Below are 230160 nucleotides of genomic sequence, written 5' to 3' on the forward strand. Positions count from 1 at the left end.
GTCAAAAAGAAGAAGCATGGCCGGGGTTCTCCGGCCTGGATTGTAACCTTTGCCGATCTGGCGACGCTGTTGCTGACCTTCTTTATCCTGCTGTTGTCCTTCGCGGAGATGGATGTCGAAAAGTACCGCGCCATGGCCAACTCCATGGCTGTGGCCTTCGGAAGCAACCAGGTGCTGTCTGATGGCGTGGGTGGGTCACCCCTGACCCTGATCGAGTCGGACACGGTGTCTCTGCCGCAACCCACCGATACCGCCGCCAGCGAACCGGAATTCATAGATGAGCGCGCCGAGGGCCAGGCGCCCACAAAGATACCGGGCGGTGTCATCGACCTGGCGAGCCGTCTGATCGATGAACTGGAAGCGGAGGTGGCCTCGGACGCATTGAATGTGACCTACGATGAAAACAAGGTGGTCATCCGTTTTTCTGAAGAAGCCACGTTTCGTTCCGGAGAGGCGTCCATCAAGCCAGAGATGATCCCCATTATCGAGCGGGTGGTGGATGTGTTGTCCGGTTGCAGCGGCGATGTGCTGGTAGCCGGTTACACCGACGACCGCCCCATCTCCAGCGGCCGTTATCGCTCCAACTGGGACCTGTCTGCGGCACGGGCGGTTTCCGTGGTCCATGAGCTGGTGCTGAACCGGCAGGTACCGGCGGAACGGGTCGTGGCTGCCGGCCGTGCTGAAACCAACCCCCTGGCGCCGAACGACAGTGCAGAGAACCGGGCGAAAAACCGGCGTGTAGAGATCGCCATCCGGGACCCGGAGTGCAGTGACAAGATCGATACCGGGCAATTGCCGGTGGAAATCATGCCCTAACCGTGCTTTATACTGTGCGGCCCCAAACGAACACATTTACCGATTCAATTTGTCGACACACAAAGGCCAGAGAGATTATGAGCGGACCAGACAAGCCGAAAGTTATTGGTGAGGAATGGAGTGATGAGCGGGTAAAGAGCTTTCTGGCGATTACTCCTTACGACAGCACCGTCAACGCTGACTTCAATGCCCTTATCAAAGCCTACCAGGCGATGATTGCTGAAGATTTCGAGCGCTTTGTCGGTTTCTTTGTGGAAGCGGGGCGGGATATCAATGCTGTGGATGAGAACGGCGAAACTTTTCTTGACCTGGTGTCGAAGCACCGTCGCAGCACCGCCTACGCAGAGATCGTCAAAAAGGCCGGAGGAAAAACAACAGCAGAGGCCGGGAACTGAGCCCGGCCCTGCTGCGTTGCCTTGCCGGTTACTGAACGTCCACCTCAATGGCCTTAGGTTCAGCCGGCTCGGCCTTGGTCAGCGTCAGGGACAAAATGCCATCCTTGAAATTGGCCCGGATGCTGTTTTCGTCCACATTTTCCGGCAGGGTAAACCGACGCAGGAAACTGCCATAGAAGCGCTCAATGCGGTGATGCTTCTTGTCGTCGGTCTCTTCCTCGTGCTTGCGTTCACCCTGAATGGTCAGCACGCCGTCCTGCACCGTGACTTTCACATCATCCTTGGACATACCCGGTAGTTCGGCCTCGATATTGAATGCCTCCGGGGTTTCCTTGATATCCACGGCCGGGGCCCAGTCGCTGCGGCTGAACAGGTCTTTGCCTTCCCGTTCTCCATTGCCGCGTGCCAGGCCAAACAACCGGTTATAACGGTTCATCAGGTCATCGAATTCGTTGACTGGATTCCAGCGGGTTATGTTAGCCATAGGAAACTCCTCCTACATAATTGAAATAACACGTTAATGTCAGCTTCAATCGCGGAACAGCTCCATACCGGCGGCGCCAGCCGGATGGTTATCCGTGAACGTCTGCTATTTCTGAATGTAGGATCACCTGTTCATTTTTCAACAGGTTCGGTGGCAGAAATTTCCACGGTATTGCCGGGCTCACCAAACTGTTGTTGAAGGAAGGGCCGGAAACGGGCCATGGCCGGGCCTTCCCGATCCCTGTCGGGTTGTGCTCCCCAACGGAACCCCGGCAGTCTGTCGTTGGCGACAAAGGGAGCCACCAGTTCCGGATCGGCACTGATGATGTGCACAATCACATCCCGGCTGGCCTTCTCGCCGGTGATTAACGGCGCGGGCTGATGGTCACCAATCAGCACCAGCAGAGTCTGGTTGTCGACATGCCGGATCGCGTACTCCGTGGCCACATTCAGGGCGTAATCGAGAGCACGGCCATAATGCTCACGCACCCGTTCCGGATTACGCCACAGACTGGCCGGTGCTTCGCCGCTGTCCTTCCATTGATTGAAGGTTTCACCGTCGCCGATGCTGTCCCAGTCTTTCAGAACCGGCAGCACCGGTACCCAGGGGGCATGGCTGCTGATCAGTGCAATTTCGGCAAACAGCGGCGTTTCTGCCCGGTCGCGAACGCTACGCTGGAACCAGGACCAGGTGTACTGGTCAGGCATGGTAACCCAGTTAAAGGCGGGGCCTCGGTAATCCATGGTGGAGGACTCGTAGATACGGTTGTAACCGAATGCCTGGCCTTCAGGCCAGGCTTCGGTAATTGCCGGCATCACAGCTACCGTCTCGTGGCCGGTGGTGTCCAGGTCGTCTATCAGTGTGGGGAAGTCGCTGGCCAGGAATATCTCGTAGTCCAGCTGGGTTTTGATCCATTGACCACTGAGCAGGGTGGTGTGTGCCAGCCAGGACTGGCCGCCCTGAACTGGCGAGCGCAGGCGGCCGGTTACGATGTGCAGGCCGTCCTCCTCCAGTGCTTCCTCCATCTGATCCAGGCGAAGGCTGATCAGTGGCCGGTAGCGGGGGTCGGTGAAGGCCGAAATACCGTAGGATTCGATAAAGCCGAGGATCACATCGGTATCCACCAATCCCGCCAGGGGTGTGGCTTGGGCGGCATCCGGAGTGTCTTCAAGGTGTTGTCGGAAAGCCAGCGTCGACTGGTGGGTATCTGCTGCCAGCTGAATCTGTGTAGCTGCCAGCCGGGAGGCGCTCAAACCCACAGTGGACTGGGGTAGCCACGATGCAGCTACTGCGATAGCACCTGCCGCCGCTACCAGCCGGCCTGCCCTGGCCGGAGTGTCGGCACCAAGCTGTGACAGCAGCCGGCCGACATAGCCACCGAGGCCGGCAAAGGCGACGGACAGTACCAGAATGACCAGTAGCGACAGACCAAGCCCCAGGTTGCTCTCCATCAGGTCAAACACCGAGCCAGCTGCGCCCAGCTCCAGATAGAGATTGAAAGGCCGCCCGATGCTCTGCCGTATCAGCACATCGCTCAGGGCAAAGAAAGCCAGTAGCGCATACAGCACACCAATGGCGCCAGCCAGTAGTTGCTTGCTTCTCCCGCCCGGCAACACCGCGAACAGTCCGGTCAGCAGCAGTGCATCAGCGGCAATCCACGGTATCCAGGGATAACGCGGTAGCAGCAGTGCCAGAAACAGCCCGTTGAGCAGTAGCGTGGTGACTATCAACCGTTTCATATCGACGCCTCTGCTCCTTGAGAGAACAACACAGGCAAATACGCTGGCACGGTCGGTTTCAGATTAAATGGCCGGATTAAACCTCGTTCAGGTATTCGTCTTTAAGCTTCACGTAGTTACTGGCGGTGTAGCGGAAAAAGGCTTTTTCTTCGTCCGACAGCGCCCGAGCCTGGCGGACGGGTGAGCCCACGTACAGAAACCCCGATTCCAGGGTTTTCCCCGGCGGCACCAGACAACCGGCGGCGACAATCACCTCATCTTCCACCACGGCTCCATCCATAATAATACAGCCCATGCCCACCAGCACCCGGCTACCGATGGTGCAGCCGTGTAGCAGTGCCTTGTGGCCAACTGTGACATCATCCCCGATCGTTAGCGGATAACCGCCCGGGTTAAAGTCACTGGCATGGGTTATGTGCAACACAGACCCATCCTGAATGCTGCAGCGGTCACCAATGCGGATTCTGTGCATATCACCGCGAACCACAGTCATCGGCCAGATGGAAACGTCATCACCCGTCTGCACGTCACCAATCACCACTGCACTTGGGTCTACCCATGTGCGCTCTCCAAATTGTGGCGTGTTACCCTTGTTTGTTCGTACATTCGACATTACATATACCTGTATAGCGTTTACCCGGAGGCTCGGGGCACCTGTGGGGAGGCCTTTCCAAAACTGTGCGGAGCCATGGATGGCGGAGCTCAAGCGCCACATGGATGTGCTTGAGCGTGTTTTGGAAAGGCCTCCCCACAGGTGCCTTACCCCGATGCCCGATTCTTGAAGCTACCTGACAAATTAATGGCTGAGAAGGCGACTTATGAATAACCCGTTACTGACCGACGACCTGTTGCCAAGGTTCGACCATGTTCGCACTGAACATATGGAGCCGGCAATCGACCAGATTCTCAGCGAAAATCGCATGAAAATCTCTCAAATAGCACAGCAGGACGATCCCACGTGGGAAACCCTGGCGCAACCCATGCAGGCAACCGAGGACCGGCTGGAGCGCGCCTGGTCGGTGATTTCCCATCTTAACGGTGTCATGAACAGTGACGAACTTCGTAAGGTCTACAAGACCTGTCTGGAAAAGCTCACCGAATACAGCACCGAGCTGAGCCAGAACGCCGAACTCTGCGACGCCTACAAGAAACTGGCGGCCAGCGACGAGTTCAAAGAACTGAGCGAAGCCCAGCGCAAGTCTGTGGAAAACACCCTGCGGGATTTCCATCTTGGTGGTGTCGACCTGCCGCCGGAACAGAAAAAGCAGTACGCGGATCTTTCCATGGAGATTTCGGAACTGTCCAACCGCTTCAGCGATAACGTTCTGGATGCCACCCAGCACTGGTTCAAGCACATCACCGATGTGGAAGAACTGGCCGGCGTTCCGGAAAGCGCGCTGGATGGCGCGAAACAGGCTGCGCAGCAGAAAGATCTCGACGGCTACGTGATCACCCTGGACTTCCCCAGCTTTTATCCGGTGATGACCTACTGTGACAACCGGGACCTTCGCCGCGAAGTCTACGAGGCTTTTGTGACCCGGGCTTCCGACATGGGGCCGGATGCCGGTACCTGGGACAATACCCCGGTGATGGCAGAAATTCTCAAACGCCGCCATGCCATGGCGAAGCTATTGGGGTTCAACAACTACGCCGAACGCTCCCTGGCCACCAAGATGGCCCGCAGTGTGGACGAGGTTCTGGAGTTTCTTAACCAGTTGGCAGCGAAATCGAAGCCCATCGCCGAGCGGGAGTTTGCGGAGCTGAAGGCGTTTGCCAAAGACACTCATGGCGTTGACGACCTGCAGGCCTGGGATATCGGCTACTACAGCGAAAAGCTGCGCCATGACCGCTACGATATCTCACCGGAAACCCTGCGCCCCTGGTTCCCCGTCGACAAGGTGGTGCCTGGGCTGTTTGCGGTTGCTGAAAAGCTGTTTGATATCCAGATTGAGGCCAGACCGGAAGTGGAAACCTGGCACCCGGACGCCACCGCGTACTGCATCAGCCGCCATGGCGAGCCGCTGGCCTGGTTCTACCTTGACCTGTTCGCCCGCCAGGGCAAACGAGGCGGCGCCTGGATGGCCGACTGCCGGGTACGCTGGCGCAACCTCCGTGGCCAGTTGCAGCTGCCGGTCGCCTTCCTGACCTGTAACTTCACGCCGCCGGTTAACGGCAAGCCGTCGCTGCTGACCCACGACGAAGTGACCACCATGTTCCACGAATTCGGCCATGGCCTGCACCATATGCTGACCCAGGTGGACGTGCTGGATGTGTCCGGTATCAACGGTGTGGCCTGGGACGCGGTGGAACTGCCCAGCCAGTTCCTGGAAAACTGGTGCTGGAACCCGGATTCCCTGGCTCTGATCGCTTCGCACCACGAAACCGGTGAACCGTTGCCTGAGGATCTGCTGCAGAAAATGCTGGCGGCCAAGAACTTCCAGTCCGGCATGGCTATGGTGAGGCAGCTGGAATTCTCGTTGTTCGACTTCCGCCTGCATGCGGAATTCACCGAGGAAGCACCCACCAACCCGCTGGACATGCACCGCAAGGTACGCAGCGAAATCGCGGTGGTGGAAGCACCAGAGTTCAACCGCTTCCCCAACAGCTTCTCCCATGTGTTTTCTGGCGGCTATGCCGCGGGCTATTACAGTTACAAGTGGGCGGAAGTACTGGCGGCTGATGCCTTCTCGCTGTTCGAGGAGCGCGGCATCTTCGACCCGGAGACCGGCAAGGCGTTCCTGGAGAATATCCTCGAGAAAGGTGGTTCCCAGGAACCCATGGAGCTGTTCAAGGCCTTCCGCGGTCGTGAGCCGCAAGTGGATGCGTTGCTGAAGCAGAATGGCATTACGGATGATGCTGCGTGAATTGAATGGGAGCCGAGTTGTCGGATTACGGCCTTTGGCCTAATCCGACCTACGAAAGGCTCGAGTTCACGGTAGGTCGGATTAGGCGAAGCCGTAATCCGACAATCAAAGTGTCACAGGCGGAGTAACCCCATGCCGACCCCAAAACGCTTCATCGCCGGCGCTGTCTGCCCCCGCTGTGCGGAGATGGACAAGATCATGATGTTCACCACCGACGACGATGACCAGGTCCGCGAATGCGTGGCCTGCGGCTTCACCGACGCGGTGTCCGACGCGCCTCCAGCTCCGGCCAATCCGGAGCTGGAAACCCGCGTCAACACCCGTAGTAACAAAGACGACCATACGGTCAAACAGGTGGTGTTTTTCAAGTCCGGGGAGGAGGACTGATACTTTTGGAGTTTGCCCTTCTTCGTAGCCTGCTGGTTTTGGGGGGCCTGGAGGGCGTCGTGGTGCTTTCTTCTGGGAAAAAGAACTCGCTGCGCTCAGACACCTTTTTCCCGGCAGAAAGCACCCCAACACCCTCCGGTTTAAACCACACGGGTATCGCTTGAAAGGACAATTACACTTTGTGTGTCCTTGGCGATAGCTTGGATGCTGATTCGTGAGGGGGCAGGGGGATTTTTACTCGCCAGAAATGGGTGTCTGAGCGCAGCGAGTTCCATTTCAAGAGAAAAAACTCCCCCTGCCCCCTCGCAGCCACCAGATCCAGGCAGGCTACGAAGAGCAGGCAAATCCCAGTCTTAAAGAACCATGGCCGCCACCCAGCCAAAGCCCAATAGGGGGAGGTTGTAGTGCAGGAACGTAGGCACCACCGTATCCCAGATGTGGTTGTGCTGGCCGTCGACGTTGAGGCCGGCGGTGGGGCCGAGGGTGGAATCGGACGCCGGGGAACCGGCGTCGCCGAGGGCGCCGGCTGTGCCTACCAGGGCCACGATGGCCAGGGGGGTGAAGCCCAGTTCCAGGGCCAGAGGCACATACAGGGCCGCGATGATGGGGATGGTGGAGAACGACGAACCGATGCCCATGGTGATCAGCAGGCCGACTACCAACATCAGCAATGCTGCCAGGGCCTTGTTGTCGCCTATGGTGGCAACGGATCCTTCCACCAGGGTGGCGATTTCGCCGGTTTCGCGCATCACTTCCGCAAAGCCTGAGGCGGCGATCATGATGAAGCCGATCATCGCCAGCATCTTCATGCCTTCGGTGAACAGGTCATCGGCCTCCTTCCATTTCACCACGCCGGACAGGTTGAACAGGACAAAGCCTGCCAGTGCCCCGAGAATCATCGAGCCCAGCCACAGCTGCACCACGAAGGCCGCCACAATGGCGACCACGGCCATGAGCAATGTCCCGCCGTTGTAGTTCACATCCACCCGTTCAGTGCGGGCGATGGCGTCCAGGTTGTAGTGCCGTTCGCCGCGGTAGCTGAAGAAGACCGCCACCAGCAAACCACAGAGCATGCCCAGGGCCGGCAGGGCCATGGCAGACATGACGTTGAGACCGGTGGCGTCGATGCCGTTCTCGCCTATGTTCGCCAGCAGGATTTCATTCAGATAGATGCCGCCAAAGCCCACGGGCAGGAACATGTAGGGAGTGATCAGGCCGAACGTCAGTACGCAGGCCACCAGGCGGCGGTCCATGTTCAGTTTTGCCATCACGTACAGCAACGGCGGTACCACCAGGGGGATGAAGGCGATGTGGATCGGCAGGATATTCTGGGACGACATGGCGATGGCCAGTAGCAGGCCGATAATCAGCAGCCGTATACCGCCAGCGGCCTTGCCGTCATCCTGCCGGCCCACCAGGGCCAGAGCCTTGTCGGCAAGGGCATGTGCAAGGCCGGATTTGCCGATGGCGACGGCGAAGGCACCCAGGGTGGCGTAGGACAGCGCGACGGTTGCCCCGCCTCCGAGGCCTTCGTTGAACGCGGCAATGGTGGCGTCCAGCGACAGGCCGCTGATCAGGCCTCCGGCAACGGCGCCTATGATCAGGGCAACGACAACGTGGATGCGGCACAAACTCAGGACGAGCATGATAGCTACCGCAGCAACAACGGCATTCATGGCAGACTCCGGGATTTCGGGAATGGCTTTCAGCGCCCTGAAGCAGGGGGCAGTTCAGGAAAGCGCGCTAATGTGCCGGAAACGGGTGCTGCAGTCAAAACCGTGATAACCGTTACTTGTCGCCCACGTAGGCAAATCGGGGAACCTGCTCGCCGGCCATTTCCACGGTTTCGCGGAACATCGTCAGCGGCCTTACCCACAGGCTGTAATCGCCGTAAAGGCAGCGGTAGACAACCATCTGCTCTTCAGTTTCGCTGTGGCGGGCAATACCGATGACTTCGTAATCCCGGCCCTTGTAGTGGCGGTATCGGCCAAGGCGGAGTTCCGGTTTCTTGTCGGTCATTGTCTTCTTCTCCACGCGTAGCAGGTGGCTACGTGTTTTTTGGCGCGGACTTACTCCCCGAATCCGTATAGACTGACACTGATAAAGCGCAGGGAGGCATCGTGACTGATTGCTGGCTTCGTCAGTCTAGTTGAGTTTTCTGGTTCCGGGTAAGACAGTCATTATGGGATTTCCTGTTGCCTGCCAATTCTGGCGATTAGCACTTCTGGCGCTACTGCTGACGCCTGTCTCGGCGCTTGCACAAAGTGCTGCCGTCGCCTGGGTTGAAGCTCCGGAAGCGGAGACGGATATCGAGGATATCCGGGCGTTACCCGAATCGCAATGGCAGCCAGCGGCCGCTGATGAAACCCTGAGTTTCGGCTTCAGTGACAGCAGTTTCTGGCTCCGGGTCGAGGTGCCGGCGGAACCGTTCAATCGCGTGCTGGAAATTGGCTATCCCCTGCTGGACGATGTCCGGGTCTACTGGTTTATTGGTGGCAACCTGGTGGAACGCTACGCCACCGGTGACCGCCGTGTGTTCAGTTCTCGCCCCATCTACCACCGCAATTTTGTCTTCCTGGTGCCCTCCAATACTGAGCCAGCCACAGCGTATGTGCGTGTTCGGAGTGAGGGGGCAGTGCAGATACCCGTGCAGGTCATTGCCTCGTCGGACTTCCTCGAGGTTGAGCAGCTGGACTTCGGCTGGCAGGCACTGTTTCTGGGCATCATGATTTCCATGGCCCTGTACAACCTGTTCATTTTCGTGATCGTCCGGCATCTGGCGTACTTGTGGTATGTGCTCACCGTTGTTGCCTCGGCCCTGGTGTTGCTCAACTTCAATGGTCTGGTGTTCCAGTGGCTGTGGCCGGACCTGCCGATCATTAACCGGTATTTTACGGTCCCGGCTATCTCCGCCAATATGTTCTTCGCTGCAATGTTCACGCTGAGCTTTCTGGCGGTGCGACGATACAGCCCCGGGGCGCACCGATTACTACAGCTGATTTTGCTGACGAGTATTGGCTGTTTTATCTATGGCCTGTTCGGCAGCTATCAGAGTACCGCAGCCCTCATCAGTGTGGTGGCAGCGGTCGTTACTCCGCTGACTTGGTTAACAGGCCTGGTTGTCTGGTACCGGGGGCAGGTGCTCGCTGGCTTCTATGTGGTTGCCTGGACGCCCCTGTTGCTGGGCCACCTGGTGATGGCTGTCAGCAAGATTGGCCTGATTCCGACCAATGCCCTGACCGAGACCGCACCGCAGATTGGTGTGGCGCTGGAGGTAATGCTGTTGTCGTTCGCCCTGGCTTATCGCATTAACCTGGAGCGACAGCGCCGGATTTGGGCCCAGGAACACACCCTGGAAATCCAGCGCAAGGCCAATCAGACGCTGGAAGCCCGGGTGCAGGCCCGAACGGAAGAACTGGAGCAGGCCAATGAACAGCTCAAGGCCGTTTCCATTACCGATGGCCTGACCCAGGTGGCCAATCGCCGTCGCTTCGACGAGAAACTGGAATCCGAGTGGAACCGTGCCTTGAGACAGGGGAGCCCCCTGAGCCTGGTGATGCTGGATATTGATTATTTCAAGCGGGTGAACGATAACCTTGGCCACCTCGCCGGAGACGATTGCCTGGTCAGTATTGCCCGCACCTGTGCCAGTGAAATCCACCGCTCAGGGGATTTACTGGCGCGCTATGGCGGTGAGGAATTCAGTGTGCTTCTGCCCGCCACTCCGGAAGCAGGGGCCATCAGTGTGGGAGAGCGTTTGCGGGTGGCAGTCGCAGAGACGCCGGTGCAGGTGGATGATCAGGCTGGCCCGGTAAACCTGTCAGTGAGTGTTGGTGTCGCGACAATCATCCCGGAGCCGGGGAGCCGCCCTTCAGACCTTATAGCCCGCGCCGACGAAGCCCTCTACGCGGCCAAGAACGCCGGTCGCAACCGCGTGATGGTATTCCGGGAGAGCGGCGCCGAGACGGTTCCCGGCTGTTAGCGTCAGTTCTTCAACTTGTAGCGACCCGGGCCGAGAAATATCACTGCAACGGCAATAAACAGGAAGAAGCCCTGCAGTTCCAGCGCCCAGCCGCCGTTGTTCCCCAGCGCCATCAGCTCGTGGCTGTGCACCAGGGCAATAGCCACGAGCATGTTGAAGACAATCAGCAATGCGCCAATGCGGGTCTGGTAACCAAGGATGACCATCAGTGGTGCCAGTAACTCTCCGACGAAAACGCCCCAGGCGAAAAATGCCGGTATACCGTGGCTGGCCAGTTGGCCTTCAATAAACCCCACCCCATGGAACAGCTTTGCGATGCCATGGAACAGCAGCAGCCCACCAAGGGTGAGTCGAACAATCAGTTTTCCGAGGTCTGCATTTTCCAGCAACGTCTGTATCCCTTCAGATAAGAATACGGATAAGCGGGCAAGCTTACCCCGTTTGCTGGCAGTCTCAAAGGTTACGGATCTGCGGGTAGAGCGGCACCAGTTTTTTGATCAGCCGGTTCTGGGCACCCGTGGCAATATTGTTCTGTTCCATGGCGAGAATCAGGTTCTCGGCAAGGGCGTTGAACTGGGTATCCGTTACATTCATGTCGGAATGGCTTTCTCGCATCTTCCTGCCGGAATAGGTGCAGGGTCCTCCGCTTAGCTCGCAGAGCTGGTCCGTCAGGTTGGTATGGAACTGCCGCACGTCAACGCCACGGAATTGCTCATTGATGCGGTCATCCTCAACGATCAGATAGAGCAGGTCTTCCACAATGTTGGCGATACCGGATCGCTCTCCGAGCTTTTGATACAGAGTCTCCGAGGGGTCGGTTGTTTCAGCCATTGACTGGCAGCCGGCAAGTGCCAGCATCGTAACCAGAGCTACGGCAATGGCGGAGTATCTCATGGGGTTCTCCCGGGCTGTCAGAAGCTGGCCTGTAGTGAAAGGTAGGCGCCACGCTGATCTTCCAGGGTGGCGACATCCCCCAGGTTGACGAAAGCGGCGGTGACCGACAACCGTCTGTCGGGTACCCAGGCGATGAACACGTCCCACCAGTCATCTTCGGTGGCAAAGCCCAGGTTGTCGGGCTTCTGGCGGTACTCGGTGCCCACAAGCCACTGTCGTGTGATAAACAGCCCGATGCTGCCCTCGAACACCGCCTCATAACTGTCGTTGCGGTCGCCGCCAAACCCAAGCAGCCCGCCCTGATTGGCTTTGGTGCCACGAAGAGTGGCGTTGACGAGTAAGTTGCGATCCATCACAGCTGCGAAGAAGAGTTTGCTGCCGGCGACATAGACATCAGTGCCGGTCTCGTCTTTAGCGCCAATGGCGTCGGGTACCGTAAACTCCCTGTTGCGCTTGTGCTGCAGGCCGGCAGACCATTGCCCCCAGGGGCTGAAGAGCGCGTCGCCAAGGAGCCTGACTTTGAGCCCAAGAACATCCTGTACCAGTTCGTCTCCCTCAAGGCCGAATCCCTCCTTAAGGGTGAACACCAGCCTGTCCAGGTCCAGCGTCTGGCGCGCCAGGGTGAGCTCGATCCGGTTTTTCCAGGTAACACCGGCACCGACCACGGAAAGGGTGTAATCGTCAGTTTCAGCACGGGACAGTGTCAGGGTACCGCCCACTTCCTCGTCACTGGCATAGCCGCCCAACAGGGCCCAGGGGGACAACCCGCCGCCGGCACTGCCCTCAACGGAAGTGACACCACCGGTAGCCCACAATCGGCTGCCGGTGTCTGCCTGCAGGTTTGCAGATACCACTATCATCAATATCCCTGCACTGAATACCCGGCCCACCCGAGTCATGGCAATGTCACTTCTGTGTATGTGAGTTCCTGCTGTCGATTCGACAACAACTGTTCCGTGGCTTGCAGATCGGTTGCCGCGACAGGCCGGCTCAGGAAAAAGCCCTGACCCAGTTCACAACCCCAGTCCCGTAGCAGGTTCCAGCTTTCGAGGTTCTCGATACCTTCCGCCACCACTCTCAATCCCAGGCCATGGGCCATATCGATGGTGGACTGCACGATCAGCTGGTCCTGGGGTTCGGTGTCAAGATGAAGGACAAAGGATTTGTCGATCTTCAGCTCTTGTACCGGCAACTTGCGCAACTGCGATAACGAAGAATAGCCGGTACCGAAATCATCCACCGACAGGGTTACGCCCAGTTGTCGCAGCCGCCGTAGGGTTGCCAGGGCGGCTTCTGGATCGTCCATCAGCGCGCTTTCGGTCACTTCCAGAGTGATTCTGGACATCGGCAGCTGCCACCGTGAGAAGGCTTCGGCCACATCGATGGGAAGATCCGGGCGGGTAAGGTCCAGGGTTGAAAGATTGATGGCAACGCCGACATCGAGGCCGGCGGCGTGCCACTCGCTGGCATCTTCTGCAACCCGGTGGAGGATGTGCCGGGTGAGCTCGTTGATCTGGCCCGACTTTTCGGCCAGGAGAATGAACTCTTCCGGAGAAATAAAGCCCAGCTCCGGGTGAATCCAGCGCACCAGCGCTTCGGCCTGATGAAAACTGGCGCAGGCCATTTCCAGCTTGGGCTGGTAGTTCATGTGAAGGCTGTTACCGGTTATGGCGGCGTGCAGGTCAGAAATGATCTGCAGTTCCCGCAGATGGGTTTCATCGTGGCCCGGCTGGTAATGGGTGACTGCCTGCCGGTTTTTCTGGGCCTGCTCGAAGGTCAGGTTCAGCCGTCTGCGGACCTGATCGGTGTTCATGGCATCCGCTGGCAGTTGAAGCGTCACCATGGTGCAACGGAGGGAAAACGGGGTGGTTTCGATCATGAGCGGTGATTCCACCGCCAGGCGAAGCCCGTTTGCCTGGGCTTCCAGTTCTTCCTCCGACTGCTCTGGCGTCATCATCAGGAATTCGCCACCCCCGGTCCTCGCCAGTGTGGACATGTCGGGGAGCTGGTCTGCAAGCCTCGCAGATACTGCCCGAAGTACCTTGTCTCCGAATTCCAGCCCGAGGGTGTCGTTTACGTCCGACAGGTCATTAATGCGAAGCCCAAGCAGGCTGCAGGGTCTGCCACTGGAGAATTGCTCACGCAATTGCGACAGGAAGGCATTGCGATTGGGAAGGCCGGTGATTTCATCGTGGCTGGCGGCATGGCGTATCTGGTCCTCGCGGTCCCGCAGCTTGCTCAGCATGTCGCCCAGCGCCTGTCGCAGCTGCGCCAGCTCACCACCAGCACGAATGGGCGGAGGTGATGGGGTGCGGCCGTCTCCGATTGCTCTGGCATAATCCGCCAGTTGCAGCACCGGTCGGCCCATGTTGCGGGCTATCATCAGCGCGATCAGAGCTGCCAGAACAAGAACGGTGCTGACCAGCAGGAGGATCTCCACAGCACGGCGGTAGTAATTCGCCAGACTGGCTTCGCGGTTGATCTGCAGCAGCAAGTGCAGGGCCGAGGGGCCGTTTTCAGTCAGATTGACGATACGGGTGAAATATTGGGTGCTCTCGAGGAAGCTGGCTTCGCTCCCGGCACCGGTTCTGAATTGCGCCTCGGTGCCACTGAGGCGACTGATAACGTCACTCAGCTCAGTACCCAGGCTGAAACCGGCAATCAGCCAGGCTCGAAGTCCCGGCGCTTCAACCGGGATGGCGATCAGCTCGACGCCTTCATCCTCGAAAACAGCCATACGGCTGGCATAGCCTGACTGCCGGGCTTCGGCCAGTAACTGGCCAGACGGGAATTGATCTGGCAGGGTGCCGGATTCTGCGAGCGTAGTACTGTCGTTGTCCAGTAGCACGGCGAACCTGGCGCCAACACGGCGGGCCTGATTGGCCAGAGCGCTGTCTGCAGTCGGTCGATCGCCACTGGCAACGGCTGAGCGAAAGCCGAAGTCGCGTACCACCACATCCAGCCGTGACAGAATCAGGCTGGTCCGGCGGTCCAGTACTTCATCTGCGACCCGTTCCCCCAGCCTCAATTGTTCCTTGGCACGGACCTTCTCATCCTCGAATAAATACAGCATCAGCAAACCACCGATGCTAAGGCTGACAACGGCAACCAGCGCAACCATGACGGTTACCAGGCGCCCGCGAAACCCTATTCGATGAGCAACAGCCATCAAAGCTCCCGGAACCGTTTCTGCAGGCCGTCCAGCCTGTCACCGCCGGCTGGCTCGGGTGATAGTTCAACGGCGAGCTCAAGGGGTTCCGGGTAAGGCTGGTTCACCGTAAAACGGGCCATGCGCGTGTTGTCGGTCATACGTGGATGCCAGACGCGCAGGCCTGATTCCGCGCTGCCGTCGGCGGATGCCGGCAGGTGCAGATCCAATAGGCCCTGGTCATCGGTGTAACCGGCGGGGGTTACGTCGGTAACCAGGAGGAAACCCTGCATGTTGTCATGGATGTTGCAGCCAATTTCCACCACGCCGGTCTGGTCGAAGGTGATGGGCTCTTCCGGTCGGCCAGCATAGAGCTCAAGATCGAATACCTTGGCAGGCGAGAAGGAATAGACGTGATGCTGGGTGTTGTCACGATTGGGGAAATCTACCTTTGAATTTCGTGCAATGACCAGGGTGTGTGGTTGAAATTCCCGGTTCTTCTGGATGATTTCCGCCTCAGTGGGCTGGTTTTCAGTACCACTGTCGAGAATCACAACAGCGTTCACCACTGGCTGCCCGGTGGTGCTGTCGGTCAGCACCAGTGTCAAGCCAGTGGGTTCGGCGCCCAGGCAAATGGGGCTGGTCAGCGCGATTATCAGGGTAATGATTGGTCTGTACATCGTTATGAGCCATCCGCGTCGTCGTCATATGCCCGCACCTAACGACAAGCGTATGTGGTTACGTACCAGCAGGTTTTCCCAGTAGTGTTTCATCCAGTCCCATGCAGCATTCCTTGTCTGTTCTACGAACGGATCCAGATTCAGTTCGTAATAATCCGGTGTGCCGGCAATCTGCAGGACAGTAACGGTGATTGACTGGTCCAGCTCATTGGCAAAGGGTTCGCCGATCAGTTGATGGGCAAGCAGGTTGGCCCGGGTTGCCTCTACATCCACCAGCTCGCTGGCCCGGGTGGAGCGGTTGTTTTCGTACATTTCCTCCATCAGGCGATGGCAGAGGTAGGCCCGTATGAGAAGGCCATCAAGGCCATCATAGCGGACAAGAAGAACAGATGGCTGGGTAAAATAACCGATCGCAGCGTTCACGAAGGGCGCGAACAAGTCGGCCTTGCCGGCTTCCTTTGCACAGGCCTCAACGCACTCGATCAGCCTCGGGGCCATTTCAATGTATTCGATGGCAAACTGAAACAGGCAGGTGGCAGGCTGATAGCCATCGATTGTGATTGTGGCAGGCAAACACGTCGCCCTCTCCCGCATCTGCTCGAGGAAGGTGCCGGAGCGGGCTTCCTGCCTGCGTGCCTGGTCAATGATGTCGAGAACAACCTTTGGTGTCATTTCAGGAGATGCCGGTCTCTGAACTGAATGGGGTCGCAAGGCGCCTCCCGTTATACGAATAGGGTCGTCAGGGGGCACGGGGAAGCGGCTGGCCACCGCAACATGCCTGCCTTTTCTCACAAGTGTAGACGAGTTTTTGCAGGCTGCTCTGGCATCCACATTAAAACCTGAACAGGATAGTCATTGAATATCGCTGGCGTTAGCTTATTGTTGCGAAAACCACCGATCGTGCCGCGAATGGCTGATAAAAAGCAGTCCCATGGTGACAGCACGAGCCAGCATCAGGCAGATCAGGGAGAACCAGAGCCCATGGTTGCCCCAGCCTGTGGTCAGCCACCATACCGGCAGAAACACCACTACAGCCGAAAACAGCATGGTGTTCTGCATGTCCCGGGTGCGGGTGGCACCAATAAAAACGCCGTCCAGCAGATAACCCCATACGGCGGCCAGTGGCAGCACCCACAGCCAAGGCAGGTAGAGCCAGGCGGTGGTACGTACTTCATCGATGCCTGTCAGCAGGCTTATCAGGTAGCGCCCGCCCAACACAAATGCCACCGTAAACAGTACCGAACCCCACAGTGACCAGCGAAAAGCCACCCTGAATACCTGGTGGAATTGCTGACGGCTGTTTTTGCCCACGGCCTCACCAATCAGCGCCTCGGCGGCATTGGCAAAGCCATCCAGGCCGTTGGAGATCACCAGCAGAAAAGTGATCAGGACGGCATTGGCGGCCAGTATGGTGTCGCCCTGCCTTGCTCCCTGCGCGGTAAAAAATGCCAGCACCAGCAGCAGGGCGATGGTTCGCACCATGATGTAACGGTTGACCTGCAGTATTCGGAGGTAGTCGTTCAGCTGGCCGAACAGGGCGCGGCTGAAACCCTGACCAGCCGGCATCCGCAGCAGCACCATGCGAAACCCGATGGCCGCTGCAGAGTATTCGGCCAGCACGGTGGCCATGGCAACGCCACGGCTGTTCCAGCCGAAGCCGGTGACGAACAGAATGTCCAGAACGATGTTGAGCCCGTTCGCCACAATCAGCATGACCATTGGCCCCTTGGGCAATTGAGTGCCGATAAGCCAGCCCACCAGGGTGTACTGGCACAGTACCGCCGGGGCGCTCCAGATACGAATGCTGGCATACTCTGCGGCAAGCGCTGCAACACGTTCACTGGGGTTCATCAGCTCAAGGCCGAGGCGGATCAGGGGCTGGTGGAGCAGGATCAGCAACAGGCCTATTCCGACAGCCAACAATACCGAGCGCAACAACAGTGCGATCTGCGCGAATTCATCCCGCTTGCCCCAGGCCTGGGCTGCAAGGCCGGTAGTGCCCATGCGCATGAAGCCGAAGGTCCAGTACAGAATGCTGAACAGGTTTGCGCCCACGGCAACAGCGCCCAGGTATTCCGGGCTCTCCAGGTGCCCCAGCACAGCGGTATCCACCAGCCCCAGAAGCGGCACCGTGAGGTTGGTGAGCATCAGGGGCCATGCCAGTGCCCAGAGCCGGCGATCCGTGGTGGTGAGTTTCGGGGACGATTCTACAGAAATGAAAAAAGTTCCTTCTTTAGTCGATTAATGGCCACTCGGACTTTCGCATTTTTTTGATCTGTGTCTATACTTGGTGCGTGAATTATCCATAGCAGACTTCCACTCTAGCCCGAACGGTGTGTGCGAGCACTGTCCGGAACAGAGGGATTGGACGCAAAATCCGACAAGAATAACACTCTGTGGAGACACAGTATTATGCGCGTGCACGCTAAGCGGGCAGGTGTCCTCTTGGGCGGACTTATGACGCCAGCGTTGTCCATGGCGGACTGGACGCTGAACATGAGTCCCGGGGTCACCGGTACCAGTAACGAGATTTTCAGCCTTCACATGACCATCCTGTGGATCTGCGTCGTCATCGGCGTTGTGGTCTTTGGTATCATGTTCTGGTCAATATTTGCCCACCGCAAATCTTCGGGTCGTAAACCGGCCAACTTCCACGAGAATACGCTGGTCGAGATTCTGTGGACGATCATCCCCCTGGTTATTCTCGTGGTGATGGCTATTCCCGCCACCGCGACGCTGGTCGACATGTACGACTCCAGCGAAGCCGATATTGATATCAAGGTCACCGGTTATCAGTGGCGCTGGAAATACGATTATATCGACGATGATTTCGGGTATTTTTCCAATATTTCCACCAGTGATGACGAGATTTACAACCGTACCGCCAAGTCAGAAAACTACTTGCTGGATGTCGATAACCCAATGGTGGTGCCGGTGGGCGCAAAGATTCGCCTGCTGCTCACAGCCAACGATGTTATCCACAGCTGGTGGGTGCCTGAGTTCGGCATCAAAAAGGATGCCATACCTGGTTTTGTTAACGAGGCCTGGACCAGAGTCGATGAGCCGGGTATTTACCGTGGTCAATGCACCGAGTTATGCGGCGTAAAACACGGTTTTATGCCGGTGGTGGTAAAGGCAGTTCCTCAGGAGGAATACGATGCCTGGGTGGCGGAGCAGAAGGAAGCCGCCCAGCGTGAGCGCGAACTCACCGAGAAAGACTGGACACTGGAAGAGCTGATGGAGCGTGGCGAGAAGGCCTACGCCAGTGCCTGTGCGTCCTGTCACCAGGCCGATGGCAGCGGTGCGCCACCAGCGTTCCCGGCGCTCAAAGGCAGCCAGATTGCCCTGGAAGATATGGATGCGCACCTGGATATTGTTGTTAACGGTGTTTCCGGTACCGCCATGCAGGCGTTTGGTGGCCAGCTGAGCGAAGTCGATCTTGCAGCGGTTATCACCTATGAGCGTAACGCCTGGGGTAACGATACCGGTGAGATGATTACGCCGAAAGAAGTATTCGAGTACAAGAATCAGGAATGATGAACCGGGCAGGCTATAACCAGGGTTGCAGCCTGCCCCGTCCAATTTCGCCAGACTAATGACATCACCAGCCAGAACAACACGGCGGTAACGGGGGTTTTTCATGAGTGCGGTTGCAGATACCCACGCCCAGGACGATCATCACCACGGCCCCGCGAAGGGCATTACACGGTGGCTGCTGACGACCAATCACAAGGATATCGGGTCCATGTACCTGATATTCAGTTTCACCATGTTCCTGCTTGGCGGGGCCATGGCCATGGTTATCAGGGCTGAGCTGTTCCAGCCGGGCCTGCAGATTGTTGAGCCGGAATTCTTCAACCAGATGACGACCATGCATGGTCTGATCATGGTGTTCGGTGCGGTCATGCCGGCCTTTGTTGGCCTTGCCAACTGGATGATCCCGCTGATGGTAGGCGCTCCAGACATGGCGCTGCCACGGATGAACAACTGGAGTTTCTGGCTGCTGCCTTGCGCCTTCCTGATTCTGGTATCCACCCTGTTCATGCAGGGCGGGGCTCCGAACTTTGGCTGGACCTTCTACGCGCCGCTGTCGACCACCTATGGCCCGCCAAGTACCACCTTCTTTATCTTTGCCGTTCACATCATGGGTGTGTCGTCGATCATGGGTGCCATCAACGTCATTGCCACCATCCTCAACATGCGGGCTCCGGGCATGACCCTGATGAAAATGCCCCTGTTCGTATGGACCTGGCTGATCACCGCTTTCCTGCTGATTGCGGTTATGCCGGTTCTGGCTGGCGTGGTTACCATGATGCTGATGGACATCAACTTTGGCACCAGCTTCTTTGATGCCTCCGGCGGCGGCGACCCGGTACTGTTCCAGCATGTGTTCTGGTTCTTCGGGCACCCCGAGGTGTACATCATGATCCTGCCGGCTTTCGGCGCGGTGTCCCACATTATCCCGGCGTTCTCCCGCAAACCACTGTTTGGCTATGCCTCTATGGTCTACGCGGTGGGCGCCATTGCCCTGCTGTCGTTCGTGGTCTGGGCACACCACATGTTTACCGTGGGTATCCCCATCGCCGGCCAGCTGTTCTTCATGTATGCCACCATGCTGATTGCGGTGCCTACCGGGGTGAAGGTATTCAACTGGGTGGCGACCATGTTCCGTGGCTCGCTGACGTTCGAGGCACCGATGCTGTTCGCGGTGGCCTTTGTCATCCTGTTCACCATCGGCGGTTTCTCCGGACTGATGCTGGCCATTGCGCCCGCGGATTTCCAGTACCACGATACCTACTTCGTGGTTGCCCACTTCCACTACGTACTGGTACCGGGTGCCATCTTCGGCATTTTTGCCTCGGCTTACTTCTGGCTGCCCAAATGGACAGGCCACATGTATGACGAAACCCTGGCAAAAACCCATTTCTGGCTGTCTTTCGTGGGCATGAACCTGGCCTTCTTCCCCATGCATTTCCTTGGCCTGGCGGGTATGCCGCGACGCATTCCGGACTACGCGCTGCAGTTTGCCGACTTCAATATGGTGTCCAGTATCGGTGCCTTCATGTTTGGGGCCACCCAGATCCTGTTCCTGGTGATCGTGGTCAAGTGTGTGAAGGGTGGCAAGAAGGCTGCTGCCAATCCCTGGGATGGAGCGGAAGGCCTTGAGTGGACTGTTCCCTCTCCGGCGCCTTACCACACCTTCTCCACCCCGCCGGAAGTGAAGTGAGCGGCCGGGAAAATAATAAACGATAACGGATAAGCCATCGGAGATTGTCATGGCGGAAAACCAGACGTACTACGTTCCTGAACAGAGCAAGTGGCCGATTGTGGCCACTGTGGGCCTGGGGGTTACCCTCTACGGAAGCGCCTCTATCATGGTGAACAGCAACCAGGGTGAAAGTACCACCGGTGCCTGGCTAACGTTCTTTGTGGGCGCCGCCATCATGGTCTATATGCTGTTCGGATGGTTCGGCGCTGTTATCAAGGAGAGCCGGTCAGGATTGTACAGCCCACAGATGGACCGCTCTTTCCGCTGGGGTATGAGCTGGTTCATTTTTTCGGAAGTGATGTTCTTCGCGGCCTTTTTCGGGGCTCTGTTCTATACCCGGGTCTTCGCCATACCCTGGCTTGGTGGTGAAGGTGATCGCGGCAGCTCCAACATGCTCTGGGAAGGTTTTCAGGCCACATGGCCGCTGATCAATACACCCAACCCCGAGGCCTATCCGCCGCCGGAAGGTACCATCGGGCCCTGGGGGCTGCCGCTGATCAACACCATTCTGCTGGTCACATCTTCCTTCACAGTCACGGTTGCCCACCATGCACTGAAGGAAGACAACCGCAAAAAGGTCAAGACCTGGCTCGCCGCCACCATTGCGCTGGCGCTGGTTTTCGTGTGTGTCCAAGGCTACGAATACGTTCACGCCTATCAGGACCTGGGTCTGACACTTCAGTCAGGCATCTATGGCAGTACGTTCTTCATGCTGACCGGTTTCCACGGCGCCCACGTGATACTGGGTACCCTGATGCTGGTGATCATGCTGGTACGCATACAGAAGGGTCACTTCACGGGAGACAATCACTTCGGGTTTGAAGCCACGTCCTGGTACTGGCACTTTGTGGACGTGGTCTGGCTCGGACTCTTCGTGTTTGTCTATGTGATCTGATTGTAGTGAACCGGTGAGATCAGGGGGTCGGATTCAGCGTCAGGCCCCCTTGCCATAACGAAATCAGAATGACGGCCAGCAGCATCACGCTCAGTGCGACCCGCAATGCCAGGGAATTCAGGACACGGTTCGTTTTCCCGCCATCCTTGATCAGGAAAAACAGCCCGCTGAACAGGCTCACCAGAACCGCCAACATCAGTACGACTATGAGAAACTTCAGCATGAAAAATCCTGTTTACGGGAATATTGGTCAAGAAACCACTATAGCAGAGCATGTCTGATCCGGCTGATCAATCCCGCCGGCAGTGGCATTTTGATTGGCGGCTTTTGCTGTTTTCGGGGCTGTTCCTGCCTCTGCTGATTGGCCTGGGTGTCTGGCAGCTGGAGCGGGCACAGGAGAAAAAGACACAACTGGCCCAGTGGCAACAGGAAGCTGGCAGCCTGAGTTGGGTGGAGCTTGAGGCTGCGGGTCTGGAGGCCGGTCAGCCGGTCACTATTTCCGGCCGCTACGGGGAGACTTCCTGGTTGCTGGATAATCGTACCCGCGATGGTGCACCCGGATACGAGGTGCTGACGCTATTCTTCCCCGAACAGGGGCGCTCGGTGGTGGTGAACCGGGGCTGGCTCCAGGCTCCCAGGAGGCGGGACGAGCTGCCGGAAATCAGCCGGCCAAACGGTGATGTCCGCCTGCAGGGTCGCTTGAGTGATTTCCCCGAGCCGCCAGTGCTGAAGGATGTGTCCCGGGAGAGTGATGAATGGCCACGGCGAACCCAGTCACTGTCCCATCAGCAGGCGCAAGAGGTCCAGGCAGATGTGGCTGGTCTTGTACTGAGGCTTTCGGGTCCCGAACAGCCCGGAGCCTACCGCGCAGACTGGGCTCCGGATATGATGGGGCCGCAGACGCATTACGGATACGCATTGCAATGGTTTTCACTGGCCGCGGCACTGGTTATATTGACGGTGGTAGCGAGTTATCGCAAAACAGGAGCCAACGACGACAATGACAACGGCTGAGAAGATGCACCAGAACGACCAGGAAGACGCGGTTTCCCCTGAAAAGGTCCGCCGCGGCAGACGAACAGCGCTGTTGCTGTTTGCCATTGGCTTTGGCCCGATGATTTTTGCAACGATCATGTACTATACCGGCTGGCTGAACCCGACCGGTCATAGCAATAATGGCGAACTGATCCAGCCACCCGCGCCCCTGGCCCAGATGCAACTGGAAGGTGCTAACGGCAAGCCCCTCGCAGACCGTTTCGGTCCCGAAGCGGTTGACCCGGAATGGATGATGGTGGTGGTGTCTGGCGATTGTGCCGCGGATTGCGAAGAGCTCCTGTACCGCGCCCGTCAGGTCAATATTGCCTTGGGCAAGAATGCCAACCGTGTCAATCGGGCCGCTTGGCTGGGCTCTGTTTCGGAAGACCTGGCCGCGCGTTGGGATGATGAGTACCGTTCCATGGAACGCCTGAGCATCTCCGGCAATGGCTCTCCCCAATGGCCGACTGGCATCAGCCCGGAGCAGGAACCCCGCATCTTGCTGGTGGACCCCTTCGGTAATGTCATCATGCACTATGGTAGTGAGCACACCGGCAAGGACATGCTGAAAGACCTCAAACATCTGTTGAAACTGTCGCAGATTGGTTAATGATGATTGCCGGGAGATCCAGCGTTGAACGATATCCGGAATAATACATCCCGCCATGCCCGCATACTGGCGCGCTTGGCTCTACTGGCGAGCTTGCTGGCGGTCGTGGTCATCATGCTGGGCGCCTGGACCCGGCTGGTAGATGCAGGCCTGGGATGCCCTGACTGGCCCGGCTGCTATGGATTTCTGACCGTACCCCAGGACGAAGCACGGATGGCCATCGCCAATGCCAGGTTCCCGGAAACGCCTGTCGATGTACAAAAAGGCTGGCCGGAGATGATTCACCGCTACGCCGCCGGTACTCTCGGGCTGGTCGTCTTTGGCCTGGCAGCGTTCGCTTTCCGCCATCGCAGGGAAGGGTTGCCCTACAGGTTGCCACTGTTTATCGCCTTGTTCATTGTTCTTCAGGGCGCATTTGGCATGTGGACGGTTACCCTGAAGCTCTGGCCCCAGGTGGTTGCGCTGCATCTGCTTGGCGGATTTACCACCCTCAGCATGCTCGCCCTGCTTACACTGCGGTTGCGTGGCAAACAGCAGCGGGCTGCCGCCGGGCTGGAGAAGGCAGGGCCTTCCGGGCGGAACCGCTTCCGGCCCTGGCTTTACGGCGGCCTTGTGTTGGTCGTAATGCAGATAGGCCTGGGTGCCTGGACAGCGGCCAATTATGCAGCAGTGGCCTGTACCGACCTGCCAACCTGCCAGGGCGAATGGTGGCCTGCCGACATGGATTTTGCTCACGGGTTTGATGTTACCCAGCACGTGGGACCGAATTACCTGGGAGGACAGCTGACAGCGGATGGGCGGGTTGCCATCCACGTCACCCACCGCCTGGGCGCAGTGATAGTACTTGCGTACTTCACGGTATTTCTGGCATTACTGTGGCGCAGAACGAGGCGGACCCCCATGGCGCCGCATGTTCAGCTGGTGGCGGTAGTACTGATGGCGCAAATTGCGCTCGGGTTGGCCAATATCGTATTCCATATTCCCTTGTCAGTGGCGGTGGCGCACAATGCCATGGGTGCGGGATTGCTGCTGAGCGTGATCAACCTGCTCTGGCGCTTTCACCAGCAGGAACTGCCGCAACCAGCGGACGTAACACATACAACAACAATTGAGCGAGAGGTGACGGCATGAGCGAGCGTGTTGAGGCACTGCCGGCGCAGAACACGACCAGCAGATCCGATTCTGCGAGCATTTCCTGGCGCGATTTTCTGGAGCTGACCAAGCCCACGGTAGTGGCGATGATGATCCTCACCTCGGTCATCGGCATGTTGCTGGCCACCCCGGGCGTGCCGGGCTGGGAAGTCCTGCTCTATGGCAACCTTGGTATCGCCCTGCTGGCGGGCGCCGCTGCCGTGGTCAACCACGTGGTTGACCAGAAGATCGACACCGTCATGGCCCGCACCCGCAAGCGGCCCGTTGCCACCGGAAAGATTTCCCCCGTTGATGCATTGATGTTTGCGACTGTGCTGGCGGCATCGGGCATGGTGGTTCTGGTATGGCAGGTAAATGCCCTCACGGCGTGGCTGACACTGGCCTCATTGGTCGGATACGCCGGCGTGTATACCCTTTTTCTAAAGCGCATGACGCCCCAGAACATCGTGATTGGTGGCCTGGCCGGCGCCATGCCCCCCTTGCTCGGATGGACAGCGGTTACCGGGCAGGTTGAAGGGCACGGACTGCTGCTCGTGCTGATTATTTTTGCCTGGACTCCGCCGCATTTCTGGGCCCTGGCCATTCATCGCAAGGAAGAATACGCCAAAGCGGGTATTCCAATGCTGCCGGTCACCCACGGCAACAAATACACCGAGCTGCATATTCTGCTTTATACCCTGATGCTGCTTGCGGTCAGCCTGCTGCCGTTTGTTACCGGCATGTCCGGGATGATCTACCTGGTAGGCGCCCTGGCCCTTGGCCTGCGCTTCCTGCAGTATGCAGTGCGCCTGCTCCGTGGCGATGATCGCCGGGTAGCATTGAACACGTTCAAATACTCCATCACCTACCTGATGGCCCTTTTCGTCGTGTTGCTGGTCGACCATTTTGTGTTTTTCTGATTACTGATCTGCCGGAGACTTCATGGACCGTTCGATTCGCCTGACGCTGATCATCCTGCTTTTGATTATCGTGTTGATCTTCGGGCTGGTGGTCGGACGACAGGTACTGTTAGTCGGGAATGACGAGCCCTCTCCCGCACCAGAACTGAGTGAGATCAACGCCTACGTGTACGACCAGGGCCGCGAGCTTGCCGACTTCCAGCTGGTCAACGAGCACGGCGAAACGGTCACCCGCGAAAGCCTGCGGGGACAATGGACCTTTGCCTTTGTGGGCTACACCAATTGCCCGGACATCTGCCCTGCCGCCATGGCCAACCTGCGCAGAACCGACAACCTGCTTCCGGATGACCTGCCACAACCGGAATTCCTGCTGATCACCGCAGACCCGGAACACGATACGCCGGAAAGGCTGCGGGAATACGTGCAATTCTTCGGCGATGACTTCCATGGTCTGACCGGTGATCTGGAAACCCTGAGGCAGCTGGCCAGAAGCCTCAATGCGGCCTTTACCCACCGGGAGGTGGACGGTGAACTGCTTGTAGACCACAGCGGCCACTTTGCCCTTATCAATCCGGAAGGTGAAATGACTGCCGTGCTACAACCCCCGCACAATCCGGAAGACCTGGTGAAGGCCTACCGTGAAATCTACGAGTGGGCCCGCGACAACCATCCACGGGCTTCACAGTCCTGATTCGTTACGCGGTTTCGCCTTGCTCAGGACTGATAGGTTAGGTGCAGGAGCGGGGTGGTGGGGTATTTTTCCTTGGGAATGGAACTCGCTTCGCTCAGACACCCATTCCTGGCGGAAAAATACCCCACCACCCCACGCCCCTACCCAACCCGACCAGTCCTGAAAAGAGCCAAAAAGCCCCACCAATGCTCCCAATAACCAAAATCATCCCGGACCTCCTGAAAACACTGGAATCCGAAACCACAGTGCTGCTTCAGGCCCCACCGGGTGCAGGCAAAACTACGAGGGTACCGCTCGCGCTGCTGGATACCCCGTGGCGGGACGGTCGCAAAATACTGATGCTTGAACCAAGAAGGTTGGCAGCCAGGTCCGCGGCCAGGTATATGGCCGGGCAGATGGGGGAGAAGCCGGGTCAGACGGTGGGTTATCGGACACGGCTGGATACGCGGGTGACCTCGGCGACCGTGATAGAGGTGGTCACTGAAGGGATTCTTACGCGTCTGATCCAGAACGATCCTGCATTGGAAGACTACGCCGTCGTGATTTTCGACGAATTTCATGAGCGTTCGCTGCAAGCGGACCTTGGCCTGGCGTTGGTGCGGGAGTCGCGGCAGGCGTTGCGAGAGGATCTGCGGGTGATTGTAATGTCGGCAACCCTGGATACTGCCCCTATCGCCCGCCTGCTGGGTGACGTACCGGTGCTGACCAGTGAGGGCCGGGCGTTTCCCGTGGATGTGGCCTACCGGCCGCTTCCACGTAACGGTCGGGTGGTGGATCAGGTGGTGTCGGTGATTCACGAGGCGCTGGCGGAACAAACCGGGTCGCTGTTGGTATTCCTGCCGGGCGCCGGGGAAATCCGGCGGGCGGAGCGACAGCTTGAGAGCCAGATGGGCAGCAACGTGATCGTGGCGCCGCTGTACGGCAACCTCAGGACCGACGAACAGGACCGGGCTATTGCCCCGGCGCCCGAGGGCTATCGCAAGGTGGTTCTGGCCACCGCCATTGCTGAATCCAGCCTGACCATCGAGGGGATTCGGGTGGTCGTCGACAGCGGCCAGCAACGCCGCGCAGTGTTCGATGCCAACAGTGGCATGACTCGGTTGGTGACGGGCTGGGTGTCCAAAGCCTCGGCGGAACAGCGCAAGGGGCGGGCGGGGCGGATTGAGCCTGGTGTGTGTTACCGGCTATGGAGCGAGTCCGCTCAGTTTGGTCTGGCGGAGTTTACCACGCCGGAAATACAGGAGGCGGACCTGGCCCCCCTGGTTCTGGAGTTGGCACAGTGGGGTGCCAGGTCTGCGGAGCAACTGGACTGGATTGATCGGCCACCTTCAGCACACTGGCAGCAGGCAGCGGAATTGCTGCAATGGCTGGACCTGCTGGATACCGACGGCGCCATCACCGGGCACGGCAAGGCCGCCCGGGATATGGGCGTGCATCCAAGGCTGGCACACATGATCCTTCGGGGCCGTGAAATTGATCTTGGTTTTCTTGCGGCTGAGCTGGCGGCATTGCTGGAAGAGCGGGACCTGGCCGGGCGGTCTGCGGGGGCGGACATGCAGGAGCGAGTCCGGATATTGCGGGGACAGGGGCCCCACCATGGCATTGATGCTGCCAGAGTGAAAGCCATTGCAAAGTCCGTATCGCGGCTGGCCGGCAATCTGGATCGGCCACGAGAGTTGCCTGCTGAGGACGAAGTGGGCCGTCTGCTCGCCCTGGCCTACCCGGACAGGGTTGCCCGTAAACGGCGCGGTGACGCTCCCCGTTACCAACTCAGCAACGGGCGTGGCGCCGTTCTGCGGGATCAGGATCCTCTTGCCCGACACCCGTGGCTGGCGACCGCCGAGCTTGATGGCAAGGCCAGGGAAGCGACGATCTATCTGGCGGCACCGGTTGATCCGGTGCTACTCGAACTGGACCTGGCCAACCATATCCATGAGCGAGAGGAAGCAGTCTGGGACGACAAGCGCGGAACGGTCATAGCCCGCCGCGTGAGAAAACTGGGGCAACTGGTACTGGAAGAAACCGCCTTGCCGGCCCCATCCCCGGAATTGGTGCAGCAGGGCCTGCTGGCGGCGGTGCGTAAAAAAGGACTCAAAAGCCTGCCCTGGACGCCAATTGCTGAACAGTGGCTTGCCCGGGTTTCCCTGCTGGCCCGTTGCTTTCCCGGTGACTGGCCAGACGTCAGCGAGCGCTGGCTGACAGATCATCTGGAAACCTGGCTCGGGCCCTTCCTGGCAGGAATGGATCGCTGGCGCGACCTGGAGAAGCTCAACCTGAACCAGGCACTTGCCAGCCTGCTGGACTACCGGCAACTACAGTCACTGGAAGAACTGGTACCAACCCGCCTGACGATTCCCAGTGGCCAGTCGGTGACACTGGATTACACGGTGGAAAACGGGCCGGTACTGGCCGCCAAGCTCCAGGCGCTGTTCGGCTGGACCAGAACCCCGACCGTCGCCGGCGGCCGGGTGCCAGTGGTTATCCACCTGCTCTCCCCGGCCCAGCGCCCCCTCGCCGTCACGGCGGACTTGGCCAGCTTCTGGTGCAACGCCTACCCGGAGGTGCGCAAGGACATGCGCGGGCGCTATCCCAAACACCCCTGGCCGGAAGACCCGTTCACTGCCGAGGCGAGCCAGGGAACGAAAAAACGCCCTGCTCGTTGATTCTGCCGGTAATCAGCGATTCCGGAATGGTTTCGAAATAGACATTCCGGGGCGTAATCCACTCACCCGCTGGGGCGAGCAATTCGCTGGTTGGCATTTCTTCCAGGGTGACTTGCTCGCTGGTCTGATCACTGTGTCTGAAGCTGTCCCCCAGCACCCAGAAAGGTTTGTTATGAGCACGGGCTGCCAGGGCAAGCAGGCGGGTTCCACTTTTATTGATGAAATGCCCATCCACAAGCCAGGTATCACAACCAGTGACCACCACATCCGCCTGGGGAACAAACAAGGCCATCTGGGCATCGGTAATCAGGGTGACCGGTACGCCCATGTCATTCAGCGACCGGGCGAGCTGATGTCCCTCGAAGCCGGGGCTGCTCTGGGTACAGATGACAGAAAAGGTGTGTTGCTCCCGTACCAGAAGGCGAAACAGCTGCAGCACCACCGAGCTGGCACTGTGGGTCATAATCACGGCATTGGCGGGAATTTTCTGGCGGGCATGCTGGGCTATGGCGGCACTGGCGTTTTCCAGCTCGTGGGTAACCCGGTTAACCGCCACCAGTGGCGTCTCCCCGCTTGCCAGTCGTGACTCCACCCTCGCCATGGCGTTGCCAATCACGATCATGCTGGGGCGGGCATTGCGAAGTTCTGTGAGTAACGTTGCCAGGTCGCTGGAAGCAGGCTCGGTCGCCTCCACATACGATTCCAGGCCCTTGAGTGTTTCCAGCGCCAGCGCTGTGGCTCCGGACTCGTAATCCTCCCGGATCCTGTTCAGTAGTTCGTTTGCTCTGTCATCAAAACCGGGCATCGCTGCTTTCCCTTGCCGTTAAGGTTCAAGGGTAGCAGCGAGAGTACCGGTTGTCCGCGAGGTTTACTCGATGACTGTGCGGCTGGTTTCCAGATAGCTTTCGCCATTGCTCGCAACGGCTTCAGTATCGGCGCTTTCGGAGGCAAGGTGTATTTCTTCCAGTGTTTCCGCCAGTCCGTCGAACTGCTCGTTGATCTTGCCGAGGGCGTTTTCCAGGGTATAGGTAAGCTGATGGATCTCGTTCATGGCCTCCGGAGTCAGTTCTCCTTCCAGTATCTTCTCGAGTTTTTCGTTGTACTCAGAAAAGTTCTCTACGGCTTCCTTCAGGTTGGCGGATTCTTTACCTTCATAGTGTTCAACCTCGCCAGCAAACGAAGTTACCGGAAACGTCAGGGCAGCACAGGTCAGCAGAGCCAGGGTCTGTTTTCTCATATCGTTTTCTCCTTGTCGATATCAATAATGATAATAGTTCGCGTTCAAGGTTAAGGTATGTTTGTTGTTCTGGCAATGATTTCTGTCAGTTTTGGCTTTGGCTTTGGCTTTGGCTTTGGCTTTGGCTTTGGCTTTGGCTTTAGCTTTGGCTTTGGCTTTGGTAAGACGGATGATTTTGGTGGGGATCGGGGTGGTGGGGGTATTTTTCCTTGGGAATGGAACTCGCTTCGCTCAGACACCCATTCCTGGCGGAAAAATACCCCCACCACCCCGCTCTTACTGAAAATGGTGATGTCGTTACGGAAAGCTTTGGTTGGGCTGTGGTTTGACTTCAAGTCTTTTTGGACGGACACAGTTTCAGGTGTAGAGATAACAGACTTCCAGGCAAAACCGGGCAAAACCTTGGTAAATCGCCACGACAACTGGCGTTAACTAAGGGTATGGGGGTGTTTTATTTTTCAATAAAGAAAATGGTGTCTGAGCGCAGCGAGTTCATTTTCATTTGAAAAATAAAACACCCCCATACCCCTCCTCCAACCCCAACAGTCCTACCAAGCAAATAACCATTGCACCCAACCAAAACCTGTATAAAATGCGACCAACTCAACCACGCACCCACCCACATGAAACTGGTTTCCTTCGACATATTCCGCACCCTGGGCTTCCCGGATACCAAAGTACTCAAGCCCGAACAGTTCCTGGCCCACAAGGAACTGCTTAAAAGCGCAGACTGGGTTCTGTTCCCGGAATACTGGCAGTTGAATGCCCTGGTTTATGGCTTGAAATGCCGGGTGTTTCCCAGCGTTGCCAGTTATCGGATTGGCCACGACAAGGTTGAGATGACCCGTGCCTTCCAGGTGGTGGCTCCGGAGCACACTCCATGGACATTGATAGAGGCCAACGGCCCTGAGGAACAACAGGTGGTGTGGGATGCCATGGTGCTGCCGTTTGTAGCCAAGTTACCGAAGGCGAGCATGGGCGAAGGGGTATGGCTGATCGAGAACCGGGCCGACTGGCAGCGTTACTGTGAGAGGACCAGTGTTTTATATGCTCAGGAATATTTGCCGATCGACCGGGATGTGCGGGTGGTGATTGTCGGGGACCGGGTGGTATCCGCTTACTGGCGGACCCAGGCGGATCAGGGGTTCTATAACAACGTGTCGCAGGGTGGACGTATTGATAACAGCCCGGTTCCGCCCGTGGTAACGAACCTGGCGCTGCGGCTGGCGAGAGAGCTGGGCGTGGACCATGCGGGTTTTGATATTGCGCTGGTGGAAGGTTACCCCTACGTGCTGGAGTTCAACCGGTTGTTCGGAAATAAAGGGCTGGGTCAGCCCGGTGACCTGAAGTCTGCCATTCTGGACTACCTGCAGCAACAGGCCGAGCCGGAAGACCCAGATGGACCCACCGGGCCTGCGCCGGTATGGCCGGTTGCGGTGTAATTCCGGATCAGATTCCCGTTTTTGCAGAGCGGCTGATACTTATGGGTAGATATGCTCATATCCGGGGTTCCGAAAAAGCCCGATGATCGCGTCATTACCGGGTGCCGCAGCGTCGCTGTGGTGCCCTTTTTTATGCCTGTTTACCCCGTGGAGGGAAACACTATCCATGACCGAGTCTGCCAACGCCATCATCGCTGATTACTACACCGCCGAGACCTTTGCCCGTATCAAGGCATTTGCCGATACAAAGGAAACGCCCTGCGTCGTTATCGATACCGCCACCATCGACCGTCAGTACGACGAACTGGTGGAAGGCTTTCCCTATGCCAACGTCTACTACGCGGTAAAGGCCAACCCGGCGCCGCAGGTTCTGACCATGTTGCGGGACAAGGGTGCGAGCTTTGATATTGCGTCTGTGTATGAACTCGAGAAGGTCATGGGTCTGGGTGTAACCGGCGATCGTATCAGTTACGGCAACACCATCAAGAAGGCCAGGGACATCCGCACTTTCTATGAGAAAGGCGTGCGCCTCTATGCCACCGACTCGGAAGCGGACCTGCGCAACATCGCCAAGGCAGCCCCCGGCTCCAATGTGTATGTACGCATTCTTACCGAAGGCACCCTGACTGCCGACTGGCCCCTGTCCCGCAAGTTCGGCTGCCAGACCGACATGGCCATGGACCTGCTGATCCTGGCCCGCGACCTGGGCTTGGTGCCTTACGGTGTTTCTTTCCACGTGGGTTCCCAGCAACGGGAAATTGGCGCGTGGGACGCAGCGCTGGGCAAGGTGAAGGTGATCTTCGAGCGCCTGAAGGAAGAAGACGGCATTGAGCTGAAGATGATCAACATGGGCGGCGGCTTTCCGGCCAACTACATCACCCGTACCAACGACCTGAAAACCTACGCCGAAGAGATCAAGCGGTTTCTTGACGAGGACTTTGGCGACGAGTTGCCCGAGATCATTATTGAGCCTGGTCGTTCACTGATCTCCAATGCCGGTGTTCTGGTGAGTGAAGTAGTGTTGATTTCACGGAAGTCCCGCACTGCCCTGCATCGCTGGGTATTCACCGATGTCGGTAAGTTTGGTGGCCTGATCGAAACGCTTGATGAATCCATCAAGTTTCCGATCTATACCGAGAAATCGGGTGAAGGCGAAGACTGTGTTATTGCGGGTCCGACATGCGACAGTGCCGACATCATGTACGAGCACCACAAATACCCGTTGCCGCTGAACCTGGCCATTGGCGACCGAATGTACTGGCTGTCCACGGGTGCCTACACCACAACCTACAGCGCAATAGAATTCAACGGTTTCCCCCCGTTAAAAGACTACTATATCTAAGCCATCGGTAAGGACGTGGGGTGGGGGTAAATTTTCCGCCAGAAATGGGTGTTTGAGCGAAGCGAGTTCCATTTCCAAGGAAAAATTACCCCCGCCCCGCGGCCAGGCAAAGCGCTGACCAATAGCACCAGATAAAGGGTCAACCCTCGGGTTGGCCCTTCTGTCGTTTGAGGTCCAGGGTAAAGGTCAAAGGAAGTACAAGCACGCAATAAGCGATGATAAAACCTATCGCATAGCGGGCGTCATCGCCCCAGTCAGCCAGTAGCCCGCCGATCATGGGGACCGAAAACGCCAGGGTGTAACCGACCAGGAAGTTTCCTGCAGACAATCTTCCGGTTTCTTTGGATTCCACCAGTACTGGCGGTAACGCCACCAACAAGATCAGCAGAATGCCCGCAGTTAAACTCATAAAGGTCGCACTGGCGATGGCCCACCAGCCGGCTAGCAGCAGCGTGCCAATGGTACCGATGATGCTGCAGCTAGCTGCTACTATGATGGGGAGTTTCCGGCCCACCCAGTATCTGGCCATTTTCAGCATTACCAGCGACGCGATCACCTGAGCGAAGTTGTACCAGAACAGGGCATCCGCCAGCATTTCAAAGTTGCCCTGCTGTTCCAGCAGGTTGCCCATATAAGCGTTCAAGCCGAAGAACAGGGAGCCGGACAAGCCCAGTAGCAGGCCGATTCTCAGGGTGAGAGGGTTTTTCCAGTCAGGCAGCCAGGAGGGTTTTCGTACCGGTCGGGCCATGTCTCGGCGCGGGAGGAACAGGGCTGCAGCTACCAGTAAACCGGGCAGTGACCAGGCCAGCAGGGTGGCTCGCCAGCTGTTATCCAGCAATGGCATCAATACCGGCAGGGTGATGCCGGCGCCGATGAACTCGCCCATCAGCATGCCGTTCATGTAGATGGCAGAGCCGATGGCCAGGTGGCGGGGCTCTAGCCATCGGGGCAACAATGCCGGCAGGGAGGGTTGCATCATGGCGACGCCGAGGCCCATAACGGCGCTGGCGAGCATGAGTGTGACGGTATCCGGGGAGAGGCCGCGGCCGGCAGAACCTATGACCATGATTACCATGGCCAGCGCCAGGGTGTTCCGTGGCCCTAGTCTGGCGATCGCAAGTGAGCCGGGCATGGAGCCGATCGCCAGCATCAGTATGGGCAGGGTGGTGAGTGCCCCGGTCAGGGCCTGGGACAGGCCGAGGTCGTCGCTGATAAACGGGGCCAGGGGCGGTGCCACCAGCACCGGTATGCGCAGGTAAACACCTGCAAGCCAAAGCAACACCGCCACCGGAAGCAGCTTTGCTGCCGGTGGCGGTGTTGTGATCTCTGAAGCGTCAGCCACTGAGGCCAGGCTTAAACGTCGCTGGTATCCAAAGTGTAAGCACCGTCTTCGTCATGGACTTCACGGCCGGTGACAGGTGGGTTGAAGGCGCAGATCAGGCGCATGTCTTCGGTACCACCGCGGAGGGTGTGGGGGTCGTTCTTGTCCAGTGCGTAAAGGGTTCCGTCAGAAATTTCGTGGGTTTCACCCGTCGCCTTGTCGAGGATGGTGCCGTTGCCAGCGACGCAATAGACCGCCTCCAGGTGATTCTTGTACCAGAGATTCAGTTCAGCCCCGGCAGGGATAATGGTCTCGTGGAATGAAAAGCCCATGCCATCCTTTTTGAGCAGCATGCGGCGGCTGGTCCAGCCCGGTCCGGTTACTTCGCGCTCGGTGCCGATGATGTCCTCAACTCGTACAATTTTCATACTTATCCCTCGTTATTTGATGGAGCAGTCCTACAGTATACACATCCCGGTTATGTTCGGTTCAACAGCCAATCGTCGTAGGCGCTCATGGCCTGCTCAATGGCAGCGGCCAAGGCAAACCGGGTTTTGTCATCCAGGGCTCCCTGTTTACGACAGCGTTCAAGGGCCCTATGAATGACCTGACGATTGACCCGGTCAAGATGCTCCAGCCAGTGGTTGTCCGCCGGTGCCAGGTCGAGCAGTTCGCGACCGGCGTGATTACGATGGCTGATATGCCACCAGTGATTTATTGCCCTTCCTAATACAACATAGCCGAACTGACTGTCCTGTACAGGACCAAAAACAGCGGTTCTGAGCCCGTTGGTCAGTACCCCGGTATTGAGCACCGGTAAAGTCAGGCGGTCGCCGTAAAAATAGCTGCCCGCAGCACCAATCAATCCACCGACCAGGGCACCGGCTCCCAATGAGTGGCCCAGGGTCAGTGCATCCACGCCGGCGCCGCCTACAGCACCGGCCCCGAATCCGGCCGTTGCCAGGTAACGGCGGTTGACGCCCCAGGCCTTGCGGCTGTCCTCGCTGAACAGGTCGTGTTCACTGTGCCATTCAAGTTCGGCTTCCTGGCGCTCTATACGGTGATGCTCGTAAAGCTTTTCGATGGCGATTCGCAGCTGTTGCTCCCGTTTTCGCTGGTTGTGATACCAGCTGGTTCGCAATTGTCGGGCCAGCTCCTCGTCGGACATTTCGCTGGTCTGGAGCGTGGTCAGCGTGCGTTTCTCCCGAAACGACATCATCTCTTCCAGAGTGCGTGCAATCTTCGCGGCCGCTTCGGTCCGACGTTGACGGCGCTGGGCAAGGAGAAAGTCCGTAGCCTGCTCCAGTGGTCGCTCCCAGTCGGGCTCGAGCTGGCCAAACGCTCGCAAGAGGCTGAGATGTTGTTCGAATGGAGCGCTAACCGCATCGAACTTGCGGACAACCTGGAAGAACTGGCCAAGCGCCTGTGCCCAGGTATCGCTGTAATCGTCTTCGCCAATACTGTTGATCAGCGCCAGGCTCGGTCGTCCGGTCCAGCGCAGGATGGTCATTTCAGCCTCATGTTGTGCGCTGTAGGGTACAGAGCCGTCCACCACGTAAATGATTCCTGCACCTTCGGTCAGGGGTGTCAGCAACTCACATTCATCGGTGAATCCGCCGTCGTCACGGTGCTGGATAATAAACGCCTTCACGGTTTCTGCCCGATCCGAGGCGGAAATGCTATGGGCTTCCAGCCATTCCAGCACCCGCCGGGGGCGCTGGAAACCCGGAGTATCTACCAGTGTATACAGGGTTTTGCCGTCCACGGTCAGGGGGTATTCCTGGCGCTGGCGGGTCGTCCCGGGTTCCAGGGCAATGGCGATGGCATCGTTCTGGGACAGGGTGGCCACAACGCTGGACTTTCCCTTGTTGGGATGGCCAACCACGGCGAATACGGGGGCGGTCATTGTCGGTGCTCATGCTGAAGTGCGCGGTGAATGCGGGCCTCCTGGGAGGCCAGGTCCGGAGTGCTGACAACGATATGGCTGTCTCCGCATCTGTCGGCAAACCGCAGCCACTGGCTCACCTGATGCTCCGGTGGGGGCTGATCCGGTTCCGCCGCCAGAGGCACCAGCGCAATGAGGGTCGTTGCCGGCCAGGCCTTGCGGGCTTCGCCCAGGAAATCCGCCAGTTCTCCGGTCGGCGGCTCCCAACTGCGGGTCACCACCAGGACAGCAGGGTTGGGGGTGGCCGCAAGAACCTGCCCGGCCTGCCGGATAATTCGATGGTCATCCTCAAGGGAAGCATTGCCCCCCGCTGCAAGAATGTCGCGGTAGCCGGCTGACAGGGCGTCCGGGAGTTCGGGTTCACCGGCACCTGCCCAGCGGATAAGAACCTGCCCGGCTGGCAGCGAATGCAGTTGCCCCGAGGTGTTGGTATCCGGCTGGTCACCGGCGTCATTGTGTCGGTTGCCGGTATCCAGTGCCGGGGTTTCCATGCGGTACTGCAGCGCGATCATGCCGGGGTGGCTGGCCAGTTCCCTGCGGGCCCGCAGGCCCGGATGGACTACCGCCAGTGCCAGTAGCACCAGCCTGGGCAGAATGACATAGGTGCTCCACACCATGGCAACGAAAGGCCACCAGCGCCCCCAGAGCGCGGGATCAGCGTTGCCCCTGTCGTTGCTGCGGAAGAAACGGGTAGCGTCCACCAGGTCCCTGTCGGGCACTGCGGCCGGCCAGAGGTTCTGCCAGGGCGTGGCCAGGGTCGCCAGCAGTCTGTAATAGCTGTCGGAGCCGGTGTCGAGGGTCGTACTCCAGCCAAAGGCGAGATCCTGAATCACCACAAGCACCAGCAGGGTGAGCAATCCGGCCAGACCAAACATCAGTCCGCCGGCGTGGGCAGCGCGGGCCATCAGCATGGGTTGCAACGGCCGCAACGCGCTGGAGGAGCCCGTCAACGAGAACTTTCGTAACAGCCAGCGCCAGGGCTGCCAGCCGGCGAAGGCCTGCACAGTGGTGATTGCGGCCAGCAGGCATTGGAGCAATACGAACGCGAGGATAACCGTGAGGTTGATTCTCTGGCCCCCGTCGTAGAACAACAGCCCCAGCATGGCCATAACGCCCGTGACCAGGCCCACAAGTGCAAAACCCGTAGTCAGGTGCCGCCACTGACGCAAAGGGTCGTCGGTGGGTAGTGGCGGGCGCAATCTGCGGATGTGCTGAAGCCACAGTTCCGGGCCCGGTGACAGACCCTTCTCACGGGATTCCAGGGCAAAACGGCGGTCCCGCCGGTGCAGGAAAGCCGCGCTTTGGTCGCGGTCTCGCTGAACCTGGTGGTCAAACTCCAATAATCGTCGAATCGCGCTGTCTGGCATTGATTATCCTGGTGAACTGGGCGGTGAGAACCATCCCGGAATGCTAGGATAAGGGTATCCCATAACCCGGTGCCAGACATACCATGACCAACCACCTCATGAACCTCCGTCATGTTCCCGACGACGAAGCGGACGAAATCCGTGAGCTGTTTGAAGCCCACGATATCCCCTATTACGAAACTCCGCCCAGCCGCTGGGGCATCAGCATGGGTGGTTTCTGGGTCCATGATAACGACGAGGCCCGGCGTGCCAGGAAACTGCTGGAAGACTATCAGAGAGAGCGTTTGCAGCATCAGCGCGAAGCATACCGGCGGGACCTGGCGGAAGGGCGAACCGGTGGATTCTGGTATCGGCTGCGCCAGAAGCCGGTCACCACAGTTGCGGCTTGCCTTGCCATTTTGATTATTCTGGCACTGACCGTGGCCCCGTTTGTGACACTTTGACCTTCGCTGTGTTCAGTTTGTGCCCTGGCTGACCGGCGGAGCCTTGACCGTGTGCCGCACCAGAAATTCCGTCGCTTTACCGACGGCATTACCTGCAGTCAGGAAACTGGTTATATGGCCTCGCAGATACATCAGGTAAAGCTCGGTCTCAACGCCATGGTCTGCCAGGCGGGCACGGAACTCCTTTGCCTGGCTGACAGGAACCAGCATGTCCTGGGCGCCATGGAACAGAAAGAACGGCGGGGCGCCGGTGGTGATGTGGGTGATTGGTGAAGCGGCCTGGTAGACGGCGGGCATGCTTTCCTGCTCGCCGCCAAGGAACTGGCGGATCAGTTTCCCGGAGCCGAAGGCCCGCAGGTCGCTCGGCAGACCACCGGCAACAACGGCCGCTGGTCTGGCATGCATGCCTCCGTGGGGCTGGTTTAACGGATGGCGGGATTCAGCGACGAGGGCCATCAGGCTGACCAAGTGGGCGCCGGAGGAAAACCCGAACGCACTGATGGCTTCCCGGTCCAGGTGGTAGGTGTCGGCCTTGTGGTCAAGCCAGTTCATGGCGACCTGCAAATCGTACAGCTGGGCGGGGAAGGTGTGTTCCGGGGCAAAGCGATAGTCAATGTTCATCACTGCAAAACCCCGGCTGGCAAGGCGCTCGGCAATCCACGCCATATCCGCCCGTGAGCGCCGCTCCCAGCCGCCGCCGTGAACCAGCAGTACGGTCGGCCGGAGTTGGCTGCTTTCAGGCAGGTAAAGGTCAGCCTGCAGGGCCTGGGGCCAGCCGGCAGGCGAGAAGGTGATGCCTGTCTCGGTGGTGAAGTCGGTTTCCGGCACTGGCACTGCCTGCTTCGGTGCGTTCTGGTGAGACGCGCAGGCACTCAGCAAAATACTGGCAAACAGGACCAGTAGGTGTGAAGGGATCATCAGTTTTCCGTCAGTTGTCTGATAACAGGAACAGATACGGCTGAAGCGCGCTGGCGGATGTCCTTCCGTGGTCAGACGCGGGAGGTGTCCGGAAAACAAGACGGCGTCCGGATATCACTACACCCTTCCCAATGTTGCACTGAGCGCAACCAAATCCTATCTCTCGCCTTTTTGCAGGCTTACGACTGTCCGGTTATCCGGAAACTCCCCCCCACGGATATTCGAAGTATTTTGATAATGTCTTAATTATCAAAGACCTGGTGTATTGGCACAGGATACGCATGGCCACAAAGGTGGTGCCTGGCTTCTCTCTTGTGCGCCCGGCTCCGATGTCTAACAAAAACAACAGGGAAAATTATGAAAACATTACTGCAATGCATATTAATCGGTGCGGTCGCGTTAATCGTGTCCGGCTTTAAAGAAGGCAACTCGCCTTTCAACCAACTTCCTGATTTCATTCAGGGCGATATACAGTCTAGTCAATATGATGGCACCACCAATGACCTGCTGACCGGTGGGCTCGGTGCCAGCGGCCTTGCCAGTGGAACGGCGCCGGTATTTGACGATCCGCTCAATCCCACTCCGGAGGAGCTGCGAACGCTGGCCATTTACAACAACTATCGCGCTCTCGTAGATACGGTCCCCGGTGGTGGTTATGGCGAGTTTTTCGGACCCCAGGTTGGTAATGGGGGTGAAGGTCTGGTTGCGGGAGAAGAGCACCTGGCGTACATGTCGGTCGAGGGCAGTGATGTACCCGTTACCGTCATGGTCCAGGTGCCGGACAGTTTCAACCCTCACCAGGCCTGCATGATTACGGCGCCGTCGTCGGGTTCCAGAGGTATCTACGGTGCCATTGGTACGGCCGGGGAATGGGGGCTGAAAAAAGGTTGTGCGGTGGTCTACACCGATAAGGGTACCGGTACCGGTTCCCACAACCTGGCCACCAATGCGGCCCAGCGTATTGATGGCACCCTGACCCGGGCCGATGAGCCGGTGCAGTTCCGGGCTGACCTGAGCGACCAGGAACGTGCTGATTTTAATGTTGCCTGGCCCGACCGCTTTGCCTATAAGCATGCCCATTCACAGGTCAATCCCGAAGCGGATTGGGGCCGTCATGTGCTCCAGTCCATCGAATTTGGCTTTTATGTGCTTAACGAGAAATTCGGACAGGAAACCGGTAATGGTCGCAAAGTGATCAAGGTGCGGCCGAAGAACACCCTGGTGATTGCATCCAGTGTGTCCAACGGCGGTGGCGCCTCCGTCCGGGCTGCAGAGCTGGACGATCGCGGGCTGATCGACGGTGTGGCGGTGTCGGAGCCCAACGTCAATCCTCAGGTGGACACCAGTTTCACCATTCGTCAGGGCAGCGGCCCCGAAATTACTGAACACAGTCGCAGCCTGCTGGATTACACCACAGCGCTGGCGGTGTATCAGGGCTGTGCCAATATCGCACCGGAAGTCCGCGATGTGGCGCCCCTGAACGCCGTATTCAACAACTTCACGGTTGCGGAGAACATCTGTAACTCCCTTGCCAACAAGGGACTGGTGACGGGCGCCACTACCGATGACCGTGCGACCGACGCGCTGCGCATCCTGGAGGAGGACCTGGGCATTCAGCCCGAGCAGAACCTGCTGGCACCCATCCATTTCGGACTGGCGGTGGCCCAGAGTATTTCGGTGACCTATGCCAACGCCTACGCTGAAGCGGGTGTGGCAGACAGGCTCTGTGACATCAGCCTGGCCGCTACCGATGCCACGGGAGCAGTGACGCCACTCAGTGGTGCCCGGGAGGCGGCCCTGTTCTCCGCGAGCAACGGGATTCCACCCAGCGCCGGGGTGAACCTGGTGTATGACAACGCCGAAGGCCAGCCCACTAACCTTGCAGCCAGTGCCTCGCCGAGTTCCAGTCAGCTGGATTATGGTCTGGATGCCTTGCTATGCCTGAGAAGTCTTGCGGTGGGAACCGATGTTACCTCCGGAGCGGCGCTTTCTGGCACTGCAGCGGAGATGGCAGACCGTATTGCCGATGGCATTGAACAGGTTCGCGCCTCCGGGAACCTGCAAGGCAAGCCGGCAGTCTTCGTCACTGGCCGTGCCGATGCCATCCTGCCGATCAACCACACGTCACGGCCCTATTTCGGCCTCAACCAGCGGGTTGAAGGTAGCGACAGTAACTTGCGGTACTACGAAATCCTCAATGCCCACCATCTGGATGTGCTCAACGGAATCCAGGTCCCGGGACTGGCGGACACCTATGTACCCCTGCATCACTACTACTTCCAGGCGCTGGACCTGGTGTGGGCGAACCTTACCGAAAAGCAGGCACTGCCACCCAGCCAGGTGGTCAGAACAGTGCCGCGAGGTAATATTGCGACACCCCTGTCCGAAGCCAACCTGACCCCGATCGCGGCAAATCCGGATGCCGGCGATCGCATCGTGTTCAGCGATGACCAGGTGCAGATCCCCGATTGACGCGCCTCATAGCCGGCCCATCCGAATTCCGGGCCGGCTCGTTTGCCCCCATACCGGGGGCGCCATATACTTCCGACACTGCACCCGGTTCGCCGGGTGTCATGGGTATTGCCATGAATAACTTCCAACCCGGTGGTACAGGGTACATGACAGAGCTGTTTACAGATAACAACAAGAGCGGCCTCACCAGGGACCTGATCGAGGCCCTGTTTCCCATGTTCGAGGAAGCCAGCGCCGGCGCCATTGCCGTTGACCACGAAAGCCGTATTACCTGGATCAACAGCAGCTACTCTCACCTGCTGGGGCTGGGCGATCCCAAGGCGGTCATAGGCAAACTGGTGCGTCAGGTGATTCCCCATACCCGGATGCCGGAGGTGGTGGAGTCCGGCAAACCTCTGCTGCTCGATATCATGGAACACAACCAGCAACAGCTGGTGGTTACCCGTTTGCCTTTTTACGACGACGAGGGACGGATCATGGGGGCAGTGGCGTTTGTTCTTTATGACGACCTGCAACCACTGACGCCGCTGGTAGCCAAGTACCGCCGTCTGCATCAGGACCTGGCGGCTGCCCGCAAGGCCCTGGCCAAAAAAACCCGTGGCACACGCTATAACCTCGCCGACTTTGTTGGTGCCAGCCCGGCAGCGCTGGAGGTCAAACGACGAGCGCGGCTGGCAGCCGGCCGCGACATGCCAGTGCTGCTGTTGGGTGAGACGGGCACTGGCAAGGAAGTGCTGGCTCAGGCAATTCATTCCGTCTCCATACGTGCCGAAAAGCCGTTTGTGGGGGTGAACGTTGCTGCCATTCCGGACAACCTCCTGGAGGCCGAGTTTTTCGGTGTTGCGCCCGGTGCTTACACGGGTGCCGATCGCCGTACCCGTGAGGGTAAGTTCCAGTTGGCTAACGGTGGCACGCTGTTCCTGGATGAAGTCGGGGATATGCCATTGCCGCTGCAGGCAAAGCTCCTGAGGGCGTTGCAGGAAGGTGAAATTGAGCCGCTTGGTTCCAACAAGGTGGCATCAGTGGATGTCCGTGTCATTGCAGCCACCAGCCGAAACCTGGAGGCAATGATCGCAGAGGGTGAATTCCGCTCGGACCTGTATTACCGGCTGAACGTGCTGGAAATACCCATACCGCCGCTTCGGGACCGATTGGCGGATCTGGGGGTGTTGTGTGAGGCCCTTTTGGGAGAGATCTGTGATGGTCTGGAGATAAGGGGCGAAATCACCGACGCGGGTGTGGCTGCCTTGGGAGGTTATGACTGGCCAGGCAACATACGCGAACTTCGCAATGTCCTGGAGCGGGCCCTGACCATGGGCGAGGATGGCGGTTTGCTGGATGCGGACGCCATTTTCAAGGTCTTGCCCCGCAGTGGTAACCGGTCGGCTTCTTCATTGGTGCCACAGCCAGTGCGCCCTCTTGCCAAAACCCTGGCCAATGCGGAGGCGCAGGCGATCGAAGAAGCCCTGGTCGCAAGCCGCGGCAATCGGACCCGCGCCGCCAAAATGCTGGGAATCTCGCGCTCAGTGCTCTATGAAAAACTGGCAAAAATGTCCTGAATTCGGGACAGCTGTCCTGACATCCGCACAAACCCCTACGACTGATGGCTACATTTGTCCTGAAATCCGGACAATGTGTAGTCTTTTTTTCTCTATCTAAATTTTTAACGTGCTGATAAATATAATAAAAAAATGGTTGGCATAGTGTCTGCTATATCCTGTTCGCAGGACGTCAGAACAACGCAGAAAACAAGACTGACGCTTTCGTTGGACCCGAAATATTTTATTTGTCCGTCTCGTTTCCTGCGATGTCTGACTACACTTGGATCAGGCCTGTCGGAATGTTCCCGTCCGGCCGAATACAACAACAATGTTAGGAGACTTGCCAATGAAACTCTTCAAGGCCCTTACCGGTATCGCCGGTGCGATCGCCCTTACTACAGCAGGATCGGCTTTCGCGGATGACCTGCGCTGGAAAATGCCGGTCGCCTTCGCGACCAACCTGCCCGGCCTGGGTTCCCCGGGTGCCTGGGTTGCCGAAAACCTCACCACCGCTTCCGATGGCAGCCTTCAGGTTCGCGTCTATGAGCCCGGCAAGCTGGTTCCGCCTTTCGATATCCTGCAGTCGGTTTCCGATGGCAAGGTTGAAGCAGGTTACACCTGGATCGGATACGACCAGGGCAAGGTACCTGCGATTCCCCTGTTTGCGGCTGTTCCCTTTGGCATGAAGCCCTGGGCCTACACAGCCTGGTATTACTATGGTGGCGGCCATGAGATGTTGCAGGAAGTCTATGCCAACAAGGGCTTCGACGTGCACGCTCAGCTGTGTGGCATTATCGGGCCAGAAACTGCGGGCTGGTATTCGCAACCAATTGAAACACTGGAAGACTACAGGGGTCTGAAGATTCGCTTTGCAGGTCTGGGCGGCAAGGTTCTGGAAGAACTGGGCGCCTCCGTGACCATGATGCCTGGTGGTGAGCTTTACCAGGCACTGGAGAAAGGCACCATTGATGCGACTGAATTTTCCATGCCCGCTATTGACCAGCTTCTCGGCTTTGATCAGGTGGTCAAGTACAACCTGTTCCCGGGCTGGCACCAGCAGTTTACCGCCCAGTACATGTTGATTAACAAGGACCAGTGGAACAAAACCACTGATGCACAGAAAGCGTTGGTTGAGGCTTCCTGTACCGCTGCAACCACCCTTGGCCTGGCCGAAGGTGAGTACAAGAACGGTAAGGTTCTGGCGGGCTTCCAGGAAAAGGGCGTCCAGGCTGATCAGATCCCCCGCGAGGTTTTGCAGCAGTTGAAAGAGGTTACTGACAAAGTAATGAAACAGGAATCTGCCAAAGATGCTGACTTCAAACGCGTCTATGAAAGCCAGAACGAGTTCCTGGAAACCTATAAAATATGGGACGAGCGTGCCTATGTTCCGACCGACCTCTAAGGTCCGGGGCTGATCCAGAGGCACCGGGCAGAGTTCCGGTGTTTTCTAACCAAGTCTGGATGGCCCTTCGGGGCCATCCTTTTTTCACTATCGGCTTTTTGAGCGAGGAACCGTTGTATGACGGTGTCAGATAAAGGCTCACCGCAGAGTAAGCGGGCATCGGTTTCCGACGCCCAGGAATTTCTTCATCATCACACCGAATTACCTACCACCCGGCTCAGTCAGGGTGTGGATGTTGTGATTTCCGGGATTGGCAAAACCGCCTCCTGGATGTGGCTGATTGTCACAGGTGTGATCATTTATGCCGTGGTTGGCCGCTATGCCTTTGGCCTTGGTTCGGTAACGCTGGAAGAAGTTCAGTGGCACCTGGCCGGCGCAGGCTGGTTGTTGGGGCTGTCGTACACGCTGGTGACTGATGGTCATGTAAGAGTGGACGTGATCCATGAACGCTTGTCCCTCAGGGGCCAGGCCTGGATCGAGCTTTTCGGTCTATTGCTTCTGTTGCTGCCCTTCCTGGGGCTGGCAGTCTACGAAATGGTTCCTTATGCCTTCAGTTCCTGGCAGCAGGGTGAAACCAGTCAGGCACCGGCAGGACTTCCTCACCGCTGGGTTCTGAAGGGGGTTCTGGCATTGTCGTTTATCTTGCTTATTGTGGCGGCGCTGTCCCGCTTGCTGAAGGTCACCGCACTGCTTTTCGGCTTTCCAAAGCCGATCCGGGTCGAATCCGAAAGTAACAAGAAAGAGGAAGCGTCCTGATGGAGCTTGAAACCCTGTTTGTAATCGGCATGTTCCTGACATTCGGGGCGCTGCTGATGACCGGCTATCCTGTCGCCTGGGTGCTTGGCGGCACCGCGGTAATCTGGACTGTAATTGGTGTAATTGCCGTCGATAACTTCGGCGCGAACCTCTGGTTCGATTACCCGTCTTCCATGGGGCTGGTTCCCGAGCGAATATGGGATGTCGTAAACAGCGAGACCCTTGTTGCTCTGCCCATGTTCATCTTCATGGGCATCATGCTTGATCAATCCGGCGTTGCCGAGAAACTGATGAATAGCATGGTAAAGCTCTTTGGTGCAGTCCGCGGTGGCTATGCTGTGACGGTGGTTGTCATTGGCGTATTGCTGGCAGCTACCACTGGTATCATCGGGGCGTCGGTGGTACTGCTGGGTATGCTCTCCTTGCCGGTAATGATGGAGAACAAGTACGACAAGGGTTTTGCCGTAGGCACTGCCTGTGCAACCGGTACCCTGGGAATCCTGATTCCGCCGTCCATCATGCTGGTGCTGATGGCAGACAGGCTGGCGGTTCCGGAGGCATCCGTGGGTGATCTGTTCATGGGGGCGTTCCTGCCCGGGCTGCTTCTGGGCGCCATGTACATCGCCTATGTAATGATCCGCCCCCTGCTTCAGCCACATATTGCGCCGGTGCCTGAAGGGACAGAGAAGGTTACCTGGAGTATTGTCTGGGAGGTGGCCAAGGCAGTCGTGCCCACGGCCGCGTTGATACTCGGTGTGCTTGGTTCCATTTTTGCCGGTATAGCCACGCCTACGGAGGCTTCCGGTGTTGGTGCCCTTGGCGCCCTGCTGCTGGCCTTGATGGCGGGCCGCCTGAACCTGAAAGTGCTGAACGCTTCGATGCAGCAGACCACCCGCACAGCGGCTTTCATTTTTGCCATTTTCCTCGGTGCAACGGCGTTCTCCGTGGTGCTGCGAGGTCTGGGTGGCGACCAGGTGATCGAAGACGCGCTGCTGGGGCTGCCGTTCGGGCCCTATGGCGTGGTACTGACCATTCTGTTTGCGGTATTCCTGCTGGGCTTCTTCCTTGACTGGGTTGAAATCACCCTCATTATCCTTCCGCTGGTGGCACCCGTTGTCCAATCCCTGGGTTTTGACCTGGTGTGGTTTACCATCCTCTTTGCCATGTGCCTGCAGACGTCGTTCCTGACGCCGCCGGTGGGATTTGCCCTGTTCTACATCAAGGGTGTCGCGCCGCCTGAAATCGACGTGATGGACATCTACAGGGGCGTCATACCCTTCATCATTATTCAGCTGATAGCCCTGGCCATCGTATTCCTGGTGCCCGAAATTGCGACCTGGCTGCCCGGCATAGCTTACGACTAAGGAGAGAACACTAATGCGTCTAGAAAACCGGATAGCTTTGATCACCGGAGCGGGGCGGGGCATCGGCCGTGCCATTGCCGAACATTATGGCCGTGAAGGCGCCCGGGTTGCTGTCGCCGATCTAACGCTGGAGAGCGCCGGCGACACCGTTGATGCCATCGAACGGGCTGGCGGCACTGCCATGGCCCTGGCTATGGATGTTACCGACGAGCACGCTGTCGACCGCGGTGTGGCCGCCATCGTGGAGAAGTGGGGTGGGCTTGATATTGCCTTGGCCAACGCTGGTGTCCAGCACATTGACCCGGTGCACAAACTGGCCTTTGCCGACTGGAGCAAGGTGATGAGTGTTCATCTTGACGGTGCGTTCCTGGTCACCCGTGCGGCACTGAAACAGATGTACGCCAGTGGCGGCGGTACCATGCTCTACATGGGGTCGGTCCACTCCCTGGAAGCTTCCCCGCTGAAGGCGCCGTACGTGGCGGCCAAGCACGGCATGCTGGGCCTGTGTCGGGCGGTGGCCAAAGAAGGAGCAGAGTACGGTGTTCGCAGCAACATCATCTGCCCGGGCTTTGTCCGCACCCCGCTGGTGGACAAACAGATCCCCGAACAGGCAAAAGAGCTGGGCATTTCCGAGGAAGAAGTGATCAGTAAGGTCATGCTGAAAAACACAGTGGATGGGCAGTTCACCACTCTGGAAGATGTATCCGAGCTGGCGGTGCATCTGGCGGCCTTCCCCTCGGCTGCCCTGACTGGCCAGTCCATCGTGGTCAGCCATGGCTGGCATATGCAGTGAACAACAGGAGAGACGGATGAGTAACACAGAACAATCACCGGTGGTCTGGTCTCCCTCGGACGACACACTGAAAAATTGCCAGATGGGCCGGTTCCAGGGCTGGCTGGAGCAACAGGGCTTCGGTCCGTTTGCCGATTACCACGCCCTGCATCAGTGGTCGATTGATAACCTGGAGACGTTCTGGCAGAAGGTCTGGGACTACTGCGGCCTGGTCTGTGAGACCCCGGCCGACAAGGTGCTGGGTAAGCGGGACATGCCAGGGGCGGAATGGTTCCCGGGCATGAAACTGAACTTTGCCGCTAACCAGCTACGACTGGCGGATGGCGAGCATGCTGATCGCGAAGCCGTGGTGGCCTACTGCGAAACCCGCCCGGTGCTGCGCCGCACCTACGCCCAGTTGAAAGCCGATACCGGTGCCCTGGAAGCCTTCCTGCGCAACAAGGGAATACAGCAGGGTGACCGGGTAGCCGGTGTTGTCACCAATGGCTACGAAGCCCTGGTAGGCATGCTGGCGGCCACCAGCCTTGGGGCTATATGGAGTTCCGCTTCCCCGGATTTCGGCGTTGGTGCGATTCTCGACCGTTTCGGACAGATCGAGCCGGCGGCGCTGATTGTGGTCAATGGCTACGGTTATGGCGGCAAGGTGTTCAAGCGCCAGGACGACTTTGCCGGCCTGATAGACGGCCTGCCCACCCTGCGCTGTGTGGTCAGCATCGAACAATTGCCAGGAGAGCCTGCCATTGCCGGCGACAAGGTCACCCACTGGAACGATGCCCTCGCTGAGGGACAGGGCCAGCCGCCTTCGTTTACGCCGCTGCCGCCGGATCATCCTGTGTATATCCTCTATTCTTCCGGCACCACCGGCAAGCCCAAGTGCATCGTTCATGGCAATGCCGGCCTGCTGGTGAACCACGCCAAGGAACTGATGCTCCACGGTGACGTGGGCCCGGAGGACCGCTTCCTCTACTTCACCACCTGTGGCTGGATGATGTGGAACTGGCAGGCTTCTGCCCTGCTGACCGGTGCTGCCGTGATCACCGTCGACGGTTCCCCCGGCTACCCGGACCTGAACTACTTGTGGCAGGTCGTCGCTGATGAGAAAGTCACCCACTATGGTACCAGCGCCCGCTTCATTGCTGGCTGCCGCAAGGCCGAACTGGCTCCGGCGAAAAGCCTGGATCTGGACGCCCTGCGAGTGGTCTTCTCTACCGGCTCACCCCTGTTGCCGGAAGATTACGACTGGGTCTACAGCGACGGTGCGCCGGATGTACTGCTGGGCTCCATCGCCGGTGGCACCGACATCTGCGGCTGTTTCGTGGGCTCCACACCCCTGCTGCCGGTTCGCCGTGGCGAAATCCAGTGCCGCTTTCTGGGCGTGGACGCCGTGGCCTACGGCGACGATGGCAAACCCGTCAGCTCAGGTCGTGGCGAGCTGGTGTGCCGCCAGCCGCTGCCGTCCATGCCCGTCAGCTTCTGGGATGACCCCGACGACGAGCGTTACAAAGACGCCTACTTCAACACTTTCCCGGGTGTCTGGGCCCATGGTGATTTCATCGAATTCACCGAACACGGAGGTGCCATCATCTACGGACGTTCCGACGCCACCCTTAACCCGGGTGGTGTAAGAATCGGCACCGCCGAAATCTACCGCCAGGTGGAAACCATCGCTGAGGTCAAAGATAGTCTGGTGGTAGGTCGTCAGATCGACGGTGACGTGGAAGTGGTGCTGTTGGTGGTGCCGGCAGATGGGCAAGCACTGACCGACGACCTCCGGAACAACCTCAAAATCCGCATCCGCCAGGGTGCCAGCCCCCGCCATGTGCCAAAGCACATTATCGAGGTGCCGGATATTCCCTACACGCGCAGTGGCAAGAAGGTTGAGCTGGCGGTTGCCCGGCTGATCAATGGCTCGGCCAAGGCAGACAATCGGGACGCCCTGGCCAACCCTGAGGCGCTGGACCAGATCCGCGACCGGTGTCGGGATGCCGGTTTGCTGGAGGGAGGCTCATGAACCACGGAATCATGGACGCGGGCGGCAGGCTCTGTAATGTTTTGACTCTGTAAGACCGCGATTGGTGGGTGACCAGCGAGACAGAGAGGTAATGGCATGATATCAGGACGATACGGCAAGGGATTTACCGCACTGATACTGGTACTGTTGCTGACGGGCTGCGCGCTGCCGGTGGTTGATCACGGCAGCCCGCTGCGGCGCCTGTCGCCGGACGAGGCCAGGGATACACGTGTTGGCCAGGCGGTGATGACCCTTGAGGCCGGCAGTTCCGGGAAAACTGGCGTATACACACTGACGGACCCGCTGGCAGCCTTCGCCGCACGGGTACTGCTGATATCCTCCGCGGAGCGTACCCTCGATCTCCAGTATTACATCTGGCAAGAGGACACCACCGGCATGCTCCTGCTGGGTCAAGTGCTGGATGCCGCCGAACGTGGCGTACGAGTGCGGATGCTGCTGGACGACAATGGCATTGGTGGTCTGGACCCGTTGCTGGCGGCCATGGCCACTCATCCCAATGTCCATATCCGCCTCTTCAACCCTTTCTCCGTCCGCAGCGCCAAGTGGCTGAACTTCTTCACCAGCTTCAGCCGCGTCAACCGCCGGATGCACAATAAGTCGCTGACGGCGGATAATATGCTCACCATTCTTGGTGGCCGTAATATCGGTGACGAGTACTTCGGCGCCACGCCTGGGGCCCTGTTTGTGGATCTGGACGTGCTGGCACTGGGGCCTGCCGTGGACAGCGTGTCTGAGCAGTTCGACCATTACTGGACCAGCCAATCCGCGTATCCGTTGTCCTCCCTGGTCGGTCCGGTGGGCACGCCTGAACGGTTGGACTTCCGCGCTCGAGTAAAGGCGGTCAGGAACAGTGACGAAGCGGAGGTCTATCTGGAGGCCGTGCGGCAGGAAAGGTTCCTTGACCAGTTACTGGATGGCGAGCTGGAGATTATCTGGTCCGAGGGGGTTCTGGTCAGCGACGACCCGGACAAGGTTCTGGGTAAGGTGACGGACGACCGGCTGCTGCTCGCAGAGGTTGGCGAGAATATGTGGCCGCCGGGGTACTCCCTGGACCTGGTGTCGCCCTATTTCGTGCCCACGGAAGCCGGCGTGGCCCTGTTCAGGCGTCTGGAAGAGCAGGGTATAGAGGTACGGATACTTACCAACTCCGCCGCTGCCACTGACGTCCTTGCCGTGCACAGTGGTTACGCCCGCCATCGGGAGGAACTGCTGGAGGCGGGAGTTGAACTGTATGAGATGAAGCCCGTGGGGCCGCGGCAGCGACGCCGTGGGTCAGGTCCGGGCAGCAGTCTCAGCAGCTCCTCAAGCTTGCACGCCAAGACGTTTGCCATGGACGGTGACCGGGTGTTTATCGGTTCCTTCAATTTTGATCCACGATCCCACCGACTGAATACCGAGATGGGGTTGATCCTGAACAGCCCGGAATTGGCGCAACGGCTGGCCAACGTGTTTGGCCCGGAGCTGACCCTACGCGCCTATCGGGTGGAGCTGGATGAGGACGGCGATCTGGTCTGGACGGACAGCACCGGAGAGGTGATGACCGACGAACCGGGCACCGATGCCCTGGACCGCGGTATGCTGTGGTTCTTTTCTGTGATGCCGATTGAAGGGCTTCTCTGATACCGCATGACCATTGGCGAACCTTGGCACGAGCAAAAGGACTGGGTGTGGCAAGGCGACTGATCCGCCTCCAGGTTAATGCCGTAAAGGTTTACGATACATCCACATTCTTGACTACAGTTTAAAAGTGGAGTCAGGCCGTGTGCATCGGCCTGGGCAGTCTCCGGAGCAATAACTCTGTTCTGATAAGGAGACCAAGGCGTGCCCACTGTAAACGTTAAGCCTTCCCCCCTGATGACATTGACGGCGCTGGTGGTTCCGGTTAGCCATGCCACCCCGATTCTGGCCGATCAGGCCAAGCAGTTGGCCAACCCTGTGGCCAATCTCGTATCGGTGCCGTTCCAGTTGAACCTTGGCGATAATACCGGTCCGCGCGGGCCAGTTTCGTACTGCTGTTTCCCCCAAGTAACGTCCGCTCAGGTCCTGGCGGGCGCCACTGCATTTCGGAAAGCAATCGATGGAACCAAACAACGTTGCCCCGTAATTGGGTGACGGCTAGATACCTCAAAAGGAGCTGAAAGACCATGAAACCGTTGAGATCGGCCCATCTGGCCGCCATGATATTTGCCGCAGCGTTTATGTTACCGATGGCCCAGGCACAGGAAAAGCCCAACGTCCTCGCCATCATGGTGGATGACGTGGCCCCGAATTCCCTGAGCGCCTATACCTTTGGCATGCAGTACCCCACTCCCAACATTGACCGCATCGCCAATGAGGGCGCGCTGTTTACCGACCACTACGCCCAGCCCAGCTGTACCGCCGGCCGGGCGGCTTTCCTGATGGGTCAACTGCCGATCCGCACCGGTCTTACCACAGTCGGCCAGCCGGGCAACCCCCTGGGCATCCGGGAAGAGGACCCAACCCTCGCGGAGGTCCTTAAGGCAGAGGGCTACATGACTGCCCAGTATGGCAAGAACCACCTGGGGGACCTGGACCGCCACCTGCCTACCCTGCACGGATTTGACGAGTTCTATGGCAACCTCTATCACCTCAATGTGTCCGAGGAACCGGAGCAGGCGGATTACCCGAAAAGTGAGGAGTTCCGCGAGAAGTTCTTTCCCCGGGGCGTCATAGAATCCTATGCCACGGAAGACGGCCAGGACGTGACCGACACCGGCCAACTGACCGTTGAGCGGATGAAGACTTTCGATGAGGAGATTCTGGGGCGCAGTATTGACTTCATGAAGCGGGCAGTGGAGTCGGATACGCCGTTCTTTATCTGGCACGCCACCAGCCGCATGCATGTGTACACCCACCTCAAGGAGGAAAGTCGCAACCTGGCGACTCCCATTTCCTCGGCGGAGGATGTCTTCGGTTCAGGGCTGATGGAGCATGATGGCCATGTCGGCCAGCTGCTGGATACCCTCGATGAGCTGGGCATTGCCGATAACACCATTGTGATCTATACCACCGACAACGGCCCGGAGCAGAGCAGCTGGCCGGATGCCGGCACCACCATGTTCCGGGGCGAGAAGATGACCACCTGGGAAGGAGGGGTGCGCGCGCCATTCTTGGTGCGCTGGCCGGAGAGGATTCCTGCGGGTCTGAAGCTCAATGGGATCTCCGCCCACGAAGATGTATTGCCCACCATTGCTGCCGCGGTCGGTCGGCCCAATATCAGTGAAGAGCTGAAGGACGAATTCAAGGTCAAGATTGATGGCGTGAACAATCTGGCCTACTGGACCGGCGAGGCGGAAACGTCCGCGCGCAACCATTTCTTCTACTACTATGAGTCGAACCTGACCGCCACCCGGGTCGGCCCCTGGAAAATCCACTTTGCCACCAAACCGGGGGGGCGCTATTACGAGGACCTGGTGTTCCACACCATGCCCAAGCTTTTCAACCTGCGTAAAGATCCGTTCGAAACCTACGACGGCGTTACCGGTTTCCACCAGATTATGCGCAAGAGCTGGGTGATCCAGCCCATGATCGCCTTGCTGACGGAGCACCTGAAAACCTTTGACGAATTTCCGCCTCGCCAGGAGGCGGCTTCGCTGAATATTAACGAGGCGATTGATCGGGCGCGAAAGTCCGTGCACGGCCAATAGGACCTATCATCGATAGCGACGCTTTCGGGGGCAGGGTGCAATGGTAATCCTGTCCCCTCCGCCCTCGCTAGGTCCAGAACGCAGCGACCCGCTCAAACATCCAGAAGGACGCCAGCGACCCGATGGCATAGGCCGACAGGCGAAGCCCCCAGGCCGGGAAGCGACCGGTGATCGAGGTGACGGTTTGCCACAGCAAAACCATGGCCCCGACAAACAGCAATTGGCCGGCCTCTACGCCGAGGTTGAACACCACCAGGGCGGTGGCGATGGCGCTCTGGGGCAGCCCGATCTCCCCCAGCGCCGCGGCAAACCCCAACCCGTGCAGCAGACCAAACGAGAAGGCGACGATCCAGGGCGCGCGGGCAGTGATGCCCGGCTTGCCCTGCTGGCCACGGATGATCTCGGTGGCCACGAACACGATGCTAAGGGCAATGCAGGCCTCCACCGGCGGCACGGGGATTCTGACCAGACCGACCGCAGCCAGGATCAGGGTAATGCTGTGGGCCACGGTAAAGGCGGTAATCGTGGCGACCAGCTTGCGCAGGTTCGGGATCAGCATCAGCAGGACCAGGACAAACAGCAGATGGTCCAGCCCGAACAGGATGTGCTCAACACCCAGCACGAAGTAGGTGATGGCGGTGTCCAGCCAGCTGGGTTTGGGGGTAATCCGGTGGTCCGTATCGCCGGGGGTGAACCGGTGGGTGCTGGCGGTGCCATCCTGGTATTCGATGCGCATCAGCGCCTCGGTGGTGGTCTTCTCCAGGCCATCAATGACGACGCGGGTGTTGGCCAGGTCATCGTTCGCTGAGACCCGCCACTGCTGGATGTGCGCACTGTTGACAAAGCCTCCGCGTCGCTCGGTTACCTCCTGTACAGAGTCATCGAACACGACGTTCAACGACAGTCTGGCATAGCTGCCCCGGGCGGGCACTTTCCAGAACACGTCGAACAGGCCGTCAGGGGTTTCCGTCAACTGGAGGTAGGCCGGGCGCAGATTGTCCGCCTGCACGGGGGTGACCAGCAGCGCCAACAGCAACAGCAGGCTGTATCGCAGGCTCATGAACTAGGCTCCCGGTCCTCCGGCCAGCGGACCACCACATCGTAGTCTTCCCGCAGGCGTTCGTGCACCTGACGGCGCAGGGTCTGGGTGTGCTCGTTACGCCAGTCCCGCTCTACCTCGGCCATCACATCTTCCAGTGCCGGGGTCCGTGCCGGCTGGAAGTCCCGGATCCGCACAAAATGTACGCCCAGGCCCGAGGTGACCGGGCCCTGCCAGTCACCGACCGGCAGATCAGCCAGCGAGCGGGTGAAGCCACCACCAAAGGTGCGGTCCAGCTCCCGGCCGGATACGGACTCGAAGTGTCGGGGAATCATGGCCGAATCACTTTCCACCGCCTCGTCCGCGGCGAGCTGGGCGGTGACCTCGTCAATCCGCTGGTCCAGTTGCTCCCGGGGCATGTCGTTACGAAGGTAAACCTGCTCCAGCGAGACCCTGGCCGGTTGCCGGTAGCGTTCAGTGTTGTCCGCCAGGTACTGGGCCAGCCGCTCCCGATCCGGGGAAACCCGGTCTGCGACATCATCGGTGTAGAACTCCATTTTTTGGCGCAGGCGTCGGCGGATCACCGTATCGTTCTTGTCGATGCCCATGGCCAGGGCCTGGCGATAGAGGATTTCCTCTACCACGAAGTCATTCACCAGTGCATCCAGTTCGTCCCTGGTGGGCGGTCGCTGCCAGGTCTGACGGAAATTGCCAGCCAGCTGCTCGATGCGTTCCGGGCTGACGACAATGCGGTCATCCGCGCTCATCTCACCCGGGTTCAGATAGAGGTAGAGAGCAAAGAAGGCGGCGCCGATGGTCAGGAAATGCAGCAGCGGTTCTTTCAGTAGCGATTTCATAGTGCCTGTCATGACTCCGGGGTGTACCAGATGGGTGAGGTGTAGGCTCTTTCCCGGGTCACCATCGGCACTTCCCCGGGCATTTCGATCTGGAAGCGTTTCGCTTCATAGGCGGTCCAGCGGGGCGTGGGGATTTCGATCACCCGGGCGTAGTAGAACGCCGGCTGGTCGGGGTTGAAATCCGGGTCCGTCCATACGGTCACCAGTTCCGGCGCGCCGATGCTGTTGGTCCAGCTGGCCTCTTCCACATTGACGGTGTTACCCACCGCGGGCAGGGTGCCGTCGTCGCCGATATCCCGATCACCGGCCCAGACCACATCGTGGACCACCTCGTGGGTGTTACCGTCCGCGTCCAGCCAGCCCTTGATGATCTGGATGCGATCCAGGTTGGCGCCGATGGGATCCCGCAGCGCCGCCACCAGGAAGGTGGGGGCGCCCTCACCATCGGATGGCTCCAGGTCCGCGCCCATGGGCACGCCCTTGTCGTAGCCAACCCAGCCTGGCTCCCGGGACTGGGCGTCTTCCTCGGTAAAGTTCCAGCCTCCGAAGAACCGCACGGTCATCCGGGGGCCGGTGCTGGCGTAGACTTCCCGGCGCTTCATGGCGTCCCAGATGGATTCGCGGGTATTTTCCTCGGCCCAGACGGCGGTATAACCGGCGGCGCTCATTTGCCAGCCCAGCACGGAACGGCCATCAAACGACAGGGTGACGTGCTCCCAGCGAGCGGCACTGGGTTCGACCCCGGAATGCTTGCCGAAGAAGTTGTCCTCCTCGGCGGTGCTCAGGCCGGTGTGGGTGTCGGTGCCGGAAACCAGGCCGAACTTGAACGGATTGGTGCCCAGTTCGCGCTCCAGTTTCAGCCCGTTCTTGAAGGCTTCCCGGGCGTATTCGTACTGGATCATGCCCGGTTCCTTGGGGGTCAGGTTGAGGTTGCCGGCATCCCAGGTTTCGAAGTCTGCAAATTCATCGGTCGGTGACAGGGTCGGGTGGGTTTCCCCGTCGCCCTTGATCTGGGTGACTTCGTACACGGGCTCCCACTTCATGCGGGCTTCGGCATACTGCCGGGTCAGCGGGTCGCCGCTATAGGTTTCCTCGGCATTGAACATCAGTCCATTGGACAGGTTGCCATTATGGGGAATGGCGAGTATCCGTCCTCCGGTGGTGTCCTCATAGTCCGCCATCCAGTTCCAGAGATCCTCAGGGTCCACGCTCTCGAAGGTGGTGTAGGGGGTCACCTGATCCGCCAGGGACTTGCCATCCCGGTAAACGAGGTTGCGGTGCATGTTGTTGCCAGGGCCGGGGTTGGGGGTCCACTCGTAGCCAATGAAGGCGGAGAACCGGCCGGGCTCGTTGTACTCCTCGACGATGGCCGTGTATTTCTCCCAGGTGCTCTGCAGGAATTCCTTGGACTGGGCCACCTCCGGCAGCTCACCGTTGCCCTGCATCTGGATGGCCTGCATGGCGGCGTCGGTAATCTGGTCAAGGTCGCCGCTGTTCATGGCTTCGTTCCAGCCCTTAAGCAGCTCGTCGTCCATCAGGTCTTCACGGCCGGAGCGCAGTTCGGCGGTAAAACCAAGGGAGTCAGAGTGGTCAGTCATCACGATCCAGTCCAGGGGCCGGGAGAGCCGGACCGGCACGCCGAAGGTGGACTCGACCTCTTCGCCGCGGGCAAACTGCAGGGCTTCTTCCGGTCCGACCGTGGCAATGAAGCCGGCATCAAACGACCATTCGGTATGCACATGCTGGTCGCCCCAGAGCGGTCGCATCGGGAAGGGGCGGCTGGCGTAGGGGGAATAGCTCCGGTCGCCTAGCCGTTCGGTGGCGCTAATGGCAGCCGGATCAATAGTGCCACCATCGCCGGAATGGGCGGTTTCCTGTGCGGCGGAGGTGGAGGCTGCAGTGGCCAGTATCAGGGTGGCGAGGGAGATGGGCGCAAAAGCAGCGGGAATGCCAATCGCGTGCAGGGAGTTCCTTTCCATGACGGGGCCTCGTGGGACTGTCTTGTGAAACCGTCGCCTGCAGGGCACGCAGACGCCCGGGTCTGGTATCAGCTGGGCTACAGCACAATAAAACAGCCGCTCTCTATTTTTTAGTACAGGATGAGGGGCAAGTAAAGGGCAACGGAAAGGGGAACGAGCGGCTGTCAGACAGCCGCTCCGACGCCACTCATAATCCGGGTGGTGCAAGAAGCGGCACCGCCGAAATCTACCGGCAGGTGGATATCATCGCTGAGGTCAAAGCCAGCCAATTCACCACGATTCCCCTCATGTCCGTTCATGCTCTGAAATTCTCAAAATGTCCGAAAGTTTCGTAAATTCCTTCCCTTTTCATTGTCCTGTAACGGGTTTTAGCGCATTTTTAGACGGTTCTTATACTAAGATCGTAACCAGAATTGGCAAAAAAATGGTATCTTAGTAGGCCTATCAAAAGTTCCCAATCAGTCATTGCTCAGGTCGGGCGTTCACAAGACACCTGACCCCGCCATGACCGTCCTGAACTCACCCATTAGCCTGAGGACGAAAATGACATCATCCAAAGCAAAGATCATTTACACCCTGACCGACGAGGCGCCAGCACTGGCGACCCGGTCGCTGCTACCGATTCTTGAAACCTACGCCAAGCCGGCGGGCATCGAATTTGAAACCAGTGATATTTCCCTGGCGGCGCGTATTCTGGCGTTGTTTCCAGATTACCTTGAGGAGGGCCAGCAGGTCCCCGACGACCTGAAAGCACTGGGTGATTACACCAAGGATCCGGAAGCCAACATCATCAAGCTTCCCAACATCAGCGCGTCCATTCCCCAGCTGCGGGCAGCCATCAACGAGCTCAATGAGCAGGGCTACAAGCTGCCCGAGTACAAGGAAAACCCGCAAACCGACGAAGAAAACGAAATCCACGCCCGTTATTCCAAAGTACTGGGCAGTGCCGTCAATCCAGTACTGCGGGAAGGCAACTCCGACCGTCGTGCTCCGACGGCCGTAAAAGCCTTTGCCCGCAAGCATCCCCACACCATGGGCGAGTGGAGCCCGGCGTCACGCACTCACGTGGCTCACATGCGTGGTGGCGACTTCTATTCCAACGAGCAGTCGCTGACTCTGGACAAGGCCACCAACGCCCGTATCGTGTTCGAAAATGCAAAGGGCGAGCAGACCGTACTGAAGAGCGAGCTGCCGCTGCAGGAAGGCGAAGTGCTGGATGGCATGTTCATGAGCTGCAAGGCTTTGCGCAAGTTCTTCGAAGACTGCATCGAGGATTGCGATAAAACCGGCGTAATGTTCTCCCTCCACGTCAAAGCGACCATGATGAAGATCTCCCACCCGATCGTGTTTGGTCACGCGGTGAAGATTTTCTACAAGGAGCTGTTCGACAAGTACGGAGAGCTGTTTGATGAGCTGGGCGTCAACCCCAACAACGGCTTGTCCAGCGTTACCGAGAAGATCAAACAGCTGCCGGAATCCAAGCAGGAGCAGATCCTCGAAGACCTGCACGCCTGCTATGAGCACCGCCCGGAAATTGCCATGGTGGACTCGGTGAAGGGTATCACCAACCTGCATGTGCCCAGTGACGTCATTGTAGACGCTTCCATGCCGGCAATGATCCGTAACTCTGGCAAGATGTGGGCGCGGGACAACAAGCTCAAGGACACCAAGGCGGTGATGCCGGAAAGCACCTACGCCACCATCTACCAGGAAGTGATCAACTTCTGTAAGACCCATGGCGCCTTTGATCCCACCACCATGGGCACCGTGCCGAACGTCGGCCTGATGGCCCAGAAGGCGGAGGAGTACGGCTCCCACGACAAGACCTTTGAAATCAAGGAAGACGGTGTTGTTCGCGTTGTCGCTGAAGATGGCACGGTACTGACCGAGCACAAGGTCGAGAAGGGCGATATCTGGCGCGCCTGCCAGACCAAGGACCTGCCGATCCGTGACTGGGTCAAGCTGGCGGTAAACCGCGCCCGTGCCACCGGCATGCCGGCCCTGTTCTGGCTGGACGATGAACGTCCTCACGATGCCGAGCTGATCAAGAAAGTGGAGATGTATCTCAAGGAGCATGACACCGAAGGTCTGGAAATTCTGATCAAGTCCCCGGTGCGTGCCATCCGCTGGACCATGGAGCGTCTGATCCGTGGCCTGGATACCATTTCTGTCACCGGCAACGTACTGAGGGACTATCTCACTGACCTGTTCCCGATTCTGGAGCTGGGTACCAGTGCCAAGATGCTCTCCATCGTACCGTTGCTTAACGGCGGTGGCCTGTATGAAACCGGCGCCGGCGGTTCGGCACCCAAGCACGTCCAGCAGCTGCTGCAGGAGAACCACCTGCGCTGGGATTCACTGGGTGAGTTCCTGGCAACCGCGGTTTCCCTGGAAGAGCTGGGCGAAAAGCAGGGCAACGAGCGTGCCCGCCTGCTTGGCCTGACTCTGGACAAGGCCACTGAGCGCCTGCTGGAAAACAACCAGTCGCCGTCACGCAACACCGGTGAGCTGGATAACCGCGGCAGCCACTTCCATCTGGCCCGTTACTGGGCAGAAGCGTTGTCGAAGCAGGATGACGACAAGGATCTGAAAGCCTTTTTTGAGAAGCTGTCAAAGCAACTTGAGGACAACAAGGACAAGATTCTGGAAGAAATGAGCGTGATCCAGGGTCACCCGGCAGACATCGGTGGTTATTATCACCCGCCTGCCGAAAAAGTCTGCAAGATCATGCAGCCAAGCGAGACCTTCAACAAGATCCTGGCCGATGCCCGGGCGTCTGTGAAGTAAACCAGAAGCAGGCAGGCGGGTCTGTTACCCGACTGCCTGAAAAAACCGGACAGCCTGCGAAGGCTCTCCGGTTTTTCTGGTTCCGGGGCCAGTGTTATTGCTTCGGGACGGTTCTTCCCAGTGCACCGGCAAAGGTCCGGAGATCTGCCAGTGGCAGCGCACGGGAGTACCAGAAGCCCTGATAGCCGCTGCACCCGAATTGCTGCAGTAATCTGAATTGTTCTTCGGTTTCCACCCCCTCAGCTACCACACTCATTCCCAACTCCCGGGCCATGGACAGGGTTCCGCGGGTGATCGCCGCATCACTGGCGTTGGAGGTAATGCCATTAACAAACGAACGGTCGATCTTGATCCTGTTAACCGGCATGTCACGCATGTAGCTGAGGCTTGAGAACCCGGTGCCGAAGTCGTCGATCGCCACTTCGATACCCATGTTCCGGATTTCCCGCAACTGTCTGATGACATCCTTGGGGTCCGTGAGAAACACGTTCTCGGTAATTTCAACACAGAGCTGTCCTGGTGCCAGCTGGTATTGATCATTAAGGCGAGCCAGCTGTTCAACCAGGTTGTGGCGATGAAACTGCAGCGGTGAAAGGTTGATGGAGATGCTTGGCACACCGATTTCAGCCAGTTCCGCTGCCCTGGCAAAGGCCTCCTGCATGACCCACTCACTGATGGGCAGGATCTGCCCCGTGCGCTCCGACAGAGCTATGTACTCCGCGGGCGAGATATAGCCGCGGTCAGGGTGATTCCAGCGAATCAGTGCCTCAACACCGACAATGGCAAGCTCGTTATTGAACAGCGGTTGGTAGAACAGCTCAAACTGGTTCGTGGCCAGTGCCTGCTGAAGTTGCTGGCGCAACGCGACTTCGTGTTGCACGCGACGATCGAGGGTCTTGTTGAACCATTGCCAGGTGTTACCGCCGAGCTTTTTGGCCTCGTACATCGCCATGTCGGATTGCTGTATCAACAGCATGGAGTTATCCAGCGTACCCTTTGCTGTCGCGATGCCTATGGCGGCAGACAGGGTGATCTCCACGTCCTCATTGAGAAAAGGCCTGGAGAACTGCTCCAGGACGACGTCGGCCACCCGGTTTATAGCCTGGCGTTCTTCCAGGGCGGGTACGAGAGCGACAAACTCATCACCACCAAACCGCACCAGAGTGGAATCAACTGGAAGAACGGCTTCCAGCCGCCTGGCAGTCTGGGCCAGTATCTCATCGCCAAAGGCATGGCCAAGGCTGTCGTTGATGGGTTTGAAGCCGTCCAGGTCGATGAACAGGGCATGGATGGCCAGTTGCCGGGCCCGGGCCCGGCGACAGATCCCTTGCAGGTGGGATTCCAGGTATATGCGGTTGGGGAGCCCGGTCAGGGAGTCATGGCTGGCCTGGAAAGTCAGAACCTCTTCCTGCCGTATGCGGTCGCTGATGTCGGTCTGGATGCCGATGAAGTGCGTCACCTCTTCGTCAGAGTCCCGCACCGGTGCGATGTAAAGGTCGTTCCAGAAGCTGCTGCCGTCTTTACGATAATTCAGCAATGAGGTATGGACTTCGCGCATGCCGGCAAGGCCTGCGCGAATACTGGCGACGGCAGTTTTGCTGGTATCACGTCCCTGGAGGAAACGGCAATTCGCACCAATTATGTCGGCGGCACGGTAGCCGGTCATCCGTTCAAAGGCCGGGTTCACATAAATAAGCGGGAACCCGGGCGCCCTGGCATCGGCAATGGTTACCCCGCTTGAGGATGCTTCCACGCTGCGCTCCAGAATGCGAAGGCGAGCCTCGGTCTGGCGTTCACGGGTCCGGTCTCTGGCCTGCCCGTGGACACCGGTAATCTGACCGTTCACGATGATGGGAATATTGAGTATGTCCAGCTGCAGAATCTCACCGCGCATATTCTCGATCCGGATCTCATAGCGCTGATGGTTGCCGGCCAGGGTTGCCTCGAAATAGCGGCGTGTGCGTTCCCTGTCTTCTGCCAGGATGATCGTTTCATAATGCTGGCAGAGAATATCCTCTTCCTTCGCCCCGATCAGGTCGCAACCCGCCTGGTTGATCTGCACGAACTCGCCTGCGGGATTCAGGGTGAAAACCGCATCGGGGTTATAGGTAAACAACGATCGGTAATGCTGCTCGTTGTATTCGTGCGAAGACGGATCGGGCAAGGTTTACCTCTCGGGTGGCTGTCGGCTAAAACGGACGGTTTTTCCTGCGCCCCTACACTAGGCCAGAAAATCACAAATAGCACCCCCACTGTGTTCCGCTTCGTTGCTCGATCGTAATCAATTGCAAATCGCTCTCGACGCTTCAGCGCTCAGTGACTAAGTTCAAGGCATACTGTCATATTTTATATTCCTTCGATGGATGCGCTATCGAGGGCACTGTTGGCTTTACGGAGGCAGGGTCTGAATGGACAAACTTAAAGGCCGCCATACGCCACTGCGCAGAGCCTTGTGGGTGGTGAGCCTCTATCTGCTGGCGGGATGGATATGGATAACCTTTTCCGACTACCTTGCCGAACAGTGGTTTCCGGATCCTGAGGCCCTGAGCCGTGTGCAGACCTACAAGGGAATCCTGTTTGTTCTGGCGACGGCACTGGTGTTGTTTCTGGCCTTGATGCGACAGCTCGGCAGCGACCGGACCATGTTGTCCCTTCATCACCACCAGCGCGAGGAAATACGAAACCTGAATCAGTTTCGTGAAAGTGTGATTGAGCGGGCGAATGTCTGGATTAACGTGCTCGACCCGATGGGGCGGGTCGTGCTCTGGAACAAGGCGGCCGAGGAAATAAGCGGTTATCGGCGGGATGAGGTTCTGGGCTCCGACGAAATCTGGCCATGGCTTTACCCGGACGACGATGAGCGCGCAAGAATTCGTGCCCGCGCTGAAGAAATTCTTCGGGATGAAGGCGAAGTGGTCGGTTACGAGACCCGTATCATCACCCGAGATGGCAGCCGGAGATTGATATCCTGGAATTCCCGCAGCCTCAGGAATGATGATGGCGAAATCGTCGGTTCTATTGCTATTGGCCAGGATATTACTGATATACGCGAGGCGGAAACCACCATTCGTCAGCGCGAACGGCAGTTATCGACGCTTATGGATAACCTGCCTGGTATGGCTTATCGCTGTCGATACGATGAGCACTGGACCATGCTGTTCGTGTCCAGCGGATGTCGCGAACTGACCGGCTACGAACCGGATGATCTGGTAAACAACAAGCGGGTCAGTTTTGCCGAGCTGATCTCTGATGACGGTGAAGAAAGCAACTTGAGGACGGTTGAGTCAGCCATCGGGAATGCCGAACCCTATTCCCTCGAGTACGCTATTGTTCGCAAAGACGGCCAGTGTATTTGGGTCTGGGAGCGGGGTAGAGCCGTCGAGGACAATGGCGACCTGGTGCTGGAAGGCATCATCCTCGACATTTCCGATCGCAAGGCGCTTGAGGTTGAGTTGTCCGAACTGGCCACCCGGGATCCACTGACCGGCCTGTTTAACCGTCGTGAAATGGCCCGGTTACTGGATGAAGAGATCGTCCGGGCCAAACGCTATGGCCGCGCCTTGTCGCTACTGTGGATCGATTTTGACCATTTCAAGCATATCAACGATGACTACGGCCATGCGGCCGGGGATTCGGTGCTGAAAGCGACCAGTGGATTATTGGCGGACAGCGTTCGCAGTGTCGACGTGATCGGTCGTTTCGGAGGAGAAGAGTTTGTTATTCTTTTGCCAGAGATGAATCGCTCCGAGGCAAGCGAAACCGCCGAACGCCTGCGCGGGCTGATCAGTGACACACCGCAACCCCTGGGTGACGGCAGAACGGTGCCGCTGACCATCAGTATCGGGGTGTCAGTGTTTCCGGACAATGGTGCCGATGCCAGTGCCCTTTGTGCCGCGGCCGACAAGGCGATGTATCAGGCCAAATCGAACGGACGCAACCAGGTGGTTCTGGCGCCACTGGTCGAACAAGCCCATAATTCGTGAATAACCACCGACAACAAAGGTCAAGTGATGAACCGAATTGCCCGCCGTGCCCTTCATACCTGTGCCGTCCCCGATGATCTGGCGTCTGTAACCTGTCGCGACGTGGATGGAGAAAGGCCGGAACGGGCGGGTGTGTCCCTGGAGGTTGTGGAAGATATCTGGCGCTGCGTGGAAAAACTTTACCGTACCGGTGTGCATCCCGGGCTACAGCTGTCGGTCAGACACCGGGGCGAGCACATTCTGCATCGAGCCATAGGCCATGCTACGGGCAATGGCCCCGGTGATGGACCTGGCGCCATAAAAGTACCCATGACCACTGATACCCCTATTTGCTATTTTTCCGCATCGAAGGCGGTTACCGCGTTGCTGATGCATATCCTGGCGGAGCAGGGACTGGTGAACCTGATGGACCCGGTGTCCTATTACTGCCCGGAGTTTGCCGCTGGCGGCAAGCGCACGATCACCGTTCACCAGATTCTTTCCCATCGTGGGGGTATACCGGCAATTCCGCGGGAAACACCCATTGATGTGCTCTGGGACAGGGATGAAATCTGGCGGTTATTGTGTGAAGCAAAACCGGTGGAGGTGGATGGCGCCAAGGTGGCCTACCATGCCATCACCGGTGGCTTTGTGTTGCAGCGGGTGCTGGAGAAAGTTACCGGCGACACCATAGAAGCGTTTATTGACCGTTACATTCGAAAGCCGATGGGCATGCGCTGGTTTACCTACGGCATTGCTCCGGAGCATGTCCCGGAACTGGCCAGCAATTACGCTACCGGGCCAACCCCGCGTTTTCCGGTGTCCTGGATAGTTAATCGTGCCCTCGGCGGTGATATCCGCACCGTGGAGCGAGTGGTGAATGATCCACGCTTCCAGGAGGCGGTAATTCCGGCCGGCAACCTGTGTGGAACGGCGGAAGAAATGGGCCGGTTTTTCCAGATGATGCTTAATGGTGGCGTCTGGAATGGCAAGCGCATTTGCAGTGAAATGACCGTCAGGCGTTCCATTCAGCAGTTTGGTTCATTGCAGATTGACCGCACCATGATGATTCCCATGCGCTTCAGCGCCGGCATGATGCTTGGTGGTAATCCCATGGGGCTATGGGGTCAGAACAGCCGTTATGCCTTTGGCCATGTCGGGCTGATCAACAAATTGTGCTGGGCGGATGCGGCGCGGGATATTTCCGTCAGCCTGCTCAATACCGGCATACCGATAGTCGGCCACCACATTCCCGCCCTTGCGCGCTTCATCTATACCGTGTGTGACCGTTTCCCTCTGATCCCCGAAAGCCAGCGGCCACTGGTTGCGGCCTGAGCGGCTTGCCCCCGGCGGGCCTTACATAGTGGCCAGCTGGGCCTCGAGTATACCCAGCACTGATGACAGGATGTCCCGGAAGTCTGTCAGTGTCTGGGTTCTCTGAATCACATCTTCCCGGTTTTCATCCAGCCGCTCCAGCTTCGGCACCACACGCCGTATACCTTCGGTTATGACTTCATAGGGATAGTGGTGATCCATGATGCTGAGCTTGTTCATCTCCGCCACTTCCTGGCTGAAGATACTGATGATGTCGTACAGCATGTCCTTGTGAACAATAGAGCTGGCTTCCCAGTAGGCGTCATCAAGCAGTTCCAGTAGCGATAGATATTCCCGCAGTGTATCGGCGACGGATGTCTGGCTCATAAGTAAGGTTCCCGGTCCCTGAATGGATATAGACACTGAATGGAACTATAGCAGGGGTTTTTGCGTGTGGTTTTATGAGTGGCACTGTTGCACAGTGCAAATATGAAACTCTATTCATTTTTATTGAAGTTTGTCTGACAGTTGTGCAGTATTGCAACGAACCTCGCAATAAAGTAGGGAACCTGAGGTGTCGGCGTATTGATCACAAATACTCAGTGGAAGAGGACGATCATGGATAAATACACCCGGTCTCAGGCCATGACTGACCAGCCAAGGACCGTAAAGCTTGACCACCACGACAGTGTTCGCACCCATGTCTGCCAGCAGATCAGCACGGAAGTGGAACGTCTCGAGCGCCGTATCGAAACCCTGCGACTGACCAACGCCCCCCATACCGCGATCATGATTTCCACCTATGAGCGGATGATCGACCGCAAGAAAGGCTTTCTCAGGAACTGGAACCTGTAGGTCAGCGCCAACTACTGACGCTGCTCAATGGGAACGGTATTGTAAACAATGGGTTCGTTCTCTCCTTTAAGACACTCAACGGGGTTCGGGTTTGTATCTGTCCCGGTTTCCTCAGACGAACCCTCTGGAGTGCCCGAAAAGTAGAACACACTGACGGTGCTCTGTTGATAGTCCAGTTCCGCACAAATATAGCTTGGTTCCTGCCCGTTTAAAGTGATTCCTGACGTCTGTTTTAATACCAGGGTACCTGATTGTTCGCCGGTGAAGACCTGGAAAAACTCGATGTTTCCCAGCTCCCGTCCGGTCATGCTGGTCGCTGCGAACTCCGGTTGATTATAACCGCTGGCCGAAAAACCTTTGTTCGCATACTGGGCGCTCCACCCCAGACTCAGGAGTTCTGGTGGATTGGGCTCATCGTCGTTGGGTGCTCTTGCAATAAACTGTATAGCGCTGAAAATCCTGTCGCTCTGGGGAACACTGGTCCAGTCAAGCAGCGGATAAATCCAGCGCTGGTCGGGTTCAGGGTCCGCTCCGTTATTGCCGCCGGTTTCGGTGAACCGGATAAGGGCGTTGTTGCTACGCGTGTTGTAAGTGGCGGGCTCACCTCTGTCCATGCTGTCCCGCATCAGCTGACGGCCCACGTCAAAGTTGTTTACCTGGTTGCTTGCGATGACATGGCGCAGGAAATCCAGGGGATTGCGTGCACTGGTGTAGCTGGTGCCGTCGTCACTGGGCGTGAGGCCCATGAGCAGGTCCAGACGTCCACGCAGCTGGGCTGTCACATCCGCACTCTCGTCGCTCTCCCCGTCAGCCGGTTCCAGCCCGCGGTAGAAGTCATGGAAAAGGGTTTGTGGCAGTACCTCCGGCAGGCCTTCTTCATTGCTGAGTTCGAAGCTCTCGAAAGACAGGGAGACACTCTCGGCCGGGTTATGAAAATTGCTGCCAGACGATGAGTCCGGTCCGCAGCCGGCCAGAAACACGGCAAGCAGCGGTACAGCGGCGAAAATGCAGGAATGTCTCATTTCGTGTGACCCCGAGATGCGTAATCGCAAGTAAAACGCTAAAGTGTTTGGCGGTGGTGCCGCTGAAACCCGCGGCCCGTGCATGACAGCTGACAATAAATCAAAAAGCAGGCATCTGCCCTCGCGGAGATCACATTTTGCAGCAATGGGAATGTCACGTCCGATGGCTCAGGATTCTGGTGCTTGCGGTACTGGCTGTTGTCATCCCGGCTTCGGCCATGGCGCAGGAACGCTGCCAGGACGGTGAAATCCGGCTGAACGACGCCACTGCCAGTGTGCGTGACCTCGGTAGTTGTATCTGGTACCTGGAAGACCCTGAGCACACCCTGGGCTTCAACGATATCCAGGACGGCAGCGCCGGGCCTTTTAACCGTCACGAAGGCGGCGTGCTGAATTTCGGCTATACCGAGTCTGCCTACTGGACCCGGTTTGACCTGCAGGTAGGTGCCGGTGCGGCCCTGACCGACTGGATACTGGAGCTTGCGCTGCCACTAGTGGATGAAGTGGTGCTCTACGTAGTGCAGGACGGTGAACTGGTGGAGCAGCGCCGGGCAGGTTACGAGGGCGACTGGTCAGGACGTGACCTGGCAGTGCCTAACCCCACGTTCAGGCTGTCGCTGGAGCCGGGCACCTCTACACGCATCTATCTGCGAATCACCAATACCAACACCTTCCGTCTGCCGATCACGCTCTGGCATCCGGATGCCTACATAGAAAAGGTGTCCGTGGACGAAGCCGTGCGCGGCATCCTGCTGGGCAGTATTCTGGCCATTCTCGCCTATAACCTGTTTGTGGCGGTTGCCGTGCGGGAGCGCAGCAACATCTATTATGTGCTCTACCTGGTGTCGGCCACGGTGTTTATTGCCACTGAACAGGTGCACGGCATCCAGCTGCTGGAAGAGCGCCCCGCTCTGTTGAACAAGGAGTACCTGCACTACCAGATCATTATGACCTGGTTCTGGGGCCTGTTAATGGCCCGTTCCCTGCTGGAAACCCGGGAGCGATCGGCAGATCTGGACAAGGTTATCCAGCTTTGCCTGTACTCCATCGTCGCGACGTTTGTGCTGTCCCTGTTTCTGCCCTATCACACCGCGATGGAATGGATCGTACTGGCTTCGATTCTGCTCAGCGTGATCCTGATTGTGGTCAGTTATCTGTCATGGCGTTACTACAACCCGGCAGCACGTTCCTACTTCTTCGCCTGGACGCTGGCGCTGGTGGGCTTCGGCATCTACGGCCTCACCGTAATGGGCTATCTGCCGCTGAATATGTTCACGACCTATGCCCCGCAGTTCGGGCTGACCGCCCAGATTATCCTGTTCTCGTTTGCCCTCGCCGACCGCATCAAGCAGGTCCAGGGTGAGGCGCTGGGCTGGAGTCAGCGGGCACTGGCCAACCTGCGCCGCTACCAGTCGCTGTTTGACAACGCCATCGAGGGGGTGTTCCAGATGTCCCTGGACCGGCGTTTTGTCACCGCCAATCCGGCTATGGCCAGATTGATGGGATACAGCAGCAGCCGTGAGCTGCTTGACCGGAACCCGGACGCCCTGGAGACCTGTTTTGCGGACCAACGGGTTCGCCGCTGGGTGATCGGGCAGTTGGAGTCCCGGGGTACCGTCAAAGGCATTGAGGCGAGGTATTACACCCGCTCCGGAGAAGAGCGCTGGGCCACCATTTCCCTTCACACCGTGTATGACAACGACGGCGAGCCCGCGCATCTTGAAGGTACCTGTATCGATGCCACCGAACGGCACCAGCGCCAGCGCATCGAGCGCGAGCGGGAACAGGAGCGCCTGGAGAAGGAGCTGGCCCGTAACTCGGCAGAGGCCAAAAGCCAGTTCCTGGCCAACATGAGCCATGAAATCCGCACGCCGCTGGCGGCTATCATCGGTTATGGTGAAACCCTGCTCGACCCGGATCTCACCGAGAAGGAAAAGCACAGCAGCGCGGAAACGGTCGTCCGCAGCGGCCGACACCTGCTGGACCTGATCAACGATATCCTGGACCACTCGAAAATTGATGCCAACAAGCTGGACGTGGACGTGGTTTCGGTCAATCTGCCGGAACTGCTGGATGAAATCCGCGCCTTCTTTGCCCCGAGGGCGCGGGAGAAAGGGCTGGAGTTCCATGTTGTCTGTGAGTTTCCTTTGCCCGAGCAGATCGCCACGGACCCGACCCGCTTCCGTCAGATCATCATCAATCTGTGTGGAAATGCGCTTAAATTTACGGAAAAAGGGTCTATCTCCCTGAATATCCGCTGTGACCGGCAGCATCACAGGCTGGTCGCCAGAGTTGTGGACACCGGTATAGGTATGAAGCCGGAGCAACTGGGCCGGTTGTTTGATCCGTTTGCCCAGGGCAGCGCGGCTATTGCACGGCAGTACGGGGGCACCGGCCTGGGGTTGAGCATTTCCAGGCGGCTCGCGGAATTGCTGGGTGGCGAAATCTCGGTGACCAGCACCTATGGTGAGGGCAGCGAATTCGAGCTTTCCATTGATACCGGCCCACTGGAAAGTGTTCACTTCCTGCGCGATGGGTCGGAACTGTCCCAGCGCCGGCGCAGTATTCCCATGGTGGTGGCACCCCGGTTGTCCGGGCGAATTCTGTTGGCGGAAGACAACGATGTGAACCGTCGCCTGGTATCCCTGTTGGTAAGCCGCACCGGCGCAACGCTGGTCAATGTCAGCAACGGTGCTGAAGCACTGGACCTGGCATTACGGGAGTCGTTCGACCTGATTCTGATGGATATCCAGATGCCGGTCATGAACGGGCGCGACGCCACGGCTGCCATCCGGGAGGCGGGCCTGAATACCCCGGTGATTGCCCTCACCGCCAATGTCATGGCCGAGGATATTGCCGACTATCGCATGGCTGGCTGTAACGATCACCTGGCCAAGCCTATCGACAAGCAGCGGTTCTACGAGGTGCTGGCGCGTTATCTGGTGGTAAGGCCGGAAAGTGAGCAGGCAGGAGCCCGACGTTACTCCGGCACCGTACTGGTGGCCGAGGACAACGAAGACAATTGTCGGCTGGTGGAGCGAATGCTGCGTGCCCAGGGCCTTGAGGTTATTACCGTTGCCAGTGGTGATCAGGCGGTACGCAGGGCGCTGTCAGACTCCGTACAACTGGTACTGATGGACCGCCACATGCCTGAACTGGATGGGGTGGAAGCGACGCGATTACTGCGCCAGACCGGTTTCCGGCGTCCGGTGATCGCTTTTACCGCCGGCGACCAGTCCGAGAACGAAGCGCTGCTGGAAGCGGGGTGCGATGGTGTGCTGAACAAGCCCATCGACCGTGACCATCTGCTGGCCACCCTGAATCGTTTTCTTGGCGATGCAGGTAGCGCAGAAAATTCGGCCATCAGTGAAGCCGATATTGCCCATCTGGTTGAGCGCTTTCTGGAAGGGCTTGGCAACAGAAAGGACGTAATGAGTGAGGCGGCAAGCGCTCATCATCGTGAGCGCTTGCAGACCGAGGCTCACCAGATCAAGGGCACCGCTGGGGCAATGGGGTATCCCGAGATGACTCGGCAAGCAGGTATACTGGAATTCTGTATGAAAGCCGAACCGCCGGATTGGGACCGGGTTCACAGAGAACTGCAAACCCTGAATGACATGATCGACCTGGCATTACAGGCCCGGGAGACGCAATCATGAAAACGGCCGCCACCGCCAACAAAACAGGAAGTCCGAGTAATGAGCGAAAACCAGCTGCCTGATGAACAGTATTCGTTGAGCATGATGTACGGCACCTATGCCGATATCCTGTTTGTCCTGTTCCCGTTTCTGGTCATCAGTATGCAACGGTTATGGGATGGCCAGCTCTACGAGACGCTGCTGCGACCGGACCTGAGCATTGCCGCCGCGATACTGGCGGGCCTGGCCATCGGCAAGTTCGTACTGGGCCTGGTCACTAATCGGGATCTTGGCCGCTACAAGGAACGCATTGTTTTCTTTATTGCGCTGACGCTGTTTCTGGTGCTGGGGCCCGCCATCATCCTGATGCTGAGCATTACCGGGAACCGTGACGTGCCCGGATTTGTGGCGTTTGTTCAGCCCATTCTGCTGATCATTGCCATTTCCCTCTACACGACGGCGGTGGGTATCAGTAATATCCTTACCCGGTCCGCACCGGATGCGGCAGGTCATGGCGGTAGTCACCCGGATAGTGGTCAGGACCCGGAACCGGCGACCACGAGACATGAGCCGCTGGCGATACCAAGGCGCACCGGCAACGATCCCCTTTGAGGCACAGGGTAGTGCCCGGGTATTACACAGAATCAGGAGGCAGGGTATGAGTGATCTCAGAATACTGGTGGTGGAAGACGAACCGGTCATAAGGGAGAGGCTGGTCGAGATGCTGTACAACGCCGGTGCGACCGCTGTGATTGAGAGGGAAGACATAGCCGGCGCCCGGGCGGCGTTCGAGGAGGCTGAGTTTCAGATCATACTGCTGGACCTGGGGTTGCCGGATGGCAACGGTCATGAACTGATGAAAGAGTTCAAGGCAGCGAAGAAAAACCAGCATATCGTGCTGGTGACTGCGGACGATTCCATTGACAGTATTCAGAAAGCCATCAGTGCCGGAGCCAACGGCTATGTGGTCAAGCCCTACTCCCAGGAAAAGATCCACGACGTGGTCAATAACTACGCAATGGTGCATGGCAGCGATGCCGCCATGCTTCAGGGCCTGAACCGCCAGCACTGACGGTTCGGCCCGCAGGTGCCCGGTTACGCGACCTGCCGCGCGATCCAGGAGTTGTAACGGTTGGCAAGCGCCCTCACGTACCGCGCTTCAGCCTCATTCGTGTTACCCAGAACGCCCTTGAAGATCCAGCCACGTTCGTACACTCCCAACACCCGCTGTTCGTCGTCCAGGTTGACACGCTGGTTCAGCTTCTTGCAGATCGCATCCAGCAGCGGCAGCTTTTCGGGGCGTTTGATCGGCCCGATGCGGCTGCTTGCCGGCTGATTTGCTGCTTTTGTTGGATGTCTCTTCATGATCTTCTCCTTGTGGTTTTGCGGCTGCAAAAACAAAACCCCGGCGCCTTGGGCAACCGGGGTTCAGCGGAGAAGCTCGCCCGGTCGCTCCAATGGCTCCCGGGACTGGACCGAAAGCCGTCAGATAGTTTTCACCATGGTGTGAGTGCACATCCCGCTGTTACGGCGTGCAATGGTTTCAATCACTGAATTTTCCTGACTCTTCGACATATCTTCTGGCTCTTTGCCGGTAGAACACACCGGACATTTCTGCTTCGGTACTAATACCAGTGTATCGCTTGCCTGAGGCTTTGCAATAGGCAACGTGCTTCGGCAAACCCCTACAGACGCCGCCCGGGAAACTGCTCATAATTTGTTCTGTTACGTGTTTTACGTTGTGCAATCCTCCGGTGCTCACCCTTTATCTGTGGCGCACTGAATGGATCTCTCCTTTATACGCAGCCCAATGGGCTGCGTTTTTTTATGCCTTTCGGCGGCCTATGGTGGAAACTCCGTAGCCACTAACTCGTACAGACCTTCCGGTGCTTTTCGGCGATAATTCGCACACTAATTAATTATCATTGTTGCCGAAGCCAGAGGTTGAAAACTAAGTAAATGTCCGAAGAAAACGGATCAGCACAAGCCAGATTCCAGACCCATGCCATTGTAGAAGTCGTGTTGCTGCTGGTGTTGCTTGCCTATATGGCGCTTGCCCAGAGCAGGATCGTGGGAGAGGATTTTTCTTTCACCCTGGTGGGAGCCGCGCTGATGGCGCTGGTTACCTACTGGACGCTGAATACCCTGCGGGACGGGCTGGAAGTGATTGCTGACAGGTTCGCTCGCTCAAAGCACTGAACCGGAAGCCAGCAGCTGAACATTTTCCCAGGTCTTGTGCAGGATCAGGGCATCATTGGCGGCCCGGTGCACGGGTAATCCCAACCGGTTGATCACCTGCTGGCGTGACGACGCCCAATGCCTTACCTGGTCAGCATCCAGCAGCATGGAAACGGACTCAAGCTGAAAATCTGCCCGGATATTGGCCGCGCGAAACAGGCGATGGAGCCAGAAGCTGTCGAACGTCCAGGCGTCACAGAATACCGGCCCCGAAAGCAGGCGATTAAGGCTGGCGGCTACCTCGGAAACCGGCAGGCCCTCCTGTTCCAGGGTTTGCCGGGTAATACCGTGAATCTTTTCTGCACTCTCCGACCAGTCCTGCCACAGCACGTGGGGTCGAATAAGCCAGCTGTGCAGCGTGCCGTCGGGTAAGCAGATACCGACTTCAATGGGGTAACTTGCGATCAGGTCAAGACTGGAGGCCTCGAAGTCAATAAACGCTGGGCTGGCTTGGATTGTCATTCCGTCTGATTTTTGTTGGTGAGCCGTTTTGAGAGTTTACCCGCCCACTCTCGCAGACGCGAACCCATGATGGCATTCCACTGTTACAATATGTCCACGGATGTTAGTCCGCTCATGTTAAAAATGCCTTAAAGGCCCTGTTGCCTCTGGGGCAAGGACCGGAATTCCCTGATGACCGATACCGTTGTTGTGATTTACTCCGGGGGAATGGACTCATTCACCCTACTCCATCTTGCCCGTGCCCGCGGGTATAACGTTCATGCGCTGTCGTTTGACTATGGCCAGCGCCATGTTCGCGAACTGGCGTGCGCGCGCCAGGTATGTGATGAGTTGGCAATGCCCCACAAGGTGATCGATATCCGCGCCCTTTCGGAGGTTATGGCCGGATCCGCATTAACCGATAATGTCGCTGTGCCCGAGGGACACTACGAACAAGAGAGCATGAAGGCCACCGTGGTGCCCAATCGCAACATGATCCTGCTGTCACTGGCTACCGGCTATGCGGTGACCGCCGGGGCTGTGGCCGTCTGGTACGGCGCTCATGGTGGAGACCACGCGATTTATCCCGACTGCCGGCCCGAGTTCGTGGAAAAAATGGATGCGGTTTGCCGTGTGGCCAACTATGAGCCTATTGGTATTGAAGCGCCATTTATGGGGTTCGACAAGCGCGACATCCTTGCCGAAGGTGTGAAGCTGGGTCTCGATTACAGCAACACCTGGACTTGCTACAACGGTCGTGAAAAAGCCTGTGGCCTCTGCGGCTCCTGCGTGGAACGTCTGGAAGCCTTTGCCGCAAACGGCCTGCCAGACCCTCTGCCTTACGAGGTGGCACGCTGATGTATCGCGTCAAGGAAGCCTTCTACACCCTGCAGGGGGAAGGTGCACAGGCAGGGAGGGCGGCCGTGTTCTGCCGCTTCAGCAAATGCAATCTCTGGACCGGCCGGGAAAAGGATCGGGCCAGTGCGGTGTGCAATTTCTGTGATACGGATTTTGTCGGAACCGACGGCCAGAACGGTGGCCGCTTCGAGACCGCGGACGCGCTGGCTGCGCATATTCGTAGCCTCTGGCCTGATGCGCCGGGGCGGCCGTATGTGGTCTGTACCGGCGGCGAGCCGTTGCTGCAGCTGGATGAAAAACTGATCGATGCGTTCCACCGGGCCGGCTTCGAAGTGGGGGTGGAGACCAACGGCACTCTGGCTGCGCCGGCCGGCATTGACTGGCTGTGTGTCAGCCCTAAGGCGGATGCGCCGGTGGTGCTGCGCCAGTGTGATGAACTGAAACTGGTCTATCCCCAGCCATTGGCTATGCCTGAACGTTTTACCGATATCCGGGCCAGCCACTATTTTCTCTCTCCCATGGCGTCGCCAACACTTCCAGATGGTGAGTCAGATCCCGTCAAGCAGAGCAATACCCGCAAGGCGACCGATTACTGCCTGGCCCATCCACAGTGGCGGCTGACCCTGCAAATGCACAAAATTATCGGCATCGACTGACCGGATCAGGCCGTTGCCCTGATGGAGCCCCGGCCTGTCGGCGCTGCCTGTGGCGGGGGTTCCCGATGACGGTACTGGCTGGGGCTTTGGCCGGTCCAGCGCTTGAAGGCGCGGGTGAAATTGGCGGCATCGGCGTAACCCAGCGCATCGGCAATCTGGCTCAGGTTCATCGACGTTTTTTCCAGCAGCTCGCCAGCCCGCTCGAGCCTTACCTGATCCACCAGATTCTGAAAGCTTGCCTCTTCCGCCTGCAGGCGACGCTTGAGAGTGCGCTCGGAGACAAACAGCGTTGCGGCAACCCGCGCAAGTTTTGGCGGGAACGGGTGACTGGTTTCAATCACCCGCCGCACGCGGCAGGCGAAGCCCGCATCCTCGGTAAGCAGCCGAAGTGCCTCCTCACATTGTGCTTTTGAAGACGCCGCCAGCTGGTCGTCGGTAAAACAGATCGGTAATGCCAGCTGTTGGCGCGGAATGACAATGGCGTCTTCGGTGGCGCCGTAGACCACCGGAACCGGAATCTGCTGGCGGAACCGGTAGAAATAGGCGGGCTCCGGACCGCGACGGTGAATGGAGGAGCCGGCCACCGGCGCACCTGTCAGCTGGGCACCCATGGATGCGCACCCGAACAGCATGGCGTCCATGATAAAACCCTGCAGTGGTCCCAGGTCGATGTCGCAGGTGATAGTAAAGACAGCCTGATCTTCCTGCTGGCGGCGGGTGACCTGAAAATGTGGAGCCCTGAGGGTCAGGTAACGGGTCATCAGCTCAAGGGCTTCTTCCAGGGTCCGGCTGCTCATCACGGCCGTTCCCAGTGCACCGTGCAGGGGTAACTTCAGTTCCCGCGCCAGCATAATGCCCAGCCCCGGTTCGCCACTCTCGATAATGGCCCGGGTGACAAACTCGCTGGCCTGGGACTGGCTTACCCGCAGATCCGTGGATTTCAACCGCACTGGGTCGAGGCCAACACGCTTGAGCAGCGCTTTCTCATCAACACCGATGGTGCGTAACAACTCCGCCAGCAAATGCAGGTAAATGGCCGGCATGCCCAGATCCTGAGTTGTCGATACTGAGGCGCGCATGGGGTTTCCTCACGTTTCCTGTTGTTGTTATGTCAGGGATGAAACATCTTTCATGATTATGAACCGAACCGCCTCCGCACCCCATGACTTCAGTGACGGGTCAACGGGATATGTAGGCCAATTAGTCACCAGCCCTGGTTCAATGGCGGCCGGAATGGCGCTCTACAAATCCGGCCAGTGTCCGGGCCGAGAGGCCAGGGCTCTCCAGCATCGGAAGGTGTCCGACATTGCGGAACAGCCGGATATCGGCATCGGGGGTCGCGTTGCGGAACCAGTCAACACAACGTGTGGGGGTAATCACGTCACGGTCGCCCCACTGCACCTGTAATGGCGGGGTATCCGCTCCCAGATAGCGTGCCGGCGCGAGGGCATCGGCCAGCATGTCATCGAAAATATGCCGCAAGGCGTCGCTGCGGCTCAGCAGGTCTGGCCCCAGCAGCCCGGTCATGGCTACACCCATGGCCGTGGGTTTGCCGTTACCCACGCTGTTGAACATGCGGTAGACGCCGGCCCAGTCGCGGGGAATCAACAGTTGGTCCCGGTCTGATTTGAAAGGCGCGTTGATGTCCACATCCGGATATTCGGGAATGCCGGCGCTATTGAGCAGGGTAAGCGACGCCGGTGCCATTTTATGGGCAAGGACAGCGGCTATGGCGCCACCCATGGAACTGCCGGCAATGTGGACATCGCTGACAGCCAGGGAGGCGAGCCAGCCCTTCAGCCGCAGAGCCTGGTCTTCGTAACGGTATCGGGCAGATGATTGATAATCGCTTTCCCCGAATCCCGGCAGGTCGGGGACCAGGATATGCCAATGGCCAGGGAGCCGTTGCAGCCACAATGCCCAGTTTTCTTTCATCGCCGCGAAGCCATGGAGCAGCAGTACGGTGGGGCCACCGGCAGTCGGTGATCCCTTTTCCAGGTACACCATGCGGTGCCCGTCGATAATGGTTTCCCGCCGTTTTGCCTGAACCAGCCAGCGCTGGCCGGTTCTGGCAGCTGGCCAAAAATTGGGGGTGGGTATTTTCACAGGTTATATCCGCTCTGATTCGATCAACCCAGTGTACCCGTTCTCCCGATTCGGGCTTTGGCCTGTCCGCCCCTGTCCAACGGCAGCGGGGCAAGGTCGGGGTTAAGGTAAGAACAATCAGAGGGAGAAGTCGGTAATGACCGGGTCATGGTCTGACGATCGCCAGGGCTGGCTTTCAGCGGCCGGGATCGGACCCTTGTAACCCAGTGCCGGCGGTTCATCGGCATTGATTGACCAGGTGGTGGCGCCAACGAGTCGACCGGCCAGCCCTTTCGACACCAGGCTGTAATCAAGAGTGCCGCTACGCCCGTGGTAGCGGTAGCTGGTCTTGTTGCAGCCCGCTTCATTACAGGCATGGAACTGCCGGACGGCATTGGTGTAGCCCGCGTCTGTTATCAGCTGCAGGGGTACTTCCCGGGCGTAGCTGTTCATGTCGCCGGTGATCAGGGTGCCTGCCAGATTGTCGGGTTGTGGTAGTGAATCCGCCCAGCGAAGGATGGCCCGGGTGGCCTGTTCACGGCTGAAGCTGTAGCAGCCCTGGCCGTCATTCTGGTCGCGGTCCGGGCCCTTGGCGCCGCGACAGGCTTTGGACTTCAGATGGGGCACGATTATTCTCAGGACGCGGTCATTGCCCAGGTGCCGGAACGCCTGGGCAACCGGTGGCCGGCCCCGCCGGCTGAAAGGCGCTGAAGTCAGGCGGCTGGCCTCACCCTCGGTTGCTACCCGGTCACTGCGGTACAGCAGGTCGGTGCGAATGGCATCACTGCCGGTGCCACTGTCGGCTTTTACGTAACGCCATTGCTCCCCTAAGGCGTTGGCCAGATCAGCGATCGCGCTGTGGCTGCCATAGCCATCGTTCTCCACCTCCGTCACCGCGATGATGTCAGGCTCCGGAGCCCTCAATGCGGTTACCAGCATGGCCAACTGCTGATCGAACTGTTTGCGGGATTTTGCGCCCCGTGGGGCGGGGAAACCGCCGCCCCGGCCATCGCCATTAAAAAGATTTCCCAGGTTCAGGGTGACTACCCTGAGCGTTGAGGTGTCTGGGCGCGTCGGTGGATCGGGCCGGGGATTTGCACTCTGGAATGCCGGCGGGGACAGGGGTTGCACCCGCCAGGCGTCGAAGCGGAAGTCGAGGATTCCCGAAAGCCGGTTTACGCGATCACCGGCTCGAACCGTATTGTCGGCGGAGAGTTCCCCCGTCGGCCAGGGCACTGGCCGTGGATCCCGAACCCCTCGGGCGTCATCAAGTAGCAGCCGGTTTCCCTGCTGGGACTGGAAAAGTGCCGCGGCAGACGGTCCGGGTTCCATGAATTCGGTGGGGATGGTCTGGTCACCGGCAGCCAGCGTCAGCTCACCGTAGCGGGCAAGATTGTAGTGATCAATCACGGTCAGCTCGCCCGCTATAGTCACCAGCATGTTCTCGAGATGTTCCGGGCGCTGGTGGTCTGGCCAGGGCAGCGTGACAGGGACAGGTGCCGGCAGAGGTCCGGTACCGCACACCGTGAAGGTATCAACATCGGTGAGTTCGGTCAGGCCGTGAAATTCCTTGACCCGTCCGGATACCCGAACCCTTTGCCCCCGGCTGCCCGCAGAGCGGCCGGTATAGACAAACAGGGCTTCGGAGGTGTTCGGGCTGCCGTCGGTTTCGTCATCGGTCTGCTGCAGGTAAAAACCACGGAATCCACCCTTATGACGGGCATCCATGGTAATGACGCCTTCCACCGTGACGGTCTGGCCTGCGAGCGGTGAGCGGGCATCCTCGCCCTGGACCTTTGAGATCGCCGTAGCAAACGCACCGCAGCCCTCTGCTGAGGCAACAACGGGCAGCCAGAGCAGCAGGACAGTGGCAAGGAGATTTTGAATGGGAGCGCGGAGTGTGGTCACCCGCGCAGTCTAGCAGAGCCCGGCCACCGCTTTAATAGCTCTCTCACGGTCGGACTCGGCAATGCCAAGCTGTTCCTCGTTGGCCAGCTCCAATTGCTGCACCATCGGGTCCGGATGCCGGCTGTCGGCGCTCAGTCCGAAGCGTGACAGCATATAAGGAGCCAGCGCAGCCCGGGTGGTCAGCTCCAGGCAGTTGTCACTCATGCCGTAATCGGCAGCAATGATTTCCTGCTGTGCCTGGTTCAACCGGCTGTCAGGTACCATCACCAGGGCAATGCGGCGGTTCCAGTCATCATCCTGATGGCTGGTATGGCGGCTGCGCTGGCGAATGGTTTCCGGCTTGCCACGGAAACGGCTGAGCGCAAAATCACGGAACTCCCGATTGGAGTCGCACCAGGCGCGCAGGTGCCAGCTCTGGCCAACACAGACCAGGGTGTGGGGCTCCAGCGTGCGCTGAGACACGCCCGCCGGGCTGAGGGAAGCATACTCTGCCTTCATGACCCTACCGTGACGGGTGGCGGTCACAGCCGCCCTCATGACTTCCGGTTTAACAATGCGCTGCGGGCCCCGGACAATGGTGCTGTGCGGAAAGCTGATGTTCAGCGATTCGAACGTATCACTGAGGCTGTCCTGTCGTGCCAGAAGATCCTGATATTCGCTGGCATGACCGGTAGTGACAACGGGGCTGAAGTCTGGTGAAGGTACATAACCTTTCAGGTGGCGATCATAAACCAGATTGTCTGGCGCCAGTTCCCGCAGGTAGGTGTTAATGTCCTTGGAAGCCTGCTGACGCCCAATGCCAAAACTGTGGCAGATGTGATTGGTGGTGAGCCGTCCTTCCCAGAGGGCGATGATTTCAATCAGCCGGTAGCGAAGCAACAGATCCCACCGAATGGGCCAGTCCGTTTTTTTCATAACCAGGCGCTCATGGTTAGTGTGGATTGCATGAGTTAAGAGACTCGTGGTTTAAAATGGCCAGTAATGATACCTGTCTCATGTTAACCCCTTGGGCCGTCTGCGTGTGTTACGTCACCTTAATGTAAAATAATGTCAAATCCGGTAACTGCAGCGCTACAAGCCGTATCAAAAATTCGGCAAATGCGTAGTGGTGTCGTTGGCGGAGCCCTGTTGTAATTCGTTTTCAGCAAAGTTCCGGCGTTGCTGCTACTTTTTACACACCTCTGTTTACATCCTTTTCCAATACGCCGGAGCCCGTCTGATGACCCGCATGGTCACCTCACTGTCAGCCCTTATTCTCAGTATAGTACTGCTGGTCAGCGGCAATGCCTTTCTGATGACCCTTTTGGGTATTCGACTGAGTATCGAGGCGGTATCCCCGGACATCATCGGCTGGATTCTGGTGTGCTATTCCATTGGTTTTGTACTGGGCACTCTATACGTGCACCACATCATTGGCCGTGTCGGGCACATTCGGGCGTTTGCGGTGTTCGCTGCCATGGCGGCGGTGTGTGCACTGCTGTATCCCATGGCGGTATCGGAACTGTTCTGGGCCCTGCTGCGCGCGCTTTCCGGTTTCAGCGTGGCCGGTGTTCTGGTGGTCATCGAAAGCTGGTTCAGTAGCCGCGCCACCAATGCCAATCGTGGTGCCTTATTCGCGGTCTACCAGATTGTTTTCTATCTTTCCGCGGCCGGTGGCCAACTGCTGATCAATGTGGGTGAGCCTGCGTCATTTGTTCCGTTCTCGCTGGCAGCCGTGTTACTGACGCTGGCGCTGGTGCCATTGTCGCTGACACGCATGGATGCCCCGGTGATTGAGCAGCATGAGCGCCTGTCTTTTTTCACTCTCGCGCGGGAGTCTTTTACCGGAGTGTCCGGGGCGCTGATCTGTGGTGTGATGATCGGTTCCTTCTATGCGCTGGGGCCGGTTTACGCCACTCTGGTTGGCCTGGAGGTCAGTCGGGTGTCCACCTTCATGGCCAGTGCCATTGTTGCTGCCATGATTCTGGCCTGGCCACTGGGGCTGGTGTGTGACCGCTTTGACCGCCGCCTTGTGATGTTCTGGGTGGCCGTGATGGCGGGCCTGTCGGCGGTGACTGTCGGTGTATTCGGCGCCGAGAAAATGTGGCTGTTGACCCTGATGGTGGGGCTGTTTACCGGCCTGTCTGCCACGCTTTACCCGATTGCCGTGGCGATTACCAACGATCGGATGGAAAGCAACCGTATTGTCTCAGCCAGCGCAACGCTGCTGCTGAGTTACGGTGTCGGCAGTGTTATTGGCCCTGTTGTGATGGCGGAACTGGTGGCCGTACTGGGTCCCAAGGGCCTGTTCTTCGGCAATGCCGGATTCCTGGCTGTACTGGCGGTCATTACCAGTTATCGCATTACTCATACGGAAGGCGTGCTGGTGGCCGATCAGGAGCACTTTATCCCGACCATGCCTGAAACCTCTGCGGTACTGGCAGAAATGGATCCGCGGAACGAGGAGTTCCAGGAATCGCGGGAGGTGGTCGAGATGCAGGAAGAGCAACTGCGCTAGACTGTGTGATTATCGCAACCTCTCGGTTTTCCCCAATTCTGTTTTGCCTTGCGTATCTGTATTTATGTCAATGGTTAGCTTACTATTGGTGACGATTTTCATTGCTGCGTTTTTCAGCATTTGCATTCGTTATAACTGTAAGCCGTTGATATTATTTACCGGAGTTCCAGATCATGAGAGATCAGTTTCCCTTCGCCGTTGCCAGGGTAACCCGGCGCTGGCGCAAGCTGCTGGACGAGCGCCTCAAGGACCTGGGCGTTACCCAGGCTCGCTGGACCACCATGGTCTATTTGCAGAAAGGCGGCGAAGGCCTGACCCAGCGTGAACTTGCTCGCCTGATGGCGATAGAAAACCCGACTCTGGTACGGCTGCTGGACAGCCTTGAGCAGCAGGGTCTGATTGAACGCCGCCCCTGCCCGAACGACCGCCGTGCCCGCCGTCTCCACCTGACACCGGACGGCACTGAATTCATGGAAGTGTTGACGGAACGGGCTGCAAAGCTGCGTGAGGAAATGCTGGAAGGCATCAGTGACGAAGACATCGAGGGCGCAGTGAAGGTCTTTCACAAGATCATGGAGAACGCAGAGCGCCAGCGATAACCGTGTTCGTCCGGTTGGGGGGTTGTTGGTCTGAGTGATAACTCGGTTGAGGGGCTGAAAGCCCGTTACGGTGAACGCTGGCGTTGGCTCGCCTTGGCCACAGTGGTGCTGGGTACCATGGCCACTGTACTTAGCGCGACTGTGGTCAACGTTGCCCTCCACGACATCATGCTGGAATTCGGCATCCGCCAGGGCCAGGTCCATTGGCTGGCTACCGGATTCATTGCCGCCATGACTACCACCATGCTGGCCTCTTCATGGCTGCTGGATCATTTTGGGGTGCGCAAAACCCTGGCCACGGCCATGTTTTTCTTCACCCTGATCTCCCTGCTGGGCGGTTTTGCCACCTCTCCGGAACAGCTGATTGCTGCCCGTATCGGGCAGGGTGCCATGGCCGGATTGATGCAGCCCATGGGTATGTACCTGGTGTTCCGGATCTTCCCCCGTAACCGGCGCGGCCAGGCCATGGGTATCTACGGCATGGGCGTTATCCTCGCGCCGGCTCTGGGGCCGGTGTTGGGCGGTTTCCTGGTAGACCAGCTGGATTGGCGTTTCGTCATGTTTGCGCCGGTGCCGGTTACCCTGGCGGGCGTGTTCATGGCCTGGCGCTTTTTGCCGGTTCCGGTTTCCCGCCCGGCGCCCTACCGGTTCGATCTGCCCGGGCTGGTATTGCTTGGCGCCACTATCGGGTTGTCTCTGGATACCCTTAACCGCTTACAACAGCTTGCCGGACAGGAAGCGAGAATCCTGCTGGAAGGCGCACTCGCTGTGCTCATGCTGATGTTGTTTGTGGTGCGCGAGCGTAAGGCCCGTCACCCACTGGTCAATGTTGATCTTTTGCGTAAACCGAGCTTTGTTTACGCCAACCTGGGTGCCATGGCCCTGGGGCTTGCGCTGTTTGGCTCCACCTACCTGGTGCCGTTGTTTGTGCAGACGTCTCTCGGTTTTTCTGCAACCCAGGCCGGCCTGCTGATGCTGCCGGCGGGCATTGTTCTGGGTATGACCTTTCCTCTGGCTGGCCGGCTGGCGGACCGTATGAGTGCCCGCAAGCTGGTTATTTTCGGCATTGTACTGTTTGCCACGTCGGCAGTGCTGTTTGCCCTGTCTGATCTGCAGCTGGCTTTTGGCTGGCTTGCCCTCTGGACGGTGCTGGGGCGTATCGGTATCGGCTTCATGCTGCCTGCGCTGTCCACCGGCGCGCTGAATCCGCTGGCACCGGAACAGCTCGGCGCCGGCTCCAGCACCATCAACTTTACCCGCCAGCTCGGGGGCGCCTTTGGCGTGAACATTGTGGCGCTGACCATTGAGTTTGGTGACCACAATGGCGGAATACCCACTATCGATGCTTTCCATACTGCCTGGTGGCTGGTGGCTGTCTTTGTGGCCGTGGCGGCGGTTCCGGTATGGAAAATGCGAGTATAGTTGTCATTCCCGCGCCAATTGATTAACATTTCCGCTCTCTTCAGGGGAGTAGCCTCCGTGCCAGAACAGTTTTCATGGCAAGGATGGTAGTCAACATGCTTGGAGCTCAATCTCCGTGGCTATCATGTTTCACCCATTCAGTGGTGGAACTGGCAAGACCTGAGGCAGCTTCACCTCCATAGGGCGGACGGTGGACTGCCTCATGTCTGAATGTCCGCCCCGGAGTTGTTCATGGACGCTTTCCTCGCCTCAACTGTTGCAGTCGCCATTGCTGAAATCGGCGACAAGACCCAACTACTCTCCCTTTTCCTGGTTGCCCGCTACGCCAGCCGCCTGCCCATAATCCTGGGTATTTTCGTGGCCACGATACTGAACCATGCCCTCTCGGCGCTGTTAGGCGCCTGGATAGCGGAGTTGATACCGGAAGCATGGTTACCCTGGATCCTGGCTGTAAGCTTTGTCGCCATCGCCCTGTGGTTGCTGGTACCGGACAAGGATGACAGTGGGGATTCTGCTTTTCTTGGCATGGGCGCGTTCATGGCGACGACGGTGATGTTCTTCCTGGCGGAAATTGGTGATAAAACCCAGATAGCGACCGTGGTTCTGGCAGCCCGGTATACCGAGACCTTCTGGGTAATCATGGGGACCACCGTTGGTATGCTTTTGGCCAATATACCGGTTATCATGGCTGGTAAATGGCTTATGGACCGGCTGCCACTATCGACGGCCCGGATCGGGGCAAGCATTCTGTTCCTGATTCTGGCAGTTGTTACCCTTTGGGCAGCCCTGATGTCGCTTTGAACCGGCGTGTCAGTAACCTGAAATGCCGGCTACCGGATTTGAAACTTATGTATTGTAAACAGTTCACTGGCTTTTTTGTTTTCTGGCTGGCGTTGGTGCTGGCCGCCCCTTTGCAGGCAGAAGCCGAGCGACAGGCCAGCGGCAAGGAGCTCAGTGCCGAACAGTCCGGGGGTGAGGTTTCCAACAAGCCGCGTGTGCCGACCTTTGATATTGAAGGCGACCTGGCCGGCGAGTTGTCGGTTATCTCGACCCGCTATGAAGATACCTTCGCAGCGATCGGTAATCGCGACAGCCTCGGCTATCTTGAACTGGTGAAAGCCAATCCGGGAGTGGATCCCTGGCTTCCCGGTGAAGGTACCCGTATCACCGTACCCCGTCACTACGTGTTGCCGGATGTGAAGCGCGAGGGCATTGTCATTAACCTGGCTGAGTACCGGTTGTACTATTTCACCGAGAAAGGCGTTCAGGTGTACCCGGTGGGCGTGGGGACGGAAGACAATCCCTCGCCGCTTACGGACGCTGAGGTGACCATGCCGCTGGAGTCGCCGGCCTGGTACCCGCCTGCGAGCATCCGGGCCGAGTATGAGGCGAATGGAGACTACCTTCCACGAATGATTCCTCCCGGCCCGGACAACCCCCTTGGAAGCCACGCCTTGATGCTGAGCGAGAAAGGCTACCTGATTCACGGCACCAACAAGCTGTTCGGGGTCGGTATGCAGGTCAGCCATGGGTGCTTCCGCATGTATAACGAGGACATATCCCGGTTCGTTTACCAGGTCAGCAAGGGCACGCCGGTGCGGGTGATCAGGGAGCCGGTAAAGATCGGCCTGAAAGGCAACGAGGTCTGGATGGAAGTGCATCGTCCGCACGAGGAATACAGTGAGCAGGACCGGACTAAGGTCTGGCGTGAAGTCTCAACAGCGCTTGAAGAATTCCGTCGCAAAAGGCCCGGCGTGGAAGTCCAGCGTATGGCCATTGAGCTGGCAGTGGACCAGGCTGACGGCCTTCCGCGGATGATTGGCGAGCGGGTTACCCGGGTTGCCAATGAAACCAGTGAGACGCTGCGGAATACCCCTGATGGTGAGGAAGGCAAGGAACAACGCCTCTGGTTCTGAACATGACCTGCAGCTGACAGCACTAAGGGGCATGCCGAAAAACATCACCACCTATGCTGCCACCAAAGCCGGCCTGGCTTCATTGGCTGAGGGACTGCGGGTGGAACTGGTCAGGGCGCGCTCGCCAATACGTGTATCAACTCTTTATCCCGGCTATATTCGTACTGAGATAAATGAGAAAGTAAGAAATGCGCCGTTTATTGTGGACGCAGCGACCGGGTGCAAGGCCATGGTACGTGCCATTGAGTCCGGAAAAGCGGAATGTTTTGTTCCCTCATGGCCATGGCGCCCCATCGGCTTTCTGATGAGGAGGTTGCCGGTCGCGGTACTGGCCCGTATGTTCTGATCCGTCAACGGGATTCGGGGAGGAGTGATGAACGCGAACCGAGCCACCAGATCAACACCCTCCGGCCGCCTGCAATGGTGGCTGGCTACCTTCCTGCTCGGCCTTGCACTTGCACTGGGTTCGCTGACCCACACCGTCCTCGCACAACAGGATGATGACTCTCCCACCGGACTTGTACTTACTGTCGAAGGAGCCATTGGCCCTGCCACCATGGATTACGTGGTGCGTGGTATTCGCCGTGCCGAATCTGAAGGGGCTGAGCTGTTGATTATCCGGATGGACACTCCGGGTGGCCTGATGAGCTCCATGCGGGAAATGATCAAGGAAATCCTGGCCTCTCAGGTTCCTGTGGTGACCTGGGTATCCCCTGCCGGGGCACGTGCAGCCAGTGCCGGCACCTATATACTCTATGGCAGTCATGTGGCCGCTATGGCATCAGCCACTCACCTGGGTTCTGCCACCCCGGTTCAGATGGGGGGCCTGCCCGGCTCCGAAGAACCTCCGCAGCAACAGGAGGATGCCGGATCGGGCAGTGATCAGACTCAGCAGAGTGAAGAATCGTCCTCCGGCAGTGAGTCTGAGCCCGCGAAAAGGCGGGGCGGCTCAGCGATGGAACGCAAGGTACTTGAAGATGCAGTCAGTTATATTCGCGGGTTGGCCGAACGCCACGGCCGCAACGCCGACTGGGCAGAAGAGGCGGTGAGAGAGGCAGTCAACCTCGGCGCCACAGAAGCCCTGGAGAAGAATGTGGTGGATGTGGTTGCCGATAACATGGCCAGTCTCCTGGAACAGCTGGACGGTCATACGGTGAAAATGGCCGACGGGGAACGCACCCTGGCCACCGCCGGTATAGAGCTGACCCGGGCCGATCCGGACTGGCGTACCCGGTTGCTGTCGGTGATTACCGACCCCAACGTCGCCTACTTCCTGATGATCATCGGGTTCTACGGCATCATCTTTGAGCTGTCCAATCCGGGTGCTGGCTTCCCGGGTGTGATTGGCGCCATCTGTCTTGTTCTCGCGCTGTTTGCCTTCCAGGTGCTCTCCGTCAACTATGCCGGCCTGGCGCTGATCCTGTTGGGGCTGGCCTTTATTGTGGGTGAGGCCTTCATGCCCAGCTTTGGCATATTGGGGGTGGGAGGTATCGTTGCTTTCGTGACGGGTTCCATCATTCTGATGGATGGCAGCCACCAGGACATTTCCCTGCCCACTATCGGGGGCACGGCACTGGTTGCCGCCGGGTTCACTCTCTGGACCGTTATCCGCTTTATTGGCTTGCGCCGCAAACATCCGGTCAGCGGCAGTGAGCAGATCGTCCATGAGCATGCGACTGCGCTGGATGAGTTCCAGGAGCAGGACGGGCGGTACAGAGGCCATGTCCGCCTGACTGGCGAACGCTGGAACGCGGTAAGCCAGACCGCTGTTAAAGCGGGAGACCGGCTGCACGTAGCAAGTATCGAGGGGTTGACTGTCCATGTTGAACCCGACCCAACCAAGGAGACGTTATGAATATTACCGATCTGGTTCCCTATATTGCACCTGCGGTAGTGTTGCTGCTCATTCTCGGATCGGCGATCAAGATCCTGCCGGAATACGAACGTGGGGTGGTGTTCTTTCTGGGCCGCTTTCAGGGGGTAAAAGGTCCGGGCCTGATCATCATCATTCCCGGCATCCAGCAAATGACCCGGGTGGATCTGAGGGTTATCACGCTGGATGTGCCCAGCCAGGATGTGATCTCCAAGGACAACGTCACGGTGAGGGTGAATGCTGTGCTTTATTTCCGCGTGGTTGATCCGGAGCGTGCGATCATACGGGTGGAGGACTTCGCCTCGGCAACCAGTCAGCTGGCCCAGACCACATTGCGCTCAGTGCTGGGTAAACACGATCTCGATGAGATGCTGTCAGAGCGTGACAAGCTCAATTCCGACATCCAGGAGATTATTGATTCCCAGACCGAAGAATGGGGCATCAAGGTTGCCAATGTTGAAATCAAACATGTTGATCTGAATGAGTCGATGATTCGTGCCATAGCACGACAGGCTGAAGCGGAGCGTGAGCGTCGCGCCAAGGTCATTCACGCCGAGGGCGAATTGCAGGCGTCAAAGAAACTGGTAGAGGCTGCGGAAGTCATGTCCGTTAATGCTGGTGCCATGCAGTTGCGCTACATGCAGACTCTGGCAGATATGAGCAATACCAACAGCTCGACGATCGTCTTCCCGCTGCCGATGGAAATGATGTCGACCTTTATGAGCAAGCCCTCCCCCAAGGCCCCAAAGAACGATAGCGAGGATGCTTGACCGGTCGGGTTTTCAGGCACAAAAAAGGCCGGGGTTTCCCGGCCTTTTTATTACGCAACAGCCTTACTTCTGGCTGGCACGCTCGAGCATGCGCTTGGCGCGCTCGTTGGCTTCGTCAGCAGCTTTCTGTGCAGCTTTGGCAGCGGCCAGAGCTTCATCAGCTGTGCGCTGAGCGGAGCGTGCTGCACTGGAAGCGCTGTTAGCGGTGTTAAGTGCATTCTCAGCAGTTTGCTCGGCAGAAGCAGCGTTCGCATTTGCTTCATCGAGAGCGCCCTGGTCAGAAGTCGCACAACCTGCGGTCAGTGCGGTGGCCAGTGCAAACCCTGCGATCGTAAGTTTACGCATTCTAAATCCCCTTATTGGTCGTTTTATTTCCTGCATTCCAGAAGTCTTTGGAGCAGACATTCTGTCAAATCCGGGCCGATAGCAATAACTGCTAACGGCGTCGTTAAACAGTGTAAAACACTATAGACAGAAATGTTAACCAAGGATACGTAAAAGTTCGTGGGTTATGACAACAACTTAATTATGCAGTAAGAGTTTACGGAACAGAGAGGGTGGTGGATCTGAGCATCAGGGAACGATTCTGATGGGGGTGCCGTCGGCGACCAGCTGCCAGATTTCGTCCATTTCTTCATTGCTGACCGCGATGCAGCCATCCGTCCAGTCCAGCCCCAGGAACGCAAATGCCATATCGCCAGCTTCATTGGGCAGGCCATGAATCATGATGCTGCCGCCGGGATCGAGTCCCCAGGATGAAGCCATTTCACGATCCTGCTTGTTCGGATAGGAAATGTGGATGGACTTGTAGAAGTCGCTGTTGGGATTGCGCCAGTCCAGCACATATTCGCCTTCAGGTGTGCGTTTGTCACCTTCAAAGAGCTTGTGGCCAGAGGGGTTATCACCAAGGCCGATGCGATAGCTGCGCACGACCTGCTCGCCGGAAAGCAGGTAGAGACGGCGTTCTTCTTTGCGAACCAGCACCTCGCTGACCTCCGGTGCTTCTGCCATGGCTCCCATGGGCAATTCTGACGCTGTCGCCGGGTTGCCGGCAAGGGCGAGCAGGCAGGCCAGGGCCGTTATATTTGCCGCTGTCACATTCCTGATCAGCGTGGCGATGGTCAGCAATAACGTCTTCAATGGCATGCTCAAATCAATCATTAATGTTTGTACACTTTATAACACGTTATAGCACAGGAATTTTGTTAATCGAACCAATGTTTTGACGTGATTTTGTTAAAGAACTTTATTCGTTGTCCATTTTCAGGCCAACCTTTGTCACCCTGTCCGCCTCTGTCGCCCTGGCCACCAGCGTAACCGGCCCCAGTTTTACCTTGTCACCAACGACCGGGTGCCCCTTGGTGCGGCGGGCAAAGCACTCGGCAAGCGACAGCTCCGGCGGCAGTTCGTCGAACTCGATACCATAGACCTGCTCTACATCACCCAGCAGGGCATCGCCGTTAAGCACGAAATCGCCGAAGAATGCCCGCTCTGCGAGATAGCGCGGCGCATGCCGACCACTTAGGGCTTTGCCCAGCTCCGGTAACACGGCCGGGGTGGCAAACATGGCCAGTACGTCACCGGTGGACACTTCCATGTCCGGAGTAGGTTGATGACAGGTGCGCTTGCGGAAAACACCGGCAATGGCGGTATTGTCAGGAAGGCGTAACTGGCCCAGGGGCTTGGGCGTTTCCCAGCTGTCTCCTTTCAGCGGGAAAAGCATCAGTTCGTGGTCACCGGCGGCCGGCACATCCAGGGGCAGGCGACGATAGGGGGCTTCGCCCGTCGGAACCTCAAGCCGCAGTTTTCTGGCCAGTGGCGCCATGGTGGTGCCCTGAACCACCAGTGATACCAGCACGATGAAAAACGCCACATGGAAAATCAGCTGGGCCTGGGGGATGTCTGCGATGATCGGGAACAGCGCCAGTACAATGGGTACGGCACCCCTCAAACCGACCCAGCTGATAAATCCCAGTTCCCGTCGGTTAAAGCCGAAGGGCCAGAGTGTGGCCATTATGGTGATTGGCCGGATCAGGAAGATCAATGCAAACGCGAGAATGAGCCCGCCGCCCGCCAGCGGTAGAAGCTCAGACGGCGTCACCAGCAAACCGAGCATCAGGAACAGACACAGCTGAGCCAGCCAGGCGAGGCCGTCGTGAACCTGGAGTATCATTGGCATCATGCGTACCGGCCGGTTGCCAATAATCACGCCGGTCAGGTAAATCGCCAGGAAGCCACTTCCACCCAGGGCGTTGGTGCCGGAAAACACCATGATGCCAGCCGCCACGACCAGTAGTGGGTACAGTGACGGCGTGAGCCTGATGCGGTTGGCCATTTCCACCACAATGAAGCCACCGGCCACACCGACTACACTGCCGATGCCGAACTGTTTTACCAGCATCACCAGGGCCATCCAGCCTTCGGACGCACCACCGGCTTCGATCATGGTGACCAGCATCAGGGTGAGAAAAATGGCCATCGGGTCGTTGCTGCCAGACTCGATTTCCAGGGTGGCGCTGACCCGTTCATTCAGGTGAAGACCGCGGCCCTGTAGCAGGGAAAATACCGCTGCCGCGTCTGTGGAAGATATAATGGCACCGATCAGCAGCGCTGTGAGCCAGTGCAGGTCAAACACCCACCAGGCCACCAGCCCCGCTCCGGCGGCGGTCAGGAACACGCCAAAGCTCGCCAGGATCAGTGCCGGGCGTAATCCTACCCGGAAGGTTTCCGCCCGGGTACGCATGCCGCCATCCAGCAGAATGACGCCCAGGGCGAGGTTGGCGATCAGGAAAGCCAGTTCGAAATCATCAAACAGAAGGCCGCCCGGGCCGTCCTCCCCCATCATCATGCCGACAACGAGAAAAATCAGCAGTACCGGCATGCCCAGCCTGCTGGACAGCGGGCTGAGCATGATGCTGATCACCAGCATCAATGCACCGATCAGGGTGAGAATCGGGTCCATTCCGGCTCCGGGTTGGGAATACAGTTCGATAGTAACAGGTTCACGTTTTCGTCAGTGCAGTTTCAGGCGCGGGTGCATGGCGCGTGAGATTCGGTCGAGTAACCATATTATCCCGGTGCGCAGGAAACCGTGCAGGGCCACCTGGTGCATACGGTACAGGGAAACGTAGAACAGGCGCGCTACCTTGCCTTCGATGTACATGCTGCGGCCGGACAGGTTACCCATCAGGTTGCCCACGGTGGTATAGCGGCTGAAGTTGATCAGCGACCCGTGGTCATTATAGGCGAAGGGCACGGCTTCCTCCCCTACCAGGCGATTGCGCAGCGTCTTGAACAGTACATCCGCCTGCTGGTGAGCCGCCTGTGCGCGGGGTGGCACCGGGCGATCCGAATCCGGTTGTGGGCATTCTGCACAGTCACCAAAGGCGAAAATGTCCGGATCGGTGGTGGATTCGAGGGTTTGTTTGACCTTTATCTGGTTGCCGCGATTGGTCTCAAGCCCCTGAAGCTCTGACAGGAAAGCCGGAGCCTTGATACCTGCCGCCCATATGGTCATCTCGGAGGCAAGCTCGGTGCCGTCCTTCATGATCAGGGTGCCATCACGGATTTCACTGACGGGCTGGCCTGTCATCACCCTGACGTTCTGGTGCTCAAGCTCTCGGGTTGCCGCGGCCGACAGCCGCGCCGGAAGCGCCGGCAGAATTCGCTCCGCCGCTTCAATAACAGTGATGGAGACGTCCTCCGGTCGCAGGTAATTCATGCCGTAAACCGGCAGTTCCCGGGAAGCCAGGCGTAACTCTGCGGCCAGCTCTACACCGGTGGCGCCGGCACCAATGATGGTAATCGGCAGTTCATGGCCATTGCCTGAAGTGGCTTCATGGTTCTTACGCAAAAAGGCGTTGAGCATCAGGTTGTGAAAGCGCCGTGCCTGGTTCAGGCTGTCCAGGAACAGGCAGTGCTCCTGGGCACCAGGGGTTCCGAAATCATTAGCGTTACTCCCCACCGCAATCACCAATGTGTCGTAGCCAATATGTCGTTCCGGAACCACTTCCTTGCCTTCCTCATCGTGGAAAGCCGCAATGACGACCTCTTTGGCAGCACGATCAAGCCCGTTCATCCGGCCCAGCTGGAATTCGTAGTGATGCTTGCGGGCATGGGCGCGGTAGTTGATTTCGTTGGCGCTGGCGTCCAGGGAGCCAGAGGCCACCTCATGGAGCAAGGGTTTCCAGACATGGGTCAGGCCGGCGTCCACCAGGGTAATACGGGCCTTGTGCTTTTTTCCGAGTTTGTTGCCAAGGCGGGTGACCAGTTCAAGGCCGCCCGCGCCACCGCCTACGACAACGATATGGTGCAGGTTTTCCATAACATGGGGGTTCCTGAAGTGAAAAAAGACTCAGTGGCGGGCGCGAAAGGTATCCAGAATAGCGGCCATATCGTCCGCAAGCTCGGTGACCTTGTCAGGGCTGATCTCCCGCTGTGCAAATGAGCGCAGACCGATAAGCTGCGCCTGGAGAAACCGTGCCAGCCGGGCACAATCGGTATCCGGCTTCAGTTCGCCCTGGATTTTTGCCTGCTCAAGAAGCTCCGTCAGCGACTGTTCGATGGCACCCAGAATTGCATTTGCCTGGTCTGCGATTGCTGAGTTGGTATTGCTCGCTTCCAGCAGGGTTTTCACAACCATGCATGCCCGGGAAGGTGATACTTCCTCTGGGCTCGACTGACGGGCAATATAACGAAGGTAACCCTGAAGCCCGTCCAGCACCGACGAATACCCGGCCAGGTGCTCACGGAGCTCAGCGCCTCCTTGCCGGGCGTAAGCAGCCAGGGCTTCACCAAACAGCCCGTCCTTGTTTCCGAACGTGGCGTAGATACTGCCCGGGCGCATGTCCAGCGCCTGTTCGATCTGCTTCATGGAAGCGCCGCTGTAGCCGCGCTCCCAAAACAGGTTCATGGCTTTTTCCAGGGCGACTTGTCGATCATAGCGAGCATTTCTGGCCATTGTGCCTACCAACATCTGGTGGTTGAAATCATCCTCAATCATAACTTGAGTGATCACTCAATAACAGTTACGGTGGAGGCGTAAATGAGTAATCACTCAAGAATCGATTTCCGAGGAGAACGTTATGTCAGATTTCCCTGTTCACGATGTGGAGTCCGCACCGGAAAAATCCAGGCCATTGCTCGAAAAATCCCTGAAGGGGTTCGGCATGATCCCCGGGCTGCACGCAGTGATGGCAGAAGCCCCAGGCGTTCTGGAAGCGTATCAGAAACTGCATCAGCTGGTACTGGACAGCAGTTTCGACAACGACGAAAAGACCGTGGTCTGGCAGACCATCAATGTCGAGAATGCCTGTCACTACTGTGTGCCCGCGCATACCGGTATTGCCAAGATGATGGAAGTGTCAGACGACATCATCAACCCATTGCGGGATGAAAAACCCCTGCCCAGCGACAAGCTGGAAGCCCTGAGAACCTTCACCCTTGCGGTGATGAACAAGAATGGCAATGTCAGCAAGGAAGACCTGGATGCCTTCTACAGAGCCGGCTACAAACACCGCCAGGTACTGGAGGTTATTCTGGTGTTGTCCCAGAAGACCATGAGCAACTACATCAACCACATTGCCGAAACCCCGGTTGATGAGCCGTTCAAGAAGTTTGCCTGGGAAAAGAAAAAGTAACGGGACTGTTCATTCCCGGCCTCACGGGTGCGGCTCAGCCCGCATCCGTAGCCAGTATATGGGCCTGCCGCTGGCGTTTTTTCTGTAGCACTTTGTCCACGCACTGGTCCTCGTCTTTCAGAATCACCACGCACTCAAGACACTGGATGCATTCGTCATAGTCAATGCGTCCGTCCTTGTGGATGGCATTGATGCCGCAACTGTTCTTGCAGTGCTGGCAGGGCTTGCCACAAAGCTCGACCCGGTCCAGCCAGCTGAACAGGCGCAGCTTGCCGAGGACTGCCAGGCCAGCCCCCAGCGGGCACAGGTAACGACAGTAGAACTTGTGAATGAACATGCCGATCACCAGCAGGCCGAGTGCGTACACCACGAAGGGCCAGTAGCGCACGAAATACAGCGTGATGCCGGTTTTGAACGGCTCCACTTCCACCAGCTTTTCCGCCAGCTCCAGCGAATAGAAGGCGGTGCCCACCAGTACCAGAAGAATCGGGTACTTCAGCAGAATTAACCGACGATGCCAGTTCTCCGGCACTTTAACCTGCCGGAATTTCAGCTTTTCGCCCAGCCAGGCAGACATCTCCTGCAGCGCACCAAACGGGCACAGCCAGCCACAGAAAAGCCCCCGGCCCCAGATAAACAGGCTGATGAAGGTGTAGGTCCAGAGAATGAACAGCACCGGGTCCATCAGGAAAACATTCAGGGAAAAGCCGTCCCAGATGGACAGGAACAGGGTGTAGATGTTCACCACCGAAAGCTGACCCTGGGCATAAAAGCCGATAAAGAAAAGGGTGAAGAACAGGAAGCCCCAGCGGAAACGGTGCACCAGCCTGGGGTGCCGGCTCAGAGTGCGCTGGCGGGCAAAAAACACGGTAAGTAGGGTGAGACTCGCCACCAGTATTGAAATTGTCAGCCAGCGTTCTTTCCAGAGCCCGATCCACACGGGCGGGCGATTGTCCTCCGGCCGCGGCGCAACCTCGACGGTTTCGAACAGCTCGCTGGCAAAGGTCACCGGAATGTCGAGCTCAGTGCTATCGGCCACCAGATGGTTCTTGCGCAGGGTAACGCTCATTTTCAGAGTAGCGTCGGCGCCGGGATTGAAACCGGCGTTACCACCCACCCGGAACAGGGAGGCCATTGCCACATCGGGCATGCCATCGGCACGGAGCTGGATGTTCTGGTCAAACACATTGATGTCACGAATCTCAACCGCCAGGTTGTTCTGCTGTAAGCCAAGCCTGCCTGGTGAGCTGCCCGGCGTGAAGTCGTCGGACAGGTGAGGATAAAGGCCGCGTGACAGGACCGCCAGAATCTGGGCATCCGGCCCGATGCGTTCCTTCAGTCTGGCAAAGCCGTCATCGCCCAGCAGGTTGCGGCCCACCATGGGGGCGTTGATGTAGCCAAAGAACAGTTCCGTGAAGGGCTCTCCGGGCTCCGGTTCCGGCATTTCCGGGTAATCGGAAAGCGTGTGTCCGGTTTTTTGTTGGAAACCATCAGGGCCAAGACGGAAGTGGCCAATGTAGCCACGGTCGAGCAGTTCCGGCCAGGACAGAGGCTCGTAAAAGTCTGGCCTGGCCCTGGTAGGTGCCTCCTGGGAGAAGCCTTCCAGTTTTTCCCGGGCTACCTTGAGGGCAGAAGAGAGAATGGTGTCGTTGATGATCAGCACCGAGACGGTGGCTTTGCTCACCCCGTCGAAGCGCACCACATTACCGTCGGAATCCTTGCCGGTGCGATTGCCGGAAGTACTGACAATAATCTGCTCCGTCAGCGAGCGGTCCTTGTACTGGCTGATAAACTCGAACAGGGGTTCTTCACCCAACCCATGGAGGAACACTGGCTCGTGGTAGTTGAGGATACGGACACCGGTAAAGCGTCCGCGGGTGTCCAGCCCGATCAGCATACTGATGGGCTTCCCGGCGAAGCCCTGAAGCCGACTCAGATCCAGGGACTCGTAGGCGTACCCCAGCAGTTCCTGCAGCTGGTACACGGGGTAAACGGGATAATCCGGCAACTTGTCACGGATTTCCGTGGCTTTGGGAAACAGCTCCTGGATCATTGCCCGCTGTTCATCGGCCGGCGCGCCATGAGCCGCTTGCAAAAAACTGACAGTAACCAAAAGCAGCAACAGCCGCCCCAGCATGGCAATTCTCCAGAGATTTCTTTTTGTTGGTTATGCCAATGCTAGAGGTTTGCCAACCCCGCACAATGCTACCTGAGAGCCGTGGGCGTGCTACTTTGTGAGGAGAAATGGGGGAGTGAAGTGGATGGTCCGGCCGGCTCAGGTGAGCCGGCTTACCCGAGCCATCAGCCGGCGCCAGTCAATGGGCAGGCGCTTTTCCAGACTCACCAGCGCCGGGTCTTTGGTGTGCAATGCTTCGAAAGGCTGCTTGCTGGCAAACAGGACGGTGTTGTTGGTTTTGCTCTTGAACAGCAACAGCACTGCGAATTCCCCGCGGAGCTGGCGGAACAGTGGACTGTTGAGGTCTGGTGTGCGGTGATAGTTGATGGTGAGCCAGCCGCTGTCGCTGAGAACCCGGCTGCATTGTCTGATAAACTCCCGCTGTGCCTGCGTGGGACTCATGCGGTCCGAGTTGTACATGTCTGCCAGGATCAGGTCGGTGCTGCTGTCCGGCGCCTTGCCGATGGCATCCCGTGCATCTCCGAGGGTGACAGTGAGGTTGGCGGAGTGGGGCAGGCTGAAATACTCCCGGGCCACTTGCAGTACGCTGGGCCGCAACTCCACGGCACGGACCTGGCAGTCGGGCAGCAGATGCAGCAGCGCACTGGCCATCACCCCGCCACCCAGGCCCAGAACGGTCACATGGGCTGGTTGCGAAAATGCCACGGGCAACAGCATTGCACGGCTGTATTCGTGAACGGGAAGGTGGGGCTTGCGGCGATCTATCTTGCTCTGTTCGAATACCGAATCAAAGGTCATCACCCTATGTTTGCGATAGTCGATCACCAGAATGCCACCGAGTGCGTCCCGTGTGTAATGGATAATTTCGCCCTTCAAGGTGGCTGTCCTCGTCTGATCGCTGCGCCGCTATTCTGGGCATTTGCCCACGGGTTCTCAAGCCGGATGACAATGCCGGAGCCCGCCTGCCCATGAGCATAGACGCGTTCAATGCACTTGCCTGCCCACTCGATGGTGATCCCCTGACCCAGGCCGGAGCCTGCTGGCATTGCCCGGCGGGCCACAGTTTCGACGTTGCCCGCCAGGGCTATATTCACCTGTTGCCGGTACAGAAGAAGCGTTCGCTGGACCCCGGCGACAGCAAGGCCATGGTGGCCGCCCGCCAGCGCTTCCTCAATACCGGTTATTACCGGCCCATCGCCGAGGCCGTAACGACCGCGGTGTTGAAAGATACCGTTGGCGATACCAACCCGCTGGCCTGCATGGACGCAGGTTGTGGCGAAGGCTATTACCTGCGGGAACTGGCACTGGCAACGACGGACCTTCCTCTCTCGCTGATGGGGCTGGATATCTCCAAGTGGGCAACCCTTGCGGCTGCAAAACAGGACAAACGCCCCCGCTGGGTGGTGGGCAGCAACGCCAATCTCCCGGTGTTAGCCGGGACTCTGGACCGGGTTCTCTGTCTGTTCGGTTTTCCTGTCTATTCCGAGTTCGCTCGCGTGCTGAAACCCGGTGGCGTACTGATCCAGGCAGATGCAGGCCCAAATCATCTGCGGGAACTGCGGGAGATTATCTATCCCTCACTGAAGCCCGAGAAGTCACCTGCGGAGCAGGCACCCGAGTGCTTTTCGACACTGGCCATGGAAACTGTCTGCTACCCACTGACCCTGGACAGCCAGGATGCTATTGCCGACTTACTGGCAATGACGCCGCATCTTTACCGGGCCTCGGCAGAGGGGCGTGCACGTGCCGAGACACTTGAAGCCCTGACGGTCACCGTCGAGGTGACGCTGCGACGACTCGTTCGGTAAGCGGGCATGGCTACGAAAGCGCTTTGATGGCGTCTTCTGCCCCGGTGGATCTGGCCAGGTCCAGAGCAGAATGCCCATCCGCATCCGTTAACGATGTATCCGCCCCTGCCTCAAGCAGGCGGTCAACCATAGCTGCATGATCGGCGATGGCGGCGGCCATAAGCGGCGTTCTCAGCTGATCATTACGCAGGTCGGGGTTTGCGCCTGCGTCCAGCAGCAAACCGGCGGTATCAGCGTGACCGTTGGCGCACGCCAGCATCAGCAGGCTGTCACCGCTGCTCGTGCGGATGTCCACCGGTACGCCGGCGTTGAGCATTACGCTGAGTGGGCCGGCGCCGCCATTCCGGGCCAGTTCAAAAAGCCCTTGGGCAAAGGCGATGGCATCTTCATCCTGCTGATTGGCCGGATCTTGCGGGCTGCCTGGCTGATCGTCGCTCATGTTATTCCTCTGGTTTTGGTAAGGATCTGGACAGACCCACGATACCACTGTTAAAACCATTGTATCAGGCAAGAAAAACCATCAAAGGTACAGGAGAACAGAACAGTGAAAATCAAGGTTCGAGGTATTGAAGAAGGCCAACCGGTGCCGGAGAAGTTTGCATTCGGCGTTTACAGTGAACAGGACCACATGAGTTTCGGCCCCAACCGTAATCCGGAAGTGACCTGGGAAGATGTCCCGGAAGGCACCAAAAGCTTTGTGGTGATGATGTTTGATCCGGACGTGCCCAGTGTTGCGGATGACGTCAATCAGGAAGGCAAGACGGTATCGAAGGACATTCCCCGGGTGGATTTCTTCCACTGGTTGCTGGTGGATGTGCCGGCGTCGGTTTCCTGCATCCCCGAGGGCGAGGACAGCGATGGTGTGATTCCCAAGGGTAAGGAGCCCGGCTCAGGCCCGTTGGGGCGTCGCGGGGTGAACAATTTCACCCAGTTTCTGGCCGGCAATCCGGACATGGCGGGCACCTACGGTGGCTATGACGGCCCATGCCCACCCTGGAACGATGAAATCATTCACCACTACCACTACGAAGTGCATGCCCTGGATGTGGAAAGCCTGGGCCTTGAGGGAGAGTTCGACGGCGCCGCCGTACGTGAAGCTATGGCGGGCCATGTATTGGCAAGTGCGCGAGTAACCGGTACCTATACCCTTAACCCGGACCTGCGGTAATGCCGGCAGCTCCTTAATGGCGAAAGCTCGATGAGAGTGTCCTCCAGTTGGCCCTTCAGGCTGGGTATGGCAGCCGCGGTTGTTCTGGTTATGGCAATGCTGTGGCTGGTTCTGAGACAGCTGGGAATGCCGGCCAGCCTTTCACCCAACGCGCTGTCAGCGTGGCTGAACGGGCAGGACGCCTGGGGGCCGGTGTTTCTGTTTTTGATGATGGTGCTGGCGGTGGTGGTCGGGCCGATACCAACCCTGCCAGTCAGCGCCGCTTCGGGTCTCGCCTATGGCGTGCTTGCGGGCACCTTGCTGGCAGCGACCGGGGCTCTGGCAGGCGCCATGATCGCGTTTGCCATCGCCCGGATACTGGGTCGTGAAGCGCTGAAGAAAAAACTGTCAACAAGTCCGGTCTTTGCCTCCGACGGCTCCCAGCGGCTGTTGTTCTGGGTGGTCTTCCTGACCCGCCTGATACCATTGTTCTCTTTTGCGCTGATCAGCTACGCGGCCGGGGTGACGGCAATTCACGGGTGGCGGTTTGCGGTGGCTTCCCTGTTGGGGATGCTTCCCATGACGTTTGTGTTCGCGGGTCTTGGCACCACTTTCGAGTTGAATCCACTAATGACGGTCGCCGCTGCCACGCTCGTCCTTGTGGTAATGACGCTGTTCCCCTGGTACCTCTCTCAAAGGCCAGGCTCAAGCCTTGCACGCTGGTTGCATCTGGATTCAAAGCGGTAACCGTGTAATAAACGAGGTTCTACCAGCGGATTCGGGAACAGTTCCTGACAAACAAGCCGGTGTAGCCGGCGGGAGAGACAGCTGATGAACAAGGTATGTGTTGTGATGGGTGTTGGGCCGGGCAATGGCGAGGCCTTTGTGCGGCGATTCAGCGATGAAGGTTTTCGGGTAGCGATGCTGGCACGCAGCGAAGATTATCTGAAGCAACTGGAGCAATCGATCGAGGGTGCCCGCGCGTTTGTCTGTGACATGATGGAGCCGGAACAGATCACTGCAGTGCTGGCCGCCATCGAGAGCGAGCTCGGACCGGTGTCGGTAATGATGTATAACGCCGGCGGCGGTGTATTCAAGAACGTGGAGGAGGCCAGCCTGGAAGAGTTCGAGGCCAACTGGCGCCTTAATGTTCAGGGTCTCGTGGCGGCGACAAAAGCCGCATTACCGCAGCTGCGCCAGCACGACACCGCCAGCATTATCGTCACCAGTGCGTCGGCAGCGACACGGGGCCGGGCCAACACCGCGCCCTTTGCGTCGGCCAAGGCGGCCCAGCGCAGCCTGGCCCAGTCACTGGCCCGCCAGCTGGGGCCGGAGAAAATCCATGTGGCGAATGTGGTGATTGATGGCGTGGTGGATCTGCCCCGCACGCGGGCAATGCTTGCGGACAAACCCGATGACTTTTTTGTACAGCCCTTGGCCGTCGCCGATGCGGTCTGGACACTATGCCAGCAAGACCCTTCTGCCTGGACTTTCGAGCTGGATATCCGGCCGTTCGGGGAAAACTGGTAGCGGCGCTACAGCGCCAATATTTTTCGGTTTCCGTTAGTGGGCAACAATCTCGCCGGCCATACCCGCCTGCTTGTGCCCGGGAACCTTGCAGAAAAACGCCAGCTTCCCATTTTCAGGGGCGGTTACAGTCAAGACATCCGTGTGTCCGGTCTGAATTGTTTCTGTTGTCATTCCCTCGCCGGCGATGTGCAGGTTGTGGCTGAGGCTGCCCTCGTTGACAAGCTTTATTTCCACCCTGGAGCCGGGCGCCACCTCAATTCTGGCTGGCTCAAAGGCGAACTCTTTCGCCACCACTTCTATTGTCCTGGTATCGCCACTCTGATGCTGATGAGCAGAAACCGTTCCCGGGCTCGCTGCGAGTGCACCAGCCATCAATGTTGCTAAACACGAAAACACTCCAAAGACTTTCATGGGTGCTCTCCTCGATAATGAGGGGGAAGACGGAGCCGGGCAAGTGCCCGGACCGTCATTTGAGAACCGATGGGTCTGGAATCAGAGTCTCTCTACCTCATCCTGCTCGAACATGATGTGCAGGAACGGCTGATTCTTACCGTTGGGCAGTTCGAAGGCTGTGGGAACAGGCGAAAATACCGGCCCCTTCCCGGTGGCCTTGATAGGCGGCAGCATCAGGTGAGTGTGGTGCTCTTGCCCGTTGATATGACGCTCCTCTGGCGCCAGCGGCAGATCCCGGGTATGAACCAGTTCGTAGTCCTTGTTCCGCACCACTTCGGAGGTCATCAGGTGCATTACGCGATGGTCATCCACCAGCTCGCCGTTGATGTGTAGTTCGCCCACGCCCCACAGAGCAGCGACGGTATCGACTTCTGGCATTAGTGGGCTACCTGTACCGGTGGTACCGTGGTGAACCGAATCCAGCATCACACCTCCCTGGGTTTCATAACCGGGAAATGGTGGCTTGACCACATGATCCAGTACCACTCGGTATTCGTTACCCTGGGGATCCGAAAATTCCGCCGTAAACTCTGCCGTGTCCGGCGTTTGGCCGGGCTTGCCTGGGGGGTCGGTTTCCACCATGTCGGTGAAAGTGGCTTCGAAGCTGCCCTCAATAATCCGCGCATCGTTGGAAAACGGGGTTGGCTGGGCAAATACGTAATCACCGTTGGGCATTACCTTACGGGCCTTCTGCGGGGCAGCCACTATAATCGGAACCTGCTTTAAAAGCTCCGGAACGGTTGCCGGCCCCTTGGCCTGCATTGCTGCCTTAATCTTGGGCTCAAGCAGCATCTTCGGATTATCCGGCGTGCCAAAGGTTTCGCGGTCCAGTTTTCGGGGCCCCGGCAAAACCCAGTAGGTCACTTTGCCCTCTTCCTGCGTAACTCGCATTTCGGCAAGCGGCTTCGATGTTTTTTCTCCGGAGTTCGCTGAGTAGGCGCAACCTGCAAGAAGTGCCGATGCCACCATTACAGCCAGTGGCTGGGTGACAAAATTGGGTTTGCTGTTGGATTTACTTGTGAGAAACATGGTCGTCTTTCCTCCCGTTGTTACCTTCGGGTGAGCAGCCGCAACGTGCGTCCTACGGCCCCTCATATTGCCTGCCTGGAGGCAGCCCTTACCCCAATGACACTCAGCTCTGGCGAATGTTACAAACGATTTTCAGCTCATGAAAAACGGGAGTCGATCTTGGTGCACAGCAGTGTGAGTTGCCCATCGGGTTTTACCGAGTCCATGCCCCCAGGGCATTTTCAATATGCCGGACAATGGAGTGGTTCATGCGGAGATCGCCCTTGTCGACGAGTGCTCTTTTACACAGGATTGGTGGCGAGGATCTTCTTCAGAAAATCCTGGGTTCGGGGATCTTTCGGGTTATAGAAGATCTCGCTGGGTGGCCCCTGCTCCACAATCCGGCCACCGTCGATAAAGATCACCCGGTCAGCCACGTCCCTGGCAAAGGACATTTCATGGGTGACCACCATCATGGTCTGGCGCTCTGAGGCCAGCTGCTTCATCAGCCCCAATACTTCTTCTACCCACTCAGGGTCCAGCGACGACGTGGGCTCATCAAACAGGATGACCTCGGCACCGGCGGCCATGGCACGGCCGATACCAACCCGCTGCTGCTGGCCGCCGGACATGGATGCAGGATAGGCATCTGCTTTCTCACCCAGGCCGATCTGATCGAGGATCTCCCGCGCCCGTCGGTACGCTTTTTCTTTGGGCCATTTATCCACCACCAGCAGGCGTTCGGCAATGTTCTGCAGTGCCGTCTTGTTGGCAAACAGCGCATAGTTCTGGAACACGAAGGCGGTTCGCCGCCGCATGGAGAGGATCTCCGCACGGCTGGCTTTTTTCACATCCACGGTGAGGTCCCCCACGGTCATGGTGCCGGCGGTGGGTTGTTCCAGGAAATTGATGCAGCGCAGCAGGGTGGATTTGCCGGTTCCCGAAGGCCCGATGATCACCACGATTTCGCCCTTCTCGATGGTAAGGTCGATGCCGTCGAGGACCACCGTCTTGCCGAAATGTTTGCTCAACGAGTCCAGTTTGATCATCGGCTATAGGCCTTGTTCAAGCGGATTTCCAGGTAGTTCTGAAGCTTGGAAAGCAGTTCAACCACTATCCAGTACATGATGGCAGCCACAATGAACGCCTCGAAGTACAGGAAGCTGCCGGCCGCCTCTTTCTGGGTAGCGCCCATCAGTTCAGTGACACCCAGGGTGAATGCGAGAGAGGTTGCCTTGATCATGTCGATGAAGTAGTTCATCAAAGTCGGCAATGCTACCCGGGTTGCCTGGGGCAGGACGATCCGCCGCATCATCTGGCCGTTGGTCATGCCGATCGACAGCGCCGCCTCTGTCTGGCTGCGGTCAACACCAACGATGGCGGCACGGATTGATTCAGCCATGTAGGCGGAAAAGTGCATGGTCAGGCCCATGATGGTCGCTGTGACTCCGTCTATGACTGTCAATGCACTGACTAGTTGGGGCAGTCCGTAATAGAACAGGAACAGTTGCACCAATAGCGGTGTGCCCCTGAAGAAGGAGATGAACACGATGGTCAGTTGATTGAGCACCGGAATGCGAAGCACCCGGATGACGGCAAACAGGCAGGCCAGAATCAGCGCGAGTACCATCCCGATACCGGCCAGTTGCAGGGTTAGGGGCAGGTAACTGAGCAGGACAGGTACCAGCCCGAGCATGTACTCGACGTTCAACACGTCCATAGGGAATCAGGCCTTGGTGTGCCCCTCAGGGCTGGGTGATGTCCGTGCCGAACCATTTCTCGGAAATGGACGCCAGGGTGCCGTCGTCACGCAGGGCCGCCAGGGCCTTGTTGACCTCATCCCGCATGGCCCGTCCTGCTTCGTTGTCGCGGAAGGGATAGGCATTAGTGATTTGCGAGAAGGTGGGGCCGGCCAGCTCCAGTGGCAGCGGCTTCTCCTTGATGATCTGGCTGGCGCTGACCCGGTCCATCACGAATGCATCGACGCGGCCCAGGGCGGTGTCCCGTTCCAGATTACTCTCATAGGTCTTGATATCGATCTGGTCCGCGTAGGGCAGCTCACGCAGCAGTGCTTCGAAGTTGGAGCCCAGGTTTACGGCAACGGTTTTCCCCTTGAGGTCTTCCACACTCTGGACTTCAGTGTTGCCTTTTTTCGTCACCACCTGGGCACCGTCATAGACGTAGGGTTCGCTGAAAATATACGCCTTCTGCCGCTCTTCGGTGATGGTGATCTGGTTGGCCACGGTGTCGATGCGTCCGGATTCCAGCATGCCAAACAGGCCCGAGAAGTTGGCGGTTTCGTACTGGATGTCACGTCCCATCTCCTTACCGATGGCATTCATGACATCGACGTCGAAGCCCTTGAGCTCATCCTGCTCTACAAAGGTAAACGGGAAGTACTGGCCGGACATTCCGACCCTTAATGGATCGTCCTGTGCAAGCAAAGGAGCGCTTGCGAGCAGGGAAATAATCAGTAACGTGTTGATAAATAGAGTTTTCATAGAGCCTCCTTCCGGCGTTCATCGTACCTGAAGCATAGTCGGGCGTGAAAATTGGGCAATGATACACGTCATCGGCCGTTAACCAGCGTCTCAATACTCGTGAGGATATCAGGGGCATTGGTTACGCGCGCCAACCAGCTCAGGGGTATGCCGCGCTCGCCGCCCACGCCATGTATTGCCGCCATGACCGGCCCGATGATCCAGGCCCGGCCACAGGAATCGCCGCCGCAATGGATATTGGCGCGAACCGCCTCGGTATAGCTCGTGGCATGACTCAGGATATGAAAGATCACCGGCATGGCTTCGTGCAGATAACAGGTGCGGCCAAAGGTGTTGCCAGTCCCCACCGCATCCAGCAGGGAACCGGACCGGGCTTTGTTGAGACTTTCCGGATCTGGTGCTTCCGGGGTAGCAGCGTCCAGAGCTGCCGGGATCGGCTCACCCCTGAAAATATGGTCCAGAAGTCGTGCTGCGCATCTTGCCCAGGCTACGGCCTCGTCATTGTGATTGGTCACCCGCACAGCGGCTTCGGTAACCTCCATCAGCTTATCGCTGCCGCAATAGCAGGCAACCAGCGGTGGCAATTTGGACACGGCGGGCAGCTGCATATCGTCGGCGCCGCTTTCCGGCAACAGGTGTTGATCGATGGTTTCAGCAATATGAACCCCTGCTTCCTGCACCTCGGTCTCATGATAGGTCAGGTCGATGGCCCTGCGAACCGGTTCCGCCAGCTGGTCGCCACTCAGACGCCGGGTGTAGGGCAACACCTTCTGCACCAGCACCCGTTTCTGTTTATCGGTCAGTTCGGCAGTGGTGGTTGATTGCGCCTGTTCGATGGCTTTCTGTTCGATGGTGTTCAGGTTGTTCAGGGTCACCCTGGTAGGGTTGTCGATATAACCCCGCCAATGACCACCAGGGCCAAAGAAAGCACGAAAGCGGCGCTGGTAATCCCGGATATCCAGGGAGCCTTCTCTGGTCAGAAGGCTGTCGGTCAGCACGCCAGTGGCCGCACCATAGTGGCTGATATCACCAGACTGTTTGCCCTCATGCGCAAAGTAGCCGAACCCGCCGTTGAAATAATCGGCGTTGGGGGGCAGGAACTCCGGTGACTGGCCGCCAATTTCGAGAATGCGCGGGCTGTCATACAGCCAGTGCAGTCCCAGGCTGGCCGCGTCTGCAACCCAGCCGCCGGCGAGGGCGGCGATTATGGCGGGTTTTCTGTTGTTGGAAAGGTTGCTGGTCATTGGCAATCCTTGAAGGTCCGGTTCGGAAGTAGGGATATAGAAAAGCACGTCTGCTGCCAACTGTATCCCTGAAAAGGCGAGCACAACAAACCGCCATTCGCTGATTCTTTAAAAGTAGAATAAATGACCGGGAAAGGAGCGGGATCTGGACATTTAAAGCTCCAGGTCGCGCGCTGCTGTTACTCGCCATACTGAGTTGCCAACGTCATCGGCAACCAGCAGGCCCCCGCGCCCATCCAGGGACACCCCTACAGGCCGCCCGCGGGCATTGCGGTCCGCGTCGACGAAGCCGGACAGCACAGTCTCCATCGGGCCGACTGGCCGGCCTCCGGTAAAGGGTACAAAGACGACTTCATAGCCATTCAGTGGCCGTCTGTTCCAGGATCCATGCAAACCGACGAATGCGCCCTCGCCATAGCCGGCCACGCCGTCGGAACTGAAAGCCAGACCCAACGGTGCCACGTGCGCGCCGAGGGCGAAATCAGGCGAAATTGCGCTGGCCACCAGCTCTGGTTGTTGGGGGCTAACGCGCTCATCGACGTGCTGGCCGTAGTAGCTATAGGGCCAGCCGTAGAAAGCGTCCCGGCGGACCGAGGTCAGGTAATCAGGCACCAGATCGCTGCCGAGTTCGTCGCGTTCGTTGACAACCGCCCACAGCTCGCCCGTGTGCGGTTCCCAGTCCAGGCCCACCGGGTTGCGCAGGCCTGAAGCGAATACCCGCGTAGCGCCGGTGGCAGTATCGACCTCGAGTATCGCCGCACGCTTGTGTTCGACCTGCATGCCGTTCTCGGCGATGTTGCTGTTGGCTCCGACGCCCACATACAGGTGGGCACCATCGGCACTGGCGAGCAGACTCTTGGTCCAGTGGTGGTTCAACTCGTCGCCCTTGCCGGGAAGGTCAGTAACTTTGACAGGTGCGGCAGTTATGGTCGTTTCACCGCTTTGATAGGGCACTTTCAACAATGCATTAGCGTTGGCCACGTAGAACATGTCCCCGACCAGCGCCATGCCGAACGGTGAGTGCAGGCCCTGGAGAAACACACTGCGGAATTCGGCCTTGCCGTCACCGTCGGTATCTCGTAACAGGGTAATGCGGTTGGCGCTCGGCACGGCGGCCCCGGCGCGCTTCATCACCTGTTTCATCACCCAGCCCTTGATCCCGTCGATGCCGCTTTTACCCGGTGGCGCGTTGGTCTCGGCGACCAGCACATCCCCATTTGGCAGGACGTACAGCCAACGCGGGTGGTCGAGGCCCTCGGCAAAGGCCGTCACCTCCATGTTCGCGGCCGGGGTTGGAGTGGCGCCGTCTGTCCACCCGACCGCCGGTGCGATCTCAACGGTGGGAAACAAGTTGCGGGGCGGCTGCGGTAGTTCCGGATCAACGCCGGTCCCGGCGTGCGCAGGCAGCCGTGCATGCCCTCCGCAAGCTGACAGAAGGGCAAGCAGTGTCGCCACTGCCAATGCGAAGGCCGTCTTTGTTGAGGCCGCGTTCCACTTATTGGATTGGCGAAGATTATCCATAACACTGCCCTCCCGGATAGATGGTGATGCGCTGTCCCGAAACGCCGATCCCGCTACCACGCATCGACAGGGAGCGCAAAGCATCAATGTCACATCCATTTTCAGGAATGCCGATAGTCTCGTCGGTGCGTTATCGCACCGGCCTGGTCGATGCAGTGAACCTGCGGCTGCGTTCGTTATCGAACAGACAGACATCACCAACGGGCTGAAAATCCTTGCACCGCCCCGTGCTCCCCTATCAAATCCGGAAGGAACCACTATGTCGACAGTTACCACCATTAATCCCGCGACTGAAAAAGCAATTCAGACCTACGACATCATGACCGAAGAGCAGGCGAAGGAGCGGCTCGATGCCTGCCATGCGGCGTTTCTGGAATGGCGCGAACTGAGTCATCAGCAACGTGCCCCATATCTCAAGAAGATCGGGCAAACATTGCGCGATAATGCTGATGAGTTGGCCGCCTTGATGACCAACGAAACCGGCAAGCTCCTGAAGGACGGTCGGGTTGAAGTCGAACTCTGTGCGGCACTCTTTGACTACGCCGCTGAAAACGGACCCGATGCGCTGGCCGATGAGGAGCGTGTGCAGGGGCTCAATGGCAAGCGCGGCGTTGTCAGCTACCAGCCCATTGGCGTCATCTATTCAATCCAGCCCTGGAACTTCCCCATCTACCAGCCAGTTCGCGTGCTGGCCGCCAACTTGATGGCAGGCAACGGCTGTGTTCTGAAACATGCCAGCATCTGCACAGGGTCCGGCTTGCGCCTGCGGGAATTATGCATTGAGGCCGGCCTTCCCGAGGACCTGTTTCAGGTCATAGTGATCGACCATGGCACCAGCGATAATCTGATCGCTCACCCCAAGGTCCGAGGTGTCACGCTGACCGGCAGCGACGGGGCCGGGCGACACGTCGGAGCTGTGGCCGCCCAAGCACTGAAAAAGACCGTGCTGGAACTGGGGTCAAACGATGCCTACCTGGTCCTGGAAGATGCGGACATCGAGACAGCAGTGAAATTTTCGGTCATGGGGCGGCTCTACAACAACGGAGAAACCTGCATTTCCGCCAAGCGGTTCATTGTGACCGACAAGGTCTATGACGCCTTTGTTGATGCCTTCGTGGCTCAAATGAAAGATATCGTCATGGGCGATCCCACGGATAAGGATAGCCAACTAGGCCCGCTTTCAAGCCAGGACCAGTTTGACACGGTCAAAGGACAGGTGGATGCCAGCGTCGCCAAGGGTGCAAAAATCCTCTGCGGTGGCGAAGTGCCTGACCGCACGGGTGCCTATTATCCTGCCACGGTGCTGGCCGATCTCTCGCCCGGAATGCCCGCCTACGACGATGAAATCTTCGGGCCTGTTGCGTCGATCATCCGTGCCAGGGATGACGAAGACGCCATGAGGCTGGCCAATGAAAGCCGTTATGGACTGGGCGGTGGGATCTTTTCAAAGGACGAGGAGCGTGCCCTCAAGCTGGCCCGCGATTACTTCGATACGGGCATGATCCGCATCAATTCGTTCGGGGCCGCCGATCCGAATATGCCCTTTGGCGGGGTCAAGAATTCCGGATACGGACGTGAACACGGCGGCTTCGGCATGAAGGAATTCGTCAACGTAAAGTCGATTTTCCTTCCGTGACCAGGCTCGGAATCCCTGATTCCACCCATTTCATTCAACATTCAGCGTTAAGGCTTTTTCTATGAGCATGAACATCCTTGTTGCCGGTGCCACCGGCAAAACGGGCCAGCAGCTGGTGCAGAACCTGATAGATCAGGGCCATAAGCCGACAGCGCTGGTTCGCGAAAGCTCTGACACCAGCGCGCTCCCCCAGGGCGTAGACCTGCGCCATGGTGACCTGGCCGACCTGCAAGCCGGGGTTTGCGACGGCATGGACGCGGTGATCTTTGCGGCAGGCTCCGGCGGGGCCACGGGCCCTGAAATGACCAAAAAAGTGGATCGGGACGGCGCCAAACGCCTGGTCGATCTGGCGAAAGAATCAGGCGTGAAACGTTTCGTGATGCTCAGCTCGATCGGGGCAGACCAGTCCAACCCCACCGGCGACATAGCCCCTTACCTGAATGCCAAACACGAAGCAGACGAACACTTGAAGGACTCTGGTATGACCTACTCGATCCTGCGCCCCGTGGCACTGACCAACGACGGACGTAGCAAGGATGTGATCCTGGGCGAGGACGTCGACAAATCCGCGAAGGCCTCTCGTGCAGACGTTGCCTTTGTGCTGGCGGAGGCCGCCACTACTGGCCGTTACGATGGTATGGCGCAGAACATGCAGTCCGCCTGACCGGTGTGCTGCCGGCGTAACACCCGACTCGCAACGTTCAGCTCACAACCCCACTAACATTCGTATTCAAGGAAAAGAATCCATGTCTGAAATAAATGGCAAGGTCGTTATCATCACCGGCGCCAGCAGTGGTCTCGGTAAAGCCACTGCCCATCGACTGGCCAAGGGTGGCGCAAAGCTGGTGCTTGCTGCCCGCCGCGAGGAACGCCTGGTGGAGCTGCGTGACGCTATAAAGGAGCAGGGTGGCGAAGCCATCTACCAGGTGACCGACGTCACTGACCGCGCTCAGGTCGAGTCGCTGGCCAGGGCGGCAAAAGAGGCTTATGGCCGCATCGATGTACTGGTCAATAACGCCGGCCTGATGCCGCTGTCGCCACTTGATGAGCTCAAGGTCGACGAGTGGGAGAAGATGGTCGACGTCAACATTAAAGGCGTGCTCTACGGTATCGCGGCGGTGCTACCGACCATGCGCGAACAGCATGTCGGCCATATCATCAATCTCTCGTCCGTCGCCGGGCATAAGGTCTTTCCCGCGTCCGCCGTCTACTCCGCAACCAAGTATGCAGTGAAGGCACTATCAGAAGGCCTTCGTCAGGAAGGCGACGGGGAAATCCGTTCCACCAATATCTCGCCGGGAGCTGTGGCGACCGAGCTGACCAGTAAAATCAGCGACCCCGAAACCGCCAAGGGTGTGGATGAGATGTACGAGATGGCCATTGACGCGGATGCGATTGCGAGGGCGATTACCTACGCCATCGAACAGCCGGCGGATGTCGATGTTAATGAGATTATCATCCGGCCGACCAAACAGCCGCTCTGACCAGACGGGACACTTGAGTTAAAGGACACGAGCCCGGCATTTGAGAGGCCAGCGACGAGGGCTATTATCGGAGCCTCAATGACAGCCGGGTGGTCTTCGGCGCTATGGCGTCGGCCATGGCATCAGTCTGGGAATCCAATTGCGGTCATCGAGGGTAATGAAGTGGCTGGGGGTGCTGGTCTGTACAATGCTGATCCTTGCCGGACACTGGCATGCGCTGTCCATCAAGGCAGTGGGATCAAGTATATGATCGGTGCCCGGAAGCAGGATACAGCCCTTTGCGATGAGTTTATAAACGCTGGTATCCCGCTGCTCCATCCACCCGATGATATTTTCGATATTGCGTACGATAGTGAGCGAGTCTTTTGTGGCGGAGAACACCTTTCTCAGTAACAGCTTCTTGCGCGGGTTCATCCTGCCAAAAAACGTCTGACTGTAGACGGATGAAGGGGTACGGTTGATCAGCCTGACGAGGTAGGGCCACATGCCGTGACCGATAGGCTTCAGAATGGTTGTCACCATGGGGTGGAGTCGACCCTGGGGCAGGACCGGCGCCTCCAGAACTACCTCTACCTGGCGATACAGCTCCGGCTGCCGGATGATGGCTTCCAGTATTACCGCAGCGCCGCGAGAATGGCCATGAATACGGATGCTTTCGGAGCTGGGCAGATGTGCCAAAGCCTGGTTGAGGATACAGGCATCGTGTTCCACGGTGCCTTCCAATGGCTCGATATGAGTGGCCCAGGGAGCATCCTCCATGGTCACGCCATTGACCGGAATATGGTAGTTGCTACAGGTAAGAAGAATCAGTTCGGTTGTGGGCGCTTCGTACGTATCGGTGAAATAGCAGTGATTGGCCAGAAAGCCATGCACGCAGATAACGGTATGAACAGCATCACCACTATGATTACGAACAGATACCGCGCCTTTTCCGACCCGGTACACCCGTCCCGAAAACATCTCGGAATAGGTGTGGGCGATGGGCTTGGTCAGATTGCGTATGTGGCCTGCTTTCATTGCGTCGCCTTTTGCAGGCGCACGGACTTGTCCATGCAATGACATTGAGCGCTTCCCTGGTGTGGATTAGGTAAACACAGCAGCGATGGCGTCCCAGCCAAACCCGCACTCAATGATGGTGAACGAAAATCCATTGGTGTATCTGTGCGCTAGGACACGGAGTCAGTACGGAACAGGATTCGGTAGATTGTCGGAATATAGACCGGAAGTGCTGCATCCTGTGGTGGAGAGGCCTGGAGCATTCGGACGAATCAAGACCCTATGTTTGCGTGGGTTAACGTACAGACGGTTATTTGATTTTTGGACACCATTACCCGTTGACGGTGCCAGAATCTGCGGTCTTGAGTGTCCGTCCTGAAAACCACCAGCAGGCGGGAGGGCCAAAGTGATGAATCAGGAAACCATGGGAGGTAACGAGAGAGAGTTCAGGAACAAAGCAAAAGAGCAGTTGAGCAAGCCGACCAAGGACCGACTTGAACTGATCGCTTCCAAGCGGGACCAATTGGAGGGTGAGATTCAGCAGGTTTACCGAACTCTAAGAAACTTATCCTACTGATGTAAGGTTTGCCGATCACCGATGTCGAGAAGTGGGAACCCGTGAAGTAGGCTGGCAAAAGCTTCGCGACTTCCACGAGACCCTGCTTTCTCTCGACGACGACAAGCGCGAACTCACCTACAGCATCGACAAGGGCCCCTCGCCTGTTTCTCCCAATGAAGTCAGCAATTACGAAGGGTACGTCCGGGTTCACCCGGTTACGGAAGGCGATGGCGGCACCTTCGTGGAGTGGTATTCACAATGGAAAGGCAATAATGATGAGGCTGCCGCCGAATTTTGTCACGATATCTATGCCGGACTGCTGGAACAGCTCAAGAAGACATTGCAGCAGTAAGCACTGAACACGAGCTGCCCGATTAGCCTGGCGTCGGTCAGTTTGATGTATATCACCTGCAGCCGAAGCGAATACCTCCACACTACAAGGAATTCTCATCTCTCAGGAAAGGAGATCCCCGAATGGCTCATCCAGATATCCCCAAAGCAGCACGCTCAAAGCTGAAAGCCCATATCGACGCGCTGGAAGCGCAGGGGGTCGGTGTCACACCTGACGCATCCTCGCGCCACTTACACAACGGTATCGATACGCCGCTGCCACCGGCGGACCTGCACGGAGCTTATGTCAACAATCGCCCGCTTCCCACCGACGGTATCGCAGACCGGCGCGCCTGGATTGTGGGCAGTGGTATCGCCGGCCTGTCTGCCGCTTTCTTCCTGATCCGCGACGGCCATATGCCGGCTGGCAATATTACCTTCCTGGAAGAGCAGGCCATTGAGGGCGGTTCCCTTGATGGCGCCGGTAACGCCGAAGAGGGATACATCGTGCGCGGTGGCCGGGAAATGGAGATGACCTACCAGAATTTCTGGGATGTGTTTTCGGAGATACCGGCTCTGGAGTTGCCGGAACCTTTTACCGTGCTGGATGAATACCGCATCGTAAACGATGCCGACAAGAACTGGTCGAAGGCCCGGCTGCTGGAGAAGCAGGGCCAGATCAAGGACTTTTCGACCATGGAACTGAGCAAACGGCAGCAGCTGGAAGTGGTCAGGCTCCTGCTGGCGCGCAAGGAGGACCTGGACGACATTACGGTAGAGGACTGGTTCAGTGAAGGGTTTCTGAACAGCAACTTCTACACCTTCTGGCGGACGATGTTTGCCTTCCAGAACTGGCATTCCGTGCTTGAAATGAAACTCTACATGCACCGTTTCCTGCACCTGATGGACGGGCTTAACGACATGACCTCGCTCGTCTTTCCGAAATACAATCAATACGATGCTTTCGTGCGCCCGCTAATGAACTGGCTCAAGGCTCAGGGGGTTAACATCCAGTACGACACCATTGTCGAGAACCTGGAGATGGAGACCGTTGGTGACAACAGAACGGTGACTGCGATCCAGTGTCATGGCAGCGAGGGAGACAAGACCTTTAACGTCGGCGAGCGCGACCTGGTGTTCATCACCACCGGCTCGATGACCGAAGACACCGCCTACGGCGATGACGATACGGCGCCGGAACTGAAAGAAAACGATGAGGCAGGCCCGAGTTCCGGCTGGCAGTTGTGGAAAAACCTGGCGCAGCAATCGGACGTGTTTGGCCGGCCGGAGAAGTTTTGCGGCAACATCCCCGGCTCAACCTGGGAGTCCGTCACCCTGACCTGCAGGCCCTCCCCGCTGATGGACAAGCTCAGGGAGTTGTCGGTCAATGACCCCTATTCCGGATTCACGGCAACGGGGGGCATCATCACCTTTACCGATTCAGCCTGGCTGATGAGCTTCACCTGCAACCGTCAGCCACACTTCCCGGACCAGCCCGATGACGTAATTGTGCTGTGGACCTACGCCCTTTTGATGGACAGGCCCGGTGATTACGTCAAAAAGCCGATGCCGGAATGCACCGGCAAAGAAGTGCTGGCGGAGATGTGCTATCACCTGGGCCTGATTGATCAGCTCGACGAGGTGATGGCCGCCACTAAAACCCGGATTGCGCTGATGCCATACATTACCGCGCAATTCATGCCGCGCGCCAAAGGTGACCGGCCCTGGGTCGTGCCGGAAGGCTGCAGCAACCTGGCGTGCATGGGCCAGTTTGTGGAGACCCACAACGATGTGGTGTTCACCCTGGAAAGCTCGGTGCGCACAGCCCGGGTTGGCGTCTACAGCCTGCTGGGTATCAAAAAACAGGTGCCGGATATCTATCCGGGCCAGTACGATATCCGCCGGTTGCTGCGGGCGACCCGTACCCTGAACAACGACGAGGCGTTTCTGGGCGAAGGCTTCCTGCGTCGCATTCTCGGCGGCACCTATTTCGAACACATCCTGCCGCTGGGCCCTGATGAGAAGTCCGAGGAGCTGAGCCGGCCCGGATTGTTCGAACAGCAGGTCCAGGCGCTTCGAGGTCTTGTTGAGGACAATCACACACTGGAAGAAGCCAGGGACTGGGTTCAGGGTGTATTGAGCAAGTTGCGAGGGCGCCGCTGACTTCGCGACCGGATGAGCCTTCAGGGTAACGGATACGCTGGAATGGGATTCCGACGAACTGGCTGCTCTGAGGGAGTACATGCGCATTGAACAGGAGAAACTCAGGAAGCGTTGAGGGTTGGTCTTAAGCGCTAACGAATTATTGTGCCGGATCTGTGTGACGCTCTGCATCTCGGGTGTTAGTCGTGCTCGTAATGTCGTCGCGTGTCGTTACCTCGTCCTGCCAGACAGCTCTCATCTCCTCTGTCGCACGGACTTCCCCGCCGCCAGGCTCCGTCAAGATTTCTGCGGTCCACGCTGTAACACTCGTGGCCCCTGGGTGTCTCTGGTTTCAGAGCAAGACGGTTGCAGGTCGTGGGGAGGAAAACTGATGACGATGAAAAATCGGGTCTTTTTGGTGGTGTCTGTGTTACTTCTGGCGACCGCTCGCCTGGGCCTGGCCCAGGAGAAAAACGGGTTTGATCTGAGCAATGCGCTGATACCGGTGGATGAGATTCTCAGTGGCGGGCCGCCCCGAGACGGCATCCCTTCAATTGATAATCCGAAATTTGAGCCCGCGGACGGGACGTTGCCCTGGCGGGGAGATGACCTGGTCATGACCTATGATCATGAGCAAAAACGCTATGCGTTTCCCATCGGTATTCTGAACTGGCACGAAATCGTCAATCACGAATCAGATGGGAAGCCAGTGCTCATTACTTTTTGTCCGCTGTGCGGCACCGGTATGGCGTTTGATCCGGTGGTGAACGGCCGTCATCTGACATTCGGGGTTTCTGGCCTGCTCTATAACAGTGACCTGTTGATGTACGATCACCAGACGGAATCGCTCTGGTCGCAGATCGAAGGGCGTGCCATTTCCGGTCCGCTGGCGGGTACAGAACTGGAGCCGGTGGCGATTCGCCATGAGCTCTGGCAGAAGTGGCGGGACCGGGTCGGTGACGGTGGGCGAGTGCTTTCCACCGATACCGGCCATCGCCGGAATTACCGTCAGTCACCCTATGGCGACTACGACCACTCAGAACGGCTGTACTTCCCGGTGTCCAGTACCAGCCGGAAATATCATCCGAAAACCTGGGTGCTGGGCTGGACCCATAACGGTGAAAGCAAGGCGTGGCCTTTCCCGGAGCTTGCAGAGCATGGTGGCCGGGTGCTTGAGGACCGGATAGGCGGCAAGGCAGTCAGCATTCACTATGATCCTGATGTGCCCTCCGCCGAGCTGCACGACGAGTCCGGCAAATTACTTCCAGCCACACGGGCCTTCTGGTTTGCCTGGTATACCTTCCATCCGGAAACAAAGATATTTGAAGCGGATTAGCAGCAGGGCTCAGGACTGGAGGGGGATCACTCGGGATTGCGGTTTCCCGTGTTCCGCGCATTCAGTGAATCGGCAACGCGTTCTTCGATTCGGCGAAGGAACTCTTCGTCCAACTTCTGGCTGGAGTGGGCTTGCATCAGTGCGGTGCTGGCGCGAAGGTTACCGATAAACGAGCGGCAGTACCTGCACATCATCAGATGCATTTTTACCGACAGCTTTTGAGCTGTGCCCAGCTCATCATCAATGTAGTCACTGGCAATCCTGGCCAGATCCCGGCACATCAGCATTCGCCCGTCTCCTGAAAGGTTTCCACCATAAGAAATATTTTCTGCCTGGCACGGTGTAAAAGTACACGAAGATTAGAGGCACTGACATCCAGAAGGTTACACACGTCATCGGATTTATGCTGGTGGGCTTCGTAAAGCATCAGGGCGGATCGTTGTGTTTCCGGGAGCCTGGCAAGATGCTGATCCAGGCAGTCGCTCAGTGCACCATTTTCCATGAGTGACTCGGCATCCTCATGGAATCTCAGGCTCGGCGGCGTTGCCCAGCGGCCGTTCGGGCGAAAGCGGCTTGCCAATTCGGGATCCAGGGCTTCGGAAAAGTCAGCGCTGACTTCCCGTTTGTGTTTTCTGAGGTGGTTCTTGGCCCGGTTGGCCACAATTCGGTGCAACCAGGTTTTCAGCCCTGACCGGCCTTCAAAATTCTGAATCGCATCGATGACGGTCACCCAGCAATCCTGCACGGTTTCCTCGGCAGAAGCCTTGTCAAGGTAATAGCTGGCGACTGCCATCATGCCGGGCGTATAGAGACGGACCGCCTTCTGAAAATCGGCTTCGCTTCCGGATTTCAGGCCCTGAATCAGGATATCTTCATCAGACTGATGCGTTGCGGTTTCCATTCCGTATACCCCCGGGACATCTGCGTTAGAGCGTTGTTATAAAGATGTGATTGGACATCCAGAACCGCCTGGTCAATGGTATGTCCATGTTTGACATGAATAGTTCCGGCGTAAGTGAGCAATTGTTCAAAATAATTCTGGACGTAAGCCGGTGTAACATCCAGCGTTTGGCCGTGTCTTTCTGGGCAACCTGTTTTATTTCTTAACGGATGGATTCTGACATGAACTCGAAAAAGCTCATTCTGCTTGTCGCTATCGGTGCTGTGGTTGCACTGTTTATCGGCTTCGGCGGCCCGGAGATACTGACGCTGGAAAACTTGCAGAAGCACCAGTCATCCATTGAGCAATGGATCAGTCAGAATCTGTTGGTCGCAGTGCTCGGTTTTTCCGCCATCTATGTGGTTGTCACTGCGCTGTCACTTCCTGGCGCAGCGATTATGACTCTGGCCGGCGGCGCCTTTTTTGGCAACATTTACGGACTGATTGCGGTGTCTGTAGCTTCGACTGTCGGTGCCTCTCTCGCGTTCCTGGTGGCCAGATTCCTGATGCGGGACACCCTGCGGAAAAAATACGCGGAAACAGTCGCCAGAATGGACCGGGGCATCGAAAAAGACGGGGCATTCTACCTGGCGACCCTGAGATTGGTTCCGGTGTTCCCCTTCTTCCTGATTAACCTGGCCATGGGCCTGACAGCCATGAAGCTGAAGACCTACGCGCTGGTGAGTTGGGTTGCCATGCTGCCCGGTACGTTCGTTTACGTGAACGCGGGCACGCAGCTGTCCAAAATCGAGTCCACGGGTGACATCCTTTCTGCCGATCTGTTGCTGTCGTTCGCTCTGCTGGGCCTGTTCCCGTTGATTGCCAAGTTTATTGTCGGTTTTATTCGCAAGCGCCGGGTGTATGCGGGCTGGCAGAAGCCCGAGTCGTTTGATTACAACCTGCTGGTGATCGGTGGCGGCTCCGCCGGCCTGGTGTCGGCCTACATTGCCGCGGCGGTGAAGGCCAAAGTGGCGCTGATTGAAAAGGACAAGATGGGCGGTGACTGCCTTAACACCGGCTGCGTGCCTTCCAAGGCGTTGATTCGCAGTGCCAAGGCGGCGGACACCCTGCGCCACGCCAACCGGTACGGGCTGGAGTCCGTACCGGTAAAAGGCTCGTTTAAAAACATCATGAACCGTGTCCACGAGGTCATTGCCAAGGTGGAGCCCCATGACTCGCCAGAGCGTTATCGTAAACTGGGCGTGGACTGCATCTCTGGCACGGCCAGTTTCGTATCGCCCTGGGAACTGGAAGTGGTTCATAACGACGGCCGCACCGAACGCCTGACGGCCCGCAGCATTGTGGTTGCCACCGGTGGAAAACCGGCAGTCCCGCCGATTCCCGGGCTGGCCGAAATGGCGCCGCTGACTTCCGATAACCTGTGGTCGCTGGACACCCGGCCGGACCGGTTGCTGGTGCTTGGCGGTGGCCCCATCGGCTCTGAACTGGCCCACGCCTTTGCGCGTCTTGGCAGCAAGGTAACCCAGGTGGAAATGGGTGAGCGGCTGTTGGCGAAGGAAGACGGTGATGTCTCCGAGGTGATTCGGAAGCAGTTTGAACTGGACGGCATCGACGTGAGATTGAACCATGCCGCCAGAGAGTTTGCTGTCGAGGACGGAGAAAAAGTGGCGTACTGCGAGTACGACGGCGAACGCGTCAGAATCCCGTTCGATCAGGTTCTGGTGGCGGTTGGCCGCGCGGCCAACACCAGGGGACTGGGGCTTGAAAAAATCGGGGTCGAAACCCTTCCCAATGGCACCGTGCCGGTGGAGCAAGACATGAGCATGCGCTTCCCTAACGTATTTGCTTGCGGCGATGTGGCGGGCCCTTACCAGTTTACCCATGCCGCAGCCCACCAGGCCTGGTACGCAGCGGTGAATGGTCTGTTTGGCCAGTTCAAACGCTTTCGGGTCGATTACCGGGTGATGCCCTGGGTAACCTTTACCTCGCCGGAAGTGGCCAGGGTTGGGCTGAGTGAGGCGGAAGCCAGGGAAAAGGGCGTTGCTTGTGAGGTCACCCGTTACGGCCTGGATGACCTGGATCGTGCCATTGCCGAAAGCGAGGACTATGGCTTCATCAAGGTGCTGACGCCTCCGGGTAAGGACAAGATTCTGGGCGTTGTGGTGGTTGGCATGCATGCCGGCGAAATCCTGGCGGAATTTACCCTGGCGATGAAGCATGGCCTGGGCCTCAACAAGATCCTGGGCACCATCCACCCCTACCCGACCTGGAACGAATCCGCCAAATTCGCTGCCGGTGAGTGGAAGCGTGAACATGCACCACAGGGTATTCTCAGGCTGCTTGAGAAACTTCATGGCTGGCGCCGTGGCAAGCAGTCACGCAACAACGCCGGAAGTGAAGTAACAACGTAAATCAAACTGAATCACCGCAAACACGGAGCAGCTATGCCCCTGACCCAAACTGCCGAGAGACGCATTCCCGCCGCAGAGGTGCTGGAGCCCCGGGCCCGCGACAGCTGGACCCACACCCGCAACGGCGACCCGCGCGGCTTTATTGACTCGGACAAGCTAAAGGAGCTGTGGATTCATACCGGCACTGCTTGCAACCTGGCCTGCCCGTTCTGCCTTGAGGGTTCACACCCCGGCGACGGTCGCATTCCGGGCATGAAGCTGAGTGACGTGAAGCCATTTATCCATGAAGCTCTGGATATGGGCGTTGAGCAGTTTTCCTTCACCGGTGGTGAGCCGTTTGTGATCCGCGATTTCATCAATATCCTGGATTATGCCAGCCACCACCGGCCGTGCTTCGTGCTCACCAACGCCACCGACCCGCTGCTGAAACGCCGCCATCAGGTGTTGCCGCTGCTGGATAACCCTTACCCGATCCATTTCCGCGTCAGCCTGGATTTCCCCGACCGCGCCCGTCACGACGTTGACCGGGGCGAGGGCAGTTTCGACAAGGCCCTGGAAGGCATCCGCTGGCTGGTGCATCAGGGTTTCAAGGTATCCATTGCGCGCCAGACTGACCCGGATGAGCTTGTTTCCAGTGTGGAGTCCGCGTTTCGCGGCATCTTCCGTGAATGGGGCATCCCGGAAACCCTGGCGTTTACGGCCTTCCCGGACCTGGGTACGCCGGGCTCGGAGGACGGCAGCCCGGAAATCACGGAAACCTGCATGGAGAAGTACCCCACCAGGGAGGCCCGTTCCCATTTCATGTGCACTTACACGCGCATGCTGGTGAAGCGGGGTGACCGGGTGCGGGTGTATGCCTGTACGTTGGTGGATGACGATCCGCAGTATGACCTCGGGGGGACGCTGGCGGAGAGTATGGATGAGCGGATTATGTTGCGGCATCACCGGTGTTTTTCCTGTTATCGGTTTGGGGCTAGTTGTTCTGCTCCGGGGTGATTTGGTCTTTTTTTAGGACTGGTTGATGGGTATTGGCGGCCTGGGGGTGGTGGTTTATTTCCTTGGGAAAAAGAACTCGCTTCGCTCAGACACCTTTTTCCTGGCGGAAATAAACCACCACCCCCAGACCGCGGCAAATACACTGCCATTCGTTTGGTTAAAAGAAAAAGCGGGTTCTGACTGGGTTGCTATGCCTTAGGTGTCGGGGACGGCATGGCGACGTTGAAGACAGAGGCAGTGGTGGAGGGGGTTCAAAAAATGTGGAGCGCCAGGGATGGCGCGACCAAGCCCCCCATGGATGGGTTCACGGGCGTTTTTTTGAACCCCCTCCACCACTGACTCAGGCACCCAAGGCACGAAGTAACCGAACCAGCCCCGGATAGTAAACAAAGAACGAGGACAGAACAGACAATGAATTTCACGGAAGCTTCCCTGTTTTGGGGATTTTTGGTGGTTTATGGGGCGGTGATGTATGTGTTGTCGCCCAAGAGCAAGAACGCCAATTCCTTCTACAAGGGAGCCGATGACGAAGGCAATCCGGTGGGTCAGTGGTCGCTGACGGCGAGTATTTTTATCAGCTGGATCTTTGCCAAGTCCGTTACCAATGCCGCCAACCTGGGTGCCGCTTACGGTGTGACCGGCGGGCTGGCGTATGCCAGTTACTGGCTGTCGATTCCGGTGGCCGGTTATATTATTTACCTGATTCGTACCCAGACCGGGGCCCGCAGTCTGCAGGATTTTCTGACGTCCCGTTTTGGCCGGCTTGCCAGTCTGGCGTTTGCGGCGGCGATTCTGATTCGGTTGTACAACGAGGTCTGGAGCAATACCGCGGTGGTTGGTGGTTATTTCGGGCTGCCGGGTGAGTGGGAGTACTACGGCGCAGCCATGCTGTTTACGGTGTTTACCCTGGCCTACAGCCTCAAGGGCGGTTTGCGGTCGTCGATTTTTACCGATGTGATCCAGGCTTTTGTGTTCGTGTTCTTTGTCGGGGCGGTGCTCTTCCTGATTGTGCCGGCCAACGACACCAGTGCCCTGCTGACCAACGGTGAGTTCAAGCTCAATGCCGGTTTTGACCTGTTGCTGGTGGCCCTTTTGCAGATGTTCAGCTATCCCTTTCATGATCCGGTGCTGACTGACCGCGGTTTCGTGAATAAGGAGAAGACCATGCTCAAGAGCTTTGTGGTGGCCGGGCTGCTGGGCTTTGTGGCGGTGTTTATCTTCAGCCTGGTGGGTGTCCATGCCCGGCTGAACGGTATTGAAGCCATGGGTAACGCGCCGGCGGCGGTGGGTCAGTCGCTGGGGCTGGCGGCGCTGTTCTTTATGAGTGTGGTGATGATGACGTCAGCCGGCTCAACGCTGGACTCCACCTTCAGTTCACTGGCCAAGTCACTGGCGGTGGATCTTCCGCGGCTGGCGAAGCGGGCGAAGGACCGGTTGCCAAGCGTGCGTGTGGGGGCGGTGATCATGATTGTGTTCGCGCTTCTGGGTAACCTGCCGATGTTCGCCGGTACTGATATTCTGAAAGCAACGACCATTTCCGGCACCATGGTGATGGGACTGGCGCCGGTATTCCTGTTCTACGGCTTTACCCGCTGGTCACCGTGGAGTTTTCATCTGAGTTTCTGGACTGGCCTGGGATTGGGTGTGTTGCTTGCCGTGGGGCTGATCCCGGCGAGCTGGGCCATTGGTGACGGCGCCTACGCGATGCTCCTTGGGGTCAACGCCTACGGCTTCCTGATCTGTACGGCCGGCTTCTTCCTGCCGCTGGTGGCCCGCAAGCTGGCGGGGCGCTCGCTGGCGGCCGGTGAGGCCTAGGTATTGTTATGAACGAAGGCAGAAGCTGCCCCCTGGCTTATCGATATAGACCTTCCGATTTGTGCCGGGAGCCCCGCCAGGTCACCGAAGATGTGCTTTATATTATCGGCGGGCTCTACGGAAACCCATACGCCCTCGATGAAATTGAGCGGATGGCGCTTGCAGAGGAGCGCCAGGGGCACCGGGTCAAGCTGGTCTTCAATGGCGATTTCAACTGGTTCAACGCCAGCGATACGCTGTTCAGGGAAATCAATTGCCGGGTGCTGGATCATATGGTCAGCCTGGGTAACGTGGATTATGAGCTGGCTACCCCGAGTGACGGTGCGGGCTGTGGCTGTGCCTACCCGGACTTTGTTGGCCAGGGCGTGGTCGAGCGCTCCAATCACATCATGGAGCGGCTGCAGGGAGTGGCTGGTAACCACCCGGACATCCAGAAACGACTCCGCCTGCTGCCACGCTATCGCTGCCTGTTATTTGGAGGCCTAAAGATTTTGGTGGTGCACGGCGATCCTGAGTCCCTAGCGGGATGGGGGCTGGCCCATGAGTCGTTTGTGGCGGGCAACGAATTGCAGCTGACGGAATGGTTTGCCGAGTCCGGTGCAGATGTGATTGCCTCCACCCACACCTGCCTGCCTGTGCTCTGGTCAGGAACGGTGGAAGAGCGCAGTCGCGTTGCGGTTAATAACGGCTCCGCGGGTATGGGTAACCTGGCGCGGGACCCGCGGGGGCTGGTTACCCGCATTGGTCTGACAAGTCCGCAGTTTGAACCTGTTGCCGGTCTTGAGCGGCGAGGGCTGAACGTATCTCTGGTGCCCGTTGCCTACGATCTGGGAGCGTGGTTGCCACGCTTCGATCAGCTGTGGCCCGGTGGTTCGGCCGCTGCTGTGTCTTACCGGCGCCGCATCGTCGACGGTACATCCCTGACGTCAGATCGTATTGTTTTTCCTCCTGCTGTTTAACAGATTTGTCACTGGCGCAGGCCACAATCCGGTCTATTCTTAGAGAGTAGGCCAGCATTCCTGGCAGGGTAGTCAGTAAGCCTGACTTGAAATATATTTTGTGGTCTATATAATTTACCGCTAACTTTTTGAGGCGAATCGATCACGTTATGACATCAGAAGGCTCGAATACCACCGCCATCAACCTCCGCACACCGGTCAAGGATGATGGCTACAGGCTCCACCAGCTGGTTGCGGAATGCCCGCCGCTGGATCCCAACTCGATCTACTGCAACCTCCTGCAGTGTAGCCACTTTGCCGAAACCGGCGTGGCGGCGGAGATAGACGGCGATCTGGTCGGCTTTATTTCCGGTTATATTCCCCCCCAGCAGCCCGAAACCGTGTTTGTATGGCAAGTGGCCGTTCACGAGAAAGGTCGTGGGCAAGGTCTGGCCAAACGGATGCTGAAGGCGATTGTGGCCCGGGACGCGTGCAAAGACGTGACCCATATGGAAACCACCATCACCGAAGACAACGAGGCTTCCTGGGCGTTGTTCCGGTCATTTGCCCGTGACATGGGTGCTGAGCTCACCTTTCACGAGCACTTTGAGAAAGAAACCCACTTCGGCGGCAAGCACGACTCCGAATTTCTGCTCCGCATCGGGCCTTTCACGAAGCCGGCGTAGCAGCCTTCCCGAACGATCGATACCCCTGTTTGGACTGGCCGGCAGATTGCTGAGGTGAATCTGTCACAACGGCCTCAACCAACGTGCCACCGCACAACTACCTCGAACCTGACATGCTAAGAGGCAAAACCATGGAACTTTTCAAGTCGACTGAATCCGAAGTGCGTGTTTACTCCCGTGCCTTTCCGGTGATTTTTAACCGTGCCAAGAATGCGCACCTCTACACCGAGGATGGCAAGGAATACCTGGACTTTCTGGCCGGCGCCGGATCCCTGAATTATGGCCACAACAACGACATTCTCAAGAAAGCCCTGCTGGAGTACATTGAAAGCGATGGTGTCAGTCAGGGTCTGGATATGTTCACCACGGCAAAGCACGACTTCATTGAGTCCTACAAGAATCACATCCTGGATCCCCGTGGCCTGAACTACAAAATGCAGTTCACTGGCCCAACCGGCACCAACTGTGTGGAAGCGGCCCTGAAACTGGCCCGTAAGGTGAAAGGTCGCAATGGCATCATTTCCTTCACCAACGGTTTCCATGGCGTGACCATGGGTGCGGTTGCCGCTACCGGTAACAAGCACCACCGTGGCGGTGTCGGTACCCCGCTGGGTAATGTGGACTTCATGTTCTACGACGGCTATCTGGGCGAGAACGTCGATACCCTGGAGATCATGGACAAGGTGTTGTCTGACGGGTCTTCCGGCTTCGAACTGCCGGCTGCGGTAATTGTTGAAGCGGTCCAGGGTGAAGGCGGCCTTAACGCTGCCCGTGCCGAGTGGCTGCAGGGCCTTGAGAAGCTGTGCAAAAAGCACGATATCCTGCTGATTCTGGACGACATCCAGGCAGGTAACGGTCGTACCGGTGAGTTCTTCAGCTTCGAGTTTGCCGGCATCAAGCCGGACATTGTCACCGTTTCCAAGTCGCTGAGCGGTTACGGCCTGCCCATGGCGCTGGTGCTGTTCAAGCCGGAGCTTGATGTCTGGAGTTCGGGTGAGCACAACGGCACCTTCCGTGGCAACAACATGGCGTTCGTGACGGCTCGGGCAGCCGTTGAGACGTATTGGAAAGACGACGCCTTTGCCAACGAGGTGAAGGCCAAAACCGAGGTGCTGGGTGAAGGTTTGCAGGCTATCTGTGACAAGTACCCGGGCGAGTTCAAAATGAAGGGCCGCGGCCTGATGCGTGGCATCGAAGCGACCCACGCCGAGCTGACCGACAAGATTACCAGCCGTGCCTTCGAGAAGGGGCTGATTATTGAAACCAGTGGCCCCAACGACGAAGTGATCAAATGCCTGATGCCGCTGACCACCAGCGAGGATGATCTGCGCAAAGGTGCTAAACTTCTGGCACAGAGCGTGGACGAAATCATGCAGGAAGGGATGAGCAAGGCGTCCTGAGACGACTGCCATTCCCCAACCATTCATTCTGCAGGATAACAACGGTAACACTATGACTAGCGAACGACATACCGTAGAGAAGATCGGCGGCACCTCGATGAGTAACTACGAGGCTGTGCGCGACAACATCATTCTCGGCGGGCGCGAAAAGGACGACCTCTACCAGCGCATATTCGTGGTCTCCGCCTATGGCGGTGTCACCGATGAACTGCTGGAGCACAAGAAAACCGGCGAGCCGGGCGTTTATGCCCTGTTTGCCGATGCGGAATCCGACTGGGCCTGGGGTGACGACCTCACCAAGCTGATCAAGTTCCTGACCGACATCAACGGCGAACTGTTCGGGGACCCCATGCTGAAGCAGCAGGCGGACCAGTTCATTACCGACCGGATTGAAGGTGTACGTGGTTGCCTGATCGATCTGCAACGCCTGTGTTCCTACGGCCAGTTCCAGCTGGAAGAACACCTGCTGACGGTACGTGAAATGCTGGCTGGCATTGGCGAGGCCCACAGCGCCTTCAACACCGCTCTCAAGCTTCAGCAGGAAGGTATCAACGCACGCTTCGTGGACCTGACAGGCTGGCGCGACAACGAGTTGCTGCCGCTGGACGAAAAGCTCAAACAGGCCTTCGATGCCGTGGACCTGACCCGTGAGCTGCCCATCGTCACCGGGTATGCACAGTGCAAGGAAGGCCTGATGCGGACCTTTGACCGGGGCTACAGCGAGATGACCTTCAGCCGGGTAGCGGTGATCACCAACGCCCGTGAGGCGATCATTCACAAGGAATACCATCTCAGCTCTGCCGACCCCAACATTGTGGGCGCAGACAAGGTGGTTCCTCTTGGCCGTACCAATTACGATGTGGCCGACCAGCTGGCCAACCTGGGCATGGAAGCCATTCATCCCCGTGCCGGCAAAGGCATGCGCCAGAATGAAATTCCGCTGCGGGTGATGAATACCTTCGAGCCGGAGCACACCGGTACCCTGATCACCGGCGACTACGTCAGTGAGAAGCCGCAGGTGGAGATCATCGCCGGCAACAAGGGCGTGTTTGCCATTGAGGTGTTTGACCAGGACATGCAGGGCGAACCGGGCTCGGACCGCCGCATTCTGGAAGTGCTTGGCCGATTCAAGGTGCGCTTTATCTCCAAGGACACCAACGCCAACACCATTACCCACTACGTCGACAGCACGCTCAAGCACGTCAAGCGGGTGGTACGGGCGTTGAAGGATGAGTTCCCCAACGCGGAAATCAGTACCCGCAAGGTGGCGATTGTTTCTGCCATTGGCAGTGATATCAAGATACCGGGTATCCTCGCAAAGTCCGTCAAGGCGCTGGCAGATGAGGAAATCAGCATTCTGGCCCTGCACCAGTGCATGCGCCAGGTGGACATCCAGTTTGTGGTGGATGAAGACGCCTACAAGAAGACCATCGTGGCGCTCCACGGCGTGCTGATTGAGCCCTACAATCACGAGTACGCTATCGTCGCAGCATAACCGGGCGGGATTCATCCCGTCCGTAATTGCCGCAATTAGCTCCTGAGCCCCCGGTAGCCGGGAATCCATGGCACTGTTCCGCGCGTATCCTTTATAAACTTACGATCGGAACCTGTGCCATGACTGATGTCCAGAGCCCGGGGCCGTCTCCGACCATAGCCCACTCCGGCGAAACGGACTCCCTGGTAGGGCTGTACTTCAGGGATGCGTCCCGTTACGAATTGCTGACCAACGAAGGTGAGCGTCGTCTTTCCCGCAGATTGTCTTTCTGTTACCGGGTCATCTCTGTGGAGATGGGCTTGCCGGAGGACACTCCCCAGACCTTTCGTGAAGTTATCGGAAGCCTGGGGGATGCCTGCGCCTTCTCTACCCGGTGCCGTCGCGCCTACCATCTTGCCACCGACAGCCGGCAGCGGCTGATCCGCAGCAACCTGCGGCTTGCTGTCCATATTGCGCGGCGCTACGCCAACCGCGGTATTCCGATGTCGGATGTAATCCAGGATGCCAATGTTGGCCTTATCAAGGCCGTTGAGCGATTCGATCCCACCAAAGGCTTCCGCTTCTCCACCTACGCCTACTGGTGGATAAGCGAAGAGGTCAAACGTTGTATGAAGCGGGGCACCCGTCTGGTGCACACCCCCGAGAACGTGGTGGATGAAATCCGTCTGCTCCAGAAAACCTCCCTGGCGCTTCACCAGACCCTGGGCCGCACGCCGTCACAGAGCGAGCTGGCACGGGAAATTGAGGTATCGCCATCGCGCATCGGAGAACTGCGGGCGCTGGCCATCATGGAAGTGTCTGTGGATATGCCGGTGACCACCGAAGGTGGAATTACCCTTGGTGACAGCCTGAGTGCAGGTGAGCAGTCCGCGCCGGACCATGACATGCTCCATCGCGACCGCAAGCGCACTCTGGCGGCGCTGCTGGCTGATCTGAGTGCGCGGGAACAGGACGTACTGGCACGGCGTTTCGGGCTTGGCCTGCCAGAGCCGGAGACCCTGCAGGTGATTTCCGACCATCTCGGTATCAGCCGCGAACGGGTGAGGCAGATTGAAAAGGGCGCCCTCAAGAAACTGAGAAATCTGGTTGAAAGCCCGGAGGCGGCACTCCGGAGCTAGGCTCCGGAGGTTCAGGCTGGTTCTCAGCCATGAGCGATAACAAACCAGGTACCGGCCGCTACCTGACACAACAACACAATGGTGGTCAGTGCCAGCCTCAGTTTCAGATACCAGTCCGGCCAATAGACCTTCATCCAGCGTGCATCAACCACATACAGTGCCAGGTAGGCGACGGTGTAAAGCACGATCTGCGCTGCGACGGGCAGTAAAAGCCCGATGCCGGCCGAGACGAAAAACACCTGGCTGAGCAGCATGGTCACCAGTGGTGAAATCGGGTAGCAACGGTTTTCCAATTGCATGGCCAGTGGCCAGTAGATACCGGCCATAAAGGCCAGGATACCGGCGCTGTATAGATAGAAGTAACCGATAATGGCCACACTTTTGGCGGGCATCATGAACAGGCCGAGTATGGCTGCAAGGAAAGGCAGTAACCCGGCAATGCCAACGACAATCGCCAGCCTGGCGACCGCAATCACGAGCCGCGCCCCTGCACCCGTATTCTCATGGGCTCGATGTCAGCCGGCTCCATACCAACCATTTCGTGGTAGGCAGACGGGTGAACCACGTCAGTGGAGATAATACTGAATGCTGCCAGGGTGTCCTGAACCTGCCAGCTACTGCGAAACAGTCGGGTCTGTCCCTTGGCGTCGGATAGCAGGTGGTATTTCTCATCGATGACCAGCCTTGCCATATACTGCTGACCCTCCAGAGAGATGATTTCCAGCAGGTCTATGGTCAGGTCCGGTATGTGCCTGAGTTCTTCCAGGGATATTCTCACCGTTTTGCTCTCATTAGTACTCGAGGGAGATGTGCTACCCACGGACTTACGAGCGGCGGATGGTTTGGGATCATCTGGCGGCCTGAAACCGGCAGGAAAAACGGAGGTTCACACTTTGCCGGCAAGCTCCCGGCACACCGAGTGTTGTGGGCAGCAGGTCAGGTGGTCATTCACCATTCCCACCGCCTGCATGAACGCATAAACAATGGTGGGCCCCACAAAATTGAAGCCCTGTTGTTTCAGCGCTTTGGACATGGCCTCTGCTTCCGGGGTGTATATCGGGACCTGTTCTATGCTGCGCCAGTGATTCTGCACCGGTTTGCCGTCCACAAATGACCATAGGAAATCGCTGAACGAGTGGCCCTGCTCCCGCAGCTCCAGATAGCCCCTGGCGTTACGGATAATGGACTTTACCTTCAGGCGGTTGCGGACAATGCCCGGGTCCTGCAGCAGGGATTCAATCTTGCTGTCGTCGTAACGGGCGATGCGCCGGGGGTCAAAGTGGTCATAGGCTGCCCGGTAGTTGTCCTGTTTTTTCAGGATGGTTATCCAGCTGAGCCCCGCCTGCTGGCCGTCGAGACACAGTTTTTCGAAGAGAGCCAGGTCATCGTATTCCGGCCGGCCCCAGACGTTATCGTGGTAATCCATGTAGAGAGGGTCATCGCCGCACCAGGGGCAACGTTGCTGACCTTCCATAATCACTCCTGCTTGCGGATGTTGACGGGATTGTGGAACAGCCAGTCTACCGGAGCAATGGGTCGGGCCGGCTGGCTGGCCTCAAAGAGCTCCCCGGGGGTCTGTAAAAGTGACCCCGACGGTAACGAATGTCCGGATTGATGGTAAACCAGCGCCAGCAGGAAATCGCCGACCTGGCCAGAGGAGGCCATCCAGCTCTCGTCGCTGCGATCACCGATCAGCTGAAAATCAGGGGTAATCTCCAGTGTCTGTAAATTGCCGGCAATACCACGCCCGGTTGCTTTCAGCCAGGCTTCCTTGAGAGTCCAGACCTTGAGAAAGTCTTCGCAGTCGTTGGCGTCAAGCAGCCAGGCTTGTTCACTGGGTGTGAACCAGCGTCGGACCACTTTCTGCCAGTGCGGATGCCGGTTGCGGGGCTCGATGTCCAGCCCCAGGCCTGGGGTGTCTGACACGGCACAGGCAGAGAAGCCGTGGCTGTGGCTGAGCGACAGGTGCCATCCCGGGGGATGGTCTGAGCAGACCGGCCTGCCGTCGACCGGACGGCATTCCGCGCCAGCGGTGCCGGAGGCGCCTGCCAGTGCCTGACGAATCAGCCAGCGGCTGCACAGATATTCCTGGCGTCGAATACCGTTGAATGCGGCCACCGTGGCCTGCTCAAACGCGGTCAGCCATTGCGGGATAGCCGGATCGTCTGACTCCGGTTCGCGGCACAGCCACACCGTGGGAGCAATGTCAGGGTTGGAGTCGGTCAATGATCCACCCATCGTTCTGTTTCACGTATTCAAACCGGTCATGCAACCTGCTCGGCCTGCCCTGCCAGAACTCGATCCGTTCAGGCACTACGCGGTAACCACCCCAGAAATCCGGCAGAGGAATCTCGCCAGCGCTGAAGCGACGCTTCATCTCCGCAACCTTCTGCTCCAACAGGCCCCGGGAGGTAATCGCCTGACTTTGTTCCGATACCCAGGCACCGATCTGGCTGCCCCGTGGGCGGGAGGCAAAGTAACGCAGTGACTCCGACTTGCTCACCTTCTCCACCTTGCCCTGTATCCGTACCTGGCGATTAAGACCAATCCAGGGAAACAGCAGGGCCGCTTTCGGATTTTCTGCCAGCTCCCGGGCTTTACGGCTGCCATAATTGGTGTAGAACACAAAGCCGGATTCATCGAAATATTTCAGCAATACCGTTCTTATGTCCGGCATGCCGTCGCTGCCGGTGGTGGCCAGTGACATCGCATTGGGTTCGAGAATACCTGCTTCACGGGCATCGCCGAACCAGGTCTGGAACTGTTTGACCGGGTTGCTATCGAGAGCGTCGCGATCCAGGCCTTCGCTCTCGAAGTCGCGGCGCATATCGCTAATGTCCATTCAGGCTTCCTGTATAGGGGATTCGCTGGTTAATACGGTCAGGACAGAATATCGGGTTCATCGGGCCTTGTCAGTCCACTAGCGGTTCTGGCTGACAAAACCGTCACTTGCGGACTATCCTTGTTAAACTGGAATGGGTTGCGCTGGGCCCGTCACCGATAACCAACAAGGAGAACAGGGTGGTTGCAAACCGCACACGACGATTGTCCGCCAGAAATATCTCGGTCGTTGTACTGGTTCTGGTCGTGATCTATGCCCTTATCGGGTTTGTTGGTCTGCCCTGGTGGTTGGAGCGGGCTTTGCCGAAGAGGCTGGAACAGCACATGGGGTGGCAGGCAGAGGTGGAAGACATCCAGGTGAACCCGTTCACCATGAGTGTCGAGATTCTGAACCTGACAGCGGATGACAGTGATGGTGAGCGTGTTGTCGCTTTTGATCGCCTTTTCACCAATCTCGGGCTCTGGCGGCTGGTTACCGGTGTCGTTGCCTTACAGAATATTGAGCTGGAAGAACCCTACATCCGCCTGGACCTGCTGGCAGACTACAGTGTGAATTATGCCAGGGACTGGCAGGCAAACAACCCGCCGGGGGAGGAGACCACCAACGACGAGAGCGCATCCGCAGAGCCGGTTCGTCTGCACTTTGACCGTGTCAGGGTCGCCGGGGGTGAGCTGTTGTTCCGGGATTTCAGCCAGGAGGGTCAGGAAGAGTTCCAGGTGTCACCGCTGGATCTGGCGATCAACGATCTGGCCACCTGGCCCCGGGACGAAGCCGACAGCAATTATTACCTGCTGGCCGCGGTCGGCAGCCAGACCATCGAGTGGGAGGGGGACCTGAGCATTGCTCCGCTGTATTCGAAGGGGTTTATCAAGCTGGGCGGAGTGACTCACACCACGCTTCAGCACTTCCTCAAACCCTATCTTCCCTATCAGCTGCGCAACGGTAGCGTAACTCTGAGCTCTGAATACCAGCTGCAGTCTGCTGATGAGCTGTTCCTGAGCACCTCCAATGGCCAGCTCACCATTGAAAACCTGGGCCTTGGCCTGGCGGATAGCGATGACGAACTGCTTACCACGAAGAGCATCCGGATCGGCGATATACGGTTCGGGCTGAATAGCCGTGAAGCCGCCACCGGAACCGTCAATATTGACGGTGTTAACCTGTCACTGCATCGCGACCCGGATGGTTCGATCAACCTGCTCAAACCATTTCAGCGAAGTGACGACGATGAGCAGAAAGAGGACTCTGGAGACAGCGACATGCCTTTCCGCTGGTCGGTGGCAGGTGTGGAACTTGGCAACAGTGAGGTGAACTGGCGGGATGAGCAGTTAAAGACCGAGGCGACTCTGTCGTTAAAGGATCTGAATGTCCAGGTTGACGAGGTTTCCCATCACCTGGAAGACCCGGTTAACTATAAGGCTGAGGCTACTCTGGGTGATGGCGGCAGCCTGGTGTTCAACGGCCAGACCACACTGATGCCTTTTACTCTGGAAGCCGGAATTGCCGGCTCCGACATTGTCCTGGCCCAGTTCGGTGCCTATATCAGCGAAATGGCGAATCTGGATATCAGGGACGGGCGCCTGAGTGTGGACGGAAATCTGGATCTGGACCAGCAGCAGGATCCGTTGACTGGCACCTTCAGCGGCACCGGTGAGGTGGTGTCGCTGGATGCTCGTCTCGGTGACAGCGATGAGAGGCTGATTGGCTGGCAGAACCTGCGCCTGGCACCCGTCGAGTACAATGTGGCCCCGGCACGGCTGGAAATCGGAACCGTCACTCTGGCGGGGCCAACGGTCAATGTGGTTCGTGCAGGGGACGGGGTTCACAATCTGCAGCGTATGGTGCGGTCGACGTCGGCGGAAGACTCCGGCGGGAACTCTTCGGCGGATGACAGCGAGTCAGCGTTTATCTTCCGTATCGGTCAGGTCATGCTGGAAGAAGGCACTGTGTCCTATACCGACCGCACCATGGACCCGACGTTTGCCACCCGGTTTGACCAGCTGCGTGGCTCCGTAACCGGCTTGAGCAATATTGCACCGCAGCAGGGCAAGGTATCGATCCAGGGCCGCGTTGGAGACGTTGCCAGCATGACGCTTGACGGTTCCGTGGGGGCTCTGGGAACAGATGATACCAGTGAACTCAAGCTGAGTATGAAGAATGTTTCTCTGCCCATGTTATCGCCCTACTTCGGCCGTTATCTCGGTTATGGGGTCGACAGCGGCAAACTGAACCTCGACCTGGATTACACATTTACCGGTAGCACTATTGATGCCGGCAACAGTGTGATCCTGGATGGTCTTGAGCTCGGCGAAGCGGTAGCCAGTGACGAAGCGCTCAGCGTCCCGGTCAAGCTTGGCCTGGCCCTGCTGAGCAACCGCGACGGGGTCATTGATATCAATCTTCCCGTCAGTGGTGATCTCGACAGCCCCGATTTCAGTGTCAGCCAGGTGGTCATGAACGCCTTCGTCAACCTGGTTGCAAAAGCGGCAACATCACCATTCAGTATGTTGGGTTCCGTTGTGGATCTGGCCGGGTTGTCGGGAGACGATCTGGGCGAAATCAGCTTCGAGCCGGGCCGGGTGGCACTGGCCGAAGGCGAAAACGTCAAACTGGAGGCGTTGGGCGCAGCGCTGAACGATCGCCCAGCGCTGGTGTTGAAGGTTCGTGGAGCGGTTTCACCGCAGGCCGATGCCAGCGGACTGAGGCGGCAGCGGTTGTTCGATCAACTGGGCATCGCAGACACAGCACCCGCCGCGGAGCGTATCACCGGGCTGGAACAGGCCTACGGCCGCTCGGACAACCGTGCCTCGCTGAGGGCCTTCCGCGACAACGTTGCCGGTGAGGATGGCGAGGTCAGTCAGTCGGAATGGGAGCAGGCGCTGGTGGAAAGGCTGGTTACAGATATCGAGCTGCCGCCGGAGGCCCTTGGTAACCTGGCCTCCGCGCGGGGGGTCTGGCTGCGCCAGCAAATGCTGGAGAATTACGAGGTGCCGGAAAGCCAGGTCTACCTGCTGGATCCCGTGCGTGATGCAAGTGCGGATGAGAATGGTAATGTCACAATCAGCTTTGAGCTGGATGCCCGCTGAGTTTCCGGGCTCAGCGCCCAGCCAGTTCGGACGGTACCTGGAGCCCGTGGCGCTCAACCATCCGCTGATAACGCCCGTCTTCAATCAACGGTAATAACAGCCGCTCCAAAGTCGCGGCCGTTATCGGCCCGCCTTTGCGGGCCATGATGCGGAGCTGATAGGTCTGGTCAGCCATTTCGGATACCAGGAATCGAGCCCTGTCCTCCGGGTGTTGCTCCAGATGCATCTGGATATACGAGCGGTTGATGATTGCCACTTCCGCCAGCGACGGCCGGTCGGCCTTTATCAGATTCAGGTTACGCTCGTGACTGTGGGAAAATTCAATCTGGAAGCGTTCTTGCAGATCGGCGTTGTCTGTGGACAGGCCCGCAAAACCATAGTGGTAACCGGAGATGGCCACAATAGCCCGGTCAGCAACATTATCGAAAAAGCTCTGATCCCGACCGGGCTTGTCGAGGGCTACGTAGACGTCTTCGTCCGTCAATACCGGGCGGGTGGCAGCGACAGGCCGGGACTCCCAACCCCAGTTCAGGCTCTCAAAGAAGATGACGTCGTATAATCCTGCCTCAAAATCCAGGTGCCTGCGCTTGGGAGAGGTGTGTACGATGCGAAAGGTGATCTCCCGATCAGCAGTTTCAAGTTCGGTAAGGAGCTCGCCCAGCAAACCTTCTACCCTGGTGTTTTCACGCACGGCAGCCAGAGGTGGGAAATCATAGACGCCGACAGCGATCTCGGTCTCCGACGAGACGCCGGTTGCAAAACCCAGGGCCACAGGCAGGCAGAGATACGGAAGGGCGGTTTTAAGCAGGCGTCTGAAGTTCAAAATTGCGGTTCCGCACTGGTAAAAGCTGAACGAGTATTCAGATTAGCACCGTCAGTTCATTGTCATAAGGGGTCAATTATAAATTCATGCAAAACGGGAAATCTCTATGAGCCGCCCTCTCAGCCATTTTTTTGCCTACGTATCACGGCTTCGCTGGATCAGACGCTGGGGATTGATGCGCAACGCCATCGAAGAGAACGTTGCCACCCATTCCTGGGAGGTAGCAACCCTGGCCCATGCCCTTGCGATTATCCGCAACCGGCACTTTGGCGGGCAAGTGGATGTTGACCGGATTGCGGCAGCAGCGCTCTATCACGATGCCACCGAAGTCATAACGGGTGATATGCCAACACCGGTCAAATACCACTCCAGGGTCATGCGGGAAGCTTTTGGGGACATAGAGCACAAAGCGGAGGGCGAATTGCTGGCTCTGTTACCTGACGATCTCCGTGATGAATTTGATCCCTACATCCGCGAATCCCGTTGGGCACCGGAAGAAAAGGAGCTGATCAAGGCAGCGGACCGGCTGTCGGCACTGTTGAAATGCCAGGCGGAAATGCAGGCGGGTAACAAGGAATTCGAGCCAGCCGCAGGTCACATCCTGAAAAAGCTGGAAGAAGAGGGCTTGCCGGAAGTGATGTACTTTCTGGAGGTGTTTGCACCGGGTTACCAGCAGCCGCTCGACAGCCTTCTGGAATAAGGCTTTCGGCGGCTGCGTCCGTTACCCGGAGGGACGTCAGCTGTTTCCGGCTGAAGCCACCATGCCACCGCGCAGGCCATCCTGCTTTACGCTCTGGCGTACGATATCCTCGGGGCTGCCGGCCAGTTCCCGGAACATGCCCATGGAGCCCAGCAGAGCGGAGGATTCGTAAGGCACGAAGACACGCTCGCCGTCCTTGGCCATATTGGGCAGCACCTTGATGTAGCTCTGACCCAGCAGGTAGCCGATAACGGTCTGCTTGTTGTCCTCGGTATCGCCTATGGCGCTGAGCACCAACCGGATGGACTCCTGCTCACCCTGGGCGCGCAGGATCGCGGATTCCTTGTCACCCTCGGCATTGAGAATGGCCGATTCACGCTGGCCCTGTGCCATGGCAATGGCGGCGGACTTCTCACCCTCGGCCTCGGTGACCGTGGCACGGCGCTTTCGCTCGGCGGCCATCTGCAGGCGCATGGCCTCTTCCACCTCTTCGGGCATACTGATGTCCTGAACCTCAACGCGGGTCAGTTTTACACCCCATTTTGAAGCGGCTTCTTCCATCTCCGCCTGAATGGCGTTGTTTACTTCACTGCGGGATTCGAACAGCTTGTCCAGCTCCATCTTGCCCACTACGGAACGCAGTGTGGTTTTTGCCAGTACCTCCACGGCCTGGCTCATGTTGGCCACTTCGTACACCGCTCGGCGCGGGTCAATGATCTGGTAATACAGCGCACCATTGATGTTCACGGTTACGTTGTCGGTGGTCACTACCGGCTGGCCGGGGAAATCCATGACCGTTTCACGGCGATCAATCCGGGTTTCGAAGCTGCTGCTGGGATGGTACTCGTCGCCGATGCGGACGTAGCGGGTCATGATGATGGCGCGGGGGCGCTCAATGAACGGAATGATGATGTTCACGCCGCTTTCCAGGACCCGGTTGAATGAACCCAGCCGTTCGATAACCATCACCTCGGACTGGCGCACGATAACCAGGCCCTTGGCGATGATGAAAATGCCAATGACCACGAGAATGAGGCTGATAACCAGCCCGGGGGAAATAACCGATTCCATGTTTACTGCTCCTTGTGATTGATCGTATGAACAACGGCGGTGGTGCCGTCAAAACGTTCGAAAATGACGTCGGTGCCTTGCGGCAACTCGGTCATGTCGGTATCGCTGGTGCGCAGGCGGTAGAAATCGCCGTTGACTTTAATGCCGCTGGCGCCGTCAAAATCCCGCTTCACCGTCCTGTACGGCCTGCCCTGCTCGACACCCGTGCCGGTGGTCCCGTATGCCACGCCTTTTGGTGAAAATCGTGGCTTGATCCAGCGAATGGCGACGGGCACCAGAATGCCGGAAAACACGCCCATGCCCACCAGTTGCCACTCAAACGGAGCACCCAGAACAGTCAGCAGTGCCGTCAGCGCGGCCGCGATACCCAGAGCCAGCAGGACCAGTACGCCAGACGTCAGCTCCGCGAGGCTCAGCACGAGGGCGAGAATCAGCCAGAAATGCGTAAGACTCCATTCCATACAGATACATCCGTTGGTGACAGACAAGTGATGAGAGGCGGCAATTGTACCCTGTCACCGATGCGTGGGTCACAGAAAGTGGCTCTATTGCCCCCGGAGGGAGTGCATTATTGCCATATCCCCTGGCCCGACACCTGTTAGAGTAAGTCACCCATCGCATAACAAGAGGTCATCGACGATGAAGGATCTGAACAACAGGGTAGCTGTGGTAACCGGCGCGGGTTCCGGTATTGGGCGGGCACTGGCCGTGGCACTGGCGGCAAAGGGCTGTCGTCTGGCGCTGTCGGACGTCAACGAAGCTGGTCTTGCCGAAACGGCGGCCGAATGCAGCGCTGCCGAGGTCAGAACCTACCGCCTGGATGTGTCGGACCGTGATGCGATCTATGCCCACGCAGATCAGGTAGTGAGCGACTTCGGACAGGTCAATCTGGTGATCAACAATGCCGGGGTGGCCCTGTCGGCCAGTGTGCGGGAAATGACGGACGAGGACTTCAAGTGGATCATGGATATCGATTTCTGGGGCGTGGCCCATGCCAGCCGGGCATTTCTGCCGCACCTGATTGCCTCCGGGGACGGCCACGTGGTTAATATTTCCAGTGTGTTTGGCCTGATTGGCGTACCCAAACAGAGCGCTTATAATGCAGCCAAGTTCGCCGTTCGCGGCTTCACCGAGTCCCTGCGCCAGGAAATGAAGCTGGAAGAGCAGCCGGTCGCAGTGAGTTGCGTACACCCCGGTGGTATCCGCACCAATATTGCCAATTCGGCCCGCATGGGCAAGTCCGAGAATGCCGACGCCCAGCGCAAGGGGTTCGACAAGATTGCCATGACCACACCGGAAAAAGCGGCCACGACCATAGTGAAAGGCATCCTGAAGGATGAATCCCGCATTCTCGTGGGGCCCGATGCCTGGGGCATTGATGCCCTGAACCGGGTGCTCGGGTCAGCCTATCAACCTCTGGTGGAGCGGTTTTCCCGCAAAAACCTCTACATCTGACCTGCCAGGCAGTCGTTGCCGAAGACCCTGGCTTGCAGACCGGTTGCCGGAGTGATTGATGCCCGGTAACTGGCCCTGTATATTTTACGTACAGGGGGAAGTTCCCGTCCGCTGTAGTTCAGGGAAAGAGGCAGCATGAAAACACCACAGCACCCGGACCTTGGTGCGTCGCTTGAGCAAAGCCGCTCAGGGCTGCGGGACACCCATCGCCGCTCACTGATGCGGGCGCTGTTTCTGGTAACCGGTTCCGCCCTGGTTATTTTCGGCAGCCTGCAGATTTTCAACGGCTACCTCTGGCTCGCAGCCGGGGAGTTTGTTGCCAGTGGGGTGTTGTTCCTTGGAGTCGCCCGGATCAACCGGACGCCGCATCTGCAGGGCTGGATATACGGTTACCTGGTCACCGGATTTTCCTTCTTTCTGCTGATCATGCTGGTGCCCGACGCCTCGGTAACCGCCTTCGTCTGGGTGCTGATGATGCCGGTCCTGGCCTATCTCCTTCTCGGCAAGAAGGAAGGCTTCTTTCTCAGTGTGCCTTTCATGGTAGCGGGCTGTGTCGCCTTTTATTTCCACCTGGAATTCATTGCCAACGCACGGAGCATGATTGACCTGCTGAACATGGTGCTCTGCGCCGTGCTGATGCTGGGGTTCATCCATCTCTACGAAACCCGCCGCGAAGAAGCTGAACGGAAACTGTTCACCCTGGCGCAGACTGACGGCCTAACCGGCCTTTCCAACCGCGCCAGTTTCCAGAGCATCCTGGGCCGGACCCTCGCCGAGAGCAAACGCAGCGGTTCCGGGTTTGCACTGGTGATCATGGATATCGACTACTTCAAAATCGTCAATGACACCATGGGCCATGACGCAGGAGACCAGGTGCTGCGTGACATCAGTCGCCGCCTGACCGAACGTCTTCGCACTACCGACTCCGTTGGACGATTGGGTGGGGAGGAATTCGGGTTAATTCTGCGGGACGTGAAGCCGGAGGATTCTTTCGAACTGATGGACGAACTGCGCCAGCGCATTGCTGACAGCGAACTTTGCTATGGCGAAGCCGTTATCCGGGTAACAGCGTCTTTCGGTATTGCCCACTACCCCGACCACGGCACCGAAGCCGAGACACTCTTCCGGACCGCTGATCGCTGTCTCTTCAGCTGCAAACGCGCCGGACGCAACATGGTTGCCAGAGCCGGTGTGTCTGCCGTTAAAGGGTCGCGTATTGCGGACGGACCTGTTTGAGCCGATAACCTGGATTTCGGCGCAGGTCGTAAGCGGGCACCCTCTGCCAAAACACGCCTCAAGACGTCCCTGTGCGGCTCGGGCTCCGCCCTTCAGCGCTTATCGCTCCTGCGTCGCGCTGAAGGTCCTGGGCAGGCCATCCATGGCCAGCCCGTGAAGAGCTTTTCGCTCTTCACCCATGGCTCCGCACGGTTTTGGCAGAGGGTGCCCGCTTACGACCGTACGGAGTTAGTCGTTCCTCACTGGATGGTCCGACGATTCCCCTTACGATACTCGGGCGCAATATACTCGTTGATCTGTTCCTTGAACCGGGCGATCAGCTCACTGTTGTCATGGTCCCAGGGGTGGAAGCCAGGCTTGAAGTACTCCAGCCAGGTAGGGATCAGGCTGGAAAAGGTTCCGTTCTTGCCCCACATCTGCCACAGACCACGGGCGCTGTCCTTCATTGAAAAGTTCTTACGGTCGTTCAGCATCATCCGAGTGGTGAAGTAGCTGCTCATTACACCCAGTGCCGCCGTGCTGAAGGCCAGGTAAAAGGTACGTTCGGCGTAGGTGCCACCGGCCTGGTTGAACACATCGTAGGCCACCGCCTTGTGCTCGGTTTCCTCAATGGCATGCCATACCCACAGCGGGCGCATGGTCTCGTGCATGTCTTCGCGTACGTCATCCCGCGCCAGCAGCATGTCCGCCATCATCGCCGTCATGTGCTCCAGGGCACAGGTGATGGCCAGCTGATGGCGTTCAGGCAGCTTTTTGGCAATGCCCAGCACCACTTCCAGATGCTCTTCCAGCTCTTCCACCGGCATACCCTGATCCCGCACATGCTGGTTCATGGATTTGTGCTCCAGGGAATGCATGGCCTCCTGGCCGATAAAGCCCCGCACGTCCTTTTTCAGCTTGGGGTCCTTGATCTGGTCCTGGAAGTAGCGGACCGAATCCACGAAAAACTGTTCGCCCTGTGGAAACAGCACAGAAAGAGCGTTCATGGTGTGGCTCAGGGTGTAGCTGTTGTCCAGCCAGTAGTGCGGCACTTTCTCCCCGAACTCGAAACCCATGCGTTGAGGCTTGATGGCAACGTTGTCCGGTGTGCGGGCAACCGGCCTGGACTCAGTGGTTTTGGTTCTCAGCATGTCTGTACTCCTGCGCCTGGCGCTATGGCTGATGTGATAGTTCCAGTGTGGGTGAGTCAATGCAGCCTTTGAATGCGAAAAGGGGACGGCCATCGTGGAGTAAGGGCCAGCGCTGGCCTCAATTGACTGTGCTGACGTGCTTGCAGGTGCCTCCAGTCACAGTGCCGCTGTGTCGGGCTTCTGATAGCATCGGTAGCAATGAGTGCTCCCACAACAAAAAAAGGATCCTGCATGGCGAACCCGGGCCCGGAAAAACAACGGCAGATGCTGGGAGTGTTCCTGGTTCCCGGTGTGTATCTGCGGGTGCTGGCGGATGTGGTGCGACAACTGGGTTACAACGACCGCAGCCTTTATGAGGGCATGGACGTTGCTCCCCATGACCTGAAGTCCAACGACAGCCGGGTGTTCGTCACCGACGCCATTGTGATGGTAGAGCGGGCCCTGGATCTGGCCGGTAAAGACGGCCTGAGCTTCATGCTGGCCCGCGAACTGCGGGTCACCATTCACGGCACACTCGGTTTTGCCGCTCTGACCAGCCCCACGCTGGCAGGTGCCCTGGATTCGGTGCGGCGCTACCTGCAACTGCGGGTGCCGTTCCTGACCATGACCCTTACCGACACCGGTGACCATGTGCTGGTGCGGTTACGGTCCGAGTTCGACGTACCTACCCAGTACCGCTTCCTGGCAGAAACCGTGAGCGCCACCCTGATGATGCTGGCAGAGCAACTGATCGACCGCGAAGATGCGGAAAAACAGGGATTTGCGCTGGTGGATGGCAAACTTCCCGGTGTGAAAGTGCAACTGACATCACCGGAACCGGCCTACTACCGCAAATTCGCTTCCCAGCTGCCGGTGCCGTTCGAATACGGCCAGCCGGAAGAAACCATGGTGTTCCCCAAGGGCCTGCTGGACACCCGGATGCGGCTGGCGGATGCAGAGGCATCCCGGATGGCCCGGGACCAGTGCGAGTTCGAGCTGCAAAAAGCCCTGAAAGACCAGGGCGACATCACCTATGCCATCCGCAACATGCTCCACATGATGCCGGGCCCACTGCCCTCCCTGGAGGCCATGGCCGAACGTTTCTGCGTATCGTCCCGAACCCTGAAGCGGCGGCTGGCCGAAAAGGACACCACTTACCGGGAGATAGTGGAAGCCGTACTGAAAGACCGCGCCATTCAGCTGTTGCGCTACACCAACCAGTCAGTCAGCGAGATCGCCTACGAGCTGGGCTACGCCGACCTGTCCAATTTCAGCCGCGCCTTCCGCAAGTGGACCGGCAAGTCCGCCAGCGAATTCCGCGAAGGCGGTCTGGACCCGGCTCCTGAAGTTGGGCCTTGAGTTTGGTGCCCTGGTCTTTTAGGCCTCTGGCTTGGGAGCGTGGTTGCGGGGTGGTGGTATTTATTTTTTCGAAAAATGAACTCGCTTCGCTCAGACACCATTTTTTGCGAGAAAAATAAATACCACCACCCCACACCCAGAGACCATGGGAGATGGCTGTCTTTCGTTTCGTTCACTTGCTTTCAGCTTGTAATCGGGGACTATGCCCTAACTGTCTGACGGATGGGGGGCTGGATTATTTTTCCGCCAGGAAAAAGGTGTCTGAGCGCAGCGAGTTCTTTTTCCCAAGGAAAAATAATCCAGCCCCCCAACCAGGCACCAGAACCAGCAGGCTGGGGCCCAAGAATCCAGCCACAACCAACGTCACAAGGAAACCAAATGGAAATCAACCAGGATACCCACAGCAAACTCATCGGCTACCTGCTCTGGATCTTCGGATTCCTGGGGGCACACCGGTTCTACTATGGCAAGCCGATTACCGGCACCATCTGGTTCTTTACGCTCGGGCTGCTGTTTATCGGCTGGTTCATCGACCTGTTCCTGATCCCCGCCATGGACCGGGAAGCCGACATACGGTATGAGTCCGGTGAAGTGAGTTACAACATTGGCTGGATTCTGCTGACCTTCCTGGGGGTGTTTGGGCTCCACCGGATGTACATGGGCAAGTGGATCACCGGGATCCTCTACCTGCTCACCGGTGGTTTGTTCCTGGTGGGCGTGCTCTATGATTTCTGGACGCTGAATGACCAGATTTCGCAGCGTAACCGGGAAGTAAGGTTCGGTTAAACCTCAAATCCCGGCTGCGCTTTCCAGTTCGGCCAGGCCCTCTTCCAGGTAGTCCAGCATTCGCTGCAGGCTGGGGAGGGTGCGGCGGCAGCCGATCAGGCCGAATTCTACCTGGTCGCAATAGCTGGTCAGGGTCATGTTCAGGGCAATCCGGTCCATGGCGATGGACACCGGATACATCCCCTCAAGTCTCGCTCCGTTCCAGTAACTGGGTTCCTTTGGCCCGGGTACGTTGGATATGACCACGTTGAAGGTCTGCCACTTCGGCGCCAGGCCGGTCAGCAGGTTGAAGCCTGCCGGTGCCAGCAACAAAGCGGTGTAGTTCAGGATTTCCTCTGAAGACATGTTGGCGTAGCGCTCTTTGGAAGCTTTCACGTCTTCATGGATATAGCGCAACCGCTCAGCCGCGTCGTTCAGATGAGTGCCCAGCGACGCCAGGATGATGCCCACCTGGTTCCCGCCCGAGCTGTCATCCTTGCGCAGGGAGACGGGCACCATCGCCACCAGTGGCTTCTCCGGCAGGGCATCCTGGTTCATCAGGTAGGTTCGCAGTGCCGTGGCGCACATGGCCATGACCACGTCATTGACTGTTGTTTCGTAGGCCTTGCACACCGCCTTGATGCGCTTGAGGCAATAGGACTGGGCCGCGAAGCGTCGTGAGCCGGTGATCTTGCCGTTGAGCACACATTGGGGGGCGTGGAAGATGGAGTCGTAGGCGGGGTCCTTTCGCGCGCGGTTGACGGTACTCAACAGTGCCTTGGACACAGCCGGCACCGTGCCCAGCTGTTTACCGGACTCCCCCAGCAGATGGGCGACGTTGCGCCACATGGACGGGCCGTTGTCGTCATTTTTGTTGCCGCTGCGCAGCGGCAGTGACCATATCGGGGGCATGTTCCGCTGTTCCGGGTCCTGGGACAGCATGCGCTGGAACAGCCGCATGGCGGAAACGCCATCCACCAGGGAGTGGTGTATCTTGATATAAACGGCGAACTGTCGGTCTTTCAGGCCCTCAATGAGGTGGAACTCCCACATCGGCCGTTCCCGGTCCATCAGGTGGCTGTGTTCTGCGGAGACGAACGCCAGCAATTCCCGGATACGGCCCGGGGTAGGCAGAGCTTCAAACCGGAAATGGTGCTCCAGGTCCAGATGCTCGTCTTCCACCCAGAATGGTTGGCCGAACCGGTTGTTCAGGCGCCGGTCGAACGGAGGGGTCACCGTACATTGTTCCCGCAACTGGTCTGCCAGCTGTGCGACATAGTCATCCGGTGCATCTTCAGGGAACGAGAACAGCTGCAGGCCACCAACGTGCATGGGTTGCTGGCGTTTTTCCAGCCACAGAAACACCTGGTCTATCGGGCTCAGTGGTTTCACGGTATGAATCTCGCATTGTTCTGGTTGTTGTCTGACAGACAGTGTTGCAGCATTTAAGAGTCGGTGGAAGTACCGGTTGCTGGCCGAACAGGCCTGAAACTCCGACTTTGGCAGGTCTGCCCGGGATTTCACGACGTAGGTTCATGGTGGCTTCAAGAGACAGAATTCAGCGCGACAGCAGCGCAGGACAAAAGGGGACATTCAGTGAAACCACTCGTCAGGCGACTGGGCTTTCTGGCCGGATTGTGGTGTTTTGCGCTATCGCAGGTCCAGGCGCAGGATCGCCCCGGGGTTGAACTGGAGCAGGTTGAAACCTCCGATATCATCAGCGAAGTCAGCCTGAACGGTACCGTCAATGCCCTGCGTACCTCCCGGCTGTCCACGGCGGTGGCTGGGCTTGTTGAGGATGTGCGGGTCGAAACCGGGGGCAGGGTTGCCCGGGGCGATCTGTTGATGAGTCTGGACGATGAACAGGCTGAGTTCGAGCTCGAAAGCGCCCGTGCGGAGGCGTCAGAAGCCCGTGTCCGGTTGGAGGAGGCGCAACGCCGGCTGACCGAAGCCCGTTCGGTGGGGGCAGGCCGTAATATTGCGGCGACAGAAGTCAGCGCCCGCGAGAGCGAGGTTGCCGCCACGGAGGCCGCCCTTGCTCGTTTGCGTGCCGAAGAAAAACGGCGCCAGGTTTTACTGGACCGTCATCGCATTGAAGCGCCGTTCGATGGTGTTATCAGCTACCGTGCCAGTGACCTGGGAGAGTGGGTGACGCCTGGCGACGAGTTGCTGACTCTGGTGGATATCACCAACCTCAGGCTGGATTTTCGGGTACCCCAAGATTATTACCAGCGCATCACCGACGCTTCCGAACTACTGGTTCAGGCCAAAGGTCCGGACCAGAAACCGGTTCCGGTCACCATCGAATCCCTGTTGCCGGTCAGCGATAGCCGTGCCAGAACGTTCCTGCTGCGGGCCACCGGGCCGGAAGAGCTGAAGGTTCTGCCCGGCATGGCGGTGCAGGCAACACTGCGGGTCTCCACCGGTGAACAGGGCCTTACCGTTTCCCGGGATGCCATTAACCGCTATCCCGACGGCCGCGTCACAGTGTGGATCGCCGAGCCGGCAGATGAAGACCTCTATGAAGTGCGTGAAAAACGGGTGGAAGTGGGCTCCAGCTTTGATAACCGCATGGAGATTCTCAGTGGTCTTGATGGCGACGAGCACGTGGTGATCCGCGGCAATGAATCCCTGGAGGATGGCGCCAGGGTGCGGCTAGCCGAACGGGGATCGCGCTGATGTTTGCCGGAGTCATTCGCCACGGCACCCTGGTGACCGTGGTCACGCTGATTATTGCGGTTATCGGTGTTGCAGCGGCGTTGCGCATTCCGGTGCAGATGATCCCGGACCTGGAAACCCGCACGATCACCGTGGAAACCCAGTGGCCGGGGGCAACACCACAGGACATCGAGAAGGAAATCCTGATTGAGCAGGAACGGTATCTCCGCAACGTACCGAATCTCAGCGAGATGGCTTCCTCTGCTTCCAGTGGCGCCGCTGAGATCGAGCTGGAGTTTCCCTTCGGTGTTGATATTACCGAGACCCTGATCCAGGTGAACAACGCCCTCAGCCAGGTTTCCAACTACCCCACCAACGTCGACGAGCCCCGTATCGTGGCGGCTTCGTTCTCCTCCAACGCCTTCATGTATTTCCGGGTTTCCACCTTGCCGGGCAATCCCCGGGAGCTGGATATCGACCTGATGCGCGATTTTGTGGAGGACCGTGTCCGCCCCCGCATGGAAAGCGTGCGCGGGGTTTCCGAAGTATCAGTGGGCGGCGGCGCCGACCGGCAGATGCAGATCACCGTGGATGAAGCAAAGCTGGCACAGCGCGGCCTTAGCCTGCTGGACCTGCGGGATGCCATCACCAGCCGCAACCAGGACGTGTCAGGGGGCGAAGTGGATGCCGGCAAGCGCCGCTACCTGCTGCGCACCGTCGGACGATTCCGCGACATCGAGGAGCTGCGCGCTCTGGTAGTCTCCCGTACCGGAGACAGTGTGGTCCGGCTGTCTGAGGTGGCGAGCGTGCGGCAGGATCATTCCCGCATCCGCGAGTTGTCGTACATCAACGGTCAGCGGGTGCTGGGCCTGCAGGTGCGACGGGAGAGCGGCTCCAACGTCATCGATATCAAGTGGTCGATGATGGAGGAGGTGGAGAACATCAACCGGGAAGTGCTGGAGCCGGAAGGCATGCGGCTGGCCCTGACTGCCGACGATGCCCGTTATGTGGAAGCGTCAGTTGCCAATGTCTGGACCAACCTGGGCATCGGTGCCGTGTTTGCCACCCTGGTGATGTTCCTGTTTCTGCGTTCATCCAGGGCAACCTTTGTGGGCGTGGTGGGTATTCCTTTATGTGCGATCGCGGCCTTCCTCGGGCTGATGATCACCGGCCGTACCATCAACGTGATTTCCCTGGCTGGCGTGGCCTTTGCCATCGGCATGACGGTGGATAACAGCATCGTGGTGCTGGAGAACATCGAGCGCCACCGTCGCCTGGGGCTGGACAAGTTCGAGTCGGCGCTGAAAGGCGTGCAGGAGGTGTGGCCGGCGGTACTCGCCTCCACCATGACCACCATCCTGGTGTTCCTGCCGATCCTGTTTATCGAGGAGGAAGCCGGGCAGCTGTATTCCGACGTGGCCATTGCCATTTCCTCAGCCATTTTCGCGTCGATGCTGGTGGCCGTCACTGTCATTCCGATGCTGAGTGCACGGCTTGATTTTGGCATCCGTGAAACCGATACCGACCAGTTTGGCAATACGGTGTCTGGCGGATGGGCAGGCGCCATCGTGGGTGCCGTGCGGCGGATGGTCAGCGGGCCGTTCAGGCGCGCCGCGGTTATTCTGGGCACCATTGCGTTGAGTACCTGGATCATCCTGTTCCTCACCCCACCGGCGGAATACCTGCCTGAGGGCGAAGAGCCAAAAACCTTCGCTTCGATGAATGCCCCGCCGGGTTACAACCTCGCCGAGATGGAGAGCATCGCCAAACAGGTGGAAGATCACTTCCTGCCCCACGTACAGGCAGACCCGGAAGCCTATGAAAGCGGCGAAACCCCGATACCGCCCCTGGCCTACCTGAACATGCGGGTGAGCCCCACCAACGTGCGGATTATCGCGGAAACGGTGAACGCCCGGCACATTGAAGCACTGATGGACCAGATCACCGGGTTTTATGAGCAGTTTCCCGGCATGCGTGCGTTTGCCGCCAAGGGCTCCATTATTTCCAGCAACGACGGCGGCACCCGCAGCATTAACCTTGATATCTCCGGGCCGGATCTGGTGTCCATCTACGAAGTCTCCAACATCGCCTACGGCCGCGCGCGGGAGATTTTTGATGACCCCCGCATCCAGACTCAACCCGCCACCCTCTCGCTGGCCCAGCCACTGATCCAGGTGCGGCCAGACTGGGGTCGGGCTGCGGAACTGGGCCTCGATACCGAGGCGATCGGTTTCACCGTGGCCTCGCTGACAGAAGGCTCCTATGTCGACGACTTCTTCCTGGATGACGACAAGATCGACATTTATATCTATGGCAGCGAGGGCAGGAACCCGAGCCTGGACGAGCTTCCGGATGTGATGGTGCATACGCCCCAGGGTGCAACCCTGCCGTTGTCGAGCCTGGCAACCATCGAGGAAACCGTGGACACCAGCACTGTGCGCCGGCTGGATGGCCGCCGTACCGTGACCCTCAACGTCATCCCGCCGGATGATGTGCCGCTGGAGGCCGGGGTTGAACGGGTACGGACAGAACTGCTAGGCGCCATGCGTGACAGCGGCGAATTGCCAACCGGCGTGTCCATAGACATCTCCGGCGCCAGCGACCAGCTCAACGCCACCCGTGATGCCCTGAGCGGCAATTTCATCATTGCGGTGGTGATCGTGTACCTGTTGCTGGTGGCCATCTTCGCCCACTGGGGTTTCCCGCTGCTGATCCTGACGGCCATTCCCCTGGGCATTGCTGGCGGCATCGTTGGCCTGGCGTTGATGAACCTGGTGGGCGGTCTATTGCCAAAAATCGGCCTGCTGCCCCTGAGCCAGCCCTTCGACATGATCACCATGCTGGGCTTCCTGATTCTGATGGGAACGGTGGTCAACAACCCGATCCTGGTGGTGGAACAGGCAAGGCAGAATCTGCGACACAAGGACGTTTCGGTGGTGGATGCGGTCATCGGCGCCGTGGAAACCCGCCTGCGACCCATTGCCATGACCACCCTGACCACCATCTGCGGGCTGTCACCGCTGGTCTTCCTGCCGGGCGAAGGCACCGAGCTCTACCGCGGCGTCGGCGCTATCGTTCTGTTTGGTCTGGCGGGGGCAGCTACTGTGACTGTTACCTTTTTGCCGGCGCTTACGGTATTCGTTCTGGGATGGCGGGATAAGCGGCCTGTTCGGTAATGGGGGAGTCGCCGCTTCGGGGGGGGGGTTATTTTTTCTTTGGGAAAAAGAACTCGCTGCGCTCAGACACCTTTTTCCTGGCAGAAAAAATAACCCCCCCCCCCCAAATCGGCTTTTCAGGCATTGTGCCTGGCCGCTTTCGGGACTCGGTGATGACCGGTTATGCGGCGGCTGATTCCTTGTTGACTGCCGGGATTTCTACCCGGACGTTGTTGCCATCCAACAGGACCGGGTAGGTTTTAACAGCTACATCCTCATCTTCCAGGCACCGACCGGTCTGCAAATTGAAGTGCTGCTTGTACAGCGGTGAAGCCACCACCGGCTGCCCTTTCAGATCACCGGTAATACCCCTTGCCAACACGTTCTTACCGGTAAACGGATCGGTATGGCTGACAGCAAACAACGCCGGCAACCGATGCGGCAGATAAAACACCGCCACCGGCCCGTCTTCAGTCCAGACTGCAACACCGGACTCCGGCACAAGGTCCTCAACGGTACAAACAACATCCCAGGAAGTGCGTGCTTTCATAACGTTCTCCAATTCCAATACGGTTTATTCAAAATGTGGGCTCGAGCCCGCTGGAGTCTATAACCAGCGATAACTGGTGACCTGATGAGCGTGGGGGTGCGAAATTTTTTCCGCCAGGAAAAGATGTCTGAGCGAAGCGAGTTCTTTTCCCAAGGAAAAATATTTCGCATCCCCGCGCTCCGCCCCCGAGCCACCAGTCCTACGCAGGCTCCCCCTCAACCACAGGCCGCCTCTGATCCCGCTCAGTAGTCCATTGTTGAACCGGATCTTTCTTGGACGGCGCATTAACAAACTCCCGGAACCGCTTCCGCTTCTCAGGATCCTCAACCGCCGTTTTCCACTCGCACTGATAGGTGCCAACCAGATCCGCCATGTGCTGCTCCAGTTCGTCACAGATGCCCAGGCTGTCCTCCAGAACCACCTGTTTCAGGTAGTCCAGACCCCCTTCCAGGTTCTCCATCCACACACTGGTGCGCTGCAGGCGATCCGCCGTGCGCACGTAGAACATCACCACCCGGTCAATGGTACGGATCAGTTCCTCGTCGGACAGGTCGGTGGCAAACAGGTCGCCATGGCGCGGACGCATGCCGCCGTTGCCGCAGACGTACAGGTTCCAGCCGTTCTCCGTGGCGATCACGCCGAAGTCCTTGCTCTGGGCTTCCGCGCATTCGCGGGTGCAGCCGGACACCGCCATTTTCACCTTATGGGGTGCGCGCAGGCCCTTGTAGCGGTTTTCCAGGGTGATCGCCATGCCCACGCTGTCCTGTACGCCGTAGCGGCACCAAGTGTTGCCGACGCAGGACTTCACCGTGCGCAGGGACTTGCCGTAGGCGTGGCCGGTTTCGAAGCCGGCGGCGATGAGTTTCTCCCAGATGTCCGGCAGCTCGCTCAGGGTGGCGCCGAACAGGTCCACCCGCTGGCCGCCGGTGATCTTGGTATAGAGGTTGTATTCCTTGGCCACTTCGCCCAGCACGATCAGCTTGTCTGGGGTGATTTCGCCGCCGGGTATGCGCGGCACGATGGAATAGGTGCCGTTCTTCTGCATGTTGGCCATGAAGGTGTCGTTGGTGTCCTGCAGCGGCACGTGGTCGGTGGCCAGGATGTGCTCGTTCCAGCAGGTGGCGAGGATGGAGGCCACCGCCGGCTTGCAGATGTCGCAGCCATGGCCCTTGCCATGCTCGCGGATCAGCGTGCGGAAGGTGCGGATGCCGTTGACCTTGACGATGTTGAACAGGTCCTGGCGGCTGTACGGGAAGTGTTCGCAGATGTCCTTGCTGACTTCCACGCCGCGTTTTTCCAGCTCGCTGTCCACCACGTTCTTCAGCAGGGCGGCGCAACCACCACAGCCGGTGCTGGCCTTGGTCTCGGTCTTGACTGAACCCAGGTCGCTGCAGCCGGCATCAATCACGCCGCAGATATCACCCTTGGACACGTTGTGGCACGAGCAGATCGAGGCCGTTTCCGGCAGCGCATCCGGGCCCAGGGTCGGGGCGCCGCCCTGGCTTTCCGGCAGGATCAGGGTTTCCGGCTGTTCCGGCAACTCAATGCCGTTGAGGGCGTATTGCAGCAGGGTGTCGTAATGGCTGTTATCGCCTACCAGGATGGCGCCCAGCAGCGTCTTGCCGTCTTCACTGATCACCATGCGTCGGTAGTGCCCGGCCTGCTCATCGTTGAAACGGATGTTGCGGGAACCCGGGGTCTGGGCGTGGGCATCGCCGATGGAGCCCACATCCACACCCAGCAACTTGAGTTTGGTACTCATGTCGGCGCCGGTGAAGGCCGCTTCCTCGTCACCGCTGAGCACGGAGGCCAGGGTGCGGGCCATGGTGTAGCCGGGGGCCACCAGGCCAAAAATCTTCTCACTCCACAGGGCGCATTCACCAATGGCGTGGATGTGCGGGTCCGAGGTGGTGCACTGGTCGTTGATGACAATGCCTCCGCGTTCGCCCATGGCCAGGTCACTGGCGCGGGCGAGGGCATCCTGGGGCCGGATACCGGCGGAAAATACAATCAGGTCGGTTTCCAGATGAGAGTCGTCACTGAAGTTCATCCGCAGGCGGGCGTCTTCGCCTTCGATGATCTCTGTAGTGGCTTTCTCGGTGTGCACCTGCACGCCCAGTTCCTCGATCTTGTGCTTGAGCAGGGCGCCGCCATCACTGTCGAGCTGCACCGGCATCAGGCGGGGTGCAAATTCCACCACGTGGGCATCCAGCCCCAGACTTTTGAGGGCATTGGCCGCCTCCAGACCCAGCAGGCCGCCACCCACCACAACGCCGGTTTTCGCGCCGTCAGCGCTGGCGCGGATGCTGTCCAGGTCTTCCAGGGTTCGGTACACCAGGCAGTGGGGGTGCTCGTTGCCCTTGATGGGTGGTACGAACGGATAGGAGCCGGTGGCCAGCACCAGTTCGTCGTAGCTGTACTCGCCCACCGGTGTGGTGATGGTCTGATTGTCGCGGTCGATGCCGGTGACCTGTTCGCACAGGCGCAGGTCGATGTTATTTTCCGCGTACCAGTCGGCGGTACCCATGGCCAGGTCGGCGTGGGTGGAGCCGCCGAAATATTCGGACAGGTGAACCCGGTCATACGCCAGCAGCTTCTCTTCGCCAAATACCTTGATGTCGAAGTCCGCTGCAGCGGGCGTCGCCACCAGTTGCTCCAGGAAATGGTGGCCGACCATGCCGTTGCCAATCACGATCAGGGTTTTCTTGCTCATGGTAATTCCTCTCTCTGTTCCCGGCCGCCTTACGCGGCTTCGCAGTAGTGCTTGCCAAAGGCCAGTTGGGCCCGATAGGAGCTGATGTCATCGGCCTGTTGAATGCGTTCGCTGTACCAGGGGCCGTCGCTGGTTTCGCCGAACAGCACGGCGCCAGTCAGGCGCTGGTTGCGAACCAGCAGCCGGCAGTAACGATTGGTTTCATAGTCCTGCCAGACCACGGATTCGGTATCCGCGTCCGCTTCGGTCTGGCCGCAGGAGAAAATGGGAATGCCGCTGATCTTCAGGCGTGTGGCAATAATGGATGTCTCAAAGACAGCCTGGCTGTCCGGATCGCACAGCACCTGTGCCAGCACTTCCGCCTGCTGATACCCCGGCTCTACCAGCCCGAAAGTCTGGTTTTCGACCTGGCAACATTCGCCCAGCGCATGGATGTGGGGATCACTGGTCTGCAGTTGCGCGTTCACCCGGATGGCCCTGTCGCAATCCAGGCCGGCCTCGCGGGCCAGCTCCGTATTCGGGGTAATGCCGGCGGCAATCACTACCAGGTCGGTGCTGATCAGGGTTTCGTCATCCAGTTGCACTGCACGCACGAGGTTGCGGCCAAGCAGTGCTACCGGAGAGGTATTGGTGCGAACCGACAGTCCTCGGTCAGTCAGGGATTCTTCAAGCAGCTCGCCACTGGCGCGGTCGAGCTGCCGGTTCAGCAGGTGGCTGCTGCGGTGCAGAACGGTGACCGCCATGCCGCGGCTTCGAAGCCCCTCGGCGGCCTCCAGGCCCAGGAATCCGCCACCGATGACCACAGCCCGGCGCTGGCGCTGGCTGATGTCGATAAGCCGGCGGGTGTCCTGCAGGTCCCGGAAGCCCATCACGCCTTCCAGGTGTTCACCGTCCAGGTCCAGACTGGCGGAACGGGAACCGGTGGCCAGCACCAGGCGGGAATACGGCTGAACCAACCCGCTCTCGGTACTGATGGTTTTCTCCGCACGGTTGATGGCAACAACCGGATCGCCCTGGTGTACCTCAATATTGTGCTTCTGGTACCAGTCGGGTTGCTGCAGTTGCAGGCTGTCCTCACTGGCATCGCCGGCCAGTACGGCCGAAAGCTGGATGCGGTTGTAGGCCGGCGTTGCTTCACCGTTAAACACCACGATCTGCTCGAAAGGGTTCTGCGGCTGCTCAACCAGCTTTTCGAGCAGACGCTGGGCCACCATGCCGTGCCCGCAGATAACGAGAGTCTGTCCTGTTGCTGCTCTCACGATCGTCATCCCCCTCTCTGCCCAAACAAAAAAAGCCGGAGCATCTGATCCCCGAAGGGACTCGATAGTCCGGCGCCAATGCCAACAACAATGATCTGATGGTCCGGCCGATCCGTGGCCGGGACGTTCTTCCCTATCTTTGTAATAGCGAAGGCCGTGCCAACATAATTAATCTTTTATTTACAGTATCTTATCTCTAGATGCTTTAGAGCAGATCCGAAATCTGTGCGCCCTGACAGGGCGACGTGCACCGGATGAGTGCTCTTGATCGGTACGGGTCTGCCTGATTGATCTCAGGCGATGCGGCGAACCGGGCTTTCAGAACGGTCGCTATCAACATCCTTCGAGTTGTCATCCTGCTCGGGCGCTTCTGCCTTGGCGGTTGGCTCATTCTGCTCATCCTCTCCCTTGCCGGGGAAACGCTGCTTCTCGTAAAGAAATGACAATACGGCTTGGCGATAGCGCACATACTGAGGGTGATCGGCGAGAGTTACCCGGTTGCGGGGCCTTTCCAGTTCAATGTGCAATTCCTCACCAATGGTGGCAGCCGGCCCGTTGGTCATCATCACAATCCGGTCCGACAACAGCACCGCTTCGTCCACATCGTGGGTAATCATGATCACCGTGCTGTTCAGGTCTTGCTGGATTTCCATCAATGAATCCTGAAGATGGGCCCGGGTCAGCGCATCCAGCGCCCCGAACGGCTCGTCCATCAACAGCACACTGGGCTTCATGGCCAGCGCGCGGGCGATCCCCACCCGCTGCGCCATGCCTCCCGAAATTTCACCGGGGCGTTTGTCCAGAGCGTGGTCCATGTTGACCAGTTTGAGGTTGTGCAGGATCCACTCCTTCCGTTCCGCTTTGCTCATGGATTTGCGGAACACCTGCTGTACGGCCAGCTCCACGTTTTCATACACTGTCAGCCAAGGCATCAATGAATGATTCTGGAAAACTACTGCCCGCTCTGGCCCCGGTGTATTCACTTCATGCCCGTCGAGCACACAGCCACCGCGAGTAGCCTGTAGCAAACCGGCCACAATGTTGAGCACCGTTGATTTCCCGCAGCCCGAGTGGCCTATAAGAGATACGAATTCCCCTTTGCGGATCTTCAGATCGACGTTTTCCAGTGCCACGAATGGCCCATCTTTGGTATCAAAGGCCATCTGTACATTGGTCAATTCGAGGTGTGACTTACTCATGTTCTTTCTCCTCTTGTTTCGGAGTACGAGCTGGCAGGGAGGGTGGTCCGGGGCACGCTGTGAATACGTCCCGGTACGCTCGACAAAAACATCCCTGTTTTTGACGTCCCCGGATCACTCTCCCTGCCAGCTCTATGCCGAGTCCTATTCGTTCCAGGCTACTTTTTTCTGAATCAGTAGCATGATTCGGTCCAGTAAAAATCCGATAAAGCCGATAGCGAGAACGGCGACCATAATGCGGCTCAAGGATTCGCTGCTGCCGTTCTGGAATTCGTCCCAGACGAATTTGCCGAGGCCGGGGCTCTGGGCGAGCATTTCGGCCGCTATCAGCACCATCCAGGCGATGCCCAGTGACACTCTCAGACCGGTAAAGATCATAGGAACGGATGACGGCAGCACGACTTTGCGAACGTGGGTCCAGAACGACAGGCGAAGGACCTTGGAAACATTCAACAAGTCTGGATTTACTGCTGAGACACCCACACTTGTGTTGATCAACGTGGGCCAGAGGCTGCACAAAGTAACGGTGATCATCGAGGTCAGGAACGACTTCTCGAACATCGGGTCGTCACTGACGTAGGTGGCGGAGACCACCATGGTCACCAGCGGCAGCCAGGCCAGTGGCGATACCGGCTTGAAGATCTGGATCAGCGGGTTGATCGCCGCCGCGAAGTGGCGGTTCAGGCCGATGATGATGCCCAGAGGCACGGCGATAATGGTGGCCAGCACGAAACCCGCCAGCACGGTGCCCAGGCTGGTGAAGATCTGGTCAATAAACGTGGGCGCTCCGGGGTAATCACGGATCTTCACTTCCGCGTCCGGATTTTCCGCCAGGATTCGCTCATTGCGCTGTTCCTGCATGGTCACGAACTGGGCGGCACGGTCCCGCTGGTTGCTGTGTTCCTGCCAGAGCTGGCCAGTCTGCTCGAACACCTGGGCCGGGCCCGGGAAGGCGCCCAGGGAAGTCTGTACCTGTGGGGCGGCCAAGTGCCAGAAGCCCAGGAACAGGGCAATGCCAATGGCGGGCAGCAGCAACTGGCGTCCGGCTTCGGCCAGGCTGAGGCCGGAGAGTTTTTCAGTCAGTGCACGGAGCCATCGTTGGCCTTGTGATAACGAGTCGGTCTGGCTGAGCGTTGTCATGTGATGTCTCCTGACACTCAATGCTTAAGGGGTTTGCGGGCCTTTGAGGCCAATCTCGAAACTGTCGATGTAGGCGTTCGGCTCCCTCGGAGTGAAGGCCACGCCGTCGATCAGCTCACCCTGGTGTGGGCGGGTGAAGTTTTCGCCGTCCAGGTCAGGAAAGTCGTCGGCACTCAGGGTGCCATCTTCAATCAACGAGCGGGCGGCTTCCTTGTAGATGTCGGCGCGGTAGACCCTGGCCGCGGTTTCCATGTACCAGTCGTCGGATTTCGGCTCCGGAATCTGGCCCCAGCGGCGCATTTGGCTCAGGTACCAGATGGCATCGGAGGGATAGGGGTAGGTGGCGTAATAGCGGAAGAACACGTTGAAGTCCGGCACCTCTCGTACATCGCCTTTCTCGTACTCGAAGGTGCCGGTCATGGAGTTGGCAATCACTTCCTCGTCAGCGCCGACGTAGCTGGAGCGGGACAGGATTTTCACTGCTTCCTCGCGATTGGCGTTGTCGTTCTCGTCCAGCCAGTGGGCAGCGCGGATCAATGCCCGCAGCAGTCGAAGGTGGGTGTTCGGGTTCTCTTCGGCCCAGGCTTCCGTAACCCCGAATACCTTCTCGGGGTTATTGGGCCAGATCTCGTAATCGGTGATGACTGGCACGCCGATGCCCTTGAAGACCGCTTGCTGGTTCCAGGGCTCGCCCACGCAATAGCCCTGGATGGTGCCGGCTTCCATAGTGGCCGGCATTTGCGGTGGCGGGGTGACTGACAGGTGCACATCGGCGTCTATGTTGCCGCTGGTGTCACCCCGTTGGGGGGCATAGAAACCCGGGTTCAGGCCGCCGGCTGCCAACCAGTAACGCAACTCGTAATTGTGGGTGGAGACCGGGAACACCATCCCCATGCGAAAGCGTTCACCCTCGTCACGGTACTGTTCGATTACCGGTTTCAGGGCGGCGGCACTGATGGGGTGGACGGGCTTACCTTGTTCATTCTTGTCGATGTGTGGGGTCATCTGTTCCCAGACGTCGTCAGAGACGGTGATTCCGTTGCCGTTCAGGTCCATGCTGAACGCGGTGATGATGTCTGCCTGGGTGCCGTAGCCGATGGTGGCCCCCAATGGCTGGCCGGCGAGCATGTGGGCGCCGTCGAGAGTGCCGGTTACCACGCCGTCCAGCAGCACTTTCCAGTTGGCCTGTGCTTCCAGTTCCACAAACAGGCCCTCATCCATAAAGAAGCCCTGTTCCCAGGCGATGGCCAGTGGCGCCATGTCGGTCAGTTTGATGAAACCGAGCCTTAGGTCCGGCTTCTCCGCAGGGCCTATTTCAGCCTGTGCTGTGCCGGTTCCTGTCAGGATCAATAATGTGGCTGCCAGTGTTTTCAGTTGCATGGTGCTCTCCCGGTGTTATTTCAGGCAAAAAAAAGCCTGCCCTCCGTTTCCGAAGCGCAGGCGCCAATGCCTGATGATTTTCAGTTTCTCTCACTGCCGATTAACCGTGCAGTGGATTCAAGATCGTCTGGAATATGGTAAGCAGTCGCCGTGCCAGTTCTCTAATTTATTGAAACGTATATAAAATATTAGAGACCCGCTTTTATTTTCCCTGTTCCGGCCCGGTTCTGGCGGCCGTTTTAGTGCGCAACGCTTCATTGTTGTGCGGGCTGATGTTGTCCTGACTGTCTGCCCTCCAGTCGTGGAGCCGTTCTCCCAGTAGTCTGTCACTGGCCACGGCAACGGGGCCGTAACGCCCGGACAGAGTAAACGGCAGCTGGTGTCGCCCCTCCAACTTGCTGTCGATAACCGGCGTGTCGATACCCATGGAGGCCGCAGCATCCCGGAACAGGTCAGGCCGGATTACCTGACGCACCATGGCACCGCTGACGGGGCCCAGTTGTCCCCGGAGTGTCAGCCGGGAGGCCAGCCAGTGCGCCTGGGAGAGCCAGGGAAAGTTGGCGGAATGGCGGAAGAAGTGTTGTTCCAGCCGTGGATGGAACAGGCTGTAGGGATGGTCATCCAGTACGTTGATCTGCTCGCCGAGGTATTCCGGTTTCGCCAGAATCTCACGCAGCAGGTGATGATTGTGGCGGTTGTCCAGCCACCGGCAGGCAGCGAGCAGGGCGCGCACCAGGTGTCGGTACATCACGCCGTGCTGCGACATCCAGTCTGCCCGCATGCCCAGGACTTTTTCCGGCGCGTTCTGCCATATCTGGTGGCCGGAATGAAGGATGCGCCCCAGATTTTCGTACTCAAGCAGGCTGTTCCAGGGTTCGCCAACGCAACAGCCTTCAATCGCATTCGAGCGGAAGGCATCGACCATCTGAATCGGGGACACCGGGATAATCTGGATATGATGTTCCGCATCCGGGCCGGCGGATGCCAGCCAGTCACGAAGCTGGAGGTCGTGGCTGGACCAGGGCGCGACAGAGGCCAGGCGTATTGGTTCCCTTCGGTGTCTTGCCAGGCTGATCAGTTCGCGAGCAGTGGCGATGGGATTGTCCAGATTCGTTGCCGAGCGCAGCAGCTCGCCAAACAGTCTGTTACCCAGGGTGATGCCATTGCCATTGCGGCTCAGCACCATGCCCACCACGACCGGTACTTTCGGCCGGTCAATAGCCAGGGACATGCTCAGCGGCATGGGTGCCAGCATGTGGCCGCCATCGATAAGCCCGAAGGTGACCTTGTCCCGCAGAGAAGCCCAGGAGCCCTCCTGCACCAGTTCTACGTCGAGCCCCTCAGCATCAAACAGGCCCAGTTCACGGGCCACAATCAGTGGAGCACTGTCCAGCAGCGGTACAAAGCCAAGCCGGACATGGAATCCGGGGTGTCTGTGAAGCGGGGTGGGGTGAACCATTGCGACTCCGTCCGGGGGCCGTTACGAGGCTTTCTGGATTGGCCTGCCCGATTTCTGGCTTCGGCTATCGATCAGGGTAATAACGCGGCGCGCCATAACGGCCAGGCGTTCGCTGTGCTCCATGGCGGAACTGCGCAGCATGCGATAGGCCGTTTCCTCGTCACAGTGCTCATGCCGCATGATCAGACCCTTGGCCTTCTCGATCGTCTTGCGATCTTCCAGCGCCGAGCGGGTTTCCTCTAACTCGGTCCGCAACGCCTGAAAGGACTCGAACTGAGCCACCGCCGAATCAATAATGGAGCGAACCCGTTCCGGCTGTATGCCGTCCATAACGTAGGCGCTGACGCCTGCCTTTACTGCTGCATGAATGGTGGCACGGTCGCCGGGCTGGTCGGCAAAAAAGACAATGGGCCTGGGTGCGTGGGCATTGAGGGTGCTCATGTTTTCCAGGGTGTCCCGGTCCGGCGAGTCCATATCAATGATCACCATGTCCGGCTGGTCACGGGCCACCGCTGCGGTCAGCCCGGTGGCATCCGGGCGTTGGCGGATTACCTCATGGCCCTCGTGCCTGAGTGCGGCACAAACCTGGCTTGCCCGTTCGGGGTCCTTGTCGATCAGAAGGATGCGAAGGGGTTCTGGCGAATTCATGGTGGTTTCCTTAACTGAACAGTCGTTGACTGCGAATGGCTAATCATTCGGCAAAGCGTTTTCTGCCTTGTACAGAGGTGAAAGCAATAAATCTGCCAGGGTATTGGAAGGCCTTTGATACCGGGACGTCAGCCGAATTCGTCATTCTTTTTCAGTTTTTCAGGGATAAAAATCTGCGCTGTCGTTGGGCGTTTCCTGCGGTTCTGCACTGTTTTGAGTCCGGATTGCCCGGTCAATCCACTGTTCACAGGGGCGGAAGTGCTGTTGGCGATAGGTTCTGCCGATGATGGCCCTGGAATTGCACATAAGCGGCAACACCTCGTGAAAACACCGGGCAAGATGCAGGCCCGGTGCTTAATTGTGGCAAAGAAGCCCGCATGCACTGTCTGTTCAGCAACAGATCGGGCATCGCGGGCTTTTTTGTGTGTTTGTGATGCTCAGGAGATATCGTGGATTCGCAGAAAGCCAGCAACCCATCTGTTCACACCACCTGCCCCTATTGCGGGGTCGGGTGTGGCGTTATGGCAAACCCTGACACCCGCAAGCCGGTAGCCGGAGACGCCAACCATCCCGCGAACCATGGACGATTGTGCGTCAAGGGTGCCAGTCTGCACGAGACCACCGGGCAGGAAGGGCGATTGCTGTATCCGCTGGTCAGGGGGCGCAAGTCTGACTGGGACCAGGCGCTTGACGAAGTGGCGGGCGCTATCCGCAACAGCATTGAAACTTATGGGCCGCAGTCTGTGGCCTTCTACCTGTCGGGCCAGTTGTTGACGGAAGACTATTACGTGGCCAATAAACTGGCCAAGGGCTTTCTGCGCACGGCCAATGTAGACACCAACTCCCGGCTTTGCATGTCGTCTGCGGTTGCGGCCCACAAGCGGGCGTTTGGTGCCGATGTGGTGCCCGGCTGTTATGAAGACCTGGAGCTGGCGGATCTGCTGGTGCTGGCGGGCAGTAATGCGGCCTGGGCACACCCGGTGCTATACCAACGCATGAAAGCCGCGGCCCAGGAAGGGCGCCGGGTAGTGGTCATCGACCCCCGCCGCACCGCAACCAGCGAGCTGGCGGACCTGCACCTGGCCCTGCGCCCCGGTACTGACACGGTATTGTTTAACGGCTTGTTGAGCTGGCTGTTTGATCAGGGTGGGCTGGACGAGCCCTATATTGATGCCCATTGCCAGGCATTCGATGAAGCTCTGGTGAGCGCGCGGGCTGCAGCCCCGGATGTCGGGTCAGTGGCCGAGCAGTGTGACCTGTCGAGGGAAGATGTGGAAACCTTCTATCGCTGGTTTGCATCGACGCCTCGCACGGTCACCGGCTTCTCCCAGGGGGTTAACCAGTCCGTCGCCGGCACCGACAAGGGCAATGCCATCATCAACTGCCACCTGGCCACCGGCCGTGTTGGCAAACCTGGTGCCGGGCCCTTTTCCCTGACTGGCCAACCCAACGCCATGGGTGGCCGGGAAGTGGGTGGTCTGGCCAACACACTGGCCGCCCACATGGACTACGACAGCCCCGGGGCAAGATCACGGGTGGCAGGGTTCTGGGGAACCAGCCAGGTGGCTGATGGTCCTGGCCTGAAGGCGGTGGACATGTTTGAAGCGGTTCACCGGGGCGATATCCGGGTGATCTGGATCATGGGCACCAACCCGGCGGTGAGCCTGCCGGATTCGGCACGGGTCCGGGTCGCTCTGGCACGTTGTCCGACGGTGATTGTGTCTGATTGCGTGGCCCATACCGATACCAGCGCCCTGGCGGACATCCTGCTTCCTGCCGCAGGCTGGGGTGAGAAAGACGGCACGGTAACCAACTCGGAACGGCGGATTTCCCGCCAGCGACGCTTCCTGCCCCTGCCAGCCGAGGTGAAACCGGACTGGTGGATAATCAGCGCGGTGGCGGGAAAGCTGGGCTTCGGAGGTGCCTTTGATTACGGCAAGCCTGCTGACATATTCCGCGAGCACGCCGCCCTGTCGGCCCATGAAAACCGTGGCGAGCGCATCTTCAATCTCGCCGGTCTGGTAAACCTGACTGACAATGACTACGACGCTCTGGAGCCGGTGCAATGGCCTGTACTGACGGGCTCTGGTGTCACCGACTCGACACGGCTTTTTGCGGACGGTCGTTTTGTTACCGACAACCATCGCGCCCGCTTCGTTGCCATCAACACCGTTCTGCCCGAACAGAAAACCTGTGACGACTACCCCATGGTGGTCAATACCGGTCGTATCCGGGACCAGTGGCACACCATGACCCGAACCGCCAATGCACCGCGATTACTGGCTCACCGTTCAGAGCCATTTGTTGAAATTCATCATCACGACATGGCCAGGCTGAACCTGGTGGAAGGCCATCTTGCAAGGCTGACCCTGAACAATGAACAATTCGTGGGGCGTGTGCGTCAGAGTGATGGACAGCGACCGGGGGAAGTCTTCATTCCCATCCACTGGAACCGCCAGTTTGCCTCCAGCGGCGTGGCTACCGTGTTGACCGAATCGGTAACGGATCCCGTCTCCGGCCAGCCCGAAGCTAAACACGGTCGCGCCGCCATAAAACCATTCCGTGCCAGCTGGCACGGCCGGCTACTGGTTCGACGTGAACGCCCCCGGCGCTGGGCGTCGGATTACTGGTGTCATGTACCGCTGAATCACTGTGACAGTTGGTGGGTCGCCGGCCGCCAGCCCATCACGTGGCTGGATGCGATGAATGACTGGCTTGGCGGGACGGCCCATGTGGTTATGTCCGACCCGGCACAGGGGTGCTTCCGTGCAGCCCGAATCGTCAATGGCCAGCTGGAGGCCGTGTTCATGGTGGATAAGGACCCCGCCAGAATTCCCGACGCAGGCTGGCTGGATGACTGTTTTTCCGAGCCGACGCTGTCGGAATCCAGCCGGCGAGCCCTGTTGGCGGCCCGGGATGTGGATGTGGAAGACCCGGGAGCCATCATATGCAGTTGTTTTCAGGTGGGTGAACACCAGATCGGAGCCGCCATTGCCGGTGGTGTTGGATCCGTGGCAGCGCTGGGAGAACAGCTTCGTTGCGGGACCAACTGCGGCTCCTGCATTCCGGAGCTGCGACACCTGATTGAGGCCTCAGTCAGCGAGCGCGCGTAACAGAACCACCGGCACCCGGTATCTTAATCCCCGGCAGTCCCCGGTACCCTCTACCGTGCAGGTCTTGCGGTTCACCCGGATAATCGTGCCTTGCAGTTGGCGCCTGCCGGCACCAAAGCCAACCGCGTCCCCTACCGCCCACTTCGACATTAACAGGCGAGTATCCGGAGCCTGGATAGTCTCGTCGGGTACCGGCATGCCGGCACTCTCTGCCTGCTCTGCCAGGTGGCGCCTGGCGGCGTCGGCCCCGCCGCTGCCGTGGAGCTCATCCAGTATCCGGTAGAAATGCCTGTTGTGAACCGAGCCATGATAGCGCTGGCCGGATATATGCTGGAGCAGGTGAGCGAATTCGTGGCAACAGGTGTGTGCCAGCAGATTCAGTGTGGTGACCTCACCATCAAAATACTTGCGCTGCCGTATCTCCCGCCCGGAAAGCCAGCCGGCCACCGCGTCAGGCTGGTGCTTGGCCATGATCATGCGTTTGCCGTAGGTGATCTGGTGCTGTTTCAGGCGCGGGTCAAATCGATGATAGGTAGCCTGGCCGGAGCCGACCCGGCATAGCAGGGTTGTGGCCGGAGCCTGGTTGCGGACCCAGTTTTGTGCGGGGGACCAGAGAATGGCACTGGTGGTTTCGCACATGAGCTGGCCCAACCTGTGGGCTTTGGAAGGTTCAATAGTCATGGGCCAGACGCGTGCAGAAGGAGGGGAGAGCTACCATTCTTTTATAATACCTCGTACGGGGCTTCCCGTAAAAACAACAACGGCCAGCAAGGGCTGGCCGTTGTGACTGACTGGACCGGAAGGCTTAGCCTTCGATCGGCGAACGCCAGTCATCTGCACCGGAAGTGCCGGCAACGGCGTGCTCCCAGGTGACCTTGCGGTAGGACAGGGAAGCGGTAACCAGCTGGGTGAAGTCAGCGCTGGCGGCGTCCTGGCAGTGCGGCATGTTGCACTGGATGTCGATGATGGTGGCATCTTCCAGGATAGTGGAGAAGAAGTGCTCCTGCTTGCCCTCAACGGAGGTGCGGTACCACTTCAGCTCTACCTTCGGCAGCATTTCACCGGAAGCCAGTGCGTTGTACATCAGCGGTGTGGCTTTGTTCAGCGCAGAGGTGAACTTGAACGGCTTGTGAACGCGCTGACCGGAAGGCTGACCGGACTGGGGGTCAGTCGGAACGGTTACAACGTGGCTGAATTCCTGAACCAGCACTTCGTCTTCGTGACCTTCAACGTAGATGTTGCCTACGGAATCGGACGTGAATGCGCCGGCGGTGATGTTACCCTGGGTCTGGCCTTCGATGCTGATATAACAAGGAGTTGGCATAGTCTGCTCCATGACGATTGAATGAATAAGTGTCCTCGGGTTCTCCCTGGACGCTTACCCATTAACAAAGGCCGTGCCAGAAATGAAAAGATGTTTAATAACAGTTAGTAAGAATATCCTGGCAAATGGATCGAGGTTGTTCAGGCAATCTGTTGCTGGCTTCGGGGCGAGATCTTGCTGGCAGGGCAATAAATTGCTCAGCGCAGACGGAATCTTACCGGCAGGGCGTAGGTAAAGGTCTCGCCTTTCATGGAGTCCGGCACCGGGGGCAGAGGTTCGGCATCCTCAAGCATGTCCAGAGCAGCGTAATCCAGCAGTGAGTGCTCCGAGGACGTGCGCAGGAAATACTGCACCAGTTTGCCGTCGCGGCTGAATTCGAACACCAGAACCGGAGAGCCCTCCTGTCCCAGGCGGCGGGCGCGGCGCGGGTATTCGTAGAACCGGCTGAGGTGCCGGCTCAGTTCGGTGAGGTAGCTGTCTACATCGGAGGAGTCTCCGGCAGTGAGTTTCACTTGTTGATTGGGGTTCTCTTCCTCGGCAGTTTTTGCCGTGGGCTCTTCTGAAGTGTTTTCACTTTCCGTTGTGTTGGCTTCGGCAACCGGCTCCACTACTTCAGGCTCAGGCTCAGGCTCAGGCTCAGGCTCAGGCTCAGGCTCAGGTTCTGGCTCAGGTTCTGGCTCAGGTTCTGGCTCAGGTTCCGGCGGTTGCTCCTGAACCTCTGTTTCGGGGGTATCGGGATCCTTCGGTTTCTGGGGCCCGGCCAGGGATATCCGCAGTGCCGGAGCGGAATTGACAGCCGAATCCCCCAGTGGCGTCAGTTCGGGCACCCGTTCAGGCGTAGCAATCACCAGCGCTGTGGCGGTAATGACAATGGCAATGATCAGTAGCAGGCTGCGGACGGTTTTACTGGCACCCATCAGTTGGCAGGCTCCGTCAGCAGGATGACTTCCCCGTAGCCGTTGTCCTCAAGCACGCGAAGCAGGATTTCCAGGTCTGTCATGGCAATGTCCTGTTCGGCCGCTATTTTAAGGGGGGACTCTTCATCCGGAGCCGGTAGCGCGTCTGGAAAGTCGTTCGCCTCAACGGTTTGCCCCTCTACCTGCCACTCCCCGGCTGCGGTAACGACCAGGTCCGCGTGGGGCCGCTCATTGCCTGCCTGATCCCCGGTGCCGGGAAGATCCGGTAACGGCGTATCCGACAACTGGCCTGCCACGATAAAAAACATCAGCAGCAGGAACACCAGGTTGATGAGGGGCAGCAGGGCATCTTCCAGGCGCTCCATAAGGGACTTGCCGGAGGTGACCGGCGGTGGTACCAGATCGCTCATGGTTGCTCCGCGGGCTGCGGTGTACGCTTCCAGTGGGTGGTGATGCCGCTGTCGGATAACCGGCTGTAGGCGGTGGTGAAATCCGTCAGGCGAGTGGCGGATGCAGTGGCCAGATTGATCTCATTCACACCGCTGGCTCTCAGTTCGCTGACAAGCGCCTCAACTGTCCAGGTTTCCCCTTTCCACTGAGCTTTGCCATCCCGCTGTACCGTTACTTCGGGCACGGGTTCTCCGGTGACCGGGCTGGTATCGCCGGTGCTGTTGCTCAGCTCCATGAAGCTCACGGGCAGCAGGCGGCTGGTGAGCATGAAGAACACCAGCAGGATAAAAACCACATCAATCAATGGGGTAATGCGGATGGGAACCGGCCGTGCCGGTCTTGGTTCAACCAGTTGCATTGGCCAGGCGGCCCTGCTGTCCGGTTCCGGAATAATTGGCAAAACGACGGGAAGCATGCGTGGTGTCTGTCCCAGGTTCTGCGTTCTCCGTGACTTCGTAGCTTTCGGGCGCTCCCAGTGGCACGGATAATACGCTGACGAGCGCACTGTTGATGGTTTTCTGGATCCGCCGAAGACGGAATTCTATCCAGGCTGCCAGAGCGGCAAACGGAATGGCAATCACCAGGCCCGCTGCGGTGGTGGTCAGGGCTTCGTATATGCCTCCGCTCAACTGGGACGCATTGGCCCGGCCTTCGGTGGCGGCCATGGCGCTGAACGCTTCCATCATGCCCATTACCGTGCCCAGCAGTCCCAGTAGCGGTGCCAGTGCAGCGATCACCTCAATGATTTTCAGTGGCGCCTCAAAAGGCTCCAGGGCGTGGTGGGCGTCCCTGGCGACGGTTTCCCGGATATGCTGTGGGTCGGTGCCTTTCAGGCGGGCGTTCATGGTATCAACAACCAGACCATGCAGCGGGTTCAGACGGCGGTAGCGGCCGGCGTTGCGCTGCAGCTGACCGGGCACTTCACTGCCGGGCTTTTGTTGCCAAACCGTAATGGCCTTTTTAAGTTTTGCGGTGAATCTGGGGGCAAAAAAAGTCCCGAATAACATGAGGTAAACGAAGGTCACCAGGCCCGCAACTGCAATTGCCAGCAGCACCATCATTACAGGGCCGCCCATTTCCATCAGCTGACTGACCGGGCCGGCACTGAGTCCGGTGGCGTCGGTGAGCAGGGGGTCTGACATCAGGAGAACCTCAATCGTTAAATAGATCTAAATAATAACGATTATCATTGAATTTGCAAGTCCTGTAACCTCCTGGTTGCCAACTGTCTGTTAAACTATTGAATGACGATCAATTACAACTAATTACAACAAACGGTGCTTTGCCCTGTGAGCCAGATGTCTGGTACCCCCTGTGAAACATTTATTGTGTTCCGCCAACGGTTTTCGGAATCGGGGGGCTGCTCGCCGTGATGAGGAAGCGCTGGTTTGTCAGTCTCGTCAACCGGGCTGTCGCCTTTGTGCTCTTTGCCATTGTGCTTTCAGCGGTGGCGGTGGCGGTGGTCAGCTCACTGGTCAGTCGTGCTGAACTTGAGGCCCAGGCCAGCGAGCAGGTTGAGACGATCGCAGATCTCGTCGCTGGTGATCTGGATACGCGCCTCGCGCAACGACGGAATATGCTCGCCCATGTTGCCGAGGGGTTTGCCATGGAAGAGAGCGTACTGACCGCCCGGGCCCGCGTACTCATCCGACGTGAAATTGCGCTCCAGCATCTGTTTGACGGGATCTACCTGTTCGATACCAGCGGCGATGTTATTGCCGAATACCCGGAGCAATACCAGCAGGTCGGGTTGAACGTGAGTGAGCGCCAGTATTTCCAGCAAACCTCGAACCAGCTGACTCCGGTTATCAGCGAACCCTATGTGTCGAACTACCAGGACCAGCCGGCGATCATGGTTACCTCGCCCATTTTTGATCATCGTCAGCGGTTTATCGGGGTTCTCGGTGGTGCAGTGCTTCTTGCCGGAGACAATTTCATGAAGGAAATAAGCGGGGTGCGCATCGGCAAGACCGGCTATATCGGCATTGCGACCCGCAACGGTGTGACCCTTGCCCACGGGCGAACTGGTGAAACAATGACCCCACTACGGCTCGAAAACCCGGTACTGCGTGATGCCATGGGAGGATTTGAAGGCACACTGAGAACCAGCAACCAGGAAGGTACGGATACCATTATGTCGATACGGCAGATGTCCCAGGTGCCCTGGTTTGTGGCTGCCGTATGGCCCGAACGGGAAGCCTATGCACCTGTCAGCCGGCTGACTGACAGTTTTGTACTGGTGTTGCTGATTGTCATTCTGGTAGCGGCACCGCTGGCGCTGGTGGTGTTCCGGCGCCTGATGGCGCCCCTTGACAAACTCGGGCTGCAGATCAGTGAGCGTCATCTGGGGATTCGCACCGAGCCTGTGGACGTTGCCGGCGGTTCGGAAATCCGCCAGGTGGCAGAAACCTTCAACACCGTTATGGAAGAACGGGATGAAGTGATGGCATCGCTGGCGGAGCGTGAGGCGTTCTTCCGTTCTCTTACCCAGAGTGCGCCAATTGGCATTATCCAGACCGATGTACTGGGCCGGATTGAATTCGTTAACCCTGCTTTCGAACGGATTGTCGGAATAGATGCCAATGACCTGCTGCATACGCCGCTGATTGAAAAGGTGTATGAGCAGGACCGTGCCAGTGCCGTGGACGACTGGAGGGGGGCGCTGAATAACAACGCTGTTTTCCTCGGTCGTTTCCGCCTGAAGACCCGGAACGACCAGCAACTGGTGTGGGCGGATGTGATGACGGCAGTATTTGGTACGGAAGAGCGAACGCTGGGTACCATTACGGTGGTTCGGGATATCACCCATGAACTGGAAATCGAGGCGGAACTGGCTGAAGAGCAGGAGCGGGCCGACAGCATTCTTGGTGTCCTTCAGGAAGGTGTGTTGATGCTGGATGTCGACGGTGTTATCCGCTATGCCAATGCGGCTGCCTGTGGTTTCCTGGGGTTGCCGGAGGGGTGCGAGCAGGCCAATTTCTTTGAGCGCGTCGAGATAGAAAGCGAAAACCACCGTTGGGAGCCAGACGACTACCTGCGCAGCGCAGATGCAGACAGCCTTTACGCGACGATGAGGAACAATCGCGGGCGGGCTTTCGATGTGGACCTTGCCATGCTGCACCTGCACCGGGGCAGTGACAATCATCAGCTGATACTGGTGATCCGGGATGACAGCGAGCGCCGTCGTGAAGAAGAGCGGCTGTCCTGGGAGGCAACCCACGACAGCCTCACCGGGTTGCTCAACCGACGTGCCTTCAACTCATCCCTGGTGAAATGCCTGGGCGATGCCAGCAAAAAGACGGTTTCCAGTGTGTTGATGCTGATTGACCTGGACCACTTCAAACCGGTCAATGACGAAGGTGGGCACCTGATGGGGGATGACCTGCTCGGGCGTCTTTCGGATCTGCTCAGGGCGTCCGTGAGGCAATCTGATACAGCAGCTCGCTTAGGTGGTGATGAGTTCGGCATTATTCTGCCCGCCTGTGGTCTGCAGCGCGCTGAGGAACTGGCAGAAACCATTCGCCGGGGCATTGAATCCATCCGCATCGAGCAGGACGGCAAATCCTTTGGTGTCACGGCGAGCATTGGTCTGACGGAAATGTCCAAAGCCGATTACGGCCCCCGTGAGGTAATGGCAAGAGCCGATGATGGTACTTATGCCGCCAAGGCCCGTGGTCGCAACCAGGTAGTGACCGTTCCTCTGCCGGATCAGACCCGCCCTCTCTGACCCGGCCCCGTGAAGAGCTCTACCACCAGCCTGCGGAGCCCCCTGCCTGCCAGAGCAGACGCAGGGCCAGTAGCGTGAGCAGGATATTGAACATGCGGGTGAAGTGCCGGTTGCTCATGGAGCTGAGTGCATGAAGCCCCAGCCAGGTACCGGCAAAACCGAAGGCAATCATTGCGAGGATAAACAATAGCCAGTCCCGGAACATAAAGCCGGCAAGCCCGAACACCAGGGCTTTCGGGGCATGCTGAAGCGTCATGGCGGTAGCAAAAGTAGCCACGGTGGTGAATCGGTCAGCGTGCATCTGTTTGATAAAGGATGCCACCAGTGGGCCCGTTGCTCCCACAAACAGGCTGATGAAACTGGTAAGCCCGGAGGCCAGGAATATTCCGGTGCTGCCGAACACTCCCCGCGGCAATGCCGGCCCCCAGCACAGGTAGAGTACAAACAGGCCGATCGTCAGCTGCCAGAGGTAGGTTGGCAGATCCACCAATACCCAGGCGCCAAGAGCAGCGCCCACCAGCACCCCGGGCGCGAACGCCGCAATGGCTTTCCAGTCGGTATGGCGCCAGGTCAGGGTTGCCCGTCCCGTATTGGAACCCAGCTGGATCATGCCGTGGACCGGAATGATCGCCGCAGGCGGGATCCACAATGCCATCAACACCAGTAACAGCACGCCCCCACCGGCGCCCAGGCTGGCGGTGATCATGGAGGTTATGACCGAACTTATCAGCAGGATGCCGGCGGTTGTGGTGGTCAGGCCCTCCGGAATGAGTGTCAGTTCCAACGCGGACTCCCGGTATTACTCACAGAAAGGCGTTTTGCCAAGACGCGCAGTGCTGCACAGCGCCTCCGTGGCGAGCTGAACGTCCGCCACATAGTACAGAGACGCCAGGCCGAAACGGTCCCGTCCCAGATTGTGAAATACCATGCCAAACGCGATATCCCCGGCGCTGAAGTTCTCATGCTCACGGGCAAAGTAGGCGGCAGGTCTGGACAGGGTGTCATCATCCAGCAAGGCTTCTACACGGCCCGCACCGCCGTGATAGGCCTGAACCAGCAGCAGGGTAAAGAGCTGGTCGCGTTTGTCGGCGGGTAACTCGCCAAAGCGCCGGTCAAACGGTTCCTGCAGGTTGCGCGCATTCTGGTTCATTAACCTGAGTGCACAATCAATCTGTGCCAGTCGGTGCCAGTGGTTGGACGGCTTGATCTGGCAGTCGCTGAGCGCCGACGGTGACAGCTGCAGTATGCCTTTGGCATCTGCGGTGGAGTGGGCCCGTTGCTGGCCACTGCTTTCGATCAGCACCTGTCCGGCAAGGTATTTCGGCAGTGTTGCCGGCACGTTATTTCGTTGCTGTTGCTGGCGTGTTCCGTAGACATACATCAGGGCGTCGTGGAGGGGTTCGGGTTTACCCTGTGATGCAAACGAAAGGTCATCCCAGGCACCCCAGATCAGCTCGGAGGGCAGCGTGCCGAGATAACGGGCCACAGCTTCGTCCAGATTGACGTGGGGCTGGTCGCAGGCGAGTGCAAAAGGGTAGCCGGTTGTGCCAGGGCCGCCGATGGCCCAGTTTTCGGCACGCCCGCTGGCGGCCAGTGAACGCCTGGTGTCATTCAGGCGCTTCTGGGTACCTTCGCGGCTGCTCTCATCGTCAATATAGCCAAGGAACTGGCCGCGCATATCGAACAGAATATGGCGATCTGTGTCAGAGCAGTACCCGGACTCCTTCAGCACCCAACGCCGGATAGTGATGATGTTGTGATAAACCCCCTGGCTTACCCAGTAGGGAGAGCTGCGGACGATACTGGTCCAGTTATCTGCTGGCTCCGGCGGTTGTTCGCTGGCGAACAGAATTGGTGCGATAATGGACATGACTACGAAAGCGGCAGCAAGTGAGCGACGCCTGGGACTCTTGTTCATAGACGCTAGTTCCCTCAATCTCCAGAGTTAAGAATAACAAACGGAATCGATCATGAAGCAATCCGAATACCTCCGGTACGACGCGGTAGCGCTTGCCGACCTGATTCGCCGTAACGAAGTGTCAGCCCGGGAAGTCTCTGAGGCGGCTATCAGCCGGGCAGCGGCGGTAAACAGCAAGCTCAACGCGATCTGCTATCCCCAGTTCTCCGAGGCACTGGGCCAGGCATACCCGCCTGATGGTACCTTTTCCGGCGTTCCCATGCTGCTTAAAGATCTGTCCCAGGAGCAGCAGGGCCATCCCTGCACATTCGGCAGCCGTGGGCTGAAAAACAACGTTGCGCGGCAGGATTCGGAGTATGTTCGGCGGGCCCGTGCAGGCGGGCTGGTGTTTCTTGGCCGTACTGCGACCCCCGAGTTTGGTCTCAAGGCGGTGACGGAGTCCAGACTCTGGGGGCCTTCCCGTAATCCCTGGAATACCGACCTTACTCCCGGCGGCTCCAGTGGTGGCTCCGGCGCTGCGGTGGCCGCCGGTATCGTGCCCATGGCGGGTGCCAATGATGGTGGCGGGTCCATTCGCATTCCGGCTGCCTACACCGGGCTGTTCGGGCTCAAGCCCTCCCGTGGCCGTATTTCCTCTGGCCCCTTTGTCGGCGAAGCCTGGACCGGTGCCTCAACTGACCACGTGGTAACGCGCACCGTACGGGACAGCGCCGCCATGCTCGACGTGTTGTCCGGCCCCGCGGTGGGGGACCCGTTCGTTATTGCACCGCCGGCAGCACCCTATGCAGAGATGATGCAGCAGTCACCGCGACGCCTCAGAATCGGCGTCTTTACGTCCTCTCCCTATGACACCGATGTGGCGCGGGAGTGTGTGGATGCGGTTGAAGACACTGCCCGTATGCTGGAAGCTCTCGGGCACGACGTGGAGTATGCGCGCCCGGAATTTGATGGTATGGCACTGGCCCGCTGTTATCTGGGCCTTTATTTTGGTGAAGTATCGACCTTGATGGATAAGGCGAAGGCCGAATTTGGCGCCAGGGATGAAGATTTTGAACTGGATACCCGGCTGCTTGCCATGCTTGGCAGGACCATGCCGATGCCGGATTATGTCCGGCGGCGCCAGCAGTGGAATGACTTTGCCCGTGCGCTCGGGACATTTTTTCAGGGTTACGACATGTATCTCTGCCCCACTGCCGGGCAATTACCGGCAAAAATTGGTGAGCTGGATACGCCGGGCCACCTTCAGCTGGCCGCTCGCCTGATGCTGATGCTCAAGGCCGGTAAACTGGTGCATCGCAGTGGGCAGGTAGATCAGATGGCCCTGGAAAGTCTGACCCGCACCCCCTTTACCCAGTTGGCGAATCTCACCGGAACACCGGCCATGTCGGTCCCTATGTACTGGACGGCTTCCGGCCTGCCTGTCGGGGTGCAGTTCGGCGCGCCCCATGGCGATGAAACCACATTGCTACAGATGGCGGCACAGCTGGAAGAAGCCAGCCCCTGGTTTGGTCGCTATGAGCTGCTGGAGGCGATGGTCTGACATTACGCTCAGAAACAATAAATGACGAATTGTGATCCGTGATCACCGCATCCACGTTTATCTTTGTAGCAGTAACAGGCTATGCTGTGAATCAGAGGGAAACCTTTCTCTCTGATAGACCCTGATGGCATCGAGGAGGCGAGCGTATTATGAACCAACCGATGGCAATCGACGAACTGGTGTCTGTAGCACAGGCCGAGGCCATGGGGGAGCTTGATGCCCCGATGATGGCCATTGTCCTGTCCAGTGAACAAAGCTACGACTTGCCCATTAACTCTCTTGAAACCGATGCCGACAAGGCCCGCTGGGGACTGATCCTCCGCGCCGCCCGCGAGCATGTAGAAGCCGATGCGGTGGCCGTGCTCTATCCGGCGTGGACCACCATCCGCAACAAAAAGCCGGCGAAGGCCGACACAGTGTCTGAAGATTCCCTGGCTGCTGAAGACAGTGACGATGAACCGGTGCGCGGCGAAGATCCGGCCGAGCCCATCGACACACTGTTTGTCCAGCTGCACACCCGCGACCGGATCTATTGGCGTGGCTTTGAGCAGATCCGTGATCCGAAGCACCAGCGGATCATCGGCTTCCGCCGCATAAAGGCCCTGTCCACGGAGTATGGTCGTGATGAAGCGCCTTCTGTGACCTCATGGCTGAACACCCTGTTCGAGCCCCTGCCTGACGAAGGCCAGGAAACCGAGGTGGATATGGAACTGGCGGATCTGCTGGAGGAACCGGAAGTCAGTGCGGCATTGTATCCGCGTCAACTCCGGGCCCTGCACTGATCAAATAGCCCACTGCAGCCCCCGGATATCGCAAGATACCGGGGCCCTGAGCCTCAGATCGCAGTTACCCTCTGCGCAACCCAATACAGGCTGACTGCACCAACGGCAATCAGCATCACCGGTACGGCAGCCTTGCCGTAATGGTTTGTTTTCCCCCACAGATAGAATATCGGAAACAGAAGAATCAGCAGCACCAATTGCCCGAGCTCCACACCGATGTTGAATCCGGCGAGGGCCAGGACAGTCTGCGATATGCCGCTGGTGAGGTCTCCCAACACGCTGGCAAAGCCGAAACCGTGTATCAGCCCGAACCCGAACGCCAGCTTCCAGGTCTTTTTGCCCAGTACGGGCCACATCACGTTCATCGCCGCTACGGCAATGGACAGCGCAATGACGGCCTCTACCCAGGCAATCGGCAGTCGCACGATCTCAAGCGCCGCCAGAACCAGAGTCATGGAGTGAGCAACAGTAAAGGCGGTGACGATACCGGTCAGTTCCCGGAGTCGCGGCTTCAGCCCGGCTCGCTCTGTGCCGTTGGGCTTACCCAATGTGGCCGGCAGCATCAGCACCAACAGAAACAGGATGTGATCAAGGCCGATCAACAGGTGGACGATGCCCTGGTACACAAAGGCTCCGAACAGTGCCAGGTTGCCTGGCGCTCCTTCGGAAGTCAGTGAAAAGTGACGGTTGTCCGGTGCCAATACGCCCAGCGTGCTGAATTCGCCGGATTCAAGGCTGACCAGGCCACGATGCAACGGGTCCTGGGCAAACAAGAGCCGGTATTCCAGGGTTTCGGGTACCGAGCCGTCGGGGCAGTCCACCGTGTAGCGACTGGCAGCATAGGGCCCGTCGCTATGGCTGGAGAGACCCCATTGTTGCCCTGTCATCCGACAATCGCCACTGGCATTGGAGAGCGTGATCCCCTGCTCTGTCCATCGGGTTATCCGGTCGCGGCTGGCCCGTAGTTCGGAGCCGCTGAGTTTCTGGTCCCCGTTTCGGTCCAGTGGCAGCACCAGCGCCAGGTCCCGCAACGCCACATCAATTCGGATTTCGGACTGGTGCTGATCCACGTAGATAAAGCTGTCGCTGGCCTTATGGGCCTGCACGGCACTGGAAATCAGCAGCAATAGCAGACCTGTCAGTAGCGCAAATGGCGCCAGGTGCTCCGACTGTTTCATGATCCAGACTCCGGGTAACGGGCATCGGTTTGAGCGTGTTCCTGCAGCCACAACCTGACCTGCTGTGCTGGCTGGTCATCACCCGCTGCGTGTGCGGCACGGAGCAGCAGGCGGGTATCGAGGGGCTCGCGCTGTTCACGCCAGTTGCTTTGCGCAAACGACAGTGCAGTTTCGGCATCTTTCTCGATATCAAGCTGGAAGCGGGCCAGATCCCGCTGGTGAAGAAGGTTGCCGCGCCACCGGGCTTCCGCGAAACGCTCCCTGAGACGCTCTGCCAGTGTCCCGGCAGCCGGGTGCCCCGAACGGGCCATGGCGATCGCCCTGATAACAGCAAGGGCGTCCACGTCTTCGTAACCTTCCGTCAGGACCAGTGTTCTTTCGGTCTGATTCTGGCCAAGATGCCAGTCCGCTAATTGGGTACGGGTGTAAAGGTCGTCGGGGCTCACGCTGAGCACTGCCTGCCAGTGGTCAGCCGCCTCGGGCTTGCCCAGTTGCGCCGCAATATCGCCCAGAGTTCCCTCTGCCCACAATTGGCTGGTGGGGTCGGTTCTCGCAGCGGCGGCGTGGTGCTGGAGGGCCTGATAGGCTTTCCGGGGGCTGCCTGTGCGGGCATCCAGCTGGGCGAGGCAGCTCGCGGCAATCAATCCGGGATGGCGTTGCTGTAAGTGGTTACAGTGCGTTCGGGCGGCCCTGTAGTTTCCCTGCACGGTTTCCAGGTTGGCAAGCAGCAGCATCGCCTGAGTCTTTTGCTGTGGGTTGCCGGCTCCGGAGATGACGCTGTCGAGATCGTTCCTGGCCCTGTCAAAACGGTGCAGGCTTTGCGCCAGGGTGGCCCTCAGCACCAGTAGCCGGTCGGTCATCTTGCCCTGCCACTGCTGCAGTGCGCCTTCGGCATAGCCGAGGAAACGTGGATCACCGCTGCTTCTGGCCCGGTCAATCTGGCGGCGAACAAGGTCTGCCAGCTGTTCCGGTGAATCCGGTGTTGCCGGAGCGGTCAGGGCCGGCTCCGGCAGCTCAACGAGAATGTCGGTATTGTCGAAATCTGTCTCAATGGGACCCGGTGCGGCGGTTGCACAGGTGCTGAAACCAGCCAGCCCTGTCAACAGCAACAGCCCAACACAAAAAGCCCTGCCCGGTCGGGCAGGGAATGTGCTCGCCGGCACTGAGAGCCGGCATCGGGTCTTATTGCATGAACAGATCGTCGAAAGCCTGTTCATTATTCTGGTCATTGAAGCTGAACTCCTGTTTGTTGATCTGGACCGCTTCGCGAGTGTTATCGGTGTTTTCAATCTGTGTTTTCACGAAAGCCGTGAAATCAACAGACGGGTCCGGCCTTGGTGACCGGTCGCTGCTGGAGCCGTTAAAGCAGCCAGTGAGCGTGACTGTCACCACAACCAGGCAAGCTGTTTTAAGAAATAATTTCATCATGGCCTCCTGTTAGCTGTTGGGTGAGCCCGCGATCGGGGTGGCCAGGTACGGGAAGGTTTCCCTGAGCTCGGTCGGGTCCAGCTGAACGCCGTCCGTGTACTTAAGATCACCATCCGGTGCGTCGGCGGGATCCGCCAATACGCCCATGGCGACACGCAGCGAGATGTCTACGGTGTCATCCACCGGGCGACGGCCATTGGGGAAGCCGGCATTGTCACCACCAAGCACACCCAGATCGTTCTGGATGGCCGCTGCGGTGGTTGCGATGGCCGGGTTCAGGCGCAACATTTCCGACGCTGTGACGCCATCAGGCCCGTTCAGATCCGGCACACCGGTCAGGAATGCGGTGATCAGGTCATTACGTGGGAAATTATTGGGCGCCTCCACCGGGAAGAGTATTTCCAGTAGTTCCGGCAATGTCGGGTGGGTGACATAGGTGGCAAATTGGCCGTCATCCTTGGGTTCGCTGGTGTTGAACCCGTCCTTGTCTTTCAGACCGATGACCACCTCGTTGACCAGCGGCATACCCAGACGGGATACCTGGGTCCAGGCGCCGCCCTCTACCGTAGCCCCCTTGCCGTTTGCCGTCGGTGCCGGGTTGATTACCCGGGCCTGACGCACGCTGGCGGTGGTCCATCCACCGATCACAGGGTCGCCAGAGGCCGTTGCTGCAGTGCCTGTCAGGCAAGCGGTGGGCACTTCCAGCGCAAATGAGGTCACGTTCTTGTCGGCAAGGTCACCCGGGCCTTCGCCATTGCGGGGGCCGAGGGGGTTGGTGTTTACCAGATCGAAAATCTCGCCGAGGTTGACCGCGAATGCTTCCTTGCGTTGTCCCACAAACACCTGGCCGTTGGTGCCACAGCCGGGAATGGCGATGTCAAAGATATGCCCATTGGCATAGCCTTCGTAGTCTGCGAACGACTTGCCTCCGATGTTGTCCAGCGGCTTGGCAAAGGTATCGGTACCGGTGCTGGCATTGGTGGCGGTCTGCACAGTGCCGGTACGGCGGTCACCACGGATCACCGATACGGTGTATTCCTGGCTGAACTGAACATTATCGCCATTGCTGGCATCGCCGATGTTCTTGAGCGGCACCGAAACCATTTCCTGCTGGCCGTCAGGCCCGACCGGCAGCTGGATGTCGTTCAGTATGTCGGAGAACTGGAAACGGAAGGTGAGGTCTTCCTGCGCGTTACCACTGTTATCGATGTGGATTTCGTAAACGGCATCCTCGTCCAGATCGAAGTAATTGGGGCCGCCGTAAGCGTCCTGTAACGGCAAGTAGTTGGCGATAAGGGTGACGAAGGCTTCACGTCCGGTCTCGTAACTGCGGAACATGTAGAAATCGGTACCGTCGACTTTGGGCACTTCTGTAATAAAAGGTGCTTCACGGTGGCTGGAAGCCTGTGTCAGGCCGGTGGTCAGGCAGAGTCCGGCTACCGCAAGTGCGAGGCCGGAGCGTTTAAACAGTGTGTTCATTCCATTTTCCTCTTCTGTTATTGATGTTGCAGAGGAGGGAACGGAGCGGGCGCAACGAAAGATGCAGTTGTCATCAAAAAATTTGCCACGGTTGTTTCCGGGGTGCATCGTTACGGCGATAAGGACCGTAATACCGATAGAAAATCTGAAAACAAACAAGTGGAAACGGATATGACGGCCATCGATACCGAACAGGACGAACTCATGGGGCTGCTGATTGCAGTCGCCCGTGAGGACCGGCAGGCGTTCCAGCGACTGTATGACAAAGTCTCTGGCAGGATGTTCGGGCTATGCCTGAAGCTGGCCAGCCAGCGGGATCTCGCCGAAGAGGCGGTACAGGATGCCTTTGTGCAGATCTGGCACCATGCCGGTGAGTACCACAACGAGCGTGGCGCACCCCTGAGCTGGATGCTGACCATTGCCCGTTACCGCACTCTGGACCTGATGAGGTCCCGTAAGGCGAAGCAGACATCAGGCGATAGCCACCTGGACCATATGGAAGACGGGCGCGAAGGACCTCTGGATGTCTCACTTCGCAGTGCGGGGGCAGCTGAACTTACCGGCTGCCTTGAGGAATTGTCCGAGTCACAGCGGGACAGCATTCTGCTGTCGTATTACCGGGGCTTTACCCACGATGAGCTGTCAGAGGCGTTGAGCTCTCCTGTTGGAACCGTCAAAAGCTGGATCAGACGCGGTCTGATGGCTCTGAAGAGGTGCCTGGAGCGATGAAAAAGACACCGGAAAGAATTGAAGCACTGGCGGCAGAATATGTTCTGGGCTCCCTCCGGGGGCACGCTCGCCGCAGGTTTGAGCGCTGGATGATGGAGTCGGTCCGGGTCCGTCAGGAGGTCTGGTTCTGGGAGCAAAAACTGGGGCACCTGGGTGCGCGGATAGAGGAAGAAACTCCTCCGGCCTCGGTATGGTCGGGTATTGAGCGGCGGCTATGGCCGCAAAGCCGGGACACGAAACCGGTGACTGCGGCCAATGACGGCGCTGGCCGCTGGATATGGCCCGGCTGGAGCCTGGTTGCAACGGCAGCAGCACTGGTGCTGGCGGTTGTTCTGCTGCAGCAACCGGCACCGCAGGATGACCAACGCTTGTCTGGTGCGATTGTGCAGGCGGACCTGAGCGATCCATTGTGGCTGGTAAGCGAGTCTGCGTTTGAAAGGCAGCTGAAACTGCGGCCTGTCGCCGCCACAGCGGCTGAGCAGGGCAAGGATTATGAGCTCTGGATAGTGCCGGAGGATGGTCAGCCGGTGTCACTGGGGGTAATGCCAGTGGGTGATACCTACCAGGTTACCCTCGACGACGAGACCCGGGAGCTGCTCAGCAACAGCCGGACCCTGGCCATCAGCCTGGAGCCCCTGGGCGGGTCACCGACGGGCGCGCCCACCGGTCCGATCCTGCACGTAGCCAAGTTGTATGAGCTCTGATCCGCCGATAGCGGATCAGTTGCTCGACAGCAGCGTAATGCACAGCTGGGCGTTCTGGACAAAGTGGCCGAACGCCGTTAGCTGGTCCTCAGAGGGCACGTAGTCGGCGGCCGCATTGTCGGCATAGAACAGGCCCACAAGTCGCCCCTTGGCTTTTAAAGGGCCGACAAGTGCCGGCACACTGCCCAGCCAGCGATCATAGGGGACGTTTTCTTTCCCTGACTTGGGCTGGTAGACGTAACAACTTGCATGGGGCAGCAAAGCACCCAGCGGACCCGTGCCGTCCTTGCGCACGGTGAAACTGTCTTTCCAGCTCTCGGTACCCTTGCCCCCCAGTTTACGGGGAATCAGTTCCAACCCGCTGCGGTCGCTCATCAACAGCACCACCCGTTGCATCCCCACGGCCCGGTGTATACCTTCGATGACCAGTTGACACACCTCGTTGATATCCGGTTTGTCGGTCAGGCTGTGGGTCAGGTCCCGGAGAATCTGCAGCTGCAGAATAGGGTCCACCTCTGGCGCTTGCGCGGCTTCCTTCCCGGTATCCGACTGACTGCCGGGCATCAGGGCGGTCACCTGTGGAATGCCCAGTGAAACCGCCACCCGGGCTGCTTCGCCGGCATTGACCTTGAGCCGATCCCGGACCGCGGCGGGGTTTTCTCCGATGTCATTGCCCAGAGCCTCCATCACTGCTTCCATTTCCTTGCCGCGCCATCCGTTCTCGGACAGCTTCGCCATCTCAACGGAGTGACGGACCAGGCTGGCTGCCTTTGAATTGGGCTGCCCCGGTGCTACCACTTCCTTGATGAACGGTCCCAGTGACCAGGCGTCAACCAGGCCCCGGGTGATCTCGGAGAAGGTGGTGTGAAGCACCGCTTTCTGCGCCTCCACCGGTGGTTCATCAGCGCGCAGTTTCGCTTCCAGCTCAGCCGCCTGCTCGGTCTCGCAGGACCAGAATGCCAGCTCGCCGATGTTCATCAGCAGTGCCCCGATGAAAACCTCTTCGAGTGCATGTTCGTTACGCTTTGGCAGCAGGCAGCGGGCCTGAACGGCGGCGTGAATGGCGCGGGCCAGGCAGCGAAGCAGGTGGGGCCGGTCGTTGCGTGCGAGCAGGGAGTCCACAATCAGAGAGGAGATGGCCATGGACTTCACCGCGTCAAAACCGATCAGGGTGATGGCCCGGCTGACGGTGCTTACCTGGGTGCGGGTCTGGTTATAGAACACCGTATTGGAAAGCCGCAGAACCTGGGACGTAAGCTGAGCGTCATTAAGAATGACGTTGGCCAGTTCGTTGACTGTGCTGTTGCTGCTATCGGTGAGTTCGTCGATCCTGCGGAGCGTGTTTGCCAGCACCGGCAGCTCAACCTTGCTCAGATACGTGACCCATGCCTGGGTGGAATTCATCCTTGAGGGCGGAGTCTCGGGTTTTGTGGTCAAAATATCGTGCGCCTCGGAGGGGGTATTAAAAGGTTCTTTTAAAGGACGAGTTTAGTTCAGTAAGGCGGCTCGTGTCAGGTAACGAATGGTGTACGGGGATATACCAAGGCCCCGGATTCGGGTTTGATGGCCGATTGGTTTATAATCGCGCGCTTTAACGTTGCACCCACGAGGTGCTGACAACGCGCTCACAAGGCAAAGCTGTGATTGTATTTGACCAGGTACAGAAGTCCTACCAGGTAGGTGGGCGGGCGATCCCCGCGTTGCACCCGACCAGTATGACCATTGAAACCGGCGAAGTGTTTGGCATCGTCGGCCACTCCGGGGCGGGCAAATCCACCCTCGTGCGTCTGATCAACCTGCTGGAGCCTCCTACCGGCGGCCGCATCCTGATCGATGACGAAAATATCACCGGCTACAACGCCAGTGACTTGCGGGCTTTTCGCCGCAAGGTAGGGATGATCTTCCAGCATTTCAATCTGCTGTCCTCGAAAACCGTGGCGGATAATATCGCCTTCCCCATGAAACTGGCCGGTATCTATTCCCGCACCGAAATCCGTGATCGGGTGAACGAGCTGCTGCAGCGTGTCAGCCTGGTAGACCAGGCGAACAAATACCCGTCGCAGCTCTCCGGCGGGCAGAAGCAGCGCGTGGGTATTGCCCGCGCTCTCGCCTGCCGCCCGACAATCCTGCTGTGTGACGAAGCCACCAGCGCCCTGGATCCGCAAACCACCCAGTCGGTACTGAAGCTGCTGGCAGACATCAACCGCGAGCTGGGCCTGACCATTGTGCTCATCACCCACGAAATGGACGTGGTACGCCGGGTCTGCGACCGCGTAGCGGTGATGGACGCCGGTGAAGTCGTGGAAATGGGCGCCGTCAGCGATGTCTTCCTGCATCCGAAGCACCCCACCACCCGGGATTTTGTCTTCGAGAGCGAGAGCATCGACCGGGAGGACATGCAACGGGACCTGGCACAGGCACCGGGACGCATCCTGCGCCTGACCTTCCGCGGCGAATCCACCTACACGCCGCTGCTGGGCAGTGTCGCGAGGGAATCCGGCGTGGATTTCAGTATCCTGTCCGGCCGCATTGACCACATCAAGGACACCCCCTACGGCCAGCTGACCCTGTCACTGGTAGGCGGTGATCTCGATATCGCCATGAACGCCTTTGAAGCGGCGGATGTTCACGTGGAGGTGCTGCGCTGATGGAAGCCTTGATGGGAGACCTGCTGACGAATGTAGACTGGACAGAAATAGGCTGGGCCAGCTGGGACACCCTGGTGATGGTGGGCATGTCACTGCTGTTCAGTGTACTGATCGGGTTGCCGCTGGGAGTACTGCTGTTTCTGTTCGGCAAGCGCCAGCTGCTTGAGCAGCCCGTAGCTTATGCGGTGCTGTCGTTCGTGGTAAACGTGCTACGGTCCGTACCCTTTATCATCCTGCTGATCGTAATGATCCCGTTCACCGTAATGCTGATCGGAACATCGCTGGGTGTGGCCGGTGCTATTCCGCCACTGGTAGCAGGCGGTGCGCCGTTCTTCGCACGGTTGGTGGAAACTTCCCTGAGGGAAGTAGACCGGGGCATCATCGAAGCCACGCAGGCCATGGGCGCAACGGTAAAGCAGGTTGTTTTTGGTGCCTTGCTGCCCGAGGCCTTGCCCGGCATCATCGCCGGTATTACCGTAACGGCCATCACGCTGGTTTCTTACGCAGCGATGTCGGGCGTTGTTGGCGGTGGTGGCCTCGGTGATCTGGCCATCCGCTTCGGTTATCAGCGGTTTCAAACTGATGTAATGGTGATCACGGTTGCACTGTTAGTTATCTTTGTTCAGCTGCTGCAAATGGCGGGTGATCGCCTTGTTCTATATTTCAGCCGAAAGTAACGAAAGTTCGGAATAGGTCTGCGGGTGGAAACAGCTTCCGAAAACGTGGAGCGCCATGGATGGCGCGACCGAGCCCTACATGGATGTATTTACGGGCGTTTTTCGGAAGCTGTTTCCAACCGCAGGCCGTAATCCCCGACTAGACCCATTCGTTGTCGAATTTCAACAGGAGAACAGATCTATGAACCTCAAGAAAACATTAGTAGGGCTGGCTGCCGCAGCCACTTTCTCTGGCGCCGTATCCGCTGAAGAACTTTCGGTAGCCGCCACTCCGGTACCCCACGCTGAAATCCTGGAATTCGTTAAGCCCAAGCTGGCGGAACAGGGTGTGGAGCTGGACGTTAAAGTATTCACCGATTACGTTCAGCCCAACGTGCAGGTAGACCAGAAGCGGATGGACGCGAATTTCTTCCAGCATCAGCCGTACCTGGACGAATTCAACGATGGCCGTGGTACCAACCTGGTTAGTGTTATCGGTGTGCATGTTGAGCCGTTCGGCGCCTATTCCAGCCGGATCGATTCTCTTGACGAGCTGAAGGATGGTGACACGGTTGCAATACCTAATGACCCTACCAACGGCGGCCGTGCACTGTTGCTGCTGCAAAAGGCCGGACTGATTACTCTGGAAGATAACAGCAAGATCACTGCGACACCTCGAGATATCGCCGAAAATCCCAAAAACCTTGAGTTCAAAGAGCTGGAAGCAGCGACCCTGCCTCGTATTCTCAACCAGGTAGACCTGGCGTTGATCAACACCAACTACGCACTGGAAGCGGGCCTGAAACCGACAGAGGATGCGCTGGTGATTGAAGGTGCAGAGTCACCTTACGTAAACATTCTGGTGGCCCATGAAGACCGTGCTGACGAAGAAGCCATTCAGAAGCTGGCCGAAGCGCTGACCTCCGAGGACGTACGGAGCTTCATCGAAGAAAACTACGAGGGAGCCGTGGTACCGGCGTTCTGAATTTATCTGGAAACAGTACGAGGAAAGCCGGGCAAATGCCCGGCTTTCCTGTTTCAGTGGGTCAGTTTTGGCGAGATCAGTCACCACTCCAGTTGGAGCGTGGATCCGGCGTCATCCGCAGGTAGGACTTCACTACCTTGTAGCCTTTGGGGAAACGTTCCTTGATCTCGTCCTCATCCTGCAGAGACGGCACGATGACCACATCGCCACCGGCTTCCCAGTTACCCGGTGTAGCTACTTTGTGTTCGTCGGTCATCTGCAGTGAATCAATCACCCTGAGAACTTCGTTGAAGTTACGACCGGTGCTGGCCGGATAGGTGATCATCAGCCGGATCTTCTTGTTCGGGTCGATCACGAACAGCGAACGAACCGTCAGGGTGTCGTTGGCGTTGGGGTGGATCATGTCATACAGATCAGACACTTTCCGGTCATGGTCGGCAATGATCGGAAAGTTCACTGCACAGCCCTGGGTTTCGTTGATGTCCTTGATCCACTCCTTGTGAGAATCCACCGGGTCGACACTCAGGGCAATCGCCTTGACATTACGCTTGGCAAATTCGTCCTTCAGCTTGGCGGTCAGCCCCAGCTCGGTGGTGCATACAGGCGTAAAATCCGCCGGGTGCGAAAACAATACGCCCCAGCCGTCGCCCAGCCAGTCGTGAAAACGGATCCTGCCTTCACTGGAATCCTGCTCAAAATCCGGTGCGGTATCTCCCAGACGTAAACTCATGGTGTTTCCTCCTTTGGCGATACAAAACCCGGCCTCATAGAAACGCCGGCATAATAGCTCAGTCTATATGATAAACAGTGGTGACGAGTGAGAGAAAACCAAGGGTAGTTGATCTACCTCACCCGCCACCAGCGGTTCATTCATTCACACCGAGGGAGCGCTCTTTCTCGAAATGCTCGCGGGTCAGCTTGAACACCACCGGACTGAGTAACAGCAATGCCACCAGGTTGGGCAGGGCCATCATGGCGTTGAGCGTGTCTGCGATCAGCCAGATCAGGCCCAGGTTGATGGTGGCGCCGACCGGGATAGCGAGGATCCAGACAATGCGGTAGGGCACAATGGCCTTTACACCAAACAGGAACTCAATACACCGTTCACCATAGAACGACCAGCCGATAATGGTGGTAAACGCAAAAATCGCCAGGGAAATGGCGACAACGTAATTGCCGAACCCGGGCAGACCTGTCTCAAACGCCAGGGAGGTCAGCGCGGCACCGGTCTCGCCGGACGTCCAGGCCCCGGAACTGATAATGACAAGGCCGGTGATGCTGCACACGATAATGGTGTCGATAAAGGTGCCCAGCATGGCGACCATACCCTGGTTGATCGGGTTTTTGGTCTGCGCTGCGGCGTGAGCGATGGGCGCAGATCCCAGGCCCGCCTCGTTGGAGAAAATACCCCGGGCCACACCGAAGCGAATGGCAGCCCATACCGCGGCGCCTGCGAAGCCACCCTCAGCCGCCACCGGGCTGAAGGCGTGGGTGAACACCATGGCGATGGCGCCCGGAAGCTGGTTGGCGTTAATCGCCAGTACCACCAGACCCACCAGAACATAAGCGATGGCCATAAACGGTACCAGGGCACTTGCAACGTGCCCGATGCGTTTGATGCCGCCAATCAGTACCAGGCCCACCAGCACCATCAGTACCAGGCCCGTTACCCAGTGCGGCAGGGCAAAATTGGTCTGAAGGACATCGGCCACGGAATTGGCCTGCACGGTGTTGCCTATGCCGAAGGCTGCCACCGCAGCGAATATGGCAAAGAGCACGCCCAGCCAGGCCCACTTTTTACCAAGCCCGTTTCGGATGTAATACATCGGGCCACCCACGTGGGCGCCGCGCTCGTCCACTTCCCGGAAACGGACTGCCAGTACCGCCTCCGAGTATTTTGTGGCCATCCCCACCAGGGCTGTCAGCCACATCCAGAACAGCGCCCCTGGCCCGCCCAGAAACACCGCAGTCGCAACGCCGGCAATATTACCGGTACCGACCGTGGCAGACAGTGCGGTCATCAGGGCCTGAAACGGAGGTATTTCACCGTCCGATTCGATACCGGTACGGCCTTTCCACATCAGCCGGAAACCGGCACCGAGTTTCAGAACCGGCATCAGTTTGAGGCCGATGCTCAGGAACAGTCCGACACCGAGAATCATCACCAGCATGGGGGGACCCCATACCAGTGCGTTTATGCTGCTAAAAAAAGACTCTAAGGCTTCCATGGGAATCTCCCTGTGTTTCTGCCATGGTTTGAAGGCGCCATCCGCGAAAACAGCCGGAACGGGTTTCGGCTTCGCGTAAGCGTGTAACCTTTTGAGTTTATACGCTTATTTTCGTCTGTAAATATTCACGGCGAAGATTTTCCGGCTCTGGCGCACCATAGGCCTTCAGAGCTATTGGATAAGCGGGTTCCCGGGTTAAGCTGTAGGCTGGTTTTATCCGGAGTCTTATCCATGCCTGAAAGCGTTCATGTCCAGGCCGGTGCCCTGTCCTTTTGCGTGGAAAGCCGTGGCAATCCCGACGGTGAACCGGTGATATTTGTCATGGGACTGGGAGCGCAGATGACCCTCTGGCCGGAGGCGTTGCTGGACCAGTACGCAAATGAAGGCTTCCGGGTCATTCGTTTTGATAACCGTGACATTGGCCTGTCCTCTCATTTGGAAGACCGCCTTGTGGGGCACCCGGTAGCCGTGATGGCAAGGCATCGGATGGGGCTGCCAATCGATGCGCCCTATACTCTCCACGATATGGCGGATGACGTTTGTCAGGTGATGGATGCTCTGGGCCTGGCCAGTGCCCATCTGGTGGGTGTTTCCATGGGCGGCATGATCAGCCAGCTGGTGGCAGCGAACCACCCGGAACGCGTGCGCTCAGCAACCCTGATCATGACATCCACTAACAGTCCGCGCCTGCCAATGCCAAGATCGACGCTGATCTGGCGCCTGGCCGGCGTTGGTGCCAAAGGTCACGATGAAGCATCGGTGGTGGCCCGCTCCCTGGATTTCTGGAAGGCCATCCAGAGCCCCGGTTTTCCGCCCCGGGAACAGGACGTGCGGGATCGAATCGTGCGGGATTACCGGCGCAGCTATCATCCTGCCGGGATCCTGCGCCAGACCCGTGCCATCCTGGCCACTGGCAGCCTGTCGTCGGCGACACGGCGTATCCGGGTACCGGTCTCGGTGATCCATGGCAAGGCTGATCCGCTAGTGCGGCCGGTGGCAGCAGAGCAGCTGGCTTACCTGATGCCCCATGCCCGTATTGAAATGATCGAGGGTATGGGCCATGACCTTCCTGAACCGTTGCTGCCGCATTTTGCGGCCATTGGCTTTGAGACCATGGCGCAGTCGTTGTTCCACGGGCATTGATCATTGCTCGTGAACGCGAAACCGATCGCAGCTGTGAGGTTTATACTTCCAGTTTTCGCCCCCATTGCCTATGTTTATAGAAGGAAGTATCCGGAACATTACTGGTCAGGGAGCCTGCCAATGCAATCATTGAAAGTATCCGATGTCATGTGGAATCACATCGAGCCTGTGCGCTGTGGCACGCGGTTAACCAAAGTGGTTAAGACGTTGCTTCACAACCACGTAACGGGCTTGCCGGTTGTGGATGACCACCGCAAGGTTATCGGTTTCATCTCGGAGCAGGATTGTATCCATGCCCTGCTGGTGAGTAACTATCACCACGAAGGTGATCCGTTGGTAGATGACGTCATGTTCCGCAATCCGGTGACCATATCACCGGAAATGTCCGTGGTGGATCTGGCCCAGAACCTGGGTGCCGGAAAACCCAAGGTCTATCCGGTGGTGGACCACAACCGCCTGATTGGCATCGTAACCAGAACGGCGATCCTGTCTGAGCTGGCAAAGGCCGGTTTCGGTATCGATGTGCCCAGATACGCGTTGTGAAATTCCTATAGACCCAGAGGTGACCATGGAACTGCTCTCCACCAACGTCTGTTTTGACGGTGAACACCGTCGCTACCGGCATCATTCGGCGGCGCTGGACTGCAACATGGAGTTTGCGGTGTACCTGCCCCCGACTGCCCTGGGTACCAATGCGCGCCCGGTGCCGGTGCTTTACTGGTTGTCAGGGCTGACCTGCACCGACCAGAATTTCATGCAGAAGGCCGGCGCCCAGAAGAAAGCCGCCCGGCTTGGTATGGCCATTGTTTGTCCGGATACCAGTCCCCGGGGGCTGGACCTGCCCGGCGAGGATGACAGTTATGATTTCGGCAGTGGTGCCGGGTTTTATGTAAACGCCACCCGTCAGCCCTGGGCGCCTCACTACCGCATGTATGATTATGTGGTCAAAGAACTGCCGCAGCTGGTGGAAGGCCACCTGCCAGTAACCGAGGATCGCAGCATCAGCGGACATTCCATGGGCGGGCACGGTGCCCTGATTGCGGCGTTGAAGAATCCGGGGCAGTACAAGTCGGTGTCTGCCTTTGCCCCCATTGCCAATCCCAGCGAATGCCCTTGGGGGCAGAAAGCCTTTAGTGGCTATCTGGGTGATGACAGGACAGCCTGGGAGGAGTGGGATGCCACAATGCTGATCCCTACGGCCAGGGAGCGGTTACCGCTGCTGGTAGACCAGGGCACCGCAGACGAGTTTCTCGACAGCCAGCTTAATCCGGATGCGCTGGCAGACGCCTGTGAAAAAGTGCACCACCACATCAATTTGCGGATGCACCGAGGGTACGACCACAGTTACTTCTTCATTGCCTCGTTTATCGACGATCACCTGGAGCATCATGCCCAGGCGCTAGGGCTGAAATAGTGGTCAGGCGCTAGCGAAATCCCCATAACAGCCCGAAATCCATGGACGGCATGACTTCGGGCTGCTCTATAGCCCTGACGTTGAATTCCAGCAGGCTGCAGTCCCGCTCAAACGTGCCATTGTAACGATTGCCCCGTGGACCGATGATCGCTTTGGCAAACGGTCCCCGGTGCCGATGGGGGCGTCTTACGATCACGGCCACCTCGTTATTGGCCAGCCTGACCAGTGTGCCAGGCGGATACTCGGTAAGCACGGTCAGCAGCGCGCGGGGAATTGCCGGACGAAACTTGCCGTTGGCCAGCGAGGTGATCAGTTTACGGGCTTCCACAACGTTCATTCGCTCCCGGTATGCGCGGCGTGTAATCATCGCGACATAACGCTCTGCCAGCGCGAGGATTTCCGCCTCACCCCGGATATCAGTACCGCTGAGCCCTTGCGGATAGCCCGAGCCGTCTGCCTGTTCGTGATGCTGGGCAATGATTTTCAGTAATATGGGGCTGGTTATGTCGGCGTCTTTCAGTGCCTGGATGCTACGTGCCGGATGCTTGCGTATCACGGCGCGCTGGTCATCGGTCAGTACCCGGTTGGAGGCATTCAGCTTGTCGGCCACCGGTACCAGCGCCAGGTTCGCTGTCAGCGCGGCGCTGATCAGCACGGCGATCCGCTTGTCATCAAGCCCGAATCGGCGTGCGGTAAACTGGCAGAGGATGGCGTAGAACAGAATCTGTTCGTGAATGGTGGGCTCGATGGAATACAGGTGCACCAGCGCCAGACTGGCTTCCGGCGACTCCTGGCACATCTGGTCAATCATTCGCGACAGACCCAGCACTCGTTTGAGAGCACTCTCTTCCCGCCTGGTAATGGCATTGAGTGTCGATTCCAGTGTCTGCAGCAACAACGGGTATTCCGAAAACGGGTTGAGAACCCGGGTGTCCTCCAGAATCTCATCCTGCGGGCGTTCAATTTTGCGGGGCTGGAAAAGGCCACGCTCAAACAGCTGCTCAAGCTGAATGTCATTCTGAATAACGTAACCCTGACGCAAAAGCACATTGCCGTCGGCGTCGAAGACCGTCCAGGGTAAAGGCTTTCCAATGGTCAATGCGCCGGGTGCGATACGGACAAGATTCGGCACTCTGTCGCTTCCTGATGCTTGTAGTAATAATGCTTAAGTCTAACTCTGAATCCCTGTTCAACTCCAGAAAGAACCGGTCAGCCTCTCTGGGTAATCAACTGACCGTGGCCCGGTAGTAGAGAAACGCCTGCTGGATATGCTCACGTATCTGCTTGTCGTCCCAGGGTTTCGTGAGGAACTTGTAGATAGCCCCTTCGTTGATGGCGTCGGTGACCGACTTCAGGTCGGTATACCCTGACAACACGATGCGAACGGTTTCCGGGTGAATCGCTTTAACCGCACTCAGAAAATCGGTGCCGGACATCTCAGGCATACGCTGGTCAGAAACAATCACCTGCACCTGGTTTGCGGCGAGCAAACTGAATGCCTCTTTGACACTGGTGGTGGCCAGTATGCGATAACCATCACGCCGCAGTAACCGGGTCAGTGCACGCAGTATGTTTTCTTCGTCATCCAGCAGGAGCAGCGTTCGCTCCTGCTCGCTACGGTCACTGGTACGGGTTGCCAATGTGTTCCCCGCACCCTGGTCATTCAGAAAAGCCAGTAGATCATCAAACGGCATGGGCCTGGCAAAAGCGAACCCCTGAAGAAGGTCGCAGTGGTTTTTCCGCAGGTAGGTGGCGTGTGCTTCGGTTTCAACCCCTTCGGCGACCACCTCCAGGCCCAGGTGATGGGCCATGGAGATAACACCCTGAGTGATGGCGGCATCGCTGCGGTTCTCGATAACATCCTTGATAAAGGACCGGTCAATCTTGATCTTGTTGGCGGGCAGCAGCTTGATATAACTGAGGCTGGAAAAACCGGTTCCGAAATCATCAATGGCAATATGGACCCCGAGCGCGCGAATGGCATGGAGGGTATTGATAACAACATCCGTGTCCAGGAGTACCGCGGATTCCACCACCTCCAGCTCCAGACTTTCCGGCGGAAGACCGAACGCCTTGAGGGCGTTGGTGACTGTAAGAATAAAGCCTTCTTTGCGTAGCTGGATCGGCGATACGTTGACCGAGATAGAGCAGTGTCGGAAGCCCCGCGAGTGCAGATGAACCATGTCGCGACAGGCCTTCCGCAGAACCCATTCACCCAGTGCGATGATCTGCCCGGTTTCTTCCGCCAGGGGGATGAAATCAGCGGGGGAGATCAGCCCCCGGGTAGGGTGTTGCCAGCGAACCAGGGCCTCGACGTTCCGGGTCTGCCCGGTGTGGGCATCAATCAGTGGCTGGTAATACACTGACAGCTGCTCCTGATCAATGGCATCCTGCAGCTCATTTCGCAGGGCAACCCGGTAGCTGGCTTCTTCATTGAATTCCTGGGAATACCATTGGTAAGTGTTGCGCCCCTGCTGCTTCGCACGGTACATGGCCAGGTCGGCCTGTTGCAGCAGCGCCATGGGTTTATCAATGCTGCCATCGGTAAAGGATATGCCGGCACTGGCTGTGAGATGAACGGTTTCGCCATCCAGGTGATAGGGCTTGGCAATTTCATGAATGGCGGTTTCAACGACGATCACAGCGTCTTCGGCCTGGGCCAGATCCGGCAGCAATATGATGAACTCGTCACCGCTGATCCGGGCAACGGTGTCGCCGGAGCGCACCAGTGCCTTCAGGCGCCTGCCCACTTCAACCAGCAACTGGTCGCCAAAGCGGTGCCCGAGAGAGTCGTTGATCAGCTTGAAACCATCCAGGTCGAGAAACAACAGGGCGATGGTCCGCCCATAGCGTCGGGATAACTGGCATGCCTGGCTCAGCCGGTCTTCGAGCAGGGTGCGGTTTGGCAGCCCGGTGAGGACATCGTGGCTGATATTGAACGCCAGCTCGTGTTCGGCTGATTTGCGCTCCGAGATATCATTTTGAACACCGATAAAATGGGTGATCTCACCCTGCTCATCGCGCATGGGCGAGATGTACAGGTCATTCCAGAACGGCGTGCCATCCTTGCGGTAGTTTCTCAGCACTGCCGAGATGTCGGTACCCTTTTTCAGGCCGCGCCTTATTTCCGCGAGCCCCTGCTCGTTGCTGAGATCGAACACGTCCCCCTGAAGGAAGCGACAGTTTCGCCCGAGCACATCCGCCGTGTCGTAACCGGTGATTTTCTCGAATGCCCTGTTGGCGTAGATAATGGGCAGATCGTCCTGCCGGGCATCGGTAATAAGGATACCGTTAGAGCTCGACTCGATACTGCGTTTGAACAGCCGGAGCTGGCGGCTGTTATCCAGCTGAGAGGTGACATCCGTGATCATCAGCACCTGCAGGGGGCGATGGTTGATGGTCATGTTGGTGCTGACCATTTCTACGATCATTTCCTCACCGCCGCGGCGCTGGTGTCTTTCCAGTGTCCCGCCTTCCCGCAATAGAATGCCCTCGGACGATAGCCTGGGCGATGTGTGAACAGGAGCGCGAAGTTTATCCAGCGTCAGACTGTCCAGCTCGTCGTTGCTGTAACCGTAGAGTGCCCTGGCAGCTTCGTTCATGGAGACCAGGGCCAGCGAGCCCGGTGCCACCAGACACATGGGGGCAGGGTTGCTTTCAAACAGCAGCCGGTAGTGACTCTCACTGTTCGCCAGGCTTTCTGTCGCCATAGCCCGGTCGATGGCGTAGCGGATACTGCGGATCAGGGTATGGCCGTCGAGGCTTCCCTTGACCAGATAATCCGCCGCCCCCAGCTCTACGGCGCGCACATCCAACTCATCATCGCCCTGACCGGTCAGCAGAATAAAGGGCGTGGAGATGCTCCGTTCCCGGGCTTCCCGGATCAGGTCGATTCCGGAATCCGGGCCCAGCCGAAGATCCACGAGGGCTACCGCGTAATCACCCGTCTCCAATGCGGTAATGCCCCCGCTGGCGGAGTCGACCCAGTCCAGCCGGGTGCTGACCGGGCTGCTGTCCTGCAGGAGGTCGCGGGTAATCAGGTAATCGTCTTCGTCGTCTTCTATCAGCAGGATTCGCAGCAAAGGTTCAGTCTCGGTCATAACGTTTCGGTCTTATTGGCAAGGTCGCCGTCGTTGTCCAGTAGCTTGTCAGTGACGAAACAACGTCCAGCAGCCCTGAATAGCTCGATGGTTTGACAATGTAGGAGTTGGCGCCAGTGTCGTAACAGTAACGAATGTCGTCTTCGTTGCCCGAGGTTGTCATGACAATCGTCGGGATTGTTCGCAGACTGGAATTGGACTTGATCTCCTGCAATGCCTCCCGGCCGTCTTTCAGTGGCATGTTCAGATCCAGCAGTATCAGGTCCGGGCATACACTGGGTCCGTCAGGATTATCCGGTAGTTGCTCCTCTCCGTTGAGCAAACGCATCAGTTGAACACCGTCGTGGGCAAAGCAAATCCGGCAGTCTTGGCAGCGCTCCGCGAACGCCTCTTTCATCATTAGCCGGTCGTCAGCGTCATCTTCGGCAATCAGAATCATCAGTTTTGTTTTGCGATCAGTCATTGCTGCGTCCTTTCATCTGATTGCTGGTTGGAAAGTGGATGCGGAAAGTCGTTCCATGATCGACTTCGCTTTCAACGGATACCGTTGCGCCATGGCGGTCCAGTATCTTTTTCACGATCGCCAGGCCGATGCCGGATCCGGGGAAGGCCTGTTTGTGCAGCCGTTGGAAGGGTTGGAAAAGCTTTTCAACGTAGCACTGGTCAAACCCTACTCCGTTGTCACTGACAACCAGCGTCCAGTGGTGGTCTGTGCTGTCTTCAGGGTAGACCAATATGTGCGGGCTTTGGCCAGGCTTGTGGAACTTGACGGCATTGCTCAGCAGATTCTGGAAAACCTGCCGGAGCTGGGTGGCATCACCCTTAACAGTTGGCAGTGGTCTGGTTTCGATGACCGCGTTCACCCGCGTGATAGACGTTTCCATATCCTGCAGCACCTCGCCCAGAATACGGTTGGTGTCGCAAACGGATAATGGCAGCGCCCGGGTCGTCACTCGGGAGTAGGTAAGAAGGTCCTGGATCAGGGACTGCATGCGTCTGGCGGCGGATTGCATCCGCTGCAGATAATCCTGCTCCTGATCATCAAAGCTGTCTGAACGGGTCAGTAGCCTGTCCGAGAAAGCCTGAATTTTGCGCAGGGGCTCCTGAAGATCATGGGAGGCAACAAAGGCAAAGTCCTGCAGCTCGCGGTTGCTGCGCTCCAGTTCAGCCATGGTGTCTTCCAGCTTCTTTTGCGCCTGTTTACGCTCATTTATGCTGCGATAGTAGACGGCCAGGCCTTCATCGGAAGGGTAGGCACTGACTTCCATCCAGGTATCCAGGGGGGCGTAATAGGCCTCGAAGGATACCGACTTGCCGGTCGCCATGGCCAGTTGGTAGTGCCTTTCAAACTCGCTGCCTTGCGCCGCGGGGAACATCTCCCAGAGGGTGTTGCCCAGAAGTGCGTCACGGCTCTCTTTAAGCAATTCCTCCGAACGCCGGTTGACGTAGGTAAACCGCCATTCACGATCGAGGGTAAAAAAAGCATCGGTGATGCTTTCGAAAATGATTGCCTGACGCTCAGAAAACCTCCGGATCTGCTCCATGGCCTGGTGGGAAGCGGTGATGTCCTGTAGGCCGCCCTGTATCTCCACGATCCGACCATCCTCGTTTTTGACTGCCTGTCCGATGGCTCGCACCCATCGTAAACGGCCGAGCCGGGTGCGTACCTGGACTTCTTCATCGAAGGGGATGCCGGTCTGTATACACATGTTCAGGGCATTGGTGATGGTTTCCCGGCTGTCTGGTGTGTAGAACCTGAGTGCCTCATCAAGGGCCGGCACTTCACCAATCGGTATCTCGAAGATATCGAACATGACATGAGACCAGCGGATTCGATCCGTGCCCACATCCACTACCCACCCGCCGATGCGCGCTGCTTTTTCGGCAATTTTTAGCACCGCCTCACTTTCCCGGAGCTTTTCCTGGGTGTGCCGAATTTCTGTGGTGTCACGGGCTGCCACATATATTAGATCGTCTGAGCTGAGGGTAGCGCTGAGTTCAAGCCAGTGCTCCGATCTATTTCTGTTGATGACCCGGACTTGAAGATCTCTGATGGTCTGTCCGGCTATCAGTGCACTTACAGCTTCCTCGACCCTGGTCCGGTCGTCCTTGTGGATCAGTTGCATATAGGAGGCACCCAGCAGTTCTTCGCGCTCATAGCCAAGCACGTCCACAAAGGCGTTGTTGAGTTCGAAAAAGTGGCTGTTCAGGTCAACAATGCAGAACATGTCCGGCGATAACGAGAAAAACTGTTCCCGCTCCCGCATCAGGGTTTCCGCCACCAGCTGGTCGGTCATGTCACGGCCCACACAGAACAGAGCCTGATCCTCCTCTGACCATTCCGCCGTCCACGACAGGGTGACAATGTGGCCGTCACGGTGGCGCAGGTGGTTGCGAAAGCCATCAGTGACCTGGCGTTCGCCAGCCATGAGTTTACGCATTTCTTCTGCCGTGGCTTCCCGGTCTACGTCCGGTATCAGAAGGTTGTAGGGTTCACCGATAAGCTGATCCGGCCGATAGCCCAGAATATCCTCCGCCGCAGGATTAATGGAGGTGAACAGCCCCCTTGAATCGATGGAGCACAGAATGTCCCGGGAAAACTCCATGATTCGTTCATTGGTCTGCCTGAGCGACAGCTCTCTGGCAAGGTGGGCATTGACGGTGTCGTTGAGTTTCCGAAGGCTGTGGGAGCGGCGCTCGGATTCCCGCCAGAACAGGTGGCTGAGCATCATCAGGAAGCTGAGAACCAGGCCGGTAAACAGGACCAATGGCGGCAGGTAAAGTACGGTAGCTGGAAGCCCACCTTCGCGGGTGTACACTTCAATCTGCCACTGGCTGTCATGGTGGGTGTTGGTATTTCGGGTTGCCAATGGTATTCGTGTTCCCCTTGCTGTATTCGGAGAAAGATCGAAAATTGGAATATTCCGGTAGTAGACCTTCAGGCTCAGGTCACCGTCGTAGTGCTTGAGCAGGCTGCTGTAGGCATCACCCAGATCAATAATCGCAAAAACGACCCAGGGCTTTTCGACTGCGGCCCTTGCGGGAGATGCGATCATGGCGTACATGCGACCGTTCTCATCCGGTTCCGGCGGGCTGAGATGCGGTCGACCGGTTCTGGTCACGTGATCCAGCCACTTCTGGTTGTCAGATGCTCTCAGAAAACTGTTCAGCCAGTGCCTATGTTGCTCCCCCCGGGAATGAACACCGGCGGGCTGTCGGCTCGGGTCCAGGATGCCTATAAGCTGGATCTCTCGAAAGTCGTTCAGGTAACTCTGTGCTTCCTGTGCCCATTCGCTTTGTGCGGGTTTACCTGTCAGCAGGAGCTGTCGCTCTGCAAGTCTGCGTATGAGCGCCAGGTCGTCACTGAAGGTTGCGGCGCTGGACGCCTTCAACTGCTCAGCCAGAACCTCCGCCCTGTCCTGCAGGCTATTGCTGTTCTGGACACGCATGGCGTGCCAGGTGATGGTAGTCAGTGCTATGCCAAACACGCCGACCAGCACCAGCCTGGATGAAAAATCCGGCAGGTCACGCAGGTGGATGGTGTGAAGACATGGCAGAACCAGGCCCAGCAGGATCGCCAGTGGGCTGACAATAATGGTTGACTCAGCAATGGTGCCAAGGCTGAAGGCCCCGAGTGGCGGATGCCAGTGGGAAAACAGTGAAAGCAGGCCCAGTGCTACTACAGCAAGGCCGCATACCAGTCCTGCAAGCCGCCCCTTGCGAAGGTAGAGTGCAGCAAGCAGGGACAGCTCCGTGAGCAGAACCACCAGTAAAAGAGGTTCGCTGATGGCAAGAAAATCAAGCGAATCTGCGGCTGGTAGCCGCGGCAAAACAACCTGAACAAGGGCGATGATGCTGGTAAGGCAGGCCAGTACAATGGCCGCCGGAATCCTGCGAAACACCAGTGCCAAAAGTGAAGCCCCGATTAATATAGAGACCAGCCCGCCGCCAGGCGAGAGCGAAACCCGCCCGTTGGCACTGGCGCTCAGGGAGTAGTGATCAAATAAGATCACCAGCCCGATGGTTATCAGGGCAATGGCCAGGGACAGCACAAGGCAGAAGCGCCCAATGACCGGGTTGCGGTCCTCCTTCATTCGTTCAACACCTGCGGCCCAAGCAACCTCAGGATTTCGTCCGCGGTAGTCAGGCCGGCACGGAGCTTTTCCAGGGCATCGTCCAGAAGCACCCTCATGCCCTGTTCCCGGGCGATGGATTCTATCTGCATGGCGCTGGCGCCCTCGGTAATGGCAATCCGCAACTGATGATTCATGGTGAGCACTTCGTGGATGGCCACCCGGCCCTTGTAGCCTTTATGGCACTTGTCGCAGCCCTTGCCCCGGTAAAAGATCAGTTCCGGCGACATGAATTCGGGCCCCAGCTGTTCCAGTATTTCCGTAGGGGCCTCCGTCTGCTCGCAGCAATGGGGGCAGATTCGCCGCACCAGGCGCTGGGCGATGATGGCCTCCAGAGTAGATGCCAGCACGAACGGCTTCAGGTTGAGGTCCAGCAGGCGAGCCACAGTGGCGGCGGCGGAACTGGTGTGCAAGGTGGAGTACACCAGGTGGCCGGTCATGGCAGCGTGGAAGGCGACGTCGGCGGTTTCCTCGTCGCGGATTTCACCCAGCAGGATTACGTCCGGATCCTGTCGCAGAATCGCACGGAGTACGCTGGCAAAGCTCAGGCCGATACGGTCCTTTACCGGTACCTGGCCCGCCATGTCCACGTGAAACTCCACCGGGTCTTCGATGGTGACGTAATTGCGCTCCGGTGACGCATTGTGTTGCAGCAGGGCATACAGGGTGGTGGTCTTGCCACTGCCGGTGGGGCCGGTGGCCAGGATAATGCCCTGGGGTTTGGCCACCACATGCAGCAGGCGCTTCAGATTGTGCTCCGACAGGCCCATGTCTTCCAGGGACTGGGCGGAGGACTGCCGCTCCAGAACCCGCATGACCACTTTTTCGCCATTGATGGTGGGCAGGGTGGAAATCCGCAGGTCGACAATCTTCATCGGCGTCTTGACGGTGATGCGCCCGTCCTGGGGCTTGCGCCTTTCGGTAATGTCCAGCTCCGCCATCACCTTGATGCGGGACACTACTGACATCAGCAGGTTGGTGGGGATGTGGATCTTGTCCTGCAGCACGCCGTCAATGCGGTAACGCACCACCAGCGACTTGGTGCGGGGGTGTACGTGGATATCGCTGGCCCCCAGGCGCAGGGCTTCCAGGATGATGGCATTGACCAGGCGTATGGCCGGTGGCTCCTCGGAACTGCCCAGCAACTGCTCCAGAGATTCGTTGTCACTGTCTTCGTCCAGGACAATTTCAATGCCCTCGTAAGGGTCATCGGTGCCTACCTTGGTGGCGATGTCGTCCAGCTCGCTGGTTTCGCCGAAAATCTCCGTCAGCTTGGCCTGCATCTGGGTGGTTTCGCACAGCAGCGGGTGGATGGTGTAGCCGGTCATAAACCCCAGTTCGTCAATCAGGTTCACGTCCATCGGGTCGACCATGGCCAGGCGTAATCGCTGGCCCTGAACTCTTAGTGGCAGCACTAGCTGGCGGGTGCAGATTTTCTGGGGCACCAGCGACATCAGGGCCGGGTCGGGCTGGAATTCGCGGAGATCGATTTCCTCGAACAGCATATCGTCCCGCAGCATCTCGAATACCTTGCGGAAGTCGACCCACTCATGCTTGAGCAACTGGCGGACCACGGGGGTTTTATGGCTCTGCATTTCCCGGTGCAGCTGCTGGATCTGCTGGGGGTTCAGCCAGCCTTTCTTGTGCAGCAGGATGGCAAGCTGGCTGCGGTTGGTGGCCGTCAGCTTGCTGATGGTTTCCAGGTCCTTGTGCTGTTTTTTGGTCTGTTGCTCCAGGGCCCGTGTGCGCTGGATCAGTTCATACTGTTCCAGGGCCAGGGCGATGGTCAGGCGAATATCGTCATCATTCCAGGGCTTGAGAATGAAACGGTAAACCGCCCCTTCCTTGATCGAGCCCATCACGGCATCGGTATTGGCGTGTCCAGTCAGCATGATGCGGATGGTGTTCGGCCAGCGTTCGCGAACGTCCTTCAGTAATTCGCTGCCGTTCATGCCGGGCATCATGAAATCGGTCATGATCAGCTCGACCGGCTGTTTTTCCATGATACGCAGGGCTTCATTGCCATTGTTGGCAAACAGCAGTTCGTAATTCTCGCGCTGGAACACCCGACGCAGGGACGCCAGGATATTGGGTTCGTCATCCACCAGCAGCAGCCGGTAGGGCGCTTTCTTCTGCTCGGTTACGGGATCGGAATTGTCATCCGGCTCCTGATTGAAGAACAGCGAGGCGTAGCGTTTGGCCATGATCAATCCTTAACTGACCGGCAGCAACAGGGTGACACGGGTGCCCGTACCTTCCCTGCTGTCGATCTGAATGGTGCCCCGGTGAGCGCGTACCGTATCCCGGGCAACGGTCAGGCCCAGGCCGGTGCCCGACCCTACCGGTCGGCTGGTATAAAAGGCGTCGAAGACCTGTTCGCGATTGGCTTCGGGAATGCCGCAGCCGTTATCCTGGATCACTATCCGGATACCGTCACTGTCGACACTGGTTTTCGCGAGGATCCGCCCGGCCCTGCCCTCAGCCCCGGCCTCCTGTTCCTGACTTTTGAGCGCCTGTGCGGCATTGTCGAGCAGGTTGTAAAAGGTTTGCGACAATCGCGACGGGTGTCCCGATATTTTTGGCAGTTCGCCCGGCTTCTCCAGAATCTCCAGATCCTGGCCATAGTCAGTCTGGAGCAGATGCACGGCACTGGCCAGCAACTCGTTGACGTCACACAGGGTATAGTCGGCCTGGTCAATGCTGGAGAAGGTTTTCAGGTCCGAGACAATGCTGGCGATACGGCGGGCGCCGTCGGAAGACTCTCCAATCAGGTCGGCGAAATCCTCCAGCAGTTCCCGGTTCTGGTCGGAATCCGGAACCAGCTCCCGCAAATCGTTAAGGTATTCCCTGGCTACCTTGAGGTTGCTGGATATAAAGCCGATGGGGTTGTTGATCTCATGGGCCACGCCCGCCGCCAGCTGCCCGACGGAGCGCAGTCGCGCGCTCTCGTACAGATCCATCTGCGCCTGTTTGATCACCGTTACCTGCTCATCCACCTTGTCCTGCAGCTGGTCGGACAGCGCACGGTAGCGGGCTTCCGAGGCCTTCAGGGCCTCGTTCTGCTTCTGCAGTTCGGCGTAGCTGGCCTCGGTGGTGTCGTGGTGCAGGTTGGCAGCCAGCCGATACTTGGCAATGAACATCATCAGAAACGACACCAGGTCCGCGGCAGCAAGACGCTCCTGTTCGGAGCTGCCGCCGGACAGCCAGCCCACGGTTTCCAGATTGAATTCCAGCGCCAGCGCATCCGCTTTTCTGTCGCTGCCAATCTCGACGGGGTCACGGCACAGGGCGCTGAGCATCCGGTTCAGACGCTGCAGTTGATCGCTGGAGAGCAGATCTTCGAGTGTAGGGTCGTCTTCAAAGTTACGCACGAATTTCCTCGCTGGCGGCGCTCAGTTGCCGGATAAACGTGTTGCGGTCAATGCCGTGATCAGTGTCCAGGGCGAATTCCCGGTCCACTTCGGTGTAGAGCCGGTCCAGCAGTATCCGGAAAGTCTCCAGAACCCCCTTGCCATGAAGGGCGGATGCCATCTGCAGCGGTGCCCAGGGCGTTTCAGCCCAGCGCTGCTGGAGTTCAGCCTCGCCAGCCACGCCGGGGAGATCGCGCTTGTTGAACTGGACTGCCATGGGCAGGGTGTCGATATCCAGCCCGACCTTCTCCAGGTTTTCCTCCAGGTTTCCGAACGCCGTGGCGTTATTGTCCTGCTGGCTGGTCTGGGAGTCCGCCACAAACACCACGGCGTCTGCGCGGGACAGCACCGCCTTGCGGGTGCTGTCATGCTGCACCTGGCCCGGCACGGTATACAGCTTCAGCCGCAGATCCAGCCCGGAATCGCCTTTCAGGCCGATGGGCAGCATATCGAAGAACAGGGTGCGGTCGTCGCGGGTCTCCAGCACCATCAGTTCGCCCTTGCGCTGTGGGTTCAGCAGGGAGTGCAGCTGCATCAGGTTGGTGGTTTTGCCACTCAGGGCAGGGCCGTAAAACACCACCTTCAGGGCCAGCCTGTTGTCTTCAGGACTATGATACGCCATCAGAACCTCACTGGTCGCCGATCAGCACGGAGCCGTCAGCATCGCGATGAACGCGGGTAATGCCCGGGTTATCCTTTTCCAGGCGCAGCAGTTCCTGCTCCCGGGCCTTGATCATCTGGCGCTGGGCGGTCACTTCATCCAGCAGGCGCTGGTTTTCGGACTTCAGCTCGTAGATATCAATGGCGGATTTGATGGCAGCGACTACCTCGTAGTCATCCCAGGGCTTGGACAGGTAGCGATAGACCTCCGCCTGATTGATGGCCTTGATCATGGAATTGCGGTCGCCGTACGCGCTCAATACGAGTCGAACGGCGTTTGGCTGGCGCTGTTTGGCAAACTGCAAATAGGTTACGCCATCGGCAGTAGGCATCTGATAGTCGGAGATAATGACGGCATAGTTGTGCTCCAGTAGTCCGCCCAGCGCTGCCTCGACGTTGTCATAGGTATGAATCTCCCAGCCGTTGGGGCGCAGCAGGCGCTTGAGGGCACTAAGGATATTGGGTTCATCGTCCACCAGCTGAATTTTTATCATGATGCTGTCTCCGTTTCTTCCTCGTCCGGACGGTGCACATACACCGTGTAGTGGGTACCGTCCGGTTCGCCTTTTTCGAACGCCACCAGTTTGTCGATAAGTAGGGATGTCAGTTCCTTGCCTTCGTTCAGCAACAGCATGCCGGACGCCGCATAAAGGTTGCGGGCCAGTATCATGCCTGCCTTCAGCCGCAGGGTGTCGAGCGCCGCGATATCTGGGTCTTCATGCTCTACATCGGGAGCGACCTCAATGCACACTTCAAGGAAGCGGTCCGCAATCTCCGGATCGTAAAGCCGTTCGCGGTAGCGCTTGATCAGTTTCAGGGCATTATCACGGGAAACCCGGCGCTCCAGGATCAGGCCGTACTGTAGCTCGATGAAATCCACGGCCAGCCGGAGGATACGGGAGCCCAGGGGGATCTCGGTGCCTTCCAGTCTTTCAGGAACGCCGTAGCCGTTCCATTTTTCCTGATGGTGGCGGATGATTCGCGCGGTTTCTTTCAGGGGCTCCAGGGCCATCAACAGCTGTTCACTGTTGACCGGGTATTTCAGGAACTCCAGGCGCTGCCCTTTGGTGAGCAGATCGGACGGGGCCTTGAACAGCTCGTCGGGCCAGCTCAGCTTGCCGAGATTGTAGAGGGCGGCCGCCATATACAGGTCCCGTGAGAGGTCTTGGTCCAGCTGGTGGTATTCGGCATAGGCCTTCACCAGGCCGATTACCTTGGCGTTGGGCTGGCGGTTGGCCGGCAGCCGCTTGTTGATCAGCGTGGAAAAGACCTCGGTGGTGGTGACATAGCTTTGCTTCAGTTCTGTGTACGCCGCATCCAGCATGTCTGCGGTTTCCTTAAGTTCTTCGGTGCGGGCCTGTACCTTCTCCTCCAGGCTGGCATTGAGCGCCTGCAGCTCCTTGTTCTGCTTGCGGGTCAGCTTCTCCAGGGCCAGCCGGCGACGTTCCGAGTACTGGAAGGCAAGGGCCTGGCGAATCACCAGTTTCAGTTCTTCGTCGTCCCAGGGCTTGCTGATGTAGCGGTATATCTGACCGTCGTTAATGGCCTTGATGGTGGAATTGATGTCCGCGTATCCGGTCAGCAGTATGCGAATACACCAGGGCCACTTCTTCTTGATCTCGGACAGCAGGGTAGGGCCGTCCATACCGGGCATGCGGGCATCCGAGATGACCAGGTCAAATTTCTGGTCATTGAGCAACACCAGCGCTTCCTCTCCGGAGGCGGCCGTGCGGATGTCGTAGGGCTCCTTGCGGAGTATCCTTTGCAGGCTGCGGAGGATGTTTTCCTCGTCATCCACCAGTAGCAGGCTGGCATTGGAGGGAAGAGACTCTGCCATGTTCAGCCCCACTCGCTGTCCGCTGTGGCCTCTGGCTGCGTCAGTGGCAGTGATATGCGGAAACAGGTGCCCTTGCCGGCAGAGGCGTGCTCCGCCGTGATGCTGCCGTTATGTTTCTGGACGATATTGAAGGACAGCGACAGCCCCAGACCGGTGCCTTTGCCGACCGGTTTGGTGGTGAAAAATGGCTCGAAAATCCGATGCAGGTTTTCCTCGGCAATACCCTTACCGTTGTCTTCTACTTCAACGACTGCCCAATTGCCGTCGCAGCGGGTGCGAACGATGATCTCGCCAAAATCGTCGATAGCGTGGGCGGCATTTACCAACAGGTTCATGACCACCTGGTTGATCTGGGAACTGATGCACTCCACTTCAGGGAGCTCGCCAAATTCTTTGACCACAGTGGCTTTGTATTTCAGCTCGTTGTTGACCACGTTCAGGGTGGTTTCAATGCCACGATGCAGGTCCGCGAGCTTGAATTCCTCATCGTCGATATGAGAGAAATCCTTCATTGCCGAAATGATGGTTTTGACCCGCTCGATACCCTCCCGGGATTCCGCGAGAAGATCCTTGAGATCATCCTTCAGAAAGCTGTAATCGATATTCTTTTTAATCGCACTCAGATCTTCCAGTGATGCGCCCGCGTCCACCGCATCGGTAAGCCTGAAAAGATCTTCCAGATAGGTGCCCAGGCTTTGCAGATTGGAGTAGACATAGCCCACGGGGTTATTGATTTCATGGGCAACCCCGGCCGCCAGCTGGCCAATGGCAGCGAGTTTTTCAGACTGCAGCAACTGCCGGTTTGCCTGCTCGAGCCTGGCGTTCAGCTGATCCTGCTGTGATGAATTGGGGTTGGTGTCCGACATAGTGATAGCCCGTTCGGCGGAGTGTTTCGAATGTCCGGGAAAAGCCAGCTTGAAGTGCCGCGCAATACGTTTAATCGAGATATCGGTTTATTATTCTGAGCAAGGTTTCAGTGTAGTGGTTTTGATTACCTTTTAACGTTACGTTTGGTATCCGAAATATTGGTTTTATTGCCCGGTTATGTTGATCAGGAGATGGGGTATGGCGGCTGCAGATGTTCACTACCGGTTCCGATTTGGCGACAACTCCGTTTGGGAGTGTGATGTGACATCCGCGGACGGTGACCAGTCCGCTCGGACGGATAACCTTCCGGACTGGACGCGCCTGGGGTTTCACCGGTGTAGCCACTGCCCGCTGTCCACGGAGGAGTACGAGGGAGACCTGGATGACAGTTTCCGGGAATTTCTGGAGTGAACTGCACACAAAGTGTGAAAAAGAATGAATGTTTGTTAAATGTTGTTGAGCGCATCTTCAACAATCGGATCTTGCGCTATGATAGTTTGCTAATAAGACTAAGGTCGGAATCTGTCCTGAGCGACGATAAAGTCGGAAGACGTACTCGGGGCGTTCCTTGATCCGGTAGAGACTATGTTATATCGCCTGAAAACTGATTTTCGGCTGTCCATTATTACCCTGCTCGGAATCAGTGCGCTTCTGGGTATCAGCCCGTTTGCGGTGATGCGATTTGCTCAGGGCAACATGCTGGCAGGCATCGTTGATACAACTATCATGCTCGCCATTACGGTGGGAATGGTTTATGCGTGGGTAACCGGCGATACCGATCGTACCGGCCTGGCGATGGCCATTGTAGCCTGCGCTGGTGCCGTCACGGTTGGCGCTCTCGTCGGGGAGCCTGGACTGTTCTGGTTATACCCCTGCCTGGTAAGCAGCTTCTTCCTCACCGAGCCCCGCTACGCCATATTCATTAACCTTGCTGCTGTACTCGCGCTGATGGTCCATGGCGCTGCTTTCAGTTCCACGATCCAGATGTGGTCATTTTCTGCCACTGCCGTAGTGGTCAGTTGCTGCGCTTATGTCTTCGCCCACCGCAACGAAAACCAACGTGAGCGGTTGGAGCACCTGGCCACCATTGATCCCCTGACCGGGGTCAAGAATCGTCGCTCCATGGACGAAGAATTGGCGATGGCAGCCGCCAGTGCTGCCAGGACGGGGATCGCCTATGGCCTGGTGCTACTGGATATTGATCACTTCAAGAAGATTAACGATGAGCACGGCCACAGTGTGGGGGATGACGTGCTGACGGAAATGGTGGCACTGATTGAGCAGAACATTCGCAAGTCCGACCAGTTGTTCCGATTCGGTGGTGAGGAATTCGTGTTGCTGATGAGCGGTGTGGATGAGACCGGGCTAAGGGCGGTGATGCATAACCTGCAACACATCATGCACAAGTTTCTGAAGCATCCGGGCGGGAAGGTGACCGCCTCGTTCGGAGTTGCCCTACTAAAAAATGGCGAAACGCCTGACGACTGGCTGGCACGGGCCGATGAAGCACTTTATAAAGCCAAGGCCAGCGGCCGTGACCAGATTGTTTATGCGGACGATGTGTCGGCGCAGGGGCCGGCAACAGAAACAGCCTGACAGGGTTATGTTTCCGGTTCCGGTGTGAACAGGAACAACCGTAACCCCAGCAAGATACTGGCGGATGCCAGACCACTTGTCAGCCCCACCCAGAAACCGGCAGCGCCCATAGCCGGCAACAGCCAGTCGGTAAAAGTCAGCACCCAGCCCAGGGGCAAACCCACAATCCAGAACGAGAACAGCATGATGAACATGGGAATGCTGGTGTCTTTGTAGCCCCGCAAGGCACTGATACAGGTAACCTGGATGACGTCGGCAATCTGGAAGAAGGCGGCGTATACCAGCAGAGTAACGGTCACGGCCCGGACATCCGCATCACTGGTATACAGCGTCGCAATGCCGTCGGCAAAGGCAAACAGCATAACGGCAAACACCAGCGCCACCGCCGAAGCAAGAATCAGCGAGCTACGGGCAATAAGCCGGGCGGTGTCGGGCGCCCTGGCTCCCATCAGAAAACTCACCCGCAAGGTCAGCGCCATACCGATGCTCAACGGCAGCATGAACAATAGTGATACCACGTTCAGGGCAATCTGATGTCCCGCTACAATCACTGGCCCCAGGGGCGCCAGAAACAGAGCGATCACCGAGAACATGCTGGCTTCCACAAAAATGGTAAAACCAATGGGAATGCCCAGGCGCAGAATGTATCGGATGCCGTTGGCGTCTGGTTTTGCCCAGTCGGCAAGCAGGTGAAACCGGCGGTAGACAGCACTCCGGTTCAGGTAGACCAGCAGTGCAATGGCCGCAATGCCGTTGGAGATCGAGGTGGCCCAGCCGCAGCCGATACCGCCCATGGCGGGGAGCCCGAGCTTGCCGTAGATGAATATGTAGTTGAGGGGTAGATTGATCAGGGTGCCCAAAACCGAGAAAGCCATAATCACCCGGGTATGCCCCAGCCCGTCCGTCAGCCCACGCAATGCCATCATCAGCAGCATGGCAGGAATGCCCCAGGCAAAGGCATCCAGGTAGCCCTGGCTGATACGGGCGGTGTTGGCTTCCAGGTTCAGGGCACTGAGCACCGGGTGCACGTTGGTCAGCAGCAGAATCATGATCACCGAGCCAGCGGCGGCTATATACAGCCCCTGCCAGGTAGCGGGCATGATCTTTTCAGTGGTGCGGGCGCCATTGTAGCCGGAGATAATCGGTTGCAGAGCTCCCAGCAGCCCCATGAAGAACAGGAAAACCGGCATCCACAGGCTGCTGCCAATGCCTACGGCGGCCAGGTCTTCGGCGCTGGCATGGCCGGCCATCACGGTATCGATAACACCGTTGGCCATCTGGGCCACCTGGGCAATCAGGATCGGGCCGCCGAGAATCGCCAGCGTGCGCCACTCGGTCAGCGTACGGCTGACCAGCGGCTGACGGGCTTCGGGTAACGGCTGATGGACTTCATCCATGGAATCGCCTGCCTGGCTCTAGGTGAAACGGAATGAATCAGAAAGGCGGGATGGTACCTTATTCACTGCCCGGGGTGGCATAGGGTGTTTCCGTGCCGCCTGTGTACAAGGCTGCCTGGTAACGGGTAAAGTGCCGGCTTCACGGATTATGGGTGCGGGTAGCATGGGTCTTCTGGTCTTTGTAACAGTTCTGTGGGCATTTTCATTCAGCCTGATCGGCGAATTCCTGGCCGGGCAAGTGGACAGTGACTTCGCCGTACTGACCCGGGTTGTGCTCGGGGCGCTGGTGTTCCTGCCCTTTACCCGCTGGCGCGGAGTGCCTGGCGGCTTGAAGCTGGGTGTGCTGGTGACCGGCATGCTGCAGTTCGGCATCACCTATTTATGCCTGTACCGCTCATTCAGCTACCTGACGGTGCCGGAAGTTCTGCTGTTCACTATCTTCACGCCGCTGTATGTCACCCTGATTGACGATGCGCTCTACCGTCGATTTTCGCCGGTGGCCCTGGCGGCTGCGGCAATTGCCACCCTTGGCGCGGGTATTATCCGCTACGACGGCCTAAGTCAGGGTTTTATCACCGGTTTTCTGCTGCTTCAGGTGGCCAATTTCACCTTTGCCGCTGGCCAGGTCGGGTACAAGCACACCATGATGCGGTTCCGGACCGAGGTGCCAGCGTATCGCACCTTCGGCTACTTCTTCTTCGGCGCTCTCATTATCGCCCTCCCTTCTTTCCTGATATTCGGCGATGCCAGTCGCCTGCCAACCACTTCCCTGCAATGGGGCATTCTTGCCTGGCTGGGCCTTGCCGCATCGGGCGTGGGTCTGTTCCTGTGGAACCGCGGCGCTTGTGTTGTGGATGCCGGCACACTGGCGATCATGAACAATGCCCTGGTGCCTGCGGGCCTGATCGTCAATTTGCTGATCTGGAACCGGGACGCCGATCTGTTGCGTCTCGCCCTTGGTGGCAGCGTTATTGCGTTTTCCCTTTGGGTAAACGCCCGTTTCCACCCACGGGCGCGGCTCGCTGTTTCGGCATAAGTACCTGCACTGACTAAGGTTCTCCAGACTTCCGCCGTTACACTCCTTCACGCAGGGTAACCCTTGATGAACGTCAATAATGTTCGTCAAGGGCTACCATTGCTCTCCCGTTTTTCCCCTGTAGTCAGCCCCCGAGTCAGAAGGTCCGTTTATGCGCAATAATCTCCCGGTAACCCAGCGTGAAATCAGAATGTCCGAGGGCGGCCGGTTGATCACTACCACCGATACCAGAGGGGTGATCACGTACTGCAATGATGAATTTGTGGAGATCAGCGGCTTTGCCAGGGAAGAACTGGTGGGACAGCCCCACAATGTGATTCGTCATCCGGACATGCCACCGGTGGTCTACAAGGGCATGTGGGAGTACCTCAAGGCCGGCAAGCCATGGATGGGTGTGGTGAAGAACCGTGCCAGATCCGGAGACCATTATTGGGTCAGCGCTTACGTAACCCCGATGCTCGAGAACGGCAAAATGGTCGGTTACGAATCCGTGCGGGTTGCACCTACCCGTGAACAGATCGCCCGGGCGGAGAAGCTGTATCTGAGACTTTCCCGGGGAGGAAGTGCGGTTGCTCTCCGTAGCCGACTGGTTTCCGTGCTGAAGTCGGGTTGGCCTTTTGCTCTTTCGCTTATTCTGAGCCTCGGTGCGTTAACCAGCCTGGGCAATACAGGGCTGGCGGTCCTGGTGATTGTCGTGGCGCATTTACTTGCTGCCGGGTTGACCCAGAAATCAGTTACCAGCCGTTTGCAGGGGGTCCTCGATTTGCGCCCCGATGCCTTCAGCGATGCGGTTGTGGCAAGAACCTACAGCGATGAAAGCGGGCTGTTTTCGCAGCTGGCCATGCTGATCATGAGCGAGAAGGCGCGGATTCGTACCGCCCTGGCCCGTATCGACGACCAGGCAGAGCTGCTTTATGAGCAGGCCAGGATAAGTCATCGCTACATCAATGAAGGGGCTGAGGCGATTGCCCGACAGCGGGCAGAAACAGACCAGACGGCTTCTGCTGTGAATGAGATGACGGTTTCCATCCAGGAAGTGACACAAACGGTTAACGACAATGCAAGGGTGGCGGATGGTGCCAACCGCATGGCAGCGACCGGCAGCAAACGCAGTGGCGAGGCCCTGACAGCGATCGAGCAACTGGTTACCCGCGTCAACGGTATTGGTTCGGCAATTCAAAAGCTTGGCGCGTCCACCGAGAGCATTGGCGAGGCCGCCAGCCTGATCTCCGACATCGCAGAGCAGACCAACCTGCTGGCGTTGAACGCGGCCATCGAGGCCGCCCGTGCCGGCGAGCAGGGGCGCGGCTTTGCCGTGGTGGCGGATGAGGTCAGGTCACTGGCCCGCCGTACCCGTGATTCTACCGTGCGCATCCAGCATGTTATCGATGATTTCCGCACCCAGGTGGAAGAAGCTGTTCAGGCGACCCGCGAAGGTGAGCAGGATGCCGGCAAGGGTCTGGATAAGGTCCGGGAAGCAGAAACATCGCTGCAGGAAATTGTGTCTTCGATCCAGGATATATCGGACAGCTTTATCAGCATGTCGGCCGCTTTCGAGGAGCAGAGCCAGGTCTCGGAAGAGATCAACCACCAGATCGTCAACATTGCCGAGCTGGCCGACCATAGCACTCAGAAAGCAGAATCGGCCAAGGAAAGCAGCGACCACCTGAGCGGCATGTCCAGAGGCCTGAAGGATCTGGTTTCCCGCTTCGTCAGCAAAAACGGTTAGTTAACAGCACAAGCACCGGCTGCGGGTACGCGCCGGTGCTGCTGTCGGCTGGCATCCTGTGCCCACTGCTGGCAAAATCCCGCCCCAATAGCTGAAGCGCGCCTTCGGCACACCACTTCAAATCGATTCATCAGCGAAAAGCACAGGGTGAAACAATGACTGCTTCAAAATCGAACCCGATCCATCGGGGTCTGTGGTCCTCCCGGATGGCCTTTATCCTGGCCGCAACCGGTTCCGCCGTCGGGTTGGGCAATATCTGGAAGTTTCCCTATGTGACCGGCGAGAATGGCGGTGGCGCCTTCGTGCTTGTCTACCTGCTGTGTATTGCCATCGTGGGTATTCCCATCATGATGGCGGAAGTGTTCATCGGCCGTAATGGCCGGCATAACCCCATCACCAGTTTCCGCCTGGTGGCCGAGCGCAACCTGGCGTCACCGGCGTGGCGAATCTCCGCCATTGTGGGTGTGTTGGCCGCGTTCATTATTCTGTCGTTCTATTCGGTAATCGGTGGCTGGGCCGCCTCCTATGTTGGCCACGCCGCCATGGGCGATTTTACCGGCCAGAGCGCGGATGCCATCGGTGAGTTATTTGGTGGCCTGCTCGCCAGCCCGGTTACGCTGCTGATCTGGCACAGTATCTTTATGGCACTGGTCATTTTTGTCGTGGCTCGTGGCCTCAAGTCCGGCCTGGAGCGGGCAGTGACCATTCTGATGCCGGCACTGTTTGTGCTGCTGCTGATTGCGGTTGGCTACGCCACCACCACCGGCCACTTCGGCGAAGCGGTTGCCTTCCTGTTTACGCCCGACTTCAGCGCCCTGACAGTGGATGGTGTGCTGGTCGCCCTGGGCCATGCCTTCTTCACCCTGAGTCTGGGTATGGCCATCATGATGGCCTATGGCTCTTACCTGGCGGATGACGTCTCGATCGGACGTACCGCGATCACCGTTTCCATCATGGACACAGTTGTTGCGCTGATGGCCGGCCTGGCGATCTTCCCGGTGGTGTTTGCCAACGGCCTGGAGGCAGGTGCAGGCCCCGGCCTGATATTCCAGACCCTGCCGCTGGCCTTTGGCCAGATGCCGCTGGGTAGCGTATTCGGTGCCCTGTTCTTTGTGCTGCTGCTGTTTGCGGCCTGGACGTCGGCCATTTCCCTGCTGGAACCGGTGGTCGAATGGCTGGAAGACAAGCTGATCCTCGGCCGTGTCGGCAGCACCGTTGTGGTGGGGCTGGCCTGCTGGTTGCTGGGTATTGCCTCGATTCTGTCCCTGAATGAATGGTCTGGATTTGCACCCCTGGGCATGTTCGAGCGCTTCGAAGGCAATACCATTTTCGACCTGCTCGACTTCTTTACCGCGAACGTCATGCTGCCGTTGTCCGGCCTGCTGACCGCCCTGTTCATTGGCTGGGTTGTGGCAAAAGAGTCACTGAAGAGCAACCTGGCACTGGAAGGCGGAAGCTTTACCCTCTGGTATAACCTGGTTCGCTTCGTGACGCCGGTGGCGGTTGCCATCGTGTTTGTTTACAACCTGATAGCCTAGTAGCCCCGGCTGCAAAGAGCAGATCAGGACGTCAGGAGTAGCCCGGCCAATAAACGGCCGGGCTTCCCTGCTCTATTCGTCTGACTCGGTAGCAGCACGCAATGCCTCGATGTGAGGTCGGACCGCCTGCTTGTCGGCCTCGGGTGCGTTTGCGGCCTGTTCAACGGCTGACATGGCGCCGCCCATCATTTCCCGCATCTGCTGTTTCTGGGCTTCGCTCATGTGAGGGTTGTTGTCGATTTCCTCCATGGCCCTGGCCATTTCCTGGTTCATATCCCCGGACTGCTTGCCCATTTCCAGAGCCCCCCAGGCGTGAAAAATGCGGTCGCCGATTTCGCCCCACTGTTCCGGACTGGAAAAGCCGTGTTGCTGCACCACGTCCTCCAGCTTGTTATACATATCGTGACCTTTCATCTCTTCAACAGACGACGAGAATATACGGGACATATCCGGCATCTCTCCGTCATCTTCTTCGGCAGCCAGCTCGTCAGCAAGCTCGTCATAATCGTCTTCCATGCCCTGAAGGGCCTCAAGGCTGCTGATGAACGAACGAATGGTCTGGTCGGTCAGCGCTTCGGCGTGAACGGTCAACGGGGATAGTGCAAGCAGGCAGGCAAGGGTAAACAGGATCGGGTGTAATCGGGCCATGAGAACATCTCCTTGTGATAGGGAACTCCCGGTTCCATCAGCCGGGCGTTCCCTAAAGGTAGTTCTCCGTTAACCGGCCCGCAATGCCCGTGAGCAATGCACCGGGCATTAACGAGCCGGGTCGCTTCAGAAGAGCAGATCCGGCAGGTAGGTAGCAATCTCAGGAAACACCATGAGACAGCCGATACCCACGATCTGGATGAGCACGAAGGGTATAACCGATCGGTAAATGTCGCCCATGGTTATCCCCGGCGGCACCACCCCTTTCAGGTAGAAGAGGTTGAACCCGAACGGCGGCGTCATATAGCCGATTTCCATGTTGATCACGAACAGTATGCCGAACCAGATCGGGTCGAAGCCCATGGACGACACAATGGGCGTGAACACCGGCAGGGTGATCAGCATGATGCCAACCGGGTCCAGCACCATCCCCAACAGGAAGACAATCAGCATCATGAAGATGATGACCGCCCAGGGGCCGCCGGGAATGGACTGGATCATGCCCTCGATCATCGGTTGCGCGCCCATGCTCTGGTAGGCGGCACTGAACGCGTGTGCTGCAAACAGGATCCACATGATCATGCCCGTCAGCTTGAACGTCCGCACTGACGCATCTTTGATCAGTTCGATGTTCAGGGCGCGGTAGACCGCGGCCGAGATCAGGGCCCCCAGTACACCCATAGCAGCCGCCTCGGTGGGCGTGGTGATGCCTCCGATGATCGAGCCGAGTACCATGAACACCACCATTATCGGTAGCACCACGGAGCGCAGGGCCGCGAATTTTTCAGACCAGGTGCCCCGCTCTTCCTTGGGCAGGTCCGGAGCCAGGTGCGGCTGCAGGTAGCAGCGGATCAGCACGTACGCAGAGGTAAGGATCATCAGCATGATGCCCGGCAGTATGCCGGCCGCAAACATCTTGCCCACCGACACACCGGTGATCAGGGCATAGAGAATCATAAGGATGGAGGGCGGGATGAGTACGCCCCAGCCACCGCCGGTGTTGATGACGCCAAGCACCATTTTCTTGTCGTAGCCACGTTCCAGCATGGCCGGCAGGGCGATGGTACCCATGGCGACAACGGCGGCACCACTGATGCCGACCATTGCCGCAAATATCGCACAGATGACCAGGGTGCCAATGGCCAGTCCGCCGCGGACGCCACCGAACCACAGGTGCATCATCCGGTAGAGGTCCCGGGCGACCCCGGTTCGCTCCAGAATCATGGCCATGAACACAAATAGCGGTATGGCGACCAGGGTAAAGCTTCCCATAGTGCTCCAGATCTGTGAAGCCACCAGGTAGAAGGAGTCGAAGCCCCAGGTAAAGTAGAGAAACACCACGGAAACGCCGCCGAGGACGAACGCCAGTGGCAGGCCCAGTACCAGGAAAAACAGTAGGGAGCCGAAGAAAAGCAGGGTCAGCGCTTCAATGCTCATGCTTTGTCCTCCGGCAGTTCTTCTGGTTCAGGTTCGGGCTGGTAATAACTGAGGTTGAAGGCAATGGCAATGTCCTGCAGCAGCTTCACAATACCCTGCAGGATCAGTAACAGGGTGGCCAGTGGTATAAAGGCTTTCACCGGCCAGATGGGGGGGTTCCAGGCCGAATTCGATGTTTCCCGGCCACTGAAGGATTCCCAGGCCATATCGACGGCAAAGTAAAACAGCGCCAGAGTGAAAATGAAAAACAGGATCGAGGTAAACAGGTCAAGAAACGCCCGGGTTCGGCGGCTGAATCTTGAATAGACCAGATCCACATTGACGTGGCCGTTGTGTGACAGCAGATAACCACCGGCCATGAGCCCGTAAATCCCGAAAAGCAACTGGGTCAACTCGCCCGTCCAGGACAGTGGTGCCTCGAGCAAATATCGAAAAGCCACGCCTGTAATCAATAACAGGAACATGATCATGACGAGATAGGAGAACCACCGCCCGAGCAGGTTGTTGAGCCTGGTCACTCCAGTCATGAATGCGGTTAGAGCGCGCATTTTGTCCCCCCGCCTTTAAGGGCTTGGTTGAGAAGAATTTGATCGGCAATGAAAAACCGGGCGTAGCGCCCGGTCCTGTTATTGCCTGATTAAAGGCGGCCGAGTTGCGCCAGGTATTCCTTGACCATCTCGACGGCCTTGGCAGCGTTATCGCTGGTCTTGGCCTCTTCATCCCAGAACTTCTGTGCCGCTTCCAGCATGTGATCCTGGACATCTTGCGGAAGTGTGTTGATCTTAACGCCTTCTTCTTCAATGGCTTTCTGCAGGGTTACTTTTTCTTTGTGTTCGTACTCGTTGGTGCGCACCCAGAACTGCTCTACCAGGGCGTCCTTGACGGTTGCCTGCATCTCTTTAGGCAGCGCGTCGAGCGCTTTCTGGCTGATGATGATGACGTCGGTACCCGCTACGTTCAGAGCAGGCTTGACGTGGTACTTCGCGACTTCGTACAGGGACATGCTATAAGCGCCTTGAGCAGCACCCCAGTGGGCTCCGTCGACGATGCCGGAATCCAGCGCTGAGTAAAGCTCGGCACCCGTAATGTAAGTGGTGGCAGCACCGGCTTCCGCCAGGAATTGTTCCAACGCGCCTGAGGAGCGGATTTTCAGTTTCTTCAGGTCCGCAATGCTTTCGATGGGTTCCTTGACCACCATCTCGGTCTGGTAGACCTTGTCAGTGGCCCAATAGACGTTATGTTCAGCGGCTTCTTCCCGCAGCATCTCCTCAAAACCCATGTTCATATGGAAATAGGCAGCTTCGGCCGGAGTCTGGAACGCCAGCGGCAAACCGGAGGCAACGCCAGCCAGGCTGATCTTGTTCTGAGCGTAGGCCGGAGAAATGGTACCCATCTCCAGAATGCCACGGCTGACGGCGTTGAATGTCTCCGTGGGCTTGAACAGGGCGCCAGACTCGTAAAGTTCCAGTTTCAGGCGGCCATCGGTGCGCTCTTCCAACACATCCTTGAGGCGGCCCAGGCTGTCCTTGTAGGAAGAGCTTGCGCCCGGCCAGTGGGACTGGACTCTCCAGGTGATGGTATCTTGGGCGGCAACGGGTGCGCTCGCCAGGGCGGCGCTCAGGCCCAGGGTCAGGGCTGAGGCATAAACAGTAAGGGTTTTTCTGGCGGTAATTAGCATCTTCATTGTTGGACCTCGATCATTATTGTGTTAATCGTCCCGTACTCAGTTTCGCTCTGCAGAACAACTGACTGCAGAATGAATCCGTGTACCTGAATCTATCACACACTTTGCGTTTTGCAATAGGATAGAAGTGGATATTCTGTTACCGATCTTCAGATCACAGGGGTAAGTATAGTGATAATCGCTCAACGTGAAGCCGGACATGTCCATCTCGTCATCTCGCGCGCAGAAAAGAAAAACGCTCTCACCCGGGCCATGTATCAGCAGTTATCGGATGAGATCGCCAGAGCCGCCGCCGACACGGGCGTTAACGCCATAGTGCTCAGTGGCGAAGGGGGCGTGTTCACTGCAGGCAACGACCTTGACGATTTCCGTGCCAGGGCGACTGACGCGTATCCCGCGCCTTCAGCCGGGCTGGCGTTCATCGAAACCCTGATCAACTGCGACACGCCTGTCATTGCTGCGGTGGAGGGGCTGGCCATCGGCATCGGTACCACCCTGCTGCTGCATTGCGATTCCGTGATTGCCGGACGTTCTGCCCGTTTCAAGACCGCCTTTGTGGATCTCGGATTGGTGCCAGAGGCGGCTTCCACAGTGACCATGCCGTTGCACCTGGGGGCGCGACGTAGCGCGGACCTGTTGCTGATGGGCGATACCCTGAACGGCGAGGAAGCCCGGGAGTGCGACCTGGTCAGCCGCGTGGTGGAGGACGGACAGGCGGTCGCACAGGCCCTGGTGCAGGCTGAGCGGCTGTCTGCCAAGCCCCGGGACGCGCTGATCGCCAGCAAGCGGCTTATAAAGGCGCCCTGGCGGGAGATGATCAGGGACGCCCTGGAACGCGAGCGCCCGGTGTTCAGCGAGCGCCTGCGTTCCGAAGACTGTCGGGCTGCATTGGCCAGGATGGGCAAGCGTTAGTTCAGGACCAGTAAGGCGCCCGCAGCTCCCGTTTCAACACTTTGCCGATGGCGGAACGGGGCAGATCCGGGCGGAACTCAATGGCGGCCAGGCGCTGGGCTTTGCCCAACTGGTCGTTGGCCCAGTCCAGCAGCTCAGCCTCGCTTGGTTCACTGCCTTTACTGCTGGGTTCAAGCACCACCAGCCCCAATGGCGTTTCGCCCCACTGCTCGCTGGGAATCCCGATGACAGCGGCATCGGCCACTACCGGGTGTGCCAGCAGTACGTTCTCCAGGTCCACGGCATAGATATTGAAGCCGCCGGAGATGATCATGTCCTTGCGACGGTCGAGAATGTAGACGAAGCCGTCCTCGTCGACCCGGCCCATATCACCGCTGCGATAGAACACCAGGCCCTCTGCGCTGGTCCAGAGCATCTCCCGGGTCTGGTCGTCGCGGTTGACGTAACCGCGCATCATGGAAATGGCGCGGCCCACGATTTCTCCGGTTTCCCCCCTTGGCAGCTCGTTGCCCTGTTCGTCGATTACCCGCACCTCGGCGCCCTCGGTCGGCACCCCCACGGAATCCCATTTATCGGGGTGGGCTGCACAGTCCAGGCAGGTTGAAATGCCACCTTCGGTGAGGCCGTAGACCTCACGGATGTTGCCGGGCCAGCGGGCCATGGCGTCGCGGATGACCTCGGCGCGCAGTGGGGCGCTGGTGCAAAGCTTGAGCTGGAAAGAGGACAGGTCGAAACGGTCGAATTCGGGGTCCGCCAGAATGCGCTGGTACTGCACCGGCACCAGCATGGCATGGGTAACACGGTGGTGCTCGGCCAGCTCCAGAAAGCGCCGGGCATCGAAGCGGGCCATCAGTATCAGGGTGCCGCCATAGAACAGCGTCGGCAACATCGACACCAGTGTGGTGTTGGAATACAACGGTGTGGATACCAGATTCACCGCGTTGCCATCCAGCCCGAAACGGCTCATGCGCACCATCTGGCGCTGGCGGAAGCGGTAATCGTGGAGGATGCCCTTGGGGGTTCCGGTGGTGCCGGAGCTGTAGATGATGTTGAACGGATGATCCAGGGTCACCTTTGCCGGATGTGCCTCGGAGCCGATGTTTCCGAGCCATTGGGTCAGGCTGGTCAGCGTGCCACCGTCGTCCGTACCCAGACCGATGCAACTTTCCCGGGTTAGGTTGTCCAGCTTGCCCGCCATGGCGTCCAGCAACGGCAGGTTCTTTTCTGAAACAAACACAAAGCGGGCTGCGCAATCGTTGATCATCAGCGCCAGGCTGTCCTCACTGGCCATGCCTGATAACGGCACCGTGCAGCCGCCGGCAACGAGCGTGCCCAGGTACAGAGCCACGGCATCAATCCGGTTCTCCGACAGCAGTGCCACGGTATCCCCTTCCTTCAGGCCCTCCGCGCGCAGCCGGTTGGCAATGCGGTTGGCGAGGCTCACCAGTCCGCGCCAGCTGACGCTGCCGTGATCGTCGATAAGCGCGGTGTGGTGGGGGCGCTCCGCAGCCAGACCCTGAATGCGCTCGCCGATCGCCTCCATGGTTTCTTCGGGATCCACCGGCGCGTGCACGGGCATTTGCATCAAGCTTTCCATTTTTCGGCCTCTGGGTGTTATTGTGTTTTATCTAGTGAAATTTACTTTCGTTTATATTGACTCAAAACCGGAAGGCGTGACAAATTACCTCGACGTGAATTTTGTGACGGCGCGAATAAACCACAACAAGGAGCATCGGCATGGGGCGTTTCGACAACCGGGCAGCAATAGTCACCGGAGCCGGCAGCGGCATTGGCAGGGCTACCGCCGTGCGTCTGGCCCGTGAGGGCGCGAGGGTGATGATGGTGGATCGCTCCGAGGCCGGCCTGCTGGATACCGAAAGCCTGTTGCCCGAGGGTGCGCAGGCCCTGCGACGGATTGCCGACGTGGCTGATGAGTCCCAGGTTAAAACGCTGGTAGACGAAGCCGCCAGGACGTTCGGCAAGATTGACGTGCTCTGCAACATCGCCGGCATCGCCAGTACGGGTAATGGCCATCCGGACATCACCGGCAACGACCGGGAAGAATGGGAAAAAGTGCTGTCAGTGAACCTGATCGGCACCATGCTCTTCATCAAGCATGTGGCGCCCCACATGCAGGCCCGCAAGTTGGGCTCGATCGTGAACACGGCTTCCGTGGCGGGCATCCGGTCCGGTGCCGGCGGTAATGCCTACAGTGCTTCCAAGGCCGGTGTGATCAACCTCACCATGACTGCCGCCTGTGACCTTGGCAACGATAACGTGCGGGTGAACGCGGTGTGCCCGGGGCTGGTGGAAACCGGCATGACCCAGGCCGTGTTCGACTACGCCCGCACCCATGAAAAGGCCCACAAGCTGGGTTCACGGTGTGAGTTGCGTCGCTATGGCGCACCGGAAGAGATTGCCGCGGCGATCCTGTTTCTGGCCAGCGACGATGCCAGCTACATCACCGGCCAGGCCTTACCCGTGGACGGCGGCAATACCGCGTCCCTGAACCTGCCAGGAATGAAAGTGTAATGAGTGAGCAAGAACCTCTGTTTGCCGATGGAAAAGACCTGCCGGGCTTTCACAGCCTGCTGGGTTATCGTCAGGTGTCCTGGGAAGAGAACGAAGCGGTGCTGGAACTGGAGCTGCAGCCCCGGCACCTGAACCTGGGCGGAGTGATCCACGGGGGTGTGCTTACCTCCCTGCTGGACATTGTGCTGGCCCAGGCGGGCACCCATTGCCCTTATCACGGGCGGATGCGCAAGGCCATCACCCTGACCCTGACCACTACATTCACCGGCCAGTGTTCCGGTGGAACCATAAGGGTCACTGGCCGCAAGCGCGCAGGCGGCACCCGCATATTCAACAGCACCGGCGAAGTCCATGATGATCAGGGCAACCTGCTGGCCATCGCGGAGGGTACGTTCCGGATCCGGTCCGGCAGCGACAAACCGGAGGGCGTTCCGATCTGACGGAACGGTTACCGACTCAATGCCAACAACACCAAGAGGAAGCGGACATGTTTGAGCTGTCTGACAAAGCCAAAGAACTGCAGGCGCAACTCCACGAATTCATGGACGCTCATATCTACCCGAATGAGCACAAGCATCATGAACAGGTCGAGCAGGCGGAAAACCGCTGGGCTCCGGTACCGATCATCGAGGAACTGAAGGTCAAGGCCAAGGCGGCCGGCCTGTGGAACCTGTTCCTGCCGGAAAGCGAATTCGGTGCCGGCCTGACCAACTACGAATACGCCCATCTGTGTGAAGTGATGGGGCGCTCCGCCATGGCGCCGGAAGTGTTCAACTGCTCCGCGCCGGACACCGGCAACATGGAAACCATCGCCCGTTACGGCAATAAAGAGCAGCAGGACAAGTGGCTGAAGCCCCTGCTCGACGGCGAAATCCGATCGTGCTTCTCGATGACCGAGCCGGATGTGGCCTCTTCGGATGCTACCAATATTGCCTGTGAAATCCGCCGTGATGGTGATGAGTACGTAATCAATGGCAAAAAGTGGTGGTCTTCAGGCGCCATGACCACCACGTCGAAGATCGCCATCGTGATGGGTAAGACCAATCCGGACGCGGAGAAGCACCAGCAGCAATCGATGATCCTGGTGCCGCTGGACACGCCGGGGGTGAAAATGATTCGTTCGCTGACGGTGTTCGGTTACGACCATGCGCCTCACGGCCACGCCGAGATCCATTACGAGAACGTGCGGGTGCCGGTGGAGAACCTTCTGTTGGGCGAGGGGCGTGGTTTCGAAATCGCCCAGGGTCGCCTGGGGCCGGGCCGTATCCACCACTGTATGCGCACCATTGGTGTGGCGGAGCGCGCGCTGGAGTTGATGTGCAAGCGTGCGAATGCCCGTGAAGCCTTTGGCAAGCCGCTGTCCAGCTTTGATTCCATCCGCAAGGACATTGCCCGCAGCAGGATCGAGATTGAACAGGCGCGGCTGCTGACTCTGAAGGCGGCGCACATGATGGACACCGTCGGTAACAAGGTGGCCCGTCAGGAAATTGCGATGATCAAGGTGATCGCACCGAGTATGGCGTTGAAGGTGCTGGATCGTGCCATTCAGGTTCACGGTGGTGCCGGTGTGTCCCAGGACACCTTCCTGGCCGAAGCCTGGGCCAAGGTGCGGACCCTGCGGCTGGCGGACGGTCCTGATGAGGTGCATCTGGATTCCGTTGCCAAGATTGAGCTTCGTCAGTATCGCTAAAGACTTTCGGCCCGATTCGTCGGGTGCATGAACGACCGGAGAGGAACCTGCCGGGACACGCCGTGAATACGTCCGTGTAGGCTTGAGCAAAACATCCATGTTTTGCACAGTCCCGGCAGGCTCCTCCCCGTTCGTTCCCCAAGCATTGAGCATGAGGATCGAACCATGACTAATCCGCTTTTTGATATGACCGGAAAAGTCGCACTGATCACCGGTTCCACCAAAGGCATCGGCCGTTCTATCGCCGAAGAAATGGCCCGCCTGGGTGCCAAAGTCGTTATTTCCAGCCGCAAGGCCGACGCCTGTGAAGAGGTGGCCAACGAGCTGAAAGCACAGGGCTACGAGGCCATCGCCATTCCCTGCCACGTGGGCAAGAAAGAAGAACTGCAGAACCTGGTGGACAAGACCAACGAAGCCTGGGGCACCATCGACGTATTGGTGTGCAATGCCGCCACCAACCCGGTCTACGGCACCACCGCCGAAATGACCGACGACGCCTGGGACAAGATCATGGACACCAACGTCAAAGGCACGTTCTGGCTGACCAACATGGTGCTGCCGCAGATGGCCGAGAAAGGTGAAGGCGCGGTCGTGTTGTTGTCCAGCATCGCGGGTATCCGTGGCAACACCACCATCGGTACCTACGGCGTGTCCAAAGCCGCTGAAGCAGCGCTGGCAAGAAACCTGGCTGTGGAATGGGGGCCGAAAGGCATTCGCGTCAACAGTATCGCCCCTGGCCTGATCAAAACCGATTTTGCCAAGGCCCTTTGGGAAGACCCGGTTCGCGTCAAACGCGCCGAAGACAAGACCCCACTCAGGCGAATCGGCGAGCCGGTGGACATTGCCGGCCTGGCGGTCTTTCTTTCAACAAAGGCCAGTGCATACATCACCGGCCAGGTCATTGTGGCCGACGGTGGCGAAACAATTTGTTAGGAAACACCGCCTCGGTATGCCGAGGCAGGTGGGTGGGGGTGTCTTTCTGCCGGGAAAAAGATGTCTGAGCGCAGCGAGTTATTTTTCCCAGAAGAAAGATACCCCCTCCCGCCGGCCGCCGCCCCCATAAATGAAGGCGCAGTAAATCATGAGCACTAAACCCGATCTGGTAGACGTCCTGCCAGCCCACAAGTTTGACGAGCCCCGACTCCTGGAATGGCTTCAACAGGCGCTGCCTGATTTTGGTAGCCGCATGGAGGTCAGGCAGTTCCAGGGCGGGCAGTCCAACCCTACATTCCTGCTGGACACCGACAGTGGCCAATATGTGCTGCGTAAAAAGCCGTCGGGGAAAACCCTTCCCTCTGCCCACATGGTGGAACGGGAATACAAGGTCATGCGTGCGCTGTCCGAACACACAGATGTGCCAGTGCCGATAACCCGGGCACTGTGTGAGGACAGTAGCATTATCGGCACACCGTTCTACGTCATGGACTATCTGGAAGGCCGTATTGTCAGCCATCCGGCGCTACGGGCACTGGATCGTTCAGAACGAATGCCCGCTCATCTGTCCGCCATCGATACCCTGGCGGCGTTGCATTCGGTGGATGTTAATCAGGTCGGCCTTGGGGATTATGGTCGTCCGGAAGGCTATGTGGCACGGCAGGTGTCCCGGTGGACCAAACAGTATCTGGCGGCGAAAACCGACGATATGCCAGCCATGGATAAACTCATGGAGTGGTTGCCGGAAAACCTGCCTTCCACCGACGAGTGTGCCATCGCCCATGGTGACTACCGTTTTGGCAATCTGATGCTCGCTCCGGACAAACCCGAGGTCATTGCGATTCTGGATTGGGAACTCTCTACGCTCGGGCACCCGCTGGCGGATCTGGCCTACTACTGTCTGCCCTATCACCTGCCTTCGGATATGGAAGGCATGCGCGGGCTTCAGGGTGAAGATCTGGAAGCATTGGGCATTCCCGACGAGCAGGAAACCATCGCCCGGTACTGTCAGCAGAGCGGCCGTGACGGCATTGCCGACTGGCACGTTTTCCTGTCGTTTTCGCTGTTCCGGCTCGCGGCCATCGTGCAGGGGGTCTATGCCCGGGCGTTGCAGGGCAACGCCGCCAACGCCGACGCCCTGCAGGTTGGCAAGCGGGCCAGCCTGCTGGCGGAGGCTGGCTGGCGGATTGCCAGTGAGGGGGAGCGATCATGAACGAGCCTATGGTCAAGCGCATCCTGATCACCAACGACGACGGCATCAACGCGCCGGGTCTGAAGGTGCTGGAGCAGATCGCCCGTAATCTGGCCGAGGAAGTCTGGGTGGTGGCGCCGGAGCACGACCGCAGTGGTGCCGGCCAGAGTATCTCCATACATGATCCGTTACGGGTGTATGAGCAGGGCGACAAGCGCTATGCGGTCTCCGGCACGCCGGCGGACTGTGTGCTGTATTCGCTGGCCCAGTGGTTCGGGGAGACGCCGCCGGATCTGGTGCTGTCCGGAGTGAACTGCGGCGCCAATATCAGTGACTCGGTGCAGTATTCCGGCACCGTGGGTGCGGTGCTGAGTGCCGAGCACATGGGCATTCCCGCCATAGCACTTAGCCAGGCTTTTTTGAGTCGGGAGGGCGTGGACTGGTCGCCGGTCTCGGCCTTCGGAGAGTCGGTGGTGCGCCAATTGTGGCAGCCGGGACAGAGCTTCGCCTGGAATGTGAATTTCCCGGCCTGCGAGGCGGCGGCGATCAGCCAGGCACGTTGGTGCAAGCAGTCCAACGGTTCGATCCAGCGCGCCCGCCTGCTGGCGGGGCAGGATGCCCGCAGCCTGCCGTACTGGTGGCTGGGGTTTGATCGCAGCTCCCGCCACATTGTGGCGCCTGATGAAGACGTCAGCGTGCTGCGGGACAAGGCCGTTGCTATTACGCCATTGCGCCACCGGGAGCCTCTGCCCGGTGGCACCGAAGTTTTTGATCTGGCCGCCACGGCGGCTCACTGAACCGAATAAGGGGATCACAACAATGACATTTACACGCCATTACGCCGTTTGGCCAAAAGAACTGCCCAAAAGCATGGCGCTGCCCCAGACCAGCGTGTTTACCAATCTGGAAATCTCTGCGCGGCGTTACCCGGATCGCACCGCGATCATTTTCTACGATGCACCGATGACCTACAGCCGTCTTTTCCGGGAAGTGGAGACGATGGCAGGGTATCTGCAGGCCCAGGGCGTTGCAAAAGGCGACCGGGTGCTGCTGTACATGCAGAACTCCCCCCAGTATGTGATTTCCTACTACGCCATCCTGCGTGCGGATGCCGTTGTGATTCCGATCAACCCGATGAACCGGTCGGCGGAGCTGGAGCATTACGTGGCGGATACCGGTGCCAGTGTCTGCCTGGCGGGTCAGGAGCTGGCCGGCTTTATTGCCCCCCTGCTGGAAATCACCGATCTCAACCACATAGTGGTGGCCTCCTATGGTACCTACATCAGCCCGGACACCGATCTGGAACTGCCGGCGGAAGTCGCCGCTCCGGCCTGGTCACAGGAGATAGCCGGTGTGGTCAGCTGGGAGCAGGCGCTGGCGACGGATTATACCCCTTCAGCCCACACCGCCGTCCCGGACGATCTTGCCGTTATTCCCTACAGCTCCGGAACCACCGGCGCGCCCAAGGGCTGCATGCACACCCATCGCAGCGTGATGGCCACCGCCGTGCACCGGGCGTTCTGGAACCTGAGCACGGCCAATACGGTGCAGCTGGCCACCTTGCCGTTCTTCCACGTCACCGGTATGACCGGCTCCATGAACAGTCCCATCTACAGCGGTTCCACCACGGTCATCATGACCCGCTGGAACCGCACCACCGCCGCGCGGCTGATCGAGCGTTACCAGGTTACCGGCTGGACCAACATTGTCACCATGGCGGTGGATTTCCTGTCCAACCCGGACATCGGCCAGTACGACCTCACCAGCCTCAACACCATCGGCGGTGGTGGTGCGGCCATGCCGGAATCGGTGGCGGCCAAGCTCAAGACCATGACCGGCCTGGACTACATCGAGGGTTACGGCCTGTCGGAAACCATGGCGGCCACGCACATCAATCCGTCGAACCACCCCAAGCCCCAGTGCCTGGGTATTCCGGTGTTTGATGTGGACAGCCGCATCATTGATGTGGAAACCCTGGAAGAGAAAGGCCCGGGCGAAGTGGGGGAAATTGTCTCCAACGGTCCCCAGGTGACTCTGGGCTACTGGAACCGTCCGGCGGAAACCGAACTCGCCTTCGTGGAGCTCGATGGCAAGCGTTTCTTCCGTACCGGCGATCTCGCCTACTACGACGAAGAGGGTTATTTCTTCATGGTGGATCGGGTCAAGCGGATGATCAACGCCTCGGGCTACAAGGTCTGGCCCTCGGAAGTGGAAGGGCTGATGTACCGGCACCCGGGCATTCACGAGGTGTGCATCATTTCCTCGCCGCACCCCAAGCGAGGGGAGACCGTCAAGGCCTGCATCGTGCTCACGCCTGAGGCCGACGGTACAACGAGTGAGGCGGATATTATCAGCTGGTGCAAGGAAAATATGGCAGTCTACAAAGTACCTGAAATCATTGAGTTTGTGGATGAGCTGCCGAAGTCGCCCACGGGCAAGCTGATGTGGCGGGCGTTACAGGAAGAGGAGTGGAAGGCCAAGGGCTGAGTGACGATTGCGCCCATAATGTTCCGCATGGCGAAACACAATTCTAAATATTGACATGCGAGACGCTCGGTGTAATTGTTTCAAAATGCCGATGCAGGACCATCTGGTCCTGCCCGAAACCGCACAGATCGTTACAACAACAAAATAGCGGAGGAGAACACTTGAGCCTTTTCTTGCAGCAAATCATCAACGGATTGACCCTTGGCAGTATCTACGGTCTCGTAGCCCTGGGTCTGACCCTGGTCTACGGCATACTCCATATCCCCAACTTCGCCCACGGCGCCCTGTATATGGTCGGGGCTTTCATGTCCTACTTTTTCATGGTGGACCTGGGTGCCCATTACTGGGTTGCCATGGCCGGTTCGGCTGTGGTGGTCGCCATCCTCGCCGTGCTGTGTGAGCGCCTGGTGTTCCATCCCCTGCGCAACTCTCCGCCGATCCACGACAAGATCGCCGCCATCGGCATCCTGCTGTTTCTGGAAGCGGTGGTGCAGATGTTCTGGGGCTCGGATTTCCGCCGCATGTCATCGCCCTTCGGCGGCATCCTGAATTTCGACGGGTTGATCATTCCGGAGCAGCGTCTGCTGATCATTGCCGGTGCCTTCGTGCTGGTGGTGGCACTGCAACTGTTCCTGCGCAAGACCATGACCGGTGCAACGATCATTGCCATGGCCCAGTGCCGCGACGGCGCCTTTCTGGTGGGTATTGATGCCAACCGGGTGGCGATGATGACCTTTGCCATCTCCGGCATGCTGGCAGCGTTTGCCGCTACTCTCTACGCACCCATCAACCTGGTGTACCCCGCCATGGGGCACCTGGTGATCATGAAGGCCTTTGTCATCATCATCCTTGGTGGCATGGGCAGCGTTCCCGGGGCCATCGTCGGGGGCATGATTATCGGCTTTGCCGAGGCGCTGGGTGGCTTTTACATCTCCACTTCCTACAAGGACATCATCGCCTTCGGCCTGCTGGTGCTGATCCTGTCCATCCGTCCACAGGGCCTGTTCGCGAAGGGGGCGCACTGATCATGTTCAAATTCGCATCCCTGCTGATGACGCCAGCTGCCAAATACCTGATGCTGGCCTTCGCTGTTCTGTTCCCGTTTTTCGCGGCGAATGAGTACCAGGTGTACGTGATGGCCACCGCTTTTGTCTGGGCCATTGCCGTATACGGCCTCAACATCATCACCGGCTTCTGCGGCCAGCTGAACCTGGCCCACGGCGGTTTCTTTGCCATCGGCGCCTACACGCTGGGCCTGCTGACCGCCGACTTTGGCTGGAGCTTCTGGCCCGCGTTCCTGGGCGCCTTGGTGATGACGGCAGTGCTGGGATTCCTGGTGGGTATTGTCTCACTGCGCCTGAAAGAGCACTACTTCGCCATCTTCACGCTGTGTGTGGGCTTCATCATCTACCTACTCATCGACAAGTGGGAAGAGCTGACCCACGGCGCCATCGGCGTCCGTGACATTGCCGCACCCTACGGCTTCGGTCTGGTGGATTTCACCGAGACCACGCCATTCTACTACCTGGTGCTGGTCTTCCTGGTGTTCGCCATCTGGTTCATGGGGCGGCTGTCGAAATCCCTGCTGGGCCGCACCTTTATCGCCATCCGCAACGGCGACGAGCTGGCCCAGTCCCTGGGTATCAACCTGATGCGCAATAAGGTCCTGGCATTTGTCCTGTCCACCACCTATGCCGGCCTGGCGGGTGCCCTGTATGCCGGCATGGTGCGCTTCATCGGCCCGGAAGAGGCCAATGTCCAGCATACGTTCGATATGATTACTTACCTACTGGTGGGCGGTATCGGCACCATTATGGGGCCGCTGCTGGGAACCATCGGTCTCGTGTGGATTACCCAGTCACTGCAGTTCCTGGAAGAGTACCGGATGATCATTTTCGGGCCGCTGCTGGTGCTGCTGGTGATCTTCTTCCCTCGGGGTATTACCGGTTCTTTCCTGACCTGGATGCACCGCAAGTCCCAGGCACTCGCTCCCGCGAAAAAGCGACAGGAGAGCAAGGTAGCTACCGCACAGAACCGGGAGGCAGAGAGCAATGCTTAAGGTAGAACATCTGACCAGAATGTTTGGCGGCCTGGCGGCGGTGAACGACGTGTCGGTTGAGTTCGAGACCGGCAAGATCAACGCCATCATCGGCCCTAATGGTGCCGGCAAGAGCACCTTCTTTAACCTGATCTCGGGCCTGCACCAGCCCACCTCGGGCCGTATCCTGCTGGACGGCGTGGACGTGACCAGGCTGCCCAGCGATCAGGTAGCAAGGCTGGGCGTGGGTCGTACCTTCCAGACCACCAACCTGTTCGAGCAGGCCACCGTGCTGGACAACCTGATCGTGGGGCATCGACTGCGCACCCGATCCGGACTGTGGGACGTGCTGATCAACAGTAAACGCCTGCAGCGGGAAGAAAAAGCCGCGCGGGAGAAGGCCATGGAAGCTCTCGAATTTGTCGGCCTCGCCCATGTGGCCGGCCAGTTCATCGCCGATATCACCCAGGAAGAACGCAAACGGGTGGCCTTTGCGCTGGCGCTGGCGACAGATCCGAAGCTCGTGCTGCTGGACGAGCCGGCGGCCGGTATCAATCCGGAAGAGACCGTCGGTTTCGCCGCCCTGATGCGCAAGATGGTGGATGAGAAAGGCCTGACCGTGTGCCTGATCGAGCACAAGATGGACATGATCATGAGCCTGGCGGACAAGATCATGGTGTTGGACCACGGCGAGAAGATCGCCGAGGGCAGCCCGGAGGAAGTGCGCAACAATCCGGTGGTGATCGAGGCCTATCTGGGAGGTGACGAAGATGCTGCAGCTTGATCATGTGGATGTCTGCTACGGCAGCTTCAAGGCCCTGACCGATATATCCATGATCGTGGACACCGGCGAACTGGTCGTGCTTCTGGGAGCCAATGGCGCCGGTAAAACCAGCCTGTTCAACGCCATCAGTGGATTGGTGAAGCCGACCGCCGGTGACATCCGTTTCGAAGACAAGCAGCTCAATGGCATGAAAGCCAGCGCCATTGTCGCCAGCGGCGTGGTGCAGTGTGCCGAGGGGCGCAAGCTGTTCCCGCAGATGAGCGTGATGCAGAACCTGATGATGGGCGCTTACGTGCACCGCCGTGACCGCCAGGGTAACAGGAAGCGCCTTAATGAGGTGCTGGAGCTGTTTCCGATTCTGGCGGACAAGGCTAATGAGGAGGCGGGCTCACTGTCCGGCGGTCAGCAGCAGATGGTGGCCATCGGTCGCGCGCTGATGAGTCGGCCACGGCTGCTGATGCTGGATGAACCATCCCTGGGCCTGGCTCCATTAGTGGTCCGGCAGGTGTTCGAAACCATCAGGCAGATCAATAGCCTGGGCACAACCGTATTGCTGGCTGAGCAGAATGCCTTTGCCGCCCTGAAAATTGCCCACCGCGCTTACGTTATGGAAAACGGCCACCTGGTGATGGAAGGCGACCGGGAAGCGATGCTTGGCAATGAACAGGTTCGCAAGGCGTATATCGGGGCCTGACCGGCCCGAGACAATAATCAGAGTGACACGCACAACACAACCAGGAGATAACAATGAAAATAGCCAGAACGCTGGGCCAGGCTGTCGCAACAGTGACCCTGGGCATGAGCCTGTCCGCCGGTGCAATGGCCGGTGAAGTGAATATCGGATTCACCGGCCCGTTAAGCGGCGGCGCCGCCCTTTACGGCGAAAACACCCTGTCCGGACTGCGGATGGCGGTGGACGAAATCAACGCCGCTGGCGGGTTTGACCTGAACGGCGAGAAAACCACCGTCAACCTCGTTTCCCTGGATGATCGCTACTCACCATCCCAGGCTGCCACCAACGCCAAGCGCCTGAAGCAGGAGTCTGACGTGTCGGCGGTGTTCGTGCCGCATTCCGGCGGCATCTTTGCCCTGCAGGATTTCAACGAGAAAGACAATTTCCTGGTGATGGCCTATTCCAGCGTGCCCAGCATCACCGAGCAGGGCAACGGCCTGACCCTGCGCATTCCGCCCACCTTTGACGGCTATGTCAAAGCCTTCACCGACTACGCCCTGGAGCACCAGGGCAACAAACTGGGCATGGGCGGTGCCACCCACGAATACGCCAAGATATGGGCTTCCATGATCAAGGACGAGTGGCAGGCCAAAGGCGGTGAAGTCGTGGCCGAGACCCCCATGGATTACAACAAATCGGCAGACTTCTTCACCGGCGTCAGCCGCATCATCGCCAACGGTCCGGACGTGATGTTTGTCGGCGGTGCCTCCGAACCCACTGGCCTGGTGGTACAACAGGCGCGACAGATGGGCTTTCAGGGCGGTTTCATCGTGATGGACCAGGCCAAGATTGATGAAGTGGCTGAAGTGGCAGGAGGACTCGATATGCTGGAGGGAGCCATCGGCGTGGTTCCCCTGAGCGTCTATGAAACCGATGCCGCGAAAGACTTTATCGAGCGATACAAGGCAGAGTACGACAAAATGCCAGGCTCCGAAGCCGCGTACAACTACCTGGCTCTGCACGCCCTGGTAGAAGCCATGGACACCACCGACTCCACCGACCCGAAAACTCTCCGTGCCGCCATCGGCGATGCCCTGAAAAATATGGATGCCAGCAAGAATCCGTATGAAATCGTTGAGGTGACCGAGAATGGCGGGTTTGTTACTGAAACCACCCTGGCGGTGGTGAAAGACGGTGAGATCGTGCGGGAGGAAATTGAATGATCGGGTCTCCGCGCCCGTTGTTATAAAAAAGGGGCCTCCGGCCCCTTTTTTCAGTTCATGGCGACGACTATCTAAGCCACATACATCACCAGATTCTCCGCCACACAGGCAGGCCTGTCCTCGCCCTGGATTTCCAAGGTGGTCCTATAAGTGGCCAGGGTGCGCTGGTCGTCCAGTCTGGTCACATCCATCAGCTCCATTTTGCTCCGGATAGCCGACCCGGACTTCACCGCGGCGGGGAAGCGCAGCTTGTTTATCCCGTAGTTGATGCTGGCGCTTTTACCCTGCACGTTAATCACCTGCTGATTCAACAGAGGAATCAGGGAGGCTGTCAGAAAACCGTGGGCCACAGTGCTCTTCCAGGGTGATTCACGCCTTGCCCGTTCGACATCCAGATGAATCCACTGGTGGTCACCCGTGGCATCGGCAAAAGCCTGAATCATCTCCTGGGTGACGGTTTTCCAGGGGCTGTGACCAATCAAAGAACCCTTGTGCTTTTCCAGATCGTTCAGCTCAACCGAAAGCATGCCTGCATCCTTGAATCGATGGTTAGAGCAGAAATGAAATCACACGGCGTAGCCGGGATTCTTGCTATCAAGCAGCCGAACCAGAGCAGGCCAGGTCAGAGCCGCCGCAGCACCCAGTGACTGAGACTGGTCCGCCGTGGTCTGAATGGCCTGCTCCGAAGGCATGTAGGTCGGCCCACAACTCTGGGCCTTGACCTGAATCTCGCAGGCCTTCATCAGGAAATACAGATAGGTGAAGGTCTCAGGCACGTCCTTACCGGCCGTCAGCACACCATGGTTGCGCAACAGCATCATCGACTTGTCGCCAAGATCGTTGATCAGCCGCTCGCGCTCATCCAGATTCAGGGCAACGCCCTCGTAATCGTGATAGCTCAGGTGATTCAGGCACAGCATGGCCGTCTGGCTCAGGGGCAGCAGGCCGTCCCGGTGGGCGGATACGGCGACGCCATCGGGCGCGTGCAGGTGCATCACCGCGCCTGCGTCTTCCCGGCCCATGTGCACCGCACTGTGAATGGTAAAGCCGGCCGGATTGACACGGCTCAGGCCGCCGGATTCCACCACCTGGCCGTCCCGGTCCACCTTCACCAGCGAAGAAGCCGTGATTTCATGGAACAGCAGGCCGTAAGGATTGATCAGGAAATGATGCTCCGGGCCCGGCACCCGCGCGGACAGATGGGTGAACACCAGATCGTCCCAGCCAAACAGCGCCACCAGGCGGTAGGCCGCAGCCAGCTCGGTACGCACCTTCCATTCGGCTTTCTTCAGATCCTGCTGCGCCGACTGATCGCTCGTCGTTGTCATGGTCATGTCCATCGCCTGTTAGCTTGCCTGAAGCAGGGAGGCGTAACGTTCCAGGTGGAAATCGTCGTCCCCGAGCTGGTGGTTGATACCGATCAGCCGCTTGGCATAGTGGGCAAAGTTGTATTCCCAGGTCATGCCAATACCGCCATGCATCTGGATACCGCTTTCGGAAATAAACTGACCGGCGCGTCCGATGACATTCTTGGCGCCAGCGAGCACACGACGACGCTCATCACTCTGTTCACCGTCGGCAACGCTGGCGGCCAGAATGGCCATGGAACGGGCCTGCTCCAGCTCTGACATCATGTCCACCATGCGGTGCTGCAGGACCTGGAACTTGCCGATGGGTACGCCAAACTGCTTGCGCTGTTTAAGGTACTCCAGGGTCAGCTCGTTGGCCACCTCCATCACGCCGACAGCCTCGGCACACAGGGCAGCGATGGCGCGGCCGGCCTGGTAGTCAATCACCTCGCCAGCCTTGCCTTCCTCGCCCAGCAGCGCACCGGCATCCACCTGAACGTTGGTCAGGGTGATGTCACAACCTTTGGCACCGTCGATGGTGGGGTAAGTGCGGCGCTCAACGCCGGCGGTATCCGGGCTCAGTGCAAACAGGCTGATGCCGTCGGCGTCGCGGGTGTCGCCCGAGGTGCGGGCCGATATCACGATCACGTCGGCACAATGTCCACCGATCACCACCGCCTTGCGGCCATTCAGTACGTAACCCTCTCCATTACCCCCACCGTTTTTCTCGGCACGGGTTTCCACGTTGTTCAGGTCGTAGTAGCTCTGGGGCTCCTGCAGGCCTACCGCGGCTTTCAGTTCGCCGCTGGCGATACCGGCCAGCCAGGTTTCCTTCTGGCTGTCGTTGCCAGCCTGACCAATCAGGCCGCCACCGAGAATGATGGACTGAAGATAGGGCTCAAGGCACAGTCCGCGGCCCAGTTCCGTCATCAGCGACTGCACTTCCACGCCACCGCCACCGAAGCCACCGAGCTCCTCGGGAAAAGGCACGGCAGTCAGGCCCAGTTCGCTGAGCTGCTTCCAGAAATCGGCGCCGAAGCCCAGGTCGGTTTCGCTGAACGCCAGTCGTTTTTCAAAACTGTATTCACCGCGCACCAGGCGGGCCACGGTGTCCTGCAGCATCTGCTGTTCTTCGTTGAGTCGGAAATCCATGGTCGCCTCCTTAAAGCCCGAGAATCATTTTCGACACGATGTTTTTCTGGATCTCGTTGGATCCGCCGAAAATCGACAGTTTACGGTTGTTGAAGTACTGGGCTGAGAGTGGCGCAGCGTTTTCGTCCGACAGGAACTCGCCGTCATAGTCCAGGTCCAGCTCTTCCTCCACAAATGGCAGAGCGTAAGGCCCGATCGCGCGGCGGGCGAGATCGTTGATGGACTGGCGGATCTCGGTGCCTTTCACCTTCAGCATCGAACTTTCCGCGCCCGGCACGCCACCACCTTCAACCGAGGCAATGATGCGCAGGTTGCTGATGGCTGCGGCGGTCAGATCGATTTCCAGTTTGGCGATGCGCTGGCTGAAGGTCGGGTCTTCGATCAACGGTTTGCCATTTTTCATCCGGCGGCTGGACAGTTGCTTGAGGTGCGACAGTGTCGCCTTGGACATGCCAATACCTGCCAGACCGGTGCGCTCGTACGTGAGCAGGAACTTGGCGTAGGTCCAGCCCTTGTCTTCCTCGCCGACAAGGTTTTCCACCGGCACCTTCACGTCCTGGAAGAAGACTTCGTTGACTTCGTGTTCGCCATCGAGGGTGATGACCGGGCGCACGGTAATGCCCGGTGTGTTCATGTCGATCAGCAGGAACGAAATGCCTTCCTGTTTCTTGACCTCGGTGTTGGTGCGCACCAGGCAGAAGATCATGTTGGCGTGTTGGCCCAGGGTGGTCCAGGCCTTCTGGCCGTTGACGATGTAATGATCGCCGTCGCGTACCGCGCGAGTGTTGAGGGAGGCCAGGTCGGAGCCGGCGCCGGGCTCGGAATAGCCCTGGCACCACCAGTCCTCGCCGCTGAGAATGCGCGGCAGGTACTTCTGCTTCTGTTCTTCGTTACCAAACTTGATAATCACCGGCGCTACCATGTTCACCCCGAACGGGATGGAGCGGGGTGCGCCGTAACGGCATGACTCTTCATCCCAGATATGCTTCTGCACTGGCGTCCACTTTACACCACCATACTCTTCCGGCCAGTGGGTAGCGTACCAGCCCTGTTTGCAGAGGATTTTCTGCCACCGCAGATGGTCCTCTTTGGACAGGCGCCGGAATCCTTTTACTTTGTCGGCGATGTCCGCCGGCAGCTTCTCATCCAGGAACGCTCTTACCTCGTCACGGAAAGCAAGTTCCTCGGCAGTGTAGTTCATGTTCATCGGATAACCTCGTTTGCGTTTGTGCAAAAATCAGCCGAATGCCTGAATTCCGGTCTGGCCACGGCCCAGGATCAGAGCGTGGACATCGTGGGTACCTTCATAGGTATTGACCGCTTCCAGATTCATCACATGGCGAATCACGTGGTATTCGTCGGAGATGCCATTGCCGCCGTGCATGTCGCGGGCAACCCGGGCGATGTCCAGGGACTTGCCGCAGTTGTTGCGCTTGAGCAGGGATACAGCATCCGGTGTCGCATCGCCGGAATCCATCATGCGGCCCAGTTGCAACACGGCTTGCAGGCCGATGGTAATTTCGGTCTGCATGTCCACCAGCTTTTTCTGAATCAGCTGGG

At 58.3% G+C, this 230160-nt stretch carries 208 protein-coding genes (2 of these 208 only partly in view); 104 read left to right on the forward strand and 104 right to left on the reverse strand.

Annotation, left to right across the window (positions count from 1 at the left end; all coding sequences use genetic code 11):
• Both FDP08_RS12920 and FDP08_RS12925 read left to right on the forward strand, forming a co-directional pair.
• On the forward strand, positions 1 to 816 hold the 3' portion of the coding sequence (locus FDP08_RS12920; protein WP_170979029.1) for a flagellar motor protein MotB. The gene continues 15 nt to the left of window position 1, outside the view; only the last 816 of its 831 coding nucleotides appear in the window; its start codon lies beyond the left edge, outside the window; its stop codon occupies positions 814 to 816.
• A 77-nt stretch (positions 817 to 893) separates the two neighbouring features.
• Positions 894 to 1211: a PA4642 family protein gene (locus tag FDP08_RS12925; RefSeq protein ID WP_137436547.1), complete on the forward strand. Its 318-nt coding sequence runs from the start codon at positions 894 to 896 to the stop codon at positions 1209 to 1211.
• A 28-nt stretch (positions 1212 to 1239) separates the two neighbouring features.
• Here the strand turns inward: FDP08_RS12925 and FDP08_RS12930 are convergent, their stop codons facing one another.
• The 3 genes from FDP08_RS12930 to FDP08_RS12940 form a co-directional block, all read right to left on the reverse strand.
• Positions 1240 to 1695, reverse strand: a complete 456-nt coding sequence (locus FDP08_RS12930; protein WP_137436548.1) for an Hsp20/alpha crystallin family protein — start codon at positions 1693 to 1695, stop codon at positions 1240 to 1242.
• Positions 1696 to 1826: 131 nt separating this feature from the next.
• On the reverse strand, positions 1827 to 3434 hold the full coding sequence (locus FDP08_RS12935) for an alkaline phosphatase family protein (RefSeq protein WP_137436549.1): 1608 nt from the start codon (positions 3432 to 3434) through the stop codon (positions 1827 to 1829).
• 76 nt (positions 3435 to 3510) lie between these two features.
• Positions 3511 to 4047, reverse strand: coding sequence for a gamma carbonic anhydrase family protein (locus FDP08_RS12940; protein WP_137436550.1), 537 nt, complete (start codon positions 4045 to 4047; stop codon positions 3511 to 3513).
• A gap of 205 nt (positions 4048 to 4252) precedes the next feature.
• Between FDP08_RS12940 and prlC the strand changes: the two genes are divergently transcribed.
• Both prlC and FDP08_RS12950 read left to right on the forward strand, forming a co-directional pair.
• The gene (gene prlC, locus FDP08_RS12945) at positions 4253 to 6298 is read left to right on the forward strand and encodes an oligopeptidase A (RefSeq protein ID WP_137436551.1); all 2046 of its coding nucleotides are present in this window, start codon (positions 4253 to 4255) and stop codon (positions 6296 to 6298) included.
• A 132-nt stretch (positions 6299 to 6430) separates the two neighbouring features.
• Positions 6431 to 6685 carry a YheV family putative zinc ribbon protein gene (locus FDP08_RS12950; protein ID WP_137436552.1) on the forward strand — a complete coding sequence of 85 codons (255 nt, stop codon included), beginning with the start codon at positions 6431 to 6433 and terminating at the stop codon, positions 6683 to 6685.
• A 353-nt stretch (positions 6686 to 7038) separates the two neighbouring features.
• On the opposite strand, the gene FDP08_RS12955 is transcribed toward FDP08_RS12950, so the two are convergent.
• The gene (locus tag FDP08_RS12955; RefSeq protein WP_137436553.1) at positions 7039 to 8361 is read right to left on the reverse strand and encodes a Na+/H+ antiporter family protein; all 1323 of its coding nucleotides are present in this window, start codon (positions 8359 to 8361) and stop codon (positions 7039 to 7041) included.
• Positions 8362 to 8473: 112 nt separating this feature from the next.
• The gene (locus FDP08_RS12960; RefSeq protein WP_137436554.1) at positions 8474 to 8704 is read right to left on the reverse strand and encodes a DUF1653 domain-containing protein; all 231 of its coding nucleotides are present in this window, start codon (positions 8702 to 8704) and stop codon (positions 8474 to 8476) included.
• A 163-nt stretch (positions 8705 to 8867) separates the two neighbouring features.
• Here FDP08_RS12960 and FDP08_RS12965 point away from each other — a divergent pair, with 163 nt between their 5' ends.
• Complete coding sequence (locus FDP08_RS12965; RefSeq protein ID WP_137436555.1) at positions 8868 to 10667, forward strand: sensor domain-containing diguanylate cyclase; 1800 nt, start codon at positions 8868 to 8870, stop codon at positions 10665 to 10667.
• 2 nt (positions 10668 to 10669) lie between these two features.
• Here the strand turns inward: FDP08_RS12965 and FDP08_RS12970 are convergent, their stop codons facing one another.
• The 7 genes from FDP08_RS12970 to FDP08_RS13000 form a co-directional block, all read right to left on the reverse strand.
• Positions 10670 to 11056, reverse strand: a complete 387-nt coding sequence (locus FDP08_RS12970; RefSeq protein WP_137436556.1) for a DoxX family protein — start codon at positions 11054 to 11056, stop codon at positions 10670 to 10672.
• Positions 11057 to 11120: 64 nt separating this feature from the next.
• On the reverse strand, positions 11121 to 11561 hold the full coding sequence (locus tag FDP08_RS12975) for a group I truncated hemoglobin (RefSeq protein WP_137436557.1): 441 nt from the start codon (positions 11559 to 11561) through the stop codon (positions 11121 to 11123).
• Positions 11562 to 11578: 17 nt separating this feature from the next.
• Positions 11579 to 12460, reverse strand: a complete 882-nt coding sequence (locus tag FDP08_RS12980) for a DUF3034 family protein (protein WP_137436558.1) — start codon at positions 12458 to 12460, stop codon at positions 11579 to 11581.
• On the reverse strand, positions 12457 to 14730 hold the full coding sequence (locus FDP08_RS12985) for a putative bifunctional diguanylate cyclase/phosphodiesterase (protein ID WP_137436559.1): 2274 nt from the start codon (positions 14728 to 14730) through the stop codon (positions 12457 to 12459). The genes FDP08_RS12980 and FDP08_RS12985 overlap by 4 nt, the downstream gene beginning before the upstream one ends.
• Entirely contained in the window at positions 14730 to 15389 is a 660-nt protein-coding gene (locus tag FDP08_RS12990; RefSeq protein WP_137436560.1) for a methylamine utilization protein, read from the reverse strand. Before FDP08_RS12990 ends, FDP08_RS12985 begins: the two co-directional genes overlap by 1 nt.
• Before the next feature lie 24 nt (positions 15390 to 15413).
• Positions 15414 to 16061 (reverse strand): hypothetical protein, encoded by a 648-nt coding sequence (locus FDP08_RS12995; RefSeq protein WP_137436561.1) that lies wholly within the window; start codon positions 16059 to 16061, stop codon positions 15414 to 15416.
• A gap of 204 nt (positions 16062 to 16265) precedes the next feature.
• Positions 16266 to 17537: an MATE family efflux transporter gene (locus tag FDP08_RS13000; protein WP_206077292.1), complete on the reverse strand. Its 1272-nt coding sequence runs from the start codon at positions 17535 to 17537 to the stop codon at positions 16266 to 16268.
• Between the two features lie 264 nt (positions 17538 to 17801).
• On the opposite strand from FDP08_RS13000, the gene coxB reads away from it, so the two are divergent.
• From coxB to FDP08_RS13015, 3 genes are all read left to right on the forward strand, one after another.
• The gene (gene coxB / locus FDP08_RS13005) at positions 17802 to 18926 is read left to right on the forward strand and encodes a cytochrome c oxidase subunit II (protein ID WP_137436563.1); all 1125 of its coding nucleotides are present in this window, start codon (positions 17802 to 17804) and stop codon (positions 18924 to 18926) included.
• A 103-nt stretch (positions 18927 to 19029) separates the two neighbouring features.
• Positions 19030 to 20616, forward strand: coding sequence for a cytochrome c oxidase subunit I (gene ctaD / locus FDP08_RS13010; RefSeq protein WP_137436564.1), 1587 nt, complete (start codon positions 19030 to 19032; stop codon positions 20614 to 20616).
• 49 nt (positions 20617 to 20665) lie between these two features.
• Positions 20666 to 21553, forward strand: coding sequence for a cytochrome c oxidase subunit 3 (locus FDP08_RS13015; RefSeq protein WP_137436565.1), 888 nt, complete (start codon positions 20666 to 20668; stop codon positions 21551 to 21553).
• Between the two features lie 19 nt (positions 21554 to 21572).
• Here FDP08_RS13015 and FDP08_RS13020 read toward each other — a convergent pair whose 3' ends face one another.
• Positions 21573 to 21776, reverse strand: coding sequence for a twin transmembrane helix small protein (locus tag FDP08_RS13020; protein WP_137436566.1), 204 nt, complete (start codon positions 21774 to 21776; stop codon positions 21573 to 21575).
• Positions 21777 to 21826: 50 nt separating this feature from the next.
• On the opposite strand from FDP08_RS13020, the gene FDP08_RS13025 reads away from it, so the two are divergent.
• The 6 genes from FDP08_RS13025 to hrpB all read left to right on the forward strand — a co-directional run bounded on the left by FDP08_RS13025 (position 21827) and on the right by hrpB (position 28603).
• Positions 21827 to 22567, forward strand: a complete 741-nt coding sequence (locus FDP08_RS13025) for an SURF1 family protein (protein ID WP_137436567.1) — start codon at positions 21827 to 21829, stop codon at positions 22565 to 22567.
• Positions 22554 to 23198, forward strand: a complete 645-nt coding sequence (locus tag FDP08_RS13030; protein WP_170979030.1) for a hypothetical protein — start codon at positions 22554 to 22556, stop codon at positions 23196 to 23198. Before FDP08_RS13025 ends, FDP08_RS13030 begins: the two co-directional genes overlap by 14 nt.
• Before the next feature lie 24 nt (positions 23199 to 23222).
• Positions 23223 to 24329, forward strand: a complete 1107-nt coding sequence (locus tag FDP08_RS13035) for a COX15/CtaA family protein (RefSeq protein ID WP_228263301.1) — start codon at positions 23223 to 23225, stop codon at positions 24327 to 24329.
• Positions 24326 to 25249 carry a heme o synthase gene (gene cyoE, locus FDP08_RS13040; protein ID WP_137436568.1) on the forward strand — a complete coding sequence of 308 codons (924 nt, stop codon included), beginning with the start codon at positions 24326 to 24328 and terminating at the stop codon, positions 25247 to 25249. Before FDP08_RS13035 ends, cyoE begins: the two co-directional genes overlap by 4 nt.
• A gap of 22 nt (positions 25250 to 25271) precedes the next feature.
• Complete coding sequence (locus FDP08_RS13045; protein WP_137436569.1) at positions 25272 to 25940, forward strand: SCO family protein; 669 nt, start codon at positions 25272 to 25274, stop codon at positions 25938 to 25940.
• A gap of 185 nt (positions 25941 to 26125) precedes the next feature.
• On the forward strand, positions 26126 to 28603 hold the full coding sequence (hrpB, locus tag FDP08_RS13050; protein WP_137436570.1) for an ATP-dependent helicase HrpB: 2478 nt from the start codon (positions 26126 to 26128) through the stop codon (positions 28601 to 28603).
• Here hrpB and FDP08_RS13055 read toward each other — a convergent pair.
• Both FDP08_RS13055 and FDP08_RS13060 read right to left on the reverse strand, forming a co-directional pair.
• On the reverse strand, positions 28557 to 29408 hold the full coding sequence (locus tag FDP08_RS13055) for an eIF2B alpha/beta/delta subunit family protein (protein WP_137436571.1): 852 nt from the start codon (positions 29406 to 29408) through the stop codon (positions 28557 to 28559). The two genes, hrpB and FDP08_RS13055, sit on opposite strands and share 47 nt — an antisense overlap.
• A 63-nt stretch (positions 29409 to 29471) precedes the next feature.
• On the reverse strand, positions 29472 to 29840 hold the full coding sequence (locus FDP08_RS13060; RefSeq protein WP_137436572.1) for a DUF6746 family protein: 369 nt from the start codon (positions 29838 to 29840) through the stop codon (positions 29472 to 29474).
• Positions 29841 to 29897: 57 nt separating this feature from the next.
• Between FDP08_RS13060 and FDP08_RS20335 the strand changes: the two genes are divergently transcribed.
• From FDP08_RS20335 to FDP08_RS13075, 3 genes are all read left to right on the forward strand, one after another.
• Positions 29898 to 30272, forward strand: a complete 375-nt coding sequence (locus FDP08_RS20335) for a hypothetical protein (RefSeq protein WP_170979031.1) — start codon at positions 29898 to 29900, stop codon at positions 30270 to 30272.
• Between the two features lie 191 nt (positions 30273 to 30463).
• Positions 30464 to 31282 (forward strand): ATP-grasp domain-containing protein, encoded by an 819-nt coding sequence (locus FDP08_RS13070; RefSeq protein WP_137436574.1) that lies wholly within the window; start codon positions 30464 to 30466, stop codon positions 31280 to 31282.
• 166 nt (positions 31283 to 31448) lie between these two features.
• Entirely contained in the window at positions 31449 to 32624 is a 1176-nt protein-coding gene (locus FDP08_RS13075; protein ID WP_137436575.1) for a type III PLP-dependent enzyme, read from the forward strand.
• Positions 32625 to 32763: 139 nt separating this feature from the next.
• Here FDP08_RS13075 and FDP08_RS13080 read toward each other — a convergent pair whose 3' ends face one another.
• Genes FDP08_RS13080 through FDP08_RS13095 form a run of 4 tightly spaced genes read right to left on the reverse strand, consistent with a single transcriptional unit; the run spans position 32764 to position 37257 of the window.
• Positions 32764 to 33966, reverse strand: coding sequence for an MFS transporter (locus FDP08_RS13080; protein ID WP_137436576.1), 1203 nt, complete (start codon positions 33964 to 33966; stop codon positions 32764 to 32766).
• 11 nt (positions 33967 to 33977) lie between these two features.
• The gene (locus FDP08_RS13085; RefSeq protein WP_137436577.1) at positions 33978 to 34373 is read right to left on the reverse strand and encodes an ectoine synthase; all 396 of its coding nucleotides are present in this window, start codon (positions 34371 to 34373) and stop codon (positions 33978 to 33980) included.
• A 50-nt stretch (positions 34374 to 34423) separates the two neighbouring features.
• On the reverse strand, positions 34424 to 35851 hold the full coding sequence (locus tag FDP08_RS13090) for a GTPase/DUF3482 domain-containing protein (RefSeq protein ID WP_137436578.1): 1428 nt from the start codon (positions 35849 to 35851) through the stop codon (positions 34424 to 34426).
• A complete protein-coding gene (locus tag FDP08_RS13095; protein ID WP_137436579.1) occupies positions 35848 to 37257 on the reverse strand; it encodes a DUF2868 domain-containing protein in 1410 nt (469 codons plus the stop codon). The genes FDP08_RS13090 and FDP08_RS13095 overlap by 4 nt, the downstream gene beginning before the upstream one ends.
• A gap of 83 nt (positions 37258 to 37340) precedes the next feature.
• Between FDP08_RS13095 and FDP08_RS13100 the strand changes: the two genes are divergently transcribed.
• Positions 37341 to 37700, forward strand: coding sequence for a DUF6164 family protein (locus FDP08_RS13100; RefSeq protein ID WP_137436580.1), 360 nt, complete (start codon positions 37341 to 37343; stop codon positions 37698 to 37700).
• 12 nt (positions 37701 to 37712) lie between these two features.
• Here FDP08_RS13100 and FDP08_RS13105 read toward each other — a convergent pair whose 3' ends face one another.
• Positions 37713 to 38618: an alpha/beta hydrolase gene (locus FDP08_RS13105; protein WP_137436581.1), complete on the reverse strand. Its 906-nt coding sequence runs from the start codon at positions 38616 to 38618 to the stop codon at positions 37713 to 37715.
• Positions 38619 to 38975: 357 nt separating this feature from the next.
• Between FDP08_RS13105 and FDP08_RS13110 the strand changes: the two genes are divergently transcribed.
• The 10 genes from FDP08_RS13110 (at position 38976) to FDP08_RS13155 (ending at position 52646) form a co-directional block, all read left to right on the forward strand.
• Positions 38976 to 41090 (forward strand): 3-hydroxybutyrate oligomer hydrolase family protein, encoded by a 2115-nt coding sequence (locus FDP08_RS13110; RefSeq protein ID WP_137436582.1) that lies wholly within the window; start codon positions 38976 to 38978, stop codon positions 41088 to 41090.
• 146 nt (positions 41091 to 41236) lie between these two features.
• A complete protein-coding gene (locus tag FDP08_RS13115) occupies positions 41237 to 42649 on the forward strand; it encodes a sigma-54 interaction domain-containing protein (RefSeq protein WP_137436583.1) in 1413 nt (470 codons plus the stop codon).
• Between the two features lie 328 nt (positions 42650 to 42977).
• Complete coding sequence (locus FDP08_RS13120; RefSeq protein ID WP_137436584.1) at positions 42978 to 44033, forward strand: TRAP transporter substrate-binding protein; 1056 nt, start codon at positions 42978 to 42980, stop codon at positions 44031 to 44033.
• Between the two features lie 117 nt (positions 44034 to 44150).
• Positions 44151 to 44789, forward strand: a complete 639-nt coding sequence (locus FDP08_RS13125; RefSeq protein WP_137436585.1) for a TRAP transporter small permease subunit — start codon at positions 44151 to 44153, stop codon at positions 44787 to 44789.
• Positions 44789 to 46153: a TRAP transporter large permease gene (locus FDP08_RS13130; RefSeq protein ID WP_137436586.1), complete on the forward strand. Its 1365-nt coding sequence runs from the start codon at positions 44789 to 44791 to the stop codon at positions 46151 to 46153. Before FDP08_RS13125 ends, FDP08_RS13130 begins: the two co-directional genes overlap by 1 nt.
• A 13-nt stretch (positions 46154 to 46166) precedes the next feature.
• Positions 46167 to 46946 carry a 3-hydroxybutyrate dehydrogenase gene (locus FDP08_RS13135; protein WP_137436587.1) on the forward strand — a complete coding sequence of 260 codons (780 nt, stop codon included), beginning with the start codon at positions 46167 to 46169 and terminating at the stop codon, positions 46944 to 46946.
• A 16-nt stretch (positions 46947 to 46962) separates the two neighbouring features.
• The gene (locus FDP08_RS13140) at positions 46963 to 48957 is read left to right on the forward strand and encodes an acetoacetate--CoA ligase (RefSeq protein ID WP_137436588.1); all 1995 of its coding nucleotides are present in this window, start codon (positions 46963 to 46965) and stop codon (positions 48955 to 48957) included.
• A 96-nt stretch (positions 48958 to 49053) separates the two neighbouring features.
• Positions 49054 to 50598 carry a phospholipase D family protein gene (locus tag FDP08_RS13145; RefSeq protein WP_137436589.1) on the forward strand — a complete coding sequence of 515 codons (1545 nt, stop codon included), beginning with the start codon at positions 49054 to 49056 and terminating at the stop codon, positions 50596 to 50598.
• 201 nt (positions 50599 to 50799) lie between these two features.
• A complete protein-coding gene (locus tag FDP08_RS20375; protein ID WP_206077293.1) occupies positions 50800 to 51090 on the forward strand; it encodes a hypothetical protein in 291 nt (96 codons plus the stop codon).
• 32 nt (positions 51091 to 51122) lie between these two features.
• The gene (locus FDP08_RS13155; RefSeq protein WP_228263302.1) at positions 51123 to 52646 is read left to right on the forward strand and encodes an arylsulfatase; all 1524 of its coding nucleotides are present in this window, start codon (positions 51123 to 51125) and stop codon (positions 52644 to 52646) included.
• Positions 52647 to 52713: 67 nt separating this feature from the next.
• Here the strand turns inward: FDP08_RS13155 and FDP08_RS13160 are convergent, their stop codons facing one another.
• From FDP08_RS13160 to FDP08_RS13170, 3 genes are read right to left on the reverse strand one after another with little or no spacing between them, the layout of a single operon-like run.
• Positions 52714 to 53706, reverse strand: coding sequence for a HupE/UreJ family protein (locus FDP08_RS13160; protein ID WP_137436590.1), 993 nt, complete (start codon positions 53704 to 53706; stop codon positions 52714 to 52716).
• A complete protein-coding gene (locus tag FDP08_RS13165; RefSeq protein WP_170979032.1) occupies positions 53703 to 54542 on the reverse strand; it encodes a peptidyl-prolyl cis-trans isomerase in 840 nt (279 codons plus the stop codon). The genes FDP08_RS13160 and FDP08_RS13165 overlap by 4 nt, the downstream gene beginning before the upstream one ends.
• An 8-nt stretch (positions 54543 to 54550) precedes the next feature.
• Complete coding sequence (locus tag FDP08_RS13170) at positions 54551 to 56521, reverse strand: DUF3604 domain-containing protein (RefSeq protein ID WP_137436592.1); 1971 nt, start codon at positions 56519 to 56521, stop codon at positions 54551 to 54553.
• 543 nt (positions 56522 to 57064) lie between these two features.
• Here FDP08_RS13170 and FDP08_RS13175 point away from each other — a divergent pair.
• Entirely contained in the window at positions 57065 to 59308 is a 2244-nt protein-coding gene (locus FDP08_RS13175) for an NADP-dependent isocitrate dehydrogenase (RefSeq protein ID WP_137436593.1), read from the forward strand.
• A 94-nt stretch (positions 59309 to 59402) separates the two neighbouring features.
• On the opposite strand, the gene FDP08_RS13180 is transcribed toward FDP08_RS13175, so the two are convergent.
• Positions 59403 to 61472, reverse strand: coding sequence for a putative bifunctional diguanylate cyclase/phosphodiesterase (locus tag FDP08_RS13180; RefSeq protein WP_137436594.1), 2070 nt, complete (start codon positions 61470 to 61472; stop codon positions 59403 to 59405).
• A gap of 244 nt (positions 61473 to 61716) precedes the next feature.
• Here FDP08_RS13180 and FDP08_RS13190 point away from each other — a divergent pair, with 244 nt between their 5' ends.
• Together FDP08_RS13190 and FDP08_RS13195 are read left to right on the forward strand one after the other, a co-directional pair.
• Entirely contained in the window at positions 61717 to 63291 is a 1575-nt protein-coding gene (locus FDP08_RS13190) for a sensor domain-containing diguanylate cyclase (protein ID WP_137436595.1), read from the forward strand.
• Positions 63292 to 63318: 27 nt separating this feature from the next.
• Positions 63319 to 64605 carry a serine hydrolase domain-containing protein gene (locus FDP08_RS13195; protein ID WP_137436596.1) on the forward strand — a complete coding sequence of 429 codons (1287 nt, stop codon included), beginning with the start codon at positions 63319 to 63321 and terminating at the stop codon, positions 64603 to 64605.
• 21 nt (positions 64606 to 64626) lie between these two features.
• Here the strand turns inward: FDP08_RS13195 and FDP08_RS13200 are convergent, their stop codons facing one another.
• On the reverse strand, positions 64627 to 64971 hold the full coding sequence (locus FDP08_RS13200) for a hypothetical protein (RefSeq protein WP_137436597.1): 345 nt from the start codon (positions 64969 to 64971) through the stop codon (positions 64627 to 64629).
• Positions 64972 to 65202: 231 nt separating this feature from the next.
• On the opposite strand from FDP08_RS13200, the gene FDP08_RS13205 reads away from it, so the two are divergent.
• Complete coding sequence (locus FDP08_RS13205; protein ID WP_137436598.1) at positions 65203 to 65439, forward strand: hypothetical protein; 237 nt, start codon at positions 65203 to 65205, stop codon at positions 65437 to 65439.
• An 11-nt stretch (positions 65440 to 65450) separates the two neighbouring features.
• On the opposite strand, the gene FDP08_RS13210 is transcribed toward FDP08_RS13205, so the two are convergent.
• Positions 65451 to 66461, reverse strand: a complete 1011-nt coding sequence (locus FDP08_RS13210; protein ID WP_137436599.1) for a hypothetical protein — start codon at positions 66459 to 66461, stop codon at positions 65451 to 65453.
• A gap of 218 nt (positions 66462 to 66679) precedes the next feature.
• Here FDP08_RS13210 and FDP08_RS13215 point away from each other — a divergent pair, with 218 nt between their 5' ends.
• From FDP08_RS13215 to FDP08_RS13225, 3 genes are read left to right on the forward strand one after another with little or no spacing between them, the layout of a single operon-like run.
• Positions 66680 to 70120 carry a response regulator gene (locus tag FDP08_RS13215; protein WP_170979075.1) on the forward strand — a complete coding sequence of 1147 codons (3441 nt, stop codon included), beginning with the start codon at positions 66680 to 66682 and terminating at the stop codon, positions 70118 to 70120.
• A 39-nt stretch (positions 70121 to 70159) separates the two neighbouring features.
• Positions 70160 to 70711 (forward strand): hypothetical protein, encoded by a 552-nt coding sequence (locus FDP08_RS13220; protein ID WP_137436601.1) that lies wholly within the window; start codon positions 70160 to 70162, stop codon positions 70709 to 70711.
• A gap of 46 nt (positions 70712 to 70757) precedes the next feature.
• The gene (locus FDP08_RS13225) at positions 70758 to 71171 is read left to right on the forward strand and encodes a response regulator (protein WP_137436602.1); all 414 of its coding nucleotides are present in this window, start codon (positions 70758 to 70760) and stop codon (positions 71169 to 71171) included.
• Between the two features lie 23 nt (positions 71172 to 71194).
• Here FDP08_RS13225 and FDP08_RS13230 read toward each other — a convergent pair whose 3' ends face one another.
• On the reverse strand, positions 71195 to 71464 hold the full coding sequence (locus tag FDP08_RS13230) for a hypothetical protein (protein WP_137436603.1): 270 nt from the start codon (positions 71462 to 71464) through the stop codon (positions 71195 to 71197).
• Between the two features lie 594 nt (positions 71465 to 72058).
• Here FDP08_RS13230 and FDP08_RS13235 point away from each other — a divergent pair.
• A complete protein-coding gene (locus FDP08_RS13235; protein ID WP_137436604.1) occupies positions 72059 to 72298 on the forward strand; it encodes a hypothetical protein in 240 nt (79 codons plus the stop codon).
• Here FDP08_RS13235 and FDP08_RS13240 read toward each other — a convergent pair.
• Positions 72287 to 72799 carry a 3'-5' exonuclease gene (locus tag FDP08_RS13240; RefSeq protein WP_137436605.1) on the reverse strand — a complete coding sequence of 171 codons (513 nt, stop codon included), beginning with the start codon at positions 72797 to 72799 and terminating at the stop codon, positions 72287 to 72289. The genes FDP08_RS13235 and FDP08_RS13240 overlap by 12 nt on opposite strands.
• 171 nt (positions 72800 to 72970) lie before the next feature.
• Here FDP08_RS13240 and queC point away from each other — a divergent pair, with 171 nt between their 5' ends.
• Both queC and queE read left to right on the forward strand, forming a co-directional pair.
• The gene (gene queC, locus FDP08_RS13245; RefSeq protein ID WP_137436606.1) at positions 72971 to 73636 is read left to right on the forward strand and encodes a 7-cyano-7-deazaguanine synthase QueC; all 666 of its coding nucleotides are present in this window, start codon (positions 72971 to 72973) and stop codon (positions 73634 to 73636) included.
• Positions 73636 to 74292, forward strand: coding sequence for a 7-carboxy-7-deazaguanine synthase (queE, locus tag FDP08_RS13250; RefSeq protein ID WP_137436607.1), 657 nt, complete (start codon positions 73636 to 73638; stop codon positions 74290 to 74292). The genes queC and queE overlap by 1 nt, the downstream gene beginning before the upstream one ends.
• 5 nt (positions 74293 to 74297) lie before the next feature.
• Here queE and FDP08_RS13255 read toward each other — a convergent pair whose 3' ends face one another.
• The 4 genes from FDP08_RS13255 to FDP08_RS13270 all read right to left on the reverse strand — a co-directional run bounded on the left by FDP08_RS13255 (position 74298) and on the right by FDP08_RS13270 (position 79200).
• Positions 74298 to 75371 (reverse strand): AraC family transcriptional regulator, encoded by a 1074-nt coding sequence (locus FDP08_RS13255; protein WP_137436608.1) that lies wholly within the window; start codon positions 75369 to 75371, stop codon positions 74298 to 74300.
• Between the two features lie 139 nt (positions 75372 to 75510).
• Entirely contained in the window at positions 75511 to 76398 is an 888-nt protein-coding gene (locus FDP08_RS13260) for an alpha/beta fold hydrolase (RefSeq protein ID WP_137436609.1), read from the reverse strand.
• Between the two features lie 117 nt (positions 76399 to 76515).
• The gene (locus FDP08_RS13265; protein ID WP_137436610.1) at positions 76516 to 78285 is read right to left on the reverse strand and encodes an ExeM/NucH family extracellular endonuclease; all 1770 of its coding nucleotides are present in this window, start codon (positions 78283 to 78285) and stop codon (positions 76516 to 76518) included.
• Positions 78286 to 78294: 9 nt separating this feature from the next.
• Entirely contained in the window at positions 78295 to 79200 is a 906-nt protein-coding gene (locus FDP08_RS13270; protein ID WP_137436611.1) for a helix-turn-helix transcriptional regulator, read from the reverse strand.
• A 304-nt stretch (positions 79201 to 79504) separates the two neighbouring features.
• On the opposite strand from FDP08_RS13270, the gene FDP08_RS13275 reads away from it, so the two are divergent.
• The 8 genes from FDP08_RS13275 to FDP08_RS13310 all read left to right on the forward strand — a co-directional run bounded on the left by FDP08_RS13275 (position 79505) and on the right by FDP08_RS13310 (position 87362).
• Complete coding sequence (locus tag FDP08_RS13275; RefSeq protein WP_137436612.1) at positions 79505 to 80782, forward strand: MFS transporter; 1278 nt, start codon at positions 79505 to 79507, stop codon at positions 80780 to 80782.
• 173 nt (positions 80783 to 80955) lie between these two features.
• On the forward strand, positions 80956 to 81381 hold the full coding sequence (gene slyA, locus FDP08_RS13280; RefSeq protein ID WP_137436613.1) for a transcriptional regulator SlyA: 426 nt from the start codon (positions 80956 to 80958) through the stop codon (positions 81379 to 81381).
• 30 nt (positions 81382 to 81411) lie between these two features.
• Positions 81412 to 82803: an MDR family MFS transporter gene (locus tag FDP08_RS13285; protein ID WP_137436614.1), complete on the forward strand. Its 1392-nt coding sequence runs from the start codon at positions 81412 to 81414 to the stop codon at positions 82801 to 82803.
• A 231-nt stretch (positions 82804 to 83034) separates the two neighbouring features.
• On the forward strand, positions 83035 to 83604 hold the full coding sequence (locus FDP08_RS13290; protein ID WP_137436615.1) for a TMEM165/GDT1 family protein: 570 nt from the start codon (positions 83035 to 83037) through the stop codon (positions 83602 to 83604).
• Between the two features lie 47 nt (positions 83605 to 83651).
• Positions 83652 to 84719: a L,D-transpeptidase family protein gene (locus tag FDP08_RS13295; protein WP_137436616.1), complete on the forward strand. Its 1068-nt coding sequence runs from the start codon at positions 83652 to 83654 to the stop codon at positions 84717 to 84719.
• Positions 84682 to 85065 carry an SDR family NAD(P)-dependent oxidoreductase gene (locus tag FDP08_RS13300; protein ID WP_228263303.1) on the forward strand — a complete coding sequence of 128 codons (384 nt, stop codon included), beginning with the start codon at positions 84682 to 84684 and terminating at the stop codon, positions 85063 to 85065. The genes FDP08_RS13295 and FDP08_RS13300 overlap by 38 nt, the downstream gene beginning before the upstream one ends.
• Before the next feature lie 27 nt (positions 85066 to 85092).
• On the forward strand, positions 85093 to 86574 hold the full coding sequence (locus FDP08_RS13305; protein WP_137436618.1) for an NfeD family protein: 1482 nt from the start codon (positions 85093 to 85095) through the stop codon (positions 86572 to 86574).
• Positions 86571 to 87362 carry a slipin family protein gene (locus tag FDP08_RS13310; protein WP_137436619.1) on the forward strand — a complete coding sequence of 264 codons (792 nt, stop codon included), beginning with the start codon at positions 86571 to 86573 and terminating at the stop codon, positions 87360 to 87362. The genes FDP08_RS13305 and FDP08_RS13310 overlap by 4 nt, the downstream gene beginning before the upstream one ends.
• Positions 87363 to 87425: 63 nt before the next feature.
• On the opposite strand, the gene FDP08_RS13315 is transcribed toward FDP08_RS13310, so the two are convergent.
• The 5 genes from FDP08_RS13315 to FDP08_RS13335 all read right to left on the reverse strand — a co-directional run bounded on the left by FDP08_RS13315 (position 87426) and on the right by FDP08_RS13335 (position 92322).
• Complete coding sequence (locus FDP08_RS13315) at positions 87426 to 87707, reverse strand: Lpp/OprI family alanine-zipper lipoprotein (protein ID WP_137436620.1); 282 nt, start codon at positions 87705 to 87707, stop codon at positions 87426 to 87428.
• A 228-nt stretch (positions 87708 to 87935) separates the two neighbouring features.
• Positions 87936 to 88523, reverse strand: a complete 588-nt coding sequence (locus tag FDP08_RS13320; RefSeq protein ID WP_228263304.1) for a L,D-transpeptidase family protein — start codon at positions 88521 to 88523, stop codon at positions 87936 to 87938.
• Between the two features lie 85 nt (positions 88524 to 88608).
• Positions 88609 to 90324 carry a potassium/proton antiporter gene (locus FDP08_RS13325; RefSeq protein ID WP_137436621.1) on the reverse strand — a complete coding sequence of 572 codons (1716 nt, stop codon included), beginning with the start codon at positions 90322 to 90324 and terminating at the stop codon, positions 88609 to 88611.
• Positions 90325 to 90375: 51 nt separating this feature from the next.
• Positions 90376 to 91686 (reverse strand): NAD(P)/FAD-dependent oxidoreductase, encoded by a 1311-nt coding sequence (locus FDP08_RS13330; RefSeq protein WP_137436622.1) that lies wholly within the window; start codon positions 91684 to 91686, stop codon positions 90376 to 90378.
• Between the two features lie 30 nt (positions 91687 to 91716).
• On the reverse strand, positions 91717 to 92322 hold the full coding sequence (locus FDP08_RS13335; protein ID WP_137437333.1) for a TetR/AcrR family transcriptional regulator: 606 nt from the start codon (positions 92320 to 92322) through the stop codon (positions 91717 to 91719).
• 124 nt (positions 92323 to 92446) lie between these two features.
• Here FDP08_RS13335 and FDP08_RS13340 point away from each other — a divergent pair, with 124 nt between their 5' ends.
• Positions 92447 to 93001, forward strand: coding sequence for a carboxymuconolactone decarboxylase family protein (locus FDP08_RS13340; RefSeq protein WP_137436623.1), 555 nt, complete (start codon positions 92447 to 92449; stop codon positions 92999 to 93001).
• A gap of 34 nt (positions 93002 to 93035) precedes the next feature.
• Here the strand turns inward: FDP08_RS13340 and FDP08_RS13345 are convergent, their stop codons facing one another.
• Positions 93036 to 95138, reverse strand: coding sequence for a NosR/NirI family protein (locus FDP08_RS13345; RefSeq protein ID WP_137436624.1), 2103 nt, complete (start codon positions 95136 to 95138; stop codon positions 93036 to 93038).
• Between the two features lie 138 nt (positions 95139 to 95276).
• A complete protein-coding gene (locus FDP08_RS13350; RefSeq protein ID WP_137436625.1) occupies positions 95277 to 96014 on the reverse strand; it encodes a spermidine synthase in 738 nt (245 codons plus the stop codon).
• Between the two features lie 92 nt (positions 96015 to 96106).
• On the opposite strand from FDP08_RS13350, the gene FDP08_RS13355 reads away from it, so the two are divergent.
• Complete coding sequence (locus FDP08_RS13355; RefSeq protein ID WP_137436626.1) at positions 96107 to 96946, forward strand: putative RNA methyltransferase; 840 nt, start codon at positions 96107 to 96109, stop codon at positions 96944 to 96946.
• Between the two features lie 10 nt (positions 96947 to 96956).
• On the opposite strand, the gene FDP08_RS13360 is transcribed toward FDP08_RS13355, so the two are convergent.
• A complete protein-coding gene (locus FDP08_RS13360) occupies positions 96957 to 97385 on the reverse strand; it encodes an ankyrin repeat domain-containing protein (protein WP_137436627.1) in 429 nt (142 codons plus the stop codon).
• 105 nt (positions 97386 to 97490) lie between these two features.
• Here FDP08_RS13360 and FDP08_RS13365 point away from each other — a divergent pair, with 105 nt between their 5' ends.
• From FDP08_RS13365 to FDP08_RS13375, 3 genes are all read left to right on the forward strand, one after another.
• Positions 97491 to 98114: a YbhB/YbcL family Raf kinase inhibitor-like protein gene (locus FDP08_RS13365; protein WP_137436628.1), complete on the forward strand. Its 624-nt coding sequence runs from the start codon at positions 97491 to 97493 to the stop codon at positions 98112 to 98114.
• Positions 98115 to 98180: 66 nt separating this feature from the next.
• Positions 98181 to 98840: a TVP38/TMEM64 family protein gene (locus FDP08_RS13370; RefSeq protein ID WP_137436629.1), complete on the forward strand. Its 660-nt coding sequence runs from the start codon at positions 98181 to 98183 to the stop codon at positions 98838 to 98840.
• Positions 98841 to 98924: 84 nt separating this feature from the next.
• Complete coding sequence (locus FDP08_RS13375; RefSeq protein WP_137436630.1) at positions 98925 to 99623, forward strand: SDR family NAD(P)-dependent oxidoreductase; 699 nt, start codon at positions 98925 to 98927, stop codon at positions 99621 to 99623.
• A gap of 33 nt (positions 99624 to 99656) precedes the next feature.
• Here FDP08_RS13375 and FDP08_RS13380 read toward each other — a convergent pair whose 3' ends face one another.
• From FDP08_RS13380 to FDP08_RS13410, 7 genes are all read right to left on the reverse strand, one after another.
• Positions 99657 to 100034 (reverse strand): cupredoxin domain-containing protein, encoded by a 378-nt coding sequence (locus FDP08_RS13380; protein WP_137436631.1) that lies wholly within the window; start codon positions 100032 to 100034, stop codon positions 99657 to 99659.
• 81 nt (positions 100035 to 100115) lie between these two features.
• Positions 100116 to 101105 (reverse strand): hypothetical protein, encoded by a 990-nt coding sequence (locus FDP08_RS13385; RefSeq protein WP_137436632.1) that lies wholly within the window; start codon positions 101103 to 101105, stop codon positions 100116 to 100118.
• Between the two features lie 281 nt (positions 101106 to 101386).
• The gene (locus FDP08_RS13390; RefSeq protein ID WP_137436633.1) at positions 101387 to 102133 is read right to left on the reverse strand and encodes an amino acid ABC transporter ATP-binding protein; all 747 of its coding nucleotides are present in this window, start codon (positions 102131 to 102133) and stop codon (positions 101387 to 101389) included.
• Positions 102130 to 102804 (reverse strand): amino acid ABC transporter permease, encoded by a 675-nt coding sequence (locus FDP08_RS13395; RefSeq protein ID WP_137436634.1) that lies wholly within the window; start codon positions 102802 to 102804, stop codon positions 102130 to 102132. The genes FDP08_RS13390 and FDP08_RS13395 overlap by 4 nt, the downstream gene beginning before the upstream one ends.
• 25 nt (positions 102805 to 102829) lie before the next feature.
• Positions 102830 to 103585: an amino acid ABC transporter substrate-binding protein gene (locus FDP08_RS13400; protein WP_137436635.1), complete on the reverse strand. Its 756-nt coding sequence runs from the start codon at positions 103583 to 103585 to the stop codon at positions 102830 to 102832.
• Positions 103586 to 103653: 68 nt separating this feature from the next.
• Entirely contained in the window at positions 103654 to 104829 is a 1176-nt protein-coding gene (locus FDP08_RS13405; RefSeq protein WP_137436636.1) for an ADP-ribosylglycohydrolase family protein, read from the reverse strand.
• A gap of 153 nt (positions 104830 to 104982) precedes the next feature.
• Positions 104983 to 106350 (reverse strand): PQQ-dependent sugar dehydrogenase, encoded by a 1368-nt coding sequence (locus FDP08_RS13410; RefSeq protein ID WP_137436637.1) that lies wholly within the window; start codon positions 106348 to 106350, stop codon positions 104983 to 104985.
• Between the two features lie 259 nt (positions 106351 to 106609).
• On the opposite strand from FDP08_RS13410, the gene FDP08_RS13415 reads away from it, so the two are divergent.
• From FDP08_RS13415 to FDP08_RS13425, 3 genes are all read left to right on the forward strand, one after another.
• Positions 106610 to 107986 (forward strand): NAD-dependent succinate-semialdehyde dehydrogenase, encoded by a 1377-nt coding sequence (locus tag FDP08_RS13415; protein WP_137436638.1) that lies wholly within the window; start codon positions 106610 to 106612, stop codon positions 107984 to 107986.
• A gap of 61 nt (positions 107987 to 108047) precedes the next feature.
• Entirely contained in the window at positions 108048 to 108650 is a 603-nt protein-coding gene (locus FDP08_RS13420; RefSeq protein ID WP_206077294.1) for an SDR family oxidoreductase, read from the forward strand.
• Between the two features lie 82 nt (positions 108651 to 108732).
• Positions 108733 to 109470 carry an SDR family oxidoreductase gene (locus FDP08_RS13425; protein ID WP_137436639.1) on the forward strand — a complete coding sequence of 246 codons (738 nt, stop codon included), beginning with the start codon at positions 108733 to 108735 and terminating at the stop codon, positions 109468 to 109470.
• Between the two features lie 102 nt (positions 109471 to 109572).
• On the opposite strand, the gene FDP08_RS13430 is transcribed toward FDP08_RS13425, so the two are convergent.
• A complete protein-coding gene (locus FDP08_RS13430; protein ID WP_137436640.1) occupies positions 109573 to 110487 on the reverse strand; it encodes an alpha/beta hydrolase in 915 nt (304 codons plus the stop codon).
• Positions 110488 to 111074: 587 nt separating this feature from the next.
• Here FDP08_RS13430 and FDP08_RS13435 point away from each other — a divergent pair.
• The 3 genes from FDP08_RS13435 to FDP08_RS13445 all read left to right on the forward strand — a co-directional run bounded on the left by FDP08_RS13435 (position 111075) and on the right by FDP08_RS13445 (position 114833).
• Entirely contained in the window at positions 111075 to 111377 is a 303-nt protein-coding gene (locus FDP08_RS13435; RefSeq protein ID WP_137436641.1) for an SRPBCC family protein, read from the forward strand.
• A gap of 122 nt (positions 111378 to 111499) precedes the next feature.
• Positions 111500 to 113518 (forward strand): oleate hydratase, encoded by a 2019-nt coding sequence (locus tag FDP08_RS13440; RefSeq protein WP_137436642.1) that lies wholly within the window; start codon positions 111500 to 111502, stop codon positions 113516 to 113518.
• A 370-nt stretch (positions 113519 to 113888) separates the two neighbouring features.
• Entirely contained in the window at positions 113889 to 114833 is a 945-nt protein-coding gene (locus FDP08_RS13445) for a DUF3179 domain-containing protein (RefSeq protein WP_228263305.1), read from the forward strand.
• Positions 114834 to 114859: 26 nt separating this feature from the next.
• Here FDP08_RS13445 and FDP08_RS13450 read toward each other — a convergent pair whose 3' ends face one another.
• Complete coding sequence (locus FDP08_RS13450; RefSeq protein WP_137436643.1) at positions 114860 to 115120, reverse strand: zf-HC2 domain-containing protein; 261 nt, start codon at positions 115118 to 115120, stop codon at positions 114860 to 114862.
• Positions 115114 to 115734 carry an RNA polymerase sigma factor gene (locus FDP08_RS13455; RefSeq protein ID WP_137436644.1) on the reverse strand — a complete coding sequence of 207 codons (621 nt, stop codon included), beginning with the start codon at positions 115732 to 115734 and terminating at the stop codon, positions 115114 to 115116. Before FDP08_RS13455 ends, FDP08_RS13450 begins: the two co-directional genes overlap by 7 nt.
• A gap of 221 nt (positions 115735 to 115955) precedes the next feature.
• On the opposite strand from FDP08_RS13455, the gene FDP08_RS13460 reads away from it, so the two are divergent.
• The 9 genes from FDP08_RS13460 (at position 115956) to FDP08_RS13495 (ending at position 126593) form a co-directional block, all read left to right on the forward strand.
• Entirely contained in the window at positions 115956 to 118145 is a 2190-nt protein-coding gene (locus tag FDP08_RS13460) for an FAD-dependent oxidoreductase (RefSeq protein ID WP_137436645.1), read from the forward strand.
• 33 nt (positions 118146 to 118178) lie between these two features.
• Positions 118179 to 119141: a radical SAM protein gene (locus tag FDP08_RS13465; RefSeq protein WP_137436646.1), complete on the forward strand. Its 963-nt coding sequence runs from the start codon at positions 118179 to 118181 to the stop codon at positions 119139 to 119141.
• 25 nt (positions 119142 to 119166) lie between these two features.
• On the forward strand, positions 119167 to 119340 hold the full coding sequence (locus tag FDP08_RS20340) for a hypothetical protein (RefSeq protein ID WP_170979033.1): 174 nt from the start codon (positions 119167 to 119169) through the stop codon (positions 119338 to 119340).
• 212 nt (positions 119341 to 119552) lie between these two features.
• Positions 119553 to 120956, forward strand: a complete 1404-nt coding sequence (locus tag FDP08_RS13470) for a sodium:solute symporter family transporter (RefSeq protein WP_137436647.1) — start codon at positions 119553 to 119555, stop codon at positions 120954 to 120956.
• A gap of 8 nt (positions 120957 to 120964) precedes the next feature.
• Positions 120965 to 121915 carry a metallophosphoesterase family protein gene (locus tag FDP08_RS13475; RefSeq protein ID WP_137436648.1) on the forward strand — a complete coding sequence of 317 codons (951 nt, stop codon included), beginning with the start codon at positions 120965 to 120967 and terminating at the stop codon, positions 121913 to 121915.
• 149 nt (positions 121916 to 122064) lie between these two features.
• Entirely contained in the window at positions 122065 to 122580 is a 516-nt protein-coding gene (gene ectA, locus FDP08_RS13480) for a diaminobutyrate acetyltransferase (protein WP_137436649.1), read from the forward strand.
• A gap of 131 nt (positions 122581 to 122711) precedes the next feature.
• Positions 122712 to 123980 (forward strand): diaminobutyrate--2-oxoglutarate transaminase, encoded by a 1269-nt coding sequence (ectB, locus tag FDP08_RS13485; protein ID WP_137436650.1) that lies wholly within the window; start codon positions 122712 to 122714, stop codon positions 123978 to 123980.
• Positions 123981 to 124032: 52 nt separating this feature from the next.
• The gene (locus FDP08_RS13490) at positions 124033 to 125475 is read left to right on the forward strand and encodes an aspartate kinase (RefSeq protein WP_137436651.1); all 1443 of its coding nucleotides are present in this window, start codon (positions 124033 to 124035) and stop codon (positions 125473 to 125475) included.
• A 119-nt stretch (positions 125476 to 125594) separates the two neighbouring features.
• Positions 125595 to 126593: a sigma-70 family RNA polymerase sigma factor gene (locus FDP08_RS13495; RefSeq protein ID WP_137436652.1), complete on the forward strand. Its 999-nt coding sequence runs from the start codon at positions 125595 to 125597 to the stop codon at positions 126591 to 126593.
• Between the two features lie 23 nt (positions 126594 to 126616).
• Here the strand turns inward: FDP08_RS13495 and FDP08_RS13500 are convergent, their stop codons facing one another.
• From FDP08_RS13500 to pdxH, 5 genes are all read right to left on the reverse strand, one after another.
• Positions 126617 to 127069 carry a DUF3429 domain-containing protein gene (locus FDP08_RS13500; protein WP_137436653.1) on the reverse strand — a complete coding sequence of 151 codons (453 nt, stop codon included), beginning with the start codon at positions 127067 to 127069 and terminating at the stop codon, positions 126617 to 126619.
• Positions 127066 to 127371 (reverse strand): DUF6482 family protein, encoded by a 306-nt coding sequence (locus FDP08_RS13505; RefSeq protein WP_137436654.1) that lies wholly within the window; start codon positions 127369 to 127371, stop codon positions 127066 to 127068. Before FDP08_RS13505 ends, FDP08_RS13500 begins: the two co-directional genes overlap by 4 nt.
• A 108-nt stretch (positions 127372 to 127479) precedes the next feature.
• Positions 127480 to 128067 (reverse strand): DNA-3-methyladenine glycosylase I, encoded by a 588-nt coding sequence (locus FDP08_RS13510; RefSeq protein WP_137436655.1) that lies wholly within the window; start codon positions 128065 to 128067, stop codon positions 127480 to 127482.
• 2 nt (positions 128068 to 128069) lie between these two features.
• Positions 128070 to 128819, reverse strand: a complete 750-nt coding sequence (locus FDP08_RS13515; RefSeq protein ID WP_228263306.1) for a 4'-phosphopantetheinyl transferase family protein — start codon at positions 128817 to 128819, stop codon at positions 128070 to 128072.
• Entirely contained in the window at positions 128800 to 129435 is a 636-nt protein-coding gene (gene pdxH, locus FDP08_RS13520) for a pyridoxamine 5'-phosphate oxidase (protein ID WP_137436657.1), read from the reverse strand. Before pdxH ends, FDP08_RS13515 begins: the two co-directional genes overlap by 20 nt.
• Before the next feature lie 179 nt (positions 129436 to 129614).
• Here pdxH and FDP08_RS13525 point away from each other — a divergent pair, with 179 nt between their 5' ends.
• Positions 129615 to 132521 carry a DUF748 domain-containing protein gene (locus tag FDP08_RS13525; RefSeq protein WP_228263307.1) on the forward strand — a complete coding sequence of 969 codons (2907 nt, stop codon included), beginning with the start codon at positions 129615 to 129617 and terminating at the stop codon, positions 132519 to 132521.
• A gap of 10 nt (positions 132522 to 132531) precedes the next feature.
• On the opposite strand, the gene FDP08_RS13530 is transcribed toward FDP08_RS13525, so the two are convergent.
• The gene (locus FDP08_RS13530) at positions 132532 to 133344 is read right to left on the reverse strand and encodes a type 2 periplasmic-binding domain-containing protein (RefSeq protein WP_228263308.1); all 813 of its coding nucleotides are present in this window, start codon (positions 133342 to 133344) and stop codon (positions 132532 to 132534) included.
• Between the two features lie 106 nt (positions 133345 to 133450).
• On the opposite strand from FDP08_RS13530, the gene yfbR reads away from it, so the two are divergent.
• Positions 133451 to 134044, forward strand: a complete 594-nt coding sequence (gene yfbR / locus FDP08_RS13535; RefSeq protein ID WP_137436658.1) for a 5'-deoxynucleotidase — start codon at positions 133451 to 133453, stop codon at positions 134042 to 134044.
• A 36-nt stretch (positions 134045 to 134080) separates the two neighbouring features.
• Here the strand turns inward: yfbR and FDP08_RS13540 are convergent, their stop codons facing one another.
• Positions 134081 to 135115, reverse strand: coding sequence for an SPFH domain-containing protein (locus tag FDP08_RS13540; RefSeq protein WP_137436659.1), 1035 nt, complete (start codon positions 135113 to 135115; stop codon positions 134081 to 134083).
• Between the two features lie 2 nt (positions 135116 to 135117).
• Positions 135118 to 135576 (reverse strand): NfeD family protein, encoded by a 459-nt coding sequence (locus tag FDP08_RS13545; RefSeq protein ID WP_137436660.1) that lies wholly within the window; start codon positions 135574 to 135576, stop codon positions 135118 to 135120.
• 178 nt (positions 135577 to 135754) lie between these two features.
• On the opposite strand from FDP08_RS13545, the gene FDP08_RS13550 reads away from it, so the two are divergent.
• Positions 135755 to 136570, forward strand: coding sequence for an SDR family NAD(P)-dependent oxidoreductase (locus FDP08_RS13550; RefSeq protein WP_137436661.1), 816 nt, complete (start codon positions 135755 to 135757; stop codon positions 136568 to 136570).
• Positions 136571 to 136705: 135 nt separating this feature from the next.
• Positions 136706 to 137806, forward strand: coding sequence for a GGDEF domain-containing protein (locus tag FDP08_RS13555; RefSeq protein ID WP_137436662.1), 1101 nt, complete (start codon positions 136706 to 136708; stop codon positions 137804 to 137806).
• 239 nt (positions 137807 to 138045) lie between these two features.
• Here the strand turns inward: FDP08_RS13555 and FDP08_RS13560 are convergent, their stop codons facing one another.
• Positions 138046 to 138936 carry a metal-dependent hydrolase gene (locus tag FDP08_RS13560; protein ID WP_137436663.1) on the reverse strand — a complete coding sequence of 297 codons (891 nt, stop codon included), beginning with the start codon at positions 138934 to 138936 and terminating at the stop codon, positions 138046 to 138048.
• 231 nt (positions 138937 to 139167) lie between these two features.
• Between FDP08_RS13560 and FDP08_RS13565 the strand changes: the two genes are divergently transcribed.
• Both FDP08_RS13565 and FDP08_RS13570 read left to right on the forward strand, forming a co-directional pair.
• Positions 139168 to 140274, forward strand: coding sequence for a helix-turn-helix transcriptional regulator (locus FDP08_RS13565; RefSeq protein ID WP_137436664.1), 1107 nt, complete (start codon positions 139168 to 139170; stop codon positions 140272 to 140274).
• Between the two features lie 378 nt (positions 140275 to 140652).
• The gene (locus tag FDP08_RS13570; protein WP_137436665.1) at positions 140653 to 141060 is read left to right on the forward strand and encodes an NINE protein; all 408 of its coding nucleotides are present in this window, start codon (positions 140653 to 140655) and stop codon (positions 141058 to 141060) included.
• A gap of 3 nt (positions 141061 to 141063) precedes the next feature.
• Here FDP08_RS13570 and FDP08_RS13575 read toward each other — a convergent pair whose 3' ends face one another.
• Positions 141064 to 142431: a WS/DGAT/MGAT family O-acyltransferase gene (locus FDP08_RS13575; RefSeq protein WP_137436666.1), complete on the reverse strand. Its 1368-nt coding sequence runs from the start codon at positions 142429 to 142431 to the stop codon at positions 141064 to 141066.
• 204 nt (positions 142432 to 142635) lie between these two features.
• Between FDP08_RS13575 and FDP08_RS13580 the strand changes: the two genes are divergently transcribed.
• Together FDP08_RS13580 and FDP08_RS13585 are read left to right on the forward strand one after the other, a co-directional pair.
• Positions 142636 to 143718, forward strand: a complete 1083-nt coding sequence (locus FDP08_RS13580; protein ID WP_228263309.1) for an efflux RND transporter periplasmic adaptor subunit — start codon at positions 142636 to 142638, stop codon at positions 143716 to 143718.
• Positions 143718 to 146873, forward strand: a complete 3156-nt coding sequence (locus FDP08_RS13585) for an efflux RND transporter permease subunit (protein WP_137436667.1) — start codon at positions 143718 to 143720, stop codon at positions 146871 to 146873. Before FDP08_RS13580 ends, FDP08_RS13585 begins: the two co-directional genes overlap by 1 nt.
• A 160-nt stretch (positions 146874 to 147033) precedes the next feature.
• Here the strand turns inward: FDP08_RS13585 and nirD are convergent, their stop codons facing one another.
• From nirD to FDP08_RS13625, 8 genes are all read right to left on the reverse strand, one after another.
• Positions 147034 to 147402: a nitrite reductase small subunit NirD gene (nirD, locus tag FDP08_RS13590; protein WP_137436668.1), complete on the reverse strand. Its 369-nt coding sequence runs from the start codon at positions 147400 to 147402 to the stop codon at positions 147034 to 147036.
• A gap of 199 nt (positions 147403 to 147601) precedes the next feature.
• The gene (nirB, locus tag FDP08_RS13595; RefSeq protein WP_137436669.1) at positions 147602 to 150115 is read right to left on the reverse strand and encodes a nitrite reductase large subunit NirB; all 2514 of its coding nucleotides are present in this window, start codon (positions 150113 to 150115) and stop codon (positions 147602 to 147604) included.
• Positions 150116 to 150144: 29 nt separating this feature from the next.
• On the reverse strand, positions 150145 to 151383 hold the full coding sequence (locus FDP08_RS13600; protein WP_137436670.1) for an NAD(P)/FAD-dependent oxidoreductase: 1239 nt from the start codon (positions 151381 to 151383) through the stop codon (positions 150145 to 150147).
• Between the two features lie 284 nt (positions 151384 to 151667).
• Entirely contained in the window at positions 151668 to 152537 is an 870-nt protein-coding gene (locus tag FDP08_RS13605) for an ABC transporter ATP-binding protein (RefSeq protein ID WP_228263365.1), read from the reverse strand.
• Positions 152538 to 152717: 180 nt separating this feature from the next.
• Positions 152718 to 153713: an ABC transporter permease gene (locus FDP08_RS13610; protein WP_137436672.1), complete on the reverse strand. Its 996-nt coding sequence runs from the start codon at positions 153711 to 153713 to the stop codon at positions 152718 to 152720.
• A gap of 24 nt (positions 153714 to 153737) precedes the next feature.
• Positions 153738 to 155093: a CmpA/NrtA family ABC transporter substrate-binding protein gene (locus tag FDP08_RS13615; RefSeq protein ID WP_137436673.1), complete on the reverse strand. Its 1356-nt coding sequence runs from the start codon at positions 155091 to 155093 to the stop codon at positions 153738 to 153740.
• A gap of 202 nt (positions 155094 to 155295) precedes the next feature.
• Positions 155296 to 156552: a CmpA/NrtA family ABC transporter substrate-binding protein gene (locus FDP08_RS13620; protein WP_137436674.1), complete on the reverse strand. Its 1257-nt coding sequence runs from the start codon at positions 156550 to 156552 to the stop codon at positions 155296 to 155298.
• A gap of 21 nt (positions 156553 to 156573) precedes the next feature.
• Positions 156574 to 157200, reverse strand: a complete 627-nt coding sequence (locus tag FDP08_RS13625; protein WP_137436675.1) for an ANTAR domain-containing response regulator — start codon at positions 157198 to 157200, stop codon at positions 156574 to 156576.
• A 449-nt stretch (positions 157201 to 157649) separates the two neighbouring features.
• Here FDP08_RS13625 and FDP08_RS13630 point away from each other — a divergent pair, with 449 nt between their 5' ends.
• Complete coding sequence (locus FDP08_RS13630) at positions 157650 to 160313, forward strand: nitrate reductase (protein WP_228263310.1); 2664 nt, start codon at positions 157650 to 157652, stop codon at positions 160311 to 160313.
• Here FDP08_RS13630 and FDP08_RS13635 read toward each other — a convergent pair.
• From FDP08_RS13635 to FDP08_RS13660, 6 genes are all read right to left on the reverse strand, one after another.
• Complete coding sequence (locus tag FDP08_RS13635) at positions 160293 to 160994, reverse strand: hypothetical protein (protein WP_137436676.1); 702 nt, start codon at positions 160992 to 160994, stop codon at positions 160293 to 160295. The two genes, FDP08_RS13630 and FDP08_RS13635, sit on opposite strands and share 21 nt — an antisense overlap.
• Positions 160995 to 161118: 124 nt before the next feature.
• Positions 161119 to 161637 (reverse strand): Hcp family type VI secretion system effector, encoded by a 519-nt coding sequence (locus FDP08_RS13640; protein WP_007155157.1) that lies wholly within the window; start codon positions 161635 to 161637, stop codon positions 161119 to 161121.
• Positions 161638 to 161834: 197 nt separating this feature from the next.
• Complete coding sequence (locus FDP08_RS13645; RefSeq protein ID WP_137436677.1) at positions 161835 to 162554, reverse strand: energy transducer TonB; 720 nt, start codon at positions 162552 to 162554, stop codon at positions 161835 to 161837.
• Positions 162554 to 162964 carry an ExbD/TolR family protein gene (locus FDP08_RS13650; RefSeq protein WP_137436678.1) on the reverse strand — a complete coding sequence of 137 codons (411 nt, stop codon included), beginning with the start codon at positions 162962 to 162964 and terminating at the stop codon, positions 162554 to 162556. Before FDP08_RS13650 ends, FDP08_RS13645 begins: the two co-directional genes overlap by 1 nt.
• Positions 162961 to 163362, reverse strand: a complete 402-nt coding sequence (locus tag FDP08_RS13655) for an ExbD/TolR family protein (RefSeq protein ID WP_137436679.1) — start codon at positions 163360 to 163362, stop codon at positions 162961 to 162963. The genes FDP08_RS13650 and FDP08_RS13655 overlap by 4 nt, the downstream gene beginning before the upstream one ends.
• Positions 163349 to 164146 (reverse strand): MotA/TolQ/ExbB proton channel family protein, encoded by a 798-nt coding sequence (locus tag FDP08_RS13660; RefSeq protein ID WP_137436680.1) that lies wholly within the window; start codon positions 164144 to 164146, stop codon positions 163349 to 163351. The genes FDP08_RS13655 and FDP08_RS13660 overlap by 14 nt, the downstream gene beginning before the upstream one ends.
• Before the next feature lie 230 nt (positions 164147 to 164376).
• On the opposite strand from FDP08_RS13660, the gene FDP08_RS13665 reads away from it, so the two are divergent.
• Positions 164377 to 166731 carry a sensor domain-containing diguanylate cyclase gene (locus FDP08_RS13665; protein ID WP_137437340.1) on the forward strand — a complete coding sequence of 785 codons (2355 nt, stop codon included), beginning with the start codon at positions 164377 to 164379 and terminating at the stop codon, positions 166729 to 166731.
• Between the two features lie 19 nt (positions 166732 to 166750).
• Here FDP08_RS13665 and FDP08_RS13670 read toward each other — a convergent pair whose 3' ends face one another.
• Together FDP08_RS13670 and FDP08_RS13675 are read right to left on the reverse strand one after the other, a co-directional pair.
• A complete protein-coding gene (locus FDP08_RS13670; RefSeq protein WP_137436681.1) occupies positions 166751 to 167515 on the reverse strand; it encodes a sulfite exporter TauE/SafE family protein in 765 nt (254 codons plus the stop codon).
• A 15-nt stretch (positions 167516 to 167530) separates the two neighbouring features.
• Positions 167531 to 168649: a transglycosylase SLT domain-containing protein gene (locus tag FDP08_RS13675; RefSeq protein WP_345789448.1), complete on the reverse strand. Its 1119-nt coding sequence runs from the start codon at positions 168647 to 168649 to the stop codon at positions 167531 to 167533.
• Between the two features lie 52 nt (positions 168650 to 168701).
• On the opposite strand from FDP08_RS13675, the gene FDP08_RS13680 reads away from it, so the two are divergent.
• Together FDP08_RS13680 and FDP08_RS13685 are read left to right on the forward strand one after the other, a co-directional pair.
• Positions 168702 to 170189 (forward strand): amidase, encoded by a 1488-nt coding sequence (locus FDP08_RS13680; RefSeq protein WP_137436682.1) that lies wholly within the window; start codon positions 168702 to 168704, stop codon positions 170187 to 170189.
• A 149-nt stretch (positions 170190 to 170338) separates the two neighbouring features.
• Complete coding sequence (locus FDP08_RS13685) at positions 170339 to 170971, forward strand: hypothetical protein (protein WP_137436683.1); 633 nt, start codon at positions 170339 to 170341, stop codon at positions 170969 to 170971.
• Between the two features lie 53 nt (positions 170972 to 171024).
• On the opposite strand, the gene FDP08_RS13690 is transcribed toward FDP08_RS13685, so the two are convergent.
• The 4 genes from FDP08_RS13690 to FDP08_RS13705 form a co-directional block, all read right to left on the reverse strand.
• The gene (locus FDP08_RS13690; RefSeq protein ID WP_137436684.1) at positions 171025 to 172149 is read right to left on the reverse strand and encodes a HupE/UreJ family protein; all 1125 of its coding nucleotides are present in this window, start codon (positions 172147 to 172149) and stop codon (positions 171025 to 171027) included.
• Positions 172146 to 173252: a tetratricopeptide repeat protein gene (locus tag FDP08_RS13695; RefSeq protein WP_228263311.1), complete on the reverse strand. Its 1107-nt coding sequence runs from the start codon at positions 173250 to 173252 to the stop codon at positions 172146 to 172148. Before FDP08_RS13695 ends, FDP08_RS13690 begins: the two co-directional genes overlap by 4 nt.
• 79 nt (positions 173253 to 173331) lie before the next feature.
• Positions 173332 to 173574 carry a hypothetical protein gene (locus FDP08_RS13700; RefSeq protein ID WP_137436685.1) on the reverse strand — a complete coding sequence of 81 codons (243 nt, stop codon included), beginning with the start codon at positions 173572 to 173574 and terminating at the stop codon, positions 173332 to 173334.
• 12 nt (positions 173575 to 173586) lie between these two features.
• The gene (locus FDP08_RS13705) at positions 173587 to 175056 is read right to left on the reverse strand and encodes a DUF4331 domain-containing protein (RefSeq protein WP_137436686.1); all 1470 of its coding nucleotides are present in this window, start codon (positions 175054 to 175056) and stop codon (positions 173587 to 173589) included.
• A gap of 171 nt (positions 175057 to 175227) precedes the next feature.
• Here FDP08_RS13705 and FDP08_RS13710 point away from each other — a divergent pair, with 171 nt between their 5' ends.
• Positions 175228 to 175785: a sigma-70 family RNA polymerase sigma factor gene (locus FDP08_RS13710; RefSeq protein ID WP_137436687.1), complete on the forward strand. Its 558-nt coding sequence runs from the start codon at positions 175228 to 175230 to the stop codon at positions 175783 to 175785.
• Positions 175782 to 176489: an anti-sigma factor gene (locus FDP08_RS13715; RefSeq protein WP_137436688.1), complete on the forward strand. Its 708-nt coding sequence runs from the start codon at positions 175782 to 175784 to the stop codon at positions 176487 to 176489. The genes FDP08_RS13710 and FDP08_RS13715 overlap by 4 nt, the downstream gene beginning before the upstream one ends.
• 15 nt (positions 176490 to 176504) lie before the next feature.
• On the opposite strand, the gene FDP08_RS13720 is transcribed toward FDP08_RS13715, so the two are convergent.
• Positions 176505 to 177926, reverse strand: a complete 1422-nt coding sequence (locus tag FDP08_RS13720) for an HDOD domain-containing protein (protein WP_137436689.1) — start codon at positions 177924 to 177926, stop codon at positions 176505 to 176507.
• A 203-nt stretch (positions 177927 to 178129) separates the two neighbouring features.
• Between FDP08_RS13720 and FDP08_RS13725 the strand changes: the two genes are divergently transcribed.
• The 3 genes from FDP08_RS13725 (at position 178130) to FDP08_RS13735 (ending at position 180778) form a co-directional block, all read left to right on the forward strand.
• Positions 178130 to 179137, forward strand: coding sequence for a methionine ABC transporter ATP-binding protein (locus tag FDP08_RS13725; RefSeq protein ID WP_137436690.1), 1008 nt, complete (start codon positions 178130 to 178132; stop codon positions 179135 to 179137).
• Positions 179137 to 179814, forward strand: a complete 678-nt coding sequence (locus FDP08_RS13730) for a methionine ABC transporter permease (protein ID WP_137436691.1) — start codon at positions 179137 to 179139, stop codon at positions 179812 to 179814. Before FDP08_RS13725 ends, FDP08_RS13730 begins: the two co-directional genes overlap by 1 nt.
• Before the next feature lie 181 nt (positions 179815 to 179995).
• The gene (locus tag FDP08_RS13735) at positions 179996 to 180778 is read left to right on the forward strand and encodes a MetQ/NlpA family ABC transporter substrate-binding protein (RefSeq protein ID WP_137436692.1); all 783 of its coding nucleotides are present in this window, start codon (positions 179996 to 179998) and stop codon (positions 180776 to 180778) included.
• A gap of 76 nt (positions 180779 to 180854) precedes the next feature.
• Here the strand turns inward: FDP08_RS13735 and FDP08_RS13740 are convergent, their stop codons facing one another.
• Entirely contained in the window at positions 180855 to 181508 is a 654-nt protein-coding gene (locus FDP08_RS13740; RefSeq protein ID WP_137436693.1) for a peroxiredoxin, read from the reverse strand.
• Between the two features lie 136 nt (positions 181509 to 181644).
• Positions 181645 to 183006 carry an alanine/glycine:cation symporter family protein gene (locus FDP08_RS13745; protein WP_137436694.1) on the reverse strand — a complete coding sequence of 454 codons (1362 nt, stop codon included), beginning with the start codon at positions 183004 to 183006 and terminating at the stop codon, positions 181645 to 181647.
• 231 nt (positions 183007 to 183237) lie between these two features.
• Between FDP08_RS13745 and FDP08_RS13750 the strand changes: the two genes are divergently transcribed.
• From FDP08_RS13750 to fghA, 3 genes are all read left to right on the forward strand, one after another.
• A complete protein-coding gene (locus tag FDP08_RS13750; protein WP_137436695.1) occupies positions 183238 to 184149 on the forward strand; it encodes an alpha/beta fold hydrolase in 912 nt (303 codons plus the stop codon).
• Positions 184150 to 184269: 120 nt separating this feature from the next.
• Entirely contained in the window at positions 184270 to 184692 is a 423-nt protein-coding gene (locus FDP08_RS13755) for a CBS domain-containing protein (RefSeq protein ID WP_137436696.1), read from the forward strand.
• Positions 184693 to 184717: 25 nt separating this feature from the next.
• The gene (gene fghA / locus FDP08_RS13760) at positions 184718 to 185563 is read left to right on the forward strand and encodes an S-formylglutathione hydrolase (RefSeq protein ID WP_137436697.1); all 846 of its coding nucleotides are present in this window, start codon (positions 184718 to 184720) and stop codon (positions 185561 to 185563) included.
• Between the two features lie 10 nt (positions 185564 to 185573).
• Here fghA and FDP08_RS13765 read toward each other — a convergent pair whose 3' ends face one another.
• The 10 genes from FDP08_RS13765 to FDP08_RS13810 form a co-directional block, all read right to left on the reverse strand.
• Positions 185574 to 186695, reverse strand: coding sequence for an HD-GYP domain-containing protein (locus FDP08_RS13765; protein ID WP_137436698.1), 1122 nt, complete (start codon positions 186693 to 186695; stop codon positions 185574 to 185576).
• A 94-nt stretch (positions 186696 to 186789) separates the two neighbouring features.
• Positions 186790 to 189663: an EAL domain-containing protein gene (locus FDP08_RS13770; RefSeq protein ID WP_137436699.1), complete on the reverse strand. Its 2874-nt coding sequence runs from the start codon at positions 189661 to 189663 to the stop codon at positions 186790 to 186792.
• The gene (locus FDP08_RS13775; protein WP_137436700.1) at positions 189650 to 190126 is read right to left on the reverse strand and encodes a response regulator; all 477 of its coding nucleotides are present in this window, start codon (positions 190124 to 190126) and stop codon (positions 189650 to 189652) included. The genes FDP08_RS13770 and FDP08_RS13775 overlap by 14 nt, the downstream gene beginning before the upstream one ends.
• A complete protein-coding gene (locus tag FDP08_RS13780) occupies positions 190119 to 193757 on the reverse strand; it encodes a PAS domain S-box protein (RefSeq protein WP_137436701.1) in 3639 nt (1212 codons plus the stop codon). Before FDP08_RS13780 ends, FDP08_RS13775 begins: the two co-directional genes overlap by 8 nt.
• On the reverse strand, positions 193754 to 196000 hold the full coding sequence (locus FDP08_RS13785) for an ATPase, T2SS/T4P/T4SS family (protein WP_137436702.1): 2247 nt from the start codon (positions 195998 to 196000) through the stop codon (positions 193754 to 193756). Before FDP08_RS13785 ends, FDP08_RS13780 begins: the two co-directional genes overlap by 4 nt.
• Before the next feature lie 9 nt (positions 196001 to 196009).
• Positions 196010 to 197167 (reverse strand): sensor histidine kinase, encoded by a 1158-nt coding sequence (locus FDP08_RS13790; RefSeq protein ID WP_137436703.1) that lies wholly within the window; start codon positions 197165 to 197167, stop codon positions 196010 to 196012.
• On the reverse strand, positions 197160 to 197828 hold the full coding sequence (locus tag FDP08_RS13795; protein WP_137436704.1) for a GTP-binding protein: 669 nt from the start codon (positions 197826 to 197828) through the stop codon (positions 197160 to 197162). The genes FDP08_RS13790 and FDP08_RS13795 overlap by 8 nt, the downstream gene beginning before the upstream one ends.
• A 7-nt stretch (positions 197829 to 197835) precedes the next feature.
• Positions 197836 to 198360, reverse strand: a complete 525-nt coding sequence (locus tag FDP08_RS13800) for a response regulator (RefSeq protein ID WP_137436705.1) — start codon at positions 198358 to 198360, stop codon at positions 197836 to 197838.
• Positions 198357 to 199703: a response regulator c-di-GMP phosphodiesterase, NosR family gene (nosR, locus tag FDP08_RS13805; RefSeq protein WP_137436706.1), complete on the reverse strand. Its 1347-nt coding sequence runs from the start codon at positions 199701 to 199703 to the stop codon at positions 198357 to 198359. The genes FDP08_RS13800 and nosR overlap by 4 nt, the downstream gene beginning before the upstream one ends.
• Before the next feature lie 2 nt (positions 199704 to 199705).
• Complete coding sequence (locus FDP08_RS13810; protein WP_137436707.1) at positions 199706 to 200569, reverse strand: sensor histidine kinase; 864 nt, start codon at positions 200567 to 200569, stop codon at positions 199706 to 199708.
• 199 nt (positions 200570 to 200768) lie between these two features.
• Here FDP08_RS13810 and FDP08_RS13815 point away from each other — a divergent pair, with 199 nt between their 5' ends.
• Both FDP08_RS13815 and FDP08_RS13820 read left to right on the forward strand, forming a co-directional pair.
• A complete protein-coding gene (locus tag FDP08_RS13815; protein ID WP_137436708.1) occupies positions 200769 to 200981 on the forward strand; it encodes a hypothetical protein in 213 nt (70 codons plus the stop codon).
• A gap of 174 nt (positions 200982 to 201155) precedes the next feature.
• On the forward strand, positions 201156 to 202166 hold the full coding sequence (locus FDP08_RS13820; RefSeq protein ID WP_137436709.1) for a GGDEF domain-containing protein: 1011 nt from the start codon (positions 201156 to 201158) through the stop codon (positions 202164 to 202166).
• 5 nt (positions 202167 to 202171) lie between these two features.
• On the opposite strand, the gene FDP08_RS13825 is transcribed toward FDP08_RS13820, so the two are convergent.
• Entirely contained in the window at positions 202172 to 203563 is a 1392-nt protein-coding gene (locus FDP08_RS13825; protein WP_137436710.1) for an MATE family efflux transporter, read from the reverse strand.
• A 163-nt stretch (positions 203564 to 203726) separates the two neighbouring features.
• Between FDP08_RS13825 and FDP08_RS13830 the strand changes: the two genes are divergently transcribed.
• The 3 genes from FDP08_RS13830 to FDP08_RS13840 all read left to right on the forward strand — a co-directional run bounded on the left by FDP08_RS13830 (position 203727) and on the right by FDP08_RS13840 (position 207866).
• Positions 203727 to 204599, forward strand: coding sequence for an EamA family transporter (locus tag FDP08_RS13830; RefSeq protein WP_137436711.1), 873 nt, complete (start codon positions 203727 to 203729; stop codon positions 204597 to 204599).
• A 151-nt stretch (positions 204600 to 204750) separates the two neighbouring features.
• Positions 204751 to 206328 (forward strand): methyl-accepting chemotaxis protein, encoded by a 1578-nt coding sequence (locus tag FDP08_RS13835; protein ID WP_137436712.1) that lies wholly within the window; start codon positions 204751 to 204753, stop codon positions 206326 to 206328.
• A 155-nt stretch (positions 206329 to 206483) separates the two neighbouring features.
• Positions 206484 to 207866, forward strand: a complete 1383-nt coding sequence (locus FDP08_RS13840; protein ID WP_137436713.1) for a sodium-dependent transporter — start codon at positions 206484 to 206486, stop codon at positions 207864 to 207866.
• A gap of 72 nt (positions 207867 to 207938) precedes the next feature.
• Here FDP08_RS13840 and FDP08_RS13845 read toward each other — a convergent pair whose 3' ends face one another.
• From FDP08_RS13845 to dctP, 4 genes are all read right to left on the reverse strand, one after another.
• Complete coding sequence (locus FDP08_RS13845) at positions 207939 to 208514, reverse strand: hypothetical protein (RefSeq protein ID WP_137436714.1); 576 nt, start codon at positions 208512 to 208514, stop codon at positions 207939 to 207941.
• A gap of 126 nt (positions 208515 to 208640) precedes the next feature.
• Positions 208641 to 209951: a TRAP transporter large permease gene (locus FDP08_RS13850; protein ID WP_137436715.1), complete on the reverse strand. Its 1311-nt coding sequence runs from the start codon at positions 209949 to 209951 to the stop codon at positions 208641 to 208643.
• Positions 209948 to 210499, reverse strand: a complete 552-nt coding sequence (locus tag FDP08_RS13855) for a TRAP transporter small permease subunit (protein WP_137436716.1) — start codon at positions 210497 to 210499, stop codon at positions 209948 to 209950. The genes FDP08_RS13850 and FDP08_RS13855 overlap by 4 nt, the downstream gene beginning before the upstream one ends.
• A gap of 89 nt (positions 210500 to 210588) precedes the next feature.
• Positions 210589 to 211635 carry a TRAP transporter substrate-binding protein DctP gene (dctP, locus tag FDP08_RS13860; protein ID WP_137436717.1) on the reverse strand — a complete coding sequence of 349 codons (1047 nt, stop codon included), beginning with the start codon at positions 211633 to 211635 and terminating at the stop codon, positions 210589 to 210591.
• A gap of 171 nt (positions 211636 to 211806) precedes the next feature.
• On the opposite strand from dctP, the gene FDP08_RS13865 reads away from it, so the two are divergent.
• Complete coding sequence (locus FDP08_RS13865; protein WP_137436718.1) at positions 211807 to 212547, forward strand: enoyl-CoA hydratase/isomerase family protein; 741 nt, start codon at positions 211807 to 211809, stop codon at positions 212545 to 212547.
• A 1-nt stretch (position 212548) separates the two neighbouring features.
• Here the strand turns inward: FDP08_RS13865 and FDP08_RS13870 are convergent, their stop codons facing one another.
• The gene (locus FDP08_RS13870; RefSeq protein WP_228263312.1) at positions 212549 to 214132 is read right to left on the reverse strand and encodes a class I adenylate-forming enzyme family protein; all 1584 of its coding nucleotides are present in this window, start codon (positions 214130 to 214132) and stop codon (positions 212549 to 212551) included.
• 152 nt (positions 214133 to 214284) lie between these two features.
• Between FDP08_RS13870 and FDP08_RS13875 the strand changes: the two genes are divergently transcribed.
• The 12 genes from FDP08_RS13875 to FDP08_RS13930 all read left to right on the forward strand — a co-directional run bounded on the left by FDP08_RS13875 (position 214285) and on the right by FDP08_RS13930 (position 226099).
• Positions 214285 to 215079 carry an SDR family NAD(P)-dependent oxidoreductase gene (locus FDP08_RS13875; RefSeq protein WP_137436720.1) on the forward strand — a complete coding sequence of 265 codons (795 nt, stop codon included), beginning with the start codon at positions 214285 to 214287 and terminating at the stop codon, positions 215077 to 215079.
• Positions 215079 to 215519 carry a PaaI family thioesterase gene (locus FDP08_RS13880; protein ID WP_137436721.1) on the forward strand — a complete coding sequence of 147 codons (441 nt, stop codon included), beginning with the start codon at positions 215079 to 215081 and terminating at the stop codon, positions 215517 to 215519. The genes FDP08_RS13875 and FDP08_RS13880 overlap by 1 nt, the downstream gene beginning before the upstream one ends.
• A 47-nt stretch (positions 215520 to 215566) precedes the next feature.
• Positions 215567 to 216769: an acyl-CoA dehydrogenase family protein gene (locus FDP08_RS13885; protein WP_137436722.1), complete on the forward strand. Its 1203-nt coding sequence runs from the start codon at positions 215567 to 215569 to the stop codon at positions 216767 to 216769.
• Between the two features lie 165 nt (positions 216770 to 216934).
• A complete protein-coding gene (locus FDP08_RS13890) occupies positions 216935 to 217702 on the forward strand; it encodes an SDR family NAD(P)-dependent oxidoreductase (protein WP_137436723.1) in 768 nt (255 codons plus the stop codon).
• Between the two features lie 148 nt (positions 217703 to 217850).
• Entirely contained in the window at positions 217851 to 218915 is a 1065-nt protein-coding gene (locus FDP08_RS13895) for a phosphotransferase (RefSeq protein WP_137436724.1), read from the forward strand.
• On the forward strand, positions 218912 to 219691 hold the full coding sequence (gene surE, locus FDP08_RS13900) for a 5'/3'-nucleotidase SurE (protein ID WP_137436725.1): 780 nt from the start codon (positions 218912 to 218914) through the stop codon (positions 219689 to 219691). The genes FDP08_RS13895 and surE overlap by 4 nt, the downstream gene beginning before the upstream one ends.
• 22 nt (positions 219692 to 219713) lie before the next feature.
• Positions 219714 to 221381 (forward strand): long-chain fatty acid--CoA ligase, encoded by a 1668-nt coding sequence (locus FDP08_RS13905; RefSeq protein ID WP_137436726.1) that lies wholly within the window; start codon positions 219714 to 219716, stop codon positions 221379 to 221381.
• A gap of 161 nt (positions 221382 to 221542) precedes the next feature.
• Positions 221543 to 222406 carry a branched-chain amino acid ABC transporter permease gene (locus FDP08_RS13910; RefSeq protein WP_137436727.1) on the forward strand — a complete coding sequence of 288 codons (864 nt, stop codon included), beginning with the start codon at positions 221543 to 221545 and terminating at the stop codon, positions 222404 to 222406.
• Positions 222407 to 222408: 2 nt separating this feature from the next.
• A complete protein-coding gene (locus FDP08_RS13915) occupies positions 222409 to 223440 on the forward strand; it encodes a branched-chain amino acid ABC transporter permease (protein WP_137436728.1) in 1032 nt (343 codons plus the stop codon).
• On the forward strand, positions 223433 to 224203 hold the full coding sequence (locus tag FDP08_RS13920) for an ABC transporter ATP-binding protein (RefSeq protein WP_137436729.1): 771 nt from the start codon (positions 223433 to 223435) through the stop codon (positions 224201 to 224203). Before FDP08_RS13915 ends, FDP08_RS13920 begins: the two co-directional genes overlap by 8 nt.
• Complete coding sequence (locus tag FDP08_RS13925; RefSeq protein WP_137436730.1) at positions 224190 to 224897, forward strand: ABC transporter ATP-binding protein; 708 nt, start codon at positions 224190 to 224192, stop codon at positions 224895 to 224897. Before FDP08_RS13920 ends, FDP08_RS13925 begins: the two co-directional genes overlap by 14 nt.
• A gap of 53 nt (positions 224898 to 224950) precedes the next feature.
• Entirely contained in the window at positions 224951 to 226099 is a 1149-nt protein-coding gene (locus tag FDP08_RS13930) for an ABC transporter substrate-binding protein (RefSeq protein WP_137436731.1), read from the forward strand.
• A gap of 71 nt (positions 226100 to 226170) precedes the next feature.
• On the opposite strand, the gene FDP08_RS13935 is transcribed toward FDP08_RS13930, so the two are convergent.
• The 5 genes in view from FDP08_RS13935 to FDP08_RS13955 are tightly spaced (at most 39 nt apart) and all read right to left on the reverse strand, a layout consistent with a single transcriptional unit that may run on beyond the window.
• Complete coding sequence (locus FDP08_RS13935; protein WP_137436732.1) at positions 226171 to 226626, reverse strand: MaoC family dehydratase; 456 nt, start codon at positions 226624 to 226626, stop codon at positions 226171 to 226173.
• A 39-nt stretch (positions 226627 to 226665) separates the two neighbouring features.
• Positions 226666 to 227427, reverse strand: coding sequence for a class II aldolase/adducin family protein (locus FDP08_RS13940; RefSeq protein ID WP_137436733.1), 762 nt, complete (start codon positions 227425 to 227427; stop codon positions 226666 to 226668).
• A gap of 18 nt (positions 227428 to 227445) precedes the next feature.
• Positions 227446 to 228600, reverse strand: coding sequence for an acyl-CoA dehydrogenase family protein (locus FDP08_RS13945; protein ID WP_137436734.1), 1155 nt, complete (start codon positions 228598 to 228600; stop codon positions 227446 to 227448).
• 10 nt (positions 228601 to 228610) lie between these two features.
• The gene (locus tag FDP08_RS13950) at positions 228611 to 229807 is read right to left on the reverse strand and encodes an acyl-CoA dehydrogenase family protein (RefSeq protein ID WP_137436735.1); all 1197 of its coding nucleotides are present in this window, start codon (positions 229805 to 229807) and stop codon (positions 228611 to 228613) included.
• Between the two features lie 30 nt (positions 229808 to 229837).
• Positions 229838 to 230160: the end of an acyl-CoA dehydrogenase gene (locus FDP08_RS13955; RefSeq protein WP_137436736.1), read on the reverse strand. 847 nt of this gene lie beyond the right edge of the window; only the last 323 of its 1170 coding nucleotides appear in the window; its start codon lies off the right edge, out of view; it ends in the stop codon at positions 229838 to 229840.

This window comes from Marinobacter panjinensis, assembly GCF_005298175.1.
Taxonomy (GTDB): Bacteria; Pseudomonadota; Gammaproteobacteria; order Pseudomonadales; family Oleiphilaceae; genus Marinobacter; species Marinobacter panjinensis.

What these genes read in the sequence shown, in the direction of transcription:
- FDP08_RS12925 (WP_137436547.1), top strand. Translation starts at nt 894, where the DNA reads ATGAGCGGACCAGACAAGCCGAAAGTTATTGGTGAGGAATGGAGTGAT.
- FDP08_RS12930 (WP_137436548.1), bottom strand. Translation starts at nt 1,695, where the DNA reads ATGGCTAACATAACCCGCTGGAATCCAGTCAACGAATTCGATGACCTG.
- FDP08_RS12935 (WP_137436549.1), bottom strand. Translation starts at nt 3,434, where the DNA reads ATGAAACGGTTGATAGTCACCACGCTACTGCTCAACGGGCTGTTTCTG.
- FDP08_RS12940 (WP_137436550.1), bottom strand. Translation starts at nt 4,047, where the DNA reads ATGTCGAATGTACGAACAAACAAGGGTAACACGCCACAATTTGGAGAG.
- prlC (WP_137436551.1), top strand. Translation starts at nt 4,253, where the DNA reads ATGAATAACCCGTTACTGACCGACGACCTGTTGCCAAGGTTCGACCAT.
- FDP08_RS12950 (WP_137436552.1), top strand. Translation starts at nt 6,431, where the DNA reads ATGCCGACCCCAAAACGCTTCATCGCCGGCGCTGTCTGCCCCCGCTGT.
- FDP08_RS12955 (WP_137436553.1), bottom strand. Translation starts at nt 8,361, where the DNA reads ATGAATGCCGTTGTTGCTGCGGTAGCTATCATGCTCGTCCTGAGTTTG.
- FDP08_RS12960 (WP_137436554.1), bottom strand. Translation starts at nt 8,704, where the DNA reads ATGACCGACAAGAAACCGGAACTCCGCCTTGGCCGATACCGCCACTAC.
- FDP08_RS12965 (WP_137436555.1), top strand. Translation starts at nt 8,868, where the DNA reads ATGGGATTTCCTGTTGCCTGCCAATTCTGGCGATTAGCACTTCTGGCG.
- FDP08_RS12975 (WP_137436557.1), bottom strand. Translation starts at nt 11,561, where the DNA reads ATGAGATACTCCGCCATTGCCGTAGCTCTGGTTACGATGCTGGCACTT.
- FDP08_RS12980 (WP_137436558.1), bottom strand. Translation starts at nt 12,460, where the DNA reads ATGACTCGGGTGGGCCGGGTATTCAGTGCAGGGATATTGATGATAGTG.
- FDP08_RS12985 (WP_137436559.1), bottom strand. Translation starts at nt 14,730, where the DNA reads ATGGCTGTTGCTCATCGAATAGGGTTTCGCGGGCGCCTGGTAACCGTC.
- FDP08_RS12990 (WP_137436560.1), bottom strand. Translation starts at nt 15,389, where the DNA reads ATGTACAGACCAATCATTACCCTGATAATCGCGCTGACCAGCCCCATT.
- FDP08_RS12995 (WP_137436561.1), bottom strand. Translation starts at nt 16,061, where the DNA reads ATGACACCAAAGGTTGTTCTCGACATCATTGACCAGGCACGCAGGCAG.
- FDP08_RS13000 (WP_206077292.1), bottom strand. Translation starts at nt 17,537, where the DNA reads ATGCTCACCAACCTCACGGTGCCGCTTCTGGGGCTGGTGGATACCGCT.
- coxB (WP_137436563.1), top strand. Translation starts at nt 17,802, where the DNA reads ATGCGCGTGCACGCTAAGCGGGCAGGTGTCCTCTTGGGCGGACTTATG.
- ctaD (WP_137436564.1), top strand. Translation starts at nt 19,030, where the DNA reads ATGAGTGCGGTTGCAGATACCCACGCCCAGGACGATCATCACCACGGC.
- FDP08_RS13015 (WP_137436565.1), top strand. Translation starts at nt 20,666, where the DNA reads ATGGCGGAAAACCAGACGTACTACGTTCCTGAACAGAGCAAGTGGCCG.
- FDP08_RS13020 (WP_137436566.1), bottom strand. Translation starts at nt 21,776, where the DNA reads ATGCTGAAGTTTCTCATAGTCGTACTGATGTTGGCGGTTCTGGTGAGC.
- FDP08_RS13025 (WP_137436567.1), top strand. Translation starts at nt 21,827, where the DNA reads ATGTCTGATCCGGCTGATCAATCCCGCCGGCAGTGGCATTTTGATTGG.
- FDP08_RS13030 (WP_170979030.1), top strand. Translation starts at nt 22,554, where the DNA reads ATGACAACGGCTGAGAAGATGCACCAGAACGACCAGGAAGACGCGGTT.
- cyoE (WP_137436568.1), top strand. Translation starts at nt 24,326, where the DNA reads ATGAGCGAGCGTGTTGAGGCACTGCCGGCGCAGAACACGACCAGCAGA.
- FDP08_RS13045 (WP_137436569.1), top strand. Translation starts at nt 25,272, where the DNA reads ATGGACCGTTCGATTCGCCTGACGCTGATCATCCTGCTTTTGATTATC.
- hrpB (WP_137436570.1), top strand. Translation starts at nt 26,126, where the DNA reads ATGCTCCCAATAACCAAAATCATCCCGGACCTCCTGAAAACACTGGAA.
- FDP08_RS13055 (WP_137436571.1), bottom strand. Translation starts at nt 29,408, where the DNA reads ATGCCCGGTTTTGATGACAGAGCAAACGAACTACTGAACAGGATCCGG.
- FDP08_RS13060 (WP_137436572.1), bottom strand. Translation starts at nt 29,840, where the DNA reads ATGAGAAAACAGACCCTGGCTCTGCTGACCTGTGCTGCCCTGACGTTT.
- FDP08_RS20335 (WP_170979031.1), top strand. Translation starts at nt 29,898, where the DNA reads ATGTTTGTTGTTCTGGCAATGATTTCTGTCAGTTTTGGCTTTGGCTTT.
- FDP08_RS13070 (WP_137436574.1), top strand. Translation starts at nt 30,464, where the DNA reads ATGAAACTGGTTTCCTTCGACATATTCCGCACCCTGGGCTTCCCGGAT.
- FDP08_RS13075 (WP_137436575.1), top strand. Translation starts at nt 31,449, where the DNA reads ATGACCGAGTCTGCCAACGCCATCATCGCTGATTACTACACCGCCGAG.
- FDP08_RS13085 (WP_137436577.1), bottom strand. Translation starts at nt 34,373, where the DNA reads ATGAAAATTGTACGAGTTGAGGACATCATCGGCACCGAGCGCGAAGTA.
- FDP08_RS13090 (WP_137436578.1), bottom strand. Translation starts at nt 35,851, where the DNA reads ATGACCGCCCCCGTATTCGCCGTGGTTGGCCATCCCAACAAGGGAAAG.
- FDP08_RS13095 (WP_137436579.1), bottom strand. Translation starts at nt 37,257, where the DNA reads ATGCCAGACAGCGCGATTCGACGATTATTGGAGTTTGACCACCAGGTT.
- FDP08_RS13100 (WP_137436580.1), top strand. Translation starts at nt 37,341, where the DNA reads ATGACCAACCACCTCATGAACCTCCGTCATGTTCCCGACGACGAAGCG.
- FDP08_RS13105 (WP_137436581.1), bottom strand. Translation starts at nt 38,618, where the DNA reads ATGATCCCTTCACACCTACTGGTCCTGTTTGCCAGTATTTTGCTGAGT.
- FDP08_RS13110 (WP_137436582.1), top strand. Translation starts at nt 38,976, where the DNA reads ATGAAAACATTACTGCAATGCATATTAATCGGTGCGGTCGCGTTAATC.
- FDP08_RS13115 (WP_137436583.1), top strand. Translation starts at nt 41,237, where the DNA reads ATGACAGAGCTGTTTACAGATAACAACAAGAGCGGCCTCACCAGGGAC.
- FDP08_RS13120 (WP_137436584.1), top strand. Translation starts at nt 42,978, where the DNA reads ATGAAACTCTTCAAGGCCCTTACCGGTATCGCCGGTGCGATCGCCCTT.
- FDP08_RS13125 (WP_137436585.1), top strand. Translation starts at nt 44,151, where the DNA reads ATGACGGTGTCAGATAAAGGCTCACCGCAGAGTAAGCGGGCATCGGTT.
- FDP08_RS13130 (WP_137436586.1), top strand. Translation starts at nt 44,789, where the DNA reads ATGGAGCTTGAAACCCTGTTTGTAATCGGCATGTTCCTGACATTCGGG.
- FDP08_RS13135 (WP_137436587.1), top strand. Translation starts at nt 46,167, where the DNA reads ATGCGTCTAGAAAACCGGATAGCTTTGATCACCGGAGCGGGGCGGGGC.
- FDP08_RS13140 (WP_137436588.1), top strand. Translation starts at nt 46,963, where the DNA reads ATGAGTAACACAGAACAATCACCGGTGGTCTGGTCTCCCTCGGACGAC.
- FDP08_RS13145 (WP_137436589.1), top strand. Translation starts at nt 49,054, where the DNA reads ATGATATCAGGACGATACGGCAAGGGATTTACCGCACTGATACTGGTA.
- FDP08_RS13155 (WP_228263302.1), top strand. Translation starts at nt 51,123, where the DNA reads ATGAAACCGTTGAGATCGGCCCATCTGGCCGCCATGATATTTGCCGCA.
- FDP08_RS13160 (WP_137436590.1), bottom strand. Translation starts at nt 53,706, where the DNA reads ATGAGCCTGCGATACAGCCTGCTGTTGCTGTTGGCGCTGCTGGTCACC.
- FDP08_RS13165 (WP_170979032.1), bottom strand. Translation starts at nt 54,542, where the DNA reads ATGAAATCGCTACTGAAAGAACCGCTGCTGCATTTCCTGACCATCGGC.
- FDP08_RS13170 (WP_137436592.1), bottom strand. Translation starts at nt 56,521, where the DNA reads ATGGAAAGGAACTCCCTGCACGCGATTGGCATTCCCGCTGCTTTTGCG.
- FDP08_RS13175 (WP_137436593.1), top strand. Translation starts at nt 57,065, where the DNA reads ATGACATCATCCAAAGCAAAGATCATTTACACCCTGACCGACGAGGCG.
- FDP08_RS13190 (WP_137436595.1), top strand. Translation starts at nt 61,717, where the DNA reads ATGGACAAACTTAAAGGCCGCCATACGCCACTGCGCAGAGCCTTGTGG.
- FDP08_RS13195 (WP_137436596.1), top strand. Translation starts at nt 63,319, where the DNA reads ATGAACCGAATTGCCCGCCGTGCCCTTCATACCTGTGCCGTCCCCGAT.
- FDP08_RS13200 (WP_137436597.1), bottom strand. Translation starts at nt 64,971, where the DNA reads ATGAGCCAGACATCCGTCGCCGATACACTGCGGGAATATCTATCGCTA.
- FDP08_RS13205 (WP_137436598.1), top strand. Translation starts at nt 65,203, where the DNA reads ATGGATAAATACACCCGGTCTCAGGCCATGACTGACCAGCCAAGGACC.
- FDP08_RS13210 (WP_137436599.1), bottom strand. Translation starts at nt 66,461, where the DNA reads ATGAGACATTCCTGCATTTTCGCCGCTGTACCGCTGCTTGCCGTGTTT.
- FDP08_RS13215 (WP_170979075.1), top strand. Translation starts at nt 66,680, where the DNA reads ATGGCGCAGGAACGCTGCCAGGACGGTGAAATCCGGCTGAACGACGCC.
- FDP08_RS13220 (WP_137436601.1), top strand. Translation starts at nt 70,160, where the DNA reads ATGAGCGAAAACCAGCTGCCTGATGAACAGTATTCGTTGAGCATGATG.
- FDP08_RS13225 (WP_137436602.1), top strand. Translation starts at nt 70,758, where the DNA reads ATGAGTGATCTCAGAATACTGGTGGTGGAAGACGAACCGGTCATAAGG.
- FDP08_RS13230 (WP_137436603.1), bottom strand. Translation starts at nt 71,464, where the DNA reads ATGAAGAGACATCCAACAAAAGCAGCAAATCAGCCGGCAAGCAGCCGC.
- FDP08_RS13235 (WP_137436604.1), top strand. Translation starts at nt 72,059, where the DNA reads ATGTCCGAAGAAAACGGATCAGCACAAGCCAGATTCCAGACCCATGCC.
- FDP08_RS13240 (WP_137436605.1), bottom strand. Translation starts at nt 72,799, where the DNA reads ATGACAATCCAAGCCAGCCCAGCGTTTATTGACTTCGAGGCCTCCAGT.
- queC (WP_137436606.1), top strand. Translation starts at nt 72,971, where the DNA reads ATGACCGATACCGTTGTTGTGATTTACTCCGGGGGAATGGACTCATTC.
- queE (WP_137436607.1), top strand. Translation starts at nt 73,636, where the DNA reads ATGTATCGCGTCAAGGAAGCCTTCTACACCCTGCAGGGGGAAGGTGCA.
- FDP08_RS13255 (WP_137436608.1), bottom strand. Translation starts at nt 75,371, where the DNA reads ATGCGCGCCTCAGTATCGACAACTCAGGATCTGGGCATGCCGGCCATT.
- FDP08_RS13270 (WP_137436611.1), bottom strand. Translation starts at nt 79,200, where the DNA reads ATGAAAAAAACGGACTGGCCCATTCGGTGGGATCTGTTGCTTCGCTAC.
- FDP08_RS13275 (WP_137436612.1), top strand. Translation starts at nt 79,505, where the DNA reads ATGACCCGCATGGTCACCTCACTGTCAGCCCTTATTCTCAGTATAGTA.
- slyA (WP_137436613.1), top strand. Translation starts at nt 80,956, where the DNA reads ATGAGAGATCAGTTTCCCTTCGCCGTTGCCAGGGTAACCCGGCGCTGG.
- FDP08_RS13290 (WP_137436615.1), top strand. Translation starts at nt 83,035, where the DNA reads ATGGACGCTTTCCTCGCCTCAACTGTTGCAGTCGCCATTGCTGAAATC.
- FDP08_RS13295 (WP_137436616.1), top strand. Translation starts at nt 83,652, where the DNA reads ATGTATTGTAAACAGTTCACTGGCTTTTTTGTTTTCTGGCTGGCGTTG.
- FDP08_RS13300 (WP_228263303.1), top strand. Translation starts at nt 84,682, where the DNA reads ATGGTGAGGAAGGCAAGGAACAACGCCTCTGGTTCTGAACATGACCTG.
- FDP08_RS13305 (WP_137436618.1), top strand. Translation starts at nt 85,093, where the DNA reads ATGAACGCGAACCGAGCCACCAGATCAACACCCTCCGGCCGCCTGCAA.
- FDP08_RS13310 (WP_137436619.1), top strand. Translation starts at nt 86,571, where the DNA reads ATGAATATTACCGATCTGGTTCCCTATATTGCACCTGCGGTAGTGTTG.
- FDP08_RS13315 (WP_137436620.1), bottom strand. Translation starts at nt 87,707, where the DNA reads ATGCGTAAACTTACGATCGCAGGGTTTGCACTGGCCACCGCACTGACC.
- FDP08_RS13320 (WP_228263304.1), bottom strand. Translation starts at nt 88,523, where the DNA reads ATGATTGATTTGAGCATGCCATTGAAGACGTTATTGCTGACCATCGCC.
- FDP08_RS13325 (WP_137436621.1), bottom strand. Translation starts at nt 90,324, where the DNA reads ATGGACCCGATTCTCACCCTGATCGGTGCATTGATGCTGGTGATCAGC.
- FDP08_RS13330 (WP_137436622.1), bottom strand. Translation starts at nt 91,686, where the DNA reads ATGGAAAACCTGCACCATATCGTTGTCGTAGGCGGTGGCGCGGGCGGC.
- FDP08_RS13335 (WP_137437333.1), bottom strand. Translation starts at nt 92,322, where the DNA reads ATGGCCAGAAATGCTCGCTATGATCGACAAGTCGCCCTGGAAAAAGCC.
- FDP08_RS13340 (WP_137436623.1), top strand. Translation starts at nt 92,447, where the DNA reads ATGTCAGATTTCCCTGTTCACGATGTGGAGTCCGCACCGGAAAAATCC.
- FDP08_RS13345 (WP_137436624.1), bottom strand. Translation starts at nt 95,138, where the DNA reads ATGCTGGGGCGGCTGTTGCTGCTTTTGGTTACTGTCAGTTTTTTGCAA.
- FDP08_RS13355 (WP_137436626.1), top strand. Translation starts at nt 96,107, where the DNA reads ATGAGCATAGACGCGTTCAATGCACTTGCCTGCCCACTCGATGGTGAT.
- FDP08_RS13360 (WP_137436627.1), bottom strand. Translation starts at nt 97,385, where the DNA reads ATGAGCGACGATCAGCCAGGCAGCCCGCAAGATCCGGCCAATCAGCAG.
- FDP08_RS13370 (WP_137436629.1), top strand. Translation starts at nt 98,181, where the DNA reads ATGGCAGCCGCGGTTGTTCTGGTTATGGCAATGCTGTGGCTGGTTCTG.
- FDP08_RS13375 (WP_137436630.1), top strand. Translation starts at nt 98,925, where the DNA reads ATGAACAAGGTATGTGTTGTGATGGGTGTTGGGCCGGGCAATGGCGAG.
- FDP08_RS13380 (WP_137436631.1), bottom strand. Translation starts at nt 100,034, where the DNA reads ATGAAAGTCTTTGGAGTGTTTTCGTGTTTAGCAACATTGATGGCTGGT.
- FDP08_RS13385 (WP_137436632.1), bottom strand. Translation starts at nt 101,105, where the DNA reads ATGTTTCTCACAAGTAAATCCAACAGCAAACCCAATTTTGTCACCCAG.
- FDP08_RS13390 (WP_137436633.1), bottom strand. Translation starts at nt 102,133, where the DNA reads ATGATCAAACTGGACTCGTTGAGCAAACATTTCGGCAAGACGGTGGTC.
- FDP08_RS13395 (WP_137436634.1), bottom strand. Translation starts at nt 102,804, where the DNA reads ATGGACGTGTTGAACGTCGAGTACATGCTCGGGCTGGTACCTGTCCTG.
- FDP08_RS13400 (WP_137436635.1), bottom strand. Translation starts at nt 103,585, where the DNA reads ATGAAAACTCTATTTATCAACACGTTACTGATTATTTCCCTGCTCGCA.
- FDP08_RS13405 (WP_137436636.1), bottom strand. Translation starts at nt 104,829, where the DNA reads ATGACCAGCAACCTTTCCAACAACAGAAAACCCGCCATAATCGCCGCC.
- FDP08_RS13410 (WP_137436637.1), bottom strand. Translation starts at nt 106,350, where the DNA reads ATGGATAATCTTCGCCAATCCAATAAGTGGAACGCGGCCTCAACAAAG.
- FDP08_RS13415 (WP_137436638.1), top strand. Translation starts at nt 106,610, where the DNA reads ATGTCGACAGTTACCACCATTAATCCCGCGACTGAAAAAGCAATTCAG.
- FDP08_RS13420 (WP_206077294.1), top strand. Translation starts at nt 108,048, where the DNA reads ATGAGCATGAACATCCTTGTTGCCGGTGCCACCGGCAAAACGGGCCAG.
- FDP08_RS13425 (WP_137436639.1), top strand. Translation starts at nt 108,733, where the DNA reads ATGTCTGAAATAAATGGCAAGGTCGTTATCATCACCGGCGCCAGCAGT.
- FDP08_RS13430 (WP_137436640.1), bottom strand. Translation starts at nt 110,487, where the DNA reads ATGAAAGCAGGCCACATACGCAATCTGACCAAGCCCATCGCCCACACC.
- FDP08_RS13440 (WP_137436642.1), top strand. Translation starts at nt 111,500, where the DNA reads ATGGCTCATCCAGATATCCCCAAAGCAGCACGCTCAAAGCTGAAAGCC.
- FDP08_RS13445 (WP_228263305.1), top strand. Translation starts at nt 113,889, where the DNA reads ATGACGATGAAAAATCGGGTCTTTTTGGTGGTGTCTGTGTTACTTCTG.
- FDP08_RS13450 (WP_137436643.1), bottom strand. Translation starts at nt 115,120, where the DNA reads ATGCTGATGTGCCGGGATCTGGCCAGGATTGCCAGTGACTACATTGAT.
- FDP08_RS13455 (WP_137436644.1), bottom strand. Translation starts at nt 115,734, where the DNA reads ATGGAAACCGCAACGCATCAGTCTGATGAAGATATCCTGATTCAGGGC.
- FDP08_RS13460 (WP_137436645.1), top strand. Translation starts at nt 115,956, where the DNA reads ATGAACTCGAAAAAGCTCATTCTGCTTGTCGCTATCGGTGCTGTGGTT.
- FDP08_RS13465 (WP_137436646.1), top strand. Translation starts at nt 118,179, where the DNA reads ATGCCCCTGACCCAAACTGCCGAGAGACGCATTCCCGCCGCAGAGGTG.
- FDP08_RS20340 (WP_170979033.1), top strand. Translation starts at nt 119,167, where the DNA reads ATGGGTATTGGCGGCCTGGGGGTGGTGGTTTATTTCCTTGGGAAAAAG.
- FDP08_RS13470 (WP_137436647.1), top strand. Translation starts at nt 119,553, where the DNA reads ATGAATTTCACGGAAGCTTCCCTGTTTTGGGGATTTTTGGTGGTTTAT.
- FDP08_RS13475 (WP_137436648.1), top strand. Translation starts at nt 120,965, where the DNA reads ATGAACGAAGGCAGAAGCTGCCCCCTGGCTTATCGATATAGACCTTCC.
- ectA (WP_137436649.1), top strand. Translation starts at nt 122,065, where the DNA reads ATGACATCAGAAGGCTCGAATACCACCGCCATCAACCTCCGCACACCG.
- ectB (WP_137436650.1), top strand. Translation starts at nt 122,712, where the DNA reads ATGGAACTTTTCAAGTCGACTGAATCCGAAGTGCGTGTTTACTCCCGT.
- FDP08_RS13490 (WP_137436651.1), top strand. Translation starts at nt 124,033, where the DNA reads ATGACTAGCGAACGACATACCGTAGAGAAGATCGGCGGCACCTCGATG.
- FDP08_RS13495 (WP_137436652.1), top strand. Translation starts at nt 125,595, where the DNA reads ATGACTGATGTCCAGAGCCCGGGGCCGTCTCCGACCATAGCCCACTCC.
- FDP08_RS13510 (WP_137436655.1), bottom strand. Translation starts at nt 128,067, where the DNA reads ATGGAAGGTCAGCAACGTTGCCCCTGGTGCGGCGATGACCCTCTCTAC.
- pdxH (WP_137436657.1), bottom strand. Translation starts at nt 129,435, where the DNA reads ATGGACATTAGCGATATGCGCCGCGACTTCGAGAGCGAAGGCCTGGAT.
- yfbR (WP_137436658.1), top strand. Translation starts at nt 133,451, where the DNA reads ATGAGCCGCCCTCTCAGCCATTTTTTTGCCTACGTATCACGGCTTCGC.
- FDP08_RS13540 (WP_137436659.1), bottom strand. Translation starts at nt 135,115, where the DNA reads ATGGAATCGGTTATTTCCCCCGGGCTGGTTATCAGCCTCATTCTCGTG.
- FDP08_RS13545 (WP_137436660.1), bottom strand. Translation starts at nt 135,576, where the DNA reads ATGGAATGGAGTCTTACGCATTTCTGGCTGATTCTCGCCCTCGTGCTG.
- FDP08_RS13550 (WP_137436661.1), top strand. Translation starts at nt 135,755, where the DNA reads ATGAAGGATCTGAACAACAGGGTAGCTGTGGTAACCGGCGCGGGTTCC.
- FDP08_RS13555 (WP_137436662.1), top strand. Translation starts at nt 136,706, where the DNA reads ATGAAAACACCACAGCACCCGGACCTTGGTGCGTCGCTTGAGCAAAGC.
- FDP08_RS13560 (WP_137436663.1), bottom strand. Translation starts at nt 138,936, where the DNA reads ATGCTGAGAACCAAAACCACTGAGTCCAGGCCGGTTGCCCGCACACCG.
- FDP08_RS13565 (WP_137436664.1), top strand. Translation starts at nt 139,168, where the DNA reads ATGGCGAACCCGGGCCCGGAAAAACAACGGCAGATGCTGGGAGTGTTC.
- FDP08_RS13570 (WP_137436665.1), top strand. Translation starts at nt 140,653, where the DNA reads ATGGAAATCAACCAGGATACCCACAGCAAACTCATCGGCTACCTGCTC.
- FDP08_RS13585 (WP_137436667.1), top strand. Translation starts at nt 143,718, where the DNA reads ATGTTTGCCGGAGTCATTCGCCACGGCACCCTGGTGACCGTGGTCACG.
- nirD (WP_137436668.1), bottom strand. Translation starts at nt 147,402, where the DNA reads ATGAAAGCACGCACTTCCTGGGATGTTGTTTGTACCGTTGAGGACCTT.
- nirB (WP_137436669.1), bottom strand. Translation starts at nt 150,115, where the DNA reads ATGAGCAAGAAAACCCTGATCGTGATTGGCAACGGCATGGTCGGCCAC.
- FDP08_RS13600 (WP_137436670.1), bottom strand. Translation starts at nt 151,383, where the DNA reads ATGACGATCGTGAGAGCAGCAACAGGACAGACTCTCGTTATCTGCGGG.
- FDP08_RS13605 (WP_228263365.1), bottom strand. Translation starts at nt 152,537, where the DNA reads ATGGCCTTTGATACCAAAGATGGGCCATTCGTGGCACTGGAAAACGTC.
- FDP08_RS13610 (WP_137436672.1), bottom strand. Translation starts at nt 153,713, where the DNA reads ATGACAACGCTCAGCCAGACCGACTCGTTATCACAAGGCCAACGATGG.
- FDP08_RS13615 (WP_137436673.1), bottom strand. Translation starts at nt 155,093, where the DNA reads ATGCAACTGAAAACACTGGCAGCCACATTATTGATCCTGACAGGAACC.
- FDP08_RS13620 (WP_137436674.1), bottom strand. Translation starts at nt 156,552, where the DNA reads ATGGTTCACCCCACCCCGCTTCACAGACACCCCGGATTCCATGTCCGG.
- FDP08_RS13625 (WP_137436675.1), bottom strand. Translation starts at nt 157,200, where the DNA reads ATGAATTCGCCAGAACCCCTTCGCATCCTTCTGATCGACAAGGACCCC.
- FDP08_RS13635 (WP_137436676.1), bottom strand. Translation starts at nt 160,994, where the DNA reads ATGACTATTGAACCTTCCAAAGCCCACAGGTTGGGCCAGCTCATGTGC.
- FDP08_RS13640 (WP_007155157.1), bottom strand. Translation starts at nt 161,637, where the DNA reads ATGCCAACTCCTTGTTATATCAGCATCGAAGGCCAGACCCAGGGTAAC.
- FDP08_RS13645 (WP_137436677.1), bottom strand. Translation starts at nt 162,554, where the DNA reads ATGGGTGCCAGTAAAACCGTCCGCAGCCTGCTACTGATCATTGCCATT.
- FDP08_RS13650 (WP_137436678.1), bottom strand. Translation starts at nt 162,964, where the DNA reads ATGAGCGATCTGGTACCACCGCCGGTCACCTCCGGCAAGTCCCTTATG.
- FDP08_RS13655 (WP_137436679.1), bottom strand. Translation starts at nt 163,362, where the DNA reads ATGCAACTGGTTGAACCAAGACCGGCACGGCCGGTTCCCATCCGCATT.
- FDP08_RS13660 (WP_137436680.1), bottom strand. Translation starts at nt 164,146, where the DNA reads ATGTCAGACCCCCTGCTCACCGACGCCACCGGACTCAGTGCCGGCCCG.
- FDP08_RS13665 (WP_137437340.1), top strand. Translation starts at nt 164,377, where the DNA reads ATGAGGAAGCGCTGGTTTGTCAGTCTCGTCAACCGGGCTGTCGCCTTT.
- FDP08_RS13675 (WP_345789448.1), bottom strand. Translation starts at nt 168,649, where the DNA reads ATGAACAAGAGTCCCAGGCGTCGCTCACTTGCTGCCGCTTTCGTAGTC.
- FDP08_RS13680 (WP_137436682.1), top strand. Translation starts at nt 168,702, where the DNA reads ATGAAGCAATCCGAATACCTCCGGTACGACGCGGTAGCGCTTGCCGAC.
- FDP08_RS13685 (WP_137436683.1), top strand. Translation starts at nt 170,339, where the DNA reads ATGAACCAACCGATGGCAATCGACGAACTGGTGTCTGTAGCACAGGCC.
- FDP08_RS13690 (WP_137436684.1), bottom strand. Translation starts at nt 172,149, where the DNA reads ATGAAACAGTCGGAGCACCTGGCGCCATTTGCGCTACTGACAGGTCTG.
- FDP08_RS13700 (WP_137436685.1), bottom strand. Translation starts at nt 173,574, where the DNA reads ATGAAATTATTTCTTAAAACAGCTTGCCTGGTTGTGGTGACAGTCACG.
- FDP08_RS13705 (WP_137436686.1), bottom strand. Translation starts at nt 175,056, where the DNA reads ATGAACACACTGTTTAAACGCTCCGGCCTCGCACTTGCGGTAGCCGGA.
- FDP08_RS13710 (WP_137436687.1), top strand. Translation starts at nt 175,228, where the DNA reads ATGACGGCCATCGATACCGAACAGGACGAACTCATGGGGCTGCTGATT.
- FDP08_RS13715 (WP_137436688.1), top strand. Translation starts at nt 175,782, where the DNA reads ATGAAAAAGACACCGGAAAGAATTGAAGCACTGGCGGCAGAATATGTT.
- FDP08_RS13730 (WP_137436691.1), top strand. Translation starts at nt 179,137, where the DNA reads ATGGAAGCCTTGATGGGAGACCTGCTGACGAATGTAGACTGGACAGAA.
- FDP08_RS13735 (WP_137436692.1), top strand. Translation starts at nt 179,996, where the DNA reads ATGAACCTCAAGAAAACATTAGTAGGGCTGGCTGCCGCAGCCACTTTC.
- FDP08_RS13740 (WP_137436693.1), bottom strand. Translation starts at nt 181,508, where the DNA reads ATGAGTTTACGTCTGGGAGATACCGCACCGGATTTTGAGCAGGATTCC.
- FDP08_RS13745 (WP_137436694.1), bottom strand. Translation starts at nt 183,006, where the DNA reads ATGGAAGCCTTAGAGTCTTTTTTTAGCAGCATAAACGCACTGGTATGG.
- FDP08_RS13750 (WP_137436695.1), top strand. Translation starts at nt 183,238, where the DNA reads ATGCCTGAAAGCGTTCATGTCCAGGCCGGTGCCCTGTCCTTTTGCGTG.
- FDP08_RS13755 (WP_137436696.1), top strand. Translation starts at nt 184,270, where the DNA reads ATGCAATCATTGAAAGTATCCGATGTCATGTGGAATCACATCGAGCCT.
- fghA (WP_137436697.1), top strand. Translation starts at nt 184,718, where the DNA reads ATGGAACTGCTCTCCACCAACGTCTGTTTTGACGGTGAACACCGTCGC.
- FDP08_RS13770 (WP_137436699.1), bottom strand. Translation starts at nt 189,663, where the DNA reads ATGACCGAGACTGAACCTTTGCTGCGAATCCTGCTGATAGAAGACGAC.
- FDP08_RS13775 (WP_137436700.1), bottom strand. Translation starts at nt 190,126, where the DNA reads ATGACTGATCGCAAAACAAAACTGATGATTCTGATTGCCGAAGATGAC.
- FDP08_RS13780 (WP_137436701.1), bottom strand. Translation starts at nt 193,757, where the DNA reads ATGAAGGAGGACCGCAACCCGGTCATTGGGCGCTTCTGCCTTGTGCTG.
- FDP08_RS13785 (WP_137436702.1), bottom strand. Translation starts at nt 196,000, where the DNA reads ATGGCCAAACGCTACGCCTCGCTGTTCTTCAATCAGGAGCCGGATGAC.
- FDP08_RS13795 (WP_137436704.1), bottom strand. Translation starts at nt 197,828, where the DNA reads ATGGCGTATCATAGTCCTGAAGACAACAGGCTGGCCCTGAAGGTGGTG.
- FDP08_RS13800 (WP_137436705.1), bottom strand. Translation starts at nt 198,360, where the DNA reads ATGATAAAAATTCAGCTGGTGGACGATGAACCCAATATCCTTAGTGCC.
- nosR (WP_137436706.1), bottom strand. Translation starts at nt 199,703, where the DNA reads ATGGCAGAGTCTCTTCCCTCCAATGCCAGCCTGCTACTGGTGGATGAC.
- FDP08_RS13810 (WP_137436707.1), bottom strand. Translation starts at nt 200,569, where the DNA reads ATGTCGGACACCAACCCCAATTCATCACAGCAGGATCAGCTGAACGCC.
- FDP08_RS13815 (WP_137436708.1), top strand. Translation starts at nt 200,769, where the DNA reads ATGGCGGCTGCAGATGTTCACTACCGGTTCCGATTTGGCGACAACTCC.
- FDP08_RS13820 (WP_137436709.1), top strand. Translation starts at nt 201,156, where the DNA reads ATGTTATATCGCCTGAAAACTGATTTTCGGCTGTCCATTATTACCCTG.
- FDP08_RS13825 (WP_137436710.1), bottom strand. Translation starts at nt 203,563, where the DNA reads ATGGATGAAGTCCATCAGCCGTTACCCGAAGCCCGTCAGCCGCTGGTC.
- FDP08_RS13830 (WP_137436711.1), top strand. Translation starts at nt 203,727, where the DNA reads ATGGGTCTTCTGGTCTTTGTAACAGTTCTGTGGGCATTTTCATTCAGC.
- FDP08_RS13835 (WP_137436712.1), top strand. Translation starts at nt 204,751, where the DNA reads ATGCGCAATAATCTCCCGGTAACCCAGCGTGAAATCAGAATGTCCGAG.
- FDP08_RS13840 (WP_137436713.1), top strand. Translation starts at nt 206,484, where the DNA reads ATGACTGCTTCAAAATCGAACCCGATCCATCGGGGTCTGTGGTCCTCC.
- FDP08_RS13845 (WP_137436714.1), bottom strand. Translation starts at nt 208,514, where the DNA reads ATGGCCCGATTACACCCGATCCTGTTTACCCTTGCCTGCCTGCTTGCA.
- FDP08_RS13850 (WP_137436715.1), bottom strand. Translation starts at nt 209,951, where the DNA reads ATGAGCATTGAAGCGCTGACCCTGCTTTTCTTCGGCTCCCTACTGTTT.
- FDP08_RS13855 (WP_137436716.1), bottom strand. Translation starts at nt 210,499, where the DNA reads ATGCGCGCTCTAACCGCATTCATGACTGGAGTGACCAGGCTCAACAAC.
- dctP (WP_137436717.1), bottom strand. Translation starts at nt 211,635, where the DNA reads ATGAAGATGCTAATTACCGCCAGAAAAACCCTTACTGTTTATGCCTCA.
- FDP08_RS13870 (WP_228263312.1), bottom strand. Translation starts at nt 214,132, where the DNA reads ATGCAAATGCCCGTGCACGCGCCGGTGGATCCCGAAGAAACCATGGAG.
- FDP08_RS13875 (WP_137436720.1), top strand. Translation starts at nt 214,285, where the DNA reads ATGGGGCGTTTCGACAACCGGGCAGCAATAGTCACCGGAGCCGGCAGC.
- FDP08_RS13880 (WP_137436721.1), top strand. Translation starts at nt 215,079, where the DNA reads ATGAGTGAGCAAGAACCTCTGTTTGCCGATGGAAAAGACCTGCCGGGC.
- FDP08_RS13885 (WP_137436722.1), top strand. Translation starts at nt 215,567, where the DNA reads ATGTTTGAGCTGTCTGACAAAGCCAAAGAACTGCAGGCGCAACTCCAC.
- FDP08_RS13890 (WP_137436723.1), top strand. Translation starts at nt 216,935, where the DNA reads ATGACTAATCCGCTTTTTGATATGACCGGAAAAGTCGCACTGATCACC.
- FDP08_RS13895 (WP_137436724.1), top strand. Translation starts at nt 217,851, where the DNA reads ATGAGCACTAAACCCGATCTGGTAGACGTCCTGCCAGCCCACAAGTTT.
- surE (WP_137436725.1), top strand. Translation starts at nt 218,912, where the DNA reads ATGAACGAGCCTATGGTCAAGCGCATCCTGATCACCAACGACGACGGC.
- FDP08_RS13905 (WP_137436726.1), top strand. Translation starts at nt 219,714, where the DNA reads ATGACATTTACACGCCATTACGCCGTTTGGCCAAAAGAACTGCCCAAA.
- FDP08_RS13915 (WP_137436728.1), top strand. Translation starts at nt 222,409, where the DNA reads ATGTTCAAATTCGCATCCCTGCTGATGACGCCAGCTGCCAAATACCTG.
- FDP08_RS13920 (WP_137436729.1), top strand. Translation starts at nt 223,433, where the DNA reads ATGCTTAAGGTAGAACATCTGACCAGAATGTTTGGCGGCCTGGCGGCG.
- FDP08_RS13925 (WP_137436730.1), top strand. Translation starts at nt 224,190, where the DNA reads ATGCTGCAGCTTGATCATGTGGATGTCTGCTACGGCAGCTTCAAGGCC.
- FDP08_RS13930 (WP_137436731.1), top strand. Translation starts at nt 224,951, where the DNA reads ATGAAAATAGCCAGAACGCTGGGCCAGGCTGTCGCAACAGTGACCCTG.
- FDP08_RS13935 (WP_137436732.1), bottom strand. Translation starts at nt 226,626, where the DNA reads ATGCTTTCGGTTGAGCTGAACGATCTGGAAAAGCACAAGGGTTCTTTG.
- FDP08_RS13940 (WP_137436733.1), bottom strand. Translation starts at nt 227,427, where the DNA reads ATGACAACGACGAGCGATCAGTCGGCGCAGCAGGATCTGAAGAAAGCC.
- FDP08_RS13945 (WP_137436734.1), bottom strand. Translation starts at nt 228,600, where the DNA reads ATGGATTTCCGACTCAACGAAGAACAGCAGATGCTGCAGGACACCGTG.
- FDP08_RS13950 (WP_137436735.1), bottom strand. Translation starts at nt 229,807, where the DNA reads ATGAACATGAACTACACTGCCGAGGAACTTGCTTTCCGTGACGAGGTA.